The organism is Paraburkholderia sp. DHOC27 (assembly GCF_003429005.1).
In the GTDB taxonomy this organism is placed as follows: Bacteria; Pseudomonadota; Gammaproteobacteria; order Burkholderiales; family Burkholderiaceae; genus Paraburkholderia.
This window is the reverse complement of sequence record NZ_QVQV01000001.1, coordinates 786,119-1,016,804: the sequence shown is the minus strand read 5'-3', so window position 1 is coordinate 1,016,804 and position 230,686 is coordinate 786,119. Positions and strand designations below refer to the sequence as shown.

The 230,686-nt window shown below is 62.2% G+C and carries 205 protein-coding genes, 2 tRNA genes and 3 pseudogenes (2 of these 210 cut by a window edge); 81 read left to right on the top strand and 129 right to left on the bottom strand.

Annotated features, from left to right (window positions below):
- On the bottom strand, nt 1–116 hold the 5' portion of the coding sequence (locus D0B32_RS04450) for a TetR/AcrR family transcriptional regulator C-terminal domain-containing protein (protein ID WP_117332441.1). Its footprint begins 475 nt before the window's first position; the window shows 116 of its 591 coding nt (coding positions 1–116); its start codon is at nt 114–116; the stop codon falls past the left edge of the window.
- Nucleotides 117–441: 325 nt separating this feature from the next.
- On the opposite strand from D0B32_RS04450, the gene D0B32_RS04445 reads away from it, so the two are divergent.
- On the top strand, nt 442–1,326 hold the full coding sequence (locus D0B32_RS04445; RefSeq protein ID WP_117332440.1) for a hypothetical protein: 885 nt from the start codon (nt 442–444) through the stop codon (nt 1,324–1,326).
- A gap of 120 nt (nt 1,327–1,446) precedes the next feature.
- On the opposite strand, the gene D0B32_RS04440 is transcribed toward D0B32_RS04445, so the two are convergent.
- The 11 genes from D0B32_RS04440 to D0B32_RS04390 all read right to left on the bottom strand — a co-directional run bounded on the left by D0B32_RS04440 (nt 1,447) and on the right by D0B32_RS04390 (nt 10,338).
- Nucleotides 1,447–2,232, bottom strand: coding sequence for a TIR domain-containing protein (locus D0B32_RS04440; protein ID WP_117332439.1), 786 nt, complete (start codon nt 2,230–2,232; stop codon nt 1,447–1,449).
- Nucleotides 2,233–2,491: 259 nt separating this feature from the next.
- Nucleotides 2,492–2,998, bottom strand: a complete 507-nt coding sequence (locus D0B32_RS04435; protein WP_117332438.1) for a GNAT family N-acetyltransferase — start codon at nt 2,996–2,998, stop codon at nt 2,492–2,494.
- A gap of 88 nt (nt 2,999–3,086) precedes the next feature.
- A complete protein-coding gene (locus D0B32_RS04430; protein WP_117332437.1) occupies nt 3,087–3,392 on the bottom strand; it encodes a hypothetical protein in 306 nt (101 codons plus the stop codon).
- Between the two features lie 299 nt (nt 3,393–3,691).
- Nucleotides 3,692–4,744, bottom strand: coding sequence for a HoxN/HupN/NixA family nickel/cobalt transporter (locus D0B32_RS04425; RefSeq protein ID WP_117332436.1), 1,053 nt, complete (start codon nt 4,742–4,744; stop codon nt 3,692–3,694).
- A 101-nt stretch (nt 4,745–4,845) separates the two neighbouring features.
- On the bottom strand, nt 4,846–5,553 hold the full coding sequence (locus D0B32_RS04420) for an aquaporin (RefSeq protein ID WP_181969707.1): 708 nt from the start codon (nt 5,551–5,553) through the stop codon (nt 4,846–4,848).
- A gap of 17 nt (nt 5,554–5,570) precedes the next feature.
- On the bottom strand, nt 5,571–5,933 hold the full coding sequence (locus tag D0B32_RS04415) for an SH3-like domain-containing protein (RefSeq protein WP_117332435.1): 363 nt from the start codon (nt 5,931–5,933) through the stop codon (nt 5,571–5,573).
- Nucleotides 5,930–6,622, bottom strand: a complete 693-nt coding sequence (locus tag D0B32_RS04410; RefSeq protein WP_117332434.1) for a nitrile hydratase subunit alpha — start codon at nt 6,620–6,622, stop codon at nt 5,930–5,932. Before D0B32_RS04410 ends, D0B32_RS04415 begins: the two co-directional genes overlap by 4 nt.
- 3 nt (nt 6,623–6,625) lie before the next feature.
- Nucleotides 6,626–6,946: an SH3-like domain-containing protein gene (locus tag D0B32_RS04405; protein WP_117332433.1), complete on the bottom strand. Its 321-nt coding sequence runs from the start codon at nt 6,944–6,946 to the stop codon at nt 6,626–6,628.
- A 393-nt stretch (nt 6,947–7,339) separates the two neighbouring features.
- Nucleotides 7,340–7,756, bottom strand: a complete 417-nt coding sequence (locus D0B32_RS04400) for a response regulator transcription factor (RefSeq protein ID WP_117332432.1) — start codon at nt 7,754–7,756, stop codon at nt 7,340–7,342.
- Nucleotides 7,757–7,822: 66 nt separating this feature from the next.
- A complete protein-coding gene (locus D0B32_RS04395; protein ID WP_117332431.1) occupies nt 7,823–8,434 on the bottom strand; it encodes a response regulator transcription factor in 612 nt (203 codons plus the stop codon).
- On the bottom strand, nt 8,434–10,338 hold the full coding sequence (locus D0B32_RS04390; RefSeq protein WP_117332430.1) for a PAS domain S-box protein: 1,905 nt from the start codon (nt 10,336–10,338) through the stop codon (nt 8,434–8,436). The genes D0B32_RS04395 and D0B32_RS04390 overlap by 1 nt, the downstream gene beginning before the upstream one ends.
- 318 nt (nt 10,339–10,656) lie before the next feature.
- Between D0B32_RS04390 and D0B32_RS04385 the strand changes: the two genes are divergently transcribed.
- The 7 genes from D0B32_RS04385 (at nt 10,657) to D0B32_RS04355 (ending at nt 17,988) form a co-directional block, all read left to right on the top strand.
- On the top strand, nt 10,657–11,952 hold the full coding sequence (locus D0B32_RS04385) for an ABC transporter substrate-binding protein (RefSeq protein WP_117332429.1): 1,296 nt from the start codon (nt 10,657–10,659) through the stop codon (nt 11,950–11,952).
- A 48-nt stretch (nt 11,953–12,000) separates the two neighbouring features.
- Nucleotides 12,001–12,945 (top strand): carbohydrate ABC transporter permease, encoded by a 945-nt coding sequence (locus tag D0B32_RS04380; RefSeq protein WP_117332428.1) that lies wholly within the window; start codon nt 12,001–12,003, stop codon nt 12,943–12,945.
- Nucleotides 12,942–13,811, top strand: a complete 870-nt coding sequence (locus tag D0B32_RS04375; RefSeq protein ID WP_117332427.1) for a carbohydrate ABC transporter permease — start codon at nt 12,942–12,944, stop codon at nt 13,809–13,811. Before D0B32_RS04380 ends, D0B32_RS04375 begins: the two co-directional genes overlap by 4 nt.
- 56 nt (nt 13,812–13,867) lie before the next feature.
- Nucleotides 13,868–14,650, top strand: coding sequence for a sugar phosphate isomerase/epimerase (locus D0B32_RS04370; protein ID WP_117332426.1), 783 nt, complete (start codon nt 13,868–13,870; stop codon nt 14,648–14,650).
- A complete protein-coding gene (locus D0B32_RS04365) occupies nt 14,643–15,812 on the top strand; it encodes a Gfo/Idh/MocA family protein (RefSeq protein ID WP_117332425.1) in 1,170 nt (389 codons plus the stop codon). Before D0B32_RS04370 ends, D0B32_RS04365 begins: the two co-directional genes overlap by 8 nt.
- 62 nt (nt 15,813–15,874) lie before the next feature.
- On the top strand, nt 15,875–17,161 hold the full coding sequence (locus D0B32_RS04360) for an amidohydrolase family protein (protein WP_117332424.1): 1,287 nt from the start codon (nt 15,875–15,877) through the stop codon (nt 17,159–17,161).
- Nucleotides 17,162–17,217: 56 nt separating this feature from the next.
- Nucleotides 17,218–17,988, top strand: a complete 771-nt coding sequence (locus D0B32_RS04355) for an alpha/beta hydrolase (protein ID WP_181969706.1) — start codon at nt 17,218–17,220, stop codon at nt 17,986–17,988.
- Nucleotides 17,989–17,995: 7 nt separating this feature from the next.
- On the opposite strand, the gene D0B32_RS04350 is transcribed toward D0B32_RS04355, so the two are convergent.
- Nucleotides 17,996–18,874 (bottom strand): alpha/beta fold hydrolase, encoded by an 879-nt coding sequence (locus D0B32_RS04350; RefSeq protein WP_117332422.1) that lies wholly within the window; start codon nt 18,872–18,874, stop codon nt 17,996–17,998.
- 117 nt (nt 18,875–18,991) lie between these two features.
- Here D0B32_RS04350 and D0B32_RS04345 point away from each other — a divergent pair, with 117 nt between their 5' ends.
- Nucleotides 18,992–19,894 carry a LysR family transcriptional regulator gene (locus tag D0B32_RS04345; protein WP_117332421.1) on the top strand — a complete coding sequence of 301 codons (903 nt, stop codon included), beginning with the start codon at nt 18,992–18,994 and terminating at the stop codon, nt 19,892–19,894.
- 52 nt (nt 19,895–19,946) lie between these two features.
- Here D0B32_RS04345 and D0B32_RS04340 read toward each other — a convergent pair whose 3' ends face one another.
- Nucleotides 19,947–21,545 carry an FAD-dependent monooxygenase gene (locus D0B32_RS04340; protein WP_117332420.1) on the bottom strand — a complete coding sequence of 533 codons (1,599 nt, stop codon included), beginning with the start codon at nt 21,543–21,545 and terminating at the stop codon, nt 19,947–19,949.
- A 193-nt stretch (nt 21,546–21,738) separates the two neighbouring features.
- Here D0B32_RS04340 and D0B32_RS04335 point away from each other — a divergent pair, with 193 nt between their 5' ends.
- The 4 genes from D0B32_RS04335 (at nt 21,739) to arsH (ending at nt 24,500) form a co-directional block, all read left to right on the top strand.
- Entirely contained in the window at nt 21,739–22,071 is a 333-nt protein-coding gene (locus D0B32_RS04335) for a helix-turn-helix transcriptional regulator (RefSeq protein WP_117332419.1), read from the top strand.
- 160 nt (nt 22,072–22,231) lie between these two features.
- Nucleotides 22,232–23,317, top strand: a complete 1,086-nt coding sequence (gene arsB, locus D0B32_RS04325) for an ACR3 family arsenite efflux transporter (RefSeq protein WP_117332418.1) — start codon at nt 22,232–22,234, stop codon at nt 23,315–23,317.
- Entirely contained in the window at nt 23,314–23,736 is a 423-nt protein-coding gene (gene arsC, locus D0B32_RS04320; protein WP_117332417.1) for an arsenate reductase (glutaredoxin), read from the top strand. Before arsB ends, arsC begins: the two co-directional genes overlap by 4 nt.
- The gene (gene arsH / locus D0B32_RS04315) at nt 23,736–24,500 is read left to right on the top strand and encodes an arsenical resistance protein ArsH (RefSeq protein ID WP_117332416.1); all 765 of its coding nucleotides are present in this window, start codon (nt 23,736–23,738) and stop codon (nt 24,498–24,500) included. Before arsC ends, arsH begins: the two co-directional genes overlap by 1 nt.
- Nucleotides 24,501–24,639: 139 nt before the next feature.
- On the opposite strand, the gene D0B32_RS04310 is transcribed toward arsH, so the two are convergent.
- The 4 genes from D0B32_RS04310 to hisD form a co-directional block, all read right to left on the bottom strand.
- Nucleotides 24,640–25,398, bottom strand: coding sequence for an SDR family NAD(P)-dependent oxidoreductase (locus tag D0B32_RS04310; protein ID WP_117332415.1), 759 nt, complete (start codon nt 25,396–25,398; stop codon nt 24,640–24,642).
- 78 nt (nt 25,399–25,476) lie between these two features.
- The gene (locus tag D0B32_RS04305; protein ID WP_259294871.1) at nt 25,477–26,820 is read right to left on the bottom strand and encodes an MFS transporter; all 1,344 of its coding nucleotides are present in this window, start codon (nt 26,818–26,820) and stop codon (nt 25,477–25,479) included.
- A gap of 71 nt (nt 26,821–26,891) precedes the next feature.
- Nucleotides 26,892–27,263, bottom strand: a complete 372-nt coding sequence (locus D0B32_RS04300; protein WP_117332414.1) for a tautomerase family protein — start codon at nt 27,261–27,263, stop codon at nt 26,892–26,894.
- A gap of 254 nt (nt 27,264–27,517) precedes the next feature.
- Nucleotides 27,518–28,831 carry a histidinol dehydrogenase gene (gene hisD / locus D0B32_RS04295; RefSeq protein WP_117332413.1) on the bottom strand — a complete coding sequence of 438 codons (1,314 nt, stop codon included), beginning with the start codon at nt 28,829–28,831 and terminating at the stop codon, nt 27,518–27,520.
- Between the two features lie 188 nt (nt 28,832–29,019).
- Here hisD and D0B32_RS04290 point away from each other — a divergent pair, with 188 nt between their 5' ends.
- Nucleotides 29,020–30,066, top strand: coding sequence for a LacI family DNA-binding transcriptional regulator (locus D0B32_RS04290; RefSeq protein WP_117332412.1), 1,047 nt, complete (start codon nt 29,020–29,022; stop codon nt 30,064–30,066).
- A 93-nt stretch (nt 30,067–30,159) separates the two neighbouring features.
- Here the strand turns inward: D0B32_RS04290 and D0B32_RS04285 are convergent, their stop codons facing one another.
- From D0B32_RS04285 to D0B32_RS04235, 12 genes and pseudogenes are all read right to left on the bottom strand, one after another.
- Entirely contained in the window at nt 30,160–31,146 is a 987-nt protein-coding gene (locus D0B32_RS04285; RefSeq protein WP_117332411.1) for a sugar-binding transcriptional regulator, read from the bottom strand.
- A gap of 78 nt (nt 31,147–31,224) precedes the next feature.
- Nucleotides 31,225–31,716 (bottom strand): ribose 5-phosphate isomerase B, encoded by a 492-nt coding sequence (gene rpiB / locus D0B32_RS04280; protein ID WP_117332410.1) that lies wholly within the window; start codon nt 31,714–31,716, stop codon nt 31,225–31,227.
- 277 nt (nt 31,717–31,993) lie between these two features.
- Nucleotides 31,994–33,004, bottom strand: a complete 1,011-nt coding sequence (locus tag D0B32_RS04275; protein ID WP_117332409.1) for an ABC transporter permease — start codon at nt 33,002–33,004, stop codon at nt 31,994–31,996.
- A gap of 7 nt (nt 33,005–33,011) precedes the next feature.
- Nucleotides 33,012–33,884: an ATP-binding cassette domain-containing protein gene (locus D0B32_RS32865; RefSeq protein ID WP_259294870.1), complete on the bottom strand. Its 873-nt coding sequence runs from the start codon at nt 33,882–33,884 to the stop codon at nt 33,012–33,014.
- Between the two features lie 159 nt (nt 33,885–34,043).
- Nucleotides 34,044–34,490, bottom strand: a pseudogene (locus D0B32_RS33170) (ATP-binding cassette domain-containing protein); the annotation flags it as partial.
- A 40-nt stretch (nt 34,491–34,530) separates the two neighbouring features.
- Nucleotides 34,531–35,601: an ABC transporter substrate-binding protein gene (locus D0B32_RS04265; RefSeq protein ID WP_117332407.1), complete on the bottom strand. Its 1,071-nt coding sequence runs from the start codon at nt 35,599–35,601 to the stop codon at nt 34,531–34,533.
- A 36-nt stretch (nt 35,602–35,637) separates the two neighbouring features.
- Complete coding sequence (gene dhaL, locus D0B32_RS04260) at nt 35,638–36,366, bottom strand: dihydroxyacetone kinase subunit DhaL (RefSeq protein WP_404935515.1); 729 nt, start codon at nt 36,364–36,366, stop codon at nt 35,638–35,640.
- Entirely contained in the window at nt 36,363–37,370 is a 1,008-nt protein-coding gene (locus tag D0B32_RS04255; RefSeq protein WP_117332406.1) for a dihydroxyacetone kinase subunit DhaK, read from the bottom strand. The genes dhaL (D0B32_RS04260) and D0B32_RS04255 overlap by 4 nt, the downstream gene beginning before the upstream one ends.
- 73 nt (nt 37,371–37,443) lie before the next feature.
- Nucleotides 37,444–38,211: a GolD/DthD family dehydrogenase gene (locus D0B32_RS04250; RefSeq protein ID WP_117332405.1), complete on the bottom strand. Its 768-nt coding sequence runs from the start codon at nt 38,209–38,211 to the stop codon at nt 37,444–37,446.
- Between the two features lie 24 nt (nt 38,212–38,235).
- Nucleotides 38,236–39,243: a substrate-binding domain-containing protein gene (locus D0B32_RS04245; protein WP_117332404.1), complete on the bottom strand. Its 1,008-nt coding sequence runs from the start codon at nt 39,241–39,243 to the stop codon at nt 38,236–38,238.
- Nucleotides 39,244–39,282: 39 nt separating this feature from the next.
- Nucleotides 39,283–40,212, bottom strand: a complete 930-nt coding sequence (locus D0B32_RS04240) for an ABC transporter permease (protein WP_117333452.1) — start codon at nt 40,210–40,212, stop codon at nt 39,283–39,285.
- A 56-nt stretch (nt 40,213–40,268) separates the two neighbouring features.
- Entirely contained in the window at nt 40,269–41,747 is a 1,479-nt protein-coding gene (locus D0B32_RS04235; RefSeq protein ID WP_117332403.1) for a sugar ABC transporter ATP-binding protein, read from the bottom strand.
- A gap of 558 nt (nt 41,748–42,305) precedes the next feature.
- Here D0B32_RS04235 and fabG point away from each other — a divergent pair.
- The 5 genes from fabG to D0B32_RS04215 all read left to right on the top strand — a co-directional run bounded on the left by fabG (nt 42,306) and on the right by D0B32_RS04215 (nt 46,504).
- The gene (gene fabG, locus D0B32_RS04230; RefSeq protein WP_117332402.1) at nt 42,306–43,046 is read left to right on the top strand and encodes a 3-oxoacyl-[acyl-carrier-protein] reductase; all 741 of its coding nucleotides are present in this window, start codon (nt 42,306–42,308) and stop codon (nt 43,044–43,046) included.
- A 149-nt stretch (nt 43,047–43,195) separates the two neighbouring features.
- Nucleotides 43,196–44,221: an SMP-30/gluconolactonase/LRE family protein gene (locus D0B32_RS04225; RefSeq protein ID WP_117332401.1), complete on the top strand. Its 1,026-nt coding sequence runs from the start codon at nt 43,196–43,198 to the stop codon at nt 44,219–44,221.
- A 349-nt stretch (nt 44,222–44,570) separates the two neighbouring features.
- On the top strand, nt 44,571–45,131 hold the full coding sequence (locus tag D0B32_RS04220; protein WP_117332400.1) for a hypothetical protein: 561 nt from the start codon (nt 44,571–44,573) through the stop codon (nt 45,129–45,131).
- A gap of 133 nt (nt 45,132–45,264) precedes the next feature.
- Nucleotides 45,265–45,855, top strand: coding sequence for a hypothetical protein (locus tag D0B32_RS32230; RefSeq protein WP_147329489.1), 591 nt, complete (start codon nt 45,265–45,267; stop codon nt 45,853–45,855).
- Between the two features lie 58 nt (nt 45,856–45,913).
- A complete protein-coding gene (locus D0B32_RS04215; protein WP_117332399.1) occupies nt 45,914–46,504 on the top strand; it encodes a hypothetical protein in 591 nt (196 codons plus the stop codon).
- Here D0B32_RS04215 and D0B32_RS04210 read toward each other — a convergent pair.
- Nucleotides 46,498–52,011, bottom strand: a complete 5,514-nt coding sequence (locus D0B32_RS04210; protein WP_117332398.1) for an ATP-binding sensor histidine kinase — start codon at nt 52,009–52,011, stop codon at nt 46,498–46,500. The two genes, D0B32_RS04215 and D0B32_RS04210, sit on opposite strands and share 7 nt — an antisense overlap.
- A gap of 317 nt (nt 52,012–52,328) precedes the next feature.
- Between D0B32_RS04210 and D0B32_RS04205 the strand changes: the two genes are divergently transcribed.
- Nucleotides 52,329–52,700 carry a YciI family protein gene (locus D0B32_RS04205; RefSeq protein ID WP_117332397.1) on the top strand — a complete coding sequence of 124 codons (372 nt, stop codon included), beginning with the start codon at nt 52,329–52,331 and terminating at the stop codon, nt 52,698–52,700.
- Between the two features lie 145 nt (nt 52,701–52,845).
- On the opposite strand, the gene D0B32_RS33165 is transcribed toward D0B32_RS04205, so the two are convergent.
- From D0B32_RS33165 to fdnG, 7 genes are all read right to left on the bottom strand, one after another.
- On the bottom strand, nt 52,846–53,253 hold the full coding sequence (locus D0B32_RS33165) for an SRPBCC family protein (RefSeq protein ID WP_404935535.1): 408 nt from the start codon (nt 53,251–53,253) through the stop codon (nt 52,846–52,848).
- Nucleotides 53,254–53,468: 215 nt separating this feature from the next.
- Nucleotides 53,469–53,564 (bottom strand) — tRNA-Sec (locus D0B32_RS04195).
- 70 nt (nt 53,565–53,634) lie between these two features.
- On the bottom strand, nt 53,635–55,557 hold the full coding sequence (selB, locus tag D0B32_RS04190; protein ID WP_117332395.1) for a selenocysteine-specific translation elongation factor: 1,923 nt from the start codon (nt 55,555–55,557) through the stop codon (nt 53,635–53,637).
- 158 nt (nt 55,558–55,715) lie between these two features.
- Nucleotides 55,716–56,648: a formate dehydrogenase accessory protein FdhE gene (gene fdhE, locus D0B32_RS04185; protein WP_117332394.1), complete on the bottom strand. Its 933-nt coding sequence runs from the start codon at nt 56,646–56,648 to the stop codon at nt 55,716–55,718.
- Nucleotides 56,649–57,398: 750 nt separating this feature from the next.
- Nucleotides 57,399–58,025, bottom strand: coding sequence for a formate dehydrogenase subunit gamma (locus tag D0B32_RS04180; RefSeq protein ID WP_117332393.1), 627 nt, complete (start codon nt 58,023–58,025; stop codon nt 57,399–57,401).
- Entirely contained in the window at nt 58,015–58,947 is a 933-nt protein-coding gene (gene fdxH, locus D0B32_RS04175; protein WP_117332392.1) for a formate dehydrogenase subunit beta, read from the bottom strand. Before fdxH ends, D0B32_RS04180 begins: the two co-directional genes overlap by 11 nt.
- Before the next feature lie 16 nt (nt 58,948–58,963).
- A complete protein-coding gene (gene fdnG, locus D0B32_RS04170) occupies nt 58,964–62,035 on the bottom strand; it encodes a formate dehydrogenase-N subunit alpha (protein WP_147329488.1) in 3,072 nt (1,023 codons plus the stop codon).
- Nucleotides 62,036–62,318: 283 nt separating this feature from the next.
- Here fdnG and D0B32_RS04160 point away from each other — a divergent pair, with 283 nt between their 5' ends.
- Both D0B32_RS04160 and D0B32_RS04155 read left to right on the top strand, forming a co-directional pair.
- Nucleotides 62,319–63,686, top strand: a complete 1,368-nt coding sequence (locus tag D0B32_RS04160; protein ID WP_117332389.1) for a YihY/virulence factor BrkB family protein — start codon at nt 62,319–62,321, stop codon at nt 63,684–63,686.
- 502 nt (nt 63,687–64,188) lie between these two features.
- Complete coding sequence (locus D0B32_RS04155) at nt 64,189–65,337, top strand: porin (RefSeq protein ID WP_117332388.1); 1,149 nt, start codon at nt 64,189–64,191, stop codon at nt 65,335–65,337.
- A gap of 96 nt (nt 65,338–65,433) precedes the next feature.
- On the opposite strand, the gene ccmI is transcribed toward D0B32_RS04155, so the two are convergent.
- The 20 genes from ccmI to D0B32_RS04055 form a co-directional block, all read right to left on the bottom strand.
- Complete coding sequence (gene ccmI / locus D0B32_RS04150) at nt 65,434–66,384, bottom strand: c-type cytochrome biogenesis protein CcmI (protein ID WP_117332387.1); 951 nt, start codon at nt 66,382–66,384, stop codon at nt 65,434–65,436.
- Complete coding sequence (locus D0B32_RS04145) at nt 66,381–67,034, bottom strand: cytochrome c-type biogenesis protein (protein WP_117332386.1); 654 nt, start codon at nt 67,032–67,034, stop codon at nt 66,381–66,383. Before D0B32_RS04145 ends, ccmI begins: the two co-directional genes overlap by 4 nt.
- Nucleotides 67,027–67,566, bottom strand: a complete 540-nt coding sequence (locus tag D0B32_RS04140) for a DsbE family thiol:disulfide interchange protein (protein WP_117332385.1) — start codon at nt 67,564–67,566, stop codon at nt 67,027–67,029. The genes D0B32_RS04145 and D0B32_RS04140 overlap by 8 nt, the downstream gene beginning before the upstream one ends.
- Nucleotides 67,563–69,743, bottom strand: a complete 2,181-nt coding sequence (locus D0B32_RS04135) for a heme lyase CcmF/NrfE family subunit (RefSeq protein WP_117332384.1) — start codon at nt 69,741–69,743, stop codon at nt 67,563–67,565. Before D0B32_RS04135 ends, D0B32_RS04140 begins: the two co-directional genes overlap by 4 nt.
- Nucleotides 69,740–70,231: a cytochrome c maturation protein CcmE gene (gene ccmE / locus D0B32_RS04130; RefSeq protein WP_117332383.1), complete on the bottom strand. Its 492-nt coding sequence runs from the start codon at nt 70,229–70,231 to the stop codon at nt 69,740–69,742. The genes D0B32_RS04135 and ccmE overlap by 4 nt, the downstream gene beginning before the upstream one ends.
- Nucleotides 70,221–70,430 carry a hypothetical protein gene (locus D0B32_RS04125; RefSeq protein ID WP_117332382.1) on the bottom strand — a complete coding sequence of 70 codons (210 nt, stop codon included), beginning with the start codon at nt 70,428–70,430 and terminating at the stop codon, nt 70,221–70,223. The genes ccmE and D0B32_RS04125 overlap by 11 nt, the downstream gene beginning before the upstream one ends.
- Nucleotides 70,427–71,170: a heme ABC transporter permease CcmC gene (gene ccmC / locus D0B32_RS04120; protein ID WP_404935514.1), complete on the bottom strand. Its 744-nt coding sequence runs from the start codon at nt 71,168–71,170 to the stop codon at nt 70,427–70,429. Before ccmC ends, D0B32_RS04125 begins: the two co-directional genes overlap by 4 nt.
- Before the next feature lie 5 nt (nt 71,171–71,175).
- On the bottom strand, nt 71,176–71,844 hold the full coding sequence (ccmB, locus tag D0B32_RS04115) for a heme exporter protein CcmB (protein ID WP_117332380.1): 669 nt from the start codon (nt 71,842–71,844) through the stop codon (nt 71,176–71,178).
- Nucleotides 71,832–72,551, bottom strand: coding sequence for a heme ABC exporter ATP-binding protein CcmA (gene ccmA, locus D0B32_RS04110; protein ID WP_117332379.1), 720 nt, complete (start codon nt 72,549–72,551; stop codon nt 71,832–71,834). Before ccmA ends, ccmB begins: the two co-directional genes overlap by 13 nt.
- A gap of 51 nt (nt 72,552–72,602) precedes the next feature.
- Nucleotides 72,603–73,217: a NapC/NirT family cytochrome c gene (locus D0B32_RS04105; protein ID WP_117332378.1), complete on the bottom strand. Its 615-nt coding sequence runs from the start codon at nt 73,215–73,217 to the stop codon at nt 72,603–72,605.
- Between the two features lie 9 nt (nt 73,218–73,226).
- Nucleotides 73,227–73,706, bottom strand: coding sequence for a nitrate reductase cytochrome c-type subunit (locus D0B32_RS04100; RefSeq protein ID WP_117332377.1), 480 nt, complete (start codon nt 73,704–73,706; stop codon nt 73,227–73,229).
- A gap of 9 nt (nt 73,707–73,715) precedes the next feature.
- Entirely contained in the window at nt 73,716–76,199 is a 2,484-nt protein-coding gene (gene napA / locus D0B32_RS04095) for a periplasmic nitrate reductase subunit alpha (RefSeq protein WP_117332376.1), read from the bottom strand.
- Nucleotides 76,171–76,521: a chaperone NapD gene (locus tag D0B32_RS04090; protein ID WP_117332375.1), complete on the bottom strand. Its 351-nt coding sequence runs from the start codon at nt 76,519–76,521 to the stop codon at nt 76,171–76,173. Before D0B32_RS04090 ends, napA begins: the two co-directional genes overlap by 29 nt.
- Before the next feature lie 66 nt (nt 76,522–76,587).
- Entirely contained in the window at nt 76,588–76,737 is a 150-nt protein-coding gene (gene napE / locus D0B32_RS04085) for a periplasmic nitrate reductase, NapE protein (protein WP_117332374.1), read from the bottom strand.
- A 315-nt stretch (nt 76,738–77,052) separates the two neighbouring features.
- A complete protein-coding gene (locus D0B32_RS04080) occupies nt 77,053–77,931 on the bottom strand; it encodes a proteasome-type protease (RefSeq protein WP_117332373.1) in 879 nt (292 codons plus the stop codon).
- Nucleotides 77,932–78,083: 152 nt separating this feature from the next.
- Nucleotides 78,084–78,908: a transglutaminase family protein gene (locus D0B32_RS04075; RefSeq protein WP_117332372.1), complete on the bottom strand. Its 825-nt coding sequence runs from the start codon at nt 78,906–78,908 to the stop codon at nt 78,084–78,086.
- 13 nt (nt 78,909–78,921) lie between these two features.
- Nucleotides 78,922–79,872 carry an alpha-E domain-containing protein gene (locus D0B32_RS04070; RefSeq protein WP_117332371.1) on the bottom strand — a complete coding sequence of 317 codons (951 nt, stop codon included), beginning with the start codon at nt 79,870–79,872 and terminating at the stop codon, nt 78,922–78,924.
- A 205-nt stretch (nt 79,873–80,077) separates the two neighbouring features.
- Nucleotides 80,078–81,487 (bottom strand): circularly permuted type 2 ATP-grasp protein, encoded by a 1,410-nt coding sequence (locus D0B32_RS04065; protein ID WP_117333451.1) that lies wholly within the window; start codon nt 81,485–81,487, stop codon nt 80,078–80,080.
- Between the two features lie 405 nt (nt 81,488–81,892).
- Entirely contained in the window at nt 81,893–82,339 is a 447-nt protein-coding gene (locus D0B32_RS04060; protein WP_117332370.1) for an HU family DNA-binding protein, read from the bottom strand.
- A 1,081-nt stretch (nt 82,340–83,420) separates the two neighbouring features.
- Entirely contained in the window at nt 83,421–84,935 is a 1,515-nt protein-coding gene (locus tag D0B32_RS04055; protein WP_181969705.1) for a peptide MFS transporter, read from the bottom strand.
- Between the two features lie 889 nt (nt 84,936–85,824).
- Here D0B32_RS04055 and D0B32_RS04045 point away from each other — a divergent pair.
- Nucleotides 85,825–86,397, top strand: a complete 573-nt coding sequence (locus tag D0B32_RS04045; protein WP_117332368.1) for a helix-turn-helix domain-containing protein — start codon at nt 85,825–85,827, stop codon at nt 86,395–86,397.
- A 128-nt stretch (nt 86,398–86,525) separates the two neighbouring features.
- Here D0B32_RS04045 and D0B32_RS04040 read toward each other — a convergent pair whose 3' ends face one another.
- From D0B32_RS04040 to D0B32_RS03995, 10 genes are all read right to left on the bottom strand, one after another.
- Nucleotides 86,526–86,825: a hypothetical protein gene (locus D0B32_RS04040; protein ID WP_117332367.1), complete on the bottom strand. Its 300-nt coding sequence runs from the start codon at nt 86,823–86,825 to the stop codon at nt 86,526–86,528.
- 177 nt (nt 86,826–87,002) lie between these two features.
- Nucleotides 87,003–87,938 (bottom strand): 2-dehydropantoate 2-reductase, encoded by a 936-nt coding sequence (panE, locus tag D0B32_RS04035; protein WP_117332366.1) that lies wholly within the window; start codon nt 87,936–87,938, stop codon nt 87,003–87,005.
- Nucleotides 87,939–88,076: 138 nt separating this feature from the next.
- Nucleotides 88,077–89,507 carry an efflux transporter outer membrane subunit gene (locus tag D0B32_RS04030; protein ID WP_117332365.1) on the bottom strand — a complete coding sequence of 477 codons (1,431 nt, stop codon included), beginning with the start codon at nt 89,505–89,507 and terminating at the stop codon, nt 88,077–88,079.
- A 23-nt stretch (nt 89,508–89,530) separates the two neighbouring features.
- The gene (locus tag D0B32_RS04025; protein WP_117332364.1) at nt 89,531–91,135 is read right to left on the bottom strand and encodes a DHA2 family efflux MFS transporter permease subunit; all 1,605 of its coding nucleotides are present in this window, start codon (nt 91,133–91,135) and stop codon (nt 89,531–89,533) included.
- A 16-nt stretch (nt 91,136–91,151) separates the two neighbouring features.
- Nucleotides 91,152–92,252, bottom strand: a complete 1,101-nt coding sequence (locus tag D0B32_RS04020) for an HlyD family secretion protein (RefSeq protein ID WP_181969704.1) — start codon at nt 92,250–92,252, stop codon at nt 91,152–91,154.
- Between the two features lie 148 nt (nt 92,253–92,400).
- Nucleotides 92,401–92,877, bottom strand: a complete 477-nt coding sequence (locus D0B32_RS04015; RefSeq protein ID WP_117332362.1) for a MarR family winged helix-turn-helix transcriptional regulator — start codon at nt 92,875–92,877, stop codon at nt 92,401–92,403.
- A 139-nt stretch (nt 92,878–93,016) separates the two neighbouring features.
- The gene (locus D0B32_RS04010; protein WP_117332361.1) at nt 93,017–93,445 is read right to left on the bottom strand and encodes a MarR family winged helix-turn-helix transcriptional regulator; all 429 of its coding nucleotides are present in this window, start codon (nt 93,443–93,445) and stop codon (nt 93,017–93,019) included.
- Between the two features lie 63 nt (nt 93,446–93,508).
- Complete coding sequence (locus D0B32_RS04005; protein ID WP_117332360.1) at nt 93,509–94,399, bottom strand: transglutaminase family protein; 891 nt, start codon at nt 94,397–94,399, stop codon at nt 93,509–93,511.
- Nucleotides 94,396–97,092, bottom strand: coding sequence for a circularly permuted type 2 ATP-grasp protein (locus tag D0B32_RS04000; protein WP_117332359.1), 2,697 nt, complete (start codon nt 97,090–97,092; stop codon nt 94,396–94,398). The genes D0B32_RS04005 and D0B32_RS04000 overlap by 4 nt, the downstream gene beginning before the upstream one ends.
- 29 nt (nt 97,093–97,121) lie before the next feature.
- A complete protein-coding gene (locus tag D0B32_RS03995) occupies nt 97,122–100,640 on the bottom strand; it encodes a DUF2126 domain-containing protein (RefSeq protein WP_117332358.1) in 3,519 nt (1,172 codons plus the stop codon).
- A gap of 277 nt (nt 100,641–100,917) precedes the next feature.
- On the opposite strand from D0B32_RS03995, the pseudogene D0B32_RS03990 reads away from it, so the two are divergent.
- From D0B32_RS03990 to D0B32_RS03980, 3 genes and pseudogenes are all read left to right on the top strand, one after another.
- Nucleotides 100,918–101,979, top strand: a pseudogene (locus tag D0B32_RS03990) (putative zinc-binding metallopeptidase); the annotation flags it as partial.
- Between the two features lie 774 nt (nt 101,980–102,753).
- Complete coding sequence (locus D0B32_RS03985) at nt 102,754–105,126, top strand: tetratricopeptide repeat protein (RefSeq protein ID WP_117332357.1); 2,373 nt, start codon at nt 102,754–102,756, stop codon at nt 105,124–105,126.
- Between the two features lie 232 nt (nt 105,127–105,358).
- Entirely contained in the window at nt 105,359–106,585 is a 1,227-nt protein-coding gene (locus tag D0B32_RS03980) for an autotransporter strand-loop-strand O-heptosyltransferase (RefSeq protein WP_117332356.1), read from the top strand.
- A 37-nt stretch (nt 106,586–106,622) separates the two neighbouring features.
- On the opposite strand, the gene D0B32_RS03975 is transcribed toward D0B32_RS03980, so the two are convergent.
- The 3 genes from D0B32_RS03975 to phaP all read right to left on the bottom strand — a co-directional run bounded on the left by D0B32_RS03975 (nt 106,623) and on the right by phaP (nt 109,396).
- Nucleotides 106,623–107,897 (bottom strand): DUF3443 domain-containing protein, encoded by a 1,275-nt coding sequence (locus tag D0B32_RS03975; RefSeq protein WP_117332355.1) that lies wholly within the window; start codon nt 107,895–107,897, stop codon nt 106,623–106,625.
- An 8-nt stretch (nt 107,898–107,905) separates the two neighbouring features.
- Nucleotides 107,906–108,364, bottom strand: coding sequence for a DUF2844 domain-containing protein (locus D0B32_RS03970; protein WP_117332354.1), 459 nt, complete (start codon nt 108,362–108,364; stop codon nt 107,906–107,908).
- Nucleotides 108,365–108,973: 609 nt separating this feature from the next.
- Nucleotides 108,974–109,396 carry a phasin family protein gene (gene phaP, locus D0B32_RS03965; RefSeq protein ID WP_117332353.1) on the bottom strand — a complete coding sequence of 141 codons (423 nt, stop codon included), beginning with the start codon at nt 109,394–109,396 and terminating at the stop codon, nt 108,974–108,976.
- A 411-nt stretch (nt 109,397–109,807) separates the two neighbouring features.
- Between phaP and D0B32_RS03960 the strand changes: the two genes are divergently transcribed.
- The 6 genes from D0B32_RS03960 to D0B32_RS03935 all read left to right on the top strand — a co-directional run bounded on the left by D0B32_RS03960 (nt 109,808) and on the right by D0B32_RS03935 (nt 115,230).
- The gene (locus D0B32_RS03960) at nt 109,808–110,263 is read left to right on the top strand and encodes a hypothetical protein (RefSeq protein ID WP_117332352.1); all 456 of its coding nucleotides are present in this window, start codon (nt 109,808–109,810) and stop codon (nt 110,261–110,263) included.
- Between the two features lie 101 nt (nt 110,264–110,364).
- Nucleotides 110,365–111,939, top strand: a complete 1,575-nt coding sequence (locus tag D0B32_RS03955) for an SH3 domain-containing C40 family peptidase (RefSeq protein WP_117332351.1) — start codon at nt 110,365–110,367, stop codon at nt 111,937–111,939.
- Between the two features lie 206 nt (nt 111,940–112,145).
- A complete protein-coding gene (locus D0B32_RS03950) occupies nt 112,146–112,301 on the top strand; it encodes a DUF3309 family protein (RefSeq protein ID WP_117332350.1) in 156 nt (51 codons plus the stop codon).
- A gap of 370 nt (nt 112,302–112,671) precedes the next feature.
- On the top strand, nt 112,672–113,034 hold the full coding sequence (locus tag D0B32_RS32225; RefSeq protein ID WP_147329487.1) for a hypothetical protein: 363 nt from the start codon (nt 112,672–112,674) through the stop codon (nt 113,032–113,034).
- 246 nt (nt 113,035–113,280) lie between these two features.
- Nucleotides 113,281–114,840, top strand: coding sequence for an FAD-dependent oxidoreductase (locus D0B32_RS03940; protein WP_117332349.1), 1,560 nt, complete (start codon nt 113,281–113,283; stop codon nt 114,838–114,840).
- Nucleotides 114,841–114,966: 126 nt separating this feature from the next.
- Nucleotides 114,967–115,230 (top strand): hypothetical protein, encoded by a 264-nt coding sequence (locus D0B32_RS03935; protein ID WP_147329486.1) that lies wholly within the window; start codon nt 114,967–114,969, stop codon nt 115,228–115,230.
- 27 nt (nt 115,231–115,257) lie between these two features.
- On the opposite strand, the gene D0B32_RS03930 is transcribed toward D0B32_RS03935, so the two are convergent.
- Complete coding sequence (locus tag D0B32_RS03930) at nt 115,258–116,265, bottom strand: glycosyltransferase family 9 protein (RefSeq protein ID WP_259294868.1); 1,008 nt, start codon at nt 116,263–116,265, stop codon at nt 115,258–115,260.
- Nucleotides 116,266–116,491: 226 nt separating this feature from the next.
- Here D0B32_RS03930 and D0B32_RS03925 point away from each other — a divergent pair, with 226 nt between their 5' ends.
- The 3 genes from D0B32_RS03925 (at nt 116,492) to D0B32_RS03915 (ending at nt 118,942) form a co-directional block, all read left to right on the top strand.
- Nucleotides 116,492–117,115 carry an ABC transporter ATP-binding protein gene (locus tag D0B32_RS03925; protein WP_117332347.1) on the top strand — a complete coding sequence of 208 codons (624 nt, stop codon included), beginning with the start codon at nt 116,492–116,494 and terminating at the stop codon, nt 117,113–117,115.
- Nucleotides 117,116–117,186: 71 nt separating this feature from the next.
- Nucleotides 117,187–118,194 (top strand): dienelactone hydrolase family protein, encoded by a 1,008-nt coding sequence (locus D0B32_RS03920; protein ID WP_117332346.1) that lies wholly within the window; start codon nt 117,187–117,189, stop codon nt 118,192–118,194.
- A 148-nt stretch (nt 118,195–118,342) separates the two neighbouring features.
- Nucleotides 118,343–118,942 (top strand): phosphatase PAP2 family protein, encoded by a 600-nt coding sequence (locus D0B32_RS03915; protein WP_117332345.1) that lies wholly within the window; start codon nt 118,343–118,345, stop codon nt 118,940–118,942.
- Between the two features lie 38 nt (nt 118,943–118,980).
- Here the strand turns inward: D0B32_RS03915 and D0B32_RS03910 are convergent, their stop codons facing one another.
- The 4 genes and pseudogenes from D0B32_RS03910 to D0B32_RS03895 all read right to left on the bottom strand — a co-directional run bounded on the left by D0B32_RS03910 (nt 118,981) and on the right by D0B32_RS03895 (nt 122,648).
- A complete protein-coding gene (locus D0B32_RS03910) occupies nt 118,981–119,523 on the bottom strand; it encodes a DUF1003 domain-containing protein (protein ID WP_117332344.1) in 543 nt (180 codons plus the stop codon).
- A gap of 159 nt (nt 119,524–119,682) precedes the next feature.
- Complete coding sequence (locus tag D0B32_RS03905; RefSeq protein ID WP_117332343.1) at nt 119,683–120,948, bottom strand: Zn-dependent hydrolase; 1,266 nt, start codon at nt 120,946–120,948, stop codon at nt 119,683–119,685.
- The gene (locus D0B32_RS03900; protein ID WP_117332342.1) at nt 120,941–121,465 is read right to left on the bottom strand and encodes an L-2-amino-thiazoline-4-carboxylic acid hydrolase; all 525 of its coding nucleotides are present in this window, start codon (nt 121,463–121,465) and stop codon (nt 120,941–120,943) included. The genes D0B32_RS03905 and D0B32_RS03900 overlap by 8 nt, the downstream gene beginning before the upstream one ends.
- A gap of 14 nt (nt 121,466–121,479) precedes the next feature.
- A pseudogene (locus D0B32_RS03895) lies at nt 121,480–122,648 on the bottom strand (branched-chain amino acid ABC transporter substrate-binding protein).
- A gap of 205 nt (nt 122,649–122,853) precedes the next feature.
- On the opposite strand from D0B32_RS03895, the gene D0B32_RS03890 reads away from it, so the two are divergent.
- The 4 genes from D0B32_RS03890 to D0B32_RS03875 all read left to right on the top strand — a co-directional run bounded on the left by D0B32_RS03890 (nt 122,854) and on the right by D0B32_RS03875 (nt 128,357).
- Entirely contained in the window at nt 122,854–123,753 is a 900-nt protein-coding gene (locus D0B32_RS03890; protein ID WP_117333448.1) for a LysR substrate-binding domain-containing protein, read from the top strand.
- 284 nt (nt 123,754–124,037) lie between these two features.
- Entirely contained in the window at nt 124,038–125,216 is a 1,179-nt protein-coding gene (locus D0B32_RS03885) for an FUSC family protein (protein WP_117332341.1), read from the top strand.
- A 167-nt stretch (nt 125,217–125,383) separates the two neighbouring features.
- The gene (locus D0B32_RS03880) at nt 125,384–127,051 is read left to right on the top strand and encodes an ankyrin repeat domain-containing protein (RefSeq protein ID WP_117332340.1); all 1,668 of its coding nucleotides are present in this window, start codon (nt 125,384–125,386) and stop codon (nt 127,049–127,051) included.
- Nucleotides 127,052–127,286: 235 nt separating this feature from the next.
- On the top strand, nt 127,287–128,357 hold the full coding sequence (locus D0B32_RS03875; RefSeq protein ID WP_117333447.1) for a rhodanese-like domain-containing protein: 1,071 nt from the start codon (nt 127,287–127,289) through the stop codon (nt 128,355–128,357).
- Nucleotides 128,358–128,462: 105 nt separating this feature from the next.
- Here D0B32_RS03875 and D0B32_RS03870 read toward each other — a convergent pair whose 3' ends face one another.
- The 4 genes from D0B32_RS03870 to D0B32_RS03855 form a co-directional block, all read right to left on the bottom strand.
- Nucleotides 128,463–129,086 carry a phospholipid-binding protein MlaC gene (locus D0B32_RS03870; protein ID WP_117332339.1) on the bottom strand — a complete coding sequence of 208 codons (624 nt, stop codon included), beginning with the start codon at nt 129,084–129,086 and terminating at the stop codon, nt 128,463–128,465.
- A gap of 170 nt (nt 129,087–129,256) precedes the next feature.
- Nucleotides 129,257–130,753 (bottom strand): CHASE2 domain-containing protein, encoded by a 1,497-nt coding sequence (locus tag D0B32_RS03865; RefSeq protein ID WP_117332338.1) that lies wholly within the window; start codon nt 130,751–130,753, stop codon nt 129,257–129,259.
- A 37-nt stretch (nt 130,754–130,790) separates the two neighbouring features.
- Nucleotides 130,791–131,360, bottom strand: coding sequence for an OmpA family protein (locus D0B32_RS03860; protein WP_117332337.1), 570 nt, complete (start codon nt 131,358–131,360; stop codon nt 130,791–130,793).
- Nucleotides 131,361–131,452: 92 nt separating this feature from the next.
- Entirely contained in the window at nt 131,453–131,962 is a 510-nt protein-coding gene (locus tag D0B32_RS03855; RefSeq protein ID WP_117333446.1) for a FecR domain-containing protein, read from the bottom strand.
- A 472-nt stretch (nt 131,963–132,434) separates the two neighbouring features.
- On the opposite strand from D0B32_RS03855, the gene D0B32_RS03850 reads away from it, so the two are divergent.
- On the top strand, nt 132,435–133,331 hold the full coding sequence (locus D0B32_RS03850) for a fructose bisphosphate aldolase (RefSeq protein ID WP_117332336.1): 897 nt from the start codon (nt 132,435–132,437) through the stop codon (nt 133,329–133,331).
- Nucleotides 133,332–133,373: 42 nt separating this feature from the next.
- Here the strand turns inward: D0B32_RS03850 and D0B32_RS03845 are convergent, their stop codons facing one another.
- Genes D0B32_RS03845 through D0B32_RS03820 form a run of 6 tightly spaced genes read right to left on the bottom strand, consistent with a single transcriptional unit; the run spans nt 133,374 to nt 139,866 of the window.
- Entirely contained in the window at nt 133,374–134,708 is a 1,335-nt protein-coding gene (locus tag D0B32_RS03845) for a BatD family protein (protein WP_117332335.1), read from the bottom strand.
- Nucleotides 134,705–136,324 carry a VWA domain-containing protein gene (locus D0B32_RS03840; protein WP_117332334.1) on the bottom strand — a complete coding sequence of 540 codons (1,620 nt, stop codon included), beginning with the start codon at nt 136,322–136,324 and terminating at the stop codon, nt 134,705–134,707. Before D0B32_RS03840 ends, D0B32_RS03845 begins: the two co-directional genes overlap by 4 nt.
- Nucleotides 136,314–137,354, bottom strand: a complete 1,041-nt coding sequence (locus D0B32_RS03835) for a VWA domain-containing protein (RefSeq protein WP_117332333.1) — start codon at nt 137,352–137,354, stop codon at nt 136,314–136,316. The genes D0B32_RS03840 and D0B32_RS03835 overlap by 11 nt, the downstream gene beginning before the upstream one ends.
- Complete coding sequence (locus D0B32_RS03830; RefSeq protein WP_259294867.1) at nt 137,341–137,889, bottom strand: DUF4381 domain-containing protein; 549 nt, start codon at nt 137,887–137,889, stop codon at nt 137,341–137,343. The genes D0B32_RS03835 and D0B32_RS03830 overlap by 14 nt, the downstream gene beginning before the upstream one ends.
- Nucleotides 137,886–138,884, bottom strand: a complete 999-nt coding sequence (locus D0B32_RS03825) for a DUF58 domain-containing protein (protein ID WP_117332332.1) — start codon at nt 138,882–138,884, stop codon at nt 137,886–137,888. The genes D0B32_RS03830 and D0B32_RS03825 overlap by 4 nt, the downstream gene beginning before the upstream one ends.
- Before the next feature lie 16 nt (nt 138,885–138,900).
- Nucleotides 138,901–139,866 (bottom strand): MoxR family ATPase, encoded by a 966-nt coding sequence (locus D0B32_RS03820; protein WP_220444916.1) that lies wholly within the window; start codon nt 139,864–139,866, stop codon nt 138,901–138,903.
- 435 nt (nt 139,867–140,301) lie between these two features.
- On the opposite strand from D0B32_RS03820, the gene D0B32_RS03815 reads away from it, so the two are divergent.
- The 5 genes from D0B32_RS03815 to D0B32_RS03795 all read left to right on the top strand — a co-directional run bounded on the left by D0B32_RS03815 (nt 140,302) and on the right by D0B32_RS03795 (nt 148,001).
- A complete protein-coding gene (locus tag D0B32_RS03815) occupies nt 140,302–141,456 on the top strand; it encodes a formylglycine-generating enzyme family protein (protein ID WP_117332331.1) in 1,155 nt (384 codons plus the stop codon).
- 174 nt (nt 141,457–141,630) lie between these two features.
- Nucleotides 141,631–142,620, top strand: a complete 990-nt coding sequence (locus D0B32_RS03810; protein WP_404935534.1) for an HAD family hydrolase — start codon at nt 141,631–141,633, stop codon at nt 142,618–142,620.
- 147 nt (nt 142,621–142,767) lie between these two features.
- Nucleotides 142,768–144,381, top strand: coding sequence for an arylsulfatase (locus D0B32_RS03805; RefSeq protein WP_404935533.1), 1,614 nt, complete (start codon nt 142,768–142,770; stop codon nt 144,379–144,381).
- A gap of 131 nt (nt 144,382–144,512) precedes the next feature.
- Nucleotides 144,513–147,125 (top strand): fused MFS/spermidine synthase, encoded by a 2,613-nt coding sequence (locus D0B32_RS03800; protein ID WP_404935513.1) that lies wholly within the window; start codon nt 144,513–144,515, stop codon nt 147,123–147,125.
- A gap of 234 nt (nt 147,126–147,359) precedes the next feature.
- Nucleotides 147,360–148,001, top strand: coding sequence for a DUF7002 family protein (locus D0B32_RS03795; RefSeq protein WP_117332328.1), 642 nt, complete (start codon nt 147,360–147,362; stop codon nt 147,999–148,001).
- Between the two features lie 19 nt (nt 148,002–148,020).
- On the opposite strand, the gene D0B32_RS03790 is transcribed toward D0B32_RS03795, so the two are convergent.
- Nucleotides 148,021–148,998: an SDR family NAD(P)-dependent oxidoreductase gene (locus D0B32_RS03790; RefSeq protein ID WP_117332327.1), complete on the bottom strand. Its 978-nt coding sequence runs from the start codon at nt 148,996–148,998 to the stop codon at nt 148,021–148,023.
- 120 nt (nt 148,999–149,118) lie between these two features.
- On the opposite strand from D0B32_RS03790, the gene D0B32_RS03785 reads away from it, so the two are divergent.
- Nucleotides 149,119–149,697 (top strand): TetR/AcrR family transcriptional regulator, encoded by a 579-nt coding sequence (locus tag D0B32_RS03785; RefSeq protein ID WP_117333442.1) that lies wholly within the window; start codon nt 149,119–149,121, stop codon nt 149,695–149,697.
- A 42-nt stretch (nt 149,698–149,739) separates the two neighbouring features.
- On the opposite strand, the gene D0B32_RS03780 is transcribed toward D0B32_RS03785, so the two are convergent.
- The 3 genes from D0B32_RS03780 to D0B32_RS03770 all read right to left on the bottom strand — a co-directional run bounded on the left by D0B32_RS03780 (nt 149,740) and on the right by D0B32_RS03770 (nt 152,953).
- The gene (locus tag D0B32_RS03780; RefSeq protein ID WP_117332326.1) at nt 149,740–151,230 is read right to left on the bottom strand and encodes a CoA-acylating methylmalonate-semialdehyde dehydrogenase; all 1,491 of its coding nucleotides are present in this window, start codon (nt 151,228–151,230) and stop codon (nt 149,740–149,742) included.
- Nucleotides 151,231–151,564: 334 nt separating this feature from the next.
- Complete coding sequence (locus D0B32_RS03775; RefSeq protein ID WP_147329485.1) at nt 151,565–152,533, bottom strand: hypothetical protein; 969 nt, start codon at nt 152,531–152,533, stop codon at nt 151,565–151,567.
- A gap of 210 nt (nt 152,534–152,743) precedes the next feature.
- Nucleotides 152,744–152,953, bottom strand: a complete 210-nt coding sequence (locus D0B32_RS03770) for a DUF2945 domain-containing protein (protein WP_117333441.1) — start codon at nt 152,951–152,953, stop codon at nt 152,744–152,746.
- Between the two features lie 380 nt (nt 152,954–153,333).
- Here D0B32_RS03770 and D0B32_RS03765 point away from each other — a divergent pair, with 380 nt between their 5' ends.
- Both D0B32_RS03765 and D0B32_RS03760 read left to right on the top strand, forming a co-directional pair.
- Nucleotides 153,334–154,800, top strand: a complete 1,467-nt coding sequence (locus tag D0B32_RS03765) for an HD domain-containing phosphohydrolase (protein WP_117332324.1) — start codon at nt 153,334–153,336, stop codon at nt 154,798–154,800.
- Nucleotides 154,801–154,906: 106 nt separating this feature from the next.
- A complete protein-coding gene (locus D0B32_RS03760) occupies nt 154,907–155,320 on the top strand; it encodes a hypothetical protein (protein ID WP_117333440.1) in 414 nt (137 codons plus the stop codon).
- A gap of 176 nt (nt 155,321–155,496) precedes the next feature.
- Here D0B32_RS03760 and D0B32_RS03755 read toward each other — a convergent pair whose 3' ends face one another.
- The gene (locus D0B32_RS03755; RefSeq protein WP_117333439.1) at nt 155,497–156,054 is read right to left on the bottom strand and encodes a glycine zipper family protein; all 558 of its coding nucleotides are present in this window, start codon (nt 156,052–156,054) and stop codon (nt 155,497–155,499) included.
- Between the two features lie 582 nt (nt 156,055–156,636).
- Between D0B32_RS03755 and D0B32_RS03750 the strand changes: the two genes are divergently transcribed.
- Entirely contained in the window at nt 156,637–157,767 is a 1,131-nt protein-coding gene (locus D0B32_RS03750; protein WP_259294866.1) for a GGDEF domain-containing protein, read from the top strand.
- 51 nt (nt 157,768–157,818) lie between these two features.
- Nucleotides 157,819–158,247: a GNAT family N-acetyltransferase gene (locus tag D0B32_RS03745; protein ID WP_117332322.1), complete on the top strand. Its 429-nt coding sequence runs from the start codon at nt 157,819–157,821 to the stop codon at nt 158,245–158,247.
- Between the two features lie 9 nt (nt 158,248–158,256).
- Here D0B32_RS03745 and D0B32_RS03740 read toward each other — a convergent pair whose 3' ends face one another.
- Nucleotides 158,257–159,177 carry an alpha/beta fold hydrolase gene (locus D0B32_RS03740; RefSeq protein WP_117332321.1) on the bottom strand — a complete coding sequence of 307 codons (921 nt, stop codon included), beginning with the start codon at nt 159,175–159,177 and terminating at the stop codon, nt 158,257–158,259.
- A gap of 236 nt (nt 159,178–159,413) precedes the next feature.
- On the opposite strand from D0B32_RS03740, the gene D0B32_RS03735 reads away from it, so the two are divergent.
- A complete protein-coding gene (locus D0B32_RS03735; protein WP_117332320.1) occupies nt 159,414–160,307 on the top strand; it encodes a helix-turn-helix transcriptional regulator in 894 nt (297 codons plus the stop codon).
- Here D0B32_RS03735 and D0B32_RS03730 read toward each other — a convergent pair.
- A complete protein-coding gene (locus tag D0B32_RS03730; protein WP_117332319.1) occupies nt 160,241–161,149 on the bottom strand; it encodes a LysR family transcriptional regulator in 909 nt (302 codons plus the stop codon). The genes D0B32_RS03735 and D0B32_RS03730 overlap by 67 nt on opposite strands.
- Nucleotides 161,150–161,332: 183 nt before the next feature.
- On the opposite strand from D0B32_RS03730, the gene metE reads away from it, so the two are divergent.
- The 4 genes from metE to D0B32_RS03710 all read left to right on the top strand — a co-directional run bounded on the left by metE (nt 161,333) and on the right by D0B32_RS03710 (nt 168,346).
- Entirely contained in the window at nt 161,333–163,624 is a 2,292-nt protein-coding gene (gene metE, locus D0B32_RS03725) for a 5-methyltetrahydropteroyltriglutamate--homocysteine S-methyltransferase (RefSeq protein ID WP_117332318.1), read from the top strand.
- A gap of 174 nt (nt 163,625–163,798) precedes the next feature.
- Nucleotides 163,799–165,082 carry a cystathionine gamma-synthase family protein gene (locus tag D0B32_RS03720; protein ID WP_117332317.1) on the top strand — a complete coding sequence of 428 codons (1,284 nt, stop codon included), beginning with the start codon at nt 163,799–163,801 and terminating at the stop codon, nt 165,080–165,082.
- Nucleotides 165,083–165,298: 216 nt separating this feature from the next.
- Nucleotides 165,299–166,357: a HoxN/HupN/NixA family nickel/cobalt transporter gene (locus D0B32_RS03715; protein WP_117332316.1), complete on the top strand. Its 1,059-nt coding sequence runs from the start codon at nt 165,299–165,301 to the stop codon at nt 166,355–166,357.
- A 57-nt stretch (nt 166,358–166,414) separates the two neighbouring features.
- Complete coding sequence (locus D0B32_RS03710; RefSeq protein WP_117332315.1) at nt 166,415–168,346, top strand: TonB-dependent receptor domain-containing protein; 1,932 nt, start codon at nt 166,415–166,417, stop codon at nt 168,344–168,346.
- On the opposite strand, the gene dhaL (D0B32_RS03705) is transcribed toward D0B32_RS03710, so the two are convergent.
- Nucleotides 168,343–170,091 carry a dihydroxyacetone kinase subunit DhaL gene (gene dhaL, locus D0B32_RS03705; RefSeq protein ID WP_117332314.1) on the bottom strand — a complete coding sequence of 583 codons (1,749 nt, stop codon included), beginning with the start codon at nt 170,089–170,091 and terminating at the stop codon, nt 168,343–168,345. The two genes, D0B32_RS03710 and dhaL (D0B32_RS03705), sit on opposite strands and share 4 nt — an antisense overlap.
- A 303-nt stretch (nt 170,092–170,394) precedes the next feature.
- Nucleotides 170,395–170,471 (bottom strand) — tRNA-Val (locus tag D0B32_RS03700).
- A gap of 345 nt (nt 170,472–170,816) precedes the next feature.
- Between D0B32_RS03700 and D0B32_RS03695 the strand changes: the two genes are divergently transcribed.
- The gene (locus tag D0B32_RS03695; RefSeq protein ID WP_181969703.1) at nt 170,817–171,560 is read left to right on the top strand and encodes an ABC transporter substrate-binding protein; all 744 of its coding nucleotides are present in this window, start codon (nt 170,817–170,819) and stop codon (nt 171,558–171,560) included.
- 21 nt (nt 171,561–171,581) lie between these two features.
- On the opposite strand, the gene D0B32_RS03690 is transcribed toward D0B32_RS03695, so the two are convergent.
- Nucleotides 171,582–172,538: a zinc-binding alcohol dehydrogenase family protein gene (locus D0B32_RS03690; protein WP_117332312.1), complete on the bottom strand. Its 957-nt coding sequence runs from the start codon at nt 172,536–172,538 to the stop codon at nt 171,582–171,584.
- A 143-nt stretch (nt 172,539–172,681) separates the two neighbouring features.
- Here D0B32_RS03690 and D0B32_RS03685 point away from each other — a divergent pair, with 143 nt between their 5' ends.
- Nucleotides 172,682–173,140 carry a MarR family winged helix-turn-helix transcriptional regulator gene (locus D0B32_RS03685; protein WP_117332311.1) on the top strand — a complete coding sequence of 153 codons (459 nt, stop codon included), beginning with the start codon at nt 172,682–172,684 and terminating at the stop codon, nt 173,138–173,140.
- A 21-nt stretch (nt 173,141–173,161) separates the two neighbouring features.
- Here D0B32_RS03685 and D0B32_RS03680 read toward each other — a convergent pair whose 3' ends face one another.
- The 3 genes from D0B32_RS03680 to gcvA form a co-directional block, all read right to left on the bottom strand.
- Nucleotides 173,162–174,829 (bottom strand): ATP-dependent DNA ligase, encoded by a 1,668-nt coding sequence (locus D0B32_RS03680; RefSeq protein WP_117332310.1) that lies wholly within the window; start codon nt 174,827–174,829, stop codon nt 173,162–173,164.
- 7 nt (nt 174,830–174,836) lie between these two features.
- Nucleotides 174,837–175,991, bottom strand: a complete 1,155-nt coding sequence (locus D0B32_RS03675) for a ligase-associated DNA damage response exonuclease (RefSeq protein WP_117332309.1) — start codon at nt 175,989–175,991, stop codon at nt 174,837–174,839.
- A gap of 219 nt (nt 175,992–176,210) precedes the next feature.
- Nucleotides 176,211–177,134 (bottom strand): transcriptional regulator GcvA, encoded by a 924-nt coding sequence (gene gcvA / locus D0B32_RS03670; protein ID WP_117332308.1) that lies wholly within the window; start codon nt 177,132–177,134, stop codon nt 176,211–176,213.
- A 115-nt stretch (nt 177,135–177,249) separates the two neighbouring features.
- On the opposite strand from gcvA, the gene D0B32_RS03665 reads away from it, so the two are divergent.
- A complete protein-coding gene (locus D0B32_RS03665) occupies nt 177,250–178,092 on the top strand; it encodes a DMT family transporter (RefSeq protein WP_117332307.1) in 843 nt (280 codons plus the stop codon).
- Between the two features lie 186 nt (nt 178,093–178,278).
- The gene (gene yghU, locus D0B32_RS03660; RefSeq protein WP_117332306.1) at nt 178,279–179,151 is read left to right on the top strand and encodes a glutathione-dependent disulfide-bond oxidoreductase; all 873 of its coding nucleotides are present in this window, start codon (nt 178,279–178,281) and stop codon (nt 179,149–179,151) included.
- A 125-nt stretch (nt 179,152–179,276) separates the two neighbouring features.
- Here yghU and D0B32_RS03655 read toward each other — a convergent pair whose 3' ends face one another.
- Nucleotides 179,277–179,516, bottom strand: coding sequence for a hypothetical protein (locus D0B32_RS03655; RefSeq protein WP_117332305.1), 240 nt, complete (start codon nt 179,514–179,516; stop codon nt 179,277–179,279).
- A gap of 214 nt (nt 179,517–179,730) precedes the next feature.
- Nucleotides 179,731–179,970, bottom strand: coding sequence for a hypothetical protein (locus tag D0B32_RS03650; RefSeq protein WP_117332304.1), 240 nt, complete (start codon nt 179,968–179,970; stop codon nt 179,731–179,733).
- Nucleotides 179,971–180,103: 133 nt separating this feature from the next.
- Between D0B32_RS03650 and D0B32_RS03645 the strand changes: the two genes are divergently transcribed.
- The 8 genes from D0B32_RS03645 to D0B32_RS03610 all read left to right on the top strand — a co-directional run bounded on the left by D0B32_RS03645 (nt 180,104) and on the right by D0B32_RS03610 (nt 187,910).
- Nucleotides 180,104–180,883, top strand: coding sequence for a Pr6Pr family membrane protein (locus D0B32_RS03645; protein ID WP_181969702.1), 780 nt, complete (start codon nt 180,104–180,106; stop codon nt 180,881–180,883).
- A gap of 147 nt (nt 180,884–181,030) precedes the next feature.
- A complete protein-coding gene (locus D0B32_RS03640) occupies nt 181,031–181,999 on the top strand; it encodes a hypothetical protein (protein WP_117332303.1) in 969 nt (322 codons plus the stop codon).
- Nucleotides 182,000–182,347: 348 nt separating this feature from the next.
- Complete coding sequence (locus D0B32_RS03635; RefSeq protein WP_117332302.1) at nt 182,348–182,632, top strand: CsbD family protein; 285 nt, start codon at nt 182,348–182,350, stop codon at nt 182,630–182,632.
- A gap of 123 nt (nt 182,633–182,755) precedes the next feature.
- Nucleotides 182,756–183,130 carry a phage holin family protein gene (locus D0B32_RS03630; RefSeq protein ID WP_117332301.1) on the top strand — a complete coding sequence of 125 codons (375 nt, stop codon included), beginning with the start codon at nt 182,756–182,758 and terminating at the stop codon, nt 183,128–183,130.
- Entirely contained in the window at nt 183,127–183,444 is a 318-nt protein-coding gene (locus tag D0B32_RS03625; protein WP_117332300.1) for a hypothetical protein, read from the top strand. The genes D0B32_RS03630 and D0B32_RS03625 overlap by 4 nt, the downstream gene beginning before the upstream one ends.
- A gap of 433 nt (nt 183,445–183,877) precedes the next feature.
- Entirely contained in the window at nt 183,878–186,304 is a 2,427-nt protein-coding gene (locus D0B32_RS03620) for a glucose/quinate/shikimate family membrane-bound PQQ-dependent dehydrogenase (protein WP_117332299.1), read from the top strand.
- 5 nt (nt 186,305–186,309) lie between these two features.
- Nucleotides 186,310–187,329, top strand: coding sequence for a porin (locus D0B32_RS03615; protein WP_404935512.1), 1,020 nt, complete (start codon nt 186,310–186,312; stop codon nt 187,327–187,329).
- Between the two features lie 212 nt (nt 187,330–187,541).
- Nucleotides 187,542–187,910, top strand: coding sequence for a BON domain-containing protein (locus D0B32_RS03610; protein ID WP_117333438.1), 369 nt, complete (start codon nt 187,542–187,544; stop codon nt 187,908–187,910).
- 58 nt (nt 187,911–187,968) lie between these two features.
- Here D0B32_RS03610 and D0B32_RS03605 read toward each other — a convergent pair whose 3' ends face one another.
- Entirely contained in the window at nt 187,969–188,436 is a 468-nt protein-coding gene (locus tag D0B32_RS03605) for a GNAT family N-acetyltransferase (protein WP_117332297.1), read from the bottom strand.
- A gap of 133 nt (nt 188,437–188,569) precedes the next feature.
- Here D0B32_RS03605 and D0B32_RS03600 point away from each other — a divergent pair, with 133 nt between their 5' ends.
- On the top strand, nt 188,570–189,184 hold the full coding sequence (locus tag D0B32_RS03600) for a LysE family translocator (RefSeq protein ID WP_117332296.1): 615 nt from the start codon (nt 188,570–188,572) through the stop codon (nt 189,182–189,184).
- Nucleotides 189,185–189,283: 99 nt separating this feature from the next.
- Here the strand turns inward: D0B32_RS03600 and D0B32_RS03595 are convergent, their stop codons facing one another.
- Nucleotides 189,284–190,690 (bottom strand): PLP-dependent aminotransferase family protein, encoded by a 1,407-nt coding sequence (locus D0B32_RS03595; protein ID WP_117332295.1) that lies wholly within the window; start codon nt 190,688–190,690, stop codon nt 189,284–189,286.
- 211 nt (nt 190,691–190,901) lie between these two features.
- Between D0B32_RS03595 and D0B32_RS03590 the strand changes: the two genes are divergently transcribed.
- Nucleotides 190,902–192,230 (top strand): aspartate aminotransferase family protein, encoded by a 1,329-nt coding sequence (locus D0B32_RS03590; protein WP_117332294.1) that lies wholly within the window; start codon nt 190,902–190,904, stop codon nt 192,228–192,230.
- Nucleotides 192,231–192,314: 84 nt separating this feature from the next.
- Here the strand turns inward: D0B32_RS03590 and D0B32_RS03585 are convergent, their stop codons facing one another.
- The 5 genes from D0B32_RS03585 to D0B32_RS03565 all read right to left on the bottom strand — a co-directional run bounded on the left by D0B32_RS03585 (nt 192,315) and on the right by D0B32_RS03565 (nt 197,494).
- Nucleotides 192,315–193,298, bottom strand: a complete 984-nt coding sequence (locus tag D0B32_RS03585) for a nucleoside hydrolase (RefSeq protein WP_117332293.1) — start codon at nt 193,296–193,298, stop codon at nt 192,315–192,317.
- 41 nt (nt 193,299–193,339) lie between these two features.
- On the bottom strand, nt 193,340–193,753 hold the full coding sequence (locus D0B32_RS03580; protein ID WP_117332292.1) for a cytidine deaminase: 414 nt from the start codon (nt 193,751–193,753) through the stop codon (nt 193,340–193,342).
- 33 nt (nt 193,754–193,786) lie between these two features.
- Nucleotides 193,787–195,109, bottom strand: coding sequence for a thymidine phosphorylase (gene deoA / locus D0B32_RS03575; RefSeq protein ID WP_117332291.1), 1,323 nt, complete (start codon nt 195,107–195,109; stop codon nt 193,787–193,789).
- Nucleotides 195,110–195,170: 61 nt separating this feature from the next.
- The gene (locus D0B32_RS03570; RefSeq protein WP_117332290.1) at nt 195,171–196,445 is read right to left on the bottom strand and encodes a NupC/NupG family nucleoside CNT transporter; all 1,275 of its coding nucleotides are present in this window, start codon (nt 196,443–196,445) and stop codon (nt 195,171–195,173) included.
- 521 nt (nt 196,446–196,966) lie between these two features.
- Complete coding sequence (locus D0B32_RS03565; protein WP_117332289.1) at nt 196,967–197,494, bottom strand: DUF6496 domain-containing protein; 528 nt, start codon at nt 197,492–197,494, stop codon at nt 196,967–196,969.
- 209 nt (nt 197,495–197,703) lie between these two features.
- On the opposite strand from D0B32_RS03565, the gene D0B32_RS03560 reads away from it, so the two are divergent.
- From D0B32_RS03560 to D0B32_RS03550, 3 genes are all read left to right on the top strand, one after another.
- On the top strand, nt 197,704–197,961 hold the full coding sequence (locus D0B32_RS03560) for an AbrB/MazE/SpoVT family DNA-binding domain-containing protein (protein WP_117332288.1): 258 nt from the start codon (nt 197,704–197,706) through the stop codon (nt 197,959–197,961).
- 74 nt (nt 197,962–198,035) lie between these two features.
- Nucleotides 198,036–198,323, top strand: coding sequence for a type II toxin-antitoxin system PemK/MazF family toxin (locus D0B32_RS03555; protein WP_404935532.1), 288 nt, complete (start codon nt 198,036–198,038; stop codon nt 198,321–198,323).
- A 95-nt stretch (nt 198,324–198,418) separates the two neighbouring features.
- Complete coding sequence (locus tag D0B32_RS03550) at nt 198,419–198,670, top strand: hypothetical protein (protein WP_117332286.1); 252 nt, start codon at nt 198,419–198,421, stop codon at nt 198,668–198,670.
- A gap of 63 nt (nt 198,671–198,733) precedes the next feature.
- Here D0B32_RS03550 and D0B32_RS03545 read toward each other — a convergent pair whose 3' ends face one another.
- From D0B32_RS03545 to D0B32_RS03495, 11 genes are all read right to left on the bottom strand, one after another.
- Nucleotides 198,734–199,942, bottom strand: a complete 1,209-nt coding sequence (locus tag D0B32_RS03545) for an ABC transporter substrate-binding protein (protein ID WP_117332285.1) — start codon at nt 199,940–199,942, stop codon at nt 198,734–198,736.
- A 75-nt stretch (nt 199,943–200,017) separates the two neighbouring features.
- A complete protein-coding gene (locus D0B32_RS03540; protein WP_117332284.1) occupies nt 200,018–203,638 on the bottom strand; it encodes a molybdopterin cofactor-binding domain-containing protein in 3,621 nt (1,206 codons plus the stop codon).
- Entirely contained in the window at nt 203,635–204,174 is a 540-nt protein-coding gene (locus tag D0B32_RS03535; RefSeq protein WP_117332283.1) for a (2Fe-2S)-binding protein, read from the bottom strand. The genes D0B32_RS03540 and D0B32_RS03535 overlap by 4 nt, the downstream gene beginning before the upstream one ends.
- 29 nt (nt 204,175–204,203) lie before the next feature.
- Nucleotides 204,204–205,403 carry an amidohydrolase family protein gene (locus D0B32_RS03530; RefSeq protein WP_117332282.1) on the bottom strand — a complete coding sequence of 400 codons (1,200 nt, stop codon included), beginning with the start codon at nt 205,401–205,403 and terminating at the stop codon, nt 204,204–204,206.
- Nucleotides 205,404–205,485: 82 nt separating this feature from the next.
- A complete protein-coding gene (locus tag D0B32_RS03525) occupies nt 205,486–206,199 on the bottom strand; it encodes an ABC transporter ATP-binding protein (protein WP_117332281.1) in 714 nt (237 codons plus the stop codon).
- Complete coding sequence (locus D0B32_RS03520; protein ID WP_117332280.1) at nt 206,196–207,005, bottom strand: ABC transporter ATP-binding protein; 810 nt, start codon at nt 207,003–207,005, stop codon at nt 206,196–206,198. Before D0B32_RS03520 ends, D0B32_RS03525 begins: the two co-directional genes overlap by 4 nt.
- Nucleotides 207,002–208,987, bottom strand: a complete 1,986-nt coding sequence (locus D0B32_RS03515; protein WP_117332279.1) for an ABC transporter permease — start codon at nt 208,985–208,987, stop codon at nt 207,002–207,004. Before D0B32_RS03515 ends, D0B32_RS03520 begins: the two co-directional genes overlap by 4 nt.
- A gap of 62 nt (nt 208,988–209,049) precedes the next feature.
- Nucleotides 209,050–209,634, bottom strand: a complete 585-nt coding sequence (locus tag D0B32_RS03510) for an amino acid synthesis family protein (RefSeq protein ID WP_117332278.1) — start codon at nt 209,632–209,634, stop codon at nt 209,050–209,052.
- A 71-nt stretch (nt 209,635–209,705) separates the two neighbouring features.
- On the bottom strand, nt 209,706–210,296 hold the full coding sequence (locus D0B32_RS03505) for an amino acid synthesis family protein (RefSeq protein ID WP_117332277.1): 591 nt from the start codon (nt 210,294–210,296) through the stop codon (nt 209,706–209,708).
- Entirely contained in the window at nt 210,272–211,216 is a 945-nt protein-coding gene (locus D0B32_RS03500) for a UPF0280 family protein (protein WP_117332276.1), read from the bottom strand. Before D0B32_RS03500 ends, D0B32_RS03505 begins: the two co-directional genes overlap by 25 nt.
- 48 nt (nt 211,217–211,264) lie before the next feature.
- Nucleotides 211,265–212,884: a 6-hydroxynicotinate reductase gene (locus tag D0B32_RS03495; RefSeq protein WP_117333437.1), complete on the bottom strand. Its 1,620-nt coding sequence runs from the start codon at nt 212,882–212,884 to the stop codon at nt 211,265–211,267.
- 269 nt (nt 212,885–213,153) lie between these two features.
- Between D0B32_RS03495 and D0B32_RS03490 the strand changes: the two genes are divergently transcribed.
- On the top strand, nt 213,154–213,816 hold the full coding sequence (locus D0B32_RS03490; protein WP_117332275.1) for a TetR family transcriptional regulator: 663 nt from the start codon (nt 213,154–213,156) through the stop codon (nt 213,814–213,816).
- Here the strand turns inward: D0B32_RS03490 and pcaC are convergent.
- The 5 genes from pcaC to D0B32_RS03465 all read right to left on the bottom strand — a co-directional run bounded on the left by pcaC (nt 213,813) and on the right by D0B32_RS03465 (nt 217,881).
- The gene (gene pcaC, locus D0B32_RS03485; protein ID WP_117332274.1) at nt 213,813–214,202 is read right to left on the bottom strand and encodes a 4-carboxymuconolactone decarboxylase; all 390 of its coding nucleotides are present in this window, start codon (nt 214,200–214,202) and stop codon (nt 213,813–213,815) included. The two genes, D0B32_RS03490 and pcaC, sit on opposite strands and share 4 nt — an antisense overlap.
- Nucleotides 214,199–214,990: a 3-oxoadipate enol-lactonase gene (gene pcaD / locus D0B32_RS03480; RefSeq protein WP_117332273.1), complete on the bottom strand. Its 792-nt coding sequence runs from the start codon at nt 214,988–214,990 to the stop codon at nt 214,199–214,201. Before pcaD ends, pcaC begins: the two co-directional genes overlap by 4 nt.
- Before the next feature lie 5 nt (nt 214,991–214,995).
- A complete protein-coding gene (locus D0B32_RS03475; RefSeq protein WP_117332272.1) occupies nt 214,996–216,375 on the bottom strand; it encodes a 3-carboxy-cis,cis-muconate cycloisomerase in 1,380 nt (459 codons plus the stop codon).
- A gap of 129 nt (nt 216,376–216,504) precedes the next feature.
- On the bottom strand, nt 216,505–217,164 hold the full coding sequence (locus D0B32_RS03470) for a 3-oxoacid CoA-transferase subunit B (protein WP_117332271.1): 660 nt from the start codon (nt 217,162–217,164) through the stop codon (nt 216,505–216,507).
- Nucleotides 217,165–217,176: 12 nt separating this feature from the next.
- The gene (locus tag D0B32_RS03465; RefSeq protein ID WP_117332270.1) at nt 217,177–217,881 is read right to left on the bottom strand and encodes a 3-oxoacid CoA-transferase subunit A; all 705 of its coding nucleotides are present in this window, start codon (nt 217,879–217,881) and stop codon (nt 217,177–217,179) included.
- A gap of 467 nt (nt 217,882–218,348) precedes the next feature.
- Here D0B32_RS03465 and D0B32_RS03460 point away from each other — a divergent pair, with 467 nt between their 5' ends.
- The 6 genes from D0B32_RS03460 to folE all read left to right on the top strand — a co-directional run bounded on the left by D0B32_RS03460 (nt 218,349) and on the right by folE (nt 224,560).
- On the top strand, nt 218,349–220,175 hold the full coding sequence (locus D0B32_RS03460) for a tetratricopeptide repeat-containing glycosyltransferase family protein (protein ID WP_117332269.1): 1,827 nt from the start codon (nt 218,349–218,351) through the stop codon (nt 220,173–220,175).
- Between the two features lie 319 nt (nt 220,176–220,494).
- A complete protein-coding gene (locus tag D0B32_RS03455) occupies nt 220,495–221,037 on the top strand; it encodes a PAAR domain-containing protein (protein WP_117332268.1) in 543 nt (180 codons plus the stop codon).
- 364 nt (nt 221,038–221,401) lie between these two features.
- Entirely contained in the window at nt 221,402–222,076 is a 675-nt protein-coding gene (locus tag D0B32_RS03445) for a M35 family metallo-endopeptidase (protein WP_117332266.1), read from the top strand.
- A 44-nt stretch (nt 222,077–222,120) separates the two neighbouring features.
- Nucleotides 222,121–222,555, top strand: a complete 435-nt coding sequence (locus tag D0B32_RS03440; RefSeq protein ID WP_259294865.1) for a hypothetical protein — start codon at nt 222,121–222,123, stop codon at nt 222,553–222,555.
- A 207-nt stretch (nt 222,556–222,762) separates the two neighbouring features.
- Complete coding sequence (locus D0B32_RS03435) at nt 222,763–223,686, top strand: LysR family transcriptional regulator (RefSeq protein WP_117332264.1); 924 nt, start codon at nt 222,763–222,765, stop codon at nt 223,684–223,686.
- 214 nt (nt 223,687–223,900) lie between these two features.
- Nucleotides 223,901–224,560: a GTP cyclohydrolase I FolE gene (gene folE / locus D0B32_RS03430; RefSeq protein WP_117332263.1), complete on the top strand. Its 660-nt coding sequence runs from the start codon at nt 223,901–223,903 to the stop codon at nt 224,558–224,560.
- Nucleotides 224,561–224,602: 42 nt separating this feature from the next.
- On the opposite strand, the gene epsC is transcribed toward folE, so the two are convergent.
- A complete protein-coding gene (gene epsC / locus D0B32_RS03425; protein ID WP_117332262.1) occupies nt 224,603–225,529 on the bottom strand; it encodes a serine O-acetyltransferase EpsC in 927 nt (308 codons plus the stop codon).
- Between the two features lie 217 nt (nt 225,530–225,746).
- A complete protein-coding gene (locus D0B32_RS03415) occupies nt 225,747–225,980 on the bottom strand; it encodes a hypothetical protein (protein ID WP_117332260.1) in 234 nt (77 codons plus the stop codon).
- A 369-nt stretch (nt 225,981–226,349) separates the two neighbouring features.
- On the opposite strand from D0B32_RS03415, the gene D0B32_RS03410 reads away from it, so the two are divergent.
- Together D0B32_RS03410 and D0B32_RS03405 are read left to right on the top strand one after the other, a co-directional pair.
- Nucleotides 226,350–226,790: a DUF3005 domain-containing protein gene (locus D0B32_RS03410; RefSeq protein WP_117332259.1), complete on the top strand. Its 441-nt coding sequence runs from the start codon at nt 226,350–226,352 to the stop codon at nt 226,788–226,790.
- An 82-nt stretch (nt 226,791–226,872) separates the two neighbouring features.
- Nucleotides 226,873–227,478 carry a short chain dehydrogenase gene (locus D0B32_RS03405; protein WP_117332258.1) on the top strand — a complete coding sequence of 202 codons (606 nt, stop codon included), beginning with the start codon at nt 226,873–226,875 and terminating at the stop codon, nt 227,476–227,478.
- A gap of 176 nt (nt 227,479–227,654) precedes the next feature.
- Here D0B32_RS03405 and araD read toward each other — a convergent pair whose 3' ends face one another.
- The 3 genes from araD to D0B32_RS03390 form a co-directional block, all read right to left on the bottom strand.
- Nucleotides 227,655–229,388 (bottom strand): L-arabinonate dehydratase, encoded by a 1,734-nt coding sequence (gene araD / locus D0B32_RS03400; RefSeq protein ID WP_117332257.1) that lies wholly within the window; start codon nt 229,386–229,388, stop codon nt 227,655–227,657.
- 76 nt (nt 229,389–229,464) lie between these two features.
- Nucleotides 229,465–230,466 carry an ABC transporter permease gene (locus tag D0B32_RS03395; protein ID WP_117332256.1) on the bottom strand — a complete coding sequence of 334 codons (1,002 nt, stop codon included), beginning with the start codon at nt 230,464–230,466 and terminating at the stop codon, nt 229,465–229,467.
- On the bottom strand, nt 230,466–230,686 hold the final stretch of the coding sequence (locus tag D0B32_RS03390; RefSeq protein WP_117332255.1) for an ABC transporter permease. Its footprint extends 658 nt past the window's final position; only the last 221 of its 879 coding nucleotides appear in the window; its start codon lies off the right edge, out of view; its stop codon occupies nt 230,466–230,468. The genes D0B32_RS03395 and D0B32_RS03390 overlap by 1 nt, the downstream gene beginning before the upstream one ends.

Genomic DNA, 230,686 nt, shown 5'->3' with positions numbered 1-230,686 from the left:
TCAGCTTTGGACTTGAAATGGTGATAAAGCGCCATCGCTTCGACGCCAAGTTCCTGACCGATTCGACGCATCGAGCAGCGCTCAAGACCTTCTCTGTCGATCAGGTCGAGCGCCATACGCGAAATTCGCCCGCGGTCGAGCCGAATCCGGGCCAATGACTCAGTGGCCGCAGGCTTCCGGGACAGTTGCTTGCGCGAAGTGCGTATCACGTTTTTTTACACCGCAAAGTTATTTTCGAAGTATGCGTATAATCCGGGCAGTGCGCCACTTTACACCGTAAGATTTTGCATATCGAGGGCAGTGCCGTACCGCATTCGTTGCCTCTGAACGAGGTCATGACGCCAACGCCCAAACGCACGGTCCGCGAAGCCGCGCTGCGCATGCCCCCAACCGCAATCGCGCATGAACGCAGCTTGCTGAACCGGATGCTCGATAAACGACATGACACATCTCGACAACGACAGCGCCTCGCACGTGAAAACCCCATCAGAGCTGGCAATTCTCGCCGACAGGATTGAGGCACGCGCGTGGGCGGACTTCTATGACAGCGCATCGCCCGCTATCCGCACCAGCCTTGGTGTTGCCTGGCACCACGTAGCCGACGCAACGGTTCTGCTCGCTCCCGGAGCAGGATTGACGCTGTTCAATCGCGCAATTGGTCTTGGACTTTCTGTGCCCGCGAGCCCCAAAAACATCGCGCAGATAACAAGCATATTTGTCGAGGCCGGTGTTCAAAACTGGTGGCTACACATCAACCCAGGCGCGACGCCAGAGTCGTTGGGACGCCAACTCGAGGCTGAAGGCTGGACGCCCGCGCCGTTGTCGAGCTGGGCCAAGATGCTCCGGCAATCGGGCGTCGCTGACGGCGGCTCGACGACATTGCGGGTCGAATTGTCTACGGACGCGACGGTTGACGGCATCGCCACCGCGATTACCCAAGGCTTCGGTTTGCCCGGGTACTTTGCCACGTGGATTGGTGCAATCCACGGCCGCGTACGCTGGAAGTTATACGGTGTGTTCGATGGAACCCAACCCGTAGGCGGGGGCGCGCTGTTCATCCACGACACCCATGCGTGGTTGGGTATGGGCAGCATGCTCGAGTCCCACCGGCGTCGTGGCGGCCAACGCGCGCTCATGGCACGGCGCGTGAACGATGCGACTGCCGCTGGGGCTCAGTGGATCGCAACGGAGACCGGTGAAGTTGCCAATGGGATCAACCCCTCACTGTTGAACATGCGTCATTGTGAATTCCGCCAGGTGGCTTCCAGGCGCAATCTCGTAGCCCCGAAAGGTCCTGCTGATGCAGGCGCCGCTGTTGGCAGATAGCGGCTTACGGCGAAAGCTGCACTTCCGCAATCGGCGTAGATCGACACGTGGCCGCCGTCTGGATCACCAGATGGGCAACGGCTGCTTCCACGGTAGCATTGCCACTACCTTAACGACAGTCTAGTTTGCATGACTTACCGATTCGACTGTTAATCTTGCACCCGCATTAATTCCAGCTTGAGAGAGCGGTCGGGTATCTGGCTCCTCTCGATCCCAGGTATTTCCATAAATCATCCGACTGTTCTTGATAACCATCCCGGCACTTTCATCACGCAAAATCCATGATTCACCATACCTGAATGGCGTCACTTTCGTTTTGATTAAAAAATATATTTCATTCAGAAAACTGCTGAGATTTTTGAATCTCGACACAGGCAACTCGTACAGGGCGGCGGGATCATCCATAAACGACCTCGCATCTATAGTCACTGTGTTCGAAGAGTCAATATTTTCTTGCGATTGCGCCGTAGCAATTCCGAGACTAGCAAGCTTTCTTATTATGCGCTCTGCCAGCGCAGACGCCGGGGTCTTTGTGGCATCGATATATCCAACCGAAGAAGATAATCCATCGAGGTGGGTAGCGTCGAATCGAACGGGAAGGATGTATTCACGGCGCGATCGAATAGCAGCGGAAAGCGCGTGCCGCCTTTCATGTGTTGTCCACGCCTTCTGTTTGTATGCCTCAGATATGAAAACTACAACCAGCTCGGATTCGCGCTCATATATCTGGGCGAATCTTTCAATCAGATCTTTTCCCCACAGCTCGACATCTTCGAATGCGTCATAGAAAACACGAATGCCTCGCATCCTCAAATGACCAGCAACAAGTTCGACGTACGGACGGTCCTCCCCTGCAAATGACAAGCTCACGTCGTATCGCTTTTCAGCCGGTGAACTGTTTTCCATTTGGCATTCCTCGTTCCGCAAAGCTTGCAATGTAGAAGGGTCCAGGCCGAGCGGCCACGCGACTCCAGCGGACACACGCGCCTTCTGCTAAAGAGAGTCTCAGCTTCAGCGGTGTATCGGTTACAAGCGTCTAAATACACACTGCGGACCTAGAGGTCGGTGCGGCATCGCACACGTGAATGCGCATGACTATTCGCGGAGGTCAGCGTGTCTGATCCGACCACCGACACATATACGTCCAGACAACTGGCTCTACTGGTCAGCGGTCGCTCCTCCATTCCATCTTTTGCACGCTGACTCCAGGTTGACTGGCCAGCGGCTCCCACTCGGGCAGAAATGTGAATCCTTGCCGACGATACATTCTCACCGCATCGGCATTGTCCGGCGAGACGCTCAAGACGATTCTTCGATGCCCGAGTTCGATTGCGCGTGCCTTGATTGCATTGACCAGGCGGCTCGCGATGCCCATGCCTCGATCCTGAGGCCGGATCCACATAGCTATCAGGTTGTACTCACCCGAGACGTTTTCGGCGCCGCCGATAAGACCCATCGCTTGCCCTTGCCTCAGGGCAAGAAAAAATTGGGGATGCGTTTGAGGCGATGCCCGTTCGCGCCATTGCTCATCGGTATACGTGGCGGCGGTGGCGTAGCTCAATCCAAAGGCCGTTGGACTGTCAAGCAGCGCGGCCAAACGAATCGTCTTCAAGTTTTCCCAGTCTTCTTCCGTGGTGGGCCGAATCAGCACGGGGCTCAACTCTGTATTCATAGAAGCGCTCGGGGCATTCCAGTTCAGCACCTCGCTACGCTGCCCGCCCGACCCCAACTGCCGATCGGGTGCCCTGGACACAAAAACTTCATTGAAGAGTGTGGACGCTGCTTATCACATCATCCTCGTCCTCGTCTTCATCGGACAAGGCCTGGTCGAGGATCGCGCAGCGGAAGTCCAGTTTGAAGCGAAGGATGGCAGATTCAATGCGTGAATCGCCGCGATGGGAGCTCAGTCGAGTATTGATCGCTTCCTCGACGGCGAGAATCGCCTGCTCGACACTTTCCGGATCATCGCTGTCGAATCCGATTTCAACCTCAATGCTTTCCAGAAGATTCAACGCTGTTGCGATGTCCTCTGAAGCAACGAATAGCGTCTCGGCATTTTCTCTCATCGATCTTCCCCGTTGAGTTGTCTAGTGTCTTCAGACAGGTGCGAGTTGCACGGCTATCGTTACACATCCACACCAACCTTGCATGGCCGCGGTGTGGGTGATGGGTTCGAAACAACAGTGGGGTTGCCGTTCGCCGCAAAGCGAATAGAATTGAACGTTCCAGCTTGAGGTCTGGATCATCGCGATCATGATCGATTGAACCTGCCGTTGGGAACTGCAAAAGTAACCCAGCCACAGCGCCAGGCGCATAGATTGAACTACCCCGTGTACTCAAATCGGCTGCCGGCTAAGCCAGAAATCTAACCAATCTCCACCTCATCCAGTTTTTTCCAGCGGTACACGAGAAAGGAGACGACCCAGGCCGCCACGAAAATCCCGATGATGCCGTAGCCCAACAGGCTGAAATTGTTGTTCAGATCGTTCAGGCGGTCCCAGAACCAGCCTTGCAGGTTCAGCTCCCCTCCAATCAGCCCGAGCGTTTCAACCCCGCCAATCAGGACCGCCACCGCGGCGGAAACGATGGTGATGGTGAGGTTGTAATAGAGTTTGCGAATCGGCTTCACAAATGCCCAGCCGTAGGCACCGAGCATGAGGATGCCATCGGTTGTGTCGATCAGCGACAAACCGGCAGAGAACAAGGCGGGAAACGCGAGAATCGACGCAATCGGCAATCCCTTGCTGGCCTCGGTCGCGGCGACGGTGAGCAGGCTCACTTCGGTCACCGTGTCGAATCCCAGGCCGAACAGAAAGCCGACCGGCAGCATGTGCCAGCTCTGACTGACCAGCCGGAACAGCGGTCTAAGCGTGCGGGCGATCAGGCCTCGCCGTCCGAGCAGAATGTTCAGGCTGTCGTCATCGTAGTCACCACCCCGACGCACGTGACGGTACGTTCGGTAAACATCGCGGGCCACCGAAAGGTTCAGAATCGCCATCAGCAGCAGGAAGCCGCCTGAGACGAGCGTGCCGATAATGCCCGCGATATTGTTGAACGAATCGAAGCCGTTTTGCAGGCTTATGACTGTGAGGGCGATCACCACGGTGCCGATGAGCAGTACCAGGGAGTGGCCAATGGAAAAGAAAAATCCCACCGCGACAGGATGCTTGTTCTCCTGCATCAGCTTGCGCGTGACATTGTCGATCGCGGCAATATGATCTGCGTCGACCGCGTGCCGCAGGCCAAAGCCATAGGCAAGCAGCGCGGTGCCGAGCAGTATGGGACGGCTATGAAACGCGATGAGTGCCCACGCCCACGCGCCCAGATTCACGACGATGAGAAAGAAGTAAATGCCGATGACCTTGCCTCGGACATCGGCGGAACTGTCGTTGAAGACGTGCTTTAAAGTTCTGAGCATGAATCGCGCCCTCCAGTGGCAGCCGCCTCAGCAAACCGGCTCAGGCATGAGAGCCCGGCCGGATACAACTGCAGGCAGCGCATCAGAACCCCATCTGTGGCCTAGGAGGTCGCTTCGCGATCGCGCTGCGGATAGATAGTCTGGAATGCCAGATAGGCGATCAGCGCGCCAGCGAGTTCCGCTAGCAGATAGAGACCGGCGGTGCTCGAACCCAGCCGGATCGGACCGTCGGCAAATAGAGCCGCACATGTAATCGCAGGATTGGCATATGAGGTCGATGGCGTCGCAATGATCGCCGCAAACAACCATGCGCCAACCGCAAAAGGACCGGCGTCTTTCCGACCGCTGCGGGCGCAGCCAAAGACGATCATCATCAGGCCAAACGAGGCAATCAGTTCGCTGACAACGAACGCCCAGTTCGGCGTCTCGGGATTCGCGATTTGCTCAGGCATCCCAAAGATGGCATGGGCCAGCAACACGCCCACTATCGCGCCGATCAGTTGAGCGACTATATAAGCGACGGCGCAACTGAGTTTTCGCTCGCCAGCAAGCCATTGCAGGCCGCTGATCAGTGGATTGAAATGGCCACCCGAGGCGGAACCGAACGCGACGATCAGGCCGATCAGGGAACCCGCGATTCCGCAGGCACTGGCCGCGAGCGCGAGCGCCGAACTGTCAGGAAGCAGCCTGTGGGCGACCAGCCCCGAACTCGCCGCAACGAGCATCAGCAGGCATGTACCGATTCCCTCCGCAAGCGCACGGGGTGCGAGTGACGAAGTCGGGTCCTTCTCGAAGAAGCAGGTCTCCATACGGGCTGTTGTTATTGTTATGAGTGGGATGAACCGGCATCGCCGGGCGCCTGCTGGCCTTCCCAACGCGCTTCGACCTCCTTCATCTTGAGCGCCAACTCGGTTGGCGTGAGGACTTCTTTGCGGAACAGGATGTTGGCGAAGGCCACGATCCATCGCTCATAGTACGAGAGCTTGCCGACCATCTCGCTCCCGAGTGCCTCTACCCCGCAACGTTTTTCTTCCGTGTTGATCAGTTTGTGAAAGTCGAGCACGTCGGCAAGCGCGTGACAGCGCTTCTCCCAAGGCTCGAGCGCGTGCTCGACCCGCTGGACAGGCTCTGCGGATTGACCGCCGACGTCGTTTGGCAAGCGGGTCACGAGATGGGCCGTGTCGGTCATTGTTGCCCCCTGTCTGTGTCTATGGTCGCCGGCACGACGCCAATCATCGTGTCTCGCGTCACGAGCGATGCCAGCCGCTCCTCGCTATAACTCTCTGTACCATCCGGACGTCTTGGCAGCACCAGGTAACGCACCATTGCCGTCGAGTCGTGAACGCGCACCTCGACATCGTCCGGAATGATCGTTCCGAACTCAGCGAGCACCGCACGCGGCTCGATGACTGCGCGTGACCGGTAAGGCTTCAGCTTGTACCAGTCTGGGGGCAACCCAAGCACGGGCCGTGGATAGCAGGAGCACAAGGTACACACAATCAGGTTGTGCACTTTGTCCGTGTTCTCCAGTACGATCAACTGCGTGTCGTCATAGAAGCTGATGTCGAATTCCTTCTCGCAGGCAGTGCGCCCGTTGGCGAGGAGCCGTGCCTTGAATTCCGGATCGACCCACGCGCGCGCCACAACCTTCGCACCGAGTGCGGGCGTGCGCGAGTCGAGCACCTCGAGTTGTCGACGGATCTCGTCGGCTCCGATCAGCTTTTTCTCGATGAGGAGTTCGCGCACCGCGGTCTCCAGCATGTCGTAATAGCCGGGCTTGCTGCTCTGGGCGATCTCCGCGTGCTGATCGCCGTGGGCGTGATCGTGGGCATGGTCATTATCGTGGCCATGCTCGCGGGACTTGCGTTTGTTCGCCATGTCCTAGATCCTCTCGAGCCAGGTTTCGTAGACCTCGATCCGCAAACCGTCGTGCGGCGGCCCCGCATAGTCAGGCCAGATCTCCGTCATCGGGATACTAATGCGGTAGTAGTGCAGCCGCCGCCCGGCATTGTGACCGTACCCCTCCTCCTCATTGTCCACCGCGACCGGCTCGATCACGCGCTCAACCGAGCCCTTCTTGCCACGCAGATAGAGAGGCAGGCGGTAATGTCCGATGGGCGAGCGAGTCCCGATGCGGACCGCGTCGCCTGGCCTGAAGATTGGCTTTTCGCCGAGGCTGTAGACGATTGGTTGTTCTGGCATGCTAACTTCCTCCACAACGGCCGGTTACGCGGTTGACGGTTTTCGGACAGGGTGCACACCTGAGCGTGGCTACGCTCGACTAGCAGGGCTGAGGAATCAATTAGAAATCCGACGTTCTGGGAATTTTGATTGCGGATTCTCAGTCGCTTCCTTTCGGAACGACTACGGAAACGATCGTGTTTTGCGCAAGTGCTGGAATTGATTCTAGTGAAACGATACCTAGAGTCAAGATCGCACTCTACGTATCAATGCAGCGTCGGCCTTCGTCCCAATATTTCGGAAATCTGACAGTTGAAAGTGGTTGGCACTGCGCGAGGTCATGGAAATGAAAGGAGCAAGAAAGCAAATAAGGACCCGTTTTAAAAGAGCAGACAAACGCGCTACCCTGATCGCTCAAGAACTGACGTCCTGCGCTCCCGGGGCGGCATCACACCCCGCCTGATTTAGTACCCCTCTTACCGTTGCCAGCAACTGCGATACGTCGAACGGCTTCTTGAAGAACAGGTGATGATCGTCCTTGAGCTCCGCGGCGAAATCCTCGACCCTGTAGCGCCCCGTGATAAAAATCACCGGCATCCTGGGTTGGCGTTGGCGTACGTGCCGTCGTAGTTCGACGCCGCTCAATCCCGGCATGTCGATATCCGAAATGAGGCAATCCACGTTAAGCGATTCGAACTCGCGTATGAAATCTTCGGGCGACGTGAACAGGACCACCGTCAATCCCGAGGATGCCAAAAGACTCTCGAGCGACTCGAGCACCCGATAGTCGTCGTCAACCACCGCCACGATTCGTCGCTTCGACTCATCCATTGGCGCCTGCCTCTGTGCGTCGCGAGGACGCGTCTAGCCCGCTCACTTCCAGGAAGAGGACTGGTCTCACGAGATGCCGAGCCGGCCAGCAATCTTTACGAGTTCGGCAAGCGAACCGGCCGCCATTTTGCGCATCACCTGACCTCGATGTATCTGAAACGTGACTTCGCTGATGCCCAACTGTGACGCCGCCTGCTTGTTGAGCAAACCGCTGACCACCAGCCCCAGCACTTCGCGTTCGCGTGGTGTGAGCGTGGCGAAACGTCCACGCACATCGCCCATTTCCGCGCGGTGGCGGCGCGCCACTCGATCCTGTTCAAATGCGGCCTGGACCGCCTGCAATAGACTGCTCTGACTGAACGGTTTGGCGAGAAAATCGACTGCGCCTGCCTTGATTGCACGAACGGAGGATGGAATGTCGCCATATCCGGTAATGAACACCACGGGGGGATGATTTCCCTCGATCAACTGGGCATGCAGATCGAGCCCGTTCGCGCCCGGAAGTTGTACGTCGAGAATGAGGCATGCCGGCACATCAGCACGTTCGTAATCGAAATACTCGACCGCGGATGGGAACGCAATCGACGCGATCTTGAGCGACAGCAGCAGATCGGACAACGCTTCGCGAATGCGGCGATCGTCGTCGACGATGTAGACAATCTGGTCGGGCTGTGCCATTACCCATGCACCTCGAGGGGAATGAAAAATTCCAGCGCGGTGCCGTGTGGCTGAAGGCTCGCAGCCCATAGCCTGCCACCATGCGCCTCGACGATTGATCGGCAGATCGACAATCCCATGCCCATCCCGCTGTCCTTCGTCGAATAGAACGGTTCGAATATTCTCTCCACGTCGTCGACTCCCCGTCCGCCATCACTGACTTGCACACAGGCGCGTCCATCCGCATCGGACCATGTCCGGACCGTGAGCCGCCGTTGCACCACCTCCACGCCATCCATCGCTTCGATCGCGTTGTTCATCAGGTTGGTGATGATCTGCTGGATCTGCGGCCCATCGGCCCACACATGCGGCAACGGATAGTGAAGCTCCGACACGAGGAGAATGGACTTGCAAGCCAGGTCGTCCTCGAACAGGCGCAGGACTTCGGAAACCAGCACGTTCAAATCGAGTCTCGCTTTCGCTGGCGCGGTCTGCCTGAACAGCGCGCGTATCCTGCCCACCACATCCGCCGCCGAATTTCCGTCTCTGACGACACGCTCCGCGGCCTGGCGGGCCCGGTCGAGATTCGGCGGGTCGCTCGCAAGCCAGCTCTGACATGCGTGACCATTGGTTACGATTGCCGCCAGCGGCTGATTTACTTCGTGCGCAATGGACGCGGACAGCTCGGCGACCGTGGCGATCTTGGTGGCGCGAGAGATACGCGATTGCGCTGTCCTTAAGGCTTCTTCTGCTTTGCGCCGGTCATCGACATCAATGAAAAGACCATACCACCGCGTCACCTTACCCCGCTCATCGTGCAGCGGCTGCACCCGCACTTCGAACCAGCGATATTCACCGTCGTAGCGGCGCAACCGGTATGTCGCTTCCATCGGTACGCCTGCCTCGACGCAGCGCCGCCATTCTCTGGCATCCTTTTCCATATCGTCCGGGTGCAGGATCGGCCAGCCCCGGTTATAGAGTTGCTGGAAACTTCGCCCCACGAATTCCAGCAGGCGCTGATTGGCGTACTCCAGCTGACCCGTCGCATCATTGACGGTCACCATGCCGGGGATGGTTTCGACCATCAGGCGAAGCTCACGCTCATTCGCTTCGAGCGCCGCCTCCACGCGCTTGCGCGTATCGATGTCCCACGCGAGGCCATAGCATCGGACCACCGTGCCCCGGCCATCGTGAAGTGCATCGGTGCGGGCCTGATACCAGCGGTACTTGCCATCGTCTCCCAGCAGACGAAACTCATATTCACACGGCTCCCCTGTTTGCATCATTGCATCGAGCGCCTTGCGTTTGAGCGCGACGTCGTCGGGATGCACCATGCTGTTCCAGTCGAATGGCTCTTCTGCGTTCAGCGCTTCCAGATAGTTGGCTTGCTGATTCAGATAGTCGAGTTCACCACCTGCGCGCTCACTCCACACAAAACCCGGCAGCATCTGCAGTATCAAACTCAACTTTTCGTTGTTCGCCACCAGCGCTTCGCGGGCCGCATTTTGCCGGCTCAGATCGCGCACGAAAGCCGTCCCCGATCCGCGTTGCCCTTGCTCGACTGGCGCAAAACCAAATTCAACCAGAAAGCGCGTACCGTCGCGTCGCAGTGCTGGCGCCTGCATGGCGGCGCACGACTCCAGATTCGCTTTGGGCAGAACGATCCATACAGGTTCACCGAGCAACTCGGTGCGGCTAAAGCCAAACATATTTTCAATCGCGGCATTCGCTCCCCTTATGCGTCCGCGCGCATCGACGGACAACACGCCGATCGGTGCGACTTCCACGATATGACGCACCCGCTCGTCGGGAATGCTGCGTCGCAAGATTGCACGCGAGCACAGGCAGGCAATGCTCGCAACGAGCAGGCCCAATACGAAGGCTGCGCAATACGCCAGGCCAGGCAACAGATGAGTGAAAGGCATCGCAAGGATCGAAAGTGCGCCAGTTGCGAGCTATGACCGTAGTTTGTCAAGCAGCGCTTACCACTATCATCGGTTAGCGCTGGCGGTGAGTCGAGCGTTGCAGTCTTGGTGTTTTTACTGACATAGAAACATGTGATGGCGATGGACACGTCGCGTGGCTAATATCCGCATGAAACCGCCAGGGCAAGCCCGAGACCTGGTCACGCCAACAGAATACGTTGCATCGCAACAAGCCGAAGCTGGCGTATCGGGTCCATAAAGAGCCGCGTGCCTGAACTGCGTTGGCCCACTACACCTACAGTGAGACAAAGGACGAACATGACTGTCGATCGTCGTACATTCCTCAAAGCAGCGGGTAGCGCGCTCGCTGCACCGATTGCGGCAAGTCTCCCAGCCACGGTTCGCGCGCAGGCACCGGTGGAAATCGTGATCTGGCAGTGGATCCCCAAGTTTTCGGATCAGGTCGACCTGTTCAACAAGTCGCAGAATCGCATTCGTGTGGTGAGCGCGCCGGTCACCAACAGCGCGGACCAGTCGCTCAAGCTACGCAACGCACTTGCCGCCCATAGCGGCGGTCCTGACATTGCGATGCTCGAATATGCCCACTTGCCTGCCCTCAACACGGTCAATGCGTTCCTCGACATTTCGCAAGAAGTCGCTGACGTGCGCGGTCAATTCGTCAATGGCGCGATTTCGCAATGTGTCGTGAATGGCAAGACCTTAGGACTGCCGCTCGACGTCGCACCCATGATCCAGATGTATCGAGCAGATATCCTCGGCGAATGGGGTATCAACCCGCCGGCCACGTGGGATGAATTCGCCGCGGCTGCGGAAAAGGTCCGATCGAAATCGAACAGCCAGTATCTGACCAACATGTTTCTCACGAGCGCGGGGTGGACGACCGGCATGATCTGGCAACGCGGCGCCCGCGGATTCGAGATTGATGGCGAAAATATTTCCATCAACCTCAACGGCGCGCCTTCCAAAGCATTCTCGGATTATTGGCAACGCCTCATCGACGCCAAACTGGTCGGCACCGAACCCGATTCAACCGCGGATTTCTTCATGGCCCTCGATAGCGGCCGGTATCTGCAGATCATGGCCGGCTGCTGGTTCCCGAACTACGCCCGCACCAATGCGAACAAGAGCTTTGGCAAATGGCGCGTCGCCAAGATGCCCCATCTCACGCCACAGAACACATTGAGCACGGCGTTCGGTGGCTCGATGTTCGGCGTCTTTTCTGGCACGAAGCATCCCAAAGAGTCACTCGAAGTCATCAAATACATGATGTCCAACCGCGCACCCACCGAGCTTTACGTACGTGAGCAGTTTCTCACTCCGTCCACCCGCAAGCTGATCAGCGACCCCAGCATCCGCGATATCGAACAGCCCATGTGCGGCAACCAGAAAGTGAACGAAGTGAATTTCGCGGCCATCGAAGAGATGACCGTGCCTTACCGGTTTTCTCCCTTTGAAGACTACGTGCAGCAGGTCATGAACGACGAACTCCCGCAGGCCGGTAAAGGTGCACGCACGCTGTCGCAGGCGTTTGGCCGGATTCAGGACCGGGTGGTTGCGTATGCAAAGGATCAGGGTTTCACGGTTCGCGCCTGAGGTCATGGAGCAGACACATCCTTAGCGGCGTACAAGGAGGAGTGATTGATGAACACCGGCGTTCAGAAGCATGTCGTGCATGAGCCGTCAGCGCATCGCCGCCTGATCAGGGAGCGGTTCGACAATCTGAAGCTCGCGCCTTATCTGTTCGTCTTGCCGTTTCTGCTATTCTTTGTCTGCTTCATCATTCTTCCCGCGCTCTACGCTGGATACCTCAGTCTGTTCAAAACCGGCATCGTGGGTGGCCAACATTTCGTCGGCCTGGAAAACTACGCACGGGCACTCAACGATTCACGTTTCTGGGAAGGGGTGCTCAACGTCCTGCATTTTGGCCTCTGGATGATTCCAATCCTGATCGGCGCGGCGCTGTTTTCCGCGCTGATCCTCGACAGCGATATGGTTCATGCCACGTCGCTGTTCCGGATCGGCATTTTCATTCCGTATGCCATTCCGGGCGTCATCGCAACCTTGCTGTGGGGCTATCTGTACGGGCCGAACTACGGCCTGATCACCCAGCTCTGCGAGATGTTCGGGATACGGCCGCCTGATCTCCTCAGCAGCAGCAACATCGTGACCTCCATCGCCAACATCTCGGTATGGCAATACCTGGGCTACAACTTCATCATCTTTCACGCGGCGCTGCAGGCCGTTCCGCATGACCTGATGGAAGCGGCGACGCTCGACGGCGCCAATCGCTGGACCTCGGCGCTCTATATCAAGCTGCCCCTGATCCGGGATGCCGTCATCACAGCCCTGCTGTTCTCGATCATCGGCACGGTTCAGTTGTTCAATGAGCCGTTCCTGTTGCAGCCCGAGGCACGCGACGTCGTCACCAGCAACTTCACGCCGAACATCTTTTCGTATTCGCTGGCATTTCGCAGCCAGCAATACAACTACGCGGGGGCTGTGTCTTTCCTGATCGCGCTGATTACGGGACTTTTGTCCTACCTGTTCCTCTGGATCAGCAACCGCAAGAAAGGAAAATCGCAATGAGCATGGCCGGTTACCAGACTGCGAGCTTTTACCGCTATCGGCGCCTGAATACGCTGCTGATGTCAGCCGTGCTGATCTATTCGATCTTCCCGATCGTGTATCTGCTGATCGCGTCAACCAAGAGCGCGCGCGAGTTGTACACCACGTTTGGCCTCTCGTTCGGTGAATTCCATCTGCTGCAGAACCTGCGGGGTCTCGCGGCGTATGACGGCGGCATCTATTTCCGCTGGCTTGCCAATACGCTGCTCTATTCAACCGTGTGTGCAACGGGTGCCACCCTGCTTTGCGCGATGGCGGCGTATGCCTTCGCCAAGTACCGGTTTCGCGGCCGGGATGCGTTGTACAACCTGATTCTCGGTGCCTTGATGGTGCCGCAGACGGTGCTCGCCATCCCGATCTTTCTGATGCTGGCGAAGGTGGGCATGGTCGATACGCCTCTTGCAGTCATCTTGCCGATGATGCTCTACGTTCCCGGCGTGTTTCTAATGCGTGTCTATATCGAACAAAGCGTGCCCACCGAATTGCTCGAGGCCGCCCGCATCGACGGTGCGAACGAGTTCGTGATCTTCACGAGAATCGCCTTCCGGCTCATGGCACCAGGCTTGATTACGGTATTCCTGCTGTCGTTCGTGCAGACCTGGAACAACTACTTTCTGCCACTGGTGGTGCTGAATTCAACCCAGTATCTGCCGATCACGGTCGGCTTGTCGAACTGGTACTCCATCGCCCACAACGCAAGCGGCGGCCAGACGCTTTTTACGATCATCCTGACCGGCGCAATGATCAGCGTGCTGCCAACCATTCTCGTCTTCGTCTTCATGCAACGGTTCTGGCAGCGCGGGCTCACCGCCGGCGCCGTGAAATGACCGCTCATTTTTAGTGACATCGCCCTTTAACCGTTCAAACAGGACATTGCAACGCTATGACGTCGCCGACCTACAAGCTGTCGTTTCAGCTCTATTCCACGAGAAATTTTCCACCGCAAGATGAAGTGCTCGAAGGACTCGCCGCAATGGGTTACGACGCGGTCGAACCCTGGCTGCCAGATTTCGACACCAATGCGAAGGAGTTTCGCAGGCGCATCGACAACGCCGGGCTGGAGTGCCTCGGCTTTCACATGCCGTTGCGCGGTCTCATCAACGAGCCCATGCGGTTTATCGACATCGCCCACACGCTCGGTGACTCGCCGTTGATGATTCCGCCATTCGTGGTGCCGGAAGATCGTCCCGTGCATGCGGACGGGTGGCGCAGGATTGGCGAGCAGCTTGCAAAGGGCGCCGAGCTGGCGCAAGCCAATGATCTGCGCGTGGCATGGCACAACCACGATTTCGAATATCGTCCGCTTGAAGATGGCTCCCGACCGATTGACCTGATGCTCGAAGCCGCTGGTGAGCAGGTCGGCTTTGAGATCGACTTTGCGTGGGTGACGCGGGCATGGGCTGATCCCTATACCGAACTCAAGAAATACGCGCCGCGGATTGTCGCGATTCAGCTGAAAGACACCGCGCCTCCGGGTACATCGAGCGAGGGGGGCTGGACACCACCCGGCGACGGCATGGTGGATTGGGACGCTATCTGGCCTCTCTTCGCCACGACGCCTGCCGATCATCTCGTCGTCGAGCATGACAACCCGGCAGACTGGCGTCAGGTCGCCCAACGTGCGCGCGACTTCGTGGTCGCCAAAGGTGCAATGAACCATGACTAACCCGCGCACGAAAATCGGCATCATTGGCTGTGGCGATGTACTGGACATGTACATGTCGTCGTCCCATGCCTTTCCAACCATCGAAGTGGCCGCGCTCGTCGACACGGATCCCGTGAATCTAAAGGCACGTTCAGAACAGTTCGGTATCCCAGGTATGAGTCTGGATACATTGCTCGGTAGAGACGATATCGAGTTTCTGATCAACCTCACGCCGCCGGCGGCACACGCCGCGATCTCCGAACGCGCTTTCGCGGCGGGCAAACACGTCTACAGTGAAAAACCGCTTGGCGTGACCCTGGAGGAGGCAAAGCGTATCGTCGCTTCCGCGCAGCGATACGGTCGCAAGCTGGCAGGCGCGCCCGACACCTTGCTAGGGGCCGCGCATCGTAAGTGCCGTCAACTGCTGGCCGAAGGCGCCATTGGTGAAATTGTCTCCGCGTCGGCCGTTTTTATGACGCACGGCATGGAGCACTGGCATCCTTCGCCAAACAACTACTTCCAGCCGGGCGGTGGGCCTGTCTTCGATATTGGCCCCTACTACATCGCGGCGCTCGTCTGCATGCTGGGCCCCATCCAGTCCGTCAGCGCCATCTCGTCTACCGGTTTCGCGCAACGGACCGTCTCCGCACAAGGGCGGAATCACGGTCAGGTCATCCAGGTCGGCACTCCGACCACCTACCATGCCCTGCTCGACTTTCGCTCGGGTGCGAAGGCGAGTCTATCGATGAGCTGGGACGTATGGCATCACGGTCGCGGCGCGCCTATCGAGGTATATGGCACCCTGGGCACACTCGTGGTCCCCGATCCGAACATGTTCGGCGGCACACCTATCCTGCGCGACAGGCACGGTCAGGAAACGCCTTTCGACACCTCGCAGCTTTTGCTGGGCGCACCTCACTGGAAAGTGAAAGACAAATACAGGCTCGATAAGGAAGTCACGCTGACGAACTATCGCATGGCGGGCGCGGCCGATCTGGTGGATGCCGTGCGTATGGATCGTGAGCCCTTTACGTCGCCCACGCTGGTTCTGCATGTGCTGGATGCGATGGAGAGCATTCTCGTCTCCGCCCGGCAGCAACAACCGCTGATGCTATCGACGGCAGACGTTGCACTGCCGAGGATGCCATCAGAGGACGATATCGCGCGAATCGTCGGGAACTAGCGCTCCGTCAGCTTTGTGGTCGCGCGATGACGGTCATCGCGCCTTTACCGGTTGAGAACAGCATGAACGCTTACCTGTTTCGCAATGTCAACGTCTGGGACGGGATTCAGGATGCCCCGTTCGAGGGTGAAGTGCTCGTCGAAGACAATCGCATCGCCGCAGTGGTCGCGGGTCAACGAAAGATCGATCCGGGGCGGGCCGCTCATGTCGTCGATGGCGGTGGCCGGTTCCTGATGCCGGGCATGATCGACGGGCACTGTCATTTGAGTTTCATTGGGCCCGCACGCAATCAGGATCTTGGTGAGATTCCGCCCGAGGAACACCTGCTCGGCACCTGCAGAAACGCAACGTTCCTGCTCGAACACGGCTTCACCTCCTGCTTCTCCGCCGCTTCTGCGAAGATGCGGCTCGACGTGGTCGTGCGTCAGGAAATCGCCGACGGCTATCTTGCAGGCCCGCGCTATCGCGCGGCGGGACCGGAAATCACCGTGACGGGTGGGCTGGGTGACGAGCGCAAGCAACACATGCATGCCGAGAGCTTCGGCCTCGTTGCGGATGGCGAAGACGAGATTCGCAGGGCCGTGCGGCTTTGCTGCCGGGAAGGCGTCGACAACGTCAAGTTTTGCGTGTCGGGCGACGAGTTCGTCAGTCATGCGCGCGCCGAAGTGGTCTCGATGACAGAGGCCGAGCTGCGCGCCGGTGTCGAGGTGGCGCACGATTGGGGCAAGCGCGTGGCCTGCCACAGTCGCGCGGCCGAATCGGTCAAACGGGCCGTGCGTGCGGGTGTGGATTGCATTTACCACTGCGATTTCGCGGACGAGGAAGCGCTCGATATGCTGGAGAGCGTAAAAGACCGCGTATTCGTCGGACCCGCAGTGGGTCTTTTGCACAATGCGCTATACGAGGGCGACCGTGTTGGGCTAACTCGGGAAGTCGCGCAGAAGATGCAATTGCCGCGCAAGATGGAGCACACGATTGCAACGTACAAGGAAATGCGGCGCCGCGGTATCCGCGTGGTGATCGGCGGTGACTATGGCTTCACGTTGACGCCGATGGGGCAGAACGCGCGCGATATCGGGCACTTTGTGAATCTGTTTGGCTACACGCCCGCAGAAGCCTTGCGATGCGCAACCGCGGTGGGCGGTGAGCTGATGGGCTACAAAGGTGAACTCGGCGTTTTGAGGCAAGGCGCATTGGCCGACATGCTGCTAGTGGATGGAAATCCTTTGATTGATCCATCTGTGCTCGTCGGACCCGGGCATCTGTCGATGATCATGAAAGACGGGGTCGTCCATGCATCGTCACGCCGTTCTGCGAGCGCGCCGGTGTTCGCCGAGCTTGACCAGTGATGCCCGAGACCGCGCTCGATCCGCTGAAAATCCGGGCGCATGTCGCCGACTTCGATGTGTTTCTCGAAGCCTATCGCGTCGCCAGCGAGAACACCCGGCAAACGCAGCGCTCCATGCTGGACGTTTCCTATGGCATGACAAAAGACGAGTGCATGGATCTGTTCTTCCCGCAGTGTCCGGGCCCTCATCCTCTGCATATGTTCGTGCATGGCGGATACTGGCGTGCGTTTTCGCGCAAGGACTACTCGTTCGTTGCCGATAGCATTCTGGATGCAGGGGCCGTCGCGGCAATCGTCGACTACGCGCATCTCCCGGTCGCCCGTATGGGCACACTGGTGGAGCAGGTGCGCAAGGCCGCTCACTGGCTCGTCACGCACGCCGAGAGCCTCGGAGGAAAACCTGACTGCGTGAGCGCGAGCGGACACTCGGCGGGTGCACACCTGGCCAGTTATCTCGTCGCTCGCGGCCCGCTCGATGCTGTCACGCGGCTCGTTCCCGTGCAGTCTCTGCTGCTTGTTTCCGGCATATACGATCTGCGCTGTGTAGCGGAGAGTTTTCTTCAGCCGGAGCTTCAGCTAACGTGCGATGAAATCTCGAACTGGTCGCCGCTCAATGCCGACTTTCCCACGGACAATCCCCCTCTTCTGGTTGTAGGCGAGCGCGAGACTGCTCCGTTTCACACGCAGGCGCGCCAAATGAATCCCACGCGGTACGTGTCCATCAGTGATGAAAACCACATGTCGATTGTCATGGCGTTGGGAACACCCGGCACACGCATGGCCGGGCTTCTGCGAGATTGCGTGCGTGGGTGTCGAGCGAACAGCTGATCCACACTTACTCGCTAAGAAAAGGCAGCACGCGCTCGAGCAGCCGCTCCGGCGCTTCTTCCGGAATGTAGTGGCCGCACGGCAGGGCCTCGCCCTGCACGTCCGGGGCGTACTCCCGCCACGCGACGAGCGGCTCGAAGCATTGTTCGATCACACCCTGCGCGCCCCACAACGCCATGAACGGGCAGCGAATCCGCTGCCCGGATGCGAGCGTCGCGCGATCGTGCTCGAGGTCGATCGTCACGCTCGCCCGATAGTCCTCGCAGATGCCATGCGCCGTATCCGGACTGGAAAGGCAGCGCAGGTATTCCGCGTAGGCCGCCGGCGTGAACGGTGCGAGACCGGCGCTGCGCGCGCCAATGGTCTGCTTCAGATAGAGATCGGGGTCCGCGCGGATCAACGTCTCGGGAAATGGCGCGGGTCGCACCAGCATGAACCAGTGCCAATAGGCACGCGCGAAATCGAACGAGGTCTGTTCATACATTGTGAGCGTGGGCGCGACATCGAGCGTGACGAGGCGCATCACCGCTTGCGGATGATCGAGCGCCATGCGCGCCGCGACCCGCCCACCGCGATCGTGACCGATCACCACGAAGGTCTCGTGGCCGAGACCGCGCATCAGTTCGATCTGATCGAGCGCCACGCGCCGCTTCGAGTAGTTGGCATGATCTGCGTCGCCGGGCGGCTTGCCGCTGTCGCCATAACCGCGCAAGTCCGCCGTCACCACTGTGAAACGCTCCGCCAGCGCCGGCGCAACTTTGTGCCAGATCGCATGCGTTTGCGGATGCCCGTGTAAAAGCAAAAGCGCGGGACCGCGTCCGCCCTGAATTGCATGAATGCGCACGCCATCGACGGTTGCCGACGCGTCCGTGAAGCCTTCGAACATGGTTGCCTCCTTACCGTAATCCGAGTCTAATTCATGACTCACACGATTGGGTTTCCTGAAAAGCATTCCGGCAGTAACTAAAAGGAACGAATTGATCAGGCAAGACGGAGCTTCAAGATGAAGGGCTTTTCGGATCTGAATCTGTTCGCGCTCGTGGCGCGGCACCAGAATCTGGCAGCGGCCGCGCGCGAGTTGGGCGTGACCCCACCCGCGGTCAGCAAACGGCTGGCGCAACTGGAACGGCGTCTCGGCGTGCGGCTGATGAATCGCACGACGCGGCGTCTGAGCCTCACGCCCGAAGGCGAGCTTTATCTGTCGAACGGCTCACGCCTGCTGGACGAGTTGTCGGAACTCGAGCATCTCGTCACGCAGAGCCGGGGCGAGCCTACCGGCCTGCTGCGCGTGAACGCTTCGTTCGGCTTCGGGCGGGCCCGCATCGCGCCGGCGGTGTCGGAATTCGTCGCGCGCTATCCCGCGATAAAGATTCTGCTGCATCTGACGGACCGTCCGATGAGTCTTCAGGACGAAGGTTTCGATCTCGGCATTCGCTTTGGCGAAGTGCCGGACGCGCGCATCAACGCGCGGCTCCTGCTCGAAAACCGGCGCATGGTGTGCGCCTCCCCCGGCTATGTGGCGCGGCATGGCCAACCCACCGTGCCGCACGATCTGACACGGCACGCCTGCATCGTATTGCGCGAGAACGAATCGGCCTATGGCACATGGCATTTTTCGCGCGGCAAACGCGCGGAAACCATCAAGGTAGACGGAACCTTGTCCAGCAACGACGGCGGCGCCGTCCTGCATTGGGCGCTCGAAGGGCGCGGGATTGTCGTGCGTTCGCAGTGGCAAGTGGAACGGCATCTGGCGCGCGGCGAACTCATCACGCTGCTGGACGACTGGGCGTTACCGGATGCCAACATCCACGCGGTCTATCTGGAGCGCAATCAGCTCTCGGTCAAGCTCAGGACCTTCGTTGACTTTCTCGGCGAGTTTCTGCGCCGACCGCAGGACATTGCGTGACACGCGGGCACAATCCAGTTTCTCCAGCCCGGCCATTCGCCTGCGCCCTCTGTCACACCGGTTTACAGCCTGCGCGTTCTGACCAGCTTTTCATGTCGTCAATCGAGCAACGGCCACTGCGCCATCCTATGTGACCATCGGGCCTCGCGATCCATACAGCACCACCCGCCGGACGATACGCGGCTGCAAATTCACCCGCCGCATCAGTCAGTGTCGTCATGAGTTCTGAGTCTGGCGTGTCGCAGCCCGGCGCCCTCACGAGCACTGCCGATCCAGCGTCACCGGACCACGCGGCGAAAGCTCGACAGAGTTCACTGAAGGCGCCAGATTGCGGCTCCGTCGCATCGGCGTAACCCATGAGCGTATACCGGCCATGACCGATAAACTCGTGCAGCCGCCTCGCATGTCCGACAAACCGTTGCGATAGACCACCGGCATCCGGAAGCCGGTCGCCTGGTGCGGGTGACGCCGGGTCTGCGTCGGGCCAGTCATCGGTGACGATCGGGCTTCCGCGATACGTAACGAGCAGTTGCGTTTCGCGCATGGCCGGATTGCTGGCCTGCTGCGCAAGAACAGCATTGAGTGCCGCGCTCGTCGCTTTGACGACATCCACGCCGACGGGATGTCGTTCCGCAGAATAGCTATCGAGCAATGCGGGCTCCGCGAGACCTTTCGCGACATGGGCGAGCTTCCATGCAAGATTGTGGACATCCTGCAGGCCCGTGTTCATGCCCTGGCCACCAACGGGAGGATGAATGTGCGCGGCGTCGCCCGCAATAAATACCCGGCCGCGCCCATAAGCCGATGCGATGCGATGGCTCACCCGATAGACCGACGACCATCGCAGTGACGACAGTTGCACGCCTTCTGGCAGGGACGGCAACAGCAGATCGCACATCGTGTCGAAGTCGGGTGCGCCAATGGCCGCGAGCGCGGACGCCCGGTCTTCGGGCACGATCATCGAGAGCCGGTAGCGCCGCGTCGAGCCGTGAATGGGCACCGCAACCGCGCTTGTCTTCGCGTGCCCCGAACCGGTTTTTTCGAACCGGTACATGGGCCCGCGCGGTAATGGCCAGTCCACGTTCACGTCGGCAAGCGCGAAGGTTTGCGGATACTGCTCCCCTTCGAACGACAAACCGAGTGCGGAGCGCACCTTGCTGTGGGCCCCATCGCACCCCACCAGCCACTTGCACCGCACGACGTGTGCTTCGCCGTGGGCGTCGGTCAGGTACGCCTTGACGGAGTCCGTATCGTCCTTGAACCGCTCCAGCACAAGGCCGTACTTCACCCGACCGCCGTGTTCGGCGAATGCGGCCTCGAGCAGTCGCTCCGTCTCGTACTGCGGCAGCGAGAGGGATCCGTAAGGCAGGCCGTGCTCAGGCACACGCATGCTGCGCCCCGGCACCATCGTGCCGTCGACCCACGTCTCGACGCCGGTCAGCCATACCCCAGCCTCGATCGCGCGATCCACGATATCGAGATCGTCGAAAATCTCGAGCGTCCGCGACGTAATGCCCAGTGCCTTGCAAAAAAATCCCCTCGCGGGCATCTTGTCGATCACGCTTACGACGACACCCGCACGCTGCAATTCGGCGCCGAGCAGCAGGCCGACCGGTCCTGCACCGATGACCAGCACATCCACGTCTTCCATGCCTTGCTCCCGACGGGTCCGTTGCACAGCGTTTGAAGATGCAGAAAAGCGTAGTCCGGCACTGTGCGTGTTCGTACAAAGGAGCGCGAAAAGGCGGCCACTGAGTTGTACGCTGGGCATGGGACAAGTGGTATTCAACTCGTCATTTCAATAAATCTTGAAATATAGAAATGAATGCTTTATCGTTCCGGGCATGGACTCAAACATCGTTGTACGCGCGCTAAGCGCGCTCGCCCACGAATCGCGCCTTGCGATCTTTCGCATGCTGGTCGTTGCGGGCCCGGAGGGCATGGCTGCAGGTGAAATCGCGCAGCAGGTGGGGCTATCCCCCTCAAGCCTGTCGTTCCACCTGAAGGACCTGTCACACGCTGATCTGGTGAAGCCGCAACAGCAGGGGCGTTTCATCATTTACACAGCAAATTTCGATGCCATGACGGGCCTGATCGGGTTCCTGACGGAGAACTGCTGCGCAGGTGCGACCTGTGCCGCGAGCGCTCTCCCCGATTGCTGCGGAGACGCACCATGAAGCGTACTCACATTCATGTTGGTCGAGAACCTGGGCGACAGCATTCGGGTTTGCCGTGCATGTCTGGCGACGCAGAGCCCGCGGTCTAGAGGGGTGATTACTGCAAATGCGATTCAGCGCGAAATGCGCGCGATCGCTGAGAAGCCCGCAGAGGAATCAAATGAGCAGCACTAATACAGCGATCCGCGACGCACGGCCGGCGATCGGATTTTTTGAGCGTTACCTGACGATGTGGGTTGCGCTCTGCATCGTGGGCGGCATCGTGGTTGGACAGGTGTTTCCTCAGCTCTTTCAGGCAATCGGTCGCATGGAAGTGGCGCAGGTGAATCTTCCGGTCGGCGTGCTGATCTGGGTGATGATCATCCCGATGCTGGTCAAGATAGATTTTTCCGCGATGACCCAGGTTAAGAGCCAATGGCGTGGCATTGGCGTCACGCTATTCGTGAACTGGTTCGTCAAACCATTCTCGATGGCATTTCTAGGCTGGATTTTCATCCGCCATGTGTTCACGCCGTGGCTTCCCGCCGACCAGCTCGACAGCTACATCGCCGGCCTGATCCTGCTGGCCGCAGCCCCCTGCACGGCGATGGTGTTTGTGTGGTCGCAACTCTGCAAGGGCGATCCGTACTTTACGTTATCGCAAGTAGCGCTCAACGACTCGATCATGATCGTTGCGTTCGCACCCCTCGTTGCGCTGCTGCTCGGCCTGTCGGCCATCACCGTGCCGTGGGACACGTTGATCATTTCGGTTGTGCTGTACATCGTCATCCCGGTCATCTTCGCTCAGTTGTTGCGCCGACATTTGCTGACCAGAGGCAAAACGTATTTTCGGCAAGCGGTCGCTCATCTCGGTCCGTATTCGATTAGCGCTTTGCTCGCGACACTGGTGCTGCTATTTGCGTTTCAGGGACAGGCGATCGTCAAGGAACCACTGGTTATCGCCATGCTCGCGGTGCCGATCCTGATACAGGTGTTTTTCAATTCGGGCCTCGCGTACCTCCTGAATCGACGGCTCGGCGTTGCGCACTGTGTTGCCGGCCCGTCGAGTCTGATCGGCGCCAGCAATTTCTTTGAACTGGCGGTCGCCACGGCAATCAGTCTGTTCGGTTTCCATTCCGGTGCAGCCTTGGCGACGGTGGTAGGCGTGCTGATCGAAGTGCCGGTCATGCTGTTCGTCGTCGGCGTTGTCAACCGTTCCCAGCACTGGTACGAAGCGAATCACGGCATTAAGGGACCACCGCTATGAGCGTCACGATTTATCACAACCCCGATTGCGGCACGTCGCGCAACACGCTGGCCATGATCCGCAATGCAGGGATCGAGCCAGAAATCATCGAGTATCTGAAGAACGCGCCCGATCGCGCTACGTTGAAGAGTCTGATCGCACGCGCGGGCCTCACGGTCCGCGCAACACTGCGCGAGAAGGGCACGCCATATGCCGAACTCGGCCTCGCGGATACCTCGTTAAGCGATGATCAGTTGCTCGCCGCAATGATGGAGCATCCGATCCTCATTAACCGCCCCTTTGTCGTCACGCCGCTTGGTGTGCGCCTTTGCAGGCCCTCTGAACTGGTGCTTGATATTCTGCCTGCTGGGCAGAAAGGCGCATTCACGAGAGAAGATGGCGAGCAGGTAGTTGATAGCGAAGGAAAGAGGCTTCTCTAATGATGCAAGACATTCCGAACGTCAGCGCCCCGCACCTTGACACACCTGATTTGCAGAAACTGGACCCACGCGCGGTTTCGCAACACGCGCCGAGAATCCTGTTGCTGTTCGGATCGTTGCGCCCGACCTCATACAGCCGGCTGCTTACGCTTGAAGCCGAACGCATTCTGCGCCATTTCGGCGCGGAAACCCGGGTCTTCGACCCGCACGGCTTACCGCTTGTGGACAGCGTGTCGGCTGATCATCCGAAGGTGGTCGAGCTGCGCAAGCTCTCGGAGTGGTCGGAAGGACAGGTGTGGTGCAGCCCGGAACGTCACGGAACCCTGACAGCGGTATTCAAGAACCAGATCGACTGGCTACCGCTTGAAAGCGGGGGCGTTCGTCCAACGCAAGGTCGTACGCTTGCGGTGATGCAGGTGTGCGGCGGTTCGCAATCGTTCAACGCTGTGAACGCACTGCGCATTCTCGGTCGATGGATGCGTATGGTGACCATCCCGAATCAGTCGTCAGTGGCCAAGGCCTGGCAGGAGTTCGATGCAAATGGCCGGATGAAACCATCCGCGTATTACGATCGGGTCGTTGACGTGATGGAAGAGTTGTACAAGTTCACGATCTTGGTGCGCGACCGGTCCGACTACCTGACCGATCGCTACAGCGAACGGAAGGAAGCGCACCCGGAGCTTGCAACGGCACTGGCAGCGGCAGCCATGAATCAGGAAACAGTGATCGCCACTGCCGACACTGACGATAACGAAACCGAGTGAAGGATACGACGGCCGCGGTGCGATGCGACACGGGCGCTCGCAGTTACGCGGCTCGTCTCGTGGGGCTCGATATATACGTCTCATCGCTCGAAAAAAAGTTTGGCAGGCACCAAGCCAATTTCGAATGAGCGAAGCGACCTTACTGCGCCGTCCATCCTCCGTCGATACGCAGGCTCGTACCGGTAATCATTGCGGCCGCGGGAGATGCGAGGTACAGCACCGCCGCAGCGACCTGGTGACTCGACAGCAGACGGCCCATCGGAATTCGGTCGAAAACCCAGCGCTTGAACTGCTCGTCCTCGAAGAACGGCTGCGTCATCGGCGTATCGACAAACGTTGGAGCCACCGTGTTCACGCGTATTCTGGGCGCAAGCTCAACAGCCGCAGCTTTCGTCAGCCCTTCCATGGCGTGCTTCGTCATGCAGTACACCGACCGGTCAGGTGCACCCACGTGACCCATCTGGGACGAAATATTGACGATCGAGCGGTCGCCGGCGTCCTCGCATTCGAGCATCTTGCGAACAGCCGCACGGGTTGCCAGGAACGTCGCCCTGACATTCAAACCGATGACAAAATCCAGATCCGAAGTTTTGACATCCGCGAGTCGCGAAGGGATGTTCGTGCCAGCATTGTTGACGAGGATGTCTAGCGTCGGGAGTTCAGAAAATGTCCGCTCTATCTGGTCATCTTTCAAGAGATCGCATACAACCGAAGTGCAAGCGCCACCGTTTCCATGAATGCTCGCGGCGACTTTCTCCAGTTCCCCCGCATCCTTGCTGAGCAGATAGACATGCGCGCCCGATTCGGCGAGCAAGGAAGCGATGTCCGCGCCAAGCCCACGACCTGCGCCAGTCACAACAGCCGTCTTTCCATCAAGACTAAACAGTCCCTTCGACATACATTCCTCTCTGGTTCAGATTCGATTGATTGCTTCGTTAGCTGCGCCCACACCCGGTCCCCGTCGACCGAGCGTGGCTCAACCCTCATGCGTTCCAGCAGCCGGAACCAACGTTGCCGGCGAAGGTGCCTTGCGATCATTGGCGACCCTCGCGAACAGCGCACATACCAACGTGATGCCGGCCGCGATCATTGCAAAGATGGCCACGGGCGTGTAGTCGCCGTACTTCGCGAGCAACGCCGTCGCGATGAGCGGCGTCGGCGCACCTGCAATCAATGCGCCCAACTGGAACCCAATCGTCACCCCGCTATAACGTACCTCGGGGCTGAACATTTCGGCGAACCAGGCGGCCATTGGCGAGAACACGGCTGCGTGAGCAATCGTGAGCACCATGATTTCCGCAAACAGGATCATCGTCGGGTTCCTGGTTCCGATCATGTAGAAGAACGGGAACGGTGCCATCACCGCCATCAGTGCGCCAAAGACCACGATCTGCTTTCGACCGAACCTGTCAGATAACGCGCCGAAAAGTGGCATCGTCAGCAGTTCGAGCGCAGCGGCAATCAGAATGGCGACGAGAACGGTTTCGCGCGGCAAGCCAAGATGGCTTGTCATGTACATCAGACAAAAAGTCGTAAATATGTAGTACAAAATATTGTCCGCAAACCGCAGCCCGGCAGACATCAGGATCGCCCTCGGGAAGCGGCGCACCGCCTCGACAATAGGTAGTTTGACGATTGCATTGGTATCGAGCACCTTCCTGAAAGCGGGCGGTTCTTCGATGCGGAGCCGGATCACAAGACCGATCGCGACAAGGACAGCACTGAACAGAAACGGAATGCGCCAACCCCACGCGAGAAACTCTGCTTCAGGCAGGCGAGTTGCGAGTTCCATTCCGCCCACTGCCATACACAACCCTGCGGGCAGCCCCATCTGGGGAAAGCTGCCATAGAGGCCACGACGGTTCGGCTTTGCGTGCTCGACCGCAATCAGCGCGGCCCCGCCCCACTCTCCGCCCACGGCCAATCCTTGCACGATGCGCAGCAGGATCAGAAGGACCGGCGCAGCGAGTCCAATGCTGTTGTAAGACGGCACAAGACCAATGAGCGTGGTTGAAAGTCCCATTGCGAGCAGCGTCGTGACCAGCACCAACTTGCGCCCGACGCGGTCGCCAAGATGGCCTGCAACAATGCCGCCGAATGGCCGGGCGATGAAGCCAACCGCGAACGTTCCGAATGCCAGCAGCGTCCCGGTCAATGGATCTCCACCGGGGAAATACAGCTTGCCGAAAACGAGTGCCGACGTGATCCCGTAAAGAAAGAAGTCAAACCACTCAATGGCACTGCCAATGAAACTGGCAGTCGCAATCGTCAGCATCTTCGGTAACGAATGCCCTTCTGAAGTCGAGCGCCTGGTATCCAAACCTGTCTCCTAATGCATAGGTATGCAAAGTTTTGTGAACTTGGCTACTACCCGTGTCGGGGCAACGTCTATTACGCGTACGGTGGATCGGGTAGCTGCTTGCCGCCGCGGATAATGAACTTGGGAACGTATTCAAGCAGGCCAGTCTCAATGCGATCTTCTGAAATGCCCGCGAACTCGCTGAAAATGGCGCTCACCTTTTTGACGAGCGTGAGCTTTGCCTCGTCGGATCGACCGGCGCGGATGTTACACATGATGAGCGTGTCGCCGCCCGGCTCTCCGCCCACGTAGCTGCTTTCAGACGCCAGGTCATTAAAGATGACGCTGATGATTTCGATTGGGGATTTGATTGTCTCGTTGACGGCAAGGGTGATCGCCTTCGCGATCTTCCGCTTGACCTCGACATCCAGTCCAGCGCGCGTGTTGCAAACGATGATGGGCATTTCCGGGAACTCCTGGAAAGAAAAATCAGGTTACGGGTTGTGTCTGGGCAAAACACGCACGCAACCCGCTAAAACCGTATGGATGTCGGTCACGATACTCTGAGCGACTTCGTTGGATGTGTTGCACCGCGCTACGCGTTATTCACACTGCCCGTCAATGTCGACGTCCTTCCACAGGGTGTTGATCTGGCGAGACCGGTGCAAGACGGCCCTTGCCATACCGGTCCGTGCCATGAGCCTTGCCTTGTTGGTAATCAGGCGGGGACGGCAGTACCGTACGGCACCTCGCGATTGCCGAAGCGACGCACGCGGATGTTGGCCTGCTCGCCGTGCGCGATCATGCCTTCGATAGCGCAAAGCCGAGAGCAGTACGAACCAATCAAGGCGCTCGCTTCATCCGTCAACACCTTCTGATACGTGCAGGTCTTGATGAACTTGCCAACCCACAGCCCCCCCGTGTAACGCGCGGCCTTGCCGGTCGGCAGCGTGTGATTGGTGCCGATCACCTTGTCGCCGAAGGCAACGTTGGTGCGCGCGCCAAGGAAGAGCGCGCCGTAGTTCTTCATGTTCTTCAGGAAGTAGTCCGGGTCGCGCGTCATCACCTGGACGTGCTCGGATGCGATGCGATCGGCTTCCGAGACCATCTCCTCGAGCGTGTCCACTACGATCACTTCACCATAGTCGCGCCACGAAACGCCCGCCGTGTTCGCCGTGGGCAGGATTTTCAGCAGACGTTCGACTTCAGCGATGGTGTCCTTGGCCAACTGCAGCGAGTTGGTGAGCAGAACAGCCGGTGTATTGAAGCCATGCTCTGCCTGACCCAGAAGATCCGTCGCGCAGATTTCAGCATCCACGCTGTCGTCGGCGATGATCAGCGTTTCCGAGGGTCCTGCGATGAGGTCGATGCCGATGCGTCCGAACAGCTGACGCTTCGCTTCTGCGACGAACGCGTTGCCCGGTCCAACCACCATGGCAACCGGGTCGATCGTCTGCGTGCCGAGCGCCATCGCTGCGATGGCCTGTACACCACCGAACGTGTAGATCTCGTCGGCACCGCCGAAATGCATGGCGGCGACCACAGCCGGATTGGGCTTGCCACCCACCGGCGGTGATGCCGTGATGATGCGGGGGACACCCGCGACCTTGGCGGTTACGACGCCCATGTGCGCCGATGCCACCAGCGGAAACTTGCCGCCCGGCACATAGCACGCCACGCTGTCCACGGGCATGTTCTTGTGGCCGAGGACGACGCCCGGCAGCGTTTCCACCTCGATATCGCGAAGCGACTCGCGTTGTGCCCGCGCAAAGTTGCGCACCTGAGCCTGCGCAAACTTGATGTCTTCGAGCTGTCCCTGAGACAGCGTGCGAACGCAGCCTGCAATCTCGTCTTCCGACAATCGGAAGCTTTCAGGCGACCAGTTGTCGAATTTCGCGGAGAGCTCGGCGACTGCCGCGTCACCACGCGACGCGACGTCGGCGAGGATGCCCGTGACCACTTCGCGAACCTTCGCGGCGTCTTGCGAGGAATCTTCGGCGCTACGTCCGTGCTTCAAGAATTGGATTGCCATTTGCATGTCCTTTTTGCTGGGAAGTGATCAGGAGCAGCGTGCGGTCCGAAGTGGTTTGGCCTGCTGCGTTGATGCAAATGTAGCGCAATTTTTTGTGCAAATTTTGCGCAAATGCTCGATACTTACCCTCACACCCTTCGTGGCTTGGACTATACGAGCCGGGTTCCCCGTTCCTTCTATGCAAATTTATGCAAACTAGTGCGCGTTCGAATGGTCGGTCAAAGGCGACCAAGGTTCGGCTTGAAGATGTCGCCGAGCGCCTTGGCATCTCGGTGTCGACTGTGTCCCGTTCCCTCGCGGGACACCCCGCCATCAGTAGCGAAACCCGTAGTGCCGTGCAGGCGGTCGCGGCCGAAATGGGCTACAGGATTCCGTCCCAGGGTCGCTCCACGCGCAAGTCGGCAACGAAGCTGATCGGCGTGGTCGTCGGTGCGTTGCACAACCGGTTTATGACCCTGCTGCTGACGCATCTACACGACGCATTGCAGGAGTTTGATTACCAGATCACGTTGATGATCGACTCGATGAACGAGTCTGGAAATCTGCTCGCGTTTCGGCCTTTGATCGACGGTTATCTCGACGGCATGATCTTCGCGACCGCGACACTGGATTCACCGGTCGTGGCGGAGATGCAAAGACGAGGCATTCCCCTCGTACTCGTCGTCCGGTCTGTCGATAACGTGAGAGTCGACACGGTAGAGATCGACAACGTCCACGCCGGTGCGCTCGCAGCCGAGCATCTCTACCAACTCGGGCATCGTCGCATCGGGCTTGTAATGGGTCCGCAGAATACGTCGACAAGCAGGGATCGCGTCAAAGGAGCCATGCAGTGGCTGGAAGGAGCTGGCATACCGTCAACTTCAGTACCGCTGATTTCTTGTGATTACACCAGTGAAGCCGGGTATTCCAGCGCTATTGCGATGCTCGGCGACGAGAACCGCGTGACGGGCATCGTCGCAGGCAATGACACGATCGCGCTCGGTGTGCTTGAAGCAGCAAAACGGCAGGGCATTGCGGTGCCGGAGCGGCTTTCGATTATCGGCTTTGACGACATGCCGCTGGCAGGCTCGCCACTGGTCGGCCTGACATCCATCCGGCAGCCTGTTGAAGCGATGGCGCGAACGGCCGCACGCCGGCTCGTGGAGCGCATCAGAGCGGGGGGAATGGGACCTCCGGTCCACGACGTCATGCCCATTCAACTGGTACGCCGCGATACCACGGGCGTGTGCCCGTAAGTGACGTTGGCCATCGGCTGGCCGACTCGCCCGGACGGTGCTATTCGTCGCGCTTGTTAAAGTTGCCCGCGTCTCGAGAACCGCGTCAGGCTCTCAGGGGCCGATCACCGTGGTAGCGCCGTCACCTTGCCGGGCCCGAGTCGCCTCGTCCAGACTCAACACTGACTGCGCGATCGCTTCAGTCGTGGCGAGCGTGTTGATGGCGCCGGTACGCAGCGCGCCGAGCGTCGCAGTGGTCTTCGTGATTTCGCTCGCCACCGCCACGACGTTGGGAATGCGCACCAGATCTTCGAACGAGAGCCCGATCACCCTGTCGGCGAACGGTGTGTCCGCAGGCTTTCCGTCAATGTCGATAAAGTCGTAGCCCATCATGTCGCCAATGGCGCCAAGTTGCCTTGCCGCCGCGATTTCGGCGGGCGTGAACCATCCCATGCGCACCATGTTGCTGTCTTCGTTGATATCGCCGATGCCAATCAACGCAATTTGCGCACGCCTCGCGTGATCGAGCGTGTGCCTGACCGTGTCGTTCTGCAACAGCGCGGCGCGCAATTGCGGATCCACCATCAGCGCTGGGGCATAAAGGGTTTCGCTTTCGCCGCCGAACCGGGACGCGAGGCGCCGGCAGATATGATCGGCATTCATCGCCTCGCCCCCGCGATACGCCCCGCCAATAGCACAAACGAATCGGCACGACCGCTGCATTGAAGAGACTGCGTGCTCGGAAATTGCGCTGATATTGCGGCCCATCCCGACGGCGACGATCATGCCGTCCGTCAATACGCGGTCCAGGTGGCTCGCCACCAGTCCAGCCAGCAACTCGCGCTGTTTGTCCTGATCTTTGTGGTTGATCGAGACGATGGCACGCTGCAGACCGAAACGCGCAATCAGTTCGTGTTCGAGTTCGCTGGTATCGCGCGGATGATGGCGCACACGGATTTCGACGATGCCTTCTTCCTGCGCGCGCTTGAGCAGGCGTCCCACTTTGGCGCGCGAGATCGAAAAGGTCCTCGATATGTCTTCCTGCGTGAGCCCGTCGACGTAGTACAGCGTAGCGAGGCGAGTGAGTTCGTCGGTTTCCATCAGGCAGTCCTTTTCGTTGAATACTTGCCCACCGTCGCACCAGATCTTCGCGGGCGCCCCACCCCCCAGCTTTGGACGTCAGCGCGGAAGGTGGCTTTTGGCAAGATCTTCCGCATCATTCTTCGCCTGTAGATCGGTTTCGTATTTTTCAATCCGCCGAACCTTGGGCTCTGACCGGCCGCCGTCGAATTCCGCGGCAAGAAAGGTGTCAACGATGGACTTGGCCAGCTCCGGACCCACTACACGCGCGCCGATCGTAATGATCTGGGCATCGTTACTCCGGCTGGCCCGTTCGGCAGAATACGTATCGTGACACTGCGCAGCACGAATGCCTGGCACCTTGTTCGCTGAGATCGCCATACCAATGCCCGTGCCGCATAAGAGTATGGCCCGCCGATATTCTCCCGCAACCACGCGTTCGGCCACAGTGAAAGCGATCTCTGGATAGATAACCGGCTGCGCATTATAGGTTCCGAAGTCCGTGACGTCGACACCCCGCTCGCGCAGATGCTCGAGGAGCATCTCCTTCATTTCGTAAGCGGCTTCGTCGCTACCAATCGCAATTTTCATTGACTAACTCCAGTGCAATTTTGCTCACTAATGATCATATGTACAAAACGAATAGCCGAAAACCTTTCCGTCTTCCCTCTTAAATGTGCACTTTATTATGCACAATAGAGTATTTTTCACGTACATTAGTCAGCATTTCCGTATATTCTTACGTTGAAGCGCAATACAATGGCCACGATGCATAGATAAAATGATCGAATGTAAACAAATGATATCGCGAATTTGGAGCCACTGAGGCGAACGAGTGCCTGGCGCTCCTGCGTGAGTCCGTCGCCGCCTATTTGATAATGCCGATCTTCTTTCGGTCGATCGTCACGAACACAGCGGCGATCAGGACCACGCCCTTGACGATGTTCTGCAGATAAGGGTCCACCCCGCCCATGTTCATGCCGTTCGAGAGAATCGTGATGATCAGCACGCCGAGGATGGTGCCCTGCACGCTGCCGATCCCACCCGTAAGCGGCGTGCCGCCCACCACCACGGCAGCGATCACATCGAGTTCGAGTCCTTCGCCGAGTTGCGAAGTCGCTGCCATCGCACGCGCGCTCTGCAGCAGACCGGCAATTCCACACAACAGACCCAGCAATGAGAACATCAGAAGCTTGACGCGATCGACACGGATGCCCGTCAGGCGCGCAACGCGCTCGCCGCCGCCGGTCGCCTTGAGTTCGCGGGCAAACACCGTGAAGCGCAGCGCAGTCCAGCCGAGCACCACCACCACCACTGCGATCCATACCGAGTCAGGCACGCCGGCAAAACGGCCCGAGTAGAAGTCGAGAAAGCTTTCGCTTTCGATCGAAACCGGCGCACCGCGCGTGAAATAGAGCACGATGCCGCGGTAGACGACCATCGTGCCGAGCGTGACGATGAACGACGGCACCATGCCCTTGGCCACCACCACGCCGTTGATGAAGCCGCATAACAGTCCAACCAGTGCAGCCGGGACGATAGCGAATACGCCCAGAGCGTTCGACGTCATCGCCGCGGTCAGCGCCGAAACTGCGACGATCGAGCCGACCGACAAGTCGATCGATCCGGCGATCACGACAAACGTCATGCCGAGCGCGGCGACAGCCAGCACCACCGCCTGTTGCAGCACGATCAGACCGTTGCCGGTGGTCAGGAAACGTGGCGAACTGAGCGAGAACGCGACACACAGCACGATCAGCAGGAGTACTGGAAAGATTCGCCGCATCGTTTCGGGACGCCGTGACAACAGCGTATCGCGCGCGGAACTGGACGGCTTTTTACGCCGGTTGGCTAGAGTGGCAAACGACAGGCGGGTCATGGTCGTCTCAGGTCATGAAGCGGATGACGGCGGACTCATCTGGCTTCTCGTCCGCCGCGAAGATATGTTCGATACTGCCGCTGCGCATCACGGCGAGCCGGTCCGACAGACCAATCAGTTCGGGCAGATCGTCGCTGACGAGCAAGACCGCCACGCCTTCGTCGGCCAGCCCACGGATCGCCCGGTAAATTTCGATGCGCGCGCCGATGTCCACCCCGCGCGTCGGGTTGTTAAGCAGCAACAAACGCGGTTTCACGTGCAGGCACTTGGCGAGCACCACCTTTTGCAGATTGCCGCCACTCAAGGTCCTGCACGCGACGTCGGGGTTGGCGGCCTTGATCATCAAGCGCGCCGAGAGCTCCGTCGCGCTTTGGTGCGCTTTGGATCTCTCGAAGAAGGCGAGGCGCTGCGGCGGCTGCGCCATGACCAGGTTGTCCAGCACGCTGAAATCGGTGATCAGCCCTTCCCCCGTGCGATCACCCGGTACGTAGGCAACGCCGGCGCGCCATGCCGCGTCTGGAGCTTTCGGCGCATAAGCGTCGCCGCCCAACGCAAGAGTGCCGTGCCGCGGGGCCAGCAAACCCATTGCAAGCTCCAGCAACGCTTCACCGCCGCTCCCCTTGAGTCCGGCAATGCCGACAATTTCACCGCCGCGCACGTCGATGCGCACGTGCTCCAGCCGGCCCGGGACGGTGACGTCCGCGGCAGTAAATACCGGGTTAGCCGGTGCTCGTGCCGCTTTGGGCGGAAACACATGACCCGAGATATCACGACCCACCATGCGTGCATGGATCTCGGCCGGTGAGATGTCGGCCACGCTCGCATCGCCGGCGTTGCCGCCGTCCTTGAGGATCGTTAGGCGGTCGGCAACGTCGGTCACTTCGCTCAGATGATGTGACACGAACGCCACGGAGAGTCCTCGCTCTTTCAACGCGTGAATCGCTTTCAGCAGGGCGTCGACTTCCCTATGACCGAGAAAAGCGGTCGCTTCGTCGAGAAACAGGATGCGCGGTGCACGCGAAAGCGCGCGGGCAATCTCAATGCATTTCCACTCCCCGAGATCGAGCCGGTCGAGTTGCGACGAAACCGATATGCCGGCGTCGAAACTCTCGAGTACTTCCTGCGCCGCACGTTCGAGCGTCTTGCGCCGCAGGAAGCCATGCCGCGAGAAATCGCCGAGCCGGTCGATGAAGACGTTTTCCGCGACCGTCAACGACGGGTTGATGGTGATTTCCTGATGCACGAGCGCAACCCCGTGGCCCTCAGCTTCGCGCGTGTCGAGCGGTGCGTAACGTTGGTTGGCCAACTGCATGCTGCCGTCGTCGGGCTGCTCGGCGCCTGCAAGGATTTTCAGCAGTGTCGATTTGCCAGCACCATTTTCGCCAACCAATGCATGCACTTCACCCGCTTGCAGTTCGATCGATACGTTTCGGAGCGCAACCGTATTGCCGAACCGCTTGTTGATATGCCTGGCTGAAAGTGTCATCGAGATTTACCGTCAAGCTCGCCGGCGCGTTATCAGAGGGTTAGGTGCTGTACTTCATTTCAAACGACGCCGCCGGCGCATTGGGCGTGTAGAACCGTGAGTGTTTGCGGAAATCGTAGGCCGGCACGCCGTTTGGAAAATCCTTTTCGAACTGCGGCACCTGGTTGCGCGTAAGCGGCAAAAGGCGAAGCTTGATCGTGTCGTCCTGTTTGCTCACCGGCTTGCCCTTGATCTGATCGAACAACATGACCAGCGCAAAGCCTCCCTGCAACCAGTGTCCGCCTATGTCGAACAGCAATTCGCCGCTCTTTACGGCTTCGACGTTCTCCGGATTCAGGTCCATTGCAACGACGTAGACGTCCTTGCCTGGCTGCTTGCCCGCATTCTTCAGCGCAGCCATCACGCCGGTTGCCGTACCGCCGTTGGCAGCCCAAACGCCCTTGATATCCGGATGGCCCTGGTAGAGCGATTCGAACGCAGTCTGCGAGGTGTCACGCACGAAGTTGCCGTCGACCTCACCCGCCACGGTCACTTCCGGATGCTCCTTCAAGGCGCGCCCCAGGCCCTTGCGCCGGTCTATCGCCACTGACGTGCCGGAGGTGCCGTTCACCACGCCGATGACCTTCTTGCCGTTCGCGCCAGGCGGCACCGCCGCGAAAAGCTTGAGCGCCATCTGGTAGCCCGCCTCTTCGTCGCTCGGCCCGATGAATGCAATGTAGTTCGGAAAGCGCGCCGTCTGCGGACTGAAGTCGGGATAGGAATCCGTCAGGATCACGGGGATGTCCGCATTCTTGGCCAGCGTGAGTCCCGGCGCTGCCGTCGCCCAGTACGGTGTGAAAATGATGCCGTCTACCTTCTGCGCGGCAAGGTCCTCAAGACTACTAAGCATCTTGTCCGGCTTGTTGTCTGCATTCAACACGGTCAGGTCGACACCCAACTGGCTCGCACCTTGCTTCATGAAGCTGACATAGTTGTTCCAGAACTGCGCATCGAGTGTCGGCACGACCACACCGATCCTGACGTTGGGCTGTGCCGCACGCACATTGAAGGCGAGCGAGAGCAGCGGAAGACTCATCAGATATTTGATCGACTGACGTTTGCTGGCTTGCATAGTTGTCTCCTGGTCGTTTTTTCGTAACCGCTGTGACTAACCGCGCTGCTCTTCCGTCTGCTGCCGTTCGCCCGCGCCAGTGCCGCCGGCGCCACCAGCTCCGCCAGCGAGCAGCAGCGTCAGCGTCTCGCCCATGCTGCGGAGGATCAGGAAACACGAACACGCGCCCGCGTCGAGTACGCCGATCGAGCGGTCGCCAAGACGACTGGCGCGACCAACGCGGGCGCGCAGTTCGCGGGTAGAGTTCATGCCGGCTTCAGCGCCCGCGATCATCGCGCTCAGGCAAGCCCGAAACGAATCGTCGTGGTCGAGCGCCTTCTCGTATGCAGCACGTGCGGGATCGAGGGTGTCGATCAAGGTTTTGTCCCCGACCTTCGCATCGCCAATCGTCTGCACGGCATCGATCCCGCTCACCAGCGCGCGGTGAAACAGATGCTTGTCGAGCAAGGCGTGCTTCGACAATACCTCGCTCATATCGAGGAAAAAGGAGCCGTATAGCGGTCCCATCGACCCGCCAATCCCTTCCATGAGCGCTTCAGAAAGATCGGCAAGCGCATCCGGCAGCGACGGAAGCTCGCCGCGCTGCGCCAGTCGCTCGCCGCACTGGGAGAATCCCTTGCTCATGTTGATGCCGTGGTCGCCGTCGCCAATCGCGCCGTCGACCTCGCTCAGATATTGGCGGTTTGCCTTGATAACGGTGATCAGTTCGACGACGACGCTGCCAGCGGCAGCCATCTCGATCGAGTCGGCTACGGAGTCGCTCACGATGCCTCTCCCACGGTGATGCCAATGCTTTGGCAAGGATGCGCGAGACACGCGGCCAGTTCGGAATCCAGCTTCGTCAACGTGACGGTGACGCCCATCATTTCGAGCGAGGTGAACAGATTGCCGACGCGCGAAAAGCCGATTTCAATGCCCGCCTCGTGCAGATAGCCCGCCACTTCGCCGTACAAAATGTACTGCTCCATCAGCGGCGTTGCGCCAAGCCCGGACAGCAGCAGCGCAACCTTGTCGCCACGCGTGAACGGCAGGTCGGTCAGCAGCTTGTCGAGCATCAGTTTCGCCATGTCTTTGGCTGGCACCGTTTGCTGGACCTGGATGCCGGGTTCGCCGTGGTGGCCAATGCCCACTTCCATCTCACCATCCTTGATGGTGAAGTTGGCCTTTCCAACCGCCGGAATCGTGCACGCAGACAGGCCGATGCCAATCGAGCGGGTCGAATCGACGGCATGGCGCGCAGCGGCCACCACCTCGTCGAGCGACGCACCGAGCGCGGCACGCGCACCGGCTACTTTCCACATGACGATCTCGCCGGCGACACCACGCCGCCTGTCGATCTCTTCGGGCGGAGCCGAGGCCGCATCGTCGTTGGCGACCACCGGCACCACGCGAATGCCTTCGCGCTCCGCCATGCGGATCGCCATCTTCACATTCATGTTGTCGCCCGCGTAGTTGCCATATAGACACGCGACACCGGCGCCGCCATCCGCAGCCTTGAATGCTTCAAGGAATGACTTGGCGGTAGGCGACGAGAAGACCTCGCCAATTGCGACCGCATCGACCATGTTCTGGCCAACGTAGCCGATGAAGGCCGGTTCGTGGCCCGAGCCGCCGCCGGTGACGATGCCCACGCGCCCCTTCTGCGACGCGTTCACGTGCGACACGACGCGCGGGTTATCTGGCGATGCACGCAGTTCGGGATGTGCGGCGAGCAGGCCGCGCAACATATCTTCGACAACATGATCCGGATTGTTGATAACGCGATTCATGGGTTTTCCTCGAGCTTCCGGTGGCCATTGATGTGTGATTTGCCAGACGGCGTTAGGGATCGGAATGGGTAACTCATTGCGCCGTATAACCGCCATCTATCACGATGTTTTCGCCCGTCACCATCGCGGCGGCGTCGCTGGCGAGGTAAAGAATCAACGCACCGATTTCATCCGGACGCGCGAAGCGGCCAACCGGGATCTTCGCTTTCATCGCCTCGCCCACTGCGCCGGCCCATGCCTTCTTGCCGAGCTCGGTCTCAACGACGGTCGGCGAGACCGCATTGACCGTGATGCCGTGCCTCGCCCATTCGAGCGCGAGTACCTTCGTCATGCCGACAATCGCGGCTTTGCTTGCGCAGTAAGCCACATGGCGTTCGAGCGCGATCACGCTGGCCTGCGAAGCGAGATTCACGATCCGGCCATAACCGCGTTCGATCATCTCGCGACCCGCCGCTTGCGCGAGCAGAAAAGGCGCCGTCAGGTTGAGCGCCATCGTCCGGCTCCACGCCTCTTCGGAGAGGGTTTCGGCCGGTTCCAGCAGCGCGACGCCCGCGTTGTTGACGACGATGTCGAGTTTGCCGAAATGCGCGATCACGCTGCGAACCGTCTCAGCGGGAACACCGGGGGCAACGATGTCCGCGACGATCGCGTGGTGCAACTCGGTGCCGCCGGGCAGCGTGGCCACCACATCGCGAACGGCCGGGCTGATGTCGAGCAGGGCAAGACGGGCGCCTGCCGCTGCCAGACTTTGCGCAGCAGCGAGGCCGATGCCGCCGGCCCCGCCAGTGACGATCGCAACCCGACCGGTCAGATCAAAAAGATTGCTTGTTACCTGTGGCATATGCCTGTTCCTCACTACGGGCCGTTACTGTTGTGAGACTTCCTTGACCTGCTTGAGAATGGCGTCGGCGTTCGTTGCCGTCACCTGCGTCCACGGTACCGTATATTCCTTTGCGGTGCCGCCGTCCCACGGCATTTTCGATCCGTACTCCGCCCAGACATCTGAGCGTGGCTTGTACGACGGACCGATCTTCGCGCGCAGCGCGACGTCGAGCGCGCCCTGCGACTGCGCTTTTGCATCCTGGAAGAAGGTCGTCATCTCGCCGCGTTTGGCTGCCTCGATGCCATCGGCGACGCCGTCGATGCCGGCCACCGGAATTTTCTTTACATCGAGGCCCTTCGACTTCATCGCCTGAATGGCGCCAAGTGCCTCCTCATCGTTTTCGGCGATGATGCCGTTGATCTGGCCCGGATGCGAGGTCAGCCAATCTTCGACCAGCGCCAATGCTTCGGCGCGCGACCAATTGGCGGTCTTGTTCTCGAGCACTTTCACGTCCTTGTGCTGCGCCAGCACGTCAGCGATGCCCTTGGAGCGATCAATCTGCGCAGATTGCCCGATCGGCCCTTCGATGATCACGACGTTGCCCTTGCCGCCGATTGCTTTCACCACGGCATCTGCCTCGAGCCGGCCGGCAACCACGTCGTCGCTGCCCACATACGAGGTCAACTGGTCACCCGATACGTGTGTGTTCGAACCGATTACCGGAATGTGTGCTGCGACTGCCTTGGCGACCGCCGCCGCGCCGGCATTCTTGTCGATCGGAGCAAAAATGATCGCGTCGTACTTCTGCGTGATCATAGTGTCAAACTGATTGCTTTGCGTGAGCGCGTCGTAGTTACCGTCGAACACGACGATCTGGACACTGCCGTCCTTCACCGCCGGGTCCTGTTTGATGGCGTTAGTCCACATTTGCATGAACTCGGCTTTCAGACCGTAGGGCATGACGCCCACCTTGATCGGGTCGGCCTGGGCCACGCCCACAGTCAATCCTGCGAGCGCGCAAACCAGCATCATCTGATTCCCAATTTTCATTTAAGTCTCCTTATGGATTTGTTAACTACTCGTTGACGATCAAGATTTCTTGCGTGAGGTATCCAGCAGAACGGCTCCGACGATGATGATGCCTTTCACGACCTGCTGGTAATACGACGAGACGCCCAGAAGGTTCAAGCCGTTATTGATGACACCGATCAGCAGCGCGCCGACCACCGTGCCACCGAGCGATCCCGATCCACCTGAAAGGCTCGTGCCGCCGATCACCACCGCCGCAATCGCATCGAGCTCATAAGAGAGTCCTGCTTGCGGCAAAGCGGAGGTCGTGCGGGCAGCCAGGACGATGCCGGCGAGCCCCGCGAGCAAGCCGCCCAACATATAGACCGAAAAAATGATCTTGCGTGTGGAGATACCGCTCGTCTTGGCACTGCGTACATTTCCACCGACCGCATAAACATAGCGACCGTAAGTCGTATAACGCAGCGCGAACCAGAACAGCGCGACGACCGCGGCGAACACGATCACCGGTACGGGTATGCCGGCAAGCGTGCCCGTGCCCACGGTCAGAAGACCGTTGGGAAGGTCGGCAATCGGCATGCCGTCGTTGTAGATGAAGGTGAGTCCACGCGCGACGCTCAGCATGCCAAGCGTGGCGACGAACGATGGCACGGCGAGCCGTGCGACGACGATTCCGTTGACCGCGCCAACCGCCGCGCCGACCGCCAGCCCGGCGAACAGCCCGAGGGCGATGCCGTGGGGATGCGCGCCGGTCACGACACTGGCACTGACCATGCCGGCAAGCGCGAGCGTGGAACCCACCGAGAGATCGATGCCCCCCGTCAGCACGACGTATGTCATGCCGACCGCGAGAATGCCATTGATCGAAGACTGCCGCAGCACGTCGGCAATATTGCCCCACGTTAAAAAGTACTGGTTCGCGAACGTCAGGATGACGCACAGGAGAATGAGCACGACGAGGATGCCGTAGCGCCGGTACATCTGGCGCATCTGCGCGGCGCGGCTGTTGTGCAACGGCGCGCTGACGGGCGTTGAGATTTGTGTATTCACGATGCGAGGTGGAGTAGATCTTCCTGGCTGGAGACATGGCCGTCGATCACGGAGACCAACCGCCCCGATTTGAAAATGGCAATCCGGTCACTAACGTCGAGCACTTCCTGAGCCTCGGAGGACACGACTATGGCGGCCCCGCCTTTCGCAACGAAATCGTCCAGCAGACGATAGATTTCGCGCTTGGCGCCTTCATCAATGCCGCGGGTTGGCTCGTCGCACAGCAGACAGACCGGCTCGGTCGACAGGCAGCGCGCCAGTACCACCTTTTGCTGGTTGCCTCCGCTCATGGATGAAACCGGCAACGACACCGAGCCCACCTTGATTCGCATCCGCTCGACCATGCTTTGCACCAGCGTTTTCACCTTGCGGCGATCAATCAGTGAGAAGCGCGAAAGCCTCGGATAGGCAGACAGCGAAACATTGTCGCGAACCGATGAGGACAATACGAGGCCGGTTTCCTTGCGATCTTCTGTGACGAGTGCGAGGCCAGCGCGAATCGCGCGGCGAGGGTTGCCCGACGCGAGCCGGCGCCCACGGAAGGTCACTTCCCCGCGTTTCGCACGGGTGAGTCCATACACGCAATTCAGGTACTCACTACGGCCGGATCCCATCAGTCCATAGACCCCGAGTACTTCTCCCGCGCTAACTGAAAGCGAGATGTCCTCGAATTCGGCGTCGCGCGACAAGGCAGACGTCTCGAGCACTGGCTCGCCAATCGGGCGACGCACTTTCTCCGTCTGGTTCAACTTGCGTCCGACAATCGTGCTGACCAGATGGGCGCGATCGATATCCGCGATGCGACCGCTCTCCACGTATCGGCCATCGCGGAACACGGTGTAGCTGTCTGCGATCCTGAATACTTCGGACAACCGATGGGTCACATAGATAATGCCCGCACCCTGTGCAGTGAGATTGCGGATCGCGCTGAACAGCACCTCGGTTTCCGACTCGCCAATGGCCGACGTTGGTTCGTCCATGATCATCACGTCACAGTCGCGACTAAACGCCTTGGCGATTTCCACGAGCTGGATCTGCGCAAGGCTGAGCGAGTCCACGCTCGCGCGGGCGTCAACGGGAAAACCGAGGCGATCGAGAAGTGCCTGGGCCTGCTGAACGAGTGCGCCGAACTTGACCAGCACCTTGGCGCGGCGCGGTTCGCGGCCGAGAAACAGGTTTTCGGCGACCGTCATGCCACGGATGGGCGAGAGTTCCTGAGTGATGATGGCGACGCGATTGGCGAGCGCCTCCGCTGGTGTCTGGAAATTGACGGGCAGCCCATTGAGCCGGATTTCACCGGCATCGCGCTGGATGATCCCCATCACGATGTTCAGGAAGGTCGATTTGCCCGCGCCATTGCCACCGCACAAAGCATGAACGCTACCCGCACGCAAACTCAACCGCCCCTCCATGAGCGCCGGCACGCCGTCGAACGCTTTTTGCAGGCCCTCTACTTCTAGAAGAAGTCCACCCACTTCGCCTCCGTCATTTGCTCATTAGTGAACAATTGATCATTTGTGAGGTATCGTAGGATGGCGCTGACGGGGTGTCAATCTTTAGGAACAGATGGTTAACCCGATGATACAAGCGACGTACTATGGGATTTCATCGCACAACGTGGCGACTGAAGGCGAGACGATCTGCCAAACCCCTGTTGGAGACATGGCCTATTATTGAACATTTGATCATTTATGGACATATGTTCATCTTTGCTTCTGCTTAATCGAATGGTCTCGGGATCGCAAACTCCGCGATATACGCGCGAGATGGCTTCGTGCCAAAGCATGTGCACTTAGGTGCCGCCCGGAGGATGTCGTCATTGGCAAGGGAGCGCCGTATCAGCCGAAAGCGCCTGAAAACGCGCCTCCGCCGATTGTCTCCGAAAGACTCCGCGGTGTCCGAACGCGACCTTACCAACGCAGCGCGCCGCTATTACCATCGACATCGGTAAAGCCTCATCCGCGGGAGTGGCCCGGTTTTTCAAACCCTTCGTCGGACTGCAGGGATCATCTTTTGTGAACCGGAGAGAAGTATTGAAGCTTAAGGACAAGGTGGCAATCGTCACGGGTGCGGGTCAAGGCATTGGTGCTGCGACGGCCATTAAATTTGCGCAAGAAGGCGCTGTCGTCGCCGTATGCGACCTAAACCGCGATGCGGTTGCAGCGGTGGTAGAAGCGTGTCGCGAAGCTGGCGGCGCTGCCGAGGGATTCAGCATCGATGTAGCCGAGCGGGACGCGGTCAACGAGATGGTGGCAGCTCTGCTGAAAAGACACAGCCGGATCGATATTCTCGTCAACAACGCTGGCATCACGCGCGACGCCAGGTTGCAGAAGATGACGCTGAAACAATTCGACGACGTCATTGATGTCAATCTGCGCGGCGTGTTTCACGTGTCCCAGGCTGTCGTCGACACGATGATAGAGCAGCGAGCCGGCGTCATTCTTAACGCAAGCTCGGTGGTGGGAATCTATGGAAACTACGGGCAGACAAACTACGCCGCTGCCAAATTCGGGGTTATCGGTTTCACGAAAACCTGGAGCCGCGAACTCGGTCCCAAAGGGATTCGGGTGAACGCGATTGCACCGGGTTTCATTGATACGCCCATCCTCTCTACCGTGCCCGATGACGTGCTGGCCAGGATGCGTGAGCAGGTGCCGCTAGGGCGACTTGGCAAGCCCGAAGAAATTGCCAATGTCTATGCCTTCCTGGCGAGCGATGAGGCGAGTTACATCAATGGCGCTGTGATCGAAGCATCCGGTGGCATGACTCTGTAAGTGTGAATGACGCGGTTATCTGGCTCTTCGTGAGTAGCGGGCCTGGCTGCCAATCGCGATGATGTTTTTTGCGGGCGGAGCGAACAGCTGCCCGGCCGTCGAGCTGGACGGTTGCAAGATACAACTAGAAAACAATCTGGAGGTGACAAATGAATCCACTGCAAGGCTGGACCCTCGAGCCCAATAGGGTTCGCAAGACAGGTCAGGTTTTGCGTCGGCCGGAGTGCATTCTCGCCGAACGTAACGCTTCTCTCTGGGTGGCCGACTCCCGCGGTGGCGTCATGCACATTGCGCCTTCTGGCGAGCAACGCCTCCTGCTTCCCGCAGATGCGTCAGTTGGGGGGAAAGAAGGAGCAGAAGGAACCGGAGAAGCCGGCGATGAACTTCTCTACGGCTCGCTCCCCAACGGATTGGCTTTCGATGCTGAGGGCAATCTGGTCATTGCAAACATCGGAACCGACCGGGTGGAATTCCTGAGCCGCTCGGGCGAGAGCCGTGTACTGTGCGACCAGATAGAAGGCCGGCCGATGGGGAAAGTGAATTTCGTCTTGCGAGACCGCAAGGAGCGCCTCTGGATAACGGTATCGACGAGGGCTAATCCCTGGTCAGAAGCCATTTGCTCGACGCTTGCGGACGGATACATTGCATTGCTCGACGACAAGGGCTTGCGCATTGTCGCTGATGGTCTGGCGTTCACTAACGAAATACGCTTCGATGCCAAAGAGGAGTTTCTGTACGTTGCAGAGACGACGGCAAAGAGAGTGAGCCGTTTCCCCGTCCGCATCGACGGCTCGCTAGGTCCACGGGAAATTTATGGCCCGAGTCAGCTAGGCGCTGGATTAGTTGATGGCATTACCTTCGATGCTTATGGGAATCTGTGGTGCGCGATGATTTTCGCCGACCGCCTCGTTGCAATCACGCCGGAAGGAGACTTGCTCACTCTTTTCGAAGACGGTGACCAGGAAGCGACTGCGCGTTTCGAAGCGGCCTTTGCAACGGGTACAGTCGTACCGATGGACGTCATGGGCGCTTGTGGTGGAAGTATCGCTCCGTGCCTGACCAGCATCACCTTCGGCGGAGCGGATCTGCAGACAGTCTATCTGGGAAGTCTCAAGGGAGAATCGATCTCGACTTTCGCTTCTCCTGTTGCGGGACTTCCGATGGTGCACTGGTAGTGCATCGAATCGCCTTTCCGATTGAAAGCCTGTGTTCGATACTTGCCATGTGTTCCCGATGTTCAAGCGGCTCCATTGCATTTCGTCCGTGATTCGATTCGTACGGTATTGATTAAATCGCGCGTACGCGACTCGTACTTGAATGTCGGCATCGGCTCCGCTATGTTTAATCATCCGACGCAACCTCGCACCCGCTTGCGACGCTTGCGTCAATCCCGCCCAAGGCGTGACAGCCGTCCTCCTAACGCTTGTACACATTCGCGAGCTTTTGACATCGCGCGACACCCGCTCCCTTAGCGTATGTCCGAGGGCGAGTCGCGCCGTGTCGCGCCGCATCAGGAGATAGGAAATGCGCAAGTCACACGCCGCGGTCCTACTTTCTATCTGCTTGGCCTCGATAGCGTACGCAGAGGATATTCCCGATCCGGGACACAGGCCGGATGGTCACACGGCGCATTCGCACGTTCTGAAGGTGTTCGATAGCGACGGCCATTATGTCGGTCCTGTGATATCCATTGACGCAGTGACTATCGGCGCCGTGGTGCATGCCAACGGCACGATCATCGTCGTCCCAATCGGGCGCGTCTCGCAGAACGGACAGTTGTCTGCGTCACAGTATCAATGGGCAAGCTCGCTTTCCCCTATCGCAACGCCCCCGACGGTGGATTGCCGCAACCTGCCTGTCATCGATGCAACCTTTCCGACGCCTGGGGTGCTAAGACCGGCCTACACCGCGCGAGTTGGAAACGTTACCACGGCGTATATCGCGGGAAACACCTACACCATTCCGACTCCGCCCAATGGGCAATGCTCCGGCCAGAGCATGCAGTACCCGCTCTCGGTATGGTTGACGGAAAGCGTCTTTTCACTCACCCAGAATTATCCTGAGCCTCTCGCCATTCACTACTGAACGTCCCGTTCTTTAGCACAACGATCATGCTTTCCGCGCTCACACGCGTGCGCAAGACGCCGGGTTCCGCAAATACACGTGTTCTCGATGTGTCTCGCTGCATCGCGGTCAGCGCTGGATCAGGAGAGATGAAATGCGTTATCTGAAAGCTGCTGCACTGCTCGCAGTTTGTCTGGCGTGTTCTGCGTATGGCGACGATGCGCACAAACCTGCTGATGGTCCAGGCGCTTTGCTATCCGTCTTCGACGCCCGTGGGAACTACGTCGGACCGGTGGTGGGGTTCGAAGACAGACCCCTTGCTACGGTGATAACGGTCAATGGCGTAACCGTTGTCGTGCCGATCACCCGCCTTGTGAATGGCGTTCATCTATCCGCCTCGAAATTCGAATGGAGCAGCAGCGCAGGGCTATATGTCTATCTATCGACGAACTGCAGCGGTCCTCCCGTTATCTTTAGCAGTACGATGATTATTGGAAGCGGTCAGGTGGTTCCCGTAAGACCCTCCTTAACAATACGAACGGGATCGGAAACGACCTTATATATCGCGCCGGACACCTACTCGACAACGTTAGTGGGCCAGTCGCAGGTCGAAACGCCGTTCGGCTGCTTTGGGCCGCCGGGTCTTACGGTAACCGGCTGGTTGCCGGCAAGCACCTACCGGCTCGACCGGCAGTATCCCGAACCGCTCACCATTCGCATGGACGACCGCCAGAGTTCACGCTAAACCTGTGGTCATCACGCGCGCTCGGGCTCGTTCCTTCGTGCGGCCAAAGGAGATTGAAATGCGCCATCCACACGTCGCTGTCTTGCTCGCCGTTTGTCTGAGTTCCCTCGCCTATGGTGGCGACGGCACCGCAACTAGCAACGGTCAAGCTGGCAACCGTGACGACGAGGACGTACTGAAAGTGTTCGACGGTCAGGGACGATATGTCGGCCCGCTTGTCTCGGCTAACGACTCCCAGGTTGTCACCATAATCGTCGCGAACGGTGCCGTCATTGCGGTTCCGCTGAGCCGGATCTATAACGCCACGACCAACCAATATTCAGCGGAGCAGTATGAATGGGGAGACATCCTATCCACGAGCGGCCAATATCCCACCCCCACATGCGGAGGGCCGCCGTTCATTGACGCTGACTCGCCGGGAAGACCCTCCACGACGCTCCGTGTGGGCGCTGATGCAACGGTGTACATCGCGCCGGACACCGAGTCGAGCACTGTCACAATCAATTCTATGGGGCTGCCGGGACAATGCGAAACGCTCGGCAGCAACCCCTCAGTGCCGCCCGTTTTGACCTTCGAGGGTTGGGCGGCACCGGAGAGCACGTATTCGCTCACGCAACATTATCCCGAGCCGCTATCCGTGCACTATTGAGGCGTCACCTCGGCGGTGAACATTGGAACCGTGAAGTGGAAAATAGCGCCGCGCGGTAGGTTTTGGCTCGCCCACAACTTGCCCCGGTGCGCCTCGACGATTGAATGACAGATGGAGAGCCCCACCCCCAAGCCGGAAGACTTGGTCGTAAAGAACGGCGTGAAAAGCCGTTCGAGGTTTTGCGGCGCAAAGCCTGTTCCTGAATCACTCACTGTGACGAGTACGTGGCTGGCGTCTACCTTGTCTGCACTAATCTGCACGTGACGATTGCCGTCGTTGATGTCTCTCATCGCCTCAAGGGCGTTGATGGTCAGATTGAGAAGTACCTGCTGTAACTCCACGCGATCGCCTTCAATGAAAGGCAAGTCTTCCGCCAGCCTGGCCTGGACCGACGCGCCACTCTTGACCGCTTCCATCCGGATCAGCTCGATCACCTCACGAATGGCATCACCAATGTTGACCCGTTCCTTTCGCTGAGGGGCTTTTTTGACAAGCTCGCGAATGCGGTTGATGACATTGCCTGCCCGGTGACCGTCCCTGAGCATGCGGTCGATGACTTGCCGAAGCCCTTCTATATCTAAAGGCTCTGCACTCAACCGACGTAGCGCCGTGTTGCTATTGATCACAATTCCGGCGATGGGTTGGTTCACTTCGTGGGCCAGCGAAGCCGCAAGCTGCCCGATTGTCGCGACACGGTTGACATGCGCTAACTCAGTCAGCACCTCGCGATAGCGTTGTTCATTAACGCGGACTTTCTCTTCCGCAAGCTTGCGCTCAGTGAGGTCGAGTACGAAAGCGATGCATTCCTGACGACTCGACTCGAGCACCGCGAATCCGACTATCACTGGCAAAGCGCTTCCGTCTCTCCTCAGCAAATTGCTCTCGAAAGGCTGGACACACCCGGACTCGAGAACGTCGATCAAAGCCCGCTGATTGGCTTCGTTGCCTTCCGACGGTGCAAGTTCAGCCCAACACATCCGACCTGCATCCAGATCGTGACGCTCGTAACCCACCATGTCCAGAAACGCGTCATTCGCTTCGAGCAGGGTTCCACTTGAATCCCAGACAAAAATTCCGATGATGTTGGCGTCTACGAGACGGCGAATTTTCGATTCGCGTTCCGCAAGGTCTCGATACAGGTGAGCGTTTTCGAGCGCAACCGCCGCCAGCAAAACAACGAGCTTCAATATGGCAATCCGTGATGGATTGAACACATGAGCGGCCAGATTGTTTTCGACATACAGCGCGCCGATTGGCTTACCCTGGTTCGTCAACGGCAGGCATAGAATCGAACGCGCGTGATGCGAGCGAATGTAGGGATCTGTGGCAAAGGGGGAATCGGTTGCGGCGTCCCCATAGATCACGTTCTCTCGGGTGCGCAAAACGTGGAAGATAATCGACTCAGGCAACAAGCTTGAGCTTAGGGAGACAAAGCACAACTTTACGCCTATATCGCTCCCGCCGGTGATCGCCTCGGCGGTGATCCAATGTTCGTTGCGGTCGGAAAGGATCAACAGTCCGCGTTCAGCACCCGTCTGCTCGAGCGCGGTGCGCATGACGACCTCGATCAATCTATCGAGCACAAGCTCGCCCGAAACGGCCTGAGTGACCTTCATCACGGTTTCAATGTCCAGGCGTTCGACTGGCGTCGCAATCGTGTTGGTCGGTGCTGCCGCCGGCACCTCCGTTCTAAGGAATGGATAACCTTGTTCGAGTTGGCGCACCTTGCCGTCAGCGCGCCAGCGCTGGTATCCGTGATAGGCATCTTGCAAATAGACGCGCGCTATCTTCTCGAGGCCGAGACCCGCATAAAAGCGAGAGGCCACTTCGTTTGCAAGCGACTCGTTTTGAAGAAATCCACTCCGTTGCGCCAAACGGATTGCCTGATCGTAAAGCAGCTCAGCTTCGCCGATACGATTTTCCAGTCGGGCGATCTCGGCATTGACGAGCGTGGCGCGATCCGCGAAGTTGTCCGGGCAGTTCTCAGCCCATATCTGTAGTTGCTTGTGATGCGCGGAAATACTGTCTAGCTGCAGCAAACGCTCTTGATCCGATGCGAGGGGGCACTGTGTCGCCAAAGCCAGCGCGCGATAGAAGTGATATTCGACCTCCTCGTAGAAACATGTAGATGTCCAAAGTAATGGCTGTGCTTTCTCCGCAGCTTCCAGCGCCGCTGTGTATTCGCCAGCCACGTAACGTGCCTGCAGCTTCCGGATCCAGTACCAGCAGGCAGTAAGCGCAAATTGGGCGTTTTCAGACAGGCGACGCTCGTTATTGACTTCGTCGAATGGCCCATCGTCGAGATGCCCGAACGTTGGAGTCAAACCACGTAGCATCCGGATCAACGCGAGTTGCGTGGTGATCAGATCAATCACCAGGCCGAACTTTACCTTGTTGGCAAATGCAAGACCGCGCTCCATCTCGTGCTGTGCTTCTATCAGTGATTCACCGGCGAAAATCAGATTCGATCCACGGTCGTTCCCCACGTATGCCGCATATTGCAGGTCACCAATGCGAATCGCCGCTTCGAATGCACGAATCTGCACGTCGCGGCAGGCGCGTACGTGCTGCGTCCAGCGCAGGACAAACACCGCATATGAAAGATAGGCGCGCGCTTCGAAACGTTTTAGCCCTCGCTGTTCAACGAGGTCGTAGCCGAGTCGCCCAAATTGAAAGGCAGCGCGATAGTCGCCAAAACGCGGACCGGCAATTCGACTCAGCATGACATACGACAGGCAGGAAGCGTCACAGTTGCCCTGCTCGAGACTGATGCTGATCGCCTTGCAATCCGCCATTGCGGCCAGGTTTGCATCGGTAAACATGGCCGGTGCAGAGAGTTTGCTCAGCACCTCAACGGTGGCGAGAGAGATCTCATCCTGCATCAAAGGCAAATCGACCAGCTCGTTGATATTTCGACCGGCGATCAACGCACCGATGCGATCGTATTCAAATCGAACCTCGTCGTTATCTGGATGTGCGGACCATGTGATACCCACCCGCTTTAAGTACTCGATGCACACCGAAACAGCGCGACCACCCTGGTCGAGCGTCGTGCAGACATCCACATGTAAGCACGCGATACTCGCGTGTTCGACGGTAGTGACAGCCCGTTCGGATAGAGAGACTAACCGCTCGTCAGCGGCTTGCAGTCGGCCGGTTAGAAATTCGCACGCGGCGCGATTGAGTTCGAGCGCAAACATCAGCGCATGCGAGCTATTCCAGCCGTCCTGCCCGAGCAGGTCCACGCCGGTGGAAAGATAACTGAGTGCCGACGTGTAGGCAGTGGACGCCTTCGCACGCTCGCCCGCGAGCAGGTTGAAGCTGGCGAGTTGCTCGCGCTCCTCGTCGGACTCGATCAGATGCGCTCCGCGATTTAGTTGTCCAACGATCTCGAAGATTGCCTCCTCGCGTCGTTCCGCGGGTGTCGCTTCAGCGAGCAAGCGGCCCGTTCGCAAGTGGGCCTCCGCGCGACCGTCTGGCGGAATCAGCGAATAGGCCGCTTCCTGAATCCGGTCGTGAGCGAAGCGATAACTATCGTCGCGACGTTCGACCAGTTCCTGCAGGCTCGCCTCCCACAACGCGTCATGCACCTTTGCCTCGTCGGTGTCGAGCACCGAGGTCAGTACATCGACGGATGCGGTACTGCCCAGACAAGCCAACTGCTGCAACGCCTGCTGTGCATTGGCTGGCAGACGACTTAGCTTGCCGGCCATCAACTCTACGATATTGACCGTGTAGCTTTTCGCATGGATTCGAACGGTGTCCCAACGCCAGCGTCTTGCTTCGTGATCGAACGTGAGTAGCTCTTCATCGACGAGTACGCGCAGAAACTGAATCACGAAGAACGGATTGCCCGCTGTCTTTTCCTGGACTAGCCGGGCCAGCGACTCAACACGTGTTGGGGTGCTGCGAATCGCATCCGCAATCAATTGCCTCAGATGCAAAATCGTGAGAGGGGATAGCGTAATGTCACTGATCTTGACGCCTGCCTTGCGTATAACTCGAAGCTTTTCCATTAGCGGGTGCATCGGGTCGACCTCGCTGTCGCGATACGCACCAATGACTAGCAGATACCGCAGCTCCGGATGGGTCAACAGGTGCGCAAGCAAGTCCAGCGTCGCCGGATCGAGCCATTGCATGTCGTCGAGAAACAGCGCGAGTGGATGTTCCGCTCGTGCGAAGACCCCAATGAAGCGCCGGAACACTTCCATGAAGCGCTGTTGCATCTGCTGCGGCCCAAGATCCGGCAACGGAGGCGGTTCGCCGATGATCAGCTTCAGGTCCGGCACCAGGTCGGTCACCAGGCGGGCGTTGATGTCGAGCGCCTGCAGAAAGGCTTCCCGCCAGGACGCCAGTATCGTGTCGCGCAGGCCGAGCAAGGGCCTCACCAGACCTTCGAGTGCCTGCACCAGCGTCGAATACGGAATGTCGCGTTTGTATTGATCGAACTTGCCCGCGGCAAATAAGCCACGCGGTGGCACCAGCACCCTGTGCAGCTCGTTGACGACCGAAGACTTGCCAATGCCGGCATAGCCCGACACCACGACCAGCTCGGGCGTGCCCGTGTTGACCATCCGATCAAACGCGCCAAGCAGGGTATCGACCTCCCGCTCGCGTCCGTAGAGCTTCTCGTGGATCAGCAACCTGTCTGGGGTGTCGTGCTCGCCCAGCGGAAACGTCTCGATCAGGCCACGAGACTGCAACATGCCTAGACACTGCTGTAGATCGTGCTCAACGCCCGCCGCCGTCTGGTAACGGCTTTCCGGCGTTTTGGCCAGCAGCTTCATGATGATCGCGGAAACCTGTGCGGGAATACCCTCGCAGCGCACGCTGGGTATGACCGGCACTCTGGCTAGATGGCAGTGAATCCATTCCATCGAATCGACGGCCGTGAATGGGAAGGTGCCGGTTGCCATCTGATAGAGCGTGACGCCAAACGCATACAGGTCACTGCGCGAATCGACCGAGCGATTCATCCGGCCAGTTTGCTCCGGCGCCATGTACGCGAATGTGCCAGCAATGGTTTCCGGTGGCTCAGGTGTCCTGCGCTCGCGGGGTAGCCGCGAAGCCAGTCCGAAGCCGGTTAGCCGTGCACGCCCATCATCACATCCGACGATGATGTGGGCTGGCTTGAGATCCTTGTGAACGAGACCGCGCCGGTGGAGTTGATGGATGGCTGCGGCAATACTTGTAGCTATATCGAGGAACCGGGACATCTCGATACGCGAATCGAGCATTCGCGCGAGTGGCGCTCCGCCTGGATCGTCAAATACCAGTGTCGCGTGACCGCCTTCGCGCACGCGTTCCAGCGGCGGGATTGCCCAATCACTACCTAGTTCGGTCCTCAGTTCGAACTCGTGATTTAACCGATCCGTGTATGCGACCGATGGGTGTTCGTTGGAGGACCATACAAACAGCGCAGGTCGAGGACCGCTCCCGGTTGGACGTTGCCCCCGACCGAGGATCCGCTCGCCGTCGTCCCACAGAATGTGGACGTTCTTATCCATCGACGCTGGGGCTCCATTTGGATAACCGCCGAACTAACAGATATTCACGGTACGTTTTGTCCGCCAACTGCGGACACTCATTTGTATGAATAAAAGTCAGTTTATGTGCTAAAAAGAGCGAACAACGGGCATGTATTCAGATTATAGAAAGGCACCTATAAAAGAAAAGGAAGCATGGGTGGCCGCAGCTTGCCCTCAGCGATTATGACCGCTATACCTGCTACCTTCGGCGAGACTCGCTACAAAACGAGTCCGGGCATTGTCGATTTGCGATCATCCGATTCGTCGTCAGTGAAAACCCTTTCAAAGGATCTTCCATGAAATACCTCGGCCTGGCCTACTTCACACCTGAACAATTCGCCACGATGACGCCAGACGAAATCAAGGAACTGGTGAGCCAGTGCCCGCCACTGGACGAGAAGATGCGCGCTACCGGCAAGGTTCTCGTTTCGGCTTCTCATGGCGATCTGGACACGTGGAAGACGCTTCGCCCGCGCGCTGGCGAGACGCACATCACCGATGGGCCTTATACCGAGTCGAAGGAAGTGGTGGGCGGCCTGTTCATCATCGAGGCGGACAGCCCCGACGAGGCGTTGCGCATTGCGTCCATGCACCCGGCTGCCACGCTGGGTGAAGAAGGTGGGTGGGCGGTGGAGCTTATTCCTCTGGATTTTTATCTGGCGCCATGAGGGTGTGAAAGGCTTCAGCGCGCGAACAGCCTTGGCATTGGTTCACTCGCTGCGACTGAGGGACCGACGGCACGCTGATTTGCTTTCGGCGATGTGGTGCGAGTTCGCCTCGCACTTCGCACGCCACTCACTTAGCGACGCCAGCTCAAGACCCCCGCGTCTCTACCCGCCGCTTAACCGCCGCATTCATTGCCTGGAAATTCCGCCGCGTTTCCTCGATTGCGTCTTTCGTCAACCGCCCAACGAGCAACCCCGAGAAAGACTCGGTTTGTTCGAGACGGGTGCCGCCAGATGCGGCAGTGAGGTGAATGCAATGTGTGCCGTCGAAGATACCGCGAATCCACACACTGCCGCGCCAGCAAATGTCATGTCCAGGACGGACAAGCAGAACAGTCGGCCTGAACACCATCGAATCCGCCCCGCTGCCTAGCACAATGCGGATTGTCTCGCCCTCCTTGAAGTCGCCGTCAACGCGCGTAATGAAGGGGTTCCAGTCGGAATAGGCGGAGCTGTTCGATATGACGTCCCAGACATCGGCTGGCGGTCGGTCAATGAGAATATCAGCTCACGTGCTGCTATCTTCATGCAGGACAAGAAGGGTTCCAATGACGGCGGCAACAACGACAGCGATGCCTCCCAGCAGCAATCTCCGTAAGCCCATATCCGCCCCGTGGCCGGTTGCAATTGCCTTGCTGCGGTCTTGAACGCAAAGTTGTCGACGATCCAGGCAGCGACGTTCTCGACGGAAGGCCTATGGTTGGCCTCGATTGGCGGAAGGCAGCCGGAGTCGAACCGACCTGAGAACGTCTGACGTCCTCAACTGGGTTTGAAGCCCAGCCGCATCACCAGATGCGAATGCCTTCCTTCACACGACATGACACCACGATACGACCACACCACGGCACAACAACACAACGCTAAAACGAAGCCGCCTTCACAATGTGTCGAGCAGATGACTATCCGCGCGCACCAGGCGTTTTTCACGCTGGAAGCGAGTATATCCAACGCGATCGAAGAACTCCAAAATCTGGATGGCGCGTTTGCGGCCCAAGCCGCTTGCATCGCGAAACGCCGACGCGCTCACGGCGCCGCCCTGCTCCTGAGACAACGACGCGACCAAGCGCGCCAGATCGCGAACCGCCTCAGGGTGATAGAAAAGATCGCGCACGATCTGATACGCGTCGCCCTGACGTGCCAGCTTGCGCAACACCTGCCGCACTTTCTCTTCGGGCGCTCCCGTGACGCTCGCCAGATCGCGCACCCACGGCGGGTCGAAGCGGCCCTGGGCGAGCAGCGGAAGCAGTTGCGTGGCGAGCGCCGCTTCGCTCGCATCGAGTGACAGCACATGCTCCAGCAGATGCAGCCACGGACCACTGCGCTTCACTGCGCCCTCATCCACCAGCGCATCAATTAACGCGCGCCACAATGCTTCTTCGACCAACGGCGCCGCCATCCGGCGCAGGCGCGCAATGTCCGGCCCCTGTTCATCCGGCGTACGTGCATGAAAGCTCGCAAGCGTGTCCAGCACCTGTTCACGCAAGCGCTGCCAATGCGGACGCAGCACGATCAACGCGTCCTCCGCGCTCTTGCCGTGCAGCGGGATGGTCAGCGCGGTCTCCGGCAACTGTAATCCGGCGGCTGGCAATCCCGTCAAATGCATCAGCGCCGAGCGCAACAGGCCACGCGGCGATTGCTCGAGCAGCGGCTCGATCTTCTCTTCGTCCAGCCAGCCGCGCAACGCATCGAGCCATGCGCGCCGCTCAGGCGTGCGCCGCTTGCGGGCAGGTCCATAGGGATCGAGCACCCGTCCACCGCCCACTGTGCGGCTCGCCTGCGCGTTACGCACGATGAACCGGTCTCCCGGCAATGCGCATACGGGCGCATCGAAGACCAGTTGTGCACGCGCCGACTCGCCCGCCGCAAGCGTGTCGCCATCCAGTAACGCGACATGCGCGACACGATGCGTCGTGCCGAGATGCACATGCAGCGGCGTCCAGTGATGCAGCGTCAGATCCGCATCCGCCAGCAGTGTCAGTTCGACATCGAGCCGCTGCGAAGGCTGAGCCAGCCGCGCATCGACGATCCAGTCGCCACGCGCAATCGCATCCTTCTCGATGCCGGCAAGATTGAGCGCACAGCGCTGTCCGGCGTGTCCCGTTTCAGCGGCGCGGTTCTGCGCGTGTACGCTACGTACGCGCACGGGCATCGCGGCAGGGGCGAGCATCAGCGTATCGCCTGTCGTGACGCGTCCAGCGAACGCCGTGCCCGTGACGATCGTGCCTTGTCCTGCGAGCGTGAAGACGCGATCAATAGCCAGTCGAAACAAGCCATCGTCACGACGCGCGCGCCATTTCGTGGCCGCGTCGTGCAGCGCCGCCTTGAGTTGCGCAACCCCGGCATCATCCGGTTGCAGTGCGTTGGTTTCAAAGAGCGGCGCGTGCGCGAACGGCGTGACCGCGAGCCATGCGGTGATTTCATCGCGCACTTGCGCGAGGCGTGCCGCGTCGACACGATCGACCTTGGTGAGCGCGACCGCCGCGTGCGTGACGCCGAGCAGTTGCAAAATAGCCAGATGTTCACGCGTTTGCGGCATCACGCCATCGTCGGCAGCAATCACGAGCAGCGCGAAGTCGATGCCGCATGCACCAGCGGCCATCGTATGCACGAGTTTCTCGTGCCCAGGCACATCGATCAGGCCGAGCACGTCGCCGTTTGCAAGCGGCGTATAGGCGTAACCCAGTTCGATCGAAATGCCGCGCGCCTTCTCTTCCTTGAGCCGGTCCGTCTCCACGCCCGTGAGCGCGCGCACCAGGGTCGTTTTGCCATGATCGATATGGCCGGCCGTGCCGACTATCATGCCTGCCGCTCCGCTTCAGCAAACGCCTCGATGACCGGCACCGTTGTATTCAGCCGCTCGTTATGAATACCGCTGCTTGACGTTCCGCTCACGCCTTTACTCTCCCCTTGTATCCGCATATCTGAGCATGTCACCGTGTCGTCGCCGATGGATGGTCATTAAGCATCGGCCGGTGCTTCGGGCCACAGCAGCGGATTAGGACCGCTGCGCCGATAACCGGCCTCGTTCATCAACAGATCGAGCGTGAGGCTCGCGAGGTCATCGGCGAGGGGCTCGAACTCGAAGTTTTTCTCCTGATAGCCGATCTTGCGATAGGTGTGGCACTCATCGCACGATTCAGCCTTGAGCGCGGCGCTACCGCCTTCGATGCCGTGGTAGGCGATGCCTTTGGTCGAATCGCAATTCGAGCATTTGGTGCGGACCATGTGCCACTCGTTGGCGCACAACCCACATTGCAGGAAGCGATAGCCTTGATACTGTCCGCCCACGCGCACGATGCTGGCAACCGGCAATGCGCCGCACACTGGGCAAACGCCGGGCGTGTCGAGATAGGGGATATCGCGCGGATCGAGCCGGCTTGCGAGATCGGTCCACACCACCTGCAGGCTCGCCATGATAAACGGCGCGGTGGCGGGATCAATTTCACTGTAGCGTTGGGTGAGCACCGCGTCGGCTTGTGCGTCGAGTTGAGCAGGCGTGTTGAGCCGCAGCGCATCGAGGACTTTGCCGAGCGCGGGGGTGATAGCGCCGGCCGCTTCGATCTTGTCGAGCAGGCGGTGCAGGACATCACGCCAGACCGGGTCCCGCTCCGAGGAGAGCGCAGGCAGCAGGGGCATGGAGTGTTGTTGCGCCTGGGCGATGGCTTCTTTGGAGGGCGGCGTGACAACGGTTGACGCGAGTAGATGATGCTGCGCATCGACAAGCGTGGCCATTAGTCTGATGTATCCGCTGATGGGGTTATTGTCGGCGAGTTTGCGCAGACGCGCAGCGCGGTCCAGGAATACGGTTGCCCGTTCGGGCAGACGGATTCGGGGGATGGCTGAGTGATCCATCGACTGGATCTGCGAGGGGTCTAAGGTTTTTTGCACCATCCTGATGTGTCCTGGGGTTTGTAGTTTTTGCTGCGCGGGCTTAAGGGATGCAATTGCATGCGGTGTTGGTTTTTGTTTGCCTTCTTGTTGGCCTTTCCTTGTGCTCGTTTTGGCCTTTTCTTGCCTGCTCGTTGGCCTTTCCTTGCTTTCTTATCGGTCTATCAGCGTCGCCCCTGTGCGGGGCAGCACTCACTTTTCTTTGCCGCCGCAAAGAAAAGTAAGCAAAAGAAAGCGGGCTCACACCGCCAGTTTTTAGGTGTCTCCCTCGCCACTCCCGCGGCATTGGTCCGAGACGAGACCCTCCCTCACATTGCCGCCCCTCGTGACAAGGCAGTCATCCGTTCCAGCGTTGCGCTCCGCGCCCCGCCGACAGGCATAACCTAACACCATCTGGGGTTTTGCGGTTTCGCACGATTTGCCGCCAGCCGCCGACCGCCGACCGCCCAGCAAACCCATCCGCGACGCACGTAGTGCGGAGTGGGATGAATGAGCGCTTTGTCACTAGCGCGGAGGGTGCGAAAACAGGTCTCGTTTCGGACCACTCCCAAGTAGGCCCAGAGGGCGACACCTACGAGCTGGCGGTGTGAGCCGCTTTCTTTTGCCTACTTTTCTTTGCGGCAGGCAAAGAAAAGTAGGTGCTGCCCCGCACAGGGGCAACGCAAATAAACCACTAAGAAAGCAAGGAAAGGCCAAAAAAACAAAAAACCAAAAGCAAAAAAACCAAAGCCCCCTGCAAGGGAAAAAAACCAATTACTTAACACTCTCCCTAAACCACTTAGGATGATGCTTCCTCGCCCACCCAAACGTAACAGTCCCCCGAACCATAGCCCCGACAGACCCCTTGATCCAGATCGCCGCATAAATATGCACCACAATCCCCACAATCAAAACAAACGCAGCAACAGCATGCACAACAGCAGCACCCCGTACCACATCCACGGGAAAGTAAAAAGAAAAATACCGCCGCCAGATCACCACCCCACTGCAAAGCAGTAACAACAAACACATCACCATCGTAAAGAACAACAACTTCTGCCCCGCGTTATACCGTCCAATCTCGGGCAGATTCTCCTCGCGGTTGGCGAGTACATCGTCGATCTGCTTCAGCCACTGCACATCATCACGGTCCAGATAGTTGTGATGCCAGAACCGCACGGCCAGAATGAAAAACGACAGGAACATCACCACACCCACGAACGGATGCAAAATCCGCGTCCACTGGCCGCCGCCAAACAGCGCGGTCAACCAGAACATCGACGGATGAAACAACGCCAGCCCCGAGAGCGCCAGCAAGATAAAAGTGATCGCCGTGATCCAGTGGTTGGTGCGCTCGTTCGCCGTATAACGCACGATCAGGTTCGGGTCTCTATGCTCCATCTCTGTGCTCCTCGCGTTCGCCCCGGATGCGCGCGGCCTCATCCTGCGCCGCCAGCTCATCTTCGTCGGTCACCTCGTTCGGCCCAATTCGCGTGTAATGGAAAAAGCCCGATAGCGCCGTCAACGCTATGGCCGCCACTGCAAGCGGCTTTGCCATTCCCTTCCAGAAACGCACCATCGGACTGATGCGCGGCTTGTCCGGCAAGCCGTGATACAGCGAAGGCTGATCGGCATGGTGCAACACGTACATCACGTGCGTGCCACCCACACCGGGCGGATCGTAGAGCCCCGCGTTCTCAAAGCCACGCTCCTTCAGATCCACGATGCGCTCCACCGCATGCTGCTTCATGTCCTCCTTGGTGCCGAACACGATGGCCCCCGTCGGACATGTCTTCACGCACGCCGGCTCCTGTCCCACTGCCACACGGTCCGAACACAGCGTGCATTTGTAGACGCGATGATCTTTCTTCGAAAGCCGTGGCACGTTGAACGGGCAGCCCGCGATGCAATAGCCGCAGCCAATGCAGTTTTCCTCATGAAAATCGACGATGCCGTTGGTGTACTGCACGATCGCGCCCGGCGACGGACACGCCTTCAGGCAGCCCGGATCCTCGCAATGCATGCAGCCGTCCTTGCGGATCAGCCATTCGAGGTTGCCGTTCGGATTCTCGTATTCGGTGAATCGCATCACCGTCCACGAGTGTTCCGTGAGATCCATCGGGTTGTCATAGACGCCATGATTGATGCCCACTTCGTCGCGCAGATCGTTCCACTCCATGCAGGCTGTCTGGCACGCCTTGCAGCCAATGCACTTGGTGACGTCGATCAGTTTCGCAACCGTGCCCGTCACCGGTTCGCGGTCGCCCGGCGGCGGCGTCGTGGTGGCCGAGAGGCGTTTGATATCCAGCGATTGCAATGCCATGTCGTTCTCGCGCCCCCTATGCCTTTTCGACCTTCACCAGGAACGACTTGAATTCCGGTGTCTGGGTATTGCCGTCGCCCACCACGGGCGTCAGCGTGTTGCTCAGATAGCCCGGCTTCGTCTGCCCCTTGAAGCCCCAATGCAACGGCACGCCCACGGTCTGCACTTTCTTGCCGTCGATCATCAACGGTTTGATGCGCTTGGTCACGACCGCCACGGCATACAGGTAGCCACGGTTGGACGACACCTTCACCCGGTCACCCGCCTTCACTCCGACTTCGCGCGCGAGGTCCTCGCCGATTTCGACGAACTGCTGTGGCTGAATGATCGAATTCAGCCGCGCGTGTTTGGTCCAGAAGTGGAAGTGCTCGGTCAACCGATACGTGGTCGCCGTATGCGGAAACTCCGGCGCCTTGCCGAACGCGGCACGGTCGTCGGCAAACACGCGTGCCGCCGGATTGCTGGTGGCAAGCGGATTCTGCGGATGCAGGGGGTTATACCCGAGCGGGTTTTCAAATGGTTCGTAGTGCTCAGGGAACGGTCCTTCGTTCATCTGATCGCGCGCGAAGAAACGCGCCACGCCCTCCGGGTTCATGATGAACGGCCCCATGCCGTTTTGCGGCGGCTCGTCCACCTTGTAGTCGGGCACATCGGCACCCGTCCACGCTGAACCGTTCCAGGCGACGAGCTTGCGCGTCGGATCGAACGGCTTGCCGTTCAGGTCGCACGAGGCACGGTTGTACAGAATGCGCCGGTTCGCGGGCCACGCCCACGCCCAATTCAACGTTTGACCAATACCCGTAGGATCGGAGTTGTCGCGCCGACCCATCTGGTTGCCGGCCTCCGTCCACGCGCCGCAGAAAATCCAGCAGCCGCTCGTGGTCGTGCCGTCGTCCTTGAGTTGCGCAAATCCCGACAACTGCTGGCCTTTTTTCACCAGCACCTTGCTGGGGTCTTTCGCATCGGTCTGGTCGGCGAGCGCGCGGCCATTGAATTCCCTCGCCAATTCTTCGGGCGTGGGACTTTCCGGGTTCGCATACGGCCAGTCCAGCTTGACGATCGGATCCGGAAATTTGCCGCCCTGCGTCTCGTACGCCTTGCGCATGCGCAGGAACAGACCGGACATGATCTCCAAATCGCTCTTCGCTTCATAGGGCGCCTGCACGCCCTGCCAGTGCCACTGCAACACGCGACTCGAACTGACCAGTGAGCCGCGCTCTTCGGCAAAGCAGGTGGTCGGCAAACGGAACACTTCGGTCTGGATTTTCGATGCGTCCACGTCATTGAATTCGCCGTGGTTCTTCCAGAACTCCGCGGTTTCGATGGCGAGCGGGTCCATCACCACGAGCCATTTCAGTTTGCTGAGCGCGGAAGCCGTTTTCGCCTTGTTCGGCGACGACGCCAGCACATTGAAGCCCTGCGCGATATAGCCGGTCATCTTGCCCTGGTTCATCAGCTCGATGGCCTGCAGCAGGTCGTACGGCTTGTCGAGCTTGGGCAGATAGTCGTAGCCCCAGTTGTTGTCGGCGGTCGCTGCGTCCCCCCACCATGACTTCATGAAGCTCACGAAGAACGCGCCATAGTTCTTCCAGTAACTAAGCTGGTTGGCACGCAACTGCTGCGTCGCGCGTTTCTTGATGTAGCCGTCGTAGTCCTGCTCGGACTCGAAGGGCAGCGTCATGTAACCCGGCAGCAGGTTCGACATCAGTCCGAGGTCGGTCAGCCCCTGGATGTTCGAGTGTCCGCGCAACGCGTTCACACCGCCGCCGGCAATGCCGACATTGCCCAGCAACAGTTGCACCATCGCGCCCGTGCGAATGATCTGCGCGCCGATCGAGTGATGCGTCCAGCCGAGCGCATACAGGATCGTGCCGGCACGCCCCGGCACCGCTGTCGAAGCGAGCATCTCGCACACCTTCAGGAAGTTGGCCTGGGGCGTGCCGCAGATCTTCTCGACCATCTCCGGCGTATAGCGCGAGTAATGCTGCTTGAGCAGGTTGTACACGCAGCGTGGATCCTGCAAGGTCGGATCGACTTTTACAAAGCCGTCGTCGCCGCGTTCGTAGTCCCACGAATCCTTGTCGGGATAGCCATGCTTGTCCGCGTCGTAGCCTGAAAAAATGCCGTCCTTGAAGGCAAAATCGTCACGCACGATGAACGGGAAGTCCGTGTAATTCTTCACGTACTCGTGCTGGATCTTGTCGTTACTCAGCAGGTAATGGATCACCCCGCCAAGGAAGACGATATCCGTGCCGGTGCGAATCGGCGTGTAAAAGTCGGCGACAGAAGCGGTGCGTGTAAAGCGCGGATCGACCACGATCAGCCGCGCGCTGCGGTTGGCTTTCGCCTCCGCGACCCACTTGAAACCGCAAGGATGCGCCTCGGCGGCATTGCCGCCCATCACCAGGATTACGTCCGCGTTCTTGATGTCGACCCAATGGTTCGTCATCGCTCCACGGCCAAACGTCGGGGCAAGACCTGCCACCGTCGGGCCGTGTCAGACACGCGCCTGGTTGTCGAACGCGAGCATCCCCATGCTGCGCACCGTCTTGTGCGTCAGATAACCGACCTCGTTGCTGCCGGCCGAGGCCGCCAGCATGCCGGTGGTCAGCCAGCGGTTGACCTTCTTGCCGTCCGCGGTGGTCTCGACGAAGTTGGCGTCGCGATCTTCCTTCATCAACTTCGCAATACGGTCAAGCGCCTCGTCCCACGAGAGGCGTTGCCAGTGCTCCGAGCCCGGCGCCCGGTACTCGGGGTACTTCAGGCGGCTGGGACTGTGGATGAAATCGATGAGACTCGCGCCCTTGGGACACAGCGTGCCGCGATTGACCGGATGATCCGGGTCGCCTTCGATGTGGATGATGCTGGCCGTGGCGTTCTTCGCCCCGTCACCAAGCCCATACATGAGAATCCCGCACCCCACTGAGCAATATGGGCAGGTGTTGCGTGTTTCAGTGGTGCGCGTCAGCTTGTACTGCCGGACTTCGGCAACCGCGATATCCGGCGCGAAGCCCATCAGGGCGAGGCTCGATCCGGCTAACGTGGACGCCGTCACCTTGAGGAACTGGCGCCGGGACATTTGCAGCATGGTTCGCCCTCTGAGTGGTGGGGGAATGGATAAAAGTATAAGACCCTTTCTCGCCACGCGTCGTCCATGTGTGCAATCCGGTCGGATTGTTTACCCTGGCGCTCGCATCTTCACCTGCATCTGCGCTTGCATCTTCATTGCGCCCGCCTTGCGCTGCACGGGACATCGCGCCGGACGCCCATGCCTGCCCGTCCCTCTGCTTGCTATAGTGGTAACAGGCACACGGCTTGCGAAAAGAAGAACTGGCGCAATCGATGGCGCCGCAATCCAGTCAAGGCACGCTATGGACATCGACACGCTCTCCACCGACAAACTGCAAAGCGTCGCGCGCCAGCAAGCCTCGTGGGCAGTCGGCGCATTCAAACAGTTCGCTGAAGACCGCTGCGCCGCGATGGCGGCGAGCATCGCGTTTTACGCTGCGTTTTCACTGGCGCCGACGCTCGTCATGGTGATCGCGGTGGCGGGCTGGTTCTTTGGCGCACAGGCGGCGCGCGGCGAACTGTTCGCCCACATCCACGGCATGCTCGGCGACGACGCCGCCGCGGGTGTGCAAACAATCGTTCAAAACGCCCGTCACAGCGGCAGCGCGGGCGGCATCGCCGCGATCATTTCCTTCGCGCTGCTTGCCATTGGTGCATCGGCCACTTTCTCTTCGCTCAACAGTGCGCTCAATATCGTGTGGCCGCTGTCGGGTCCGCGGGCGTCGAGCGTCATCGCAATGGTGCGCGTGCGGCTCGTCTCGTTCGGCCTCGTGCTCGGCGTGGCGTTTCTGCTGATCGTGTCACTGGTGCTCGACACCGCCATTGAGTTCATCGGGCGCTGGCTGTGGGGCGAGTCGCCTTATGTGGCCATCGGCAATCTGCTACAACTCGGCGTCGGCCTGCTCGTGCTTGCGTTCGCCTTTGCCGCCTTGCTGAAGTTTTTGCCTGATGCGCCGGTGCGCTGGCGCGACGCGCTGGTCGGCGGCGCGGTCGCGGCCGTGCTGTTCTCGGCTGGCAAGAAACTGTTCGCGGTGTACCTCGCGCATGCAGGGATGGCCAACTCGTTCGGCGCGGCGGGTTCGCTGGCCGTGCTGTTGATGTGGCTGTACTTCTCGGCAGTGGTCCTGTTGCTCGGCGCGGAGTTTTCGGCGGCGCGCGGGCGTCTGTACGATCCGCGCGGCGCGTGGGGACAACTAGAAGAAGCGCCGCCCGGCAGTCGCGCGAAGATGGCTTCGGTGATGGCGGCGTCGACCGTGCCCGGCCAGGCGCTGCAGAGCTTCTCCAATCCCGTGGGTGGTCCGACCGGATCGGCCGGCATGCGGGGCCCGGGGCCGTTCACACCGGTGGCATCACGCGCCGCCTCCGGTCAATCACGCGTGGCCTTCGCGGCGCTGCGCAGCAAGCGGGCGGGCGCGCTCGGTGTCAGTCTGAAGACGGCCGCCCAGCTTGGCCGCAAGGTGGTTCAGGCGGAAGATCAGGCGACCCGTGTCGCCGCAACCACGCTGCTGCTCGCCGGACGCAAGGCCGGCGCAGCGAACCGTTACGTCAGGCAGCACACGTGGGGCACCGTATTGATAGCTGCCGGTGCGGCGCTGATCGCCACGGCTGTGGTCAACCGTTTGCGCGAAAGCGACCGCCCGGCCGCGCCGCCGCCCGGCGACCAGGACTGAGCGCGTTCCATCAGCGCGTTCGAAACCACGCCCGCGCCATGCGGATAGTCGCCTCGGCGTAGCGCGTAGGGACCACGACTCGAGGCATCCAATCGGGACACGGGGGCCCTCGAACACTTCGCGCGTCACCTCGACACCTCATTAGATGCGCGCACAATCATCTCCAGATGTCCAGCGCGCATGTCAATTCGCGCGCACTGCCTGAATTAAAAGCACGCCGAAAAGCCCCCCGCCAGACAGACAAGTAGATTACAAAACACCTTCAAATTCACGCACCAAGGATGTGCCTTGGCTCCGTCACTATAAACAAAACAACAATATTGAGTTTTTTGACGCGCGATATTGCTAAAAAAGCAACTATAGCTAATGAGCTTGATACATAAGAGTTTTCGGCCGGTGTGACTTTTAGACGACACTCATTTTTTTTCATTTCGCCCCTACGAACGGCCTGCGTTATTCTCCGTTCCGCAACAACGAAACCAATCATCGCGTGGAGAAATGGATGAAAAAAGTCGCTCTGTCTAGCCTCTCGCTGGCACTTCTGGCTGCCGCAGGCGCAGCACACGCTCAAAGCAGCGTTACCCTTTACGGCGTGCTGGACGATTCGATCCAGTACGTGCATAACGCAAATGCGCAGAACAAAGACCTTTGGGCCCTCGCTGGTGGGAACCTGCAAGGTAACCGTTGGGGCATGAAGGGTACGGAAGACCTGGGCGGTGGCCTGAAGGCGATCTTCCAGTTGGAAAACGGCTTTAACCCGAACAACGGCGCAATGGGTTCGTACAACGGCAGCAGCAAGCTGTTCGGCCGTCAAGCGTATGTCGGTCTGACGAGCGACCAGTTCGGCACGGTCACGATCGGCCGCCAGTACGACCCGCTGGTCGACCTGGTTCAGCCGATCACGGCTGACAACTACTGGGGTTCCACGTTCACCACGCCGGGCGACGTCGACAACAACGACAACAGCTCGCGTACGAACAACTCGTTCAAGTTCACGTCGGCTGTGTACTCGGGCTTCCAGTTCGAAGGCTTCTACGGCTTCGGCGGCGTTGCAGGCGCAACGGGTTCGGGTCAAACGTGGTCGGGCGCAGCAACGTATGCAACGGGTCCGTTCAGCGTTGCAGCAGGCTACATCCGCATGGACAACGGTTCCACGCTGGCAGCTCGCGCAGGCGGCTGGAGCACGGGCGCAACGTCTGACGCAAACTTCGACTCGACCATCAACTCGGCCTTCGCATCGGCCAAGTCGATCGGCATCGCTTCGGTTGCAGCACAGTACGTAGTCGGCCCGGTCACGGCTGGCATCCGTTACAGCAACTCGCAATACAAGGCTGATGCTTTCTCGTCGTTCAATTCGACGGAACGCTTCAACGTTGGCGCAGGCTTCGTGAACTATCAGCTCACGCCGGCTGCACTGCTGGGTCTGGGTTACACGTTCACGCACGGTTCGGGCAGCGGCCCGTCGGCTACGTACAACCAGGTCTCGCTGGGCGGCGACTACAACCTGTCCAAGCGTACGGACGTGTACCTGATCGGCGTGTACCAGAAGGCTTCGGGCACGAACGTGACGGCGTCGGCAGCCGACTACGGCTACGCGTCGGATTCGACCACGCAGGAAATCGTCAGCTTCGGTATCCGTCACAAGTTCTAAAGCGACTTTGATGGACAGCTAAAGCAGCACGCTGTTCGAAAGCCAGCCACAGGCAACAAGCCGGTGGCTGGCTTTTTCTTTTGGTGGAGCGCGGGCTTACGGATGGGCCGGAGCGTCGGATACGTCGGATGTGTCGGACAGGTCTGCTGCGAGTGCTTCGAGCCTCGCCGCCATTGCGATGTTCCTGCGCGCCTGCACTGCCGTCTGCGAGTTCGCGTCGACGGTCTTTTCCAGTTGCTCCCAGTAGTGAATCGCGAGCGGATAATCGTGCCGGTCGAAGGCTGCCGAGCCAGCTAGCGCCAGGGCCTTCGGTTCGCGCGGATCGAGCGCCAGAGCCGCGCGAATCGACGCCCACGCCGCCCCGTTCAGATCGCCGTCGTTCGCGCTCGCCTGCGCGTCGGCGTAATCGGCGAGTAACGACGCATCACGCGGAGCCAGAGCAATCGCACGCTGATACGCGGCCACTGCGTCGTTTGCACGATCCAGCGCCGCGTATGAACGCGCCAGCATCGCCCACGCCTGTGCGTCACCTGCATGCCTCTGCAAGCGCGCCGCCAACCGTCCCACCATCAACTCGAGCGAGCCCTGGAAGGCCGCGTGATCGTCGAGCGCGCCGGCATCACTGGCACTTTGAACCGCAATTGCGAGCGGTTCGCCAAGACGCATGTACAACGTGACGGCCAGCGTAGGCAGCAGCGCCAGCAGCACGGCGGCTGTGCCCGCCCGTTGCGCGATGCTCACCGGCCGGGTGGCCGGCCCGGGCGTTTGCGCTGCGTGCGCCTCCGCTCGCGTCTCTTCGATCAGACGCCGTTGCAGATCATCTCGCGCCTCACTGCGCGCCTGCGCCGAGAGCAGACCTGCGCGGAAGTCGCGCTCCACCTCGGCTAAGGCCGTCTGGCAGAGCGCGACGGTGAGGGCGACGCCACGCTCGCCCCTGTCACGGTCTGCATGGCGCGCTTCGCCCGGTGTACGCCGCAACAACGGCCACATCACGCTGGCGAGAGCGATGCCCAGCATGACGGCAACGCAGAGCCAGAAGGCGATCATGGTTGTGATGCTCCGTCGTCCGCGGCGAGCCACGCGTCGACGCGGCGCTGTTCTTCAGCGTCGAGCGGGCGCGTTGGCGCGTCGCGCTGACGCAAGACCAGCCGCAGCAGCGTGCCGGCCCCGAACGTCAGTATCACGAAGGGTCCAAGCCACAGCATCCACGTGGCCGGTTTCAGCGGCGGACGGTAAAGCACGAAGTTGCCGTAGCGGCGCACCATGTATGCGCGCACCTGCTCATCGGTCGCGCCCTGCTGCACCTGCTTGCGGATCGTGTCGCGCAGATCGGCGGCCAGCGCGGCATTCGAATCGGCAAGACTCTGGTTCTGGCACACGAGGCAGCGGAACTGTTGCGCGAGTTCGTGCACGCGGGCGTCGGTGGTGGCGTCGGTGGTAGCGTCGGTGGTAACGTCGGTGGTAGCGTCGGTGGTAGCGTTGGCGTTGGCGTTGGCGTTGGCGTTGGCGTTGGCGTTGGCGTTGGCGTTGGCGTTGGCGTTGGCGTTGGCGTTGGCGTTGGTGGCGCTGGCGTTGGCGTGAAATGCGGCGCCACTCAGCACCACGCCTGCCAGCAACACCGCGCTTAAAAGTTTGCAACCGAGCGTCACCCAGGGCTTCGCCCCCAACCTCCGGCACTGCACAGGATCGCTAATCATCCAGGCCCTCGCGTTGCAATTGCGTGACGAGCGGCAGGATCGTGCCGTTCAGGGACTGCGGCGTGAGCGGCCCTGCCTGCCGATAGCGCACGACGCCCCTCCGGTCGATCACGAAGGTCTCCGGCACGCCATACACGCCGTAGTCGATACCGGTACCCCCAGTGCGATCGACGGCGGACGCCGTATAAGGATCCCCTGCCGCCGCAAGCCACTGCAAGGCCGGCCCGCGCTCGTCCTTGTAATCGAGGCCATACAGCGGCGCGATGCCGAGTGCGGCCAGATCGACCAGCAGTGCGTGTTCATCGCGACACGACTCGCACCACGACGCCCAGACGTTGAGAATCCAGACCTTGCCGAGCAGCGTCCGTGGCGAGAAACGCTGATCCGGCGTTTGCAGGCGAGGCAGATCGAAATACGGCGCGGGCTGACCGATCAGCGCCGAAGGCAGGCGGCGCGGATCGTTCCGAAGCCCGGCTGCAAGCACCATCACCAGCATGGCGAAGCCGAGCAGCGGCAACAGAAAGCGCTTCACCGGCCCTCCTCGCTGACAGGATGACGCGGCGTATCAGAGCCGGCGGGCGCAGGGTGCGCACCATCCACGGCACCGCTCATACCGTTCACACCGCTCGCGCCCGTGATGCGACTGATCTGCGCCACCTGCGATACACGCAACACATGGCGCCGTTGAAGAACCCGGTAACGGCGGTCGCTCGCCGCGAGCAGCGCACCGGCGGCCATCAAGAGGCAACCGGCCCAGATCCAGCGCACGAACGGTTTGATCTGCACGCGCAGCGTCCACGCGCCGCCGCCGATCGGCTCGCCCATCGCTACATACAGATCGCGCCACAGGCCGTGGTCGATCGCCGCTTCGGTCATCGGCGTTTTCTCGACGAGAAAGAGGCGCTTCTCGGGATAGAGCGTCGTCACGCGCGCTCCGTCGCGGCTCACCTCGACCGAGGCACGGGTGGCGCGATAGTTCGGTCCCATGACATCGCGCACGCCGTCAAAGCGAAACCGATAAGCGCCGACATCCATGCTTTCGCCCACTCGCAGCGGCGCATCGCGCTCGGATTCGTAGCCCTTGACCAGCGTCACGCCCACGATGAATACTCCGATCCCCGCGTGCGCGAGCCACATGCCGTAAGTGGCACGCGGCACTCGCCCAAACCGCGTCAGCGGTTCAACCGTCTTCACATCCAAGCGACGCCCGCATTGCCCAGCCACCTGCGCGCGCCGTGGGCCGTCTACCGTTGCCGCGAGCCGTTCGCGCATGCTCTCCGCGACGCTGGTAAAGCTCCACATGGCGAGCAGCAGTCCGAGGCTGACGAGCGGGCGCCAACTCCCCAATACGAATGGCAACGCCAGCGCGGTGACGACGCTGATCAACGCAGCCCAGCGCAGACGCATGGCCAGCTCGGGCGCACGCGCGGCCTTCCAGCGCGCCAGCGGACCGACGCCCATCAGGAAGATAGCCGGCGTCATCAACGGTACGAATACGCCGTCGAAATAAGGCGCGCCCACTGAAATCTTGTCGAGCCCCAACGCATCGAGCGCCATCGGATACAACGTGCCGAGCAGCACCGAGGCCGCCGCCGCGCTCAGCAATACCGTGTTGGAAAGCAGCAGGGTCTCGCGCGAGACGGGTTCGAAGCCCGGCTCAAAAGTCGGCTCAAAGCCCGCCTCAAAGCTCCCACCCCGGCCCATACGCGGCGCTCGCCATGCGAACAGCAGCAGCGAACCACCCACCACCACGGCCATGAACGCGAGAATGAACACCCCGCGCGCCGGGTCCGCTGCGAACGCGTGCACCGAGGTGATCACCCCGGAGCGAACCAGAAACGTGCCCAGCAGACTCAACGAAAACGCGCAGATGGCCAGCAGCGCGGTCCAGCTCCGAAAGCCACCGCGCTTCTCCGTGACGGCGAGTGAATGGATCAGCGCAGTCCCCGCAAGCCACGGCATGAAGGAGGCGTTTTCCACCGGGTCCCAGAACCACCAGCCGCCCCATCCCAGTTCGTAGTACGCCCAGCCGCTTCCTAACATGATGCCGAGCGTGAGGAATAGCCACGCGCCAAGCGTCCACGGACGCGACCAGCGGGCCCATGCCGCATCGAGGCGGCCCGACAGCAACGCGGCGATGGCGAACGCGAACGCCACGGAAAAGCCGACGTAGCCCATATACAGCACCGGCGGGTGCGTGACCATGCCGGGGTCCTGCAAGAGCGGATTCAGATCGCGGCCATCCATTGCCTGCGGAATCAGCCGCGCGAACGGGTTCGACGTGAACAGCATGAACAGCAGAAAGCCGCTCGCAATCCAGCTCATCACGCCCAGCACCCGGGCCACGAATGCCAGCGGCAGTTGCCGGCTGAAGCAGCTCACAGCGGTCATCCACAGCGTCAGAAGCAACACCCACAGCAGCAGTGAACCTTCGTGACCACCCCACACCGCTGTCAGCCGGTAGATGGCCGGTAGCGTGGCGTTCGAATTCTCCACCACATAGAGCACGGAAAAATCGTTGTTGAAGAACGACCATCCGAGACAGCCGAAAGCCAGCGCGACGAAACCGAACTGCGCACGAGCCGCCGGCCACGCGAGACGCATCCAGCCTTCGATGCCGCGCCGCGCGCCGAGCACCGGCAGCACACCGCTGATGAGTGCCAGCAGCAGCGCCACGATCAGCGCGAAGTGTCCAATCTCGGGGATCACGGCGCTGTGCCTCCCACGGCGGGGCCGGCTGCGGCATGCAGCGTCGCGGGCACGGCCGCCGCGCCGTCGCGCGCCTCGTGGAGCGGTGCGCCCAGTTCCGGCGGCTGGTACTTTTCGTCGTGTTTGGCGAGCACCTGGTCGGCATGGAACTGACCCACACCGTCCAGCCAGCCTTGTGCCACCACGCCACTGCCCTCGCGAAACAGATCGGGCAACAGGCCGCGATAGACGACTGGAATGGCCGTCGCCGTGTCGGTCACGATGAAGTGCACCGTGAGACCGTCGCGCTCACGTCTTAGCGAGCCGCGCTCGACCAGTCCACCGAGCCGGAAATGCCGCGTCGACGGCATGGCGTGTGCTGCAATCTGGCTCGGCGTGACGAAGAACACCACGTTGGCGCGAAAGGCGTTCAATACCAGCGCACAGGCCAGCGCGACGGCCGCCACGCCGCTCCCCACCCAGACCACGCGGCGGCTTCTAGCGTTCATCTCCGGAGCCCGATTCGACATCGTGTGAACTGCCCACGTCCTGACCGCGATGCGACGCGCGCACCCACCATGCTTCGAGCGCGAGCAGGCCAAAGCTGCTCAGCAGCGCAGCGCTGAGATAGGCGCTATGGCCCAGCATCGCCATGACATCCGTGGCGATCCGTGTGACGACGCTCGCCATGCCGTTGACGCTATTCATGCGGGACGCTCCTCGAATCGCGCCTCCCAGGGCGCGGCGCGTTCGCGCGCCCGCATGATGACGCGCACGCGCGTGAGCACGACCGCGATCGACCAGGCCCAGAACGCGCCACTCATCACGACGAGCCCCCACACCATCGACGCCGTCATCGCCACGCCGCTGCCAAAGCCTAGCGACGGCCCTTGATGCAGCGTGTACCACCACTGCACCGAGAAATAGATCACTGGAATATTCACGACACCGATCAGGCCGAGCACCGCGCACGCGCGATCGGCGCGGCGCGGGTCGTCGATGGCGGCGTGCAGCGACATGAAGCCGAGGTACAGAAACAACAGAATCAGCTCGGAGGTCAGGCGCGCATCCCAGACCCACCACGCACCCCACGCGGGCTTGCCCCACAACGCGCCCGTGAGCAGCGCGATCACGGTGAAGAGCGCACCAGTCGGCGCGAGCGCCTGAGCCATCATGGCGGCGAGCCGCGCGTTCAATATCAGACTGAGCGCGCAATACGCGGCCATCACCACGTACAGGAACATCGACAGCCACGCCGCCGGCACATGCACGAACATGATGCGGTAGAGGTCGCCCTGCAATGCATCCGTCGGCGCAACGGCAAGTCCGATGATCAGCCCCGTGAGCATCAGCAGTACCGAAGCCACCGCGAACCACGGCACGATTCGCGCCGCGAACGGCGCGAAGGTGCGGGGCGAGGCGTAGTGGAAATAGTGGCGACGCGGCATCGGCATTACTCCAGGGCGATCCGCAATGCCGCGGCGCTCGCCCACGGGCACAGCCAGCCCGCGACGCACAACGCCGCGCCAAGCAGCGAGAAGTTGGCTTCAGTCCAGTTAGCGGCAGCGCCCGGATCGGCCGCGCCGACGCCGAAGATCAGGACCGGCACATACAGCGGCAGGATCAGCAGCGCCAGCGTGACGCCGCCGCCGCGCACGCCCAGTGTGAGCGCCGCGCCCATTGAACCGATCAGACTCAGCAACGGTGTGCCGAGCAACAAGGAGCCCATCAGCGAGAGCGTGTCGCGCGGGCCGAGCGCGTATTGCAGGGCCACCACCGGCGCGAGTAGCACCAACGCGAGGCCGCTCGTCAGCCAATGCGCGACCACCTTGCCCAACACAATGCCGGCGAGCGGCTGCGGCGAGAGCAACATCTGTTCGAGTGCGCCGCTCGCGAAGTCCTGGCCGAACAGATGGCCGGCGGACAGCATCGCCGCGAACAGCGCGGTGACCCACAGCACGCCGGGTGCGATGGTCCGCAGCAGCGCGGGGTCCGGGCCCACGGCGAATGGAAACAGGCTCGCTGCCATCACGAAGAAGAGCAGGCCGCCCAGGGTCGTGCTGCGTCGACGCCACGTGAGCGCCAGTTCGCGCTGGATGACGCGCCAGGTCAGTCGAGCCATGCGCCGCTCCGTCCGAGATCGAGATGACGGGTGCAATCTGCTGGCGTATGCAACGCACGATGCGTCGTGGCGACCAGCACACCCCCCGCTTTCAGATGCGCGCACAGGCAATCGTCGAGCCAGTCGGCGGCGCATCCATCGAGCGCATCGGCCGGTTCGTCGAGCAGCCAGAGCGGCTTGCGTTCCAGCGCGAGGCGCGCCAACGCGACCCGTCGACGCTGGCCCTGCGACAGCAATCCCACGCGGGTGTGCTGCAACGGCAACAGCCCCGCATGCGCCAGCACGTCACGTTCGGTTTGTTCGGTTCGCTCAGTCGGTTTGTCGGTCGTTGTTGCGTTAGTCGCCATCCCCGATGGCTGCGACACGCCACTCCTGGTGTTGCCCGTATTGCCCGTTCCCGCACCGAGCAGCGCGGCGAAGCGCAGATTCTCCAGCACCGTGAGGTCGTCGCTGACACCGTTCGCGTGACCGAGAAACGCCAGATCGCGCCGCAGGCTTGCCGGTTGCGTGCGCACGTCCACACCGCGCCAATGGATGCGGCCCGCCGCCGGCCGTAGCAGACCGGCCAGCACCCGCAACAGCGTGGTCTTGCCGCTGCCGTTGGCGCCGTGAATCTGCAAGGCCCAGCCCGCGTCGATCTGCAAATCGATGCCGCTCACGATCAGGCGCGCGCCGCGTCCCAGACTGAGTTGCTCAACGGCCAGCATGGCGCGCCCTCCGTGCGACAAGCGCGATGAACGAAGCCCGGCGCAACGCGCTCATGGTTTGGCCGCCTGCTGCGCGTCCGCATCGGCCTGCGCCTGCGTCATGTTCGGCAGTTGATGAGCGATGCCCTTGTGACAATCGATGCAGGTCTTCTCACCGGTCGCCAGAAAGCGCTGATGTGCCGCCTGGGCACGCGGACTTTGCCGCGTGAAATCCATGTAGTCGAACTGATGGCAATTGCGGCACTCCAGCGAATCGTTGGCCTTGAAACGCGCCCATTCGTGCTCGGCCAGTTCGAGACGCTTGTCCTGGAACTTCTCGCGCGTGTTCACCGCGCCGAACACCTTCGCCCACACCTCCTTGGACGCCTGCATCTTGCGGGCAATCTTGTCGGTCCACTCGTGCGGCACGTGGCAGTCCGAACATTTCGCGTGAAAGCCGCTGCGGTTGCTGTAGTGGATGGTGGTCTTCAGCTCGGCATAGGTGTTGTCACGCATCTCGTGACAGCCGGTGCAAAACGCCTCCGTGCTGGTCATCTCCAGCGCCGTATTGAAGGCGCCCCAGAACACCACGCCCGCAATGAAACCGCCGAGCGTCAGAAAGCCCAGGCTGAAATACACGCTCGGGCGGGTGATAGTCCTCCAGTAACGGCGGATCAGATCGCGCATCTCGTGCCTCTATTGCTTTTCCGTCAACGGTGCAGGCGGCAGACGGACGTCCTGAAGCTCGGTAAAGGTGTTGCCGACGAGCGGCTTCGCATCGGCCTGGGTGACATGACACTGCGTGCAGAAATAGCGGCGCGGCGAGATATGGCCGAGCGTTTCGCCCGCCCGGTCCGTGTAGTGCGAGACGCCGACCGGCACCGCGCCGCTTTCCTCCGCACGGCTGCGCGCATGGCACGCCAGACAGCGGTTCGCGTTGCGGTCCAGTTGGTAGCCGTCGATCTTGTGCGGAATGGTGGGCGGCTGCTGTGCATAGGCGCGCGCACGCAGCACGTCGCGATTCTCGGTGGGGGCGATCAGCGGCGGCTTCGCTTCGTCGGCCAGTGGCGTCGTGCCGCGCAAGGTATCGTGGAACGGCTCGGGCGGGATGGACGGCTGCGCGCCCGCAACCAGCGACAGCACCGAAACGACGGCAAGAACGATCGAGGCCCGCATGCCAGGCTCCTATACTTTGACGATCTTGACCGCGCACTTCTTGTAGTCGGTCTGCAGCGAGATCGGGTCGGTCGCGTCGAGCGTCACCTTGTTGATCAACTGGCTCGAATCGAACCACGGTACGAAGACGAGTCCGCGCGGTGGCTTGTCGCGACCGCGCGTTTCGATGCGCGTGAGAATGTAGCCGCGCCGCGACATCACCTTGACCTCGACACCGCGCCGCACGCCGAGCGCCTTTGCGTCGTCGGGATGCATGAAGCACACCGCGTTTGGAAACGCGCGGTACAACTCGGGCACGCGCCGCGTCATCGAGCCTGAATGCCAGTGCTCCAGCACACGCCCGGTGGCGAGCCAGAACGGATACTCCTGGTCCGGCATTTCGGGCGGCGGCTCATAGGGCAGCGCGTAAATCACCGCACGGCCATCGGCATTGCCATAGAACTGCCAGCCGGTGCCCGCTTTCACGTAGGGGTCCGAGCCTTCCTTGTAGCGCCAGCGCGTTTCCTTGCCGTTCACCACTGGCCAGCGCAGCCCGCGCGCCTCGTGATAGGCATCGAATGGCGCGAGATCATGGCCACGTCCGCGCCCAAAGCTGGCGTACTCTTCGAAGAGGCCCTTCTGGATATAGAAGCCGAACGCCTTCGCTTCGTCATTGCGGTAATGAGGATCGGTTTCCGCGAGCGCAAAGCGATCCACCTGGCCGTTGCGATACAGCACGTCATAGAGCGTCTTGCCCTTGTACTCCGGCTTTTGCGCGAGCAATGCCGCGGGCCACACTTCGTCCACCTTGAAGCGCTTCGAAAACTCCACCAGTTGCCAGAGATCGGAACGGGCGCCCGTGGGCGCCGCCACCAGTTGATGCCAGAACTGCGTGCGCCGCTCGGCATTACCGTAGGCGCCTTCCTTCTCGACCCACATTGCCGAGGGCAGAATCAGATCCGCGGCCACGGCGGTCACCGTGGGGTAGACGTCGGACACCACCACGAACACATCCGGGTTGCGATAGCCAGGCAGCGTCTCCTGCGTGAGGTTGGCGGCGGCCTGCATGTTGTTGTTGACCTGCACCCAGTAGGCGTTGATCTTGCCGTCGCGCAGCATGCGATTCTGCAAAACCGCGTGATAGCCGGGTTTATCCGGGATCGTGCCGGCGGGCAGCTTCCAGATATGTTCGGCTTCCTCACGATGTTTCGGGTTGGTGACCACCTTGTCGGCCGGCAGACGGTGTGAGAACGTGCCCACTTCGCGCGCGGTGCCGCAGGCGGAAGGCTGACCCGTCAGCGAAAACGGACTGTTGCCAGGCGTGGCGATCTTGCCGGTCAGCAGGTGCAGGTTGTAGACCATATTGTTGGCCCACGTGCCGCGCGTATGCTGGTTAAAGCCCATTGTCCAGAACGACACCACCTTGACCTTCGGGTCGGCGTAGAGCTGTGCCAGTTGATCGAGCTTGCCTTGCGGCACGCCCGAGACTTTCGTCACGTAGGCAGCGTCGTACTTCGCAACGAACGCGGCGAACTGCTCGAAGCTGATGGGCTGCGAGCCGTTCGGATCCCCCGCGTTTTTGGCCGCCTTCTGCAGTGGATTGTCGGGCCGCAGACCGTAGCCGATATCGGTGTCGCCCTGCTTGAATACGGCATGTTTGCCGACGAAGTCGCGATTCACCTTGTCGTTCTTGATGATGTAGTTCGCAATGTAGTTGAGGATGGCCAGATCCGACTGCGGCGTGAAGACGATGGTCTGGTCGGCCAGGTCGAAACTGCGATGCTCGAACGTGGAGAGCGTGACCACCCGCACCGAGGGCGAACTGAGCCGGCGGTCCGTCACGCGCGTCCACAGGATGGGGTGCATTTCCGCCATGTTGGAACCCCACAGCACGAAGGCATCGGCCTGTTCGATGTCGTCGTAGCATCCCATTGGCTCGTCCATGCCGAAGGTGCGCATGAAACCCGTGACGGCGGAGGCCATGCAGTGCCGCGCGTTCGGGTCGATGTTGTTGCTGCGAAAACCCGCCTTCATGAGCTTGACGGCCGCATAGCCTTCCCAGACCGTCCATTGTCCCGAGCCGAACATGCCGATGCAGGTGGGTCCCTTCTCCCTGAGCACACGCCTGAACTGGTCCGCCATCACGTCGAAGGCCTGGTCCCAGGAGACCGGCGCGAACTCGCCGTTCTTGTCGTACTTGCCGTCTTTCATGCGCAGGAGCGGCGTGGTCAGACGGTCCGCGCCGTACATGATCTTCGACAGAAAGTAGCCCTTGACGCAGTTCAGGCCGCGGTTGACCTCGGCCTGCGGGTCACCCTGCGTCGCCACCACCTTGCCGTCCTTCACGCCCACGCTCACACCGCAGCCGGTGCCGCAGAAACGGCATGGCGCTTTCGACCAGGTCAGGTCGCCGGACGCCGCTGCGGCATTGAGGCCGGGCAGCACGATGCCGGCGGCGGAAGCGGCGGTTGCTGCCGCAGTCTGCTTAATAAACGCGCGGCGGGTCAGCTTCATGAGCCAGCTCCTCGGCCAATGACTGGATGTCCTCGTGGTGCTGATAGACCAGCGCGGCTGAATAAACTCCGTCTAGTGCATGAATGGCATGGAGCGTGTCCGCGACGTCGAACATGCTGCGGCCTTCGAGCGTCACGGCCAGTTTGCCGTCTTCGGTGACGGCGTGAATTTCGGCGCCAGGCAGTCTGCTGATTGCGCGCCTGATATCCGCCAGCCGTATTTTCTGCGCGTGGACGACGATGCCGGCAATATGCACTTCATGATCGTCTCCTCGGCGGGTTCTGGATGACGTTAATCCAGCGGCCTCTTTTAAAACAGGCATGACCTGCCCCCTCCGGCTATTTAACCGGTTTAAATTTCTCTTCCGTAAAATATTGACCCGATAAAATCAGTGAGGCGGTCCGCCGATCAATAACTGGTAAAACCAGACTGCGAAACCATACGCGGCGATCAGAATCACCGTCAGCACGGGCACCATGACCACGGTCAGGAACAGGAAGCTGCGCAACTCCTCGGACTTACGCGCGGCATCGCTCATGTTGACGCTCCCGGATTGCGCAGCGGCAATCCATGAAATTCGATTAAGGGCGTGCAATTATTCTTGAGCGATGCAAAGGTTTTCGTCAAGTAAACTTGATATTTCAGATATCCGAAATATCGCGATTATTGATGACCTTTATTGATCTCCTGATTCGCAGCGAACGGAATTACCCGCTGGCGCAATCAAAATAGCCAATGAAAATCAGGCGGATTGATTAACAATGCCGCCTGCTGATTCAATAAACGGATTCGCGGCGTGACCAGGCCAGTGCGACTAAACCGGTGCGATTCAACCGGCGCCCGCCCGCGCCGCCTAGCGCTGCGTCTTGCTTTTATCGGCCTGCGCCAGCGTCTGCGCAGGCTGCGCCGTAACGGGTTCTTCCGTCGCCACCGGCGCGCGATGCAGCACCAGTTCGCGCTCGGGGCGCTGCAACGGTACGTTGGCCGTGGTTTGCCAGTCCGGATCGGGAATCTCGGAGAACACCTGGCGCAGCCGCTCGCCCCACGTGCGGTGGATCATCTCGAAGTAGGTGTTGTCATGGTCGATCGAGACGAAGCGCGTCACCCGCAGCGCGTCTTTTTCGTAGACCAGCAGATCGAGCGGCAAACCCACCGAGAGGTTCGAGCGCAGCGTGGAGTCCATCGAGATCAGCGCGCACTTGGCGGCTTCGTCGAGCGGCGTGGTGGGGGTCAGCACACGGTCGATGATCGGCTTGCCGTACTTCGACTCGCCAATCTGGAAGTACGGATTCACGCTCGACGATTCGATGAAGTTGCCCGCCGAGTAGATCATGTACAGATGCGGACGGCTGCGGTTCGGCTTGCCCTTGGTGGAAATCTGGCCGCCCAGGATGAAGCTGCAATTGAAGTCGACGCCGAATTCGTGCAGCGCTTCGGCCTCGCGCTGGTGCACGTCGCGCACCGCTTTGCCCACCACGCGCGCAGCGTCCGCCATCGTGGGGGCGTTCCACAGGGTGGGCCGGTCGGGATCGACGGGCTCGTTCAATTCCTGCAAGACCGCTTGCGTGAGCGACAGATTGCCGGCGCCGAGCAGCACCAGCATGCGTTCACCGGGCGCCTCGAACACCGTCATCTTGCGCGCGGTGCTGATGTGATCGACGCCCGCGTTGGTGCGCGTGTCGGACAGAAAGACGAGGCCGTCGTCGACGCACATCGCCACACAATAAGTCATAGAAAATACCTGAAAGTCCCGCAAACGCCGCTATTGTAATGCCGCGTTGTGTCACGCCGCAGCACGCGCGCCTTGACGCGGGGTGCCATGAAGCGCGACAACGCGACACTATGTGGCTAAAGACGCGCCCGGTCTCCCCGAACGCGCCGCGCCTATTGTGGCATTTGCTGCGGCATCTGCGGCGGCACTTGTGCGCTCACGGTAACGGAAACCTTCAGTTTTTCTTCGAGGCCGCCAATGCGCCGGCCGCGCACCGGCGCAGCCGCTTCGTAATCGCGCGCCGTGGCGAGGCGGCAGTAGATCTCGCTGGCAAACGCCGCATGCGTGACGTCCACCGAAACCCAGCCGGTGCTGTTGAGCCAGACGTCCACCCACGCGTGACTCGCGCCGTGCGGCACATCGCCGGGTTCGATATAGCCGCTCACGTAGCGCGCCGGAATGCCTCGCGCGCGGCAGCACGCCAGCATCAGATGCGCGTGATCCTGGCAGACGCCATTGCCGAGCGCGAGCGCCTGCGCCGCCGTGCTGGTGACTTCGGTGACGCCCGGCCGGTATTTGACCCGCTGCACGATCTCCTCGGACAGCTTGATGAGCCCATTGGCGGTGGCGAGCGTCTCCACGGATTCGGCCAGCTCGCGCACGGCAGCGTCGGCGTCGGTGAGGCGTGTCGCACAGGTGTAATGCTCGAGCGGGATCGGCCCGACCGCGTCGCGCAACTGACCGTCGACGAGCGGAATCGTATCCACCTCGCCCGACACGTTCAGGCGAATCTCGTCGTGCGGCTTGTTGATGACCAGCGTATGCAGCACGTTGCCGTACGCATCGAAAGTGGCGTCGAGCTTGCCGGGGGCGTCGATGGTCCAGCGGCGCACCACCTGCGCGGCGCCGCTCGCCGGCGTCAGACGCAGTTGCTGGATCGAATAATGGACCGTCGCTTCGTAGCGATAGGAAGTGTCGTGGCGGATGGTCAAATACATGAGGGAAACTCCGTCAGGCCACTGGCAGCATGAGATACGTGCGCGCCACCAGATTGCCGAGTTCAAACACGCGAGCCAGAAATTGCGTCAGATAGGCATGCAGACCGGCTTCGAAAATCTGCCGGATATCGGAGTACTCCAGCTCGGCGCGCAGCTTGCCGGCGAAGCGCTCGCACTGGTTGGAGCCGGCCGTGCGTAGCATCGCCAGGTTTTCGCATACGCCTTCCATGGATGCGAGCAGCGAGCGCGGCATCTGCCGGTTCAGGATCATCAGCTCCACCACCCGCGCGGGCGTCACGACGTCGCGATACACCTTGCGATAGATCTCCAGCGCCGACACGGAACTCAGAATCGAGGTCCAGTAATAGAAGTCTTCGAGTTGCCGCGCGGCATCGCGCGAATTCGGCTCAACGTCGGCAAAGCGCACATCGAGAATCCGCGCCGTGTTGTCCGCGCGCTCCAGATACGTGCCGAGACGCGTGAAGAAGAACGCATCGTCCTGCAACGCGGTGCCGATCGTCACCCCGCGCGACAGATGCGAGCGGAACTTGACCCACTCGAACAGTTCATCCGGATTGGCCGTGAGTTGCCCCGCCGCGGTGCGCTCCTGAAACTCGAGCCAGGTATCGTTGATGGTCTCCCACCATTCGGTGGTCAGCGTGCCGCGCACGGCGCGCGCATTTTCACGCGCGGCCTGCAGGCAGGAATAAATGCTCGACGGGTTGGTGGCGTCGGCCACCATGAAGTCGAGCACGTGTTCGCGCGTGGGCTCGTCAAAACGTTGCGAGAAGGCCGCTTCCAGTTCGGAGATGCGCAGCACCGAACGCTGGGCACGTGCCTCCTGCTCGGGCGTCTGCGGCAGCAGCAGCGCCTTCAGGTTGATGTCCAGCATGCGTGCCGTGTTTTCGGCGCGCTCCATGTAACGGGCCATCCAGAAGAGGTGGTCGGCAGTGCGGCTTAGCATGACGGCTTTCCATGGTTGTGGGCGCCAGCCCGTCGGGACAACAGCGGACCATCCCCTGTTTTCCTGCCCCCGTGGGAGGACTGACGCGACGCAACAGGCTGGGGTGTTCTCCTGACCTGCGCGGGTTACCCGTTTGCACCGGCGGGCGCGAGCCCCCGGCATTCCTCGTTGCAAGCGCGGCCGCCTCGCGACGGCCACGCGCCAATCAGTCGACCATCCACGTATCTTTGGTGCCGCCTCCCTGCGATGAATTGACGACCAGCGAGCCCTCCTGCAAGGCCACGCGGGTCAAGCCGCCCGCGCACATCGTCACGGTCTTGCCGGACAGCACGAAGGGACGCAGATCGATGTGACGCGGCGCGATGCCCGCCTCGACGAAGGTCGGACAGGCCGACAACGCCAGCGTGGGTTGCGCGATATAGCCCGCCGGCCGCGCGATGAGCCGGGCGCGAAAGTCTTCGATTTCCGCCGCAGTGGAAGCGGGACCAACCAGCATGCCGTAGCCACCCGCGCCGTGCACTTCCTTGACCACCAGTTCGGGCAGATGCGCGAGCGTGTAGGCGAGATCGTCCGGCTTGCGGCATTGAAACGTGGGGACGTTGTTGAGGATCGGCTTTTCGCCGAGGTAGAACTCGATCATCTCCGGCACATACGGATAGATCGACTTGTCGTCGGCGATACCGGTGCCCATCGCATTGGCGAGCGCCACACGACCCGCGCGATAGGCCGTGAGCAGACCCGGCACGCCGAGCGCGGAATCGGTACGGAACGCGAGCGGATCGAGAAAATCGTCATCCACGCGACGGTAGATCACGTCGACGCGCTTCGGCCCCTGGGTGGTGCGCATGAACACGTAGTTGTCGTCGACGAAGAGGTCCTTGCCTTCCACGAGTTCGACGCCCATCTGCTGCGCGAGGAAGGTGTGCTCGAAATAGGCGGAGTTGTACATGCCGGGGGTGAGCACCACCACGACCGGATCGTCGACACCACCAGGCGCGACCGAACGCAGCGTTTCAAGCAGCAGATCCGGATAGTGCGCCACCGGCGCGATGCGGTTCTGCACGAACAGTTCGGGGAACAACCGCATCATCATCTTGCGGTTTTCCAGCATATAGGAGACGCCGGACGGTACGCGCAGATTGTCTTCGAGCACATAGAAGGCACCGTCTTCACCGGCGCGCACCACGTCGACGCCGGCAATATGCGCGTAAACACCGAGGGGAACGTTGACGCCCTGCATCTCCGGGCGGTACTGCGCATTGGTATAGACCTGCTCGGCCGGTACGATGCCCGCCCGCACGATGTTGCGGTCGTGATAGACGTCGTGGATGAACAGGTTGAGCGCCTGCACGCGCTGGCGCAGGCCTGCTTCGAGACTTTGCCATTCGCCGCGCGGAATGATGCGCGGAATCAGATCGAACGGGATGAGCCGTTCCGTGCCGGACAGATCGCCGTTGACCGCAAAGGTAATTCCAACCCGGCGAAACAGGATGTCCGCCTCCGCGCGCTTGCGCGCAATGGCCTCATTGCCCTGTTTGGCCAGCCAGCGCTCGAAGCGTGCGTAATGAGGCCGCACGACTTCATCGTGATGACGCATCTCGTCATAGCATCGCATGTCACGCCCCGCTCTTTTTGTCGGATAGAAGGCGAATGCGCTGCGCATTCGGTGTTCAGCAACGATCAAGCAAGCGCTATGCCATTGGCTTTCCGCGGCAAAACCCGATGAATGCACACGAACAGCGCATGCGGCCGGCAGAGGCATGCGCACCATCGTACTGCGACGGCACGCAATGCGCTACTGCGGTGCATTGCGCGCATCGCAACGGGGTGTGGCGTGATGCAGCGATCGGCTCGGTGCATGAGTGTTCATCAACGAGGGGGTGACGGCGAGGCAATAAAAAATCCCCGGGGGTTTTTCACCCACGGGGATTTTTGTGCTTCGAGACTTCGAGCAGTGCGTAATGGAACTGCGCGCGTCACGACACGCTGACGTTTGAAACGTGCAGCGTGGCGGATGCGATTACGAAGCTGCTGCGTCTTTCAGCTTCTTCAGCGGACGTGCCTTGATGCGCACGCTAGCCGGCTTGGCCGGGAACCAGCGTTCTTCGCCCGTGAACGGGTCTTTGCCGAAGCGGCGCTTCTTTGCCGGGACAGCTTGAACGACGATTTTCAGAAGACCCGACAGCGTGAATTCGCCGGCGCCCTTCTTGTGAACAGCGCCGAGGATGGTGTCTTCGAGCGCGGCCAGCACAGCCTTCGCAGCTTTCGGTTCAACAGCAGCACGTTCTGCGACGTGAGCAGCCAGCGAGGCCTTCGTGAAGGTGTCCTTGATCGGCGACGGAGCGCCGGACGCCTTCACGGCGACCTTCTTAGCTGCGACTTTCTTCGCAGGAACTTTCTTCGCAGCAACCTTTTTGGTCGGTACCGTAGCAGCCTTCTTGGCCACCTTTTTTGCGGAAGTCGGCATGTTTCTCCTACCTGTTGTTGGTCAGTGAATGCACGAAACGTTCGCGGTATGCGCACGCTTCAAGGCCGGATTCTACAAGCGGTATGGCGTTTTGCGCGACTCTTTTGTGTATAACCGTTACGGTTTGTTGCGTGGCGGTGACTTGTTCACACATTTTGACTCATGTTTTAAGGTGTAAAAGTGGTTCTGGCCATGCGGCGCTGGGGGTTTTTGCCGTGCGGCGCTTGAGGTTTATCGGTGCTGTTGATGGATTGCTTTCGTTTGCTTGCGCTGTTGGTTTGCCTCTTGTTTTTGGCCTTTCCTTGATTTCTTGTCGATCTATTTGCGTTGCTCCCTGCGCCGGGCGGCAACTGATTTCTTGGCCTTTCCTTGCTTTCTTATCGGTCTATTTGCGTTGCTCCCTGCGCGGGGCGGCACCTGATTTCTTGGCCTTTCCTTGCTTTCTTATCGGTCTATTTGCGTTGCCCCTGTGCGGGGCGGCACCTACTTTTCTTTGCCTGCCGCAAAGAAAAGTAGGCAAAAGAAAGCGGCTCACACCGCCAGCTCGTAGGTGTCCACCTCGCCGTTTCCGCGGCATTGGTCCGAGACGAGACCTGTCCTCGCACCTTCCGCGTTCGTGACAAGGCGCTCATTCATCCCACTCCGCACTCCGTGCGTCGTGGATCGGTTTGGTCAGGAAACCACGATGCTCGCGCAGCAGTCTGTGTGCGTGAGCGTGGGAACAGGAGGCGAGGCGACGAGCCTGTAAACGAGGGGGGAAAGTGAGCGGAGGGGGTTATGCCTGACGGCGGGGCGCGTAGCGCGACGCTGGAGCGGATGACTGCCTGGTCACGGGAAGAAGTGGTCCGAGGGACGATCTCGTCTCGGACCAATGCCGCGTGAGCGGCGAGGGAGACACCTACAAGCTGGCGGTGTGAGCCGCTTTCTTTTGCCTACTTTTCTTTGCGGCAGGCAAAGAAAAGTAGGTGCCGCCCCGCACAGGGCAACGCAAATAGACCACCAAGAAAGCAAGGAAAGGCCAAAAAGAATGCAAGGAAAGGCCAAGGAAGTTAGTGCCGCCTGCAAGGCAAAAAACCAAACCTTAAACAGCTATACCATCAGCCTGATGCCCCGCCCCAACAGAATCGGAAGCATTCAGATGATGCTCCCGCGACAAGCGGCTCATCAACGGCAACAACAAAACAGCCACGAGCGCGCCAAGCGCCGCCAACCACCCTAACCCCATGAACAGATGGGTATACAGCGGCAACGACTGCAACGGATCAAGATTCCCCGACGGCATCTGCGCAAAATTCGCCACCACGCTGCCGAGATACTGCGACACGCCCGTTGCCACGAAATACGCGCCCATCAAAAAGCCGCTCATCCGCGCCGGCACATAGCGCGCAATCATCGCCAGCCCAAGACCGCTCACCAGCAATTCGCCCAGCGAATACAACCCGTATCCACCCACCATGAACCACGACGACACGCGGCCATCCACGGCGTAACGCCCGCTCACCGCGTAGACGAAAAAGCCCGCTGCCACCACGACAAAGCCAATCGCATACTTCGCCGCCACCGAAACGTCCTTGCCGCTCTTCGCCGACTTCGTATACAGCAAGGCCAGAATCGGGCTCAGCAACATGATCCAGATCGGATTCAAGGCCTGGAACTGCGCCGCGCTCCACGTGAACAACGTCACGCCGAACACCGAAAACTGCGGGTCGACGTTGCGCACCGCGAACAGCGTCAACGACGTCGACATCTGCTGATAGAAGATGAAAAACAGAATCGCCTGCAATGTCAGCACCAACGCAGCGATAAGTCCTGCGCGCTCCGAGTGCTCGCACTTCATCAGCATGTAGCCGAAGATGCCCAGAATCGCGATGCCGGCGGCGTACACGCAGGCCACCGCCACTGCCTTGTGCTGCAGCACGAACATCGTCACCAGACCCAACACGACGCCACCGGCCAGCACGGCGCCCACCCGCTGCCAGCGCACCGGTTCGTTGTCGGGCGCCGAACCCACGTGCGCCAGCGAGCGGAACATGATGAAGTAGTTCAGCACGGCGAGCAGCATCCCCCCGCAGCAAACCGCAAACGCGGCGTGCCAGCCCCAGTGATCCTTGATCCACGGCGTCGCCAGCATAGAGACGGTCGAACCGATGTTCACCGCCATGTAGTAAATGGTGAATGCGCTGTCGATACGCGCATCGTCGCCTTCATAAATGCGTCGCACGAGATTCGCGGCATTCGCCTTGAAGAGACCATTGCCGACGACGATCACGCCGAGCGACAGGTACATGTAGTTGAGCCCGTCGTTGGGCATCGCCAGCATGAAATAGCCGCACGACAACACGAGCGCGCCGAACACCATCGTGCGGCGGCTGCCCAGAATCTTGTCGCCAATCCAGCCGCCTACCGACGGCGCGGCATACACCAGCGCGGTGAACGCGCCCCAGGTGAGCGTGGCGTGACTGTCGGTGAAGCCGAGCTTGTCGATCATGAACAGCACCAACAGCGCGGCCATCCCGTAGTAGCCGAAACGCTCCCACATCTCGATCAGGAAGACCGTCGAAAACGATCGAGTCTGGGATACGGTTGAATTCATCATCTACCTCGTATTCTTACGATTGCGGCAACGCGCCTTCGCGGCGCGTCACTGGAAACAGGGGTGAAAACGTCTATACGTCGTCTCTGCTGTGAGACCACGTCGAACGCCGGCGCTCGTAGTCAGCTCACGCCAACCGCCATGCTATACCGCGCAGGCGGCGGGGCAAAAAAAGCGGGGAACGAGCGGGGACGCAGCGCGCGGCGGAACCATTGCGTGGCGGTCCCGCTGATCGGGCGTGCGGAGGGCCGCACAAAGGAGCCGCGGGGAAGACTGCCGGAGGAGCCGCCCGGGAAGCCGCACAACGAAGCATGGCGGACGTGACGGCTGTGGCAGCCGCAACCGTAGCCATAGCCGTGGCCGTAGCAGCCGTAGCGATAGGGATCAAGGTTCATTCCATGTTCGCGGCGCGCCGGGTGGGGCACTCCGCTCGACTATCCGTGCACAGGATCGCTGCACGCGGGATGACACGCGGCAAGCGGACCGAAAGCTGGGGCCACCTGCAAGCGCCCGCGATTCTCCAGAGCAAAGCGCGCTTCGTCACTCAGGGAATTCACTGAGGCATGCCACCCCATTAAGCGTAAATCGCGCATTCTGCCCAAACGTATCGCGCGATATCATCCATGAATCCCGCATGCATCTATTGATCGAGCGCCTGATTTATCCATTATTCGCTTCTGCAACGCCCGCTTCATTGCGCGTGTGTGGCGCGTTTAAGCACTTTCATTACGCTGCAAATCACGAAAGCGGATTTTGCTTCTGGCAACATAGCGCGTCGTCACGGAAAAAACGCCGGTCCGGCCAATAATTCTCGCTATCCTGATGGTCTGTAAGACTATCAAATTTTGTTTACTAATATCAAACATATTTTGACGGGCTGACTCATCCTGCTATGGTTACGAAAACTGAAAACAAAAATCCGGCACTCGAGCTGGGTAACAAGATCCGCGCGCTTAGACAGCGCCTGAAGCGCACGCTCGATGAAACGGCCACCGCGGCACGCATTTCCAAACCCTTTCTGTCGCAGGTCGAGCGTGGTCTCGCCACACCGTCGTTGACTTCGCTGGCCGGTATCGCCAGCGCGCTGGGCGTCACCGTGCAGTACTTCGTCGATACCCCCAGCGAGGAACGCTCGGTAAGCCGTGGCAATCAACTGAGGTTTTTCGGTTTTGCGGATTCAGCCAACCTGTTCGCGCGCCTGACCAATCTGACCGGTGGCCGTCAGCTCGAAGCCATTCTCGTCAAAATGCCGCCGGGGCAGAAGCGTTCCGAGGTCAACACGCATGCGGGTGAAGAATTTCTCTACGTGATTAGCGGAAAAGTGTCGTTGACGCTAGAGGGCAAGACTTTCGCGCTGCAGGCAGGTGATAGTGCGCACTACGAATCGACGGTGCCGCATAGCTGGGCCAATAACGCGCGCGGCGAATCGCTGGTAGTTTGGGTCGGCACACCCCGCTTGTTCTAGACCACAGGTGCTTGCGAACAGGTATCCGTTTGCACGCAGCCTGCCGCGTAGCAATCAGGATCACTATTCAATTGCGCACGCCGCGTTGACTGCATCAACGTGCGCAGGCGCCGCGCAAGCGCCGTGCGTCAGATAAACACCGAGAGGGTGAGCGCCAGCCAGATCGCGATCACGCCGCCCAGAAACAGGCGCCGCGCGACGCGCACGCCGTCATCACTGCTTTCCACTTCGACCGGACGCGTGGCGGTCCACGGTACTAGCGCAAGGCACGCAAAGCCGGCGAGCGCCAGCACCACCACGACGCCATCCAGAAACCGCCAGGGCACGGCTTCGTGAATCCCCCAGTAGCCGAGATACACGATGCCGATCGAGAACGTCGTCGCCGAAGCGGAACTCAATGCCACCACCGACCCCGTTGGACTCGGCATCATCCTCTCCTGTGTCGACCGCTGTGAGCTTTCGCACTAACGCCGGTGCCACGCGCGAGGGATTGCGCATGCCGTCATCAATCAGCGTTTGGACGATTCTACTGCACGACTTAGGGTATCCGGCAGCAGCGGCAAGCCAGGTGAGCCTCGCAAACTGCGAGGCCCGTCCCGCTTCTTCTACGCGCTACGTGCCTCGCGCAATTCGTAGGCTTTCAGATGGTTATACGCGAGGCGCAACAGCGACAGCCCGGCGTCGCGTTGCTGCGCGGGACCGCCACGCTGAAGCAGATCGCCCAGTACGTGATCGGCTTCCGTGCGCGCGTGGTTTTCCACGTCACGCAGCATCGAAGCCGTGAGCGGCGACGGCGTAAAGAGCATCTGGTTGGCGCGCGCGTCGAAATCCGGGCCCATCGTAAAGCCGTTGTGCTGCGCCACGGCGCGGCATTCGCCCAGCATGGCCTCGATCACGCGCCGGCCATCCGGCGCCCCGAGAATATCGCCCACGGAAGCGCGGAACAGACACGTGCTCGCCGCCAGCGTGGCGAGGAACACCCACTTTTCCCACATGCGCAGCAGCGTGGCATCGCTGGCGGAAACATGAAAACCCGGCACGGTCAGTTGTTCGGTGATGGCTTGCACGCGTTCCGACAGGCCACCTTCGAGTTCGCCTAACGTCAATGAAGCGGCATCGTTCAGATGCACGATTTCACGTTCACGGTTGAGCGTCGCGGCAATCACGCAAAGACCGCCCAGCACGCGCGCCGCGCCGAATTTCTCCGCGAGCACGTCGATATGGCCCATGCCGTTCAGCAACGGCAGGATCGTGGTATTGGGTCCAACGGCGGGCGCAAACGAAGCGATCGCATCGTCCAGGCTGTAGGCCTTGCAGCTCAGCAGGATCAGATCGAAGGGCTCCGTGATCGCCTCGGCCTGCACGGTCTTCACGTCACGCAAGGTCAGGTCGCCGCGCCCACTCTTGATCACGAGCCCGGCGCTTTGCAGTTCCGCGGCGCGTCCGGGCCGCACCAGAAAAGTCACATCACGTCCCGCAGCGGCGAGGCGACCGCCAAAGTAGCCCCCTACCGCACCTGCACCTACGACTAGAATTCGCATCGTTGTCTCTTCCGTTGATTCTGGTAATCCGGCCACGCCGTGGCGATGTTGCATGCCGGCGGTGTCGCCGGCTGCGCGCACATCGTTTCGTGTGAATGTAGCAAAAATTCCCGGAACGGATGCTGCAGCCGTGCAAGATCACCCAAGCTTCGCCGCCGCGCCCTCCGCCGGCGCATCCCAACCGCCGCCGAGCGAGCGGTACAGCGCCACCGCCGCCAGCGCATGCTCGCGCCGCGCCTGATTCAGCGATTCCGAATCGCGCAGATACGCTTCCTGCGCGGCTAGCACATCGAGGAAACTCGACGCGCCGTCCTTATACAGCTCAGTGGATAAACGCAGCGCGTGGTCCGATGCATCGAGCGCGCCGCCCAGCCGATCCACCTGCACCGCCTCGTTCACCAGATCGCTGCGGTTGTCCTCCACCTCCTTCAACGCCTGCAACATGGTCTGCTGCAAACTGAGCTGAGCTTCGCGCATCTTGCTCTCGTTTTCGTCGATATTCGCGGTGATCCGGCCCGCGTTGAAAATCGGACTCGTCGCGCTCAACGCGGCGCTGAAGAGGTTATCCGTCAACGTTGGCAGCCCCAGATATGACGAGGCCAGCAAGCCGTCCGCGAGATTGAGCTTGAACTGCGGATAACGCTGCGACTTCGACACGCCCACCAGCGCAGCACGTTCCTCGACACCCGCATACGCGGTACGCACATCGGGCCGCCGCAGCAGCGCATCGGACGGCAACACCTGTGGCACGCTTTGCGCGGGCACCGGAATGGCCCGCGTCTGCGTCAGCAGTTCGGTGCCGAAACTCTCCGGCGTACGACCCGAATACACCGCAATCAGGCTCATCTGATGCTGGATACTGGATTGCACGCGCGGAATCTGCGCCTGCAAATCCTGCAACTGATTCTGCGCGCGGGCCACATCCAGTTGCGTGGAGAGCCCATAGTGCAGCCGTTCCTGCGTCAGCTTCAGCGCGTGGCTTCTGATCTGCTCGTTGTCATTGAGGATCTGCAACTCCGACTGCGCCCAGCGCAAGTCGATATACGCGGCTGCCGTATTCGCGGCGAGCGCCAGCCGTAATGCGTCGAGCGCGCCTGCACGACCCGATTCCTGCGCCTGCGCTGCGAGCACCGCCAGCCGCTCGCCGCCAAATACATCCGGCGTCCAGCTCGCCGCCACGCCAACACCGGCCTGCCGCACGTAACCGAGCGGCGGCGGCGCATTCAGGCGCTCGTCCGAAGCCGTTGCGTTGGCGTCCAGTTCGGGCAGCAGATTCGCGTGCTGCTGAATGACGATCTGCTGCGCCTGCTTGACGCGCTCCACGGCCGCCTGCACATCGAGGTTGCCGTTCAGCACGGAGGCCACCAGTTCATGCATGACCGGGTCGCCGAACTGCGCCCACCATGCGGTGGCATCCGCGGAGTCCTGCGGCGCTGTCACACTCCATGCATCCGGGGCCACCGCCTGCACAGCGTGCGGAAGATCGGCGTGCGTTTCAGGCTGCACCGCGCAGGCCGCGAGGCTCATCAACGCAGCGCTCGCCAGGGCTTTCATCACAATCGGTTTCATTTTGGGTGTTCTCGATGAGCGTCTCAATGAGCGTCGGGCGGCGGCGCGGTATTGCCAAACGGGCGCGAGAACGCCACGCTGACGAGGCCCACCACGAAGCACAGCGCGACCGCCAGAAAGGCGTCGGAAAAGGTCAGCACGAGGGCCTCGCGCATCAACAGCGTGTGCAGCGTATCGAGCCCGGCACTGGCTGCATTGAGCGCGTCGCCGCCTGCTTCGGCGAGGCGCGCGCTCTGTTGCTGAAGCAGCGCCTCGATCACGGGGCGCCCCGTCGTGACGTGCTCGTCAAGGCGTTCGTAATGCAGATTCAGCCGGTCATTGAGCATGGTGCTGCTGACGGCAATGCCAATCGCGCCGCCCAGGTTGCGCATCAGGTTGAACAGTCCGCTCGCCGAACGCAGCCGCGATGGCGGTAACGAACCGAGCGCCATCGTCACGATGGGCGGCACGCAGAATTGCTGGCCGATGCCACGCAAGGCTTGCGGCAACAGCAATTCCTGCCAGCCCCATTGATTGGTGAGCGGCACATACAGATAACAACCGAGCCCAAAACACACGAGCCCGAACACCATCAGCCAGCGCATGTCGAGAAAGCGCGCGAGGGTCGAATACGCTGCGAGCGCCAGCAACTGAAAACAGCCCACTGACAGCAACGCGAGACCGATTTGCAGCGAATCGAAGCCGCGCACGCGGGCGAGAAATACCGGCGTCAGATACACCGCGCAGAAGAGGCCAATGCCGGTGATAAACGACAGCAGACTGCCGATGCCGAAATTGCGAACCGCCAGCGCGCGCAGATCGACAATCGGTTCCTTGGCCGTAAAAGCATGCACGAGAAAGAGGAAACCGCAGATCGCTGAAATCCAGGTGCATAGCACGATGACGTCGTCACCAAACCAGTTCTTGCGCGGGCCTTCTTCGAGCACGTATTCGAGGCACCCGAGGAAACCCGACATCAAGAGGATTCCCAGGTAATCGCCTTTCTTGAGCAGTGAGAGATCCACTTCGTCGATATGCACGAACTTCGGCACCATCAGCGTGACGAACACGCCGGGCACGAGGTTGAGGTAGAACAGCCAGTGCCACGACCATTGCGAAGTGATCCAGCCACCGATCACGGGACCGATGGTGGGCGCGAGCGACGCGAGCGCGCCAATCGTGGTCGATGCAATCAGGCGCTGCTTGCCGGGAAACAACACGAACGCGGTCGTGAATACCGTGGGTATCATCGCGGCGCCGAGCGCCCCCTGCAAGCCGCGAAACAGGATCATCGAATTGATGTCCCAGGCGAGGCCGCACAGCATGCTGGTAATCGTGAAGCCCAGCGCGGAGAAAGCGAACAGCCAGCGCGTCGAGAAAACGCGCGTGAGCCAGCCGGACATGGGAATCACCAGAATCTCGGCGATCAGATACGAGGTCTGGACCCACGAGAGTTCGTCCTGGCTCGCCGACAAGCCGCCGCCAATATCGCGCAGCGAAGACGCGACGATCTGGATATCCAGCGTGGCCATGAAAAAGCCGAGGCACATCAGCGCAAACGCAAACGCGCGGGTGCGGATGGGCTGATCGGCCGGGTTCGACGGGGGGTTCGACGGAGGGTGCGCCGTGGCGCTTTTAGCGGAGTTCATGCGTGATCCGCGTGACTCAGGAATGCGCCGGCGTGTTGCCGGAGTCGAGATGGACTTTCACCGTCGCCGAGAGGCCCGGCCGCAGCACGCCTTCCATATCTTTCGGCACGTCGAGTCGAATGCGCACCGGCACGCGCTGCACGATCTTCGTGAAGTTGCCGGTGGCGTTTTCCGCCGGCAATACGCTGAAGGTGGCGCCGGTGGCGGGCGCGAGGCTATCCACGACGCCATGCAGCGAGCGGCTCGACGCATCGAGGGACACGTCCACCGAATCGCCCACCTGCATATGCTTTAGCTGATCTTCCTTGAAGTTCGCATCTACCCACAAGCCGGACGAAGGCACCACGGTGAGCAACGACGTCCCGACATTGGCGAGCAGTCCCACGCGCGCGGTGCGGTTGCCGATATAACCATCTACCGGCGAGCGGATCGTGGTGTACTCCACATTCAGTTCCGCCACGCGCTGGGCCGCCTGCGCGGTTGCCACGCGAGCCTGCGCCGCGCCGATCTGCGCATCCAGCACGGAAATCTCGCGTTGCGCGGCGAGCAAGGCGGCGCCACTTTGATCCACGGCGGCACGCGCCTTCTGCATATCCGCATCGGCGCGTTCCACGGCCTGGTTCGACACGGCTTCGTCTTTCACCAGTTCGCGGTAACGCGTCTGATCCGCGGCGCTGCGTGTCAGTTCGGCGCTCGACGATTTCACTTCGGCCGCGTGCTCGCTGATGGTGGCCAGCTGCAGCGATTTTCTGGCCTGCAACTCCGTGACGGCCGCCTCGGCACTGCGCGTGTCGGCACTCGCCTGGGCAAGGCGCGCGTCGTAATCGCGCGTGTCGAGCCGGATCAGCACCTGCCCCACCTTCACGCGCTGGTTGTCGCGCACCAGCACGTCGGTGACGAAGCCGTTCACTTTCGGCGCCATCACCGTGACATCGCCACCCACGTAGGCGTCGTCCGTGCTTTCGAGGAAGCGTCCGGCGAAGAACCAGTACGACAACGCCGCGGCCAGCACCACCAGTACGACGATCACCGCGAGGAGCATCCACGGAATGCGGCGGGCAGGTTTGGCGAGGCCGGCGGCGCTGGGTGGTGCGAGAGACGATGGAGATGTGGACATGATTTTGTGTGCGTATGCACAAAATGGCGTTGAAAAAAGGCGTGTTCGACACGCCTGCTCTAAGCAAAAATTTTTATGGTTCGGTGGCTAAGTTCGCAGCCAGCTTCGCGACTTGTTTTGTGGCTTGATTCGCGACTTATTTCCCACCTTATTCCGCAGGCTCATTCATCGGCTCTCCTGCCGGGGCCCTCACGATGTCCAGCAACTCGCGCCGCAGCAATGCCGACCGGTCCGCGCCGAAACGCTGCTCGAACTCTTCCTGCGCCGCATGCCAATGCCTCCCGGCGGCAGCGAGTCTCGCCTCGCCATCCGGCGTCAGGCTCAATATCCGCTCCCGCCCCTGCGCCGGCAGGCTGCGGCTGCTGACAAGACCATCGCGCTGCAACGGCTGCACCGTGCGCACCAACGTGGTCCGCTTGAGCAGGGTTGCCTTGACCAGTTGCTTCATGGTCATCTGCGGGTTGTTCCTGATGCGCCGCAAGATGGAGTACTGCGTGATGGTCAAACCCACCTCCGCGAGATGACGGTCATAAAGCTGCGAAACGTAGCGCGCCGCCTGACGAATCGCGAAGCAATCGTCATCGGGAAACACATCTGGGGTGTCGGGAAATTCGCTTAAGTGCATACACACTCTTCTCGCCAAAAAAACAGCCGCGATTGTGCTGCTGCATGTGCTGCTTCATGTACTTCGATCGGTGTTCGATTACGTCTCGATGCGAGCGCCCTGCCTGATGCAACCGCCGCTCACCAACTTGCCTGGATTTTTATTCAGCAGTCAGACCAAACAATTCCTTGCGCAGCGCCTTGGCGCGCGCATGACCAAACTTGCCTTCGAACTCCGCCTGCGCATTGCGCCACGCCACGGCAGCTTGCGTGAAAACGCGCTTGCCGCTTTCCGACAGACTGAACAGATAGGTACGGCCGTCATGCTCCGATGCTTCGCTCTCGACCAGCCCATCACGCTGCAGCGGTTTGAGTGCGCGTACGAGCGTGGTGCGTTCCATCACCATAGCGTCCGCCATTTCGACCATCGTGGCCGGCGTCTTGGCGCGGGCGAGCTTTGCCATGATCGTGAATTGCGCCGCAGTGAGCCCGATTTCGCCCAGATGGCGCTCGTAGATCTGCGTGACGTAACGCGCCGCCTGACGCAGCGCGAAACAGTTGCATTCGTCGTAAGAAGTGGGACCGTTCATGTTTCACAGTCTATATGTGCGTACGCACAGAGTCAAGAAGCGGCTGACGGTGCATGCACTTCATTACAAGGCGAGAACCGTTACCCCCACTTCAACCCGATGCGCGCCGCCGCCCAGAATCATGCCGCGCAGCAGGGAAACGTCGCTGTAATCGCGGCCAATGGCGAGCGTCACGTGGTCCATATCGGCGAGCACGTCATTGGTGGGGTCAAGATCGATCCAGCCGTTTTCCGGGCAAAACACCGAAACCCACGCGTGCGACGCGTCCGCACCGATCAGTCTCGGCTGGCCCGGCGGCGGATCGTTGCGCAGATAGCCGCTGACATAGCGTGCCGGCAAGCCGAGTGAACGCAGGCAACCGATCATCACCTGCGCGAAGTCCTGACAGACACCGCTCTTCAACTCGAAGGCGCGCTCGGCGGGCGTATCGAACATCGTCGCCGATGGCTTGTAGTCGAAGTCGCGGTAAATGCGATGCATCAGATCAATCGCGCCAGCGGCAATCGGCGTGCCGGGCGCAAAACTCGGCAGCGCGTAAGCACGTAACGCGGGCCGCAATGTGACGTTGGGTGAAGCAAAGCAAAACTCGGCCTCCGCACGGAATTCGCCGCCCACACGAAAACGCAGCGCTTCGGCCACCGTTTCCCACGCAGGTGTGGTTTCCGGATCGAGTTCGGTCCAGCGCGGCGTCAATTGCACGGTCGTTTCGCTGACCAGTTGCAGGCGTTCGTGCGGCGCGTCGAGCGTGAAATACAGCACGTCGTTGCCAAACGCGTCGGTGCGGCTATGCATGTACGAAGGCGTCGGCTCGACCGTCTCCTCGTGCGAGATCACGCGCTGCCACGGGCATGCAAGCGGCCGGATGGTCGCCAGATGCTGGGCGGTTTCAACGTACGTCGAATAGCGGTAGGTGGTGCGATGCGAAACGGAGAGCACCGTATGCGCGCTTTTCATGACGACACCCGCGAAGCAACCGTGTTGGCATGACTGAAGTAACGCGCGCTGACCTCGTTGCCGGCCGCGCCAACGAAAGCGCCCAGTTCATCGCACACTTCGATGAGTGTGGTGTATGCGCCGTCTTCGCTGGTTTCGCACAGACGTTCGAGCGGCGGCAGCGTATCCGGCGGCGGCATCAGATCAATGAACGAACGGTGCCGTGGACCACCCGCCGCAATGGAAATCTCGTCGAGCTTGCCGCACAGGCGCTCGTACACGCCGTAAAGTCCTCGCGGATTGGTCGGCTCGACCACCAGCAGATCGAGCAGCGCGGGCACTTCGATACGTCCCGGATACAGCGAGCGATACGTCAGCGTACTGTCGAACAATTGCAGCAGCAGGTCGAACCCGGCAGGCGTCGCGAGTTGCCCTTTGTCGGCCACCACACGCAGAAACGCGGTCATGGCCGCCACCCGCTCGATGTGGCGCCCCGCGAACAGCAGCCGCCACGCTTCGTCGCGCGTCATGCGGTCGCCCTGCGCGCCGCTAATCGCAGACAACTGCGTGGCCAGATGTTCGAGCGCGTCCATCAGCGTGACGCGATCGTAACGGTCGTAGCGCGTGCTGGCTTGTGTTGCGTTAGTGGTGGAGTTGCCCGCTGCATTGGCGGAAGCGCCCGTACCGTGCGCGCCATTCATGCCGCCTTCGCCATTTACGCCGCTCGCCTCGGATGCAGAGCCCACCGCCGGCATCAAGCGTTGCAGTGCATCGCGGAAGTCGTTGCGCGCGGCGAGAATCGTGCGCCAATGATCGTTCGACAGGCGCCCGCGAATCTCGCCGCTGGCGCGCGCCTGCGCCGCGAGCACCTGGCCGATGCTGGCCGCGCCCGTGGATTCGTGCAGATTCGCCACCAGCGCCCGTTCGAACGAACGCTGCGAATCGCCGCGGCGCACGTCGCCGGCCTGGATGAGCCCGCAGTACAGCGCCAGTTCGACCAGCGTTTCGAACATCGCGTCTGCGTCGTTACTCTCCAGTGATCCGAGAATGAAGCGCAACAGCCGCACGTTGTTTTCCGCGCGTTCGCTATAACGTCCGGCCCAGAAGAGATTTTCCGCCGCGCGGCTCGACACCGTACGATGTTTGCGCGCCAGATCGCCGGGTTGCATCGGCGAAGGCAGCAGCGTGAAAGTGGAGATGGGCTGGCTCGACAGCACCCAGGTGTCCACACTGCTGCCGCCGAACTGCATCGACACCGTGGCCTGCCGTTCCGCCGCCAGCCGCGTGAAGCCGCCCGGCATCACATGCCAGCCGCCGTTGAAATCCGCGATTGCGTAAACGCGCAGCACCGAGGGACGGCGCCCCAGCGTGCCGTGTTCGTAACGCGGTGCGCAGGCATACGGCAACGGCATCTGGATCGTGAAGTTGTCCGGGAACGCCTCGATCCGCTCGCGCCATGCATCGAGCGGCTGGATGCCTTGTTCGAGACCGGGCGCGCCGTCGCGCTCAGGTGTCGGCCAGGTGGGCACGAGCAACGCTTCGTCCAGACGTCGAAACGCATGTTCGCGCGCTGCATCTTCGCCGCACCACCATGTGGGCACGCTCGGCAACACCAGATCTTCGTCGAGCAGCGCCTCGGCGATGCCCGGTAAAAAGCCATGCAGTGCGGGCGATTCGACAAACCCCGAGCCCGGCACGTTGGAGACGATCACGTTGCCTGCCCGCATCACCTGCAACAAACCCGGCACACCGATGCTCGAATCCGCGCGCAGTTCGACGGGATCGCAGAACGCGTCATCGAGGCGCCGCAGCACCACATGCACGCGCTCCAGACCGGCCAGCGTCTTCAGATACAGCATGTCGTCGCGCACCGTGAGGTCTTTGCCCTCGACCAGCGTCACGCCCAGGTAGCGCGCCAGAAACACATGCTCGAAGTAGGTTTCGCTGAAGGGCCCAGGCGTGAGCAGCGCGATATGCGGCGAACGGTCGGCCTCGTCCTCGCGCATCGCGGCGCGCGCCGATTGCACGAGTGTGGCGATGAGTTGCGAATAGGTGGGCGCGAGGCGGCTCACGTGGAGCGCGCGAAACGGCTCGGCAAACTGGCTCGACACGATCAGCCGGTTTTCCAGCGCGTAGCCGAGTCCGGACGGCGCTTCCGTGCGATGCGACATCACGGTCCAGCCGCCGTTCGGTGCACGCGCCAGATCCACCGCGACGACCTGCAGATATTGGCCGCCCGGCGGCACGAAGCCCTTCACCGGCCTCAGATAGCCAGGATGCCCGAACACCAGCGCGGGCGGCAATTGCCCGCGTTGCAGGAGAGTTTGCGGCCCGTAGACATCCGCGACCACCGCGTTGAGCAACTGCGCGCGCTGGATCACGCCACGCTCGATCTCGGCCCACTCGGACTCGTCGATCAGAAGCGGCAGCAGATCGAGCGCCCACGGCCGTGGCTCGCCGTTATCCGCGTAGACGTTGTAGCTGATGTCGTTATCGCGGATCTGCTGCGCGATTGAAGCCGCGTTCTGTTCGAGACGCGCAATGCCGTCGTCGCCTAGCCGCTCGAAAAACTGCCGCCACGGCTCGCGCAACGACCCGGACGCGTCGAGCAACTCGTCCCAGTGCCCCTCGCGGACCGGCAGCACCCGCAGGAGCGACAGCGCATCCGCATGGGTCGCGGTCGCCTCGAAGGGAAAAGTCGATTGAAAGGCCAAGGTCGTGTCGGGTTAATTGTTCTTCGGGCTCACCAGTAGCGTAGATCCAACGTGAACGGGAATTCCAGGCTGCGTTGCGGCGCATCTACCGCGAGCGGTCCGGGTGTATGACCAATCGTGAAGAAGCGCGCGCGCCGCCGGCTCTCGGCCTCGTACGCGTTGACCGGGAAGGTCTGGTAATTGCGCCCGCCCGGATGAGCCACATGATACTGGCATCCGCCTATGGAACGCCCGGTCCATGTATCCACGATGTCGAAAGTGAGCGGCGCATCGACACCAATGGTGGGATGCAGCGCCGACGGCTGCGACCATGCACGGAAGCGCACGCCTGCGACATGCTCGCTGACGCGGCCGGTGGGCTGCAACGGCAAGGCCATGCCGTTCACCGTCACCACGTGCCGATTGTCGTTGAGCCCCAGCACCCGCACTTCGAGCCGCTCCACCGACGAATCCACGTAACGCACCGTGCCACCCGGCGCGCCCTCCTCGCCCATCACGTGCCAGGGTTCGAGCGCGCTGCGGATAGTCAACGTGACGCCGTTGGTGGCCATTTCGCCCACCAGCGGGAAGCGGAATTCGAAATGCGGCGCGAACCAGGCGCGGTCGAACGCATAACCGGCCTCGGACAGTTCGGTGAGTACGTCGTCGAAATCCATCTGCACGAAGGTGCCGAGCATGAAACGGTCGTGCAGTTCGGTGTCCCAGCGCGTGAGGCGGGTGGTGTACGGCGTCTTCCAGAAACGCGCCACCAGTGCGCGCAACAGCAGTTGCTGGGCGAGACTCATGCGCGCGTGCGGCGGCATTTCGAAGCCGCGCAACTCGAGCAGGCCGAGTCGTCCGGTGGGACCGTCGGGCGAATACAGCTTGTCGATACAGAACTCGGCGCGGTGCGTATTGCCGGTGACGTCGATAAGGATGTTGCGCAGCGACCGGTCGATCATCCATGCCGGCAACTGGCCGCCCTCGCGTCCGCCCAGCAGATCGATCTGCCGTTGCAGTTCGCGGAACGCCACTTCTAGTTCGTAGACCTGATCGTTGCGCGCCTCGTCGACGCGCGGTGCCTGGCTGGTCGGTCCGATGAACAGCCCCGAGAACAGATACGACAGCGACGGATGGTTGAGCCAGTACGCGACGAGGCTCGCCAGCAGATCGGGGCGGCGCAAAAACGGACTGTCGGCCGGCGTGGCACCGCCGAGCACGAAGTGGTTGCCGCCGCCGGTGCCGGTGTGGCGCCCGTCGGTCATGAACTTTTCGGTGCTCAGATAGGTTTCGTGCGCCGACTGGTACAGATACTCCGTGTGGTCGACCAGTTGCTCCCAGCTCGACGCCGGATGAATGTTCACTTCGATCACGCCCGGATCGGGCGTCACCTGCAGCATCTTCAGACGCTGATCGCGCGGCGGCGGATAGCCTTCGATCACGACCTTCATGTCCAGCTCGGTCGCGGTTGCCTCGATGGCGGCGAGCAGGTCCAGATAGTCGTCGAGTTCGGTGAGCGGCGGCATGAAGACGTGCAGCATCTTGCGATCGCTGCCAAAGGCGGCCGTTTCCACCTTCGGACCGGCGGCGCGCGCCGGGTCGCGTGCTTCGACGCACAGCGCCGTGCGCGTGATCCAGCTGGCCGATTCGCCGCGACCGGGGACGCGGGTGATGGATGAGGCCGCGTCGCCTGTGGTGCCTGGGGCGGTGCCGGTTCCGCCGGGGCCTGCGTAAGCCGCGGCGCTGCCTGCGCCACCTGCGTGACCCACGCCAACTGTACCGCCGGTTGCGACACCACCCGCACCACCGGCGCCATCCCCACCACCCCCAATCCCACGCCCCTCATATTGCATGCGTAACTGCGCCGCGCTACGCAGCGGCACGGGCGGCGCAAACGGATCGTGCGCGTGCTGGTACGGATACTCCGTCTCCGATACCCACGGCAGCGCATCGAGCGGCAACCGGTAGCCCATTGGCGAGTCGCCGGGAATCAGATACATGCGCTCGCCACGGAAATACCACGGGCCCGTGACCCAGCGCGGCCCCTGCATCGGCAGATCGCGTTCGCGTGACAGTGGCAGCACATAGCCCGTCACCGCCGCGAGGCCCGCGTCATACACGCGCCGCAAGCGCACGCGCTCCATCTCGTCGTCAAGCCGCGACTCGAACGGATCGACGTTGACCGGCAGACGCCGCTCGCGCCAGAGGTAATACCAGGTGTCCTCGTAGCCCGCCTGGATGAACTTCGTATCGAGCGCGAGCTTTTCGGTCAGATGCGTGAGGAAGCGCTTCGCGTCGTCCGCCGTGTAGGTGCCGGGGTCGCGCTCATCGCCGAAGCGAGACGGGTCGTGCCAGCACGCCTCGCCGTCCGCGCGCCAGAACAGGGAGAGCGCCCAGCGTGGCAACTGCTCGCCCGGATACCACTTGCCCTGGCCGATATGCAGGAAGCCATTCGCGCCGTAGCGTGCGCGCAGTTTGTCCATCAGCGCCACCGCATAGCTGCGCTTGGTCGGCCCCAGCGCGTCGGTGCTCCACTCGGCGGCGTCGCGGTCACGCACGGCGACGAAGGTCGGCTCGCCGCCCATCGTCAGGCGCACGTCCATGTCGTTCAGGTGCGCGTCGACTTCCGCGCCCATCTTCAGCACGTCGCCCCAGACTGCCTCGGTGTACGGCTTGGTGACGCGTGGCGTTTCGAGCACGCGTTCGATGGTCATCAGGTGCTCGAACTCGACCTCGGATTCGTCGACCGCGCCCGAGATCGGCGCGGCGCTACCCGGTTCAGGCGTGCAGGCCACCGGGATATGCCCCTCGCCCGCCAGCAGGCCCGAGGTCGGGTCGAGGCCGATCCAGCCCGCGCCCGGCAGGTACACCTCGCACCAGGCGTGCAGATCGGTGAAGTCGACTTCGGTGCCGCTCGGACCGTCGAGCGAACGCGTATCCGGCGCCAGTTGCAGCAGGTAGCCCGACACGAAGCGCGCCGCCAGCCCCAGTTGCCGCAGCGTTTCCACCAGCAGCCAGCCGGAATCGCGGCAGGAACCCGACGCGTTGGTCAGCGTTTCTTCCGGCGTCTGCACGCCAGGCTCCATCCGGATCAGATAGCGGATGTCCTTCTGCAGACGCTGGTTGAGGGCGACGAGGAAATCCGCGGTGGCCTTCGGCGTACGGTCGATGCTCGCCACGAACTCGGCAAAACGCGGCGTCATCTCGCGTTTGACGAGGTACGGCGCGAGTTCGAGCGCGAGGCCGGGCGCATACTCGAAGGGGAATTTTTCGGCGGACGGTTCGAGGAAAAAGTCGAACGGGTTGTAGACGGCCATCTCGGCCACCAGATCCACCGTGATCTTGAACTCGCGGGTCTTCTCGGGAAACACCAGCCGCGCCTGATAGTTGGCGAAGGCGTCCTGCTGCCAGTTGATGAAGTGCTCGGCCGGCTCGACCCGCATGGAGTACGAGAGGATCGGGGTACGGCAATGTGGCGCGGGACGAAGCCGCACGACCTGGGGCGAGAGCCCGACGAGACGGTCGTAACGGTAATGGGTGACATGGTTCAACGCGACACGTATCGACACACCGAACTCCTGGGCGAAGGGTGGCAGCCCGCCAAAAAAGCAAGCTTCATGCCGTTAGAAGAAAAACTTGCCGGATCACTGCTTGTGACTTCTTGTGACTCGCTTTATCGGCGTGCGCACCAAAGCGGCGCATCACGCGTGCCCCATCATGCACGTACTGTGCGTTAAAGCAGTGACGTCTGGCAATCGCGGCATGAAGTTTGCGGCCCTGCGTGGGCACTTCGTTCTCTACTGTTATCTCCTACTCTCCGCTTTCCTTCTCGCAGGTTTCAAAGACATGAAAACGTTCCACTGCAACCATTGCGCGCATCTCGTGTTCTTCGAAAACGTCCAGTGCGAGCGCTGCCAGTCCTTGCTGGGCTACGTGCCTGAGCTAGTCGAGATCAGCGCCTTCGAGGATGCCGGCGACGGCAAATGGCGCAGTCTCCACCCGGAGGCCAATGGCGCGCTCTACCGGCAATGCCACAATTACGCGGTCGAAAACGTCTGCAACTGGATGATTCCCGACGACCAGCCGGACACGCTGTGCCGCTCCTGTCAGTTGACGCGCGTGATCCCCAATCTCACCGCGCCGGATAACCGGCTCTACTGGTACCGGCTGGAAATCGCCAAGCGGCGCTTGCTGTACACGCTGGCGGAGTTGGGTGTGCAGGTGCAGTCGCGCCAGCAAAATCCTCAGGACGGCCTCGAATTCGAGTTTCTCGAAGATGGCGGTAACGGCCAGCACGTCATGACTGGCCACGACAACGGCTTGATCACGCTGAACATCGCGGAAGCCGACGACGCCTACCGCGAACGCACCCGCACCGCGATGGGCGAGCCCTACCGGACCTTGCTGGGGCATTTCCGCCATGAAACCGGGCATTACTACTTCGACCGGCTGGTTGCGGGGACATCGTGGCTAGAGGCATTTCGTGCGCTGTTCGGCGACGAGACCGTCGACTACGGCGCGGCGCTCGACGCCTACTATCGCAACGGCGCGCCCGCCGACTGGCAGCAGTCGTACATCAGCGCCTACGCGACCATGCATCCGTGGGAAGACTGGGCCGAGACGTGGGCGCATTACCTTTTGATCGTGGATGTGCTGGACACCGCCACGTCTTACGGCGTGGCCTTGCTGCCTTCCGATCCGAGCGAGCCGACGCTCAACGACCAGACACCGGTGGAGGACGCCAGCTTCGATAACCTGATGAAGCGCTGGTTTCCGCTGACTTACGCGCTCAACAGCCTGAACCGCAGTCTTGGCATGCCCGACGGTTATCCGTTCACGCTCGCGGCGCCCGTGGTCGAGAAGCTGCGGCTGGTGCACCGGATCATTGCGGCTTCGGGTGACAAGGCTTACGAGCCGAAGCCCACGCCAGAAGTGGTCGCACAAGCGGTGGCGGACGGCGTGGCGCCCGATGGCGAACCAGCGGTGGCCGTGCCCGCCGATGCCGCGCCAACTGGCGTGGTCGCAGCGGATGGCACGCCGGTGGGCAACGCGCCTTCAGGGGAGCCGCCGCTCGAATCGTCCGCACCGGGGACGGCGATGCCGGTTGAAACACCGCCCGCTGGCACGACGCCCGATCAGGTGCAGGTGCAGCCGGAAAACGTGCCATCTGGCTCAGCGCCGGTTGATTCCGCGCCCGCTGTGCAGCCGCCCGCCGGTGCGCCTCAAGACGCGGCGACCAGCACGGCGACGCTCGCGCCTTCCGGCGCGCAAACGCACGTCGTCCAGCCCGGCGAATCATCGTCTGCTGCGGGGGAGCCGGCGGCTTCACAGCCTGCCGCACAACCGCCCATGCAACAGCCCGTGCCCTGACGCGCGGCATTACACCGCCGTAATTTCCAGTGAAAGCCGGTGAGTTTGGGTAATTCCCAGTAAAGCCTGGTAGGGAATCTGCCGTTATCACGCTCAGTCGAGCGGACTTCTGCAGGCTCGGGCCGCGCGCGCAGCGTGAGCCCGCGCTGCGCGCCGGCTTGCCCCGATCTGTCACGTCGCAACCTGCGCCCCGCCTCCCTTGAGCCGTTCCCGCGCCGCGTCAAGCCGACCATGTGACGCCATCGAAGCAAGCCGCCGCACCACGCACCGTCTGCCCGGAATTCGACTCTCAGGAACAAAGGCACAACCTCGATGCGGACCGATTCGAGTCTGGCGTTGGCAAAAGAACGGCATCTCGCAGGCGACCTCGCGGGCGCACGCACGCTCTATGAAGTCGTCCTCGCCGACGAGCCCGCGAATGCCGATGTGATGTTTCGCCTCGGCGTCCTCGGTCTGCAATGCGCCGCTTATGACGACGCGCTCACCTGGCTCGACCGCGCCATCGCGCTCGCCCCGCAGACGAGCCGCTACGCGTTTGCGCGCGGCCAGGTGCTGGCGGCGATGCAACGCTTCGACGACGCCATCGCGGCGTATCGCACGCTGCTGGCCTTCGACTCCACCTCTGCTGACCTTTGGTTCGCACTCGGCAGCGCCTTGCAGGCGAGCGGCGATCTGCGTGCCGCAGCGGCGGCCTACACATCGGCGGCGGCGCTTGACCCCACGCAGATCGACGCGTTGAACAACCTCGGCAACTGTCACCGGCAACTGGGCGAAGCCACGCTCGCCCAGGACGCTTACCGGCGCGTGCTGGACACGGACCCGCAGCACGCCAGCGCGCTCACCAATCTCGGCACCCTGTTGCTGGCCAGCGGCGCGAGAAACGCCGCCATCGACTTGCTGACCCAGGCCGTGACGGTAGCGCCGGATATGCCGAGCTGTCTGCTTAATTTAGGGGTTGCGCTGTATGAAGCGCGCCGCTTCGACGAAGCGGCAACCTGGCTCGCACGCACCCTCGAACGCGAGCCGCACTTCCCCGAAGCCGCTTACAACTTCGGCAATGCGCTGGCCGCGCTCGGTCGGCGCAGCGAAGCGCATAGGCAGTATCGCGCCGCCATTGCGCTCGACCCGCAACACGCCGACGCCTATAACAACCTCGGCAACGTCTGCAAGGAACTGGGCGAATACCAGGCGGCCGCGCAGGCATTCGACGCCGCGATCCAGGCGCGCCCCGCTTTCATCGCCGCCCACAACAACGCGGGCAATCTGATGCGCGCATTGCGCAAAACCGCTGACGCCGAGGCGCACTTCCGGGCCGCGCTCGCCATCGACGCGCAGCATTCAGCCTCGCACAACAACCTCGGCAACCTCCTCAAGGATTGCGGCGCGCTCGACGAGGGCATGCTTCATTATCGTCAGGCGATTCAAGCCGATCCGCGCAACGTGGTCGCGCACAGCAACCTGGCTTATGCGCTGACGTTCCAGGCTGAGCGTGGCGACGCCGTGCTCGCCGAATGCCGCAACTGGTCGGCACAGCACGAAGCGCCGCTACGCGCTGCGCGTCTGCCGCATACGAATGATCGAACTTCGAACCGGCGCTTGCGCATTGGCTATGTGGGAGCGGATTTTCGCGAGCATTGCCAGTCGCTCTTTACCGTGCCGCTGTTTTCGCATCACGATCACGCGCACTTCGAAATTTACTGCTATGCGAGCGTGGAGCGCCCTGATGCACTGACGCAGCGGCTGGCCGGATACGCCGATGTATGGCGTGACGTGCGTGCCCTGGACGACGAACGGCTCGCGCAGCAGATTCGCGCGGACGGTATCGACATTCTGGTCGATCTGGCCATGCATATGGCCGATGGCCGCCCCCTGCTGTTTGCCCGCAAGCCGGCGCCGGTACAGGTGGCGTGGCTCGCGTATCCGGGCACGACCGGCATCGAGGCGATAGATTACCGGCTGACCGATGCGCAACTCGATCCCGTTGCCCCTGAACCCGACGCCCGCGACGCTCACTACACCGAACGCTCCGTGCGCCTCGCGGATTCGTTCTGGTGCTACGACCCGTTGACCGACGTGCCCACCGTCAACGCATTGCCTGTACTCACCACAGAGCAAATAACGTTCGGATGCCTTAACAATCCGTGCAAGCTGACCGACCGCACGCTTGCCATGTGGAGCGCGGTGCTGCGCGAAGTCACGGGTTCCCGTCTGCTGCTGATGGCGCCGGCCGGCACCGCGCACCGTCATCTTGCCCAACGCATGGAACGGCAAGGCATCGATCCGCAGCGCGTCGGCTTCGTGCCGTTTCAGCCGCGCGCCGATTATCTGCGCACCTATCATCAGATCGACCTCGGCCTCGACACGTTTCCGTACAACGGTCACACCACGAGTCTCGACTCGTTCTGGATGGGCGTGCCCGTGGTGACACGCGTCGGCGAGACCGCGGTGGGACGCGGCGGCCTGAGTCAGCTCGTGAATCTGGGCATGCGCGAGCTGGCGGCGGATTCGGACGCAGCGTTTGTGCGGATCGCCGTCGAACTGGCAATGGACCGCTCGCGTCTCGCGCAGTTGCGCAGTGTCTTGCGGCAGCGCATGGAACAATCGCCGCTGATGGATGGGGCGCGCTTTGCGCAAAGCATGGAGGCGGCGTATCGGGACATGTGGCAGACGTGGTGTACTGGCTGAGCGCACGGCGCAGCGCGGGGCTTGCTGAAGCGCAGCAGCCTGCGCGCGCGGCATCCAGGTTTCCGAGCTTTTTCAGGATGCGTGACGTGCCATAATCGCGGCCGCCGACCTTGCTTGCCCGATTCGATTTCCCGTTCCGCTTCTGTTCAGGAAAACTCAATCAGCAGAGCGAAAGAATGTCGGCAAAGCAGCATGCTGCTTCCGACAACGCGAATCTGATTGCCCGTACCGAATGTCCTCCCCTCTCTCTCCCAGCCTGCAACGCGGTCTTCCCGAGTCATCCTTTGCCAGTGCCGGTACACCGGCATTCAGCGGCCCCGAAGGCATCCGTTACGACTTCAACTACGGCTGCCGCGTGCAGGTGCCCGTCAGCGGCTGGCGTGTGGTCATGCTCGACCTCGATACGCACAACATCATCTTCGACGAAGTGCTCGAGGCAGGTGAAATCGCGGCCAGCCGACGCAAGTATTTCGTGCGCTTCATGCTGGAAGTGCACGACGGCGAACGGGTGGTTTTTTCGCACGCGCTCAACCTGGCGCACCAACGAGTATTCGTCCGGGCTGGGCAAACCGCGCTAGGCGATTCACTTGCGTGGTTGCCGGCTGTCGAAGCGTTTCGCCGTCAGCATCAGTGCGAGTTGTCTATCCAGTTGCCGTTGCATTTGCACGCGTTGTTTCGTGAAGGGTATCCGCACCTGCACTTCGTCACGCATGATGACGTAGCGCTCTCCGGCCAGCCGTTCTACGCGAGCTATTTTCTGGGGGTCTTTTCCCCGTACGACGAACGCGATCACCAACCCACCGATCCGCGCGCCAGCAGTTTGCAGGACATGGCGTCGTACATTCTCGGCGTACCGGCCATTGAACGCCGCCCCATGCTCGTGGTCGCCGATACGGTGCGCAGAATCGAGGAGCCCTACGTCTGCATCGCCGTTCAGGCGGGCTCGCACTGCAAGTACTGGAACAATCCGAACGGATGGCCTGCGGTGGTCGCGCATCTGAAGCAGCAAGGCTATCGTGTGCTGTGCATCGACCGCGAGCGGGAGTGCCGTCGTCTAGGCGCGTTGAATGCGATACCAGCCGGCGCCGAGGACTTCACGGGCAACCTGCCCTTGCAGGAACGCGCGAGTCTTTTGCTGCACGCGGAATTCTTCGTCGGACTGAGTAGCGGGCTTTCCTGGCTCGCATGGGCAGTGGGCACGCCGGTCGTGATGATCGGCGGCTTTACGCATCCCAAGACCGAGTTTCATACGCCGTGGCGCGTCGTTAATTTTCACGCCTGCAATGGCTGCTTCAACGACTCGAGCTTCGCATTCGATTCCGGCAATTTCCACTGGTGTCCCAAGTACGAGGGTAAGCCGATGGCATACCAGTGTTCGAGTTCCATCACACCGGCGTTTGTGATTCGCGTCGTCGAGACGCTGATTGCGGCGCAACGTGGCGCGCTGCTCTCACGATAGAGAGCGCCCGCCGCGCCATCACGCCAGCCCCCGCCGCTCAATACGCGATGTACGGGCCCGTTCCGCCGGGCGTCGATTGCTGCTCCACCGCCGCGTACACGTTACGTCCGTAGAAGAACGGCAGACCCCAGTCGAAAATCGCCGAAGTGACGAACGCCGGACCCGCCAGCAACGGCATCACGGCCTCGTTGCCGAATGTCTGCGTGAGACTGGTTGCATTGCCCACGTCGAACGACACCGCGCTGTTCACACCATTCACGCCTTCGATCATCGCGCTCATCTGCGTGGTCGAAGTCGGACAGTAGTACGCGTTGTTCGGGCTAGCACACGCGGGCAACGCGGTGGTCTCGAAGAACAGACCCGTCGAGCCGCTGTCCATGATGCTCTGCGAGTACGTGACGCTGTTCTGCACCGTCGTAAAGGTGCCGTTCGATGGACTGACGCCGATCACCTGAGCGCTTCCCAAACCATTATTGCTCTGAGTACCGATACCGAACACCAGTTGCCCCGTCAGCGAGACCGCGCCGTTGGTCGCCACCGCGGGCAACTCGAGGATCGAACCGTTGTTGTCCGTCGCGAAGTACGGAATCGGATTGGCCACCTGGAGATTCTCGGCAACGGCGAGCGACGTGCAGGTCGTCCCGGCGCAACCATAGTACGTCGTGGGCACGGCTTGCAGCGCGCACTTCGCGCCGCAGTCGTGCTTGAACACACCAATGCCGAGCACACCATTGGCGGCGAGCGCCGTCGGCGTGTTACGCGCCGAACCGAGATGCAGACAATCGGCGGGCGTCGCGCTGTAGTTCGGATCGATCACCTGGATCGGCAGCGACGCGGCCTTTTCGCCGCCAATCTCTACGTCGGCGAGGCGCACGGAACCCCACGTATAGCCATCGAAAAACTGCATGCACTCCGCGAGCGCATTGCCCTGGGCATCCTGTTCCTGTGGCATCGACGCCGCTGCGGGCAACTGTGACGCGAACAGGCGCAGTCCCCATGAGCCGGTATCGACCAGCACGTGATCGATCGTCTGGCATTGCGCGGTGCCGGGCACGCATACCGTCACGCTGACGAACGGCATGTTCGGCACACCCGTCACGCCTGAATCGACCGTCACGGCCGCCACGTTGGCCGGAAGTCCCGAGGTGGCCGGCGCGGAGATCGACACCGATTGCGCCGGCGTGGATGCATTCGCGCTGGTGCTGGCGCTGCCGCCCCCGCCACCGCCGCCCCCGCAGGCGACGAGGAAAACGGACAGGAGCACGGCGAAGCCGGCGTGCAGCAGTTTGAGGAACGAATCTGAATGACGCATGACCGCTCCTATTGAATGACGCTGACGTCGACGCCAGCCGGCACAGCCTGCGGCAGATACGCATGGCCCGCGAAGGCACGCAGATGTCCGCCGGAGAACACCACCAGTTGATCGTTCGAGACCGCGAGCGGCGTAGCGCGCCGCGTTGCCGTGGCCGCGACGTATTGATCGAACGCTGCGCCGAGGGTTGCCTGCAGGTCCGGCAGGGTCGGGCCTTCCCAGGCAACGCCGAACACGACACCGTTCGCGGCCACGTATTCACGCACTTCAGTGCCGGAAGGCAAGGTAATCAGATGAACGGTGTACGCGCTTTGCGAAGTCGCGCTGTGGGCGACCGCATGCATGCGCACCTGGTCGCTACCAATGCTGCTGACGTTGCCGCCCAACGCAGCGTGTGCAATGGGACACCATGCCCAGGTCGCTCCAAGTACGGCGCACGCAAGGCTCGTATGAAGGCTCGTTTTCAAGTGGATTCCTTCGAGGTAAGCACGCTCGTGAAGCGCCAGGGGCGCTCACGAACGAAGAATGAGCAGCGCAAACCTCGACCCGCCTTGCCGCTAACGCCGGGACGCAGGAGAGGTTGCGTGAATGCGTCAACGGAGCGGCGGCGCGAAACTTTAGTGAGTAAAAAATTCTGCCCGCAATCGTTTGGGGATCGCTTTAAACGGCGCGGCAAACGTGTTGCGTTTGACTGAAGCGCTTAGAACGCGGAGCAGCGGCGTGTACAGGGCTATTGATGGGCCAGGCGTCGTTTAAAGCAAACACGCGTTTGACCACGAAAAGACGCGTGAAAATATTCCCGCAGCGTTTCAAGGGGCATTCTGTTTTGTAAGTTAACGCTTAATAGATCGGAGATGCGCGACCTCAGCAATTGATTCGTCATCCGAAGCGATGCGCTTTTTTACCGAATCGCGTCACCTGTACTTCGCTTTTCGTGAATCCTCGCACGGCGTTGCGGCCGCCCAAAAAGCAATGCCGGCGCTGACGCAAAGTCAGAACCGGCATTGTTGTGCCTGCAACCGTGTGAGTGGGCGACGCGCTGCTACCTTCTTGCGATGCGAGCCGCCCTGTTCGCTCTATTTCTTCGGCTGCAAAATGGTCTTGAGTTCCTGCACGTTCTCCTCGACGCGTTTGGCAATCACCGCGTAAGACTCCGCCTGCGACTGATACGCCGCCTGCGCGAGTTGCTGCATGTCGGCTAGCGCCTTATGCAGGGTTTGCTGCACGAGCTCCGCCGTCTGCGCCGAGGGCGCAGCACCGCCCGTACTGAACTGCGTGGCCAGCGCCTGGAGTTCGCTCAGCGTCGAGCGCAGCATCTCGGCCTGCTTCTGCGCAAGCGATTGCATACCCTGCATGGCGGCCTGATTCGCCGTAACCAGTGCTTCGACATCCTTGCGTCGCGCTTCCATGATGGCGGGCACGTCGAAGCCGGGTAGCTTGAACTGCTCGAGCATTTTGGTGAAATCGCCAAAGGGATTGGCGGCGTCAGGTCGTTCCATGCTAAGTCCTCCTGGTCAGGTAATGACATGCCAGCCGCGTCACTGAAGACCCGTGCGGACCGATGCGTGCGTCCGGGCTGGCTGCGGGAATGCGAGGTCGCGCTGTCTCTGCATGGTGACGTTTGCTTGCGCGACCGCATGCGCTTGCACCTGCGCGTCTCGAGCGGGGCTCACGACCGTGCGCAGGCAGCGCATGGCGCCATCATGCGCTTTCCTTCGCTATTGCGCCAGCAAAGGGCCGGAAGATGCACCTCGCCCGGGGCTCGTCTAGAGGCTTCTCTGACCGCGCTACACGGAAGATTTGGAAAGGCACGACGCGGCTTGCAGTAACCCTTCAACGGGGCATCTCGACTATCGTATGGACAGCTCGGCGCACGGGTGCGCCGGCGCTGAACCGATGGAATCGACACCATGCAAAAGGCCCTTTCGACTGCACTCCTCGCGGCCCTCCTGAGCGCCGCCGTCACGTCCGCCAGCGCGCAGGACGCACCGCCGCCCCCATTCATGCCGGGTCACGGTCAGCCGCCGCACGGCGGCGACGGTTTTGGACCGCCGCGCGGACCCGGCTTCGCGGTGATCAACGACCTCGAACAGCTGCGCCGTCTCTATGCGATGACCGGGCACGAGAACGACATGATCGCGGTCTACCATGACGTGCTGAACAAAACGCAGGATCCGATGTTGCGCCACTTCGTGTACGACGCGCTGGCACGCGAACAACTGAAGCCAGCCAATCCGGATCAGGCCATCGCGACGCTGCGCACCAGTCTCGCGGAAGATATCGCCGTGGCAAACCGCGCGCCGCGCGGCGGCAAGCCGAGGGAAGATGGCCCCGGACCCGGCACGCCGCCGGCGCCTGCGCAGTAATCCCAGCGTCGTCACGGAGCGGTCACACTCACACGGCTTTGAGCGCGCACGCGGCGCGGAGCATCGTATCATCTGCATCTTGCCAATCACCGCCGCGTCCCATGCTCTTCGCTGCATTGCTGCAAAACCAGGCTGCCTGTCCTGATCACTCCCGCTCGCAGCATAGACGCGCTCTCAATGCGTCACTACGCGTCGGCGCGGCCGCGTTCTGCCTCGCGCTGGCCGCCTGCAACTCGGCGCCTTCCCGACCCGCAAGCCAGAGCGATGTCGACCCCGTCAGCCTGTATCCGATGGCTGCCTACGATCAGAACGTCGACCACTGGATCGCTCCGGCCAGCTCCACCTACGATCAGCCGTTTCTGAGCGCCGAGGACCAGCACAATCATCTGGACAGCCTGCGCGCACGCTACTTTGGCACCGCCGCCAACGCACCGTCGCCGTGGAACAGCACCTTCGTCGAGACCCGCGTGTATTCGGGCAATGGTGCGGATATCGCCGCCCTGCAACGCCGCCGGATCGCGAACTACGACAATCGCGACAAGCCGGATCACGAGATCGGCTATGGCGAAAACTTCCGGCCGCACACCGCCGCATGGATTGACGCGATTGCACAAAACATGGATGTCGGCCAGTTCGAGCGCACGCCGGGCTACGATGCCGCGCGCCGCGCCATTGCCACGGACAATCTGCTGGTGCGCGAACTGCCCACCATGGATCCGTCGTACTACGATCACCGGCTCGCAGGCGAAGGCTACCCGTTCGACAATCTGCAGATTTCCGCGGCACGGCCCGGCACACCGTTGTACGTGCTGGGCAGCAGTGTCGACGGCGGCTGGTTTTACGTGCAGACGCCGGACGTGCAAGGCTGGGTACGCAGCGACAAGGTCGGCATGGTCAACGCGTCGTTCGTGGATATCTGGCGCAGTGCAGCGCGCGACGCGCTCGGCGCGGTGATCGTCGCGTCAGCGCCGGTGCGGGACAGTCAGGGCGTATTCCGCTTCGACGCCCCCGCCGGCACCTTGCTGCCGCTCGCCCCCAGCGAAGACAAGACGCCGGTCAACGTCATGGTTCCGGCGCGCGACGCGAACGGCCACGCGCTCGTACGCATCGCCCCGCTCACGGACGCGCAGATTGCTGCGGTGCCGCTCGCGGCCACGCCGCGTCACCTCGCCATGCTGATGAAAACGCTGATCGGGCGTCCTTACGGCTGGGGCAATAGCGGTTTTTACAACGACTGCTCGTCCGAACTGCAAAGCATCTTTGCGACCTTTGGCGTCTGGCTGCCGCGCCATTCGTCGACGCAGATGAGTGCGGGCCAGATGGTCGATCTGTCCTCATCCTCGCCTGCCGAACGGCTCGACTATCTGGCGCAACACGGCGCGCCGATGCGCACGCTCATCTACATTGGCGGGCACGTCATGCTGTATCTGGGTAACACCACGTACGATCACCGGATCGTGCCGCTCGTCTATCAGGATGTGTGGGGACTGCGGCCTGCCGACAACAGCCGTCGCGCCGTGATTGGCGGCTCGGTGATACTGCCGCTGCTCGTGCGGATTCCTGAAGACCCGAGTTTGCAGTCGCTCGCGGCGACGCCCATTTTCCAGATCAGCATCATCGGTTCGCCTTCGGCCGGCACCCCTGTTCAACCCGACGACGACAATCCAGCGAGTTGACACGCAATAACGCGTTGGCGCGGCGCGCAGGCGCCGCGCCGCGCCGCGTTTTCGATGTAGCGAGCGGGCTGCAAACGCACGTCCACTCGCGCGTTGCCGCATTTGCTCGGGCAACCGGTTGCGCCTGGCACGAGACGTGCTCCATCAGCCTCAGGTGCAGAGGTCATTGATGCCTCTGTAAAAATCAATTACATCCCGGAGGCCTTATGTTGGGAACCATCCTGCTGATCGTACTGATCCTGCTGCTCATCGGCGCCTTTCCTGCATGGCCGCACAGCCGTTCATGGGGCTACGCACCAACCGGCACCATCGGTATCGTTGTCATCGTCGTGGTCGTACTGGTCGTGATGGGCCAGATATAACCGCACCGCAGACATAAACGTCGTCCCCTGCCTGGACGATTGAAAGCGCTCGTCGCCCACTGGGCCACGAGCGCTTTTGCATTTTTTGCGCAAGCGGCACGCTCTAGCGTTTCTTACACGGTCCATGCAAGGTTTGAACGCTGCGGTTCAAACGATCACTTCAACAAGTTCGCCCACACCTCGCGCTGACTTCATTAAGCAATGGCATGCAACGGCCTACCCGCATGCGCGGCACGCGAGTTTGCTCTGTTCGTCCCTACTTACGCCAGTAAAAAAGCCGCCTGCGGCACGCCGCTTGCGCCACTAAAAGCGTGCAGATAGCCAGCAGTTTGCGTCTGCGACTCAACTCAACTCAGTGGAGGATTTCGCAATGAACAGCACAACGAAGAAACTTCTGGCATCCGCTCTCGTGATGGCGCTTTCGGGCGGTGTATATGCAGCTGGCGGCGCGGGCGGCGGTGAAGGCGGTGGCGGCGCAGGCGGTAATGGCGGCGGTATCGGCGCCGGCGGCGGCAATGCCGGCGGCGCAGGTGGCGTAGCGAGCCCGACGCCGAACACCGGCAGCATGAACCGTGGCGATACCAGCGGCTATGGTTCGCCGGGCACCACCGCGACCGGCGGCGGCATGGGTACGGGTAGTGGATCGACACCGAATTCCGCTACGTCGAATGGCAACGCCAATTACAACTCGGCGCAGCCCATGCAGAACGGCAACATGCAGAACGGCCATTAAAGCGCGGTCTTTAAACGTCACTTAAAGCGGTCTGAATGGCCAATGTCTGATTGGCAACCAAGGTTCGATGTAGCGGGTACGTTGTTCGCTTCTACTCGAATACCTGAATGAAGCAGAGAGCGGCGGCATGCAAGCTGCCGCTCTCGCCGTATCCGCTGCACGCATTGAAAAGAGGAATTTCCAGGCACAACTGAAACAAGCCGCGCGGACGGTTTGCGACGCGGCGCTCGCATCGAGGAACGCATCATGACAGCCACTGCCCGGCGCGTCGCCCAATTGACGCAACTGCATGAGGATCGCGCCACGCGAGTGGTAGTGGATGAACAACCTGTCCTGCTCGTCAGACAGGGCGACACCGTGCATGCGCTCAGCGCCGATTGCCCTCATGCTGGCGCTCCGCTCGAAGAAGGCGCGCTGTGCAATGGCCACATTGTCTGTCCGTGGCATAAAGGGACCTTCGAAATTACAACGGGCAACGTGCTCGAACCGCCTGCGCTCGCCGGCCTGGATCGCTATCCGGTTACGGTGGAAAACGGCGAAGTCATGGTCACGCCGGAAAAAATCGCCCGTCACGACAGCGCGGAAAATCTCGCCGACAAACCTGAATTTCTCGTGATCGGCGCAGGTGCGGCCGGCGCGGCGGCGTGCGCCGCGTTGCGCATGAGCGGCTTCGCGGGAAAGCTGACGCTGCTCGGCGACGAGGACCACGAGCCTTACGATCGCACGGCATTGAGCAAATTCGTGCCCTCGGGCGAAATGCCGCCGAACGACGTCTGGCCTCTCATGCCAGCCGAGTGGTATGTGCAGCAACAGATCGAACGCATCAACGCAACGGTGACCGAACTCGATGTCCCGGCGAAAGCCGTCCGTCTCGCGGACGGCCGCACCTTGTGTTACGACACCGCGTTGCTCGCAAGCGGCAGCCACGCCAGGATGCCGCCCTTGCCCGGACACGATCTAAAAGGCGTACACGTCCTGCACAATCTGCGCGATGCGATCGGGCTGTGCGACGCCGTCGAATCCGGCAAACCGGTTGCGGTGATCGGCAGCAGTTTCATCGGCCTGGAGGTGGCCGCCGCTTTGCGCAAGCGCGGCAATCCGGTGACCGTGATCGCACCTGAAGCCATTCCCTTCGAAAAACAGTTTGGCGAGCAATTTGGTACGCGCATCAAACAACTGCACGAAAGCAATGGCGTCGTGTTTCATCTGAATGAGAAAGTGGCGCGGCTCACCGGCGAGACCGCCGTGCAGGAAGTCGCGCTGGAAAGCGGTAAGCGCGTTGCGGCGAGCGTCGTGTTGATTGGCGTGGGCGTTTCGCCCGCCACGGGATTCATCAAAGGCCTGCCCTTGCAGAAGGACGGCGGCGTGCTCGTCAATGCAGGCATGCAGGCCGCGCCCTGCTTGTATGCCGCGGGTGATATCGCCGCGTTCCCTCTCCACGAAAACGAAGAGCCCCTGCGTATCGAGCATTGGCGTGTGGCCCAGCAACATGCGTTCATCGCGGCGCAAAACATGTGCGGCGCGCGTCATCGCTACGCGGCCGTGCCGTATTTCTGGACCTATCACTACGGCAAGCGCTTCGAGTATCTCGGACATGCGAGCGGCTGGGATGACGTCTTGATTGACGGCGATCTCGCCAGCCTGAAATTCCTCGCGCTTTACGTGAAAGCCGGTGTGACGGTCGCCGTGCTCGCCTGTGAGCGCGAAGCCGCCACCGCGCGGCTGATCGAAGCCATGCCAGCCGGCCTCTCGCCCGATGAAGCGCTGCGCCTCGCCAAAGCCGCGGAAGCCGCTCTGGTCGATTGAAAAACGGCGCATCGAGAACGTCCGGCCATGACAGCCGCCCCCGCAAAAATAGTCCCTCTGCCGCTGAGACACGCAGAGGAACGAGACCAGTCCGCCCCGATAACAACAACGCCTCGGGAACATAAAATGAACCATGATGAGATGGAACGGGAGCTTCGGCACCTCGAGTACGTGCTGGAGCGCATCACGCCGGCTGATACGGTGCCGACTCTGGATTACTGGCGCAGCCGTCTGCACGCGTTACGTCAGGCGCCCGCGGAACCCGCGCAGCGACGACGGTTATACCGCCTCGAACAGTTGCTCTGCACGCTCGAATATTCGGTGAACGGCAGCGTCGAAGCAGTCACATCGAAGCGGCCCGATCCTTCTTCCAGTCGCAGCCGCCGGTAGCTATGCGGGTTTCGTTCGGGTGAGCCTTCACGCTTCCGATGTCTCCGCTGCAGGTACGCCCGCGGTTCGTACGGCGGCGCGCGCACGCAGCGCCGCGAATGCCCTCAGCACACGTTTGACGCTGATGCTCTCGCGCCACCAGCGCTCCTTCAAACCTGCAGTAGGCAGCCACCACGAAGGCAACACGATGTCGCCCGTACTGAAGCCTGGACGCCAGCGCTCAGCGACGCCGCGCCGCCGGAAAATCGTCAAGGTAGGAATACCGAGCGACGAAGCCAGGTGCCCCACGCCCGAATCGTTGCCGATGAACCAGCCCGACTCGTAAAGCCAGGCTGCCAACAACGCCGTCGAAGCAAACGAACGCAGCGGCGGCAGTTCGCCCTTGAGTGTCGTCCAGCGTTCCCGTTCGCGCGCTTCGAGCGCGAATTCCGCCTGAAAACCCGCTTCCTTGAGACGGCGCGACAATTCGAGGAAGCGGCGCGGCAGCCAGCGTTTATCCGCCGTGCTGGCCTCGGGATGCATCGCCACGCGTGAACCGTAGCGGCGAAACACCAGCTCGGCGGGCGCCTGCATGCCGTTGCTGGTCACGGCGTCGGTGAGGCCGAAGCGGGTGGCGGCAAAATCCGCAAAGCGTTGCGCCATGCAGTGATGACTGCGCGCATATTCGACGTCGTGCAAATCCACAAAGCCGGTATGCCAGCTGCCCAGGTCGGCAAGCGGCCGGTCACGGTGCATCTGGATCACGAGCGGATAGCGCGCCAGCACGGCTCGCGCTACGTCGTGCGCGAGTGCGGGTGCAATGGAGAGGTGTGGGAACCACGCGGCAAGCGCATGGGTGTGGTCGCCGTAGATATCCACGCGCCAGCCCGCACGGCTCAGATTGTGGGCGACGATGAGGAGATTGAGCGTATCGCCCAAGGCGGGCGACATGACAAACGCGGCTGTGCGTTCGGCAGATGAATGGCCGCGTGAATGCCCGGTGAAGCCGTGCGCCTGCGCCGTGCGATTCGCCTCTCGCGTCTGATCGTTACCCATGCGTTCAATCGAGCTGTGTCGGTCCGACCGAATGGTGCCATACAATTGGCCGGATAGACCGCTTGCCCATGTTGCCGGAAATTTCACGGCTCATCGTGGCGCGCGGACGTTTTAACCCGCGCTGCTAAACTTGCCGCTACAAGCACTAAAAGCACTACAAGCACCACATGCACCCGATGCACCCCGCGACACGCGGCCCGCTTTCCTGATGAAAACACCGTCATTCATGCTCCGATTCGAGAACCTCAGCAAACGTTATGGCGATCACGTCCTGTTCGAGAAGCTGCGCTATCGCAGCGAGGCAGGCTGCGTGGCGTTGAGCGATGAAATGGGCAGCGGCAAGACCACCCTGCTCGGCGTGCTCGCCGGTGCGATCGAACAAGACGCGGGCGAGGTGTGGCTTGGCGGTTACTCGTTGCGCCACGAAGCCGCCAAGGCAAAAGCCGTGCTCACCTACGTGCCGGAAGATTGCACGGCGAATCCGCTGCAAACGGGGCGCGCCTTTCTCGAAGAGGTGGCAGCGTTGCGCCGCACGCCGCTCGATGCCCGTGCGCTCGAACTGGCAGACCGCTTCGGTCTCACGCCGCATCTCGACAAGCGCTTCGAGCAAATGTCCTTTGGTACCCGCAAGAAGGTGTGTTTTACCGCGGCCGTGCTCGGTGAATCGTCGGTGCTGATCGCGGACGAACCGCTGGGCGGACTCGACGCGCCTGCCCGCGCCGTGCTGATCGACCTTTTCACGAGCCTCGCGGGAAACTGCACCGTCCTGTTCACGAGCTACGATGCCGCGCTTGCGCAAGCGTGCGGCGCCACCGCGATCAGCTTCGCCGATCTTGCCGGCGGCGCGTGAACATGCACGCGCCGTAGCAGCATGACGATGTAAAACGCCACGCGGCGTAACCGCTTCTGCTGGGAGTGCGCATGAAACTCGCCCATGTCATCGCCGCCGTGCTAACCGTCACCGTGCTAACCGCCGTCGCCTCGCCGGCGCGGGCCGCGAACGTCGGTTTCGAGGAAGTGCAGATTGCCAATGGCGACGAAGCGCCGTTGACGGTCGGCATCTGGTATCCCACTGATGCGCCCGCCTCCGCGCATCGACTCGGTGATTTCACGCAGGCCGTCGCAACGGGGGCCCCGCTCGCCGCTGACGCCGAACGCGGCTTGCCGCTCGTGGTGATGTCACATGGCGGCGGCGGTTGGTACGACAGTCACTACGACACCGCGTGGAGTCTTGCGCAGGCAGGCTTCGTCGCGGCCGCGTTGAGCCATAACGGCGACACCTTCAAGGACCAGAGTCAGGTGATGAAAGTGTGGCGCCGGCCGCAGCAATTGCATCGGCTGATCGACTACATGCTGCAGACGTGGCCGCAGCATGCGCATCTGGATGCCGCGCGAGTGGGCGCTTTTGGCTTTTCCAATGGCGGCTTTACCGTGCTGGTGGCAGCGGGCGGGGTGCCGGATCTCGCGGCGATCGGCCCGTATTGCGCGGCCCATGCAGATCACGATCTGTGCAGCGCGCTCCAGCACGCAGGCGTCGATCCAGGCACCGTTGCCGATGCGCCGGCCAGTGTCTGGGTGCACGATCTGCGCATCAAGGCCATCGTCGTGGCTGCGCCCGCGTTTGGTTTTGCCTTTGATCGCGCGGGCTTGAGCGGCGTGCATGTGCCCGTGCAGCTGTGGGGCGCCGCCGACGACCGTCATCAACCGCCGCCCTTCTATGAAGATGCCGTGCGTGCCAATCTGCCGACGCCCCCCGAGTATCACGTGATCGAACACGCCGGTCACTTCGATTTTCTGCCGCCCTGCGGACCGCAGACGATGAAACTCGCGCCGGGTATTTGCACCAGCGAGGCGGGCTTCGATCGCGCGGCGTTTCATGAGCGGTTCAACGCGGAGGTGGTGCGATTCTTCAAGGCTGCGTTGCCTTAGCGTTGCCTTAGCGTTGCTTGAGGGTGCTGACCTAATGCATTGCGTTAGAGTGCTGCGCCGGCTTCTCCGCAACTGTGTATGCAAACGCGCAGAACACACTGCGCGCTCCCGCTACGCTACGGCGATCCCTCCCGAGCCGACCTCACGTATGTGGACTGCAATCAGCAATATTGGCGACGCCGCGTTGACCTTGCCCATCGCCGCCGTGTGCGCCGTCTGGCTGGCGCTTTCCGACTGGAGACTGGCGCTCCGCTGGCTGCTGGTTCTGGCAGTGGGCATGGCGCTGGTCGGCGCGACCAAGATTCTGTATTTCGGCTGCGGCGTGCAGATTCCGGCCATCGGCTTTCGCATGATCAGCGGCCATACCACGCTCTCGACCTCCATCTGGACCGTCGCCTTTGCGTTGCTGTTTCGCTGCGAGGGAGGCAGCGCACGCGTGGGCGCGGCGCTCGGCCTCGCGATCGGTGTGTTGACCGCCGTCGCCCGCGTCTTCGATACCGCGCATTCCGTATCGGAGGTCATCGCCGGCTGGATGCTGGGCGCCGCCATCGCGACATGGTTCGTGCACATGTTCGTGCGTTCCGGCATCAAGCCGTCGTTTCCTTATATGGTCCCCGTCAGCCTCTTTTTCGTCGCGAGCGTGGCCTACGGACATCACGCGCCGTTTCAGGAGATGATCGAAACCTACTCGCACGGCGTGTGCGCACGACTATCGGCGCGCCTGTTTTCGGCGCTGCTGTTCAGATAGGTCCAGCAAGGGTGTTCGCCCAAAACACCCCTTGCTGATCAATTCGCCGCCAACACCTTCGCGTGCATTTCCAGCGTCAACGCTTCGATCCGCTCGCTCAGTTGCCGCGTGATTTCCGTGAGTTCGGTGTTCTGCTTCAACAGTGCCGCCATTTGCGCGGTGTGTTCGGCCATCTGCAGTTGGCGCTGTTCAGCGGACTTGGCAATCTCTTCGCGGTGACGCGCATCGGCATCGGCGAGTGCCTTGTCACGATCGGACTGACGCGTTTGCGCGAGCAGGATGAGCGGCGCTGCGTAGGCCGACTGCAAACTGAAGGCGAGATTCAACAGAATGAAAGGATAGACATCGAATTTCGTCAGACCCGCTACGTTCACGATCACCCAGATCGCCACCACCAGTGTTTGCCCGATGAGAAAGGCTGGCGTGCCGAAGAAGCGCGCGAATGCTTCGGCCTTGAGCGCGAACCAGTCATCGCCGAAGGTCGAGGTCGTATGGTTGTAAGGCAGATGGAATCGCAAATGCGGCCAACGGTCGTGACTGGTTGGCGAATTGTCAGCTTTGGCTTGATCGAATGGCGTCATGGCGGTGGTCTCTTGGCGAATGGATGACGCGTTCAATGTACACGAGCGTCATGGCATTCGCAGGAAGGGGGCCCATGAAGACCCGCTTGCCTCGCGCCACGACGGCGCAGATGCGCGGATACGCACTGCGCCACACCGCTAACCGTTTCTTCAGGAAAATTAAACGACGCGCGATGCGCCCGCGCTGTGCATCACCGCATGCAACAACACATTCGCGCCCGCCTCGGCCCACTTTTGCGTAATGGCCTCGGCCTCGTTATGACTGATGCCGTCGATACAGGGCACGAAGATCATCCCGGTTGGCACCACGCGCGCAAGGTGACACGCGTCATGCCCCGCGCCGGACACGATGTCCGCATGCGGGTAGTCCAGCGCGTTCGCCGCACTTCTCACTGCGCCAATGCATTCGGCCGCGAAGTCCACGGGTGCATATTCGAAGATCTGCGCAAGCTGGCTCGTGAGACCCGCGCGCTGTGCGATGCTCGCCACCTCGTCACGCAGCGCGGCGTCCATCTCGGCCAGCACGTTGGCATCCGGATGGCGAAACTCAACGGTGAAGAAGCATTCGCCCGGCACCGTGTTGCGCGAATTCGGTCGTGCTTCGATCATGCCCACCGTCGCGCGACCATGCGGGGCGTATCGGCGGCCCAGTTCTTCCACGAACGTGATCACGCGGGCGGCGCCGGCCAGCGCGTCGCGCCGCAAGTCCATCGGCGTGGTGCCGGCATGCGCGTTCGTTCCGTTGAGCGTCAGCTCGTACCAACGCTGCCCCTGGCCGCCGGTGACGACACCGATCGTGTGGCCACTGCGTTCGAGAATGGCGCCCTGCTCGATATGCAATTCGTAGACGGCGTGAACGTCGATGCCGCCCACCGCTTCCGCACCGTCATAGTCAATGCCCTCGAGCGCCTGTTCGATGGTCGTACCAGCGCTGTCCGCGCGCGACAGTCCATATTCCAGCGGATACGCCCCGGAGAAAACCCCGGAGCCGATCATTGCGGGCGCGAAGCGCGAGCCCTCTTCGTTGGTCCACACCACCACGTCAATGGGATGCTCGGTGCTGATGTTTGCATCATTGAGCGTGCGCACCACTTCCAGCGCGCCGAGCACGCCGTAGATGCCGTCATAGCGGCCGCCCTTGGGCTGCGTGTCGGCGTGTGAGCCGGTGAGAACCGGCGCCGCTGCCGGGTTGCGGCCCGCGCGGCGCGCGAAGATATTGCCCATTCTGTCGATACGTACCGTACATCCTGCCTCGCGCGCCCAGCTCACGAACAGGTCGCGCGAGGCGCGGTCGAGTTCGGTCAATGCCAGCCGGCTCACGCCGCCCTTGTCGGTGGCACCGATCTGCGCCATCTGTTCCAGCGACGCCCACAGTCGCGTGCCATCGACTCGCGCCGCAGCAATCACATCTTTCGGATTACTCATTATCCTGTTTTCCTTGCTGCTCTTCGAGGGCGTAGCGGAAGTCGCAACGACTGCCGCCCTGCATGATGGTGGTGGTACGGGTGAGATGAATACCCGGGTGATAGCCCGCAATGAAATGGCTATCGCGTGCGCAACTCAGCAGGTGCCCGATCTCGCCCAGGCCCATCGCGTGATACATCTCGGCGTAGGCGCAGCGTTTGACGTCGTAGTCGTAGTGACCCTCGTCCGCGCGATGCACTTCGACATCGAGGGCATCGTCCTTCTCCCAGAGAACCTGCAAGGCCACGAACGACGTCACGCTCGGACCATTGGCTTCCTGAGCCGCGAAGTCTTTACCCGTTTGCACGGCCGCCCCGCGCACGGCTTCGGCAATCACCGCCTGCGCGCGCTCCTTGCCGAAGTCGCGCTTGAGGATTTCGTAGATCGGCTTGATGATCTCTGCTTCGATCCGGCGTTGCGCGAGAATGCCGAGGCGCTCGGTCTGGCCGCCATGCGCTTGCGTTGCGTTATCGTCCATGATGCTTCTCTCCGTTACTTGGCAGCGGTCTGCTGGGCATTGCCCAGCACATCCACGACCGACCAGCCGCCGTTCTGCACGCGGTAAATGGTGTACGCCGGATCGCGCAGATTGCCTTCGGCGTCGAACGCAATCGGACCCGTGATGCCCGTGCGGTTGATCGTATGCAAGGTGGCCACCAGTTTCGCGGGATCGAGCGAGTTGGCCTGCTGCGTGGCTGCGATCAATGTGGCGGCGGCATCGTAGGCGAACGGCGCATACAGTTCGATGGGCTGGTGATAACGCGCGCGGTAAGCCGCGTCGAATGCCTGACCGCCCGGCATGCTGCTGAGCGAGCGGCCCGGGTCCAGCGCGGTCACGCCTTCGCCGTCGGGACCGGCCAGATGCAGGAAGGTCTGACTGACGAAGCCGCCCGCGCCGAGCAGGGTGGCGTGCATTTGCAGTTGATGCATGCGGCGCACGAGCGGCGCGGCTTCCACGTCGACGCCGCCGAGGAAGATCAGGTCGGGATTCTTCGCCTTCAGTTCGGTGAGCACGCCGCTGTAGTCCGTAGTCTTGTCATCCACATACTGATGATCGATCACGGTGCCGCCATTACTCTCCACCCCTTTGATGAACTGCGTGGCAAGGCCCGAACCAAACGACGTGCGGTCGTCGATCACCACGATGCGCTCGCTTTCAGCGTCTTGACCGCGTAAGCGCCCGCATCGCCGCCGCCGATGTCGTCGTGCCCGATGATGCGAAACGCCGTGTTGTAGCCCTGCTGCGTGTACGGATGTCCCGTTGACGCAGGCGCGATCTCTGGAATGCCCGCCTCGTGATAGACGCGCGACGCCGGCAGGCTGCACCCTGTGTTCCAGTGACCCACCACGCCGATCACGTGCTGATCCACGAGTTGCTGCGCCACCGTGACCGCCGTGCGCGGATCGGCCTGATCGTCGGCTGTGACCAGTTTGTATAGCACCGGCTTGCCATTGATGACGGGATGCTTCGCGTTGGCGTCGTCGAGCGCGAGTTGCGCACCGTTCTGCAGATCTTTGCCGGTGCGGGCCGAGGGCCCGCTCAACGGTCCTGCGAGGCCGATCAAAACGACCTGGTCATTCTGGGCGTGGGCAACCTCAGCCGCGCCGAAGGTCAGAGCGGCCGCAAACGCGAATAGCAGCGGTGAAAGTGTTTTTTTCATGGTGTGGGGACAATCTTGATTGCGTGTGGAAGAGTCAAGCCGTCATCTCAGGTACATGAAAAATACTAAGCAATCGCGTTCCACGCGCTAAATACCCAATCGTAAATACCTTATACCGGACGGCGTCTGAATGCCTGAAAGCCTTGTCAGTCAAGCGTTTCACGATCACAAACAAGCACAAACAACCTTCGATATAATTCCATACATGAAAAATATCGAACAATTCGGCAACGATCCACCGTTGCGCGCCGTGCGTGCCTTCGAGGCCTTCGCGCGACTCGGCACGGTGACGGCGGCGGCGGCCGAACTGGACATTACGGCCTCGGCGGTGAGTCACCAGTTGCAGTTGCTCGAATCGTTCGTGCAGACGCCGCTCACGGTGCGCAAGGGCCGCGCGCTCGTCCTGACCGACGAAGGACGCGACTACTACCGCTCCATCAGCACGGCCTTTTCGGTGTTGCGCAGCGCGACCGGTTTCGTGCGGGACCGCTCGTCGCTGCGCCAGATCACTATTAGCCTGATTCCGCTGTTCGGCATGGGCTGGTTCATTCCGCGCCTCCAGAGTTTTCTCTCCGCTAACGAAGACGTGGATGTCACCGTGCTGTACGCCAATCACCGCAACTACCGCAGTGATGCGGCGGATCTGTCGATCCGCTTCGGCACCGGCGAGTGGCCCGGCTACCACAGCCAGCGTCTGATGTCGGGTGCGGTGGTGCCTGTGTGCAGCGCCACGTTTCGCCGCCGTCATGGTCCGTTGCGCAAGCCCGCTGATCTGGCGCACGTGCCACTGGTGCACGACGAGGACCGCAGCACATGGGTGAACTGGTTGCAGCGAGCGGGCGTGCGTCACGTCACGCGCACGGTCGGCCCGCTGTTCGAGGATGGCCAGCTCACGCTCGCCGCGACCCGGGCGAGCCTGGGCGCGGCGCTGCTGCGCGCGCCGTTGATTGCCCGCGAACTGGAATCCGGCGAACTGGTGAAACTGTTCGATCAGGAACTGGACGATGGCCGCCATTACTATCTATGCAACCGCGCCGACACCGATCTGCCCGACGGCGCGCAACGGCTCGCCGCGTGGCTGCTGGAGTCGATGAAGCAGCGATAAAACAGCGATGGCGCAGCGAAGGCCGCCATGAACCACTCGGATAGCAAAGCCAACGCGGGATAAACTGTGGCCTGGCTCAGTGGCAAGGGTCAGTGGCATGACCAGAGACCAGGCCTGATTGCAGCGCCGCTGCACGAAACGCGTAGTGCTTCTTGCAGTGCTTCTCAATGGAGCGCCCTGACGATGCGCTTGAACTGCTCTCTTCCATGCAGACTGCCCCTCACGCTGGCGAGTGCACGGGTCCGCGTTTGCCGTGTGGGTGGCACACGCCGGCGGCGGCACCCATGACGTTCCTGAGCACGCTGGCACAACTCTCACGAGCCGCCGTCCTCGCACTGGGACGCGAACTCGCGGCCTGGAAGCCGTCTCCGTCACGCGCAAGCTTCGCCGCTGCCGCCGTGCTTTCGGTAGCGCTCTCCGTCGCACTCGCCAACGCCCTGAATCTTTCCGACACCTGGTGGGCGGCCATCACCGGCTTCGTCCTCATGCAAACCACCTTCGCCAGCTCTGTAGAGCGTTCGGCGTACCGCATCATGGGTACGGTGATCGGCGCCGCGCTCGGCACCATCATTGGGCCGTGGCTCGGCGATCGTCCGTGGTTCTTCGTGCCCGCGATGGCGGCCATCGGCGGCGTGTCGGTCTATCAGGCCAACGGCCTCAAAGCGTCTTATGCGTGGATTCTCGGCGGCGTCACGGCGCTGATGGTGACCTACGAGGCGCACAAGTTCGCCTCCATCCGTGAGACCGCGTTATTTGCGGCACTGCGCGTGGCCGAGGTCGCGGTGGGCACATTCTCCTGCCTCGTCGTGGCGAGCCTGTTCTACTTCGGACCGAAGTGGTATCGGCGAGCGCGGGCCGGCGCGTCCCTCAACCACGCAGCCGGCAGCGCTTCCGCGTCCTCTGCCAGCGCGGCCCCCACGCCGCCGACGCAAACCTCGCAAGCCATTCGCACGCTGCTGGGTGTGCAGGCCGCGTTGTCCGTCACGATCCTCGCCATCCTCACCTACGTCTGGCACACGCCGGGATTCGCGCAAACGATGGTGACCGTGATGGCGGTACTGCTCCTGCCGGCGGGTCTTACGGCAGACATTACGCAGCAACGCGTGCTGGAAAAGATGGTCCAGCGCGTGGCCGGTTGTCTGCTGGCCGGCGCGCTCGCGCTGGCCTTGCTGCCGCTGATGCGCGGCGAGGCCGTGCTGTGCATGCTGGCCTTGTCGATTGGCGTGTGGCTCGGCTGCCATGTACAAACCGGTCGCGAAGGCGCCAGCTACGTGGGCCGGCAATTCACCATCGCGTTCATCATCGTGTTCGTGCAGGACCATCACTGGTCGGCCGACCCGCTGCCCGCGCTCGAGCGGCTCACCGGCATCCTGATCGGCATCGTGGTGCTGGCGCTCGTGATGATCGCCACCAGCAAGCGCCCGTTTGTGACGGCGCATACGCAGAGCGACGAAGTGACCTAGCTTGACGCCACCTTCTTCCGTCGCATAGCATCCCGGATAGCGGTACAGGCCGCTTCCGGGTCCGCGGAAAGGGTTGAACCCACCTGTCGCAGCGCCTTACCTCTCACACCATCCTTTGTGCTGGCGGTATTGCGGACCTTCGGCCATTCAATGCACGAGGATCCGTCATGAACAAGCTGCCTCCCAGAGCCAGTCTCGATCACCTGAAGAAACAGGCCAAGACGCTACTGCGTCTCTATCGCGACGGCGACCCCACCGCCACCGCACGCTTCACCCAACATCTCCCCGCCGCCGCGCATCGTACGCATAGCGAAGTAATCGCGCTCGATCTGCGCCTGCACGATGCGCAGTCGTGCATCGCGCGGGAGTATGGCTTCGCGTCATGGGCGGATCTCGCCTTGTACGTCGAAACCAGTGCATTCGCGCAGCGCGAACAGGCCGTGCTGACACGCCGCTGGCTGGGCCTTGTGTATGGCGGCGACGTCACCGGCAGCTACGACGCGGCACGGCCACGGGTTGCCGCGCAACTGCTTCAGGAGCACCCGGCCCTGCTCGAAGCGGATGCATTCGTGGCCTGCGCTGCGGGACATCTCGACGGCATCTCGCGAGCCTTGACGGCTGATCCGGCGTGGCTCGATCGCGCGGGCGGCGCGCTGAATCTGCCGCCGCTGGTCGCGGTGACGCACTCGCAACTCGGACGACTGCCCGCGTTCACCGCGCATCTGCGTGACTGCGCGCAACATCTCCTGCAAGCGGGCGCGAATCCCAATCAGCGCATCGGCAATCGCTTTCCGCCCGCATCGCTGGCACAGCCGGATGAGCGCGAGCCGCTCTCCGCGCTATATGGAGCAGCCGGCGTAATCCGTGATCCGGCGCTCACTGAAATACTGCTGAAGGCCGGCGCCGATCCGAACGATGGCGAGTCGCTGTATCACTCGCTGGAAAATCCGGACTGCACGCGCTTGCTGCTTCAGCACGGCGCGCGCGTGGCCGGTAGCAACGCATTGTGGCGCGCGCTCGACATGCCCGACCCGCTTGCCCTCGAGTTGTTGCTGGCGCACGGCGGCGACGCCAACGAAGCGCCAATGGGCGAGACGTTGCGGGTATGGGGAACGCCGCTTCTGCGTGCGATCGCACTACGCCGGTCGCCGCGTCATGTGGCGGCTTTGCTGGCGGCGGGCGCCAATCCCCACGCGCGCACGCCGGCTGGCGTAAGTGCCTGGCGGCTGGCCGTTCAGCTCGGTCTGACGGACATCGTCGAGACGTTGCGCACGTATGGGGCGCAAGAAACCCTGACCGCCGAAGATGAGTTCGTGGCCGCCTGCGCGCGCGCTGATGCGGTCGAAGCGCGCCGCATTCAGGCACGGCATCCGGAGCTGCCGGGCTCGCTATCGGCGGATCAGTTACGGCGGCTGCCCGACACCGCCGCGTGGGGATCACGCGGCGCGGTCGAGGTCATGGTCGAACTCGGCTGGCCCATCGCCACACGCGGCGGCGACTGGGACGCATCGGCTCTGAACCATGCGGTGTTTCATGGCGACGCGGCATTGACAGCCTTTCTGCTCGCGCACGGCGCAAGCTGGCGCGAGACCCAGGGTTTCGGCGACGACGTGCTCGGCACCCTGTCGTGGGCCTCGCTCAACGAACCGGAGCTGGCGCTCGGGGGCGACTGGGTGGGCTGCGCTCGCGCGCTCATCGCAAGCGGCGTTTTGCAGGCCGGGCGCGATTCCGCTAACCCGGAGCGGCTGCTGATTGGTGGCCAGTCCCGACGGTTCTCCGACGCGGTCACGGAAGCCTTGCTGGAAGCTGCTCCTGCTACGCCTGCAGCGGAGTGACGGGCGGCGGTGCGAGCTTGCCGTGGCGCGAAGTCATGTCGCCTCGCGAGCCCGCATCTGTCCGGGCGTGCCTCGCGTGTTCCTCGCGTGTCCGTTGTATGCACGCGCGCCCGTCGCATCGCCACTCGAATCGCTCCAATGCCGTGTTTTTGTTCTACGCTATCAGTGCGGCGTGGGGACGTCGCCGCACGCTTCGCACTCTCATGTGCTTCACCAACCACGGAGCCACTTCGTGTTGATCTTTCGCCAGCTATTCGATCAGCAATCCTCCACTTATACCTACCTGCTTGCCGATAGCGCCACGCGCGAGGCCGTGCTGATCGATCCGGTCTTCGAGCAGGTGCGCCGCGAGACCGCGCTGCTCGACGAGTTGGGCTTGCGGCTTCTCTACACCATCGACACGCACGTCCACGCCGATCACGTGACCGGCGCATGGATGTTCAAACGCCGTACAGGTAGCCAGATTGCGATTTCATCGGCAAGCGGCGCCGAAGGCGCGGACCGTTATCTGCAACACGGTGACCGGTGCGAGTTCGGTGCGCTGCATCTGGAAGTACGCGCCACGCCAGGCCATACGAATGGATGCATCAGCCTCGTCCTCGACGACCAGAGCATGGCGTTCACAGGCGATTGTCTGCTGATACGCGGCACGGGCCGCACCGACTTCCAGCACGGCGACGCGCGCGCGATGTTCCGCAATGTGTACGAGCAGCTTTTCACGTTGCCCGAAAACTGCCTGCTGTATCCGGCTCACGACTACCGCGGCTCCACGGTCACGAGTGTCGCCGAGGAGCGGCGCTTCAATCCGCGTCTGGGCGGTGAACTGTCGGAAGATGATTTTGCCGGCTACATGGCGAATCTGAATTTGCCGCATCCGAAGCAGATCGACTTTGCGATGCCAGCCAATCTCGCCTGCGGCATGACCGCCAACGACCCGACGCAGCGCGCCGAACCGCAATGGGCGCCGCTGACGTACACCTTCGCGGGCATCTGGGAAATCGCGCCGCAATGGCTCGAGGAAAATCTCGGCGCAGTGCAGCTCATCGACGTGCGCGAGCCCGATGAATTCGACGGCCCGTTAGGGCGCATCCCCGCTGCGCGGCTCCTTTCGCTCGGCAATCTGGCGGCGCGCGCGGATGAACTGAACAAGGATAAGCCGATCGTCACCGTGTGCCGCGCGGGCGGCCGCTCGGCGCAAGCCACTGTGATCCTGCAACGCGCCGGTTTCGCAGCGGTGGCCAATCTCGCGGGCGGCATGCTGCGTTGGCGCGCGGAAGGCCGCGCGGTTGAAAACGGCAGCATGTAGGGCTGCCGGCCGGCGAGCACGCTCGAAAAACTGGAGCCGTGCTCGCCAGAGACGGATCAAAAACTCAAGGGCGCGCGACAAACGTCAAGAATCAAACCCGCGCCTTCACTGCTTGCCCGACGCGAGTTGCTGGTTGCGATCCGAGAGAAACTGGATCAGTCCATCCACGCCGCTTTGCTGGATCTTGTCGCTGAACTGCTGCCGGTACGTCTGGATCAACCACACGCCGAGCACGTTCAGGTCATACAGCCGCCAACCTTCCGGCGTGCTGTACAGGCGGTAGTCGATCTCGGCGGGCTCGCCGTTGCGCGTAGCAATGGTACGCACCACCACGTCCGTATCGCCTGGCGCGATATGGATGGGCGGGTAATCAATCTGCAGATCAGCGCGCAACTGACCGATGGCGCCCGAGTAGGTATAGATCAGCAGCTTCTTGAACTGGTCCACCACTTCCTGCTGTTGCGCCGGCGTCGCGGTACGCCAGTAACGGCCCATCGCAAACGCGGTGGTGCGGCGAAAATCGGTGTAGGGAAGAATGTCGCGGTTCACGATATCCATGATGCGCGGAATATCGTCGGGCTGGATGGCGCGCGTGCGCACCTCGTTGAGAATCTGCTGCGTCGCGGTCTTGATGAGAAGCTGCGGATTGGATTGGTCTACTTGTGCGTAAGCCGCGTTACCGAACGCGAACAAGGCAGCGCAAAGAGTCAGAAGAGAGAGCGTCTTCATGGGCAAGATCCTGGCTGGATGGATTGTCGTGCTGCAGCGCTAGTATCCCTTATCAGATTGAAACGCGTTGCCGAGGTGCATACCGCTTACGCGCACGTCACCTGCGCGCACGTGCCCACGCACATCTCGCCGTTGCCTCCCGGGCAAAGCTCCGTTGCACGCACACGGCCTCAGGGCCCTCGCGCCTTGCCGGCAGGTTCGCGGGCGCGTTCGTTGTTGTCTTCACGCTGCTGCGCGAGCGCCGCCCCGGTACGGGAGCGTTCCACCACCTGCAGCAAGGTGCGCGAAAAAAAGCAGCCCATGACCGCTGACAGTATGATGAAAATCGACGCCGCATCGACCAGCAGCCCGAAGCGCTTGAAAATGAAGAAGCAGCACACCGCGTTGACCAGATGCAGCAAAAGACCCAACACGGTGGATGCCTTGGGGACGGTTCGCATGAACACCGCAATCTGCGAGCGCGGGCGCGGCACGTACCAGATGATCGCCAGTCCGAACGTCATGATGAACGCGCTTTCCGCCCATTTCAGCCAGGCAGGCCGGCGCAGAAAACGCCCCTCGACGATGGTCTCGATCACCTGCGCCTGAATCTCGATGCCCGGCACCAGTTCGCCCAGCGGCGTGGTGCGCATGTCGGTGACGCCGGAGCCCGTCAGGCCCACCAGGATCAGTTTGCCGCGAATCCGCTCCGGATCGACCTTGCCTTGCAGGATGTCGCGCGCGGACACATAACGGTTGAGCGTCGAGCGGATCGACGCGAAGTGCAGCCAGATATCGCCGCTGTGCTGCGTCGGCACGTCCACGTCCGCCACGCCCACCGCCTGCACGCCGGAGGGGTCGGCGTAGACATCGAGCGCGGCGGAACCTGTGGCAAGGCGCAGCATTTCCATCGGCAAACTGGGCACCAGCTTGTCACGCAGTCCCATGATGAGCGGAAAGTGCCGCACCACGCCCTGTTCCAGCGAGACGCTCAGCATGGCCTCGCCGTGCGCCGCTGCCTGCAGTTCGGGCAGACTGGCGAGGACGTAGTCGAAACGCTGCACCTGGTCCAGTGGATCGCTGCCATGCACGACAATCGGTGCGCTGCGCAGATCGGTCATGGCGCCGAACACGTCGTGATCGAGCGCCGCCGCTCCGAGGATGGTCGGCGCGGCGCGCAACGAGCCCGCCAGAATGGCCTCGTGACTGGGCAGCGCTCGCAGGCCGGCGGCCAGGCTCGCCGCCGAGGCCGGCAGATTTGCGGCCACCTTGTCGGGCGAGGTTTGATCGGGCTCGGGCATGTAAATGTCCAGACCAATGGCGAGCGGCTTCTGCGCGGCGATCGCATCGATCAGGGTGGCCAGGCGGTTGCGCGGCCACGGCCATTGGCCGACCGTCGCCAACGTTTCCTCGTCGATCTCGACGATGGTCACAGGCTGCGCCGTCGGCACGCGCGGAAAGCGGCGTTGATACTGATCGAACAGCAGTTGCCGCGCCGCCTTGAACGAGTCGGGCAGCGCGTCGTCCAGCGCGCCCACCACCGCCGGGCGCGGCAGATCGCTCGGCCATTCGCTGGACAGGTTGATCAGGCTGAGGCCGAGCAGCACCGCCAGCGCCATCGGACGCCCTTGGGAAATCCACACCAGCCGCCTGATTCGATCGAGCCACAGGTCGCAGAAGCGTTTCATCACGAGAAAAGCCGTGCGGCGCCGCTCACCGGCGCCCTCATTGAATGGTGATGACGGCGCGCCGGTTCATGTGATTGGGCACGCCATCCGCCGTGGGCACCAGCGGCTCGCGCTTGCCGCGCGCAGCGGTCTCGATCTGCTGGGCCGGGATGCCTTGCTTGACGAGAAACGCCGCGACGGTTTGCGCGCGCCGCATCGCGAGTTTGTCGTCGAAATCCTGCGAGCCGGCCAGATCGGTGTGGCCGACCACCTGGACCTCTGGTGCTGGCCACGTCGCCAGCACCGCCTTGAGTTGCCTGACCGTCGCGGTGGACTCCGGCGCCAGTTCCGTGGCGGAATCGAACAGGAAGAAAATCGTGAACGTCACGGGGCGCGGCGGCCGCGCCGCGAGCAGATCGGCATAGCGTCGTTGCACGACCGCCTGACTGTCCATCGTGGTCTGGATGGTGCCGCTGCTGGAGACATCCACGCCGGCGTACGCCTTGTCGATGGTCTGCTCGCCGGTAGCGCTATGGACGATCACCGCACCGACCTTGCCCTGCGGATCGGGCAACAGAATGATCTTGTCCGGCGGCGTTCTGCAAGCGGCGAGCACTAACAGCATCATGCACGCCGTGGCGCCGCCTGCGATGCATCTCGCAACGAATCTCGCGACGCATCGCCTGGCTCGGGCCGGCACGCGGCTTCGGCTGGCGGCCTTCAATGTTCGTCCCCTTTGCCGCCCACCTCGATGATGAATTCGGTGCCGCGTACGCCGAGCGTGGTGGTCGGCGTGCTGAAGCGCACCGCATCGGGATTCGCTTTGGCGAGCTTGCCGGAGATCACCGCCAGCGAGCCGCGTTTGACGGTGGCGTCGAGCACGCCATCGTGCGTCGTGGTGTTGAAGGCAAACTTGTTCAGTTCGAGGACGGTATCCGCGCCGGCCGAGAGTTGCGTGCTGTCGCGCAGCGTAATGCCGACCGAGGACAGCGGGCCGGTCACGATGCGATCGCTGCCATACACCTCGCTGCCGACGGCCGCGCCCGCATTGCCCGCGGGCCGCTCGATCTGCACGGTGCCCTTGAGGGTCTTGACGACACCGGCCGCGTCCTGGGTCGGGGTTTGTGCCTGGGTCGGGGTCTGGTTCTGAGCCGGGGTCTGGGCCCCGCCGCCCACGGTCACGCATCCGCCCACGATCAGCAACGCACAGCGGATGGCTTGGAGACGCATCGGTGGCACCTGATTGCGTAAGCGCTGCATGGGGCGAATTGCGCGGGCCTTCAGCCGTTCGAGCCTTTTCAGCCCTGCCAGAAACGGCGGCTCCGCAGCACGGGTCAGCGTAGGGTTGCGTCCTGCATGGCTCTGTGCGCTACCCCTCATTTCGCGGCAAGACTTGCCGCTGGGCGCGCGGTTGGGCCCTCTGACCACCCGTTTTTGCCATCCACGGAAACGATCCCCGCTGTTGCTGCAATTTGTGCAACGCCCGCGCCTTCCAACTGTCATACGTCTGAAAGACTGACGGGCCGCGCTTGCGGCGCTGGCGGCAGGCGACATCATCTTGCCTCCTGCGGCGCGCCCGGTGCGCCTCGCTACATCGGGTCTGGCATTTGCATTACCATCGGTACCGTGAGCGCGTTGATGCACTATGTCCCGACCACCCGTGCTGGTCCGAATTTCGTTTTATGAAAAGGGAGAGACGATCGTGGCTGATGTGAAGATGCTGAAGCAGGTATGTGAGAAAGAGGGCTTTTTTGCCGCGCTGGACCAGAGCGGCGGGTCGACGCCTGGCGCCCTCAAGTTGTATGGCATCCCCGAAACCGCTTACAGCGGCGATGCCGAGATGTTCAAGCTGATCCACGAGATGCGCGTGCGCATCATCACTGCACCGGCCTTCACCGGCGAAAAGGTGATCGGCGCCATTCTGTTCGAAGCCACCATGGACGGCGAGGCCAATGGCACGCCGGTGCCAACCTTCCTGTGGAAAGAGCGCGGCGTGGTGCCGTTTCTCAAAGTGGACAAGGGTCTGCAACCCGAAGCGGACGGCGTGCAGCTCATGAAGCCGATCCCCGGCCTCGACGCCTTGCTCGAACGTGCCGGCAAGCTGGGCATCTTCGGCACCAAGATGCGCTCGGTCATTACGCAGAACTCGGAGAAGGGCATTGCCGCGATCGCCCAGCAGCAATTCGAGCTGGGTGCGCAGATCGATTCGCACGGCCTCATGCCCATTCTGGAACCCGAGGTGTCGATCAAGAGCCCGGACAAGCCGGGCGCCGAATCGACCCTGCGCGCGGAACTGCTCAAGGGTCTCGACGCGTTGCCGGATAACCGCCAGGTGATGCTCAAGCTGACCATCCCCGACGTGGTGGACTTCTACAAGCCGCTCATCGACCACCCGCGCGTGGCTCGCGTGGTGGCGCTGTCGGGCGGCTATACGCGCGGCGACGCGTGCCATCGGCTCTCGTTGAATCACGGCATGATCGCGAGTTTCTCGCGTGCCCTGATCAACGAACTCAAGGTGTCGATGAGCGACAGCGAGTTCGACGCCACGCTGGCAACAGCAATCGACGAGATTTATCAGGCGTCGGTTGTGAAGGCTTGAGGTAGCGGCCGCAAGGGAGCGGGCGCGCGAAGCCCCCTCCCTTCAATACTTGTTCAATGGAGGAAGCGCGGACTGTTCGCCCCGCGTTTTCCTCCCACGCTTCACACCGCGCCGCAGCGTATCTCGCGCTGCCCGCCACTGATCGCCTGATTCAGTCACGCCCGCATAGTGGCGATTGACCGCCTCCCGCAAAGGCCCGAGTCCATCCTGTCCTTCCGGTTGATTCAACGTGGCGGGATGCTGAAAGGCATCGCTTTTGTCCATCCAGCGGTATAGCGCCGGAATGATTTGCTGCGGCACGCCTTCGCGCGTGGCGCGCTGCAATGCTCGCCAGGCGGGACCCGGACCGTCCGCATGGCGACGTCTCACGGCGGCCACCATTCCATGCAGCCGTTGCCGCCATCGCAGCAGGCGCGGAAACGCCCACACGCACGCCAGCATCGCCAGCAACCCCAGGCCCACGAATACGAGTGTTTGGCGGTCGATCACGATGATCCGATGCGCCGCCCCACGCGTGAGCGAATCGACCGGAATCGAGAACACCGGCTTTTCCGCTGCCGCTATCGCCCGCACGCTCACGGCCGGCAACACGATGGTTTCCTTGCGCTGACTCGCGGTGTTCCACCATTCAATGCTGAGCGCCGGCAACTCGAACGTGCCGGCACGCTCGACGCGATAGCTCACGGTGTCGGTCCGCTCACCCGCCACGAGGCCCGCGCGGTCCTCGACGATGTCGCGCGTCGTCGCATGCCGAGGATCCTGTTCGAGGCCCGCGACCTGCGCGAAGACGACCGGCGGAATCAGCATGGACTGCGTGCCGCTCGCGCGCTGCGTGACGGTGCGTGTGATGCGGTCGCCCACTCTCACCGGCTGTTGCGGCGATTCGATGTGTTGCGTGGCTGTCAGCTTTTGCGTCGGGAAGAAGGTCCGCATGCCTTCCGCGCCGGGCGGCACCGTGGCGGTGAAACTCTGCACCGGCGTCATCACCTGCACTGGGCCGCTCGTCTGCCCCGGATGAACCGTGATCGCAAATGGCGCGATCTCGAACGCGCGTGCGGTCTGCGGCACGATTCGGTAAGCGCGGCTCACGCCAAACCAGTCCACGCCGTCAATCACCTCGTGCAGATTCTCCGCCTGCTCGTCGGGAAGACTGACAATCGCGCCAGGCAATTCGAACAGCGGCCAGTCTGGCGCTTCGGTGAACCAGGTGGTGGTGAGGCAATCCACGACGAGTTTGATCTGACTCCCGGCCACCACTGCGCCGGCGGGTTCGAGGTGTGCGCGCACCTTCACCTGCGGTGCAGCGTCCGCGTGCGCAACGCTGATCGCCAGCAGCATCAACAGACACACCCGGCAGATCAGACGCAACAGTTTCATGGCGTCCCCGCATTCTGTGCACCCGACTCCTGCTCGAAGCGCTGACGCAGGAACGTGGCCGGCGACATGTTGAGGCTGCGCATCCACACATCTTCGGACGGCACCGGAATCAGCGTGCTTTGCTCGATGCCGCCTTTTTTCTTCTGCATCTTCACGTCGTCGGATTCTTCGTCTTCCTCATCTTGTTGCGGATCCTGCTTCGGTTTCTTCAGCAGTTGCCGCATCAACTGACGGTTGAGCGCCGCCGCCCGCAAGCTCGGATCGAGCGCCAGCGCATTGTCAAAGGCTTTGACGGCGCCTGGGTAGTCTTCGAGATGCGCGAGCGTATTGCCGATATAGAAATACGCCTGCGCGGTGTGCAGGCGTGAAAACGTTTCCAGCGCACCCGTGTAGTCGCCTGCCAGATATTGCGCGCGGCCCTTCCACATGGGATCGTCGAAACGTTGCGCGGCGGTTTTGAAATCGCCATGCTCGAAGCTCCAGCGGCCTTGCTGATCGTGTGTCGCAAACAGGTCCTGCCAGCGCCACGAGGCTGCCTCGGCATGACGCGGCACGGCGCCAAATGCGAGCGCCAGCAAAAACACCGGCAGCCATTTGACGGTCCAGCCACGCCGGAAGCTCAAGAGTCCCAGCAACAGCAGCGGTACGATCAGCCAGTAGCCCGACTCCTTCCAGCGCGCCACGCGCTTCGAATCGTCCGCAGCGGCGAGCCAGGCACGCGCACGGTGTTGCACCCACTGCACGTCGTCGTCATCGGCGCGCAGACTGGCGAGCGGAATACCGGCTTCGTCGGCCACCTTGCGGATCGCCTCGGCGTCGAAGCTGCCCACGAGTGGATGACCTGCGGCATCCATCACGACCCGTCCTTCCGAGCCGCGAATCGGCGCGCCGTCAACGCTGCCCACCGCGAGCCACAGCAATTGCTGATGGGACGCCTGCGCTTTTTGCACGAAGGCGTCGGCATGCTGCGCATCGAAGCCATCGCTGATGAATACAATCGTGCCGGCGATAGGCTCATGCCCCGCCGCTCCGCCTTCCACCGTTTGATGCGCCAGCAGCCGTTCGGCGACGTCGAGTCCGGCGCTCACGTTCTTGCCGCTTTCCGCCAATAACGCAGGCGAAAGCGCCGGCACGTACAGTTGCAGCATCGCCGGGTCTTCGGTGGGCGGGATGACCAGATGCGCGGTGGAGCCGAACACCACCAGTCCCGTGCGCGCCCCTTTGCGCGCAGCGGCGATATCGAGCACCTTCTGTTTGGCGCGTTCGAGCCGGGTGGGCGCGACGTCCGTTGCGTCCATCGAAGGCGCCAGTTCGAGCACGATGACGAGCGGCGCCCGGTCCTGGGTGAACGGTGGCCGTTCCTGTTGCCAGGTGGGTCCGGCCACGGCGATCGCGCCCATGCCGATCAGCAGCGCGAGCGTATGCACGGGCTGCAAGCGCCGCCGCGCGGCATCGCCCACGATCAGATGCTCCAGCAATTCAGGTGCGATGAGGTTGCGCCAGCGCGCCCGCACGTCATTGCGGCGCCACCAGAACAGCGGCAACAGTACGGCCGGCACCAGCAGCAACAGCCACCACGGCCGCAAAAAGTGGAAGGCGGTGAGATCAATTTCCACGACTGACCTCGCCGAGCGGCATCTGCGCCGGAAGCACTTCGTGGCGCGGTGCGCGCAACAAGGCAATCAGGAGTGCCACGCAGTGATATAGCGTGAACAGCAGCAATGCCACGGCGAGCGGAACCCAGAAAAAATCGCGCTGCGGCCGGTAGATTTCGCGCTTCACTTTTTGCGGCGTGATGCGGTCGAGCGTTCTGTACACGTCGACCAGATCCTGCTCGTTACCTAGTGCCTGGAAAGCGCGGCCGCCCGTGATGTCGGCGATATGCTGCAAGGCTTCGAAGTCGACGCGGTCCTCGCCGGTCGCCTGCGGGTCGCCTATGCCGATGGTGTGGATGGTGAGCTTGTGGCCCTTGGCGATTTCAGCGGCCTGTTCGGGGGGAATCGCGCTCGCCGTGTCGTTGCCATCGGTCAGCAGAATCAGCACTTTTTCCGGCGCGGGCGAATCGTCCATCAGCTTCACCGTCAGGCCAATCGCATCGCCAATCGCCGTGCGCGGACCGGCCATGCCGATCTGCATCTGGTCCAGCAGCACGAGCACGCTGCCGTGATCCAGCGTCAACGGGGCTTGCGGATACGCCGCCTGGCCGAACACCACGAGGCCGATACGATCGCTCTGGCGATGCGCGACGAAGTCTTTCACCACGCGTTTGACCGCCGTGAGACGGTCCGTGCGTTCGCCGGTCGCGGCGCTCACGAAATCGCGCGTACTCATGGATTGCGAGAGGTCGATGGCCAGCATCAGATCGCGCGCCGGCTCTTCATAGGTCACGGGCGGCTCGACGTACACGGGCTTCGCCGCTGCAACGACCAGCAACGTCCACAGCAGCGGCATCATCAGGCGTTGCAGCCAGTTGCTGCGCAAACGCACCCCGCCTGGCGCGGGCGTTTCACCCGCCGCTTCGGCCAGTTCGTGGAAAAACGGCACACGTACCGCAGAGGCCGTGGTGCGATACGCGGGCACCAGCCACCAGACCAGAATGGGCAGCGGCAGCAGCAGGAACGCCCACGGGAAATCAAACTTCCACATGATGATGCTCGATCCAGTCGCGCACCGCGCCGACCAGCGCAGCCGCTTCGCCTTGCGACACCGCCGCGATCCGCTCGTTGGGCGCATAACTGACGAGCGCGAGCAGCGCGCCGGTTGATTCGTCGAAGCTGGCGTGGGTGCGTTTGAGAAAAGCGAGCCACGCGTCGCCGGTCAGCGCCGCGACCCGCTCGCGCGGCGTGGCGGCCAGCGAGGCGCGCTTGACGAGCGGTGCAATCGCCGCCAACGCCGCGACGCGCTGCACCGGATCCTGCAAGTCCGCTTCGAGGCGCGCGAGCTGCGCAAGCGCGACGCGCCGGTAACGCCGCTTCACGTGACGTCGCCAGAGCGCCCACGCGAGGCCCATCAGCACGATCACCAGCAGGATTGCCACACCCACCCAGCCGACGGTTTGCGGTGTCCACGAAACCCGCGCGGGCAGCGGCAATTCCTGCAACGGCTGCAGGATGCCGGGCGTATCGGCGGGTGCGAGGCTTGCGTTAGCCCCTTTGGATGCCAGATCGAGCGGCGCATTCACAGGCTGCTCCCCAGCGGCAGACGCGCCCGTTGTCCAAACAGGCGCCGGATCTGCTCGACGACCGGTTCGTCCGTCGATAACGCCATCAGCGGCACGCCGCTCGCGCGCAGCAGCGCCGCGACTTCAGCGGTGCGCGCTTCGAGCCGGCTGGCAAGCGGCATGCGCACGCGTTCGTTGTCGATCCGCAGCTCGACCTGCAACTGCCCTTCGCTCACCACCAGCGCGCGATGCTCCGGCATGCGTTGCCAGAGCGGATCGAAAATCATCCCTGCGATCACGTCGTTGTGTCTGGACAGTTGCCGCAGTAATTGGCGCGTGCGCTCACCCGCGCCGGCGAAGTCACTGAGCACGCAGATCAGATAGTCGTGTCCCGCCAGATGCAGCACGCCTTCGAGCGCCTTGTTCAACTGCTCGTAGTCGGTTCGCAAAGCGCTCTCCGCGTGCAGTGCGCTGTTCATGCGCGCGATCTCACCGAACAGCGTCTTGATGCGACTGCGGCTGCGCAAGGGCTTCACACGCACCACCGAGGTATCGTCGAAGATTACGCCGCCCACCCGGTCTCCAGCGGCAAAACCCATCCACACCGCCAGCGCGGCAGCCTCAGCCGCGATCACGGATTTGAAGGCACGGCTCGAACCGAAGAACATGCTCATGCGCTGATCCACCACCACCAGCAGCGGACGGTCCCGCTCTTCCGTGTAGGTGCGCACCTGCGCCTTGCCGAGGCGCAGCGAGACCTTCCAGTCGATGTGACGGATGTCGTCGCCCGGCAGATAGCCGCGAATCTCCTCGAAGTTCAGGCCGCGCCCGCGCAAACGCGACGCGTGATTGCCCGAGAGAATGCTCGACACCGGCGGCGGCGCGACGAAGCTCAAGCCCCGTGCGCGAAACTCGAGCTTCGCGAGATGCGCAGCATCGACATACACGCTGCCGATTGCATGGCTCGTGCCGCTCGCGTGGCCCACGTCGTTCGCCGCTCCGGACACCGCCGCCATGCTCACCCTCCTCGATTCAGGCCGGCACCGCCACCTTTTCGATCAGGCGGTCGATCACCTGGTCCGCCGTGACGTTCTCCGCATTCGCATCATAGGAAAGAATCAGGCGATGCCGGAGCACCGGGTGAATCACCGCGCGCACGTCGTCGGGTACCACGAAGTCACGCCCCTGCAACCACGCCTGCACCCGTCCAGCGCGATCGAGGCCAATCGCGCCGCGCGGACTGGCGCCAATCTCGATCCACCGGCCAAGCTCGGCATCCAGTTCGCCCGCATGCCGTGTGGCGTTGACGAGCGAGACGATGTAATCGTCTATGGCCGGTGCCACGGCAATCTCGCGCACGGCTCGACGTACCGCGAAAATCACGTCCTGCGACAGCGTGCCGACGGGCTCCGGCGTTGCCGTGCTTTCGCGCCTGAGAAGACGCAGCATGTCCCGCTCGCTCTGCGGCGCCGGATACGTAATCAGCACTTTGAGCAGGAAGCGGTCCATCTGTGCCTCGGGCAACGGGTACGTGCCCTCCTGCTCAATGGGATTTTGCGTCGCCATGACAAGAAACAGTTCGGGCATCAGATGCGTCTTGCCCGCCACCGACACCTGGCGCTCTTCCATTGCTTCGAGCAGCGCGGCTTGCACCTTGGCGGGCGCGCGGTTGATTTCGTCGGCGAGGATCAGGTTGCCGAAGATCGGCCCGGGCTGAAACAACAGCGCGCGCTCCGTGCCGGCCTGCAACAGCGTCTCCGCGCCGGTGATGTCCGAGGGCAGCAGGTCCGGCGTGAACTGGATGCGCTTCATGGTGGCCGCGAGACGCGCGGCGATGGCCTTCACGGTGCGTGTCTTGGCGAGGCCGGGGAGGCTTTCGAGTAGCACGTGTCCGTCTGCCAGCAGAGCAATCAGGATTTGCCGGACCACCGCGTCCTGCCCGACGATGGCCTGATTCACGCTTGCTTCGAACTGCAGGATAGTTTCACGCATCGCGATCAATTCGGCTCATCGTTTCAGTTTTTTGGCAACCGGACTATGCAACCCTGTTTTCACGGTAACGCACGCTCTCCGCTTCGTCAAAGCGTTTGCAATCATTTAAAAAAAACGTGAAATCCCCCCGTAAACTTGCTAGTCTCAATTGGCGCGTTAGTTAGTTATTTAGTCGTTCCAACGTTATCAGATGTCGCGCCCGCGGCCATCATGCCAGTTCAGGCATATCGCACGGTGATGCTTTTTAGTCGCTGTAAAACCGATAATGCGGTGACAGCAGTGCGAAGCTTTCGTGACTGTCGCCGCGCGGCCAATGCAGGCGTTTCTGGACCCGAGGCCATGAGCATGCGGAAAGAGACATCTGTCACACCACGAACCATCAACGCGCGGACCCCGCACGCGTCGCGCTCGCCATTGTCCGCTGCAAAACGCTATCGCACGATGCTGCTATGGGCCGCCGCGCTCGTCGTGTTGCCAGCGTTGATTGGCGGCGCGGTGACATGGGCCGTCAGCACCCACACCCGCGCTTCCGGCATTCACGTGGTCTATGGCGACGGCACGCACGGCCCATTGGGCATGGCGTGGGTGCCCGGCGGCGAGTTCATGATGGGCAGCGACTACAAGATGGCCCAGCCCAATGAACGTCCGGCGCACAAGGTGCGCGTACACGGCTTCTGGATGGATCGCCATCACGTTACCAATGCGGAGTTCCGCAAGTTCGTCGCCGCCACGGGTTACGTCACCACGGCCGAGAAAAAGCCGGACTGGGACACGCTCAAGGTGCAGTTGCCGCCCGGCACGCCGCGCCCGCCCGATAGCGCACTGGTGCCCGGTGCGATGGTATTCGTCGGTACGGATCAACCTGTTTCGCTGGATGACTACTCGCGTTGGTGGCGCTATGTGCCCGGCGCCGACTGGCGTCATCCAGTGGGACCGGACAGCAATATCAACGGCAAGGACGATCATCCGGTTGTTCAGGTGTCCTATGAGGATGCGCAGGCGTATGCGAAGTGGGCCGGTGGCCGGCTGCCCACCGAGGCCGAATGGGAGTTCGCAGCGCGCGGCGGTCTGGATCAGGCCACGTACACGTGGGGCGACCAGTTCACGCCCGACGGCAAGCAGATGGCCAACGTGTGGCAAGGTCAGCAGGCGCAACCGTTCCCGGTGGTCAGCGCCAAGGCGGGTGGCGCGCTCGGCACGAGCCGCGTGGGGAGTTTCCCCGCCAATGGCTATGGCCTCTCGGACATGACCGGCAACGCGTGGCAGTGGGTGGCCGACTGGTATCGCGCGGACCAGTTCCGCCGTGAAGCGGCCAACGACACCAGCGTCATCGACAACCCCACGGGCCCGAGCGCCGCGTGGGACCCGGCCGATCCCGGCGTGCCGGTGGACGCGCCCAAGCGCGTCACGCGCGGCGGCTCGTTTCTCTGCAACGAGGCGTACTGCCTGAGCTACCGGCCAAGCGCGCGGCGCGGCACCGATCCGTACAACAGCATGTCGCATCTGGGCTTTCGCATCGTCATGGACGAAGACGCGTGGAAGAGCAGCCCCGCCGCCCAACAGCAGGCCAATCGCGCCGCGACGCCTGGAGGATAAATACGCAGTCCTGTTTCTGATCCTGACGCTTCATCCGTTGCGGCGCAGACCGCAGCGTGCCACGCATAAGGGAGTCGGATGGAATGCTTCGCTAGTCGCGACTGGGTCCGTCGCGCGTTCGGCCGGGCTGGCCGTGCCAGCGTAGGCGCGACGTTCGCGCTGTATTGCGCGTTGATGTTGACGTCGGCGTTAACGCTGACCATGAGCGGCTGCGCCAGTACGGGCGCGACTCAAACCGCCTCAGCCGATCCGCTGCCGTCGTGGAACGACAGCGCGCCCAAACATGCCATCGAAAAGTTCGTCGCCGACGTGACCCACGACGGTTCGCCGAATTACGTGCCGCCCGAGCAGCGCATTGCGGTGTTCGACAACGACGGCACCCTGTGGAGCGAGCAGCCAATGCCCGTTCAGTTAGTTTTCCTGCTCGATCAGGTGAAGGCGCAGGCACCGAATCATCCCGAGTGGAAAAGCAACCCGGCGTACAAGGCGCTGGTCGATCACGACGCGAGCGCGCTGGCCGCGCATCAGAAGCAGTTGCTGCAACTCATCGCGCTCGCCAACAGCGGCATGACCACCGACGAGTATGACCAGACCGTGCGCGACTGGCTGGCGAGCGCACGTGATCCGAAGACACATCGCCCGTACACCGAACTCGTTTACCAGCCGCAGCTCGAATTGCTCGCCTACCTGCGCGCCAACGGCTTCAAGACTTACATCGTATCGGGCGGCACGATCGAATTCATGCGGCCGTGGACCGAGAAGGTGTACGGCATTCCGCCCGAGCAGGTGATCGGCTCTAGTCAGGTCGTGAAATACGAACTGCGTGACGGCAAGCCAGTGCTCCTGCGTATGCCCAAGCTCGACTTCGTCAACGATGGTGCAGGCAAGCCGGTGGGCATCTACCGCAACATTGGACGCCGCCCGATTCTCGCCTTCGGCAACTCGGACGGCGATCTGCAAATGCTCGAATACACCGCTGGCGGCAGCGGTGAATCGCTCGAACTGCTGGTGCATCACGACGACGCTGCCCGCGAATTCGCGTATGACCGCGATTCCCGTATGGCCAAACTCGACAAGGCATGGGATGAAGCACTCGCGCACGGCTGGACCGTCGTAAGCATGAAGAGTGACTGGAACACGGTGTACCCGGCAGCAAAGCAATAGCGGCAAACCCGCAAGGCCTGCAGAGGGGCACGGGCAGACTGGAGTCAACTCCATTGGAGCCATACGATGAGACCGTTCCTTCGAAAGAGGTGCTACGCAGCCGGGGTTGCGCTGCTCGCCCTCACTGCGGTATGTGCGTTGATCCTGATGCCCGCGGGCGAGGTGCCCGCGCAGACCGCGCCGGCCAAAAGCGCGGCGGCGCCGGCTCCTCAGCCTGGTTCACAACCGGCCGGCAAGAACAGCAACAAACCCAACATCCTCGTGATCTTCGGCGACGACATCGGGCAGTCGAACCTCAGCGCCTATACGCATGGCCTGATGGGCTACACCACGCCTAACATCGACCGCATCGCCAGCGAAGGCATGATGTTCACGGATTACTACGCCGAGAACAGTTGCACGGCGGGCCGCTCGTCGTTCATCACGGGGCAGACGCCGCTGCGTACGGGACTCTCCAAGGTCGGCGCGCCGGGCGCACCCGTGGGGCTGCAAAAGGGTGACATCACCATTGCGCAGGCACTCAAGGCACTCGGTTACGCCACCGGACAGTTCGGCAAAAACCACCTCGGCGACAAGAACGAATATCTGCCGACCAACCACGGCTTCGACGAGTTCTACGGCAACCTGTATCACCTGAACGCCGAGGAAGAACCCGAGCGTCCGTACTGGCCGAAGGACAAGAGCGATCCGTTCGTGAAGAACTTCTCGCCACGCGGGGTGATCCACAGCACGGCGGACGGCAAGGTCGAAGACACCGGCCCGCTCACCACCAAACGCATGGAGACCATCGACGATGAGACCGGCCAGCACGCGGCGGACTTCATCACGAAACAGGCCAAGGCGGGGACGCCGTTCTTCGTGTGGATGAACTTCACGCGGATGCACATCTTCACCCATGTGCGGCCGGAATATCGCGGCAAGAGCGGTATGCCCGGCAACGAATACGCCGATGGCATGTGGGAGCACGATCAGGATGTCGGCAAGTTGCTCAAGCTGCTCGACGACCTGAAGATCACAGACAACACGATCGTGGTCTACACCACGGACAACGGACCCAATATGTTCAGCTGGCCCGACGCCGCCATGACGCCGTTCCGCAGTGAGAAGGACTCGAACTGGGAAGGCGCGTTCCGCGTGCCGGCGATGGTGCGCTGGCCAGGCCATATCAAGCCCGGCTCGGTTTCCAACCAGATGATTTCCGGGCTCGACTGGTTCCCGACCCTGCTCGACGCGGCGGGTGACACCGGCGTCAAGGACCGTCTGCTGAAGGGCTGGACGCCGAAAGCCGGTGGCACCGCGTTCAAGGTGCACCTCGACGGCTACGACCAGTTGCCCTTCCTGACCGGTAAAACGACCAAAGATCCACGCACCGAGTTCTACTATTTCGACGACGACGGAGACCTCGTCGCGATGCGCTGGGATCAGGACGGCATGGCGTGGAAAGCGGTGTTCTGCGAGCAGCGAGCGCCCGGGAATCTGAACATCTGGGAGGATCCGCTGGTATGTCTGCGGCTGCCCAAGATTTTCAATCTGCGCATGGACCCCTATGAGCGAGCGGATATCACCTCGGATCAGTACAGCGACTGGCTCGTGAAAAACGCCTATCTGACCGGTATCGCAACGATGAAGGCGACGGTCTTTCTACAGACCTTCGTCGCCTATCCGCCGAGCCAGCGGCCCGCGAGTTTCAGTGTGGATGGCGTGAGACGGCAGGTCGACAAGAAGATCGACGAGTCGTTCAGGAAGCGCGGCCTCGAATGAGCATCCCGTTAGCGCCTCTCTCACCGCACCCGCGAGCGATCTGTCTGCGGGTGCGCTTAAATCTGGATGCCGCGCATGATCCCTTGTATGACTCGCCGTGACCTGGTTATGCCACCTCCCACGATCCGCCTATGACAGATAGCCTGGCCACCCAAGCGAAAACCACCCGCCGCGAACGACGCGAGCGTGAGCGTGCACAACGCCGCGACGCACCGGTTGCGACTGCGACCGAGCAGGCTACGCCGTACGCCCTCCCCGTTGCATGGCCGATGTTGCTGCTGCTCGTGTCGGGCGCTGCGTCGCTGATCTATCAATTGCTGTGGATCAAGCAACTCTCGCTGGTGGTCGGCGTCGAAGTGCAGGCGGTGACGATCGGCATCAGCGGCTTTTTTGCAGGCATGGCGCTAGGCGGATGGCTATTCGGGAAGCTCGCGGACCGCAGCGCGCGACCTCTGCTGCTTTACGCCGCGCTGGAAGGCGGCGCGTTGCTGCTGGCGCTGGCGTGCACGTTCGGCCTCGCGCACGCGGCGCTGTTGTTCGTCACGTTGCAAAAGCTGACGGGGCCGCTGGCATGGGCACTGCCGTTTGCGCTCGTCGGTGTGCCTGCCATCCTGATGGGTGGCACGCTCCCCGTGCTGATGCGGGCGCTTGCGCCGCGAGAAAATCTCATCGGACACGCAGGCGCGCGGCTGTATGCGGCCAATACCGCGGGTGCGATCGCGGGCACGCTCGTCGCCCCGTTCGTGCTTATTCCGTGGCTTGGCGTGCAGGGCGCTGCGTGCGCGGCCGCCGTGCTCAACTGCGTTGCCATGCTCGCGGCGCTTTTGCTGGCACCCGGCGGCCGTGCTCGCGTCGCGGAGCGTGCGTTTGCCTCTGTTGACGCTCGCAGCGCTGACGACACGTCCCCCACCGCGCACCAAGCCCATCTCGCGCTCGTGATCTACGCACTCGCCGGTGGAATCGGCCTCGGCTACGAGGTGATCTGGTCGCAAACCATCGTGCAGTTCATCGGCACGCGCAGCTTCGCCTTTGCGGTCGTGCTCGCCACCTATCTGCTCGGACTGGCGCTCGGCAGCGCGCTGGTGGCGCGGCGTGTCGACCGCGCCCGTGATGCGTGGGGCTCATTCGGCTTGCTAATCGCCGCAGCCGGTGTGGTCGCGCTCGTCGAACTCGCTGTATTGGGTCAATGGTTGCCGCGCTGGCAAGCGGACGCTGCACAAGCCGTGATGAATGCGACCGGCAATCTGCTCGCCACCATGTGCGCACGTTTTGCCGTGGCGAGCCTCGCCATCGTGTTCGTCCCAACGGTGCTGCTGGGTGCCGCGTTTCCGTTTGCGTTGCGGCTCACGGTCCACGCACGCCGTACCGGTCGCGACGTCGGCGCCGTGGTTGCGCTGAATACCGCTGGCGGCATTGCCGGCAGCCTGCTGGCGGGATTCGTACTGCTCCCCGCGCTCGGGCTCATCCATGCGCTCGCGGCGCTGGCCATCCTCGCGAGCGTCCTCGGTCTGCTCGCTGTGTTCGGTGGCCACGCCATGCAGCGAGGCGCGCGCTGGGGCGTGCCGCTGCTCGCGGCCCTAGCGGTGATTGCGTCTATCCTCACTCCCGCCGACCGGCTCGCCGCGATGCTCGCCACCGCTCACGGCGGCGCGCTGCGTTTCTACGAGGAGAGTGCCGGCGGCACGGTTGCCGTCATCGAACAGACGTCTGGCGACAATCACTTCAACCGTTTATATATTCAAGGTGTCTCCAACTCCGGCGATGCCATGACGTCGCTGCGCTACATGCGCATGCAAGCGCTGTTGCCCTTGCTCATCCACCGTGACACGCCACGCTCGGTGCTCGTGATTGGTCTCGGCACCGGTATTACGAGCGGCGCGCTGCTGACGTGGCCCGGACTCGAACAACGGGTGGTGGCCGAACTGCTGCCCGCCGTCGTGCGTGCCTCGGCCCAGTTCAAGGGCAACTACGGCGTCACTAACGATCCACGGGTGCAGATCCGTTTGCACGATGGGCGGCATGAACTGTTGAGCAGCACGCAACGCTACGACCTGATTACGCTGGAGCCGCCACCGCCTTCGGCCGCCGGCATCGTCAATCTGTACTCATCCGATTTCTACCGCCTGGCGGCTTCCCGGCTGAACGACGGCGGCCTGGTCGCGCAATGGTTGCCGCTCGCCACGCAAAACGAAGCGGACACGCGTTCGTTGATCAAGAGCTTCGTGCAGACCTTCCCGTATGCAACGCTGTGGACCACCGAGTTGCACGAGATGATGCTGGTGGGTTCGATGCAACCCATCACGCTCGACCTGCCAGGAATTCGCGCCCGCTTCGCGCAGCCTGAAGTGGCAAAGGCATTGGGTGAAGTGGGTATCGCCTCGCCGGCGGCCTTGATGTCGACGTGGGTCACCGACCGCGCCGGTCTGGAGTATTACGCGGCCGACGCGCCCGAGGTAACGGACGACAAGCCGCGTATCGAATACGCCAAATGGGTGGATGAGCGTGAGTTTCCTCGCGTGCTGGCGCGCCTGCTCGCGCTGCACATCGAGCCGCCGGTCGTCGGCGCGGACGACGCATTTCGCGCCGCCATGCAAACCGAACAGGGCACCCTCCAGACCTTCTACAAGGCTGCGCTGGATGCCTACCAGGGAGACCGTGGTGCATGGCAAGACGATATCGCGCGCGTCATGCAGGCAGACGGAGACAATCCGTACTACCGATGGTTTGTCGGCATGGGTGGCTAGGCAAGCGCATGCGCTCGCCAATCACAGCATGACGTTCTCCTGAGACCAAGCCTCGCGCAAACGTTTTTGCATTCGTTGCACCTGTGCAGTTGCTCAGTTGACGCTCGCGCAAAACTGCCCGCGTGCGACTGCGTAATCGACGCACGAGGTCGACGCAATTGTCCGACTCGTGCTAGCGTTGCCCGACGCCACGCATTGCGAGGTGACGCGAAGTAACAAAAAAACGAGGACCTCTTGTCGCCCGAAGATATCGCCGCCCGGCATCCGTTTCTCTATCACATCACCCGACCGCAGGCGCTTCCAGGCATCGAGAAACAAGGCCTGCTTTCCACCAGCCGCTTGCTCACATTGTTCGAAGTGCCAGATGCACGACGCGAAGAGATCGAAACCACGCGGCGTCCACAGAACGTCATCCTCACGCACCCGAAGCATGGCGAAGCCACGCTCACGGACAACATTCCGTTGAGTGAGGCCGCGCTCGAGAAATGCCTCGAAGATGGACTGCAACCAGCGGACTGGCTGCGCATGCTGAACCGCCGCGTGTTTTTCTGGGCCGATGAAGAAGCGCTCGCCAATCACCTTGGCGCGCGGGCCGCGCGCAGCGAGAAACGCGTGGTGCTGGTGCTCGACACCTTGCGCCTCGTCACTGCGCATTTCGAGCGCGTCGAACTCTCCGCGATCAATACCGGCTCGACCATCCGGCGTCCCGCGCGGCGCGGCTTGACGACCTTCACGCCTGCACGCCGTCACACGTATCAGGATTGGCAACGCCTGCGCGGTGGTCGCGACAAGATCAAGGAAGTGACGGTGCTCGACGCCGTGCCGGACATCACGGCGTACGTGACAGCGTATCGGGATGCGGATACGCTGCGCTGACGTTACCTGAAGCGCCGCCTCAGAACGACTCGCCCACCATCGCTTCGCTCTTGCGCCACAGTGCCTCCGCGCGCGCTGCGTCGAGTGCATATCCGCGCACGCCTTCGCTAACCGGCGTGATCACCACGTCGTCGGCGACCACGTTGCTCACGTGACAGTTTTCGCAGTAACGCCCGCCCACTTCCTCCGCGGATGCCACCACCGCCGTCCAGACTGACGTGGCTGCGCCCTGCGGGACGGTCTTGAACTTGAACGGTGGATGGCCATCGGCAGCAAGCTGGCTATTGACCCGCTCGATCAGTCCGGCCATCTGCGCTTCGTCCATGTGGCGCGCCAGTTCCGTCTGGATGCCGCCCGGATGCACCGCCGCCGCCCGCACGCCGCGCGCGCGATGGCGTTGATCGAAGGCCGCCGCGAACAGGATATTCGCCGTCTTCGAGCGTCCATAAGCCACGAACGGATCGTATTCCGTGTGCTCGAAGCCTGGATCGTCGAGATCCACGTTGCCATAGCGATGACCTGACGACGACAGCATCACCACCCGGCCGCCCGACGACAGCAGCGACGCGAGGCGATTCACGAACACGAAATGTCCCAGATGGTTGGTGCCGAACTGCGTCTCGAAGCCGTCCGTGGTTTTGCCGAACGGCGTGGCCATCACGCCCGCGTTCGCAATGATGATGTCGAGCGGCTTACCCTCGCTCACGAGCTTGTCCGCGCAGGCGCGCACGCTGGCGAGACTGGCCAGGTCGAGCGTCACCACTTCGATGCTGCCACCCGCCGTTGCCGCTTCGCGCCGCGCTTCGGAGAGCGCCTGCTGCGCCTTGTCGAGGTCGCGCGCCGTGCCGATCACGTGCGCCCCGCGCGCGGCCAGCGCGCGCGCCGTCTCCACGCCCAGTCCGGCGGACACGCCGGTCACCAGAATTCGCTTGCCGCGCAGATCGACACCCGCGAGCACGTCGTCGGTTGTCGAGGTTGCCCCAAATTTCTCAGCCATGTTGTCGCTCCATGCCATAAAGTTGACGCCGTTCCCCTGTCGGGATAAAACGGAGATTCCCTCCGCTTTTCGTCCATACTAAACGGAGTCACCCTCCGTTTGCAAGTGCTGAAACTTTTCATGACTCATTCGACGCCAAAAGAACGGAAGCCGCGAGCCGATGCGCAGCGCAATCGCGAGCGCATTCTCGACGAGGCCAAAAAGGCATTTACGGAGGCGGGGGCCGACATCAGTCTCGAAGATGTCGCCCGGCAGGCGGGCGTCGGCACCGGGACGCTGTACCGGCACTTCCCGACCCGGGAAGCGCTGCTGCAAAGCGTCTATCGCGCCGAAGTGACGAAGCTGGCGGAGGAAGAACGCAGGCTGGCGGCGTCGCTGCCGCCGGCCGAGGCATTGCGCGCCTGGATGCTGCTGTTTATCGACTACATCGCGGCGAAAAAAATCATTGCGCCGGCCCTGAATGCCATCGTGGGCGGGTCGACGGAACTGTTTCAGGCATCCGGCGCGCAGATCAAGCAGGCCATCGCGGCGCTCGTCGCACGGGCCGTGGAAAGCGGCGACATCCGCGCCGATCTCGATCCGCTCGATCTGCTGCGTGCGCTGGTGGGGGTGTCGAATGTCGCGTCCGGGCCGGAGTGGCAGCAGAGCGCCCGACGGCTGGTGGATATCCTGTTGACCGGATCGCGGCCTGCTGAATAGCGCGCGGTCAAGCCCGCGCGCCGTGCACTGATTCCTTGAGCGTCAAGCGGCCTTGCCGGGCCAGCGCTGCATGACGCTCTTGTAGTGCGTGTAAAAGCGCACAGCCTCTTCGCCGTACGCGTGATGGTCGCCGAACAGCGAGCGTTTCCAGCCGCCGAACGAATGCCACGCGGGCGGCACCGGACTCGGTATGTTGATACCCACCATGCCGATATGAATCTGGCGGGAGAAGGTGCGCGCCGTGCCGCCATCCGAGGTGAACAGCGAAACGCAGTTGCCCAGTTCGTGCGCGTTGACGAGCGCGATGGCGCTCGCCAGATCCGGCACGCGGACCACTGACAACACCGGCCCAAAAATCTCCTCGCGATAGATGCGCATCTCCGGCGTCACGTCATCGAAAAGCGAGCCAGCCAGAAAGAAGCCCTCTTCGCGGCCCACGACGACATGGCCGCGCCCGTCGACGATAAGTTTGGCGCCCGCAGCAATGCCCGCCTCGATATAGCCGATCACCTTGTCACGATGCGCGGTGCTGATGAGCGGGCCCATGTCGAGATCGGCTTCCATGCCGCCGCCGATCCTGAGCGAACGCACACGCGGAACGAGACGCTCCACCAGTTCATCGCCCACGTCACCCACCGCCACCGCGACCGAGGTCGCCATGCAGCGCTCACCGGCCGAGCCATACGCCGAGTTGATCAGCGCGTCGACGGCTCGATCGAGATTGGCGTCGGGCATCACGACCAGATGATTTTTCGCACTCCCAAGCGCCTGCACGCGTTTGCCGCGCGCGGCGAATTCGCGGTAGATATATTCAGCGACCGGCGTCGAGGCAACCACCGACATCGCCACCACATCGGGGTGCGCGATCAGTGCATCGACCACCGGCTTGCTACCGTGCACGACATTGAAAACGCCGTTGGGAAAGCCCGCTTCGATGAACAGCTCCGCGAGCCGGATCGACGCCGACGGTGTACGCTCCGACGGCTTGAGCACGAAGGTGTTGCCGCACGCGGCTGCCATCACGAACATCCAGCACGGCACCACCATCGGGAAATTGAACGGCGTCACGCCCGCTGCCACGCCAAGCGGCTGCCGCAGGTTCCAGCTGTCGATGCCGCCGCTGATCTGGTCGGTGAATTCAGTCTTGAGCAGGGTCGGAATACCGCAGGCAAATTCGACGATTTCGATGCCGCGCACCACTTCGCCTTTCGCATCTGAAAACAGCTTGCCGTGATCGCGCGTGATGAGTTCGGCGAGTTCGTCGCTGTGCTGGTCCAGCAGTTCCTTGAACCTGAACATCAGACGGGCGCGCGCTAACGGCGCCGTTTCGCTCCACGCCGGAAACGCGGCTTGTGCAGACGCGACGGCGGCAGCCACTTCGTCGGCGCTGGCGACCGGCAGACGGGCCGACACGCGCCCCTCCGCCGGATCGTACACATCCGCAAAGTGACCGCTTTTGCCAGCGACGCGCCGACCGTCGATGAAATGACTCAACTCGCGCACGCGCGCGGCACCTCGATCTGCTTCACTCATCGCGTCCTCCGGGGAATAGGTGGGCCGTGCTGCAACGCTGTTCATCGCTGCACGCGTCACGTCTCACGCAGACTACCTGCGGCGCTAGTTGCTGTCGAACGTGATGCAAGGCGTTTGCGCGGCGCTTTTTCATTTGCCGTGCAACGCGGTTTGAAGTGTCCAGCGGGAGGAATTTGCCTGCGAAATCAAGGCGCAAGAAGATACGGCGCGTGTTCTGACACGCGCCGACGAGGCAGGCAGAACCACCTGACGTTGCACGTCATTCGCTACTGCGAGCCTGGTTTTGCACGAGTGGAAAGGATGGAGATGGAGTGAGCAGCGCTCGCGTTAGTGGTTAATTGCTCTCGTCTTCCGCGGCGCGAATGGATTGCACGAACGGCGCACCCAGCAAACCTGGGTTGATTTCGATGTCGTAATTCTGCGCCAATGCATCAGCGTGGTAATGCACGTCCCTGCATCGCAGCGGCAGTTCGCGGATCGACATGCCCGGCACGAGTGTCGACGACGGTTGATCCAGATCGAGCCAGCAGTTCGTGTGTTTGCCACGCGTGATCGCGACCACGCCGGACAAGCGAACCCGCTGCACTGGCAGGAACCGTTCGCCCAACCAGGTATTGCTGAACATTGCGAGTCCCGTGCCAAGCGCGAGTGAACCCAGAGTGACAGCAAGGACCACACTGAACGCCGCGGCCCCGCCGAGTGCGTTCCTGCGCAAATTCCCCGGAACGATCATGCCCATCAAAACCAGGATAAACAGCAGCGAGAGCAACAGCGAACAGCCGGCTATCTTCAGCGGGGTCAGTGTGGAGGTGAGGAATGCCAAACCAAAGCTGAACGCACTGGCGCCGACAACTGAATAGATCGTGTACGGCAAACTCAACGCGCGCACGCCGATGGCATCGTTGGCATGCGTACCGAACAGGATTTCAAGGCGCAGCGCCGCGGTTCCCACATAGGCGTCGCGCACGTCTTTCAGTTTGCGCGCCGCGGTGTTGCCGATGGTGAAAGTCAGCTTGTTCTTTTGCAGGGTGAGACGGCCGCCCGACTTCACCAAACCGTTGACGGCCTGCACGAGTTCGCCGTCGCGCCTGAGGCGCTCGACTACTGCACTGCTCAAACCGAATACCACGAGGCCGTCGCCGAAGGGCTCGGGCGGCACCAGATTGAAGATTCGTACGAAGCGCGAGCCCTGGCCGCTCGCCCCGGCCCGCATGAAACAGATCGCGCCGTCTACCGCACACGCCGCGCTGGTGATAGTCGTCTGCCTGCCGCGCACGGTACGAACCGCGCGAAGCGGTTCCACAACGCCAAAATTCGCTACATCAGGCAACACCTTTTGGCCCAATCGCATCGTAGTCGTCCCCGTTGGTATAAGTCGTTCGTAATGAACGCCGTAACGGGTTATCGACCCGGCAATCGTGAAACTTGAGGACGACGTGTGTTCAGTTATGCAGAACGCTGCTTGCGTAGCAGCAAGGGCGCACAAAAGGCTTGTTCAGGCGAGATGCGCGATTCAACGCACCTTCTTCAAGGCACTGGCTTTGTGAATGGCCGCTTTCCCGCTCTTCGCGCTCTTGACTTCGTATTGCGGATGTTCCGGGGATGCCTTCGCCACGTGGCCAGCCACCTTCGCCGTTCCCGTCACCTTGCGCGTGACGGTGCCTTCGGTGCGGCCCTGCGAGGTTTCCCATTGCACCTTGTCACCTTTCGATACCGTAGCCATGTCGTTCTCCCGAAAGTGCGGCGCAATGGCCGCTTCGCCGTTGACGAAAACTTCGTCAAGAACGTGCCGCAATTTCGGTTCCCGCTGACGGGTGTAGGGGCCTCAATCTCCATGACCGCGCTGATCGTGCGCGGCGGCGGCGAGCCGATCTTCCCTGTAGCACCTGTCCAGCCCAAGCCGGCGCGCGTTTGCCCTTTAACATATCATTGCGAGATTGCACGTTATCGGGCGCGACGTCGCCATGCATTCAGGCGACTCGACCCTGAGTCGTATTCAGAGTCGCCGCGTGTTCCCAGCATCAGTGCCCCGAACGAACATCACGACGGCAATCCGCCAGCCCATCCGCCAACCGCGCGACTTCCACGGAGGCCTCGAACCGCATGCAGGACATTGATTCCGGCGTCAACGCATACGACGCCGTCAAGGCGCTGGCCTTCATTGGCGACCTCAGCATGGGGCAGCCCACCGATCATTCGGTGCGGACCGCCTGGCTCGCGTTTCAACTCGCCCGTGCGCTGGATTTCGATGCGGGCGGCTGCGATACCGTGCGCGAGGCGTCGCTGCTGCGCTGGTCGGGTTGCACGGCGAACGCCGCCGGGTTTGCGGATGCGTTCGGCGACGACATCGCCAGCCGCGAGGCCATGCTGGCACAGCGCCCGAGCTGGCCGGAACTGCTGGCACGGCAGAGCGACCCGGCGCTGGCCATCACGCCGCTCGCGCAGATCCACTGCGAAGTCTCAGGTGAAGTGGCGCGCATGCTCAGCCTGTCGGATCAGACCCAGGCCACCTTGCGGCATATTTTCGAAGCGTGGGACGGCAGCGGCTTCCCCGAGCATCTGCTGGCGCAGTCCGTGCCGCACACGGTGTTCGTCATCGCGCTGGCGGGCGATCTCGAAGTGTTCAATCGCGTGTATGGCGTCGAGCAGGCGCTGCAACTGATCGGGCAGCGCGTCGACTCCCGCTATCCCGCGGCCTTCGTGGCGCAGGCCAACTCACATGCGGCCGCATGGCTTAAGGAACTGGATCGCACGGATGCCGCCGGCCTCGACGATGCCCTCGCGACAACACCGTTGCAACGTGCCACGCCACCTGAACTGATTGCCGACATCATCGACCTGAAGCTGCCCTGGATGACCGGCTACTCGCGCGAGGTGGCCGCCACGGCGGCGCAGTGCTGCGCGCGTCTCACACCGGATCCGCAAGCGGCCAATCTGGTCTACCAGGCGGGGCTGATTCATGGGATTGGCCGGGCCGCCGTGCCGAACGCGATCTGGAACGAGCCGGGACAACTCTCGGCCTCGGAGTGGGAGAAGGTGCGCCTCGTGCCCTACTGGACGGCACGCGCGGGCAAGCAGACCGGCACCTTGAAGCAGGCCGCCGAACTGGCGTCGTACGCCTACGAACGGCTCGATGAGACCGGCTATTTCCGCAGCAGCGGCGCGGCGGGCATGCCACTGGAAGCGCGCATTCTGGCGGCAGCGGTAGCAGCGGTGGCCCTGCGCGCGCCGCGCCCGTGGCGCGCGGCGCTTTCCCCCGCGGACGCAGCCGCGCTGCTGCGCGAGCAGGCCGCCAATGGCCGTTTCGATCCACAGGTGGTGGATGCCTTGCTTGCCTCCGAAGGCAGCCCGCCAGCGCGCGCCTGCATGCCGCAGAAAGTGCGTCTCTCGGCACGCGAGACCGACGTGCTGCGTCTCATCAGCCACGGCGCGAGCAACAAGGATGCCGCGAAAGAACTGGCCTTGAGTCCGAGCACGGTGCGCACCCATGTTGAAAGTCTGTTCCGCAAGCTGGAGTGTTCCACCCGGGCGGCGGCCACGCTGAAGGCGGCGTCAATGGGACTGCTTTAAGCCAGCGTGACGGCCACGCGCCGAGCCTGCACGTGAGCGCACCCAACCGTGTCAGGCAGGACGCCTTTACAATCCAGCACTCGATCCGACCAGCGTGATGTACCTCATGAGATACCTTCCTGCTTCGATATTCACGGCGCTCATCGCGCTGACGGCCGTCGCCGTGCAAACCCCGGCGATGGCTCAGACGAGCGGTGGTGGCGATACGCCTCAACAGCAGTGTGCGATGGGATACGTGACGGGCATTGGCGGCGCCGCCCGCAGCATGCGCGAATACCTCGCCCTGCCGGACGGCGACAAATATCGCTACCTGGCGGACAACCCGATTCAATGCAAGGTGTCAGACGAAGGCCGCGCCTCCGATTGCAACGGCGTCATCAATCTGCGGCACGAACAGATCAGCGTGTATGACGACAGCGACAGCGTCACGATGTCCGTGGTGACGCGCGTGGAACTGGATCACGGCACGTACCCGGCGATCATCGTGGTGCAGAAGAAGGATGTGCACTGCGAGCAGTGAAGGCCGCTGACGATGACCGGCCGGGTGTGCCTGGTGTGCCTGGTGGGCCCTACGTGGCACGTGTGGCCGGCCACGTTTGCAGTAGCTGCGTCGAGCGCGCGAGCGAGGCGCGCCCCCCAAGGTCACGCGTCAGCGATTCCCAACGGTTCCTTCCGCAAGCCGACCCGATCAGCCGATCAATAGTACGGCGGCGGGGGCGGCGCCATATAAACCGGCGGCGGCGGGGCCACATACACCGGTTGCGGCGCGACATACACCGGCTGCGGCGCGTAGACCTGCGGCTGCGAAATGACATTGCCCTTGGAACTCATGCACTGGGCGTAGGCCGCGTCGTAACGTGCCTGGATGCCGTTGGCCGAAGCCTGTGCGCCATTGGCGCCTGCCGAGCCGCCCAGCAGCAAGCCGCTGCCCGCACCAATCGCGGCACCCGCACCCGCATTGCCGGCCGCCGCGCCGAACAGCGCGCCAATGGCCGCGCCACCCAGCGTACCCAGCGCTGCGGCATTGACGCTGTTGGTGGTGGCGTTTTGCGCCTGGCCGGAAGCGTCGGAAGAGCGCGACGCGTAATCGCGGCATGCGTAATCGTCCTGCTGGAACTGGCCGAGCGGCTCCCCGCTGCGCGGCAGCGCGACGATACTCGGGCCGCTTGGCGGCGCCACGGCACAGCCGCCCAATGCGAGGACGAGAATGCCGACCGGAACTGCGATACCTATATTTTTCATTCTGGAAATCATGTTCGTGCAGAAGAAGTGACCTTGGACCTGCATACCTTAGAGCAAACGGCACGCCGCATGTTTACCGGACCGTTACAGGAAGTTTTTGCCGACCGCCGCCCGCCCATGAGCGGCGGCTTATCGCAATTTTATTGATGTGCGGGTCAGTCCTGGGCGGAGGCCGAGATGCAGCCTCGCATCCTGATTCAACCCGTCGTCGCGCCGTTATCTCCATAAGACCATGTGCGGGCGCCAAGGTTCGGCGGGCGGCGCGCTCCTCGCCGTCTGTCAAGCGCCATTGACACCTTTCGTTACACCTTTCGGCGACGCGAACCTCGAAGCGAACTCCCGCCCACGCGACTTCAAAAGCCCGCATCCAGAAATCCCGCATCAAACCCAGACGAACAGGTTCGGCCAAACGGCTAACGACGCTCGCTGACACCGGTTTTTTCATCCTGTTCCTGTATATTCGTGGCTTCACGATTCCAGCACGCGCACACCTCGGGGAAAGGACCTCCGCGTCAACATCAGAAGTGTCCTCGTTAGTGACCGGTTTGCGCTCAAGACCTTATGGCCGCCTTCGATTTACACACCGTTTTGCTCATGTCGGCGGTCATGCCGGGACTGATGGCGCTGGTCATGTTTTCGCTCGGCCGAAGTTTTCCCACGAATATTCGCGGCGTCGGCAACTGGGCATCCGGTGCGTTGATCGTGTCGGCGGCGGCCATCCTCCTTGCATTGCGCGGCACCATCCCGGACTGGCTTTCCATCATCGGCGGCAACGGCGGCATGATCCTCAGCACCGGGCTCTGGCTGATCGGCAGCCAGCGCTTTTACGGTCGCCCGCCGGCGTGGCGCTTCGTGCTGCTGATGCTGTTGGTCGGCATGACCAGCGTGGCCTGGATGACGTGGATTCACCCCTCCGCCCCTGGACGCGCGCTCTGCATCAACGCGATCCTCGCGCTCATCTACGGCCGTCAGACCCTGCTGTTGCTGAGCCACGGGCGGCACGACGCCAGCGCGATGTTCATCGGCGTCATGTTCCTGATCCAGACCGCTGTCACTTCCGTGCGCGTCGTCACCTCGATCGGCTCGGGTTTTTCGGCTACCGGCCTGTACGGCCGCGATTCCATTCAGACGGTCTATCTGGCCACTGGCGCTTTCATGTCGTTGACGGCAACGGTCGGCTTCATGCTGGTGGCGATGAACCGTCTGCGTCTGCAACTCGAACAGCAATCCCTCGCGGACCCGTTGACCGGCCTGCTGAACCGCCGCGCCTTCCTGAACGCACACCGTGAAGAGCGCGAAAAGATGATGCGCACCGGCGGTTTGTTGTCGCTACTGCTGATCGATCTCGACCACTTCAAGGTCATCAACGACACGCATGGTCACGTCAAAGGCGACGAGATTCTGGTCGACTTCTCGGAGCGCGCGGCCGGCATGCTCACCTGGCAGCACCACCTCTCGCGCTGGGGCGGTGAAGAGTTCGCCGCGCTAGTGCCGGGTCTGCGTCCCGAGGACGTATTCGATCTGGCCGACGCCCTGCGCGCCAGGATCGCGCGCAACGAGAACCCCGCGTTGCCGGCCTATACGTGCAGCATTGGCATTGCCTGTACGGCGAGCGGCGACGCGACGATCGAGCGTCTCGTGAAAGACGCGGACGAAGCGCTGTACCGCGCCAAGCGCAACGGCCGGAACTCGGTTGAACTGAACGACCAGGCCGTGCTGGTGTAGCCACGGCGTCACACCGTGCGCTGCGTTGCTTCAGCTCACAAGGACGATGCAATGAGTATTCGCGGTGCGCAACCCGGCGACGCCAAAGAGATTGCGCTCCTGAGCAGTCAGTTCGGCTGGCATGCTTCGGAAGACGAGGTCGCGGCGCGGCTCGATCTCATCCTGCACCGGCCGGACCATCGGCTGCTGGTCTATCCGGGTGAGGCGGGACAACTGCTTGGCTGGATCCACGCGGGCGTCAACCTGATCGTGTCGAGCGGGAGATACGGCGAGGTGCTGGCATTCGTGGTCCGTGACGGTGAACGAGGCGCGGGCATTGGCGGCGCGTTGCTAGCCGCCGCCGAGCAATGGATTCGCGGCCATGAATCGCACCCCACGTCCATCGTGATCCGCTGCAACAACGAGCGCACGCGCACGCATGCGTTCTATGTGCGTCACGGCTACGACATCACGATGATCGGTCTCCGGAAAGCGATCTAATGCGCCGCGTCACCTTGGGTCAACGCGCGCGAAAGCTTCACCCCCCCATTGGTGGACATCGAGCACCGCCGTCGCGAACACCTCCGGCGCTTCCTGCGGAAGGTTATGACCGGCATTGGCCACCACACGGTTCTCGTGGCGTCCCGTGAAACGTTTCATGGCCGGCTGTCCGCCGCGCAGTGGCGACACGCCATCCACGTCGCCTTCCAGCGTGACGGTCGGCACGGTGATCGGCGGCAGCGCCGCCAGTTGACGCTCGATGTCGTCGAACTCAGGATCGCCGTCCACCAGGCCGTAACGGTGTCGGTACGAATGAATCACCACGTCGACGAAATCCGGATTGTCGAAGGCGGCCGCCGAGCGCGCGTAGGTGTCGTCGTCGAAGCGCCACGTGGGCGACCATAACGACCAGAGCAGTCGACAGAACGCGCGCCGGTTTTCTTTCAGCCCGGCTCGCCCGCGCTCGCCGTGAAAGTAGTACTGGTACCACAGGCGATGTTCCTTGTCGGGATCTTCCGGGCGCATGGCGACAGCCAGATTCTGGATGTTGTAGCCATTCACCGACACCAGCCCACGCGCCCGCGACGGATACAACGCCGCCACGATGCACGCCGCCCGGCCGCCCCAGTCATAGCCGCCCAGCACCGCGCGTTCAATCTGCAGCGCGTCGAGCAGCGCCAGCAGGTCTGCGCCGAGCGCCGCCTGCTGGCCCGAGCGCACCGTGCTCGGCGCAAGAAAACGCGTGGGACCGTAGCCGCGCAGATAAGGGGCGATGACACGCGCGCCCTGCGAGATCAGACGCGGTGTCACGTCCGTGTAGGCGTGAATATCGTAGGGGAAGCCATGTAGGAGAACGACGGGCCATCCATTGGAATCGCCCTGTTCCTCGTAAGCAATATCAAGCTGGCGGGTTGCAACGTGTTTAAGCATGACACCCTCCGGAAGTCGAAGTGGGCCGGCCGCTCAGGGCAGCGCCCGGTGTTCGTGAACGTGCATGATCGCCCTCGTGCGTACCTCGGGCGTTATATGCGGCGCACGGCACGGCAGTAGAATGCCCGAAACACCTCAGATAGCAGGACACCGCACCCGGATCCCGACGCTGCGCGCAGCAGCGTGGCGCAACGAAGCAATCACCTTACACGGATCCACCGTTTCACAGGACGAGCATGCCCGCCTCGAATGAGAATTTGTTTGGTGCCTACCTGAAGGACCGCCGCACGAAACTGGACCCGGCGGCCTTCGGCATTGCGTCGAGCCGTCGCCGCACGCCGGGCTTGCGGCGCGAAGAGGTCGCCCAGCGCGCGAACGTCAGCACGACCTGGTACACCTGGCTCGAACAGGGCCGCGGCGGCGCACCGTCGGCGGAGGTGCTGGAGCGCATTGCCCGCGCGCTGATGCTGAGCGACGTCGAACGGGAACACCTGTTTCTGCTTGGCCTGGGACGGCCGCCCGAGGCCCGCTACGAGGCACGCGAAGGCGTGACGCCGCGTCTGCAACGGGTACTCGACGCGCTGGAGCCGAGCCCCGCGCTGATCAGAACCGCGACGTGGGATGTGATCGCCTGGAATCGCGCCGCAGCGGCAGCGCTGATGGACTACGGCACGCTGCCGCGCGAACAGCGCAACCTGCTGCGAATCGTCTTTTGCGATCCGCGCGTGCGGGCCGCCAACGTGGATTGGGAAAGCACCGCCCGCTTCGTGTTAGGCGCGTTTCGCGTGGACGCCGCGCGCGCCGGCGCCACGAGTCAGGTGGCCGCGCTGGTGGACGAACTGTGCGCCGTGAGCCCGGAGTTCGCGGCGATGTGGCAGGACCACGAGGTGCGCGAGCATGGCGAGGGCGTCAAACATCTGCGGCATCCCATCGCCGGGCCGATTGCCTTCGAATACTCCGCGTTCGCGGTGGACGGCCGCCCCGATCTCAGCATGATCGTCTACAACCCGGCCACGCCGGCCGATGCCGCCCTGGTCAGATCGTTGATGGAAGCCCAGGCCCGTCAGGCAGCCGATTCGCCCACCCCTGCCACCGGCATGCGCGCCATCTCCACGAACGCCTTGAGGTAGTCGATCTCAATGTCGGCCTCGCGTGCGCCCAAGAAAATCTGCTTGGCGATGCCCTCGCGTCCCAGCCGCACCGGGACGATGTTCATCTTGTCCGCGTACTCCTCCACCAACCAGCGCGGCAGCGCGGCGACGCCCCGGCCGCTTTCCACCATCTGCAACATGATGTCGGTGGTCTCGATCACCTTGTGACGTCGCGGCGAAACGCCCGCTGGCATCAGAAACTGGTTGTAGATATCGAGCCGGTCCGTCTCGACCGGATACGACACCAGCACTTCGCGCGTCAGTTGTTCCGGACGCACGTAATCCACGTTGGCAAGCGGATGCTCATGGTTCACCACCAGCACCTGCTCGTAGTCGAACACGGGTTCGAAGCGCAAGCCGGGTTTGAAGAGCGGATCGGGCGTGACCAGCAGGTCGATCTCGAAGCCAAACAGCGCGCCAATGCCGCCGAACTGGAATTTCTGCTTCACGTCCACATCGACGTCCGGCCAGCACGCCAGATACGGCGACACCACCTTCAGCAACCACTGGTAGCAGGGATGGCATTCCATGCCGATGCGCAGCGCGCCGCGCTCGCCTTGCGCGTACTGGCCGAGGCGCTCTTCAGCGAGCGCCAGTTGCGGCAGCACGCGGTTGGCCACCGCCAGCAGGTATTGACCGGCCTGCGTCAGACGCAGGCTGCGGCCCTCGCGCAACCAGATATCCGTGCCGAGTTGCTGCTCCAGCTTTTTCATGGAGTGGCTGAGCGCGGATTGCGTCACGCAGAGAATTTCCGCCGCGGCGGTCAGCGAGCCGTGTTTGTCCACCGCCTGAACGATTGCCAGATGGATGCGCTCAAGCATGACGGCGGCCTTGCGACGGGCCGATGAGCCGGGCCATCAGGAAGAAGGACATGCGCAGATACATGAACAAAACTAATGCTTTGTTGAATTATCACCATTTTACTTCATAAACCGCCCTGGTTACGATCCACGCAACTGCATCTGCACACCAGCAACCGTAACCATTCCAACCAGGGCGACACGATGGCAACCACTCACAATCTCGGCTTTCCGCGCATCGGCGCAAAACGCGAACTGAAATTCGCGCTCGAGTCTTACTGGAAAGGCGAGTCCTCGCTCGGTGAGCTGAAAGCACTGGGCACGCAATTGCGCCAGCGTCACTGGGCGCACCAGGCCGACCTTGGTTTCGCGGCCGTCGGCGATTTCTCGTTCTACGATCAGGTGCTGGACATGAGCTTCACGCTCGGCAACCTGCCGGCACGCGTGCAAGGCTTTCACGGCGACACGCTGGACAACTACTTCCGCGTCGCGCGCGGCCGCTCGGCCAAGGGCGCGGAAGATCACGCCGCGTGCTGCGGCGGCGTGGCCGCCGGTGAGATGACCAAGTGGTTCGATACCAACTATCACTACATCGTGCCGGAGTTCACGGCAACGACGAACTTCTCGCTCGACCCGTCGCGCCTCGTCACGCAACTCGCCGAAGCCCGTTCCGCCGGCGTGAACGTCAAGCCCGTGATCATCGGGCCCGTCACGTATCTCTGGCTGGGCAAAGCCAAGGACGACTCCGACCGCCTCGCGCTGCTGCCCAAGCTGCTGCCGGTCTACGGCGCACTGCTGGATACGTTCGCGGCGCAGGGCGTGGAGTGGGTGCAGATCGACGAACCGGCGCTCGTCACCGAACTCGATCCCGCGTGGCAGCAGGCCTTCGTCACGGCGTACGACGCGCTCGAAACGCGCCGCGTCAAGCTGCTGCTCGCCACCTACTTTGGCCAGTTGCAGAACAATCTGTCGCTCGCCTGCAAGTTGCCCGTGGATGGCCTGCACATCGACGCCATCAATGCGCGTGCTGAAGTGGCCAAAGCGGCGCACGAACTGCCGGCTGAGCGGGTGCTATCAGTGGGTGCGATCAACGGCCGCAACATCTGGAAGACCGACCTGAGCGCCACGCTCGACTGGCTCGAACCGGTCGCGAAAAAACTGGGCGAACGTCTGTGGATCGCGCCGTCGTGCTCGCTGCTGCACGTCCCCGTAGATCTGGAAAGCGAGCAAAAGCTGGATGCCGAAGTGCGTTCGTGGCTCGCGTTCGCGCTGCAGAAACTGGACGAACTGAAGGTGCTGGCAACGGCGCTGAACCACGGCCGCGACGCCGTCAAGGCAGAACTCTCTGCGAACAGCGCTGCGATCGCGGCACGCCGTGCCTCACCACGGGTGAACAATCCGGCGGTCAAGGCCGCGCTCGGCAAGATCAATCCGGCGCTGGGTCAACGCAGCAACGCTTACCCGGCTCGCGCCGACAAACAGGCAGCCTTGCTGAAACTGCCCGCTTATCCGACCACGACGATCGGCTCGTTCCCGCAGACCGGCGAGATTCGCCACGCGCGCAGCCAGTTCAAGAGCGGCGCTTTGGATGAAGCCGGTTACAAGAGCGCGATGCGCGCCGAGATCGAACGCAGCGTGCGCGAGCAGGAAGCACTGGGGCTCGACGTACTCGTGCACGGTGAAGCCGAGCGTAACGACATGGTCGAATACTTCGGCGAACAACTGGAAGGCTACGCGTTCAGCCAGTTCGGCTGGGTGCAGTCGTACGGCTCGCGCTGCGTGAAGCCGCCCATCCTGTTCGGCGATATCAGCCGTCCGCAAGCGATGACGGTGGAGTGGATCAAGTACGCGCAGTCGCTCACCAGCAAGCCGATGAAGGGCATGCTGACCGGCCCCGTGACGATCCTGAACTGGTCGTTTGTGCGCGACGATCAACCGCGCTCGGTGTCGTGCTACCAGCTGGCGCTGGCGATCCGCGAAGAAGTGCTCGACCTGGAGAAAGCCGGCGTGCGCGTGATCCAGATCGACGAAGCGGCCCTGCGCGAAGGTTTACCACTGCGCAAATCGCAATGGCAGGAATACCTCGATTGGGCAGTGGAATCGTTCCGCATCACGGCTAATGGCGTGAGCGACGAAACGCAGATTCACACTCACATGTGCTATTCGGAGTTCAACGACATCATCGCCTCCATTGCGGAGATGGACGCCGACGTCATCACCATCGAAACCTCGCGCTCGGACATGGAACTGCTGGACGCGTTCGATCACTTCAACTATCCGAACGAAATCGGGCCGGGCGTGTACGACATTCACTCGCCCAACATCCCGACTCAGCAGCACATCGTGCAACTGATGCAGAAGGCGGCCGAGCGTATTCCGGCGCAGCGTCTGTGGGTGAATCCGGATTGCGGTCTGAAGACGCGTCAATGGGAAGAAGTGCTGCCCGCACTGACCAACATGGTCGCCGCTGCGAAAACGTTGCGCGCTTCCGTTTAAGCCGCGTGCGATGAGAAGCGGCTACCTGCTGGTGGCCGCTTTTTCGTTTCCGCCTGCGTTGTCCAATGCACCGCCCCGAATGCAAACCCACGTCATGGAGTAGCATGGTCACGCGCCAGTTCGGAGCCTGCACTGACCGTTCGATCTTCCCAACGACATGGCATGGAGCAAAGCATGGCCTATCGCAACTATCACAAGCGCAAGATTGCCGATCGCGATCTGCATCCCGAGACCCTGATGATGTCGTATGGCTACGACCCGTTTCTCTCGGAAGGGTCCGTCAAGCCACCGGTCTTTCTGACCTCTACTTTCGCGTTTCGCACCGCCGAGGACGGCGCCGAGTTCTTCGATATCGTGTCCGGCCGCAAGCCTTCGCCCGAAGGTGAAAGCGCGGGTCTCGTGTACAGCCGCTTCAATCATCCGAACCTCGAAATCGTCGAGGATCGTCTGGCCGTGCTCGACGGTTCCGAAGCCGCGGTGGTCACCTCGAGCGGCATGTCTGCGATTGCAGCCATTCTGCTGGCGTTTTTGCGGCCGGGTGACTGTGTAGTGCAGTCCGTGCCGCTCTATGGCGGCACCGAAACGCTGATTGCAAAGTTTCTGCCGGAATGGGGCATTCAATCGCAGGTGATCGACGATGGGCTGTCCGTCGAGGCGATCCGCGACGCGCTCGAAGCCGCTGCGAAGAGAGGCAACGTGCGCATGTGCTACATCGAAACGCCCGCCAATCCCACCGACGCGCTGTTCGATCTCGAAGGACTGCGCCGCGAAATCGATGCGTTCGAAACGCGTCATGGCTATCGTCCGCTTTCGGTGTGCGACAACACACTGCTCGGGCCGCTTTATCAAAAGCCGGTCAAGCAGGGCATCGACCTGAGCGTGTATTCGCTGACCAAATATATTGGCGGTCACAGCGATCTGGTGGCGGGCGGCGTCACCGGCAGCCGCAGCCTGATCACGAAGGTACGCGCCATTCGCAGCACGCTCGGCTCGCAGCTCGATCCACATTCTTCGTGGATGATCACGCGCTCCATGGAAACGCTCGTGCTGCGCATGGACCAGGCCGCGCGCAGCGGCAGCGCCGTTGCGCGCTGGCTTGCCACCAACCCGTATCACACCGTCAAGGTGCTGCATCCCGAACTGATCGACGATCCCGCTTACCAGGCCGTCTACCGGCGGCAATGCAGCGGGCCGGGATCGACGTTTGCCTTCGTGCTCGACGGCGGGCGCGAGCAGGCGTTCAAGCTCATCAACCGGCTGACGTTGTTCAAGTCCGCCGTGAGTCTGGGCGGCACGGAATCGCTGATCTGCCATCCGGCTTCGACCACTCACTCAGGCGTGCCAGCCGCCGCGCGTGCCAAGGCGGGCGTATCGGAGGGGTTGATTCGCGTCTCGGTGGGGCTGGAGCATCCCGACGATCTGATCGCTGATCTAGCGAACGCACTGGAGCATTGCTGAAGCGCCGCAGGCTGTTTCGTCAGCGGAATGCCGTGCATGTCGCCACCCATGCAGCCGCGCGTTTTTGTCTTGATTGACGGGCGGCACCTCCAGTCGGTACGCTTGCGCGCTGGTGGCCGAGGTCTGCGCAGCCTGATCGGGCGGGGTGTCCCGAGGCGCCAGGCACCGCTCGCGCGATGGCCCGTTGCAACGACCGCCCCAACCTCAGGATCCGGCATGTCCACCGTATTGTCAGCCGCGTCCCGGCAGGGCGCCTTGCGCCGCCGTGTCATCGGCATTTACAGCCTGCTCGCGACCTTCAACATCGGCGCCTGGGTGTGGGCGTTCATCGCCTTTCACGGCCATCCCCTTCTGATCGGCACGGGCCTGCTCGCCTATGGTTTCGGTCTGCGGCATGCCGTGGACGCCGACCATATCGCCGCCATCGACAACGTCACCCGCAAGCTGATGCAGGACGGCCAGCGCCCCGTGACGATCGGCTTTTTCTTCGCCCTCGGCCACTCGGCGGTGGTGTTGCTGGTGACCGCTGCGGTGGCTGCCACCGCAGCCGCGCTGGAAAGCCGCGTCGAAGTGTGGAAGGACCTGACCGGCCTGCTCTCAACCGGCTTCTCCGCCTTGTTCCTGTTTCTGATCGCCGCGATGAACCTCGTCATCCTGCGCGGCGTGTGGCGCGCCTTCGGCAAGGTACGGCGCGGCGAGCCCTACGACAACGACGATCTCGACCTGCTGCTGAACAGTCGCGGCCTGCTGGCGCGGCTCTTCCGGCCGATGTTCCGGCTGGTGTCGAACGCATTCTGGATGCTGCCGCTCGGCTTCCTGTTCGGTCTCGGCTTCGACACCGCCACCGAGGTCAGCCTGCTCGGCATCTCCGCCAGCCAGGCGGCACAGGGCCTTTCGTTCGGCGTCGTGCTGGTGTTTCCCGTGCTGTTCGCCGCGGGCATGTCGCTCGTCGACACCACGGACGGCCTGCTGATGCTCGGCGCCTACGACTGGGCGTTCGTGCGGCCCATCCGCAAGCTCTACTACAACCTGACCATCACGCTGGTCTCGGTGGTGGTGGCGGTGCTGATTGGCGGCATCGAGGCGCTCGGCCTGCTGGCCGACCAGCTCAACCTCAAGGGCGTGTTCTGGGGTGTCATTGGCATGCTCAACGACAACTTCAGCACGCTCGGCTTCATCATCATCGGCGTGTTTGTCGTGGCGTGGCTCGTGTCGGTGATCATTTACCGGGCCAAGGGCTACGACGCGCTTGACGCGCAGCCAGCCAAGCGGTAAATCCATTCCCCGGCACACTCCGTGCCATCACAACCCGTAGCAGGACTCACCACCACCATGAAATTCCGTCATTTCATCATTACGTCTGCCATGACCGTTTCGGTATGGCAGATCGCTCAGGCTGCGGACGACTCGTCGTTCCCGCAAGCCGAGCAACTGCCCCCGCAAACCACCTTGCCGAGTATCCTCGTCACCGGCGACACCCAGCACTTACCGCAGTCATTCGACGGCCGCTACGCCACCACCCAGGTGCTGACCCGCGCCGATCTGGATCGTCTCTCGCCCATCGATCCCAGCATTACCCAGGCCCTCGCGACGCTGCCCGGCGTCACGGTTTCGCAAAACGGCGGTCCCGGCACCACGGCATCCGTCAGTATTCGCGGCTCAGCAGGCAATCAGGTTGCAGTTTTCATCGACGGTATCCGCGTCGGTTCCGCCACCACCGGCACCCCCGAATGGGCCGATCTGCCCACCGCGGCATTTGACCGCGTCGAAGTGATCTCCGGCCCCGCAGCGGCCACGTTTGGCCCCGATGCCGTAGGCGGCGTCGTTCAGCTCTTCACCAGTCACGCGTCCAATCTGCCGAACCAGACCACGGTTTCGACCGGCGGTGGTTCCAACAAGACGTTCGACACCCAGATCAATACGTCCGGCACGCTCGGGTCCACGGGACCGCTTGCCGCGCTGTCAGGGCTCTCGTATTCGCTCGGCCTGCACGACTACAACACCGCTGGCATCGACGCCACCCAGCCGTGGGCCTTCGGTCACGAAGACGGCCGCAATCCGTACCACGCGCAGGACGTGAATGGCCGCCTCGGTTACGCGCACGACAACTGGTCGATCTCCACCTTCGCGCTTTATCACAAGTCCGATCTCTCGTATGACGACGTGGGCGGCGACGACCACCAGCTCGATCATCAGTTGACTACGGGCATTGCGTTCCATGTCGACATCACGCCGTTCACGCAGTTCGACCAGTCCATGGGCTACGCGAACGACCGGCAGTTCCTGTACGCGAACGACCCCACGATTCCGACCGACGAAATCGATTCGACGCGCTTCAGCACCTCGACCTCGCTCACGCATCAGGAGCATGGTCATACGCTGTTCAATCTGCCGCTGTCGGGCGAGACCAAACTCGCCTACGACTTCAGCCGCGAGCAGGCCTTCCTGCCGGTGGACATTCCCGATGGCGTGCCGACCCGCAACGACTCCGCGGTCTCGCTGCATCAATCGGCCACGCTCGGCGACCTCACGCTGTTCCTTGCAGGACGTCACGACATCATCGAAGGACAGGCCGTGAATACCGGCAACGTGGCGCTCTCGTATGCGATCAGCCCGGTGTATACGGCGCGTGTGTCGTACGGCAACGCCTTCCGTCTGCCGACCTTCGACGACCTGTATTACCCCGGCTTCGCCAACCCGAATCTGCTGCCGGAACGCAGCGATACGGTGGAAGCCGCGCTGGATGCCAACACGTCGTTCGGCAGCTTCACGGCCGCGATCTACGATACGCGCGTGCACAACCTCATCACGTACGACTCCGCGACCTTTCTGCCGGTGAACGTGGGCCGCGCGCGCATTCAGGGCATCGACCTGTCGTACAAGGGCACGCTCGGCAAGTCGACGCCGGTAAGCCTCGCGGTGGGCCTGCTGAATCCGCAGGACGTGACGGACCAGACGTGGCTGAATCGCCGGCCGCGCCAGACGGTCAGCCTGAGTGTCGATCACAGCTGGGACGAGTTCCATCTGCACGCGTTCACCACTGGCGTGAGCCTGCTGTACGGCGGTTCGACTTACGACGACCAGTTCAACTCGACGTATCTGCCCTCGTATCTGACGGTCGGCCTGCGCGCCGCGTACAAGATCAATTCGCACCTCGTGCTGTCGGCGTCGCTATCGAACCTCCTGAACCGTCAGTACGAAACCGCGTACGGCTACAACACGCTGGGCCGGACTGCGTTTGGTAAGGTTTCCTATACGTTTTAAGTTTTCGCGGGATGAGTCCCGAGCGTATCGCGGATGGCGGCAAGCCACAGCCCCACCGCGTGCGCGCCGGGGTCGGCGAATCCCACCGCCCGCTCACCCACGTAGCTCGAACGGCCGCGCCGCGGACTCATCGAGGCCGTGCGCGCGGCGCCTTCAGTGGCGGCGTCGACAGCAGACTGTAGCGCATCCCCGCTCGATGCGGAGCGCGCAAGCGCCGCCTGCAACGCGTCAGCCGCAGGCAGCAAGGCATCCACCATCGTGCGCTCGCCGGCCTTCGCGCCGCCGAGTTCCATCAACGCCGTGACGCCTGCCGCGAAGGCATTGGCCCACTGTTGCGCGTCGACAGTGCCGGCTTGATCCAGTACCGTCCCCGCTCGCAGCAACATCACCGCGTACAGCGGACCCGATGTGCCACCCACCACGCGCCGCGTGGTGGCGGATATCGTCCGCAATACCGCGCCGGGTTGGTTGTCGGCCGGGTATGTGTCGAGTTCCTGGAGGATGCCGCGCGCACCGCGTGCGAGGCTGATGCCGAGGTCGCCGTCGCCGACTCGCTGGTCCATCTCCGTCAATACAGGTTCGGCGTGGAGCAGGCACGCGCATACGGCCTCGATGGCGCGGCGCAGTGTGGATTGCGGTGCAAGCTTCGCGTCTTGCGCGCTCGCTGAGGTCGTTTCGCCTGCTTCGCTTTGTTTCGCGCCAGCGGGTAAGGTGGCTGCGGACGCGTGCGTGACCTTGCCGCTCAACGCGGGCCACGCGGACGTTTCAGCCGGCGCGTCGAGCCACGCGAGACGCTGCGCATCGAGCCGCAGCAGCGTCAACGAGACCCCCGCCATTTCCAGCGCACTCAGAAAAGTGCCCGCCCACGCACGCTCTACTTCGATGCCACGCGCGGCGAGAAAGCCCAGCGCCGAACGGGCGACGATGCCCAGTTCGCTCGATGGCGTGCCGCCCAGGTTGTTCACCAGCAGCGCAACCTGTGCGCCCTTTTGCAGTTTGAGGTCGTCGATGATCTTGCCGAGCAGCCGCTCCACGATCGCATCTGCGGGAACCAGCGCGCCGCGTTCGACGCCGGGCTCGCCATGAATGCCGAGGCCCCATTCGATCTCGTCGTCGGCCAGTTCGAAACCGGCCTTGCCGGCTGCGGGCACCGTGCACGGTGTCAGCGCGACACCCATCGTGCCGAGTGCCTCGGCCGCCGCGCGGGCCGCCTGCGCGACCTCGGCAAGCGGTCGCCCTGCGGCCGCCGCCGCACCGGCAATCTTGTGCACCAGCACCGTACCGGCGAGCCCGCGCCGGCCCGCATGCTCGCCACCGGCGGTCAGCGCGACATCGTCGGCGACGATCACCATTTCCACGGGGATGCCTTCGGCGCGGGCGATCTCGGCGGCAAGGCCGAAATTGAAGCGGTCGCCCGTGTAGTTCTTGACAATCAACAACACGCCCGCCGAACCGGCGACCGCGTGAATCGCATCGAGCACGGCATCCGTGGAGGGCGACGTGAATACCTCGCCCGCCACCGCCGCGCTCAGCATGCCGCTGCCCACATAGCCAGCGTGCGCGGGTTCGTGTCCCGCGCCGCCGCCTGAAATGAGCGCGACCTCGCCGCGTTCGGCGGCCGCGCGCGCGTCGCTGCGTACCACGATCGTGCTGCCTGCGAGCATCGCAAGAGCGGGATTGAGCGCCACGAATCCGCCGAGCATGTCGGGCACGACCGTGGCCACATCGTTGATGAGCTTTTTCATGTGCGCCAGCTTCCTTGTTAGCCACGCGGGTTCGCTATGACGGGCGCGCGGCGGTTGGGGTTGCGAGACTGGCTTAAAGCATAACCCGAGCCGCGGATCGTGATCGCGTTAGCGGGCAGGCCACGTGGATTTGCAGGGAAAGTGGGCAGAGGCGGGGCACAAAGCAAAAACGAAAGCTAAGGCCGTTTGAAGCATAACGGCGGTCGCTTTCGCCTGGTGTGCTGCATCAGATTGATGCTTACTGCTGGTGTTGCTGGTTGTTACTGTGGCCGACATGCGTGCTGCTGCATGTTGCCGATGCGTTGGTAGGCTCGATTGGATTCGAACCAACGACCCCCACCATGTCAAGGTGGTGCTCTAACCAACTGAGCTACGAGCCTGAAGAGCGGCGAATTATAGAGAGTCTGTGCGTGCAGCACAAGTCCTGCTGTACATTGCACCTGGCCTGGCGTGGTGTTGTAATGAGCGGCATCCGCTGCTGCAAACGCAACTCTGCATGGAGCACTCGCGCAGTGACCGATAATGTCTACGATGCCCCCGGCCTCCTCATCCGCTGCGTCCACTGCATCCGTTTCAGCCGTTTCAGCCGTGCAGCGTCTGCGCCGATGATACCCACGCTGCGAAGCGCCGCGCTCATACTGACGCTCTGCACGCTGAATGCTACACACGGGGCGTCCGCGCAAGCCAGGCCCTCGCCCCCGTCCGCCACCTCAACGTCGACCATCATGACCACGTCCGCTGATAAAACCATCGTGGCCGCCCTCGCGCCCACCGGCACGCTGCGCGCTTCGATCAACCTGGGCAATCCGGTGCTGGCGAGCCTCGATGCAAAAACCGGGCAGCCGGAAGGCGTGTCCGTCGATCTGGCCAACGAACTCGCGCGCGAACTCGGTGTACCGCTGGCCCTCGTCGTCGCGCAATCCGCGGGCGCTTCGGTGACGAATGTCAGCAGCGGCGCCGCGGATATTGGCTTTTTCGCGGTGGACCCGAAACGCGGCGAAGAAATCGCCTTCACGGATCCGTATGTGCTGATTGAAGGGTTCTATCTGGTACGCGACGATTCACCGATCAAAACCAACGCGCAGGTCGATCAACCTGGCAACACCGTCGCCGTGGGCAAAGGCAGCGCGTACGATCTGTTCCTCACCCGCGAACTGCATCAGGCGACCATCGTGCGCATTCCCACCTCGCCCGCTGTCGTGCAGGGCTTTCTGGCGCAAAACCTCACGGTCGCCGCAGGCGTGAAGCAACAGCTACAGAAAGACGCGCGCGAGGCGGGTGGCTTGCGATTGCTGGACCAGCGTTTCATGGTGATTCGTCAGGCAATGGGCGTACCGAAGAATCGCGGTGAAGCCGCCGCGCAATATCTCACGAACTTCGTCAAGCAGATGCGCGCATCGAGCTTCGTGGCTGACTCGCTCAAACGCCATCGTATTGATGGCGCGGTCGTAGCGGGAGACGGTTCGTAGGCCGTCGATGTTTCAGGCGGGTTAGCCCATCACGAACACCGTGCGCTCGCGGCTTTCGTCATCCGTCCAATGCTGCTCCACTTCCGCGAGCGGAACCGAGCGCGCGGCGACCTGAAAGCCACTCGGACCGGCAGCATGAAGCAACTGCTTGACCGCGTCCAGAATGCGCGGCATGGGCACGCTGCCAATGCCGCTGCCCATCAGTTCGATGGCCGTGGAGCGTAACGTTGCGCTCGGCAGCGTGATATCCGGCCCGCTAATTGCGCCGATCTGCACGAAGCGGATCGGCACCGCATCCGGCGCGGCTTGCGTTGCGCCCGCCAGCAGCAGTTCCGCGCTCGGCCCCCACAGATAATCCAGCACCACGCCCACGCCTTCCTTGAAGTGTGCGCGAAACTCGGCGGCGAGTGCGTCCTTGTCTTGCGCGAGGCTGATCGTGACATCCGCGCCCAACGCTTGCAGCGATTGCAGCGACTGCGCGTGACGTCCCGTCGCAATCACCTTGCTTGCCCCGAGGTGTTTGGCAACCTGCACGGCAAGACGCCCCGAACAGCCCGTTGCACCATTGATCAGGACCGTTTCGCCTTTCACCAGTCTGGCCCGCTCGACCAGCGCAGCCCACGACGACATGCCAGGAATCGCGATGGCCGCTGCGCTCACATCGTTAAGGTCGGACGGCAGCGGGATGCAGCGGTTCTTCTTGACGAAGCAGTACTCCGCCATTGCACCCGACGGCGCTTCCGGAAACACGAAATACACGCGCGTGCCGTCATCGAGGGTGCCCACGCCGTCCACACCCGCGACGAACGGAAACGTGCTTGCCGCACTGTAATGCTTGCCGGACGCGCGGCTCTTCGCGACGTGACTGAGCGCGGAGGCCGTCACCTTCACGCGGACGGCACCTTCCGCTGCGGCCGGCTCGGCGAAGTCTGCATAGACCGGCAATGTGCCCGGCGCTTTAACGAGGGCTGCTTTCATGTTGGTACTCCTGTAAGGATGGCGCTCAAGTTCCGTCGCATCCGTCTAAGGATTGAGCGCTGTAACAAGGATCACTCGAAAGGATCATTCGACCGAATATGAGTGTATAATACACATATACTCGAACGAGGCAAGGAATAAAAATGGCGATGAAACGGGAAATCCGCGATCTGCGCGAGGCATTGCTCGACCTCACGGGCGTGCTGAACCGGCCGCAGCCCGACGCGGCGCTGATCGAAGCGGCGGGCGTCGATCTCGACCGCGCGCTGTTTCCGCTGCTCGCCCGCATCGAGCGGCGCGGCCCGCTCGGCATCGTCGAACTGGCCGAACTGGCCGGGCGCGACTACACCACCGTGAGCCGGCAAGTGGCCAAACTCGAAAGCCTGGGGCTGGTGCAACGCGTGCCGAGTCCGGCGGACGGACGCGTGCGGGCGGCTATCGCAACGGACGAAGGCCGCACCATGACAAAAGCGCTGGACACTGCACGTCAGAAGATCATTGAAGGCTTGTTTGCGCATTGGGAACCCCAGGACGTGCGCGAGCTTTCGCGTCTGCTGCGCAAGTTCGCGGATGACGCGCTAGAGTGGACCAGGTCGTTATGAACTGCGAGTTGTTATCCCGCGCTACGCTTCAATAAATCCTTTGAGCATGGCGAGGGTGTCGGCGTCGTCGATATGCTTGTCCGTGCGCCAGCGCAGCATGCGTGGAAACCGCACGGCCACGCCCGATTTGTGGCGCGGGCTCGCCTGAATCCCTTCGAAGCCGATCTCGAACACGAGGCTCGGCGTCACGCTGCGCACTGGGCCGAATTTCTCGATCGTGGTCTTGCGCACGATCGCATCCACCTTGCGCATCTCTTCGTCGGTCAAGCCCGAATAGGCCTTCGCAAAGGGCACCAGCGTGCGCGTGCCGCTGCTTTCATCCCACACGGCGAAGGTGAAATCGGTGTAGAGACTCGCACGACGGCCGTGTCCGCGTTGGGCGTACACCAGCACGGCGTCGATCGCATAGGGGTCGATCTTCCATTTCCACCATGTGCCCGAGGCTTTGGTGCGGCCCACGCCATACATCGACTGACGCTCTTTCAACATCAATCCTTCCACGCCGCGCGCACGACTCTCTTCGCGCAACGCGGCGAGCGTCTGCCAGTCTTCGGCTTCGACTCGCGGTGACACACGCAACAGATCGTGTGCAAGCGTGCCGTCGAGCGATGCCGCCAGCGTTTCGAGTTGCGCGCGCCGTTCAGCAAGCGCTGTCATGCGCAAATCCTGCCCGCCCATTTCGAGCAGGTCATACGCCAGAAACGCGGCGGGTGAATCGGCAAGAATCTTCTTGGTGAGCGTTTTACGCGCAATACGCGGTTGCAATCGTGCAAAGGGCAACGGCGCGGACGCACCCGGCTCCCACGCCAGAATCTCGCCATCCAGCACGCAACCATCCGGTAATGCCTCGCCCAGCGCGGCCACTTCAGGAAAGCGGCTGGTAATCAGATCTTCGCCACGTGACCAGATCCACACACGCCCCGCACGTTTGACAAGCTGCGCGCGGATGCCATCCCACTTCCATTCAATCTGCCAATGATCAGGGCTACCAAGTGTTTCTGGATCGGCCTGCAACGGATGCGCGAGAAAAAACGGATACGGCAGGCCAAGATCGCTTTCCGCCACATCCGTTGCTACTTCACCTTCTTCGCCGCTGGCTTCCGGTGCGATCAGGCGTAAATAGCGAGCGGCGTCGGGCTTTTGCTGCGAGTCGGTCCATCCCACCATACGCTGCGCGATGCGCTTGTGATCCACTCCTGCGACTTCGGCCAGCGCGCGCACCACCAGTTGCCGCGCCACGCCCACCCGAAAACCGCCGCCAATCAGCTTGGTGAGGAGAAAGCGGCCGCCCCAGCCCAGTTCGTCCCAGTAGGCGAGCAGGCGTTCGCGCAGCACCTCGGGCGCAACGCCGCGCAATGTCAGCACGCGTTGCTCGATCCACTGCGTGAGTCCCAGCTCTGACGTGCGCTGCGCAGGCGGCAGAATGTGTGCGATGGTCTCCGCCAGATCGCCCACCGCGTGATACGACTCTTCAAAGAGCCACGCTGGCAAACCGGCGCGCTCACAGGCAATGTCGCTCAGGAGACGCGACGGCACCGACTGACGCGGCTTGCCGCCCGCCAGAAAGTACGAGGCCCACGCGGCGTCCTCGGGTGCCGCCGCAGCGAAGTAGGACGTCAGCGCTTCGAGCTTGTCGTGCGTGGACGTGGTGGCATCGAGTGCGGTGTAGAGCGCAGCGAATCGTTTCATGGTGCGCTCACGGGGAATCGCGGAGAACAGCGGGCGTGGCTGTTACGGATGCTTCGGCTTCGGCATTGGTTTCGCCTTGCGCGGTGGCTTCGGTGGTAGCGACTGCCTCTGCCGCCCCTGCGGCGTCGGCCTCGACGACATCGTCGCCATATTGTGTAGCGAACGCGCCCGCCTGCAAACCTTGCTCACGCAACCAGCGCACCATCGGCTCGACCTGACCATGCGTGACGATGATGCGCCCGGCACCGGTCGCCTGAATCGCGCTCTGCAAACCGGGCCAGTCGGCGTGATCGGACAATACGAAGCCGCGGTCCACGCCGCGCCGCCGTCGCGTGCCGCGCAGGCGCATCCATCCCGAGGCAAATGCATCGCTGTAGTCGCCGAAGCGACGCATCCATGCGCTGCCTTGTGCCGACGGCGGTGCAATCACCAGCGCCTGTTTAAAGATGGCCTTGTCCTTCGCAGCGATTTCGCTAACGAGCCGCACCGGCGGCAACGCGACACCCGCATCGCGATACGCGCGGTTGAGCGGCTCCACCGCGCCGTGACAGAAGATCGGACCAATGGCAGGATCGATGCTGGCCAGCACCCGTTGCGCCTTGCCGAACGAATAGCAGAACAAAACCGATGCACGCCCTTCGGCCGCGTTGTGCCGCCACCATGAATCGACGCCGTCGAATACGGCTTGCGATGACTCCCAGCGATAAATTGGCAGTCCGAACGTCGACTCGGTGATGAATGTGTCGCATCGAACAGGCTCGAATGCATCGCAGGTAGGATCGGCTTCGAGTTTGTAATCGCCCGAGGCGACCCACACGCGCCCGCGATATTCGACGCGCACCTGTGCCGAGCCCAGCACGTGTCCTGCCGGATGCAAGGACAGCGTCACGCCGTTCAGATCGAGCCGTTCCCCATACGCCGCCGTTTGCAGGTCGATGCCAGGCAGCCGCGACAGGAGCACGCCCGCGCCGCGCTCACTCGCCAGATAGTGCATGTGCCCGGCACGCGCGTGATCCGAATGCGCATGCGTAATCACGGCACGCTCTACTGGCTGCCACGGGTCGATATAGAAATCGCCCGGCGGACAATACAAGCCCTCGGGCCTGGCGATGATCAGGTCCGATTCGGCGGGCGAGTCGTCAAGCGAATCCGGTGGGGGCATCGAGGCAATCCCGAACGGTTTTTAACAGCGCGTGGGAGGTGGGCAATGTAGGGCAGATGCGGGCCGTGCCATTTCGGCGTGATCCGTCCAAACGCATGGCACCTACACTTGCATCAAAGCACAATGCAGAGAGACTTTGCAAATACCGTTCCTGGCTTTGCACATGCGCGCCTTGCATCGCGCACATAGCCCAACGTAGCCGGATGCATAACCAAGGCACTAACGCTTGCGCTTCGCGCGTCCCGACGCAGCCGGCGGACCCATGCCCTCCCGCTCCAGCCACGCACGAAACAGCACGACCAGCTCATCGGCGGATTTCTCGTCCGCCACATAGGTGCAATAGCTGCGTGACGGCAAACGCGGCGCCGCGAACGGCGCGACGAGCCGGCCAGCAGCGAGGTCGTCCGATACCAGCGCCGTAGGCCCCATCGCAATCCCGATACCGTCGATAGCTGCCTGCAAGGTCAGATAGAAGTGGTCGAAGGTCAGCGTCGCCGCCGGTGCGAGTGCCGCCAGGTTGGCGCTCGCCAGCCAGTCGGGCCAGAGTCGCGGCAGACTCGATGTGTGCAGCAGGGTATGCCGCTGGATATCCTCCGGCCTTCGCAGCGGCATGCGCGCGAGCAGCGCGGGACTGCACACCGGCAACCGTTCTTCTGCAAGAAACGGCCGCATCGTATAGCCGTAGAACGTATCGGGGCCGCCGCGAATGATGATGTCGCAGCTCTCCTTCAGACTTTCCACGGGCTCGTTCGACGTCTCCACGCTCACGTCCACGTCCGTATGTTCGGCGCGGAATCTCACGAGTCGCGGCACCAGCCAGCGCAACACGAACGTGGCGGGGGCATTCACGGATAAAGTCCGCGCGACCGCTTTCGGCACGCCGTATCGCGCCGTGGCCTGCGCGAGTCCCTCGAACAGGGGGCCGATTTCCGCCAGATAGGTCTGCGCTGCGGCGGTCAGTTCCACGCGCCGGTTGTGCCGTTCAAACAGCGGCGCCCCTAGCCACGTTTCGAGCAGCCGCACGTGCTGGCTCACCGCGCCGTGCGTGACGTGCAGTTCGGCGGCGGCATCCTTGAAGCTGCCTAGCCGCCCTGCGGCCTCGAAGGCACGCAAGGCATTGAGCGGGGGCAATGGCCGTTTCATTCGCGGGAGTTTATCTATCTCGAAAGGCCAATTTATCTGGTTTGCCGCCCTGCTACAAGCTAGATATGCTGTTCACTTCCTCTTTGATACCGCCCTTCTCCGTTCTGGGAGCCGCATGCTCAGTTACACCGGCGCGTTCGTCCTGTTTGCTGCCTTGCTGCACGCAAGCTGGAATGCGCTGCTGCACGGCAACGATGACCGGTTTCTGTCCATGACGTGGATGAGCGTCGCCATTGCCGCGGTGGCGACCTGCGTCGTTCTCGCCGTGCCTGCACCCGCCGCCGCGGCGTGGCCATACCTCGCCGCCTCCGGGCTCGTGCATAACGTCTACAACGTCAGCCTTGTGCGCTCGTATCGGCGCAACGATCTGGCACAGGCCTATCCGATTGCACGCGGCTCCTCGCCGCTGCTCGTCACGCTCGGCGCGGCACTCTTCGCGCATGAGGCCATCAGCGGCGTGCATATCCTCGGGATCGCAATGATCTCCGGCGGCATCATCGCGCTGGCGTTGCAGGGGCGTCATGTGTCGCGCGCGGGCGTGCTGGCCGCGCTGACGACCGGCGCGACCATCGCTGTGTATACCGTCATCGACGGGATCGGTGTGCGTGTGTCCGGCGGTGAAGCAATCGGCTACACCGCGTGGATGTTCATGTTCTATTGGCTGATGCCGGTGCTGTTCGTCGCCACACGCGGCCTCGCGGCACTGTGTGCACCTCTGCGCGAGCAGCCGTTGGCGATCGGCTCGTCACTCATCGGCGGCCTCGTGTCGATCGCCGCTTACGGCATCGTTATCTGGGCGTTGCAATCGGGGGCGATGGGCGCGGTATCGGCATTGCGCGAAACCAGCGTCGTCTTTGCGGTGCTGATCGGGCGTGTCTATCTGCGCGAGGCGGTCAGCGGCAAACGCTGGCTCGCCTGCGTGATCGTCGCAGCGGGAGCGGTTTGTCTCGGGCTTTGAATGAGACGCGGGTCGCCCACTAAGTTGGCCACTGCGTTAAGCACCAGACGCGCCGAATAGAGCATCGGCCCGACCCTTGAAGTGAGCCTTGCCGCCTCGCACCTCGTCAGCACGTTTTGCGAGGTTTTGTTAATCTCGCATCCAGACAGCACCTCTTACGTTGCTAGCACGCAAGGAGCTTTACGCATGAGCACACCCGAGTACGTGCCGCCAAAAGTCTGGACCTGGAACAAGGAAAATGGCGGCCGGTTCGCGAACATCAATCGTCCCATCGCGGGCCCGACGCACGACAAGGAACTACCGGTCGGCAAGCATCCGTTGCAGCTTTACTCCCTGGCCACACCCAATGGCGTGAAGGTCACGGTGATGCTCGAAGAACTGCTGGCGCTCGGCCATAGTGGCGCGGAATACGACGCATGGCTCATCCGGATCGGCGACGGCGATCAGTTCGGTAGCGGTTTCGTGGATGTGAACCCGAACTCCAAGATTCCCGCGCTGCTCGATCGCAGCGGGTCGAAGCCCGTGCGTGTGTTCGAGTCCGGCGCGATTCTGCTGTATCTCGCCGAAAAATTCGGCGCGCTGCTGCCCACTGAGAGCAGCGCGCGCGCTGAATGCCTTTCGTGGCTGTTCTGGCAAATGGGCAGCGCGCCTTACCTGGGTGGCGGCTTCGGCCATTTCTATGCATATGCGCCGAGCAAAATGGAATATCCGATCAACCGCTTCACGATGGAAGTGAAGCGTCAACTCGATGTTCTGGACAAGCGGCTCGCCGATCACGAGTACATGGCGGGCGATCAGTACACCATCGCCGATATCGCAATCTTCCCGTGGTACGGCGGCCTGGTGAAGGGTTGGCTCTACGAATCAGCGGAGTTTCTTGCGGTTCAGGAATACAGGAACGTGCAACGCTGGGCAGATGCCATTGCACAGCGTCCGGCCGTGCTGCGCGGGCGCAAGGTCAATCGGGTCTTCGGTGAACTGTCGGATCAACTGCACGAAAGACACGCCGCGAGCGACTTCGACACGCGCACGCAAGACAAGCTGGCGGACGCGAAGTAATCAGCGGAAGCAGTCAACGTCAGAACCGAACGCAAAACAACGCAGTCAAGCAACGCAACGACCCGCAGCGGACTGCAACGTCCGCGGCGGGTTCGGTGAATTCTGCGATTTAGCCGCGTCTCGCGTTACTGCGCCTGCGTCGCGTCCGGGGCCGGGGCTTTCTTCTTGTGCTTGAGATGAATGCCCTTGCGGGTGCTCGTCGGCGCTGAGGTATTATCGCCGCCGGTGGTCGGTCCAGCAGTCGCGGCGCCGTGCGCGTTGCCGCCGCCCGAGCCGCCGTTGCCATTGCCGCCGCCTTCCGCCCACGCGGAACACGTCACTGCCAGCACAAGCGCACCCAATACCACATGATGTTGCGTTTTCATGAGAACTCCCTGATGTCGTTGTGGGTGCGTTCAGCCGGTTGTCGGGATTGATCTGACCGGCTCAACCGGGCCGCTCAACCCTGCGGCCCGACTCAGCTCAACTAGATGAAACTCGGGCAACTGCCCCTATCACGCGCGCGCGTATTGCGCGTATTGCAACTGCCTGCAACTGCCTGCCACTGCCTTGTCGGACTGCGCCTGTTGCCGACAGAAATCACGAACTGCCCTTCGCAGCAGCACCGCTGGCGTTATCCGCCTTGGCAGCCTTTGCCTTCTTCGACGCTTCGTGATGCCCCACCGCGCATCCCGCGGCCGCGCCGGCCACGCCGTGATCGCCGGCTACGTGTCCGCCGACACCACCCACCACGGCCCCCTTGGTACAACCCGCTGCTTGCGCATACGAGGCAACGGTCAAAGAAAGCGTAACGACAACAGCACTGATCAGCTTGGACATGCGAGACTCCAAAGTAAGGGGTTCGCTTACGATTCAGCAACAAGCGTACCTCGCTGTGCGGCGACGTCGAATGCAGGTGCTGCGTCTGCAATTCGCGCCGCTTGAACTCGTTTCAACCAGACGGGCCCCGGACATGCCAAAGCGTTCTGCTCGACCTGAGCCGCATCCCTCCGTGCATCCGGCGGAGTTGCCACTGCCCGCACCGAGCGTTGCATCGGTATCGGTGGCCACGCTGATCGCGGTGCTCGCGTGGCTCGGCTTCGCCATGCAGACCGACATCACGATCCATCGCATGCTGTATCGCGGCTTGGGGCTGCTGGACGGCATCGAACGGATGAGCAGCTATCTGACGAACCTCACCATCCTCGTGGTAGCGATCAGTTTTTCCTGCGTAGCGCTGCGCTTGCGCTCGGCGCCCGGGCGATTTTTCCGCAAGCCGCCGGTATTGACGGCCGTGGTCGTGTATATCGTCTTCGTCGGCATTGCGTATAACAGCCTGCTGCGTCATCTGTGGACGCCATCGGGCTACCGGGCGCTGCTCAACGAAGTGCTGCACACGGTCATCCCGCTGCTCTGTGCGCTCTACTGGCTGCTATTCGTGCCGCGTTTCCAACTGCTGCTGCGCGATTGCCTGTTCTGGCTCGTCTATCCGCTGTGTTATCTCTTCGTGACGCTGTGGCGTGGCAGCGAAACGGATTTCTACCCCTACCCGTTCATTGATGTCAGCGAACTCGGCTACGAGCGCGTCCTCGTCAACACATCCTTGCTGCTGGGCGGTTTCTGCCTGTTGATGGGCGTGTTCATCGCGATCAATCATCGCCGGCCACGCCCGGGGGCGAGTCCGGTAAGCGCTGCGAATCCCCATCAAAAGCAAGGCCACGAGCGGAACGAGGACCCTTCGCCGAATTCATGACCGGCAGGGCCTGAAAAAGCCGCAGCCCCCACGCGGCACAGAAAATGCGATCACTCCAGACGAATCACCCCGCACGGCGTCGCGGCAGTGCCGTGGCTATCGGCCTGTCGACGGCGCCGGTAACGACAAAGGTCATGGAGGCTCGCAATGAACTACACCAAAGATCCAGCGGACTACACGCTGGCCGCGAATGAGCCCGCGCTCTTCGCGCATCGGCTCGAGGGCGCGGTCTCGTGGGGCGCGGTATTTGCCGGCGGCGTGGGCGCGGCTGCCTTCGCGCTGATCCTGCTGACGCTCGGCACCGGACTTGGCTTGACCTCGCTCTCGCCGTGGTCGTCGGGAACGTCGAACGCGAAAGCGTTCGGCTTCGCAGCCGTGGTGTGGGTGTGCGTAACCTCCATCCTGACCTCGGGACTCGGGGGCTATCTGGCAGGACGCCTGCGGCGCCGCTGGCTGTCCATTGATGCCGACGAGATTCACTTCCGCGATACCGCGCACGGCTTTCTGAGTTGGGCGGTGGCGACGCTCTTCACGGCGGCTGTGTTGACATCGGCCGTGTCGGGCATCGTCAAGACCGGCGCACAGGCCGCTGCCGCCAGTGCCGCCGCGGGTGGCGGCATCACGATGGAAACCATGCAGCGCGGCAATGCAGCGGCGGGCATGAACACGTGGCCGCTCGGCTACTTCGTCGATTCGCTGTTCCGCATGCCGGCCGGCGCGCCCGCCGCTGTCGCCACCACTCCCGCCACTAATCCCGCCGCGCCTGGCCAGCCCGCCATGTCCGGCAACGACCCGCTTCGCGCGGAAGCGGCGCGCATCTTTCTCAACAGCGCGGCCACCGGCGATGCGTTATCGCCTGAGGACACCGCCTATCTGAGCCGGGTCGTCGCGCAGCGCACGGGCATCACGCCACAAGATGCGCAGACGCGCGTGCAAACCACTTACACGCGCTTCGTGCAAAAGATCACCGCGCTCGATGCCGCCGCGAAAGAAGCCGCCGACAAGGCCCGCAAGATCACCATCGGTGCCTCGCTGTGGTTGTTTGTTTCGCTGCTGATGGGCGCATTTTCCGCGAGCCTGATGGCCACGCATGGCGGCCGTGTGCGCCAGCTTTGAGAAAAATTTCAAACCACATTTACCCAGGAGGTCATCATGCGTTCCATTCTTCTCTACATGCTCGGTGTGCCGATTCCTATCATTATTTTGATCGCGCTATTCTGGCACTAGACCTGCCGCTTACCTTCACGACGACCGTTGGGCGCCCCACACGCGGCGCTCGCGGTCGTTGAACCCTACAAAGCCCAAACCATCGGTTAGGCCCGGCTCTTGCGCAGCGTCTCATACGGCGGTCCACTCGGACACGTAATACGCTCGACGCGAACCGCTGCAATCCGCCATTCCCGTTTCGTCACATCTATACATGTTGTCGTGCGGACATCACCGCACTTACCTGAGGAGCAGACAATGGAAACGCCCGATGGAGATGAAACCCTGCGCGAGGATGCTGCCAACGTGAAGCAGGCAGCTGACGATCTGCTTGGCGACGCCACTGCGCAAGTGAGCGAAAAGGCCAAGGAATTGAGCGGCAAGGCGCAGCAGCTTTACACCGATTTCGCCGACGTCCTGCGCGTCTCGACGGTCGAACGTCCGTTCTCGGCGCTCGCCATCGCAGCCGGTGTGGGCTTCATTCTTGGCGCACTGCACGCCACGAGCCGCCGTCAACCGGATTACAGCAGGGACCGGGATTAACGCAGCGCGCGTCTTGCCGTCGTCGGAACGAAGGGGTGCCGGCAGCGAGACGCGCGCAGTTCACATCAAATCAAGCCTCAACCCGTTCCCACACCTTCAACATCGCACCCAGGGAGTTCCGGTATGACCGTGCGCGCGAAAATCACCCGTTGGCGAAATGTCGGCCGGTTTTGTGTCGAGCGAGCGTCCGACTATGGTGAACTGCTTGCGGTCGAACTCGACGAGACCCGCAAGCGTATGGTCCGCGAACTCAGTGCGCTGGTCGCCCTGGCGGTCGCAGGGCTGTTCACGCTGTCGTTCGTCTGCATCGCGGTCATTGCAACCGCATGGCAAACGCCTTACTTCCTCGACGTAGTGTGGGGCGTGGCGGTGATGTGGCTGATCGTGTCCATCATCTCGCTGCTGATCGTGCGCTCGCAGAAGCCGGCGCGCTCGCTACAGGTGCTGCAACGCGAAATTCGCAGCGATCTCGACACGTTGAAAGAGGCGTTGAAATGAACCACACGTCCCCCCATGAAATTGCCGAGGCGGCCATTCTGGCGCGCATGTCCGCCTCGCGCATTGCCTTGCTCGACGCCAACCGGCTGCCGGTGGTAACGCCCGGATCGAAAGGGCAAGCCCGCCCTGCCGCGACGGTGCTGGCCGCCTTGCGCGATGCGCCGCGGGTCACGCTGCTGGTGGCGCTGGGCGTGAGCGCCATCGTGCTGGGTCCGCGCAAGGCGGTCAGCATTGCGGGTCGTGCAGGCGCGGCTGCGTGGCTGGGCAGCAGCGCGCGCAAGCTGGTGCAGGCGGTCTCGGTGCAGCAAGGTTGACGCGCTTTCGCACCGCCCGGCATCAAGTGCCGTATTGAGCGGCCGTACTGAATGGCCGTACCGAGCGGCGCATGGCATTTGTCCAACTTCACACGCTCTCTTCTACATTCGACGTAATATGTACCGGCCAGTGACCGCGCCGGACCGTTGGCGCGGCCGGCCGTCCGCCGGTCGGCAGGCTGGCGCGGGCCGCTCCAATGCTGCCGGAGCGCAGCGTGGACGTCGCGCAGGACAACCAAAGACAACCCAACGCAACCCAGCAACAACGCAATGGCGTGGCCAGGCCCGAAAAGTGCAAAGGCCCACGGCGGCACGTCGCGTGAAGCAGCGCATCGCAGGACTAACGGGTAAGGGGCTGACGTAGCGGGCGCCCCTCACGCCGGTTGGCACAAGACTGTCACATTCCGATAGAAAATCAAGAGGGGTCGTCATCATGCAGCAGCGTGCATCATCAAATCTAGGCCGTCTCCTGAGCGTTCTCTTCGCTGTCGTCGCCGGCCTGTATCTGCTGATTGGCGGCGCGTGGCTGATCGCAGTGGGCGGCTCGATCTATTACGTGCTGGCCGGCCTCGTCATGCTGGCAACGGGCCTGCTCATCCACCGGCGCAAGCCCAGCGCACTTGGGCTTTATGCGTTGCTGCTGCTCTGCACCCTCGTATGGGCGGTGTGGGAAGCCGGTTTCGACTTCTGGGCCCTCACGCCCCGGCTCGACGTGCTGGTGGTGTTCGGCATCTGGCTACTGCTGCCGTTCGTGTACCGCACGCTCGACGCGCCCGGCAAGCCAATGGGGCTGGCTTTGGGTGTGGTGCTGATCGCGAGCGGCATCGTGCTCGTGTATGCCGCGTTCAACGATCCGCAGGACATCAACGGGACGCTCTCGGCCAACGCGGCCGCCGCCGTTACTCCGACCGCAACCGCCAACGATAGCGACTGGCCCGCCTATGGTCGTACCCAGCATGGCACGCGCTACTCGCCGCTCAAGCAGATCACGGCGGACAACGTGAAGAATCTCCAGGTGGCCTGGACCTTCCAGACCGGCGACCTGAAGCGCCCCACCGACCCGGTGGAGACCACCAATGAAGTCACTCCGATCAAGATCGGCAACCTGCTTTACCTGTGCTCGCCACACCAGATCCTGTTCGCGCTGGATGCCGCAACGGGCAAGCAGGTATGGAAGTTCGATCCGGGCCTGGTCACCGACCCGACGTTCCAGCACGTCACATGTCGCGGTGTCTCTTACTATGACGCGACCGCAGCAGGCAACGGCGACAGCGGCGAAGCGCAAGCCGCTTCCGCTCCCGCCGCGACCGCTTCTGCCGCCGCGCCGGCGCTGTGCGCGCACCGCATACTCCTGCCGGTCAATAACGGCCATCTGTTCGCGCTCGACGCGCAAACGGGCCAGCGTTGCCCGGCTTTCGGCAACAACGGCGACCTCGACCTGCAACATGGCCAGCCTGTGACCACGGCGGGTCAATACGAGCCCACGTCACCGCCGATCATCACCGACAAGGTCATCATCATTGCCGGAGCCGTGACGGACAACTATTCGACCCGCGAGCCATCTGGTGTGATCCGCGGCTTCGACGTCAATACCGGTAAGCTGCTGTGGGCCTTCGATCCGGGCAACAAGGATCCGAACTTCATGCCTGCCGACGGCGAGCATTACTCGCTGAACTCGCCGAATTCGTGGGCGCCTGCGGTGTACGACGCCAAGCTCGATATCGTCTATCTGCCGATGGGCGTGACCACCCCCGACATCTGGGGCGGCAATCGCACACCGGAGCAGGAGCGCTACGCGAGCGGCCTGCTGGCGCTGCATGCGTCGACAGGCAAGCTCGCCTGGTTCTATCAAACCGTGCATCACGACCTGTGGGACATGGACCTGCCCGCCCAGCCGACGCTGGCCGATATCACCGATAAATCCGGCAATGTGATTCCCGTGGTGTACGCCCCGGCGAAGACGGGCAACATCTTCGTACTCGATCGGCGCACGGGCGCGCTGGTGGTGCCGGCGCCGGAGGAACCAGTGCCGCAGGGCGCCGCCGAGGGCGATCACGTGTCGCCTACCCAGCCGTTCTCGGAACTGACCTACCGGCCCAGCAAGAAACTGACGGGCGCCGACATGTGGGGCGCCACGATGTTCGACCAGATGGTGTGCCGCGTGATGCTGCAGCGTCTGAACTACGATGGCACGTTCACGCCGCCTTCGGTGAAGGGCACGCTGGTGTTCCCAGGCAACCTCGGGATGTTCGAGTGGGGCGGCATGGCGGTGGACACCGACCGTCAGATCGCGATTACCAATCCGATTGCGCTGCCGTTCGTTTCGCGGCTGATTCCGCGCGGGCCCGGCAATCCGATGGAACCGGCATCTGACGCCAAGGGCGGCACCGGCACCGAGTCCGGCATCCAGCCGCAATACGGCGCGAAGTTCGGCGTGACGCTGAACCCGTTCCTCTCGCCAATCGGCTTGCCGTGCAAACAGCCGGCGTGGGGCTATGTCTCGGCCATTGATCTGAAGACCAACGAGATTGTCTGGAAGAAGCGCATCGGCACCGTGCGCGACAGTTCACCGTTGCCGCTGCCCTTCAAGCTCGGCATGCCGATGCTCGGCGGCCCGATGACGACCGCGGGCGATGTGTTCTTCATCGGCGCGACGGCTGACAACTATATCCGCGCCTTCAGCACCAACACGGGCGAGCAGTTGTGGCAGGCCCGTCTGCCCGCAGGCGGCCAGGCCACGCCGATGAGCTATGCCGTCAACGGCAAGCAATACGTCGTCATCGCGGCCGGCGGTCATGGTTCGTTCGGCACCAAGCTGGGCGATTACATCATCGCCTACGCGTTGCCTGACGCGAATTGAGCCGCGTGCGCAGACGACGGGTCTACCCGTTTTGCCTGCTGGTTGCACTGGGTGTCACAGCCCAGTGCAGCCGCGCGCAAAGTGCCGTGACGCTGTACGGCCTGATCGACACCAGCCTCGAAATCACCAACCCCGGTTCGTCGTGGACCGCGCGCATGGACTCGGGCGCGTATCGCGGCTCGCGCATCGGCTTGCGCGGCGAAGAGGCGATCGGTGCGGACACACGCATTCTGTTCGACCTCGAAAACGGTTTCAACTCGGGCAATGGCGCGCTCGCCACTTCAGGCCTGCTGTTCAATCGTCAGGCGTGGATCGGCCTGGGTGCGCCGTGGGGCGAACTGCGGCTCGGCCGGCAATACTCGCCCATCTACATTCCGTTCAAGGGACAACTCGATGCCTTCGGTGCCGGCACGATTGCTTCGGGGCTCAACAATCTCTCCAAGATCACGCCGTATACCGACAACGGCCTCGCGTATATTTCGCCGGACCTGTACGGCTTCACCACGACCTTGATGGCCGCATTGCGTGACCCAGGCAACGGCAACGGCCTGGGCGGCGCATACGAAACCTTCGCCTATGCGCACGGGGCGTTTCGTATTTCGTATGCACATCAGCAGACCCAGGGCGCCACGGGACTGCGGGCAAATCTCGGCGGCGTGTCGTACGTGATCGGCAAAACCACTGCATTCGTGTCGTTCTTCAATGGCGATGGCGGCTCGCCGCGCTATCACGACGATGGCCTGTCGCTGTCGGCGCGTTACGCGTTTTCGACGCGTCTGCGTGCCTCGCTGGGATACACGTATATGCGCGACCAGTCCGGCGGCGACAACAACGCCGACCAGTTCAGCGCCGCCTGTGAATACGATGTCTCGACCGACCTCATGCTGTATGCGAGCGCGGGCTTGCTGCGCAATCGCGGCAGCGGCGAATTCACGTTACGCGGTGTCGATGTGACAGGACTGCCGCCTGCCTATCCCGGCGCACCCATCAAAGGCGTTCAGCTCGGTGTGATCGACCGGTTTTGAATGAAGTTTTGTGACCGCAGTTTGATGGCTGTGTGTCACACATTCATTGTTATCCCACGGGAAAGTATGAATATCGCAGGACTGCGTTGGCTGCCTCGAGTCGTCCGCATAGACTGCGCGTAGCGTTTGCATTCACCAGCAACATAGGACAGCAAAGCGCGCTAATTGCACCTATGATGAACTCGTCGCACCTGACCACGAACGGAGAAAACATGAAAGCAATGCAAGCATTCAGGCTAGTGGGTGGCGCATTGATCGCCGTGATATCCATCCACGCATGGTCGCAAAGCAGCGACGCCGCCGCGACAACTGATCAATCGGCCGCACCGCAGACCAGCCACAGCAGCGCCAAGGCCAGCAGAAAAGCCAATCGTGTGCTCAGCAGGAAGGTCCTTACCGCGCTCTCGAAACACGGCGTGAGTACGGATCAAATCAACGTGGTGGCGAAAGGCGGCACGGTGACACTCGAAGGGTCCGTGCTCGAATCGGGCTTGATCGACAAGGCGGGCAGCATCGCAAAGAATGTCTCCGGTGTGACGTCGGTCAAGAATGATCTGACGGTTCGCGAAGAAGGGCAGTAAGGTCTCCTGTGGAAATGAAAACGGAAAGACGGGGCGCGCCTCAGCCGTTGAATGACGGCTAGTCCGCACCCCGCTCCAGCGTCTTCGACATTTCCGTGGTGCCGCTCCAACCTAGTCCGGCGTAAAGGTCGCGGCCCTTCTCAGTGGCGTGGAGAATCGCATACCCCACGCCGCGCCGCTGAAATTCGGCCTCGGCGAGCCGCATCAATTCGTGCGCCAGTCCGCGTCGCCGGTATGCGGGTTCGACATACACGTTGAGCACGTAGCCGCGCTTGTCTTCAGCCGGATGCATGGGATGCGGCGGCCAGTCGATCACCATCAGGCCGACACCCGCCACGGGTCGATCGTCATCGGCCAGCACGAAACCAAAATAGCTGCCGTCGCGCAGCTTCGGACGCAGCCAGTCACGGAAATGCCGTGTCATGGTCTGCAGCACGTCCTCGCTGCGGCCTGCGTCGCGGAACATCTCTTCGCGATGCCGGCAGACCAGTTCCAGATCTGCTTCGTCAATTGCGCGTGCGTGCATGGGTTTGCTCCATTCTGGATTGCTCCCGGTTCGGCTCTCTATCTGTACAGGAATTCATCAGCCATTCTGTACCGTTACTGTACTGGCTCCCCTCGATACACTGCTGTAAACCCCATCGACAGCGGAGCCAGCCATGTCATTCGAATTTCTGAGCGCGTTGCCCGCCGGCATCCTGTTCGCGCTCGTCACCAGCATCACGCCGGGGCCCAACAACACCATGTTGCTGGCCTCGGGCGTCAATTTCGGCTTCCGCCGCACCCTGCCGCACCTGTTCGGCATCAGCGTGGGCGTCATGCTGCTCATGCTGTCGGTTGGGTTTGGGCTCGGTGAAGCATTCACGCGGTTCCCGGTGCTGTACACCGTGCTCGAAGTGGCCAGCGTCGCCTATCTGCTGTATCTGGCGTGGAAAATCGGCACATCCGGTGAGGTCAAACTGCGCAAGGGCGAACGCCGTCCCATGAAATTCTTCGAAGCCATCGCCTTTCAATGGATCAACCCGAAGGCATGGATGATGGTGCTCACCGCTGCCACCACGATTCACGTCAGCGAACAGTTTGGCAACAATGTCATGCTGATGGCGGTGTTGTTCTACGTGGTCGGCTTTCCCTGCATCTGCCTGTGGGCCGGTTTTGGCACGGCGATGCGCGAGGTGCTCTCCGACCCGAAACGCCTGCGCCTTTTCAACGTCGTGATGGCGTTGCTGCTGGTGGGATCGCTCTACCCCATCGCGGCGCATTGGCTGAGCTGAACGCGTCTCGCCCTTTCGTCACGCCATTTCGTCTCGCCCGATCCTCTCGCCCTTTCATCTCGCCCCGCGACCTGGCGCATCGTCCCAGCGACGTATCGCTCAGGTCCCCACCCGCTCGATGAAGCGCCACAAGGCGTCGTCCGTCGAATACGGCACATTGAAGCGAAACCACGCGCTCGGTGCGTCGTCCGGGCGGAAGTACGAACCCGGTGCGAGCCAGATGCCATGCGACAGCGCGGCCGTCGCGACCTCGGCGGCCTGCGCGGCTTCGATGGGCAGGCGCGCCCACAGGAAAAGCCCCGCACGCGGCCGGTGAAACACCTCCAGGCCCAGCGCATCGAGCCGGTCTTCCACCACCGCATGCGCCGCTTTTAGCCGCTCGTTGACGTCCTCCACGTGACGCGCGTAGCGTCCTTCCAGCAGCACCTTGTCGACGATCCGCTCGATCGGCTCCGACGACGTCAGCCCCACCGCCATCTTCGTGCGCGCCAGTTCGCGCAACACATCGCGCTCGGCCACCACATAGCCGCAACGCAGACCCGGCGTCACGGTCTTCGAAAAACCACCTACGTACAGCACGCGCTGCAAGCCTTCCATCGCGGCGAAGAGCGGCGCGCCGGACGGCGCCAGTTCGCGGCTCACGTCATCCTCGATCACCCACATGCGCGCCCGCTCCGCGATCTGCAGCACGCGAAACGCCGCCGCCATGCCATAGGTCGCGCCAGTCGGATTCTGCAAGGTCGTGTTGACGAACATCGCTTTGGGCCGATGACGTTGCACCAGCGTTTCGAGCACCTCGGTGTCGACGCCCGCCGGCGTGCGCGGCACACCATGCACGTCGAGCCCCGCCAGCTTGAGGATCTGCAACAGGTTGCAATAGCCGGGATCTTCGACGAGCACACAGTCGCCGGGCCGCAGCAGCGTACGCACGATCAGGTCGAGCGCCTGGGTGGCGCCCTGCGTGAGCAGCACGTTGGACACATCCACCGGCAAGCCGCGGCGGTCGAGTTGCGCGGCAATCCGCTCACGCAGCGCTGCGAAACCGTACGGATGACCGTAATCGCCCATGCGCGGACCGGGCACCCGGCTCATTGCGCGCAATGCGTGCTGCAAGCCGCTTTCGTTGATCCATTCGTTTGGCAGCCAGCCGCCGCCTGCCTTGATCGGCACCGAATGGTCGGCGAATACGTCCGAGAGCAACCAGGTTGCGGTGAGGCTCGGCGGCTGCCAATCCGTGGCGCGGGCGCGCGGTCCCTGCGGGTTCGCCGCAACGCGATAGCCCGAACCGCGCCGCGCCACCACGAGGCCCATCGACACCAGCCGGTTATAGGCCTCGGTCACGGTGAAGGTGCTCAGGTCGTGGCTCGCCGCCAGATGCCGCACCGAAGGCAGCAGCGCGCCCGCCCGCAGTGTCTGCGCCTCGATGGCGCGCGAAAAACCCAGCACCACCTGCTCGACGAGCGTGGGTGCGGTGCGGCGGTCGCGTTCCAGTTCGAGTTCGATCATGGCGGCTAACGCAATCGGTCAGGTCAATGAAGCAGAGAGGGCAAGGGGGGCGCGGCGGAAAACCGCAAGCGACCAACACAGTTAAGTGTACTTCGCCTGCACAGTTAGCAGCGCAGTACATCAACTGTTTATGTGCGCGGGTTAACCGTGGACGCTACAGTTTCGCCATGCCCTAACGCCAGTCCCCTGAGGGACATTTCGAGGAGAGACCATGACTTCGCGCCCCGTCATCGACGATCTGTCGTCATTCTGGATGCCGTTTACCGCCAACCGCCAGTTCAAGGCTGCGCCGCGCCTGCTGGAATCGGCCAAGGGCATGTACTACCGCGCCACGGACGGCCGTGAGGTGCTCGACAGTTGCGCGGGGCTCTGGTGCGTGAACGCCGGCCACTGCCGGGACGAAATCGTGGCTGCGATTGCCCAGCAGGCCGGCACGATGGATTTCGCGCCGACCTTCCAGATGGGCCATCCGCTTGCCTTTGAAGCCGCCACCAAGGTTGCCGAACTGATGCCCGCCGGTCTCGACCGCATCTTCTTCACCAACTCGGGCTCGGAGTCGGTGGACACGGCCCTCAAGATTGCCCTCGCCTATCACCGCGCGCGTGGCGAAGGCCAGCGTACGCGTCTGATCGGTCGCGAGCGCGGCTATCACGGCGTGGGTTTTGGCGGCATCTCGGTGGGCGGCATCGCGCCGAATCGCAAGACCTTCTCCGGCGCGCTATTGCCCACCGTCGATCATCTGCCGCACACGCACAACCTCGAACACAACGCGTTTTCGAAGGGTCAACCCGCCTGGGGCGCGCACCTTGCAGACGAACTCGAACGCATCGTAACGCTGCACGACGCCTCGACGATCGCCGCTGTGATCGTCGAACCCGTGGCAGGCTCGACGGGTGTACTGGTGCCGCCGCAAGGGTATCTGCAAAAGCTGCGCGACATCTGCACCAAGCACGGCATCCTGCTGATTTTCGACGAAGTGATCACCGGCTTTGGACGGCTGGGCAAAGCCACCGCCAGCGAGTATTTCGGCGTGACGCCGGATCTGTTGACCATGGCCAAAGCCATCAATAACGCAGCGGTGCCGATGGGCGCGGTGGCGGCGAGCCGCACCGTCCACGACACGATCGTCAACAGCGGCGCGCAAGGCGCGATCGAACTCTTTCACGGCTACACGTATTCAGCCCACCCGCTGGCGGCAGCGGCCGCCGTGGCGACGCTCGACCTGTATCGCCGCGACGATCTGTTCAACCGCGCGGCCTCGCTCGCGCCTGCGTTCGAAACCGCCGCCCACGCGCTGCGCGATGCGAAGCACGTGAAGGACATCCGCAATCTCGGCATGATCGCCGGCATCGAACTGGAACCGCGCGACGGCGCGCCGGGTGCACGTGCCTACGAGGCCTTCGTCAAATGCTTCGAGGCAGGGTTACTGGTGCGCTTCACGGGCGATATTCTCGCGTTCTCGCCGCCGCTCATCATCAACGAGGAGCAGATCGAACGGGTCTTCAAGACCGTGCGTGATGTGCTGGCGACCGTGCAGTAAGCGCCGCTTTGCGTGCGTAGAGGAGCGGTTGGCGCGAAGGCTGTAGCGCGCTTACCGCCCTCTTCTCAGGAAAGCGAGTCGAACCTACGCCGCTTTCGCATTCGCGGTCAGCGTGTCGAAGTAGAGCTGTAGAAAGCCCGCCACGTCCACGTCGACGCACACGTCCTGCATCTTGAAGCCATCCCAGCTCGGCGCCGGTACCCCCATCGCCGCCGGCTTCTGAATGGTCTGCCCGCGCGCGAGCCCGTCGAGCGCGACCCGCACCGCACCTTGCCGCACTTCATAAAGCTGCGGCGCCACCAGATATGCCACCGCCGACGAATCGTGCACGTAGATGCCGTGCACGTCTGCACTGTCGCGGTGGAACTGCTCATAGAGCCGCGACACGTCCCACACGAACTGCCCCACTTCGCCGCCGTGCTGCCGCAGGTTGTCCAGATACGCCGTGCTCATCACCGCCTTCTGCGTGACGTCGAGCCCCGCCGCCGTGACCTTCCAGGCTGCCGTCAAAACCTGATCAGCGGCATCCGGGTCCGCGGAAATGTTCGCCTCCGCGCAGGGCGTGACGTTGCCGAGCACGCCGTTGATGCCGAACGCGCCGCCCATGATGATGACCTGCTTCACGAGATGCTGGATGTCCGGCGCTTCCTGCAGGGCAAGCGCGAGATTGGTCAGCGGTCCAACGGCGATCAGGTTGATCTCGTTCGGATGCTGACGGATCGTGTCGATGATGAAACGGTGCGCCGGCCGCGCATCGAGGCGCGCCGCGCGGTTCTGCGTGGGCAGCGCGGCCAGTTCGATATCGCCGAGGCCGTTATGCCCGTGGATGTGCGGAATGGGCGGCGGCGCCGCGCCACGCAGCGGCCCTGCCGCGCCTTGGGCGACCATCACCTCAGGCGCCGCGAAACGCTCGACGAGATAGACCGCATTGCGGGTCGTGGTTTCGATGGTCGCGTTACCGAACACCGAGGTCACGCCAATCAATTCGATCTCGGGGTGACACGTCTGGAACACCAGCGCCATTGCGTCGTCGACGCCGGGATCGGTGTCGAAGATGACCTTATGCATGATATGAACTCACTTGATGGTGAACGTCGGCACGGCTTGCACTAGACCGGAGCGCCATTGCCCGGCTCCAGATAGAACGCGCCCGGCAAAAGCGCGGCGGCGCTGGTCACTTCCACGTCGCCATTCAGGTTGCTCAACACGACTTCGAGCGCGGGCGTGCCGAGTTCGATCATCACCTGACGGCACGCGCCGCACGGTGCGATCGGCCCGTCTGTTTGACCGATGACCGCCAGCGTCTTGAACTGTCCCGGCTTGTAGCCGGCGGCAAGCGCCGAGAAAAATGCGGTGCGCTCGGCGCAATTGCACAGGCCGTATGAGGCGTTTTCGACGTTGCAGCCGTAAAACACCTTGCCGTCCTGCGTTTCGAGTGCGGCACCCACATGAAAGCGCGAGTACGGCGCGTAGGCACGCTCACGCGCTTCGCGGGCGGCCTGGATCAATGGTTCGTGTTGCATGATTTCTCCGCATCAGAGGCTGGATGGGCAGCCTTATTCGATCAGTTCATACACCGTAGCTGGTGTGGGCGCCGCGCCTGGGTTCAGCGTTACGGCAGAACGGATGGCGTTGGCCGCGTCTTCAGCCGCTTGCTGGTCACGCGCATGGATCAGCGTGAGGGGCCCGCCCTTCTCGACGTATTGTCCGAGTTCGACGCAGTCTGTCAAACCGACCGCGTAGTCGATGGCATCTTCTGGACGATGCCGTCCGCCACCCAGCGCGACCACGGCGAGTCCGAAAGCGCGGCAATCAATGTGCGTGACGTAGCCCGCCTCGCTGGCCGTCACGGCGGTTTGCAAAGGCGCGCGGTCGAGGTGACGGTCTGGCGCGTCGAGCAGATCGTGCGGCCCACCCAGCGCGCTGACCATCATGGCGAAGCGCTCGGCAGCGGCGCCCGAATCGAGCGCGGCAGCGAGCTTCGTATGTGCTTCGTGCGCGTCTTTCGCGAGACCGCCTGCGAGCAGCATCGGCACAGCCAATGCGAACGTGACTTCGTGCAGCCGGGGCGGTCGCGCGGTGCGTCCGGTGAGAAAGTCGATGGCGCAGCGGATTTCCACGGCATTGCCGGCGCACGGCGCGAGCGGCTGATTCATGTCGGTGAGCAGCGCCGTCGTTTTCAGACCGGCGCCGTTCCCCACTTCGACGATGCTGCGTGCCAGTTGCAGCGATTGGTCGTAGGTCGGCATGAACGCGCCCGAGCCGACCTTGATATCCATCGTCAGTGCAGCGAGACCCGCCGCGAGTTTCTTCGACAGGATCGACGCCGTAATCAAGGCGATCGATTCGACGGTGGCCGTGACGTCGCGAATCGCGTAGATGCGGCGGTCGGCGGGCGCGAGTTCAGCAGTCTGGCCGATGATCGCCACCCCCACGTCACGCACGATGCGCTGGAACGCGCGCGTGTCCGGCGTGAGGTTGTAGCCGGGAATCGCCGCGAGCTTGTCGAGTGTGCCGCCGGTGTGACCGAGGCCACGGCCGGAGATCATCGGCACGAAGCCGCCGCATGCGGCCACCAGCGGCCCCAATAGCAGCGACGTCAGATCGCCGACGCCGCCTGTGGAGTGTTTGTCGATCACAGGCCCCGGCAGATCGAACGGCTGCCAGTTCACTATCTGCCCCGAGTCCCGCTGCGCCAGCGTCAGCGCGACGCACTCGGCGGTGCTCATGCCGTTGAAGAACACGGCCATTGCAAGCGCCGCAACCTGACTGTCCACCACGCTGCCATCCGCCACGCCGCGCACGAACGCCGCGATCTCCTGCGTGCTCAGCGCTTGCCTGTTGCGCTTTTTGCGGATGATTTCCTGCATGAGTGACATGATGCCCTGCCCGTCAAAAGATAGGAAGCCTGATCAACTCGATTTGCTGGCGCGACGCCAATCAATGCAGCGTAAGGAAGATGCCGGCAATTGCTGCGCTCATCAGGTTGGACAGCGTCGCCGCCGCCACCACACGCAGACCATAACGCGCCACTTCCGAACGGCGTTCCGGCGCGACCGCCGCGAAGCCGCCGGTCAGAATCGCAATGGACGAGAAGTTGGCAAAGCCGCACAGTGCAAACGACACAATGGCGAGCGTCCTGGGGTCGAGCACCTGCAAGCCGGCCGCCGTCACGGCTTGCGCACCCTTCAGGTAGGGCGACAGATCCGCGTAGGCGACGAACTCGTTGAGAATCATCTTCTCGCCGATGAAGTTACCCGCCAGCGCTGCGTCGTGCCACGGTACACCGATCAACCAGGCGAGCGGCGCAAACACCCAGCCGAGAATGCTTTGCAGCGTGATCTGCGGTTCGCCGAACCATCCTGCGACGCCACTCACCGCCGCATTCAGCAGCGCGATCAAGCCAATGAAGGCAATCAGCATGGCGCCCACGTTCATGGCGATTTTCAGACCCGTCGCGGCACCCGACGCGGCCGCTTCGATCACGTTGGCCGAGCGCGTTTCATCGAAGGTGAGTCCTTCCAGCACGACCGCGCTGGGCCCGGTGGACGGGAAGATCATCTTGGCGAACAGCAGACCGCCGGGAATCGCCATGAACGATGCCGCCAGCAAATATTCCAGGTTCACGCCGAGGCCCGCGTAGCCGGCCAGCACCGAACCCGCTACGGATGCCATCCCGCTCGACATGACGGCGAACAGTTCGGCGGCGCTCATCTGCTTGACGAACGGTTTGACGAACGCGGGCATTTCACTCTGGCCGAGAAAAATCGTGGCCACGGCAGAACACGATTCGACCCGGCTCACGCCGAGCAGCTTCTCGAACACGATGCCAAGAAACTGGATGATCCACTTCATCACGCCGATGTGATACAGCACCGCAATCAACGCGGTCACGAACACGATCATGGGCAGCACGCGCAGCGCAAAGACAAAACCGCCGCCGCCGAAGAGCTGAAACATCTTCGGATCGACCAGACCGCCGAACATGAACGAGACGCCGCGGTCGCCCATCTGCAGAACGTTGTTCACGCCGCGCGCGGCGGCTGCAAGCGCGGCGCTACCCAACGGCACGAACAGCACCAGCGCGCCGATCGCAAACTGCGCGAGTAGCGCCGGGATCATGGTACGCAGCCGGATACCGCGTCGATTGGTGGAAAGAAGCAAGGCGATCAATAACAGCAAAACGATGCCACACAGACTGCGTACGATATCCACTATGTGCTCGCTCTAAAGAGAGGTTGGTGCGGGGAGGAGGTCAAGCCGGCCGCTGATGCAGCGATGCGCTGGCCGCGAGAGAGCACGCCATGACTCTGGCGTGAGCGGTGTCTGAGCTAGGTGGAATACGGGTGATCGGGGAACGGGCGATGCCGGGTGTAATTCGTTCGCATACCTATCTTCCTTCTGTCTCTATTGTTGATTTTGCTTATTGAGGTCCGGCTTGCCACGGGCGGAGCGTTTGACTCTGGCGTTGCTGATCAAACGACACCGCACGGTTCAGTGTGCGACTATGAAACAGCTTGCGGGTCCGCGTCAAATGTCACGCGCATGACGGACACAGTCACGCGTTAAATCCTGACCTTTTGGTCAAGTTATAGATGAACAAAAAAATAAAGTAAAAGGTTTTTGCTTCCAGAGAGGTTAGGGGAGAACTGCGGGAGACAGGCGACGACACTCTGCCGCCGCCCTATTCGAGCCTGAAGCCGTGATCGACTTCAGTCATACGCGCACGGACCGCTTCAGTGATGCGCGCGAGCCGCCCTCGTTTGAGCAGCTTTTTTGGCAGCGGCGGAACGCCCCGCGGCGCCCTTGGTCGCGGCGGCCTTCTTCGCGGCAGCGGAACGGCTCGCAGCCGGACGGCGCCCCGCCGCGGATTTCGCCTGCTTCGACAGGGACGCCTTGGACGCGCCCGCTCCGCTTTCGCGCTTGAGCGCCGTGGTGGCCGCGCGTGCGCGCTTCGCGGTGGATTCGCTGCTGGCGCGTTTCGCCGCCGGTTTGGCCTTATGCTGGCCTGCAGCATTGTCAGCGGCGGCCTTCTTGCGGGTGGCTTCGCTCGTGGTGCTCTTTTTCGGCGCCTTCAGGTCCACCCCGGCGCGGCGCGCCTCGGAAAGACCAATCGCAATGGCCTGCCTGGCGGATTTGACGCCATGCTTGCCCGCGCGCACGCGATCCACCTGTTCCTTGACGAATTCACCGGCCTGGGTGCTCGCCGATTTGCCCGCGCGCTTGTCGGCTTGGGCGCGTTTGAGCGTTTTCTGTTCAGGCATGACAGGACTCCAGAGGGTTGTTGACATGGGAAATGCAGCAACCGGTGTGCCTTGGACGTATGTCAAACGCGCTGGGACGTGTGATGGTCTTGCACCGCTCGCCACGTCTGCGCCGCATCGCACCCCAGAATTGTTGCAGATGTTTAAACGCGTTGAAACATGACGTCTTTTCGTGTACACTTGTTTATACGTCACAGGAGGGCAGAAACATGGCAAAAACAGCAACCCTTACGATCCAGCAGTGGGGAAACAGTCTGGCTGTTCGCATCCCCGCCGCTGTGGCTCGGTCGGCTCATTTTGAGGTTGGTCAGGAGGTCGAAGTCACGACTGACGAAATCGGGGTGACTGTAAAACCAGTTGGTCCCCGCAAGCTAACGCTCGCGGAAAAGCTGGAGAAATTCGACCCTGCGAAGCACGGCGGCGAGTCGATGGCAACCGGCGGCCCGGTGGGCGCAGAGGTAATGTAATGGCAGCCTCTCCTTGGGCGCCGGAACGTCGCGACATTATCTGGATTGACTGCAACCCGCAAACCGGCCGCGAGATGAAGGATTTTCATCCCATGCTAGTCCTTTCGCCGAAGCCATTTAACGAGCGAACCGGCATTGTCATCGGTCTACCCATGACAACAGCTTCGTTCAACGATTCGAACCCGTTCGCCATCAAGTTCAAGGGGCCGAAAAACGTCACGAGCTATGTGCTGGGGCATCAACCGAAGTCTTTTGATTGGCGCGCGAGAGGGGCGAAAGCACACCCGTGGAAGCGCGTGCCCGACGACGTGTTCGCGGCCGCGTGCGAACAGCTAAACCAGATCATCTCCATCGGCGACTAGAAAAAATCGTATCAACACGTGCACCCGCCCTACGGACGGCGTATGGTGATACTCAGCGCCGGCGTTGTGTGTCCGGCCGATCATGGAGGCGCCGCATGAGCATCCCTACCTTACGAGCAGGCATCCACATCGAAGGCATCCACTGGATGGCCGAATATGCTGAGGACGTCCACGAGATTCGCGTGTTCCGCGAAGGGCAGGAAGTGGATGTGCACAACGCCCCGTCGACGCTGTTCGGCGACGAAGAGAACGCCGGGTCGAAAAGTTGCGCGGATCATCGCGCCGCCGAAGCGGCCGTGATCGCCTATCTGAAACGCTTCGTCGCCGAGCACGACGCGGAGGAATAAGGAACAGGCTCGGCTGGGCCTGTTCCTTCAGTGCTGCTTTAAGGCGGTGATGCTGCGCCGCTATCAATCTGCCGGGCGCAGTTTCTTCACTTCGGCATCCGTCGGCTGCACGCTCGCGCCGTCCACATAACGGAACGAGGTCATCACGCCCTTGCCGTCCTTTACGCCCGTCACGCCCACGAACGCGCCCATCGTCGACTGGTTGTCCTGCGCGCGGTACGTGATCGGCCCAAACGGCGTATCGACACTCAAGCCCTTGAACGCGGCAGCCAGCTTATCCGGATCGGTGGAACCCGCTTTCTTCAAACCGTCCGCAATCGACATCAGCGCCGAATATCCAACCACCGAGCCGAGCCGCGGATAGTCGTGATACTTCGCCTGGTACGCATCCACAAACTTCTTGTTCGCGGCGGTATCGATCGAATACCACGGGTAGCCCGTCACGATCCAGCCGGTCGGCGCTTCGGCGCCCAGCGGGTCCAGATAGTCCGGCTCACCCGTCAGCAACGACACCACGCTGCGGTCCTTGAACAGTCCGGTCGTATTGCCCTCGCGCACGAATTTGCCGAGGTCCGCGCCGAACAGCACGTTGAAGATTGCATCCGGCTTCGCATCGGCGAGCGCCTGGGTCACGGCACCGGCGTCGAGATTGCCAAGCGGCGTGGCCTGTTCGGAGACGAACTGAATGTCAGGCTGCGCGGCCTGCATCAGCTTCTTGAAGGTCGCCACCGCTGACTGCCCGTACTCGTAGTTCGGATACACCAGCGCCCAGCGCTTCTTGTGCAGCTTCAGCGCCTCGGGCACCAGCATCGCCACCTGCATGTACGTGGAAGGACGCAGACGGTACGTGTATTTGTTGCCGTCGGCCCACACGATCTTGTCCGTCAACGGTTCGGCCGCGAGGAAGAAAATGTGCCGCTGCTTCGCGTAGTCCGCCAGGGCCAGGCCCGTGTTGGACAGGAAGCCGCCAAACAGCAATTGCACCTGCTCACCCGTGACCAGTTCCTGCGCCACCCGCACGGTATCGCCCGGATTGCCGTTGTCATCGCGCGAGACCACTTCGAGCTTTTTGCCGAGCACGCCGCCCGCTGCGTTCACCTGATCGAGCGCGAGGTTCCAGCCATTCTTGTAAGGCCCGAGAAAGGCGGGCTGTGCCTTATAGCTGTTGATTTCGCCAATCTTGATCGTCTCCTGCGCGCTCGCTGCGAGTGCCGTCAACGACAGCGTCAGCGAGAGAGTGAGGCGAGAGAGCCATCCAGCGCGTGTGCTCATGCGTTGCTCCGTTATCAGTGGAATTGCGGGAATGCAGATGCGGCAATACGGATGCGGGTCAGGCAGATCGCGGCGTTACTCCGTGCGCGGCGTGGCGCGAATGCGCGCCACACTCGCCTGCACGTCCTGCCATGCGGGCTTGCCACCCGCAAACTGCTGACGCAGGTACGAGACGAGTTCACTCACCTGGGCGTCGTTGAAACTGTCGCGGTAAGCCGGCATCGTACCGAGTTCGGGCCGCGCAGGCGAGCCGATCCCGTCCAGAATCACGCGAATCAGATTATCGGGCGTGTCGCTGTGCAGATTCGTATTGAGGGCAAGCGACGGATGTGCGCCGAACAGTTGCGGCCCGCCGCCCATATGGTGACAGGCCGCGCACGCGCCATCGAAAAGCCGCCCGCCCGCACTCGTTGTGGATGGCGTCGACAGACTCGCCTGTTCGTATTCATGCGCGAGCGCATGGGGATTCGCATTCGGCGCGGCCGGATTGAGCGAGGCGAGATAGGTGGCAATCGCGCGAATGTCGGTGTCCGGCAGCGCAGCGAGTTCGCTGACCACCGGCGCCATCGGACCGGCCGCCACGCCATGCAGCGGCGCGTGACCATAGCGCAGATAGCTGAAAAACTCGTCTTCGGTCCACGGTACGGGCGCGTTTGAAAGCGTCGTCAGGGCCGGTGCCTGCCAACCGTCCGCGAGACCACCGCCCAGAAAATCGGCGCCGGTTTTTTCCGCGCCGAACGCATTGCGCGGTGTATGACACGCGCTGCAATGGCCGAGCCCGTTCACCAGATACGCGCCGCGATTCCATTGTGCGCTTTGCGTCGCGTCCTCCGCGAAGGCGTTGCGTTTGAGGAAGAGGGCATTCCATGCGGCCATCAGCGGTCGCACGCCATACGGAAACGCGAGCTTCGTTTCTGGCGGACGCGAGCGGGCCGGCGTTTGCGCCATCAGGTATGCGTAGAGCGCCTGAAGGTCGTCCGTGGAAACGTTCTTGAACGAGGTGTACGGAAACGCCGGATAGAGACGCCGCCCATCGCGATGGATGCCCTCGCGCATGGCCCGCACGAACGCCTCGAACGACCACGTGCCGATTCCGGTCTCGCCATCCGGCGTGATATTCGTGGTGTACACCGTGCCGAACGGCGTTTGCAGCGGACGCCCGCCCGCATTGGGCACGCCGTTGTGAGCCGTATGACAGACCGCGCAGTCGCCGAGCGAAGCGAGCAGCCGGCCACGCTCGACGAGTTCTGGCGCAAACGCACTCGCCAGCGGCGGTGTGATGGGCGCGATGGGTTGCGGTGAGAAGGCGAGCGCGCTGAGCCAACCCGCCGCGCCCGCGCCCAGCATCCCCAGGAAACCGAGCCGCCAGCGCTTCTTTTTGCGCGCCGCAGCGGCTGACGCGACGGCCGCTCGCTCTGCCGCAGGTCCGTCCGCGAGCGCTGCGCGAATCACGTCCGGCGTGAACGGCGGCCGACGAAAACGCACACCCGTGGCATCGTAAAGCGCATTGGCGATCGCCGCCGCGCCTGGCAGCGAGGCGGATTCGCCGGTGCCCATTGGCGGCTCGCCGTGTCGCGGCATCATCACCACTTCGATCACGGGGACTTCACGGAAGGTCAGGATCGGATATGCGCCCCACTCCTGGCTCGTGACGGCGTTTTCGCCAAACGTCACGCGCTCTTTCAACGCGCGGCTGGTGGCCTGAATGACGTTGCCGTGAATCTGATGCCGCACGCCATCCGGATTCACCGTGGTGCCCGTGTCCTGTCCCACCACCACGCGTGTGACGGCCATCTCGCCACTCTTGCGATTGACCTCGACATCCGCGATCCACGCGGCCCAGGCGGCACCGAAGCCGGGAAATTTGCTGTGCACGTAACGCGCGTAGGCAATGCCTCGGCCACGCGCGATGTCGCCGTCACTGTTTTCTTCGCGTTGCACCGGACGCGGCTGCCAGTCCGCTTTCGCGGCGACCGCCTTCACCAGATCGATGGCACGTGGATCCGTCAAATGCTGAAGACGAAACTCGACCGGATCAATGCCCGCTTCGGCCGCCAGCTCATCAATGAAGGACTCGTGCGCGAAAGTATTCGGCAACGCCGACACACCACGCAACCACGACGCGCGCACGATGGGCGGCGTGTCGTCGCACACGATGCGCATGGTCTGGTAATCGTAGGGCGGCACCGCCGTGCGATCGCCCATTTCGAACACCTGGGGTTGCGGCGAGATCGCGCCGGTCAGCAGCAACGCTAACGTGGGCGCATCGTTCGACGGATAGCGGGTGGCAAAATCGTATCCGGTGAGCTGGCCGTTTGCGTCCACTGCGCCACGTACGTCCATCAATTGCGCGGCGCCCTTCGGTTCCCAACGGTGCTCGTCTTCACGCGAAAGCTGCACGCGCACCGGCGCGCCAACTGCGCGCGAGAGCAGCGCGGCGTCAGCGGCGACATCGTCGGCACAGTTACGGCCATAGCAGCCCGCGGCCTCCATGCGCACCACCTCGATCTTCGGCTCCGCGAGGCCGAGCAGGAGCGCCAGATCCGCACGCAGCGAATGCGGATTCTGCGTGCCGGACCAGACCTTGAGCGCGCCGTCACGATAGTCGGCGACCGCGCACGAAGGACCAATGGAGGCATGCATCTGGAACGGCCATACGTAGGTGCGTTCCAGCGTGTTGTCGTTTCGCGCAAGCGCGGCGTCGACGTCCCCCTCGATCAACAGATCGCGACGCGTGGCGGGATTCGCGCGCAACGCGGCTTCCACTTCGCTGCTGGCTTCGAGCGGCGGCAGTCCCGCCACGGTTTTCCACTGCACGTTAAGGCGTTTGACGGCCTCCTGCGCCGTTTCTTCGCGCTGCGTCACCAGCCCCACGAAGTCGCGGATCACGACGACCTTGACGAGGTCGAACAGATCGCCAAGCGACGCTTCGTCTACCTTCAGCAGGCTATTGCCGATGAAGTCGCCTTGCGCCACGCCCGCATACGGTGGACGGACGACTCTTCCGTGCAGCATGCCGGGCACGCGCACATCGTGCACGAAGGTCAGTTCGCCGGTGGCCTTGGCGGGGATGTCGAGACGTGGCGTGCTCTTGCCGACAATCCTGTATGCGTCCGGCGATTTCAGCGGTGCATCCGTGGCAAGCGTCAATTCGATGCGCCGTCCCGCGATCAACTCACCATAGCCGATACCTTGCGCCGCTTCCGTGCCGCGTCGATACACCATGCCGTCGCGCACGTCGAGTGCATCGGCATTCACCTCGAGTCGCTCCGCCGCCTGTCGCAGCAGAAACTGTCGCGCCTGTGCTGCCGCCTGACGCAGTGGCACGGCCGAAATCTGGATGGTTGCGCTCGCGATCGTCGGACCCTGGTTCGGTGCTTCGCCGGTGTGCCCTAGTACGATCGACACGCGTGTGAGCGGCACATCCAGTTCTTCCGCAACGATCTGCGCGAGTGCCGTGCCGATGCCCGTGCCCAGATCCACGTGACCGTTGAACGCCACCACGCTGCCATCGCCGCGCACGGCAAGGAACAGATCGGCTTCGGTCGGCACGAAGGTCGAGCGCGAACCGGGCTGACCGAGCGCAGGCTTCGCGGGTGCCTGCGGCGGACGCACCACGATCAGCACGTTCTGCGCGTCGAAGAGTTGCTGACGCGAAACTGGACGACGCTCAACGCTGAAATCCGGCCCCGTCATGCGCGCTCTCCTTCGCGCTGCGCGACCGCTGCGGTTTCCACTGTCGCGAGCAATTGCGCCGCGCGTTGCACCGCGCGCACGATCTCGACGTGCGTGCCGCAACGGCACAGATTGCGCGACAGCTCGCGGCGAATCGTTTCCACACTCGGATCAGGATCGCGGTCGAGCAGCGCTTTCGCCGTCATGATCATGCCGTTCAGGCAGTAGCCGCATTGCGCGGCCTGTTCTTCGATGAACGCGCGCTGCACCGGATGCAACGCGGTGCGCGTGCCGAGCCCTTCCAGCGTGGTGATCTCGCGCCCCATCGCGACCCGCGCCGTCGTCACGCACGAGCGGGTCGGCATGCCGTCGAGCAACACCGTACACGCGCCGCATTCGCCCAGACCACAACCGAACTTCGGACCGTTCAACGCGAGATCGTTGCGCAGCAGATAGAGCAGCGGCGTGTCGGCTGCGGCGCTCACCGCATAGGTTGCGCCGTTCACGTTGAGCGTGAGCGGCGTAACGACGGCGCGGGGCTTCGAAGCGTCGTTCATGGAAGAGGCCTCGCGTTCCCCAGCGGCGCTCAGGACACCACCGGTACTTCAGTTGCGGGCGGCGTATTGCGGCTGCGCCGGCAACGGATCAGGCCGTCGATCATCACCATGCCCACGCCGGGAATATCGCCCAGTTGCACGCTTTCCAGCAGCGTGGCCCCCGCCGTGTGCTGCGCGCGATCCATGAACACCAGATCAGCGGGACGACCCACTTCGATCAGACCCTGGCGCAAATTTCGCTGCCGCGCGGTGTTGCCCGTCGCAAAGCAGAACGCGATTTCTGCCGGCACGTCCGCGAGACTCGCAATCAACGCGATCATCCGCAGAATGCCGAGCGGCTGCACACCGGAACCCGCGGGACTGTCGGTGCCGAGAATGATGCGGTGCGGGCATTTGAGTTCGATGGCGTGACGCGCGGTCAACAGCGCGATGCGTTCGTTGCCGTTGTGGACGATTTCCAGCGCGCGGGTGGATTGCTCGCAAAGGTCGCACACGTGCCGGTAAGACAAGGACGTATGGCCGCCATTGATGTGCCCGATCACGTCGGCGTCGGCGGCCAGTACGACGTCCTTGTCGATGAGGCCCGAGCCGGGGATGGACGGGCCGCCCGTGTGGATGGTGCTTTGAATGCCGTATTTGCGGGCCCACGCCACCATCTGGCCTGCTTCTTCGCCGCCTTTGACGCTGCCGAGGCCTACTTCGCCGAGCAGCTTTACGCCCGCTTCGGAAAGCTCCTTGAAGTCCTCCTCGACCATGCCTTTTTCGATGACCGGCGCACCCGCCAGCACTTTCACGCCGCCGCCCACACCCGCCCCGCGCATGCCTTCGAACGAACGTTGCGCGGTGATCGCCAGCGCCTTCACGCCAACCACATCCTTCGGACGTCCAGGTAAATGCACTTCACCTGCGGAGATCATCGTGGTGACGCCGCCATTCAGATTCGACTCGATCCAGCCCATCTGATTCTGACGCGGCGTCCAGTCGCCGAACACCGGGTGCACGTGCGAATCAATCAGGCCCGGCGCGACGGTCGTACCCTTGCAATCCACTAGGGTGCGTGCCCCTTCGAGGTCGCACTCCTTCTCCTTGCCAAATGCGACGATCACGCCATCGTCGATCACCAGCGTGTCCGCATCGAGAATGGGGTGGTCGATATCGCCCGATAGCAGCAAGCCGATATTCGTCACCACCACCTTGCCCGATAGCCCTGTCAACGTCTCTGCCGCCATCTGCCTCTCCTTTCGCAACGACTACCCGGCGCCTGATGCACAGTGCTGGCTCGCGGCCAGACGGCATCCGGCACCGCAGGAATCAGACGCTCAGATAAGCACGCCTGACTGTTTCGTTCTTCGCGAGTTCGCCGATCGTGCCGCTAAAGCGAATCTGGCCTTTTTCCAGCACATACGCGCGGTCGCTGACCAGCTCCGCGAAATGCAGATTCTGTTCGGATAACAGAATGGATAGCCCTTCGCGTTTGAGTTCGAGAATCATGTTGGCCATCTGCTCGACGATCACCGGCGCCACGCCCTCGGATGGTTCATCCAGCAGCACCAGATACGGATTACCCATCAGCGTGCGCGAGACGGTCAGCATCTGCTGTTCACCGCCGCTCATCTGGCCACCCGGGCGTTTCGGCATTTCGCCGAGGTTGGGAAACAGGCGGAAGAGCTTTTCCGGGGTCCATTGCGGCGCGCCCTCGCGCGGCGGTTGGTGGCCGGTGTCGAGGTTTTCCATCACGGAGAGATCGGCGAACACGCGCCGGTCTTCGGGCACGAAGCCCATGCCCATGCGGGCGATCTTGTAAGGCGGCAAGGTGGCGATATCGGTACCGCGGAAACGGACTTCTCCGTGACGACGCGGCAGCAGACCCATCACGGCTTTCATCGTCGTGGACTTGCCAGCGCCGTTGCGGCCCATCAGCGCCACCACTTCGCCGCGCCCCACTTCGAGACCGACGTCGAACAGAATATGCGCGCGGCCGTAGAACGCGTTCAGACCCGCCACTTTCAGCATGGGTTCGCTCATTGCAATGCTCCCTGCTGACCGCGCGAGGCATCATTCGACTTCAACGCGGCATGCGCCTGAAACGTCTTGCCCGTGCCGAAATACACTTCCTGCACGCGGGCGTCGTTGCGGATCGCTTCCGCGCTGCCTTGCGCAATCAGCTTGCCGCGCGCCAGTACGAGCATGCGGTCGGCGTAGGCGAACACCACGTCCATGCTGTGCTCGGTGAACAGCACGCCAATTTGATGTTCCGTGACGAGACGTTTGGTGAGCGCCATGAGCTCGTTGCGTTCCTTCGGTGCCATGCCGGCGGTCGGCTCATCCATCAACAGCAGCTTGGGACGATTCGCCATGGCAATGGCGAGTTCCACACGCTTCACATCGCCATAGGCCAGCACGCCGCAGGCGCGGTGCGCGTCCGCGCCCATGCCAACCTGTTCGAGCAGGTTGAATGCTTCATCTGCGTACCAGGAGGCGGCGGGCTTCCACCAGCCAAATAGTTTTCGCTCGCGTGATACCAGCGCCATCTGGACGTTTTCGAGTACGGTCATCGAATTGAAGGTCGCGGCAATCTGGAAGGTGCGGCCCACGCCGAGGCGCCAGATATCGCGTGGCCGCATGCCGACGAGTTCGTGACCGTCGAGGCGGATCGACCCCGACGAGGGCCGCAGTTGTCCGTTGACCATGTTGAAGCAGGTGGATTTGCCCGCGCCATTGGGACCGAGCAACGCGAGCAGTTGACCTGCCTCGAGATCGAACGACACATCGTCGACAGCCTTCAGTCCTCCGAACGATTTCGACAACCCTGTAACGCACAGGAGGCTCATAGTCCCTCCTTCATCGCGGCGGCCTGGGACGGCGAAGGGGGCGAAGCGGGCGCACGCATGCTCTCGCTGTTCGCCGCATCGCCCGCGTGGCCGTTCTTCGCACCCGGGTCGTCATGGCCAAAGCGCTCGCGCACAAAACCGACGATGCCCTGCGGGAACGCGATCACCAGCAGCAGAATGGCGAGACCCAGCAGCGCTTGCCAGTAGTCGGTTTGCCGCGCAACGGTATCCTGCAACCACGTGAACACGGCGGCACCGACAATCGGCCCGGTCAGGGTCTGTAAGCCGCCAAGCAATACCATCACGAGGCCGTCGACGGAGCGGCTCACGCTGATCACTTCCGGCGAGATCGTCCCCTTCGAGAAGGCGTAGAGGGAACCCGCCATGCCGCAAAACACCGACGCGATCACGAACGAAGCCCATTGAATACGCTTCACGTCGATACCGATGGCCTCGGCGCGCAACACGGAATCGCGCGAGGCGCGCATCGCATAACCGAGCGGCGAAAACAACATGCGGCGCAGCAACCAGACACACACCGCGACGCACACGAGCGTGAGGTAGTAATAGGCCACGGGCGAGGACAACCAGTTAGACGGCCACAGTCCCAACACGCCATTGCTACCGCCCGTCACGTCGTCCCACTGGAACACCACGGACCAGACGATCTGCGCAAAGGCGAGCGTGAGCATGGCCAGATAGACGCCGGAAAGACGCACGCAAAACCAGCCGAACACCAGTGCTCCGCCGAGCGCCAGTAGCGGCCCAAGCAACAGCGCCGCTTCCATTGGCAGGTTCAGCACCTTGAGGAACAGCGCCGCGCCGTAAGCGCCGAGTCCAAAATACGCGGCGTGGCCAAACGAATGCATGCCGCCCGGTCCCATGATGAAGTGCAGGCTCGTGGCAAACAGCACGGCGATCAGGATTTCGACCAGCAGGATGGGCATGTACGGAAACGCTTTGGCCGCGAGCGGTGCCAGCACCAGCACGGCGAGCACGATGGCGGCGAGCCATTTGAGGCGTTTTCCAGCGGGACGTAGCGGCGTTTCCGGCGCTGCCATGCCGCGTACGGCGGCACTCGCGCGTCCGAGCAATCCCCACGGACGCGCCACCAGCACGACCGCCATCACGACGAATTCGGCCACGAGCGTGAAGCGGCTCAGCGAAAAATCGAGTCCCGCCACCGACACGTGACCAATGCCGATACAAAGTGCCTTGATCTCGGCAATCAGCAACGCGGCGATGAAAGCGCCCGGGATGGAGCCCATGCCGCCGACCACCACCACCACGAACGCATTGCCGATGGTTTCCAGATCGAGCGACAGATTGGCCGACATGCGCGGACCCTGCAGCGCGCCGCCCAGACCGGCGAGAAACGCGCCCACGAAAAACACGCCCGTGAATAGCCACGCCTGATTGATACCGAGCGCGCCGAGCATCTCGCGGTCCTGCGTCGCTGCCCGCACCAGCGTGCCCCAGCGCGTGCGCGTGAGCGCATACCACAGCAGCAACAGCACCAGCGGGCCGATCACGATCAGCGCGATATCGTAAGTCGGCAGTGGATGACCCAATACGTTGACTGCACCCGCGAGATGCGGCGCGCGTGGTCCGAACAGATCTTCGGGACCCCAGATCCACAACGCGGCGTCACGGAAGATCAACACGAGTGCGAACGTGGCGAGCAGATGGAACAGCTCGGGCGCCTGATAAATGCGTCGCAGCACGATCATTTCGACCAGCGCACCCAGCACCGCGACCACCAGCGCCGCCGCCAGCACGGATAACCAGAAACCGCCTGTGCTGTGACCAAAGCGGCTGGCGATGCTGTACGCCACGTAAATGCCGAACATGTAGAACGAGCCGTGCGCGAAGTTGACGATGCGGGTCACGCCAAAAATCAACGACAAACCGGCGGCGACGAGAAACAGCGTCGACGCGTCGGCGAGTCCGTTGATCATTTGCACAAGCAGATTCGAAAGCATCGTAACCCTCAGCGGCCGTTCAGGCGCCAGTCTCAAAGGCAGGACAGTACCAGCGAATTAAATTAGCGCAAACCGTCTTCGCCCTTGATTTCGCTAACCTGCAATCCGCCAATGCGCGGCAGCGGCCGGCCCGCACTCGTGACGGCCACGGCTACGACGATTTCGTTGGCGCGCGGTGCGTCCGCGACGCGTGCTTCGATGGCGTCGAAATGGCTACGCACGAAGGCGGCGTCCTTGTGGCCGAGCGGCACGTCGATCGCCGTACCCAAGGTGCCCATCTTCTTCGCTGACGGCACCAGCGCCGCGCCCTTCTCCACCGCGACGCGCAGCGGTGCGCCGAGCTTGGGATGCAGAATGGCCGCGGCGTGTTCGAGTTCGCCCGCTTCGCCGACAATCGCCGCCTTGCCGTAGCTGTGCGCCGCGCCTGGCTCGATACCCAACGCCTCTACGCATTTCTTGCCGAGCAACGCGCCGAGTTCCTCACCCGCTTCGATCAACGCATCGAGCTTCGGCTCGTAACGTCCCGCATACGGATTCTCGATCACCGCAATCGCCACCGCACGGCGCGTCGGCGGGTCGATGGTCTGACCCATTTCGATGCGTGTTTCATCCACCTGCACGACCAGCTTGCGAAGCTTGATTGCCATGTCTTTCTCCTTCTTGTCCATTTGCGGGTTCTGCGCGTGATCTGCCAACGCGCATCTGCATGGGCTTGCGTCTAACGCAGGCCGTCCTTGCCGACGATCGCCTCTTTCGCCAGACCGCCGACTCGTGCATGCACGCGCTGCCCCGTGCTCATGACGAGGATGTACACCACTTCGTCCGCGGCCGGTGCGCCTGGCACGCGGACTTCGATGGCATCGAAATGACTGCGCACGTAGCTTGCGTTGACGTGCGTCATCGGCACATCCAGCGACGTGGAAGGCGCGCCCACTTTCTTCGTGGACGGGACAATCGCATGGGTGGGCACGCCGTTCTTCTCGAGCAATTCTCGCATCGCGTAGCCGCCTGGCACATGCCACAGCGCACCGTGCTCCAGTTCTCCCGCTGAGCCGACGATGGCCCCCTTGCCGTAGCTTTCTATCGCCGCATGCGGCACGGCCATCGCCACCAGGAGCTGCTGCGCGAGATCGAGGCCGATGGGCTTCAACGCTTCCATTGCGTGCTCGATCTTCGCTTCGTACCGTCCCGCAAACGGATTGTTCAGCACCGCTGCAATCGCGCCGCGCTTGAGCGGTTGCGCAGGCGGCGGTCCGAACTCGTGATAGATGTCTTCGACGTGCGTCAGTACGCGGCGTATTTCGAACACGGAGCCTCCGGTAAATAAGGTGCGCGTGGCAGGTCATAGGGAACGTGCACCGGGCGTGCCGGGTTCAGTCCCACCACGCGAGCGTGCCGTTGCAGAAACAGCGCAGCGCCTTCAATCAGACCTTGCGCATGCAGACGTTCCGCTTCTTCGGCGCCGCGTGTTAGCGCGAGATCAATCAGCGCGGGCGGCAACAAGGGCACATCCACGGTGACGAGCCGGTCGCCCAGGTCGCTGTCGTCCTTCAACGACGCCGCCGGCGCACGCACGATGCCGTCATGCTGCACGTCGACCGCATTCGCGATTATCGTCGCGGCGGCGTCCGCACTGGCCGCGTTGCGCGCCAATACGGTCACGCTGTCCGCGATCCCCAGACTGAAACTGCGCCCGCGCCAGCCGCTGGTGGCCACGCCACGTACTGGCATGCTGGCATCGAGCGTGAGGTTTGCATCGAACGCGTGATCGCCCGGCAATGGTGCGCCAGGCGAGGCGGCGAGGTCAGCCAGCAAACCCACGCGATACGATTGCCCTTCGCTCAGATACAACGCAATGTCGCCACCATTGTTGATATACGCGCGCGTCACACCAGAGCGTGCGAACGCTTCGATCAATTCATCCGCGACGCTGCCAGCGACCGCCGCCATTGGCGTAATGAAGCGCGCGCGATGCGGGTAGCACGCGTTCCACATGCGATTCGCGACGCGCCCTTTCATGGGGCAATGAACGCTCGCAGCAGGCAAGGGCTGTTTAAGCAGTGGCAATTCCGCCACCAGCTCATCCAGCACGCCCACGAAGCGTTGCCAGCACGCTTCGTGCGCGGCGTGAACAGCCGTGGCCTCGCCGTCGGCACCGATGATCAGATCAATCGGTCCGTGCTGCAAATGCCACCGGTTTGCGTCAAGCCGCGCGCGAGTGGCGGTCATGGTGGGCGTCGTAGTCTGTGTGATGAAGTGTATGTGGATTTGAGTGGATCATCCGAGCATGGGCGGCATGCCGAGCGGCCACGGGTTGTCGGGATGCCGCGCCAACGTGCGGCGCGCGAGTGGTGCCCCTTCGAGATGTTCCGGGCCGTTCGCGAGCACGCTCACGAGCGAACGTACCGCGTCGAGATGGCCGCCCAGGTCGCGATACGTGTCGTAGGTCATCGTGAACTCGATAGGCGCGACGATTGCCGGCGTGGGCACCGTGCCAAACGAGCGGTCCGGCATGCGCGTGACGTCCACCATCACCGTAATGCCGCCGCCGGGCCACACGTAAGCGGGCGCGCCGCCGCACGTCACGTTCACCAGCCGCTGCTTGATCGCACGCGTGAGTAACACCGGGTTTTCCGTTGCGCCCGCGCGCAGACTGCCGCCCGCGCCGCCAATGAACAGCACCGTGGCAAGCGACGGCTCGCAGTTTTCGCCGATACGCTCCACCGTGTGCCGCACCGCGGCGGGCATGGCCGCGATGCGCGGCGTCAGGTCCTGATCGAGCTCATACCATTGCGCATGCTCGCCGGTGGTGGACACCATCAACAGGCGCATGCCGGGGCGCGCCACGGCGGGATCGAAGCCTTCGATAATGGCAAGCGGGTCCTGAATGTCCGTGCCGCCCCAACCCGTGCCCGGATTCGCTACCTGAAAATAACGGCCTGGGGTCGACTTGCGGCCGCGAATCTTCAGACCTGAGCGCGCCATGCCGAGGCAGCGGCCCGCTTGATGTTCGGTGAGCACGCCGGTGATGTGGTCATCCACCACCACCACTTCGTCGACCTGTCCAAACCATTGCTTGGCAAAGATGCCTATCGTGGCCGAGCCGCAACCCACGCGCATGCGCTTTTCTTCGACGCCATCCACGATGGGCGCGGCGCCCGCGCGAATCACCAGACTCGCGCCGCCGTCGATACTCAACTCGACGCTCTGCTTGTTGCCGAGCGCCAGCATCATGTCGCACGTCACGCGGCCTTCTTTCTTGCTGCCGCCGGTCAGGTGATGGACGCCGCCGAGGCTCAGCATTTGGGAGCCGTATTCGGCGGTGCTCACGTGGCCGACAATCTCGCCCTGGCAGCGCACATTCGACTGCTCCGGGCCGAGAAAGCGGTCGGTATCGATCTTGACCTTGAAACTGCAGTAGCTAAAGATGCCTTCGGTGACGACGGTCACCATATCCACGTCGTCGAGTTTCGACGACACGATGAACGGCGCCGGCTTGTAGTCGGGATAGGTGGAGGAAGCGCCCACGCCGGTGACGAAGAGCGTTTCCTCATGCTGGGCGCTGGATTCCGCTGCTGGCCCTGCGGGCGCAGCGGCCGCTGCACCAAATTCGATCAATGCAGCCGGTTCTGCCGTGGCCTTCGCGAGCGATTGCGACATGAACACCACCGGGTCCACCCGGATCAGGCGGCCATTCGCATTGGCATAGCGGTCGCACGCGCCGGTGCGGCCCTCGGAAATCTGGCACAGCACCGGGCACGCATTGCATTCGATCTTGTTCGCCGCCATGCGCTCGCTGCGTGGCGCGGCCTTTTCGAGCACGGTGGGGCCCGGCGTCGAGGCGGTTTCGCCATCCACGCGGTCTGCACCGAAATCGACCTTCGTATGTTCAGTCATGGTGGGATTTCCCAACAGCAACATTACACATCGGTCCTGCCCGGTGGAAGAAATAGCCCGTATTTCAGGGCTTATTTCGTGCGACGCGCATCCTCTTCGCTTGGAAAATTGTTGCGGTCACTCACCGTTCGTGTAGTATCCGCTACACCAAACTTGATTGAAATCTACTCGATCAAAATGGACTGCGCAATGTCTTTCCCTTCCGTGTGCCATGTTGCGGCGCGCCATTCTGACGACGGTTGCCTCCCTTGGCTCCGCCGAGGCAAGCCATGAGCGCGACCGCCGTCCGCAAACCGGGCGCGACCGGTGTCCGCGCAAAGCAGGCGCAGGACACGCGCGCGAAAATTCTCAAGGCCGCCATCAAGGTGTTTGCCAAACAGGGCTATGCCAGTGGCCGCGTGGAGAGCATTTCGAAAGCGGCCCGCTCGCATGACCGCATGATCTATTACTACTTCGGCAGCAAGGAACAGTTGTTCGTCGAGGTGCTGGAAACCATCTATACCCAGTTCAACGAAGCGGAGAGCCGGCTCGATCTCGATCTGGACGACCCCGTACATGGTTTGCAGCAGATGGTGGAATTTGTTTGGCAGTACTACCTCGATCATCCCGAGTTCGTCACGCTGCTATCCAGCGAGAATCTGCATCAGGGCAAACATTCGAAGAAGTCGTCCAGGCTGCGCGAGATTTCTGGCTACGCGATCTCGGTGGTCCAGAAGGTGCTGGATGCGGGCAAAGACAAAGGGGTGTTTCGCCGCGAGGTAGCCGCGCGCGACGTCTACATCATGATTGCGTCATTAGGCTATTTCTACAACGCGAACCAGTACACGCTCAGTGCATTTCTCGGCGAGTCGCTGATGGACAAGGCCGCGCTCGCGCACTGGCGCGAGGTCATCAAGGAGACGGTGTTGCGCGCGGTGCTGGTGACGTTCTAGGCGCTGGCAGCGTCGTCTTCGCGGAACAGCTTGTCGGCGAGGTGAAAGGCCGAATTCGCTGCCGGCACGCCGCAATAGATCGCGGTTTGCAGCAGCACTTCCTTGATTTCGTCACGCGTCACGCCGTTGTTCTTCGCCGCGCGCAGATGCAATGCCAGTTCTTCGCTACGATTGAGCGACACCATCAACGCGATGGTGACCAGGCTGCGTGTGTGGCGCGGCAAACCTTCACGCGTCCAGATTTCGCCCCACGCGTAGCGCGTGATGAAGTTCTGGAATTCTTCGGTAAGTTCGGTGCGGTTCGCGAGCGAGCGCTCGACGTGCGCGTCGCCAAGCACCGCGCGTCGCACGTTCATGCCGGCTTCATAGCGTTCTTCGTCGTTCATTGCGGCTCCGTGAGAAAGTCGAGCACCGTCTTCGTGAAGAGGTCGGCCTGTTCGATGTTGGAAATGTGCGAAGCGTCCAGTTCGAGGTAGCGCGCGTTGGGAATCGCGGCTGCGAGTTCGCGGCCTTGCGCCGGGGTCGCCGCCACGTCGTGCGTGCCGCCAATCACCAGCGCCGGCACCTTGATGCCGGGCACTTCGGGACGCAGATCGGCCGCGTCGATCGCGGCGCAATTGTTCGCGTAGCCTTCCTTATCCGTATGCACGAACACATCGCGGATCACGGAGAACATCAACGGCTGACGTTCGATGAATTCGCCGGTGAACCAGCGCGGCAACACGGCCTCGGACAACGCCAGCATGCCTTCCTTGCGGGCGCGTTCTGCGCGCGGCACCCACACTTCCGGCGAGCCGATGCGCGCGGCCGTATTGCACAGCACGACGCGTTCGAGGCGGTGACCGTGACGCGCGGCGAGCGCGATGCCCGTCAGTCCACCCATTGAAATGCCGCAGAAATTCGCCTTGTCGATCTTCAGCGTGTCCATCAGACCGAGCACGTCGCCGGTCAACTGTTCGATCGTGTACGGACCTTTAGGCGCTTCCGAATGACCGTGACCGCGCGTGTCGTAACGCAGCACGCGAAACTGCTGCGAGAAAGCAGCCAGTTGTGGTGTCCACATCGACATATCGCTGCCGAGCGAGTTCGACATGATGAGCCACGGCGCGCGGCCATGCCGGTCGCCGTCGATGCGATAGTGCAACTCAATGCCGTTGACTGCGGCGTAGGGCATTCTGCTTACTCCTTTGAAGAAGCGCGGCCAGCGTGTGCGCCGTATAGTTCAAGCACGGCGTCGACATACGCGTGTGCCTGGCCGACATAGTGAGCCGGGTCGAGCAGATGCCGCAATTGCTCGTCCGAAAGATGTTGCGTGACAGCAGAGTCCGAGGCAAGCACCGCGTAAAGCGTCTGGCCTGAGGCAATGGCGGCTTTCGACGCGCGTTCGACCAGATGATGCGCTTCGAGCCGGCCGATGCTGTCGCCGAGCGCCAGCATCACCGCTTCGCCGAGAATCAGACCGTGCGTGACGTCGAGATTGGCGGCGAGGCGCGCGGTGTTGACATCAATACCGCTGACGATCTGTTCGATATGCGCGAGTGCACCACCCGCCAGCCTCGCCAGATCCGGCAGCGCATCCCACTCGGCCTGCCAGCCGCCGAGCGCGCGTTCGTGCTCCTGCACCATGCCTGCCAGCACTGTGGCGACGAGACCGGGCGCCCGCGTGGCCGCGGTCAGCACCGCCGCGCAGCCGACCGGGTTGCGCTTGTGCGGCATGGTCGACGAACCGCCCTTGCCCGCCGCAGCGGGTTCGGCCAGTTCGCCGATTTCGGTCTGCATCTGCAGGGAGATATCACGCGCGATCTTGCCGAGCGTGCCGATCAGCATGCCGAACAGCGCCGCGCTTTCCGCCACGCGATCGCGCTGCGTATGCCACGGCAGAGCGGGCACGCTCAGATCGAGCTGCCGGCCCAGTTCGGCTGTCACGGCGGGCGCTGCATCGCGCAGACTCGCCAGCGTACCGGCCGCGCCGCCAAATTGCAGTACCAGCGCGCATTCGCGCAAAGCGGCGAGCCGCTCGTGATGCCGCAGCAAGGCGTCGAGCCACTGCGCGAATTTCAGACCGAGGGTGATGGGCAACGCCTGCTGCAACCACGTGCGCCCAATCATGGGCGTGGCGCGATGACTGCGGGCCAGTGCGGCAAGCGCCGCGCAGGTGGCTTGCAACTGCTGGTCGAGCAGATCGAAGGTGTCGCGCAGTTGCAGGACCGTGGCGGTGTCGATGATGTCCTGGCTCGTCGCGCCCCAATGCACGTATTTCGATGCCTCGGCGTCCGCCGCCTTGACGCGCGCCGTGAGTTGCTTGACGAGCGGAATGGCCAGATTGCCGCCGAGCGCCGCGTCGCGCACCAGCGCGTCGGCGTCCAGTTGATCGGCATGGCAGGCGGCTTCGATCGCGGCCACCGCGCTGCGCGGAATCACCTGATGCGCCGCCGCAGCGCGCGCTAGCGCCGCTTCGACATCGAGCATGCGCTGGAGCGTCGCGCGTGGCGACCAGATGTCGTTCATGGCTTGCGTGCCACAGAGCAGACCGGTCAGACGGGCGCTGGCTTCGAGCATGATGGAATGGAATTGCGGGAGAAGAAGCTATGGTCGGCGCACGCGGCGCCGAACGCAAGCACAGCACGCGGCGGCGCGGGACGAACCTGTCCCGGCACGCCGCGTCAGAAGGTCAACGACTCGCCGCGCTCAGGCGGCGCGCGCGGCCTCGGTGCCGTCGATGAGCGGCACGCCCGTCAGCTTGCTCAGTTCGTCGAAGCCGATATCGGAGAAGATTTCACGCACCACGAGGCCGTCCGGGGTGACGTCGAGCATGGCCAGATCCGTATAGATGCGGCTGACGCAGTTCACGCCCGTGACCGGGTACGTGCATTCCGCCGCAATCTTGCTTTCGCCCTGCTTGGTGAGGTGCTCCATCATCACATACACCTGTTTCGCGCCGATGGCCAGATCCATTGCGCCGCCTACGGCCGGAATGGCGTCGGGCGCGCCTGTGTGCCAGTTGGCGAGATCGCCCTTGGTGGACACCTGAAAGGCGCCGAGCACGCAGAAATCCAGATGGCCGCCGCGCATCATCGCGAACGAGTCGGCGTGGTGGAAGTACGCGCCACCCGTGAGCAGCGTGACGTGCTGCTTGCCGGCGTTGATCAGTTCGTCGTCTTCCTCGCCGGGTGCCGGTGCCGGGCCCATGCCGAGCAGGCCGTTTTCGCTGTGCAGGAAGATTTCCTTGTCGGCGCCGAGGTGGTTCGCCACCAGCGTCGGCACGCCGATGCCGAGGTTCACATACGCGCCTTCAGGGATGTCCTGGGCAACGCGCCTCGCCATTTCATCGCGGGTCAGTTTTTTCATCTCAGGTTCTCCTCAGGCAGCAGCGGTGGATGCAAGTTCGGCTTCGTGCGTGGCTTGCGGCACTTCGATGACACGTTGCACGAAGATGCCCGGCGTGACGATCTCTTCAGGATCGAGCTCGCCCAGCGGCACCACTTTCGACACCTGCACGATGGCGGTTTTCGCCGCGCTCGCCATGATGGGGCCGAAATTGCGCGCCGTCTTGCGATACACCAGATTGCCCCAGCGGTCGCCCTTGAGCGCCTTCACGAGGGCGAAGTCCGCATGCAGCGGCGACTCCAGCACGTATTGCCGACCGTCGATCAAACGGGTTTCCTTGCCTTCGGCCAGCTTGGTGCCGAAACCGGTTGGCGTGAAAAAGCCGCCAATGCCTGCGCCCGCCGCACGGATGCGCTCGGCCAGATTGCCCTGCGGCACGAGTTCGAGCTCGATTTCACCGGCGCGATACAGCGCGTCGAAAACATACGAATCGCTCTGGCGCGGGAACGAGCAGATGATCTTGCGCACGCGCTTCGCTTTCAGCAGCGCGGCGAGGCCTATGTCGCCGTTGCCGGCGTTGTTGTTGACGATGGTGAGGTCGCGCGCGCCCTGTTCGATGAGTGCGTCGATCAGCTCGGACGGCATGCCTGCCGTGCCGAAGCCGCCGATCATCACGGTGGCGCCGTCCTGCACATCGGCCACGGCCGACTGAAGTGATTCGAAAATCTTGTTGATCATGTCGATTCCTTTGGGACGTTTCGCACCGTGCCGCTTGGGCCGAACGGCCATTCCATGGAAATGGCCGCCTGGTAGGCAAGACACGGGACGGTCTCCACGTCCGGGTCATGGCGCGCAAACCCGGACAGGTCACACGCAATTTGTTCTCTATACGAACAGTGATTCGTTTAGCGAACGCATTGGCGCATTATGAAAGCCCCCCCTTTGGCTTGTCAAGGCAGGGCTATCCATGATCCGCTTTTGCGTGAACTCCGCAATCCCACACGTCCGGTAAAGGCCCCGACTACGCGAGCGGAAGATTCACAATTTTTATCTTGTTTGGGATATATATGATGGATGAGTGCATTCCGATGCGCCGCCTCAGTGCCCAGCGGCCTATATCTTCTGGCTAGCTATCTTCTGGTAATACCTCACGGCTACACTGAGCGTTCATTCTGCAAATCAGTCAAACGTCAATCTAAATTAGGATGCCAAACTTTTCCGATGTCACTGACCAGCAAGTGCAGCGCAAGGTTGAAGCGACGCTCGCGCGTGCCGACGCCGATTTAGCGGCGCGGCGTACCGCCGAGGCGATGAGCGGCTATCGGCAAGTGCTCGATGTGCTGCCGCGGCACGTGCACGCATTGCATTTCATGGGCCTTGCCTGTGTGCATGCCAACGACATCGACGGTGCGCGCACTTATGTGGATCAGGCTTTGCAGGCGGCGCCGGAGCGCGCCGATCTCTGGGAACACGCGGGACTGCTGGCGGCATTGCAACGTGATTTGCCGCGCGCTCACACGTGTTATCTCCATGCGCTCGGCATAACGGGCAGCACGGCGTCGCTGCACCGGAACCTGGCGGACAGTCTTCGCCTTGCGGGCAAACTCGAAGCCGCCCTGTTTCACTACAGCCGTGCTCTCGATATCGAGCCTGGGCTGCACCATGCGCTACGCGCTGCGGCGCAAATCAGCGGCGAGATGGAGTACGTCGACCATGCAGCCGGTTACTGGCTGCGCGCGTGGGCGCTGAACGGATCCTTCCTTCAGGATGGACTCGACCTGATCGTTGCGTTGAAGAAGGCTCGCCGCACCGACGAACTCGCTGCGGTCATCACGGAGATCCGCACGCGCTTTAGTGACAATGCCGAGGCGCTCAAGTCGCTGTGCTATGTGTTGAATACTCACGATCTCGTCGACGACGCGCTCAGCGTCGCAAGGCAGGGACTCGCCATCGCGCCACATCACGCGCTGCTGCATCACAACGCGGCGCGCGCGCTCAGCATTCAGGGCAGAGTCGCCGAGAGCCGGCCGCATAGCGCGGAAGCCGCGCGCCTGCTGCCGGACAACCCGTATTTGCAGTTCCACCTCGCGGGTGTGCAGCTCGGGCTCGGCGAGTTTGCCGAGGGGTGGAAGCGGTATCCGTGGTTTTACGCGATACCCGGCAATGAGCGGCAGCTTGTGCGCCCGCCGTTTCCGCCCTGGCGCGGCGAGCCAGTGGCCGGCTGCCAGTTTCTCATGGTCGGTGAGCAGGGACGCGGCGATGAAATCCAGTTCATCCGTTTCGCTGAATGGCTGCATCAGCAAGGCGCGAGCGTGGATGTACTGGTGAGCGAGCCCGTTGCGCGACTGGCAGCGAGCATGCGGTGTGTGCGTAACGTCTACACGCGTATTCCGCCCGGCCCCTATGACTACTGGAGCCATATGCTGAGGATGCCGGAATATATGAGGCTGGACCTGGCGGCGTTGCCGCTGGCGACGGCCTACCTCGCGCCCGATGCCGGACAGGTGCGTCGTTGGGGTGCGTATCTCGGCGCCATGCCGGATACACCAGCGGCGACTCCGTCAAACTCGACCAAACGGCGCGTCGGCGTTGTGTGGGCCGGTAGCCCACATCACGTGATGGACCGTTTCAGGTCTATTGCGCTCGACACGCTGAAGCCGCTCTTCGCGTTACCTGACTTGATCTGGTACTCGCTGCAAAAGGGCGAGCGCGAGCACGAAAGCGAAGCACTCTCTGCCGTTTTCAGTATCCATACGGTGGGCCCCGCGATCAGCGACTTCACCGATACGTTGGCAATCCTCGCCACGCTCGATCTGTTGATCACCGTGGATACTTCCGTTGCACATCTTGCCGGCGCGGCAAACCTCCCGGTATGGACGCTCATTCCTGCATGCGCCGATTGGCGGTGGCTCACTGAGCGGACGGACAGCCCGTGGTATCCATCCATGCGCCTCTTCCGTCAACGCGAGTTAGGAAACTGGCAACCCGTGATAGGACAGATTCGCTCCGAGTTGCAGCGTCTGTTCTGTTAGCACCTTTGACTCCTGATGTGGTCGGTGTGAATCCGTCAAACGTCCCTTTCAGAGTGATCCGATGTACACCTGCGCGGACCACAAGCGATGATTTTAGACTGCCTCGGCCAGTGCCGAAGCACATGGCCGGTGGTTTCGTGGCCGGTCGTTTTCATCTACATCAGGGGAAATGGGAATGTCGGACGAACAGGAGCGCAGAGGCACGAAGTTTGAATTCGCAACGCTCGGCGCTCGCACTGAGCGCGGTGGATGCGTTACGACCTTCATCCCTGTGAATGAGTACGGCGCGACACTGCCCCGTCCGTAAGGAGCCTTGAACATGCCAGGCATCTTTTACGCGGTGGTCGAAGATGATCCGCTCACCAGCGGCGGAAGGGTCTATGCAGACGGAACGGCTGGAACCATTGAAGGTCCAGACGGGAGACACCGGCGCATGGCCTTCATTGGCGACACGGCCTACTGCGAAGCCTGTAAATCGATAGGCACGATTGTCCGGGCCGCGCCAACCTCGAAGCGATTGATTGACATGACACGCGGCGGAAGGCTCCAGGCGGTCAATGGCGATAGCGTGCTCTGCAAGTGCCCCAATCCGCCAACGGTCGTAGCGCTGCACGGTCGCAAGTGGATGATCATAGACGCTGGCGATCCGCGCGGCGCCGCACCGGCACGGCCCGTTCAAAACGCAACTTACGACGAGCAATACACGTTGACAGGCTTCGAAGGGCGTCCGCTTCGTGGCGTGCGTTATCGCGTGCTTGCTGGCTCGATCATCGTGGCAACCGGTGTCACCGATGCGCACGGTCGCACTAGCCGCATCTCGACTGACAACAGCCAAAGGCTAAGGCTCGAGGTCGCGCATTGAGCGGGAGCGTGAAGGTTTGATCGGCTGGTAGCGGATGGGGACCGCACAACCACTAGCGATGACGCGATTGGTAGGGGGCGGCTAATGCGACGGTCAAGGAAGAATGTAAGCGCGCAACGAAAGCCGCGTGGCGTGCGGAAAGTCACCTCGAGTGAGTACGCCTCAAACGTATCCAAACACGCCGCTCAGTATGACGAAAAATTTACCCTGCACGATAGCGAGGCGAGACCGCTCGTCGATGCGCGGTACAAAATCGTTGTCGATGGAAAACGGGGGATCACGGGATCCGCAAGCGCGCATGGGCAAAGCGAACACATTAGAACGGATGCAGCAACGAAACTAGTTTTTCAAGTGGAGCAATAGCATGTCGGATACTACAGAATGGGTAACGGTTCATGACACTGCGGTCACAAACACGAATCCAGACTCTAACGTCAACGTTACTTTAAACACCGAACCAATATGCAGAAACATGACTAATCGTGAATTCAAGCGATTGATCATGAAGGTTCGGGACGCTGCCGTTGTATTGGTCAAAGAACGTCTTGCAGCAGTGATGAAATGGGACGCTCACGAGAGGACACGGGCAACCTATTTCTTCGGGCGAGCTGATGAAGAGATCAGAAGCATTCTCGCAACGGGATTGCCTAAGTTAATGTCGGCGCTTCAAGAGCTGGTGCCGGAAAAGATCGTGCGTTGGGACGATGCTTTGAACAGAAACCTCACCTGCTCGATGGTTCCAGAAAGCGGCATGAATCGAGCCAGCGTATGCAAGCCGGATTCGGCGAAACGTATCATTGCAATATACAGTTCGTTCTGCACGGACCCCGATGGCAACCTCTGGCAAGGTGCGAAGATAAAGACCTTGATTCATGAGTGCACGCACTTTACCGACACATTCGATTCGGACGATCTAATGTACGGCAACGGTGAAAGCGGGATGCATGCATTTGCATTGGGAAATCCAGACAAGGCGATAAGAAACGCTGACAGCATCACCGGGTATATCGCAACCTTCGATAGAACGGTCGAGATATGAGAATTCGAGCCCTTTGGAGAGTGTTGTTTGCGGTTGGAACCGTAGTGTCTCTTCTGCCTGCCGTAGCCCACGCATGCACCATCAATGAATCTATGGAGACGCGACTACCCTTCAATTCCGTTGACCTTTCAAATCGGGATCGCCTGGCAATCGCAGACATTGTTATCAAAGCCCGCAGGTGGCCCGATGTTGATATTCGGGCTGACGTATTCGCGGGCGCCTATGTCGGAGAGAGGGATGGAGAAAGATTGAAGGCTGAGCGCGGCGCGCTCGTTACAACTTACCTGATCCAGCTAGGCATCAGGCCAACAAATATCCTGATTGAACCCAAGACGCTAACCGATGAGATGGTGAGGAAGAGGGACGGCACCCTCGATTTGCATCAGGTGGTGATTGAACTCTTTCCTCTGTGTGATGGCAGTTGTGCGCGACTCTGTAACGACCCGCGCGTGATACCAAAAAGCAAGGTGATCGAATAACCTACTCGACTGATACGTTCCGGAGACGATGGTCACGAGAAAGAACATATTCCGGTGGATTCCGGTTGCTCGCTGCGTCTGCGCGTTTGTCGCCTGCCCGGGAGACCCGCCCGTACGAGCCCCCCTCCGCGCTTCCCCCAATATCCCCCAGCGTAATGACCACGCTACCCTCTATCCACCCAGAGGATAGTACCCACGCGGGCTGGCATGTCCGAACTCGACCTCAATCTGATCCCCTACCTCGTTGCGCTGGAGGAAGCCCGCAACGTGAGCCGCGCCGCGCAACGGCTCGGCGTGAGCCAGCCGCGCGTAAGCACGGCGCTGGGTCGGCTGCGCGAGTATTTCGACGACCCGCTGTTCGTGCGCACCGCGCGCGGCATGGAGCCCACACCCCGCGCGCTGGCGCTGATCCCCGCCGCGCGCGAGGCGCTCATGCGCATCGAGCACGGCATGCTCGACGCGCAGGCGTTCGACCCGGCCAACACCACGCATACGTTTTCAGTCGCGCTATCCGATGTCGGCGAACTGCTTTTCCTGCCGCGTCTGCTGCAATGCTTCGCACAACGCGCACCGTACGCAAACCTGCGTTCGGTCTCGCTGCCGCCCGCGCAGATCGAACGCGGTCTCGAAGCGGGTGAAGTGGATCTGGCCGTCGGCTATTTTCCCGCCCTCGCGGGCAATAACTTCTTCCAGCAGCGGCTCTTCACGCATCGCTTCATCTGCCTGATGCGCAGCGATCATCCGCTGGCGCACGAGCCGCTCACGCTCGCGCAGTTCATCGCCTGCGGTCACGCGGTCGTGCGCGCCGAGGGTCGCAGCCAGGAAGTGCTCGAGCAATTTCTCGAGAAAAAGCGCGTGCGGCGCCGTGCCGTGCTGGAAACTTCGCACTATATGAGCTTGCCGTTCATCCTCGCGCGTACGGATCTGATTGCCACGGTGCCGTACGCGGTCGGCTTCGCTTACGTGTCCGAGCACCCGTCCATCAGGCTCGTCGAGCCGCCGCTCGAATTGCCGCGCTTCGATCTGCGACAGCACTGGCATCGCAAGTCCCATAACGATCCGCGTGCGAGCTGGCTGCGCAGTGTCATCGCGGAGCTGTTCAACGACGCCACGGAGGAGCGGACCCGATAACCGGCGTCACGTCGCAGCCACCTCGCGCATGAAGAGGGGCTGTCACGCTAACGAAGAAACAGGAAACGGATGGGCCAGCACGCGCAGTCGTGAAGCAGCGGCCATGCAGGCCGTAAGGTTTGCGCGCACACGCCGCATCGCAAAACATGGAACAATGGCCGCTTGCCGTCGGGGCCGTCGTCCACCCGCATCCACAGGATCACAGGAGTAGAAGATGATCAGCAAGGCCAAGAAGACCAAACAAAACGATGCCGCGTCACGTTCTGCCGCTCCTGCCATCCAGCGTCCCTCTCGCGAAGAAGCCGAGGACGCCGTGCGCGTACTGCTGCGCTGGGCCGGGGACGATCCCACGCGCGAGGGCCTGCTCGATACGCCCGCGCGTGTGGTGCGCTCGTACGAGGAGTTCTTCGCCGGTTATGCGGTGGACCCGCGCGAGATTCTTGCCCGCACCTTCTCCGAGGTGGACGGCTACGACGAGATGATCGTGCTGAAGGACATCCGCTTCGAGAGCTATTGCGAGCATCACATGGTGCCGATCATCGGACGCGCACACGTCGCGTATCTGCCGAAACATCGCGTAGTGGGAATTTCGAAGCTGGCGCGGCTCGTCGATGCGTTCGCCAAGCGTCTGCAGATCCAGGAAAAGATGACGGTGCAGATTGCCGACACGCTCAACGAGGTGCTGCAACCGGAAGGCGTCGGTGTGATTCTGGAGGCCGCGCATCAGTGCATGTCGACGCGCGGCGTGCACAAGGCCGGCGTGTCGATGGTCACGTCGCGCATGCTCGGCACCTTCCGCACCGACCCCTCCACGCGCCGCGAATTTTTATCCATCGTCGGCAATCCGGGCGTGGTGGCGGTCTCCAACGTCTAGAACACGACACGCGGCATCAACCGGAACCGGCCCGCAGATACCTCAGCGCCGGTTCTCGTCATGGCGCTCGCCCTCGCGGATCTTGCCCTGCGAGACGCTACTGCCCGGCGGCACGCTATGCGTGAGCCACACATTGCCGCCAATCACCGAACCTCGCCCAATTGTCACGCGGCCCAGAATGGTCGCGCCTGCGTAGATCACCACGTCGTCCTCGACGATCGGATGGCGCGCATTACCCTTGATGAGCGTGCCGTCGCCGTCTGCCGCGAAGCTTTTCGCGCCGAGCGTCACGGCCTGATACACGCGCACGCGCTCGCCGATGATCGCTGTCTCGCCAATCACCACACCCGTGCCGTGGTCAATGAAAAAGCTGGGACCGATCTGCGCGCCGGGGTGAATGTCGATGCCGGTTGCCGAATGCGCGATCTCGTTGACGAAGCGCGCCAGCAGCGGCATGCCCAGGCGGTGCAAGGCGTGCGCTAGACGGTGGTGCGTCATCGCCAGCACGCCTGGATAGCACAGCAGCACTTCGGTAATGTGCTGCGCGGCCGGGTCGCCCGTGAAGGCCGCCTGGATGTCGCTCACCAGCAGCGCGCGGATGGCCGGCAACTGCGTGCCGAAGGCGCGCGCCATATCGAACGCGAGCGTGCTCAGCTCGGCGCTGGACGTCTCGGCATGCTCCGGCAGAAACCGCAACGCGCGGCGCATCTGCTCGGCCAGCAGCCGCAAGGTGCTTTCGAGCGTGTAGCCGACGTAATAATCGACGGTTTCATCGGTCAGATCGGGCGCGCCGTAGTGGGTCGGAAACAGCGCGGCGCGCAGTCCGGCGACGATGTTCACCACCGCTTCGCGCGACGGCAGTTCGCGGATGCCGAGCGGATGGCGCGTGCGATGCAGTTGTTCGCGCGACGCGCGCAGGTCCGCGACGATCTCGTCGAGGCCCCAGTTCTGGGAAGGTGCGTTTGACATGGTGAGGGACGGCAGCCGCAGCGAGCACGGTCTTGAAGTGAATTGTCCCCAGAGATTACCGCGTTTTTCCGCCGCTCGTGCGACGCGGCCTACCTTGCAGCAGACGTCGCGGCCCAGCTTGGCCGATATCGGCTAGACGCCGCGGTGCTGGCCGACGCTATGACGACGATCAGGCTGCACGACAAGAGGCAGTGCGCGCAATGCGACATTACCCACGCTAAATAGTCACGCTGCTCGCGTCGATCCAGCGCACGGCCCAATCGCGCGCATGGGCGATCGCCGCGGCTTCGTCGGCAAAGCGGAAGTCTCGTGGGAAAAAGCGGTTGGCCACCAGCTCGCCGTCACTCGATCGGGAGATCACCACGTAAGGTTGCCATGTTCCGTCGCCCGCGCGCGCCGGCGCGCAGTTCAGCAAGTAGCCGCGATGTGTGAATGCCGCATCAAAGTGCATGAGTCACCCGCCCTGACTGCCTCGTTTGATGGTCTAGCAGCGCGTTGCCTTATATGAACTTGTGTGGCCCGGCATAGCCGTGTCCCCTCTCGAAGTGAGCGCTCATCACGCCTGCTCCGGTCCGATGCAAGATGGTTGCTGGCCTTGCTGGCGACAGCCCGGCAAAGACTGTCAATTTAACCGCGCGTACTCGTCGGAGTAAGATCATACTCTGTAGAAAATACGCGTCGATTAAAAAAATCAAAAAGATTAAATTTGCGTGCGCGCGTGAGCCAGACGCGAACACCGGCCTCAACCCCGTTTCACCTTGCTCGACTGCGGAACAAGTTTTGCTGCTATTTCAACCATGTCGTCTTCCAAGGAGAAAGCATGATGAACAGCAATGACACCACCAAGCCCGGCGCGGGCGGCCCCAGTAGCGCCGAACTGCACAACGACCGCACCCACGACAGCACCGTGGATACCGACGGCAAGAACCTCGAAGCGGCGCGCATCGCGGGCCACAGCCCGATCGGTCCGGACGAAGTCACCAACACCAACGCAACCCTCGTCAACAGCGTGCCGGAAGCGGGCGACGGGCTGGGCGGCTTCGACAGCCGCGTCGGTGGGAATCATGTGCTGCTGGCGCTGGACCCCGGCTACACGCTGATCGACAAGGGCATGGTGGGACCGCAGTCGGCTTACGACGAAGATCGCGCGTTCGAGGACGAACAGCGTTCGTTCGCGAGCCGCCAGGATCGCGGCCGCATCCACTATGCGCTCAACCATATGCGTCCGACGCGTGTCATCGAACTGCAGCGTCGCAAGTAGCAGCGCATTTTCACACGCTTCCCGTGCTAGCCCATCACTCGCAGCGCGCCCTTCGCGGCGCGCGCCCCGCGGAGGACTGTAGATGAACAAGATCGTCGTGATCGGCGCGACGGGCACGCTCGGCCAGGCCGTCACCGCCGAATTGAAGGCGCGCCATGAAGTGATCGAAGTGGGTGCGACGCGCGGTCAGTATCAGGTAGACAGCACGGACCCGGCGAGCCTCGAGAAACTGTTCCGCCAGATCGGCAAGGTGGATGGCATCGTCACGACTGTCGGCAAGGTGCATTTCGGACCGCTGCCGGAGATGACGGTGGAGCAGTTCTGGCTCGGATTGCGCGACAAGCTGATGGGACAGATCAATGCGGTGCTGCTGGGTCAGCATTACGTGAACGACGGCGGCTCTTTCACGCTGACGAGCGGCATTCTCTCGGAAGAGCCGATACGCCTCGGTGCTAGCGCAACCACCGTCAATCTGGCCCTGGAGGGTTTCGTGCGCGGGGCGGCCATCGAATTGCCGCGTGGCATCCGCATCAACGTGGTGAGTCCGACGGTGCTCACGGAATCGCTCGAAGGGTACGCGCCGTTCTTCCGCGGCTTCGAGCCGGTCACGGCGCAGCGCGCCGCGCTCGCCTATCTGCGCAGCGTGGAAGGTGCGCAAACCGGACGCGTGTATCGCGTCGGCGAATGAACATCAACGAATGAGCACCAGCGACCAGAAGGTGTGAGCAGGAAACACGGTCGCGCGATGCGGACCCTGCCGCATCGCGCTCCGCTTTTTACGGTGACTGCCAGTAACCTCTCGACGCGCGAGCCACCTTTATTCCGCCGGCGTCCAGTCAGCGGCCCTCGGAAGCCCTTGCGACCTTAGTGAATCTCCGGCTCGCCGCTTTCGACGGTGCCGTCGCGCTGCAGAAAATCGAAGTCGCAGCCCTTGTTCGCCTGCATCACGTGGACCTGGTGCATCGCACCGTAGCCGCGCGTGAAGCGCGGTGCCGGTTCGACCCACGCGGCCTTGCGGCGCGCCAGTTCCTCATCCGAAACCAGCACGTTCAGCTTGCGCTGCGGCACATCGAGTTCGATCATGTCGCCGTCCTGCACCAGCGCGAACGGCCCGCCAATGAACGACTCCGGTGCGACGTGCAGCACGCACGCGCCGTAGCTCGTGCCGCTCATGCGCGCATCGGAAATGCGCAGCATGTCGCGCACGCCCTGTTGCAGCAGCTTCTTCGGAATCGGCAACTGTCCCCATTCTGGCATGCCCGGCGCGCCCACCGGACCCGCATGCTGAAGCACGATCACACAGGTCTCGTCGATATCGAGCGCATCGTCGTCGATGCGCGCGGCCATGTCGTTGTAGTCCTTGAACACCACTGCGCGGCCGGTATGCACGTGCAGTTTCGGGTCTGCCGCGCCCGGCTTGATCACGGCGCCATCCGGCGCGATATTGCCGCGCAGCACGGCGAGGCCGTTGTTCGGCAGAAGCGGCGTGGCGCGGCGGCGGATCACGTCGTCGTTGAAAATCTTCGCGTCTTCGAGGTTCTCGCCGAGCGTGCGGCCGTTCACCGTCTTTTGCGAGCGGTCGATCAGGTCGCCCAGTTCCGCGAGCATGGCCTGCAAGCCGCCCGCATAATAGAAGTCTTCCATCAGGTACTTGCCCGTAGGACGGACGTTCGCGAGCACCGGCGTATGACGCGAGATATCGTCGTAGCGGGCCAGCGTCAGATCCACGCCCGCGCGGCGTGCAAGCGCAATCATGTGCACGATCGCATTGGTCGAACCGGACAACGCGAGACAGGTGGTCACGGCGTTATCAATCGAGCCGGCGGTGATGATGTCCGAAGGCTTCAGGTCTTCCCACACCATCTCGACAATGCGCATGCCGGTTTTCGCGGACATCTGCGCATGACGCGAATCCGGCGCGGGAATCGAGGCAAAGCCCGGCAACGTGAAGCCAAGCGCTTCGGCGGCGCTCGTCATGGTCGATGCCGTACCCATTGTCATGCAGTGACCCGGCGAGCGCGCAATGCCGCCTTCTACGCCCTGCCAGTCCTGCTCGGTGATCTTGCCCGCGCGCAGGTCGGCCCAGTACTTCCACGTGTCCGAGCCGGAGCCGAGCGTCACGCCGTTCCAGTTGCCGCTCAGCATCGGACCGGCCGGCAGGAAGATGGTGGGCAGGTCCATCGACACCGCGCCCATCAGCAGCGCCGGGGTGGTCTTGTCGCAGCCGCCCATCAACACGACGCCGTCCGCCGGATACGAGCGCAGCGTCTCTTCCGCTTCCATCGCAAGGAAGTTGCGGTACAGCATGGTGGTGGGTTTCTGGAACGGCTCGGAGAGCGTCTGCACCGGCAGTTCGATGGGAAAACCGCCTGCCTGCCAGATGCCGCGCTTCACTTCCTCGACACGCTGTTTGAAGTGCGTGTGGCACGGGTTCATCTCGCTCCACGTGTTGAGGATGGCGATCACCGGCTTGCCCGCATACTCTTCGCGGCTGTAGCCCATTTGCGCGGTGCGCGAACGATGGCCGAACGAACGCAGATCGTTGACGCCGTACCAGCGATGGCTACGCAGTTCTTCAGGGGTCTTTCTCTTGGTCACCACTTCTCTCCTACTGCGTCCCTGCAACAGGACGCGTTAAATAAACACACGACGCCGCGCGAGCCGGCGCGTTTCATCAGCGCTTCTGTTCCTTGACGCGTGAGACCAGTTGCGTCGGACTCACGAATTGCAACGCGATCAGCACCCAGATGAGCGTGATCGCCATGTAGATCATGGCCATCGCGTCAATGGATTGCGGCGCGCGCACACCGGTCGAAAATACAGCGTAGTACAACGCGACCACCAGCGTTTGCGTGCCAGGGCCCGCGGTAAAAAACGTCAGCTCGAACAGGCCAATGGTGCGCACCAGCACCAGCAAACCGGCTGCGAGCATGCCGGGCACCAGCAGCGGCAGCAGCACATAACGGAAGTAGCGAAACGTGTTCGCGCCGAAGATGCGCGCGGCGGCTTCCAGATTCGGATCGATCTGTTCGATGAAGGGCGTCATCACGAGAATCACAAACGGCAACGCAGGCACCAGATTCGCGAGGATCACTCCAGGCAGCGTGCCGGCGAGCCCGACCTTGTACATCACCGTGGCCATTGGAATGCCGTACGTGACGGGTGGCACCATCAAGGGCAGCAAAAAGATCAGCACGACGAAGCGCTTGCCCGGAAACTGCACGCGCGCCAGCGCATAGGCAGCGGGCACACCGAGCAGGACCGAAAGAATCACGACGGCCCCGACCACTTCGACAGTGACCCACAGCACGCTCGCCAACTGGAAGTCGCTCCATGCCTGCGCGTACCAGTGCAGCGTGAAGCCCTGCGGCAACAGCGTGCCGAACCAGCGCGTCGCCACGGAGTTGACCGCGACCGTCGCGATCAGCAACACCACGTTGACGAGGAAAAACACCACCGCGCCCCACACCAGCACCTTCCACACGCGATCGGGCAGCGGCGTGCGCTGCTTGAGCGCCTTGCTCGGCTGCGCGCCGTCGTTGCGGCCTGTGCTGTTGCGTTGCGCTTCCTTGTTTGATGACGGGGCCGCGTTGGCGTGCGAGGTTGCGTTCGTGGTTGCGTTCGTAGTTGCGCTGTCAGCCGGCCACGGTTGCGTGGCGTGACGATCGGTTGTCATCAACCCTTCCCTCCCGTCACCGGACCGCTATAGAAGAAACGGCGTGCGCCGAGCATGCCGGCCACCACCAGCAGTTGCACGAAACCCATCACCATCGCGATGGCCGAGGCCAGCGAGTAATCGTAGTTTTCGAACGCGGCTTCCGCGGCGGCAATCGACATCACGCGCGTCGGCCCGGCCGGTGCGCCGAGCAGCACGGCGGACGGAAACACCGAGAACG

Coding starts and splice junctions, on each gene's coding strand:
- D0B32_RS04040 (WP_117332367.1), bottom strand. CDS start 86,825: ATGCCGAGTCCAACGGGGTCGGTGGTGGCATTGAGTTCCGCTTCGGCG.
- D0B32_RS04080 (WP_117332373.1), bottom strand. CDS start 77,931: ATGACTTATTGTGTGGCGATGTGCGTCGACGACGGCCTCGTCTTTCTG.
- D0B32_RS03885 (WP_117332341.1), top strand. CDS start 124,038: ATGACGTTCCTGAGCACGCTGGCACAACTCTCACGAGCCGCCGTCCTC.
- D0B32_RS03920 (WP_117332346.1), top strand. CDS start 117,187: ATGAAACTCGCCCATGTCATCGCCGCCGTGCTAACCGTCACCGTGCTA.
- D0B32_RS03790 (WP_117332327.1), bottom strand. CDS start 148,998: ATGGCTGAGAAATTTGGGGCAACCTCGACAACCGACGACGTGCTCGCG.
- D0B32_RS03675 (WP_117332309.1), bottom strand. CDS start 175,991: ATGCCCCCACCGGATTCGCTTGACGACTCGCCCGCCGAATCGGACCTG.
- D0B32_RS03930 (WP_259294868.1), bottom strand. CDS start 116,265: ATGGGTAACGATCAGACGCGAGAGGCGAATCGCACGGCGCAGGCGCAC.
- D0B32_RS04425 (WP_117332436.1), bottom strand. CDS start 4,744: ATGCTCAGAACTTTAAAGCACGTCTTCAACGACAGTTCCGCCGATGTC.
- D0B32_RS03715 (WP_117332316.1), top strand. CDS start 165,299: ATGTCCACCGTATTGTCAGCCGCGTCCCGGCAGGGCGCCTTGCGCCGC.
- D0B32_RS04145 (WP_117332386.1), bottom strand. CDS start 67,034: ATGATTAGCGATCCTGTGCAGTGCCGGAGGTTGGGGGCGAAGCCCTGG.
- D0B32_RS04100 (WP_117332377.1), bottom strand. CDS start 73,706: ATGCGGGCCTCGATCGTTCTTGCCGTCGTTTCGGTGCTGTCGCTGGTT.
- D0B32_RS03870 (WP_117332339.1), bottom strand. CDS start 129,086: ATGAAGACGCTCTCTCTTCTGACTCTTTGCGCTGCCTTGTTCGCGTTC.
- D0B32_RS04210 (WP_117332398.1), bottom strand. CDS start 52,011: ATGGATAAGAACGTCCACATTCTGTGGGACGACGGCGAGCGGATCCTC.
- D0B32_RS04065 (WP_117333451.1), bottom strand. CDS start 81,487: ATGCGATGCTATGACGAGATGCGTCATCACGATGAAGTCGTGCGGCCT.
- D0B32_RS03445 (WP_117332266.1), top strand. CDS start 221,402: ATGTCGGATACTACAGAATGGGTAACGGTTCATGACACTGCGGTCACA.
- D0B32_RS04160 (WP_117332389.1), top strand. CDS start 62,319: ATGGACATCGACACGCTCTCCACCGACAAACTGCAAAGCGTCGCGCGC.
- D0B32_RS03980 (WP_117332356.1), top strand. CDS start 105,359: ATGTCCTCCCCTCTCTCTCCCAGCCTGCAACGCGGTCTTCCCGAGTCA.
- D0B32_RS04410 (WP_117332434.1), bottom strand. CDS start 6,622: ATGGCGAACAAACGCAAGTCCCGCGAGCATGGCCACGATAATGACCAT.
- D0B32_RS03560 (WP_117332288.1), top strand. CDS start 197,704: ATGGCAAAAACAGCAACCCTTACGATCCAGCAGTGGGGAAACAGTCTG.
- D0B32_RS03640 (WP_117332303.1), top strand. CDS start 181,031: ATGAACTACACCAAAGATCCAGCGGACTACACGCTGGCCGCGAATGAG.
- D0B32_RS04340 (WP_117332420.1), bottom strand. CDS start 21,545: ATGGAAGACGTGGATGTGCTGGTCATCGGTGCAGGACCGGTCGGCCTG.
- D0B32_RS03880 (WP_117332340.1), top strand. CDS start 125,384: ATGAACAAGCTGCCTCCCAGAGCCAGTCTCGATCACCTGAAGAAACAG.
- D0B32_RS04020 (WP_181969704.1), bottom strand. CDS start 92,252: ATGTCCACATCTCCATCGTCTCTCGCACCACCCAGCGCCGCCGGCCTC.
- D0B32_RS03740 (WP_117332321.1), bottom strand. CDS start 159,177: ATGCTTAAACACGTTGCAACCCGCCAGCTTGATATTGCTTACGAGGAA.
- D0B32_RS04435 (WP_117332438.1), bottom strand. CDS start 2,998: ATGAATACAGAGTTGAGCCCCGTGCTGATTCGGCCCACCACGGAAGAA.
- gcvA (WP_117332308.1), bottom strand. CDS start 177,134: ATGAAACGGCCATTGCCCCCGCTCAATGCCTTGCGTGCCTTCGAGGCC.
- D0B32_RS03900 (WP_117332342.1), bottom strand. CDS start 121,465: ATGGACGATAACGCAACGCAAGCGCATGGCGGCCAGACCGAGCGCCTC.
- D0B32_RS04045 (WP_117332368.1), top strand. CDS start 85,825: ATGGTTACGAAAACTGAAAACAAAAATCCGGCACTCGAGCTGGGTAAC.
- D0B32_RS04105 (WP_117332378.1), bottom strand. CDS start 73,217: ATGCGCGATCTGATCCGCCGTTACTGGAGGACTATCACCCGCCCGAGC.
- D0B32_RS03460 (WP_117332269.1), top strand. CDS start 218,349: ATGCCAAACTTTTCCGATGTCACTGACCAGCAAGTGCAGCGCAAGGTT.
- folE (WP_117332263.1), top strand. CDS start 223,901: ATGATCAGCAAGGCCAAGAAGACCAAACAAAACGATGCCGCGTCACGT.
- D0B32_RS03510 (WP_117332278.1), bottom strand. CDS start 209,634: ATGGCAATCAAGCTTCGCAAGCTGGTCGTGCAGGTGGATGAAACACGC.
- D0B32_RS03785 (WP_117333442.1), top strand. CDS start 149,119: ATGACTCATTCGACGCCAAAAGAACGGAAGCCGCGAGCCGATGCGCAG.
- D0B32_RS04180 (WP_117332393.1), bottom strand. CDS start 58,025: ATGGAGCATAGAGACCCGAACCTGATCGTGCGTTATACGGCGAACGAG.
- arsB (WP_117332418.1), top strand. CDS start 22,232: ATGAGCAGCACTAATACAGCGATCCGCGACGCACGGCCGGCGATCGGA.
- D0B32_RS03495 (WP_117333437.1), bottom strand. CDS start 212,884: ATGACTGAACATACGAAGGTCGATTTCGGTGCAGACCGCGTGGATGGC.
- D0B32_RS03600 (WP_117332296.1), top strand. CDS start 188,570: ATGTCATTCGAATTTCTGAGCGCGTTGCCCGCCGGCATCCTGTTCGCG.
- D0B32_RS03815 (WP_117332331.1), top strand. CDS start 140,302: ATGCTGCTATGGGCCGCCGCGCTCGTCGTGTTGCCAGCGTTGATTGGC.
- D0B32_RS04335 (WP_117332419.1), top strand. CDS start 21,739: ATGGACTCAAACATCGTTGTACGCGCGCTAAGCGCGCTCGCCCACGAA.
- D0B32_RS03580 (WP_117332292.1), bottom strand. CDS start 193,753: ATGCAACACGAACCATTGATCCAGGCCGCCCGCGAAGCGCGTGAGCGT.
- D0B32_RS04015 (WP_117332362.1), bottom strand. CDS start 92,877: ATGCACTTAAGCGAATTTCCCGACACCCCAGATGTGTTTCCCGATGAC.
- D0B32_RS03960 (WP_117332352.1), top strand. CDS start 109,808: ATGCAAAAGGCCCTTTCGACTGCACTCCTCGCGGCCCTCCTGAGCGCC.
- D0B32_RS03695 (WP_181969703.1), top strand. CDS start 170,817: ATGACCACGTCCGCTGATAAAACCATCGTGGCCGCCCTCGCGCCCACC.
- D0B32_RS03745 (WP_117332322.1), top strand. CDS start 157,819: ATGAGTATTCGCGGTGCGCAACCCGGCGACGCCAAAGAGATTGCGCTC.
- D0B32_RS04125 (WP_117332382.1), bottom strand. CDS start 70,430: ATGAATAGCGTCAACGGCATGGCGAGCGTCGTCACACGGATCGCCACG.
- D0B32_RS04265 (WP_117332407.1), bottom strand. CDS start 35,601: ATGCAAGCCAGCAAACGTCAGTCGATCAAATATCTGATGAGTCTTCCG.
- D0B32_RS04310 (WP_117332415.1), bottom strand. CDS start 25,398: ATGTCGAAGGGACTGTTTAGTCTTGATGGAAAGACGGCTGTTGTGACT.
- D0B32_RS03405 (WP_117332258.1), top strand. CDS start 226,873: ATGAACAAGATCGTCGTGATCGGCGCGACGGGCACGCTCGGCCAGGCC.
- D0B32_RS04225 (WP_117332401.1), top strand. CDS start 43,196: ATGAATCCACTGCAAGGCTGGACCCTCGAGCCCAATAGGGTTCGCAAG.
- D0B32_RS03585 (WP_117332293.1), bottom strand. CDS start 193,298: ATGCATAAGGTCATCTTCGACACCGATCCCGGCGTCGACGACGCAATG.
- ccmB (WP_117332380.1), bottom strand. CDS start 71,844: ATGGCTCGACTGACCTGGCGCGTCATCCAGCGCGAACTGGCGCTCACG.
- epsC (WP_117332262.1), bottom strand. CDS start 225,529: ATGTCAAACGCACCTTCCCAGAACTGGGGCCTCGACGAGATCGTCGCG.
- D0B32_RS03975 (WP_117332355.1), bottom strand. CDS start 107,897: ATGCGTCATTCAGATTCGTTCCTCAAACTGCTGCACGCCGGCTTCGCC.
- D0B32_RS04245 (WP_117332404.1), bottom strand. CDS start 39,243: ATGAAAATTGGGAATCAGATGATGCTGGTTTGCGCGCTCGCAGGATTG.
- D0B32_RS03770 (WP_117333441.1), bottom strand. CDS start 152,953: ATGGCTACGGTATCGAAAGGTGACAAGGTGCAATGGGAAACCTCGCAG.
- D0B32_RS04025 (WP_117332364.1), bottom strand. CDS start 91,135: ATGAACTCCGCTAAAAGCGCCACGGCGCACCCTCCGTCGAACCCCCCG.
- D0B32_RS03475 (WP_117332272.1), bottom strand. CDS start 216,375: ATGCTCGAAGCCAGCGCCCGTCTGACCGGTCTGCTCTGTGGCACGCAA.
- D0B32_RS03825 (WP_117332332.1), bottom strand. CDS start 138,884: ATGGCGGCGGTGTCCGGAGCGGCGAACGACGTGGGCCACGCGAGCGGC.
- D0B32_RS03525 (WP_117332281.1), bottom strand. CDS start 206,199: ATGAGCGAACCCATGCTGAAAGTGGCGGGTCTGAACGCGTTCTACGGC.
- D0B32_RS04440 (WP_117332439.1), bottom strand. CDS start 2,232: ATGGAAAACAGTTCACCGGCTGAAAAGCGATACGACGTGAGCTTGTCA.
- D0B32_RS03550 (WP_117332286.1), top strand. CDS start 198,419: ATGAGCATCCCTACCTTACGAGCAGGCATCCACATCGAAGGCATCCAC.
- ccmE (WP_117332383.1), bottom strand. CDS start 70,231: ATGAACGCTAGAAGCCGCCGCGTGGTCTGGGTGGGGAGCGGCGTGGCG.
- D0B32_RS03595 (WP_117332295.1), bottom strand. CDS start 190,690: ATGATCGAACTCGAACTGGAACGCGACCGCCGCACCGCACCCACGCTC.
- pcaD (WP_117332273.1), bottom strand. CDS start 214,990: ATGCCCTACGCCGCAGTCAACGGCATTGAGTTGCACTATCGCATCGAC.
- D0B32_RS03565 (WP_117332289.1), bottom strand. CDS start 197,494: ATGCCTGAACAGAAAACGCTCAAACGCGCCCAAGCCGACAAGCGCGCG.
- fdhE (WP_117332394.1), bottom strand. CDS start 56,648: ATGGTGCAAAAAACCTTAGACCCCTCGCAGATCCAGTCGATGGATCAC.
- D0B32_RS04390 (WP_117332430.1), bottom strand. CDS start 10,338: ATGCCTTTCACTCATCTGTTGCCTGGCCTGGCGTATTGCGCAGCCTTC.
- D0B32_RS03530 (WP_117332282.1), bottom strand. CDS start 205,403: ATGGCGGCAGAGACGTTGACAGGGCTATCGGGCAAGGTGGTGGTGACG.
- D0B32_RS04030 (WP_117332365.1), bottom strand. CDS start 89,507: ATGAAACCGATTGTGATGAAAGCCCTGGCGAGCGCTGCGTTGATGAGC.
- D0B32_RS04205 (WP_117332397.1), top strand. CDS start 52,329: ATGAAATACCTCGGCCTGGCCTACTTCACACCTGAACAATTCGCCACG.
- D0B32_RS03540 (WP_117332284.1), bottom strand. CDS start 203,638: ATGACGGGGCCGGATTTCAGCGTTGAGCGTCGTCCAGTTTCGCGTCAG.
- D0B32_RS04300 (WP_117332414.1), bottom strand. CDS start 27,263: ATGCCCATCATCGTTTGCAACACGCGCGCTGGACTGGATGTCGAGGTC.
- D0B32_RS03610 (WP_117333438.1), top strand. CDS start 187,542: ATGAAAGCAATGCAAGCATTCAGGCTAGTGGGTGGCGCATTGATCGCC.
- D0B32_RS04005 (WP_117332360.1), bottom strand. CDS start 94,399: ATGAAAAGCGCGCATACGGTGCTCTCCGTTTCGCATCGCACCACCTAC.
- panE (WP_117332366.1), bottom strand. CDS start 87,938: ATGCGAATTCTAGTCGTAGGTGCAGGTGCGGTAGGGGGCTACTTTGGC.
- arsH (WP_117332416.1), top strand. CDS start 23,736: ATGATGCAAGACATTCCGAACGTCAGCGCCCCGCACCTTGACACACCT.
- selB (WP_117332395.1), bottom strand. CDS start 55,557: ATGATAGTCGGCACGGCCGGCCATATCGATCATGGCAAAACGACCCTG.
- D0B32_RS03835 (WP_117332333.1), bottom strand. CDS start 137,354: ATGTGGAAGTTTGATTTCCCGTGGGCGTTCCTGCTGCTGCCGCTGCCC.
- D0B32_RS03905 (WP_117332343.1), bottom strand. CDS start 120,948: ATGAGTAATCCGAAAGATGTGATTGCTGCGGCGCGAGTCGATGGCACG.
- D0B32_RS04385 (WP_117332429.1), top strand. CDS start 10,657: ATGACTGTCGATCGTCGTACATTCCTCAAAGCAGCGGGTAGCGCGCTC.
- D0B32_RS03455 (WP_117332268.1), top strand. CDS start 220,495: ATGCCAGGCATCTTTTACGCGGTGGTCGAAGATGATCCGCTCACCAGC.
- D0B32_RS03470 (WP_117332271.1), bottom strand. CDS start 217,164: ATGAAAAAACTGACCCGCGATGAAATGGCGAGGCGCGTTGCCCAGGAC.
- D0B32_RS04285 (WP_117332411.1), bottom strand. CDS start 31,146: ATGGAAACCGACGAACTCACTCGCCTCGCTACGCTGTACTACGTCGAC.
- napA (WP_117332376.1), bottom strand. CDS start 76,199: ATGAAGCTGACCCGCCGCGCGTTTATTAAGCAGACTGCGGCAGCAACC.
- phaP (WP_117332353.1), bottom strand. CDS start 109,396: ATGGAACGACCTGACGCCGCCAATCCCTTTGGCGATTTCACCAAAATG.
- D0B32_RS32230 (WP_147329489.1), top strand. CDS start 45,265: ATGCGTTATCTGAAAGCTGCTGCACTGCTCGCAGTTTGTCTGGCGTGT.
- D0B32_RS04395 (WP_117332431.1), bottom strand. CDS start 8,434: ATGGCACAGCCCGACCAGATTGTCTACATCGTCGACGACGATCGCCGC.
- D0B32_RS03810 (WP_404935534.1), top strand. CDS start 141,631: ATGTTGACGTCGGCGTTAACGCTGACCATGAGCGGCTGCGCCAGTACG.
- D0B32_RS03940 (WP_117332349.1), top strand. CDS start 113,281: ATGACAGCCACTGCCCGGCGCGTCGCCCAATTGACGCAACTGCATGAG.
- D0B32_RS04290 (WP_117332412.1), top strand. CDS start 29,020: ATGCAAACTAGTGCGCGTTCGAATGGTCGGTCAAAGGCGACCAAGGTT.
- yghU (WP_117332306.1), top strand. CDS start 178,279: ATGAGCACACCCGAGTACGTGCCGCCAAAAGTCTGGACCTGGAACAAG.
- napE (WP_117332374.1), bottom strand. CDS start 76,737: ATGAGCGATGCCGCGCGTAAGTCCGAGGAGTTGCGCAGCTTCCTGTTC.
- D0B32_RS04365 (WP_117332425.1), top strand. CDS start 14,643: ATGACTAACCCGCGCACGAAAATCGGCATCATTGGCTGTGGCGATGTA.
- D0B32_RS03890 (WP_117333448.1), top strand. CDS start 122,854: ATGAAAAATATCGAACAATTCGGCAACGATCCACCGTTGCGCGCCGTG.
- D0B32_RS04060 (WP_117332370.1), bottom strand. CDS start 82,339: ATGCCGACTTCCGCAAAAAAGGTGGCCAAGAAGGCTGCTACGGTACCG.
- D0B32_RS03755 (WP_117333439.1), bottom strand. CDS start 156,054: ATGATTTCCAGAATGAAAAATATAGGTATCGCAGTTCCGGTCGGCATT.
- D0B32_RS04405 (WP_117332433.1), bottom strand. CDS start 6,946: ATGCCAGAACAACCAATCGTCTACAGCCTCGGCGAAAAGCCAATCTTC.
- D0B32_RS04360 (WP_117332424.1), top strand. CDS start 15,875: ATGAACGCTTACCTGTTTCGCAATGTCAACGTCTGGGACGGGATTCAG.
- D0B32_RS03845 (WP_117332335.1), bottom strand. CDS start 134,708: ATGAAACTGTTGCGTCTGATCTGCCGGGTGTGTCTGTTGATGCTGCTG.
- D0B32_RS04375 (WP_117332427.1), top strand. CDS start 12,942: ATGAGCATGGCCGGTTACCAGACTGCGAGCTTTTACCGCTATCGGCGC.
- D0B32_RS04350 (WP_117332422.1), bottom strand. CDS start 18,874: ATGTTCGAAGGCTTCACGGACGCGTCGGCAACCGTCGATGGCGTGCGC.
- D0B32_RS04240 (WP_117333452.1), bottom strand. CDS start 40,212: ATGCGCCAGATGTACCGGCGCTACGGCATCCTCGTCGTGCTCATTCTC.
- D0B32_RS03500 (WP_117332276.1), bottom strand. CDS start 211,216: ATGACCGCCACTCGCGCGCGGCTTGACGCAAACCGGTGGCATTTGCAG.
- D0B32_RS03515 (WP_117332279.1), bottom strand. CDS start 208,987: ATGCTTTCGAATCTGCTTGTGCAAATGATCAACGGACTCGCCGACGCG.
- D0B32_RS03465 (WP_117332270.1), bottom strand. CDS start 217,881: ATGATCAACAAGATTTTCGAATCACTTCAGTCGGCCGTGGCCGATGTG.
- D0B32_RS32225 (WP_147329487.1), top strand. CDS start 112,672: ATGAACAGCACAACGAAGAAACTTCTGGCATCCGCTCTCGTGATGGCG.
- D0B32_RS03490 (WP_117332275.1), top strand. CDS start 213,154: ATGAGCGCGACCGCCGTCCGCAAACCGGGCGCGACCGGTGTCCGCGCA.
- D0B32_RS03590 (WP_117332294.1), top strand. CDS start 190,902: ATGACTTCGCGCCCCGTCATCGACGATCTGTCGTCATTCTGGATGCCG.
- D0B32_RS03645 (WP_181969702.1), top strand. CDS start 180,104: ATGCCAAAGCGTTCTGCTCGACCTGAGCCGCATCCCTCCGTGCATCCG.
- D0B32_RS03950 (WP_117332350.1), top strand. CDS start 112,146: ATGTTGGGAACCATCCTGCTGATCGTACTGATCCTGCTGCTCATCGGC.
- D0B32_RS03935 (WP_147329486.1), top strand. CDS start 114,967: ATGAACCATGATGAGATGGAACGGGAGCTTCGGCACCTCGAGTACGTG.
- D0B32_RS03545 (WP_117332285.1), bottom strand. CDS start 199,942: ATGAGCACACGCGCTGGATGGCTCTCTCGCCTCACTCTCTCGCTGACG.
- D0B32_RS03620 (WP_117332299.1), top strand. CDS start 183,878: ATGCAGCAGCGTGCATCATCAAATCTAGGCCGTCTCCTGAGCGTTCTC.
- D0B32_RS04255 (WP_117332406.1), bottom strand. CDS start 37,370: ATGAATCGCGTTATCAACAATCCGGATCATGTTGTCGAAGATATGTTG.
- D0B32_RS04380 (WP_117332428.1), top strand. CDS start 12,001: ATGAACACCGGCGTTCAGAAGCATGTCGTGCATGAGCCGTCAGCGCAT.
- D0B32_RS04430 (WP_117332437.1), bottom strand. CDS start 3,392: ATGAGAGAAAATGCCGAGACGCTATTCGTTGCTTCAGAGGACATCGCA.
- D0B32_RS03630 (WP_117332301.1), top strand. CDS start 182,756: ATGACCGTGCGCGCGAAAATCACCCGTTGGCGAAATGTCGGCCGGTTT.
- D0B32_RS04010 (WP_117332361.1), bottom strand. CDS start 93,445: ATGAACGGTCCCACTTCTTACGACGAATGCAACTGTTTCGCGCTGCGT.
- D0B32_RS03720 (WP_117332317.1), top strand. CDS start 163,799: ATGGCCTATCGCAACTATCACAAGCGCAAGATTGCCGATCGCGATCTG.
- D0B32_RS03395 (WP_117332256.1), bottom strand. CDS start 230,466: ATGACAACCGATCGTCACGCCACGCAACCGTGGCCGGCTGACAGCGCA.
- D0B32_RS03985 (WP_117332357.1), top strand. CDS start 102,754: ATGCGGACCGATTCGAGTCTGGCGTTGGCAAAAGAACGGCATCTCGCA.
- D0B32_RS03915 (WP_117332345.1), top strand. CDS start 118,343: ATGTGGACTGCAATCAGCAATATTGGCGACGCCGCGTTGACCTTGCCC.
- D0B32_RS04055 (WP_181969705.1), bottom strand. CDS start 84,935: ATGATGAATTCAACCGTATCCCAGACTCGATCGTTTTCGACGGTCTTC.
- D0B32_RS03730 (WP_117332319.1), bottom strand. CDS start 161,149: ATGCTTGAGCGCATCCATCTGGCAATCGTTCAGGCGGTGGACAAACAC.
- D0B32_RS04250 (WP_117332405.1), bottom strand. CDS start 38,211: ATGCCACAGGTAACAAGCAATCTTTTTGATCTGACCGGTCGGGTTGCG.
- D0B32_RS03855 (WP_117333446.1), bottom strand. CDS start 131,962: ATGCGTCTCCAAGCCATCCGCTGTGCGTTGCTGATCGTGGGCGGATGC.
- D0B32_RS04155 (WP_117332388.1), top strand. CDS start 64,189: ATGAAAAAAGTCGCTCTGTCTAGCCTCTCGCTGGCACTTCTGGCTGCC.
- D0B32_RS03605 (WP_117332297.1), bottom strand. CDS start 188,436: ATGCACGCACGCGCAATTGACGAAGCAGATCTGGAACTGGTCTGCCGG.
- D0B32_RS03860 (WP_117332337.1), bottom strand. CDS start 131,360: ATGATGCTGTTAGTGCTCGCCGCTTGCAGAACGCCGCCGGACAAGATC.
- D0B32_RS04215 (WP_117332399.1), top strand. CDS start 45,914: ATGCGCCATCCACACGTCGCTGTCTTGCTCGCCGTTTGTCTGAGTTCC.
- D0B32_RS04090 (WP_117332375.1), bottom strand. CDS start 76,521: ATGCCTGTTTTAAAAGAGGCCGCTGGATTAACGTCATCCAGAACCCGC.
- D0B32_RS03650 (WP_117332304.1), bottom strand. CDS start 179,970: ATGTCCAAGCTGATCAGTGCTGTTGTCGTTACGCTTTCTTTGACCGTT.
- D0B32_RS03805 (WP_404935533.1), top strand. CDS start 142,768: ATGCCCGCGGGCGAGGTGCCCGCGCAGACCGCGCCGGCCAAAAGCGCG.
- D0B32_RS03435 (WP_117332264.1), top strand. CDS start 222,763: ATGTCCGAACTCGACCTCAATCTGATCCCCTACCTCGTTGCGCTGGAG.
- D0B32_RS03690 (WP_117332312.1), bottom strand. CDS start 172,538: ATGAAAGCAGCCCTCGTTAAAGCGCCGGGCACATTGCCGGTCTATGCA.
- fdxH (WP_117332392.1), bottom strand. CDS start 58,947: ATGGCATTGCAATCGCTGGATATCAAACGCCTCTCGGCCACCACGACG.
- D0B32_RS03865 (WP_117332338.1), bottom strand. CDS start 130,753: ATGAAACGCTTCTGCGACCTGTGGCTCGATCGAATCAGGCGGCTGGTG.
- D0B32_RS03680 (WP_117332310.1), bottom strand. CDS start 174,829: ATGAAACGATTCGCTGCGCTCTACACCGCACTCGATGCCACCACGTCC.
- metE (WP_117332318.1), top strand. CDS start 161,333: ATGGCAACCACTCACAATCTCGGCTTTCCGCGCATCGGCGCAAAACGC.
- D0B32_RS03415 (WP_117332260.1), bottom strand. CDS start 225,980: ATGCACTTTGATGCGGCATTCACACATCGCGGCTACTTGCTGAACTGC.
- arsC (WP_117332417.1), top strand. CDS start 23,314: ATGAGCGTCACGATTTATCACAACCCCGATTGCGGCACGTCGCGCAAC.
- D0B32_RS03735 (WP_117332320.1), top strand. CDS start 159,414: ATGCCCGCCTCGAATGAGAATTTGTTTGGTGCCTACCTGAAGGACCGC.
- D0B32_RS04370 (WP_117332426.1), top strand. CDS start 13,868: ATGACGTCGCCGACCTACAAGCTGTCGTTTCAGCTCTATTCCACGAGA.
- D0B32_RS04075 (WP_117332372.1), bottom strand. CDS start 78,908: ATGTATTTGACCATCCGCCACGACACTTCCTATCGCTACGAAGCGACG.
- D0B32_RS04275 (WP_117332409.1), bottom strand. CDS start 33,004: ATGACCCGCCTGTCGTTTGCCACTCTAGCCAACCGGCGTAAAAAGCCG.
- D0B32_RS03520 (WP_117332280.1), bottom strand. CDS start 207,005: ATGAGCCTCCTGTGCGTTACAGGGTTGTCGAAATCGTTCGGAGGACTG.
- D0B32_RS03410 (WP_117332259.1), top strand. CDS start 226,350: ATGATGAACAGCAATGACACCACCAAGCCCGGCGCGGGCGGCCCCAGT.
- D0B32_RS04445 (WP_117332440.1), top strand. CDS start 442: ATGACACATCTCGACAACGACAGCGCCTCGCACGTGAAAACCCCATCA.
- rpiB (WP_117332410.1), bottom strand. CDS start 31,716: ATGAAAATTGCGATTGGTAGCGACGAAGCCGCTTACGAAATGAAGGAG.
- D0B32_RS03625 (WP_117332300.1), top strand. CDS start 183,127: ATGAACCACACGTCCCCCCATGAAATTGCCGAGGCGGCCATTCTGGCG.
- pcaC (WP_117332274.1), bottom strand. CDS start 214,202: ATGAACGACGAAGAACGCTATGAAGCCGGCATGAACGTGCGACGCGCG.
- D0B32_RS03685 (WP_117332311.1), top strand. CDS start 172,682: ATGGCGATGAAACGGGAAATCCGCGATCTGCGCGAGGCATTGCTCGAC.
- D0B32_RS03555 (WP_404935532.1), top strand. CDS start 198,036: ATGAAGGATTTTCATCCCATGCTAGTCCTTTCGCCGAAGCCATTTAAC.
- hisD (WP_117332413.1), bottom strand. CDS start 28,831: ATGGCAATCCAATTCTTGAAGCACGGACGTAGCGCCGAAGATTCCTCG.
- D0B32_RS03665 (WP_117332307.1), top strand. CDS start 177,250: ATGCTCAGTTACACCGGCGCGTTCGTCCTGTTTGCTGCCTTGCTGCAC.
- dhaL (WP_117332314.1), bottom strand. CDS start 170,091: ATGAAAAAGCTCATCAACGATGTGGCCACGGTCGTGCCCGACATGCTC.
- D0B32_RS04070 (WP_117332371.1), bottom strand. CDS start 79,872: ATGCTAAGCCGCACTGCCGACCACCTCTTCTGGATGGCCCGTTACATG.
- D0B32_RS04420 (WP_181969707.1), bottom strand. CDS start 5,553: ATGGAGACCTGCTTCTTCGAGAAGGACCCGACTTCGTCACTCGCACCC.
- D0B32_RS03800 (WP_404935513.1), top strand. CDS start 144,513: ATGACAGATAGCCTGGCCACCCAAGCGAAAACCACCCGCCGCGAACGA.
- ccmA (WP_117332379.1), bottom strand. CDS start 72,551: ATGCTGGCCGTTGAGCAACTCAGTCTGGGACGCGGCGCGCGCCTGATC.
- deoA (WP_117332291.1), bottom strand. CDS start 195,109: ATGTCACTCATGCAGGAAATCATCCGCAAAAAGCGCAACAGGCAAGCG.
- D0B32_RS03635 (WP_117332302.1), top strand. CDS start 182,348: ATGGAAACGCCCGATGGAGATGAAACCCTGCGCGAGGATGCTGCCAAC.
- D0B32_RS04415 (WP_117332435.1), bottom strand. CDS start 5,933: ATGACCGACACGGCCCATCTCGTGACCCGCTTGCCAAACGACGTCGGC.
- D0B32_RS03925 (WP_117332347.1), top strand. CDS start 116,492: ATGCTCCGATTCGAGAACCTCAGCAAACGTTATGGCGATCACGTCCTG.
- D0B32_RS03780 (WP_117332326.1), bottom strand. CDS start 151,230: ATGAGTGAAGCAGATCGAGGTGCCGCGCGCGTGCGCGAGTTGAGTCAT.
- D0B32_RS03910 (WP_117332344.1), bottom strand. CDS start 119,523: ATGACGCCATTCGATCAAGCCAAAGCTGACAATTCGCCAACCAGTCAC.
- D0B32_RS04345 (WP_117332421.1), top strand. CDS start 18,992: ATGAAGGGCTTTTCGGATCTGAATCTGTTCGCGCTCGTGGCGCGGCAC.
- D0B32_RS03765 (WP_117332324.1), top strand. CDS start 153,334: ATGCAGGACATTGATTCCGGCGTCAACGCATACGACGCCGTCAAGGCG.
- D0B32_RS03535 (WP_117332283.1), bottom strand. CDS start 204,174: ATGAACGACGCTTCGAAGCCCCGCGCCGTCGTTACGCCGCTCACGCTC.
- ccmI (WP_117332387.1), bottom strand. CDS start 66,384: ATGATCGCCTTCTGGCTCTGCGTTGCCGTCATGCTGGGCATCGCTCTC.
- D0B32_RS03760 (WP_117333440.1), top strand. CDS start 154,907: ATGAGATACCTTCCTGCTTCGATATTCACGGCGCTCATCGCGCTGACG.
- D0B32_RS03710 (WP_117332315.1), top strand. CDS start 166,415: ATGAAATTCCGTCATTTCATCATTACGTCTGCCATGACCGTTTCGGTA.
- D0B32_RS04220 (WP_117332400.1), top strand. CDS start 44,571: ATGCGCAAGTCACACGCCGCGGTCCTACTTTCTATCTGCTTGGCCTCG.
- D0B32_RS03955 (WP_117332351.1), top strand. CDS start 110,365: ATGCTCTTCGCTGCATTGCTGCAAAACCAGGCTGCCTGTCCTGATCAC.
- ccmC (WP_404935514.1), bottom strand. CDS start 71,170: ATGCCGCGTCGCCACTATTTCCACTACGCCTCGCCCCGCACCTTCGCG.
- D0B32_RS03750 (WP_259294866.1), top strand. CDS start 156,637: ATGTCGGCGGTCATGCCGGGACTGATGGCGCTGGTCATGTTTTCGCTC.
- D0B32_RS03655 (WP_117332305.1), bottom strand. CDS start 179,516: ATGAAAACGCAACATCATGTGGTATTGGGTGCGCTTGTGCTGGCAGTG.
- D0B32_RS04400 (WP_117332432.1), bottom strand. CDS start 7,756: ATGGATGAGTCGAAGCGACGAATCGTGGCGGTGGTTGACGACGACTAT.